Consider the following 226,278-nt stretch of genomic DNA (forward strand, 5'->3'; position numbering starts at 1 on the left):
CAGTTGTTTGACCGGGAATCACTGAACGCCGAACTGGAGAAAATCGAGAAGCCTGCCGGGATCAGCAATCCGAAAGACTTCCGTAACGAAATCGTCAACTTTGTGCTGCGCGCCAGAGCGCATAACAACGGGCGTAATCCAAACTGGACCAGCTACGAGAAGCTGCGCACGGTTATTGAGAAAAAAATGTTCTCCAATACCGAGGAGTTGCTGCCGGTTATCTCGTTCAATACCAAAACCTCAACCGACGAGCAGAAGAAACACGACGACTTTGTCGACCGCATGATGGAGAAAGGCTACACCCGTAAACAGGTGCGCCTGCTGTGTGAATGGTATCTGCGCGTTCGTAAATCGTCATGATGGAAGCCCGGCAGCGCTGAGGTCTGCCGGGTCTACAAAACATGCGGCACAGGCCGGATAAGCGTATGCGCTTTTCCGGCACTATGCACACTGCGTAAAGTTGGCAGTACGGGAGGGGAAATATGACCTGGTTTATAGACCGGCGTCTTAACGGTAAAAATAAGAGCGCGGTGAATCGCCAGCGCTTTTTGCGCCGTTATAAAGCGCAGATTAAACAGTCGATTTCCGAGGCCATCAATAAGCGTTCGGTTACCGACATAGACAGCGGCGAATCTGTCTCCATTCCCACGGATGATATCAATGAGCCGATGTTCCATCAGGGACGCGGTGGTCTTCGCCACCGGGTACACCCCGGTAACGACCATTTTGTGCAAAATGACCGTATCGAACGCCCGCAAGGGGGCGGTGGCGGCGGAGGAAGCGGCCAGGGCCAGGCCAGTCCCGATGGCGAGGGACTGGATGAGTTCGTTTTCCAGATTTCAAAAGATGAGTATCTGGATCTGCTATTTGAAGATTTGGCGCTGCCAAATCTGAAGAAAAATCAACAACGCCAGTTGACCGAATATAAAACCCACCGGGCTGGTTTTACATCTAACGGCGTACCGGCCAACATCAGCGTGGTACGTTCGCTGCAAAACTCACTGGCGCGGCGTACTGCCATGACGGCGGGTAAACGGCGGGAATTGCATGAACTGGAAACTAGCCTGGAAATCGTCGCGAAAAGCGAGCCCGCGCAGTTGCTGGAAGAGGAGCGGTTACGTAAAGAAATTGCCGAACTGCGGGCGAAAATCGATCGCGTACCGTTTATTGACACGTTTGATCTTCGCTACAAAAATTACGAAAAACGGCCAGAACCCACCAGCCAGGCCGTGATGTTCTGCCTGATGGACGTATCAGGTTCGATGGATCAGGCCACCAAGGATATGGCTAAACGCTTTTATATTCTGCTCTACCTCTTCCTGAGCCGAACCTATAAAAACGTTGAAGTGGTCTATATTCGCCACCATACCCAGGCGAAAGAAGTCGATGAGCATGAGTTTTTCTACTCGCAGGAGACCGGCGGCACCATTGTCTCCAGCGCCCTGAAGCTGATGGATGAGGTCGTTAAAGATCGTTATAACCCTGCACAGTGGAATATTTATGCCGCCCAGGCCTCTGATGGCGATAACTGGGCCGATGACTCCCCGTTGTGTCACGAGCTGCTGGCGAAGAAAATTTTGCCGGTCGTCCGTTACTACAGCTATATCGAAATCACCCGCCGGGCGCACCAAACGCTGTGGCGAGAATATGAACATTTGCAGGCAACGTTTGAAAATTTCGCGATGCAGCATATTCGCGATCAGGAAGATATTTACCCGGTATTCCGCGAGCTTTTTCATAAGCAGGATGCCTGAAAAATTAACTTAAGCATAAAAATCAGCCAGTTACATTTAGTTTCTGGCTGATTTTATTTGATCTTGAGTTTTAAAAAATCTCTAATGTTTTCAGACCGTTGCTTTTCATTTTGGGGAAAGCTATTAAGGCTATCTACGGCGAATAAGACCGGTTTACGAGACCTGTCCTCTTTCAATTACGATCAAACACTTAACGCCGAAACTGAGACTATTGTGCAATTAACACACATTACTAATTCAGTAAGTTACCTCATCCTACTTTCAGAATTTCTCAAAGTTTTCGCCCTTAAAAACGTCAGATCACCGGGTTATCGTCATTGGTAGACCGGTTAATCAGATGCGTCAAAACTCCCTTCACATCCGCCTCATCAAGTACCTCACCCTCCAGAACTTCACCATCTACCGTTATAAGCGCATCACCTCTGCGTTTGGCAAAGTGACAACCTCCTGAATATGAAATCAGGTAGGTGCTCTCCGGCGCCGGCTTCATTCCCTTCTCAATCACCGCGAGTCCATGCGATGTCTCAAACACCAGGCTGTTAGCCGTGACGCCGCAGATTGTCTCTATGGTTAGCGTGCGTTCAATGTAGTCTTTAGCTGGACTTGGGAATCCCATGATGATCTCCGACAGGTGCTGTATATTAATACAGTATCTGTCGGCATTGTCGATCAAGTTGTCTGTTGGTGCTAAACTTCTGCCTTCTCAGAATTGACTGATTTTTCTAATGTTAAAACTTTTTGCTAAGTACACATCGATTGGCGTTTTAAACACGCTAATTCACTGGGTTGTGTTTGGTATTTGCGTGTATGCACTATTCACAAGTCAGGCATTGGCGAACTTTGCAGGGTTCGTCGCGGCGGTGGCATTCTGGCTCTTTGCAAACGCAAGGTTCACGTTCAAGTCTTCGACCACAACAGGTCTGCATATCTCGATGCCCGCAGATAAATGATACAGGGGTGGTGGATCATTTGGATGAGAAGATGTGAGGAGTCGTCGCACTCCGGAGCATCGATCATAAGGTGATATGATGATATCTTTCCTTGAGTGACAATCAATGGTGATTTTAGGATGTTAAAATACAGAACTGAAATAGATGGCTTAAGAGCAATAGCTGTTTTAGCTGTTATTATTTATCACGCATTCCCATCTCTTTTGCCAGGTGGGTTCGTTGGTGTTGATATATTTTTCGTTATTAGCGGGTTTTTAATAACCGGAATAATTATCAAAGAGTTACAAGGCGGTGACTTCAGTATAGTAAGGTTCTATGAAAGAAGGGCTAGACGCATACTTCCAGCTCTATTCTTTGTTGTAGTGATTATTTCTCCATTCGCATATCTTTGGCTATTACCATCTGATTTTGATAGCTTCCTAAAAAGTATCATTGCAGTTTTAACCTTTACATCAAACTTTCTCTTTGCTAGCGAAAGTGGGTATTTTGCTCCAAATGTAGAACTTAAACCATTACTCCATACGTGGACCCTAGCTGTAGAAGAACAGTATTATATCTTCTTCCCTTTACTTCTGTGTGCGCTTTGGCGATTTGGGAAAAAAACATCTGTTATTATCATACTAACAATCTCTATTGTAAGTCTCGTGCTTGCACAAATTGGGTCTGTCACATCCCCAACAAACACATTCTATTTGTTGCACACCAGGGCGTGGGAGCTTCTTATCGGTTCTATGTGTGCCTTCTATTACACAGGGAGAAAGATCGCTTTTTTTGAAAATAAAGCATCTGCGTTTAGTTTGACAGGATTGCTGCTGTTAATAATATCAATATTTTTCCTGAATAAAGGCTATCCCTACCCTAGCGCATATACACTAATACCTACCATTGGTTCAGCACTTATTTTACTTTTTGCTACAAATAAAAACGCGGTTGGTAAATTGTTATCAATTAAACCTGTGGCAATGCTTGGCCTAATCAGTTACAGCGCATACTTGTGGCATCAACCAATATTTTCGCTGGCCAGGAATAGAGATATTTCTGAACCTAAGACCATGACAATGGTTATTTTCATAATTCTGACACTAACATTGTCTTATTTCACATGGAAATATATTGAAACTCCTTTTAGGAAAAGAGAGAAATTCAGTAAGAAATCAATTTTTACTTACAGTATCGTATGTGCTTTTTCATTAATAACATGTTCATCACTTCTTCTATTTTTGAATGCCAAGTACGATATATCAGGGAAAAACGAATTACAGAGCGCTCTTAACTATCGCTTGCGTGGCAATTTAGGCCTAAACAAGGTTTGTGAGAAAGCGTTTACTCTGGCAAAAGAATGCAGAACCAGCGATCAACCTGAGATAGTATTGTGGGGTGATTCGTACGCTATGCAAATGGCTAAAGCTATAACATCATCAAATGAAAATGCTAAGTTGATACAGTTTACAATATCTCAATGTTCCCCTGTGTTGGGGTATTCTTCAGCCGGAACCGTATTTGGTGCTAAAAATTGCATTGATTCAAACAATAAAGTGTTTGATTATATTAAAAGAACTGATTCTGTGAAAACAGTGGTTTTATCATCACCATTTGTTCAGTTGGGACGTGATTATGTAGCCGTAAACAGCGATGATCATACCGTCAATATAACCTCTGCGCAATCGCTTAAGATTCTTGAAGCTACAATAGAAAAAATCACTAATCTTGGAAAAAAAGTTGTCATAATTTCACCAACGCCAGAAAGCGGGTACGATATCGGGCAATGTTTAAAAAAATCGAACTTAATTGGTAGAAATCCGGCTATTTGTAATTTCAAACACCCCACCCTTGACGAAGAAACAGAGCGCGTCCTGAAAAATTTAACGAGTCTAAGCCATATCGCAAAAGTTGTAATGATGGAATCACTTATATGTGATAATGATGAATGTCATGCTTATGAAAACAATGTAATGATATATAGAGATAAAGGACATTTATCATACGAAGGGAGCGAGTACTTAGGGAGAAAGTACAACTTTTATAAAATCATAAATGGTTAAAATATAGCCCCACTATGCAGTGGGGCTATACTATTTACGGTTTCCATCCGCTAAATAATGTGTCTTTCGTAATTGAAGAACCCCCTCCATTATGTGTATTCACCGACGCATCCACAATCAAACCTTGGGAAGATAGCAGTGTTCCACACTGGCCCCTGTAAATAGACCCGCTTTAGTTCCATGCATTTTTTGAGATCCCGTCCAAATTGACCCTGGCCCAAAATCAATGCAGTGCTAAATCGGAGATCTTCGTTTTTTTGCAGGCTCCGGATAAATTCAGCCAGAGTCATGTCATTTAATGATGAATGTGTCCTCTCATGATTATATTCTCTGCGCCCCTTCTCGAGTTTATCCTGCGCATCTTCCAGCGACAGGAACCAGTGAATATTCAGGCATTCATCCCGCAGGCTTCCGTTAAACGATTCAATAAACGGGTTATCTGTCGGTTTTCCGGGGCGGGAGAAGTCCACCGTCACACCGTGTTCATACGCCCATTTATCCAGACTTTTCGAGATAAACTCGCTGCCGTTATATGTCTGAATACGTACCGGCAGACGCTTATCCAGCACCCGCAGCGCTTCCATTACCCGGACCACATCTTCACCCTTCAATGATTTTCCGGCATGGATCGCCAGGCATTCCCGACTAACAATTATCCACTACAGTCAGCGCCCGGAAGCGCCGTCCATTAAACAGACTATCTGGCACGAAATCCATACTCCAGCACTGATCGATGTACGTCAGGGTAGGACGCTGCTGACGGTGTGCCGCACTGATATGCCTGCGGGGACGTTTCCTGCGCAAATTCAGGCCTTCCGGACAATAAATCCGGTGTGTTTCTTATAGTTAATTAACCAGCCTTCTCGTTGCAGCAGGACGTGGATGCGCGGACAGCCGTAGCGTATTCGTGTTTCCGCAATTTCCCTTATGCGCAGTGTTATTGCCCGATCGTCACGCCGACTCTGCCAGTGGTAGACAGTTCTGCTCTGCATCAGCAACCCACATCCCGACGGTCGCTGATACGATATGCCTCTCGCAGGAAATGTACCGCCTGGCGCTTCTGAGCCGGCCTCAGAACTTTTGCTTCAGTACCTTCTGCAGCATCTCCTTGTCCAGACTCAGATCAGCCACCAGTTTTTTCAGCCGCTGATTTTCATCCTCCAGTTGCCGCAGACGCCGCAGCTCGGTCACGCCCAGACCGGCAAGTTTTTTCTTCCAGTTAATGGGATGGACTACATCCTCCCTCTGCGGTTAACTGTACGAAATACGTTCAGCAGGAGAACCATCATGAATATCGTATTTCTGGGTATTGATCTGGCTAAAAATGTCTTTCAGCTCTGCGGGTTAAACCAGGCCGGTAAGCCGGTTTATTCAAAACGTATTGGCCGAAAAGAATGACTCCAGACGGTGGCGAATATTCCGGCCTGTCTGATTGGTGTCGAAGCATCCACAGGGGCATTTTACTGGCAGCGTGAGTTTGAAAAAATTAGGGCATAACGTAAAGGTCATCAGCCCCCAGTATGTAAAACCCTTTGTCCGTGGACAAAAAAATGACGGTAATGATGCACAGGCCATCGCAGTGACTCTGATGCAACCGACAATGTAGTTCGTGCTGCCAAAAAGCCCGGAACAGCAGGATATCCAGGCTTTGCACCGGGCAAGGCAGCGTATTGTTAATCACCGCACTGCGACCGTTTGTCAAATCAGGGGACTGCTGCTTGAGCGGGGAATAACTATCGGCGCGGCAGTTTCAAGAGTTCGTCGTGCCGTTCCGCTGATCCTTGAGGATGCAGAAAACGGGTTAAGTGCCCGTATGCGCAGAACGATTGCGGAACTCTATGATCTCTTTGACGATCTCGGTCGTCATATAAATTTTTTTGATAAAGAAATAGAGGCGGTGTTCAGGCAATCAGAAGCCTGTCAGCGTATCGCTAAAGTTAAAGGCATTGGTCCTAAAACGGCCACGGCCGTTGTTGCTGCTATTGGCAAAGGAACTGAATTTAAGAATGGCCGTCACTTTGCTGCATGGCTTGGTCTGGTTCCACGCCAGCACTCGATTGGCGACAGACAGGTGCTGATGAATAATGGTGCCCGTGCTGTCGTCAGGGTTGCCACGAACAATAATGATGGCTATCTGAATTAGTGGGTTAACCAGTTGAAAGAACGTCGCGGATTTAATAAAACGACCGTGGCGGTCGCTAACAAAAATGCGAGAATAATCTGGTCGATGCTGAGAAATGATACAGAATATCAGGCAGTGGGAAGTTAATACCCTGCCAGCAAAGTTGCAGTGTACTGAGAAATGGTGACAGGTTGCACCTGCACAATCGGAACCTGATTTTTATACTGGCCTCAGAGGCCGTCCAGTTGTTGAGGCTATTGTGTGCGGATTACCCATTTGGGCACAGGTTTTCCTGATGCCGGATAGATGTAAGCAACAACCCAAAACCAGAATCAGCGCTTGCAAAACGGAGGTAGTCCATAGATGTAAAAAGTGGCCTCAGAAATACCCATTTTTCTGCAAACTTCCCCGACGCGGGTGCCGGTTTCGGCCTGTTTCAGTGCAAACGCAATCTGTTCTTCGGTATAACGGGCCTTTTCATGGTAATGCTCCTCTCAGTGAGAAGGAAGAAAGACCGAAGACTTCAGTTTAGCCTGGCACTGTTTTCAGGGAGAAGATCAGCTTCATAAGCAGGATGCCTGACTTAACCTCAGCCAGCGAACCCGTTTGCTGGCTGCTTCTCTCTTTTTTCCTATCAGTAAAATCTCAACACCTTTTCCCTTCAGTAATTATCATTAAAAAATGGTATAGCTCACGAAACGTACACTTTTTAATATACCCATGGTGTATTAAAGGTTACTTTTAAAATGGTGATGACAAAAGGAGGTATTATGACCAAGATAATTCTGGTACCGATTGATATTTCAGAAACTGAACTCACCCAGCGCGTGATTGCGCAGGTCGAAGCGCAAGCCCGTCTGGACGATGCTGAAGTCCATTTCCTGACCGTGCTCCCTTTGTATCCATACTATGCGACCCTTGGCGCCCGCTACGTGGCCGATCTTCCGGTAATGGACGACCTCGAAACCGATGCGATGAAAAAGCTCGATGAGATTGTGAAACAGTTCGCGTTACCGGAAGACAGAGTGCACAAGCATTTCGCGGAAGGCGCGCCAAAGGATAAAATCCTCGAACTGGCGAAAACCATTCCTGCGGATTTAATTATTATCAGTTCACATCGACCTGATTTTACCACTTACCTGCTGGGCTCTACTGCGGCGGCGGTGGTCAGGCATGCAGAGTGCTCTGTGCTGGTTATCCGTTAGCCTGCTCGACAAACTAAGCGGAAATCTTGATTTCCGCTTAGTTTTTGCTGTCCCTATTCCCCTGACCTGAAATCAATACATGCTATAATTCAGCGCCGTCAGTGTATTTGCCCTGAAGATTATTTCTGGTCGAAAGGAATGCCCATGTCTGAAATTATTGCCCCGCGTGATGTCCACCAGCACCTGTTAGCGCTGCTTGAGGAAAACCGAGCCCGTTACCGCGTAATGGAGCACGAAGCCGTTGGCAAATGTGAAGCAGTCTCTGAGCTACGCGGCACAGCACTTGGCCAGGGGGCAAAAGCGCTGGTGTGCAAGGTGAAAGGCAATGGTATTAAACAACATATTCTGGCCGTTTTAGCGGCCGATCAGCAGGCTGATTTATCGCGTCTGGCGCTGCATATTGGCGGATTGAAAGCGTCGCTTGCCAGCCCTGCCGAGGTGGATCAACTCACCGCCTGCGTTTTCGGCGCCATCCCGCCCTTCTCGTTCCACCCTTCTCTGCGACTGGTAGCCGATCCGCTGCTTTTCTCCCGTTTTAACGAGATTGCGTTTAATGCCGGACGTCTGGAAAAGTCAGTTATTCTCAATACCGAAGATTATTTACGCATTGCCCGGCCCGAAATAGTGGCGTTTCGTCGCGACGCATAAATGAAGCCCTCTGGTAGGTTAATTGTGCAGAAGCCTGAATGATGACCAGATGTAAAAAAAAGCCTGCTTATTCACGCGGTTGTGCGTAAAGTAAGCAGGCTTACTTTTTTTTGGCAAGGATTTCCTTTCATGTTCGATACCACCCTGCTGATCCTTCTTGGCCTGGCGGCGCTGAGCTTTGTCAGCCATAACACTACCGTTGCTGTTTCTATTCTCGTACTCATTATCGTCCGCGTTACGCCCCTCAACACCTTCTTCCCGTGGATTGAGAAACAGGGGCTCACTATCGGCATCATCATCCTGACCATCGGTGTAATGGCTCCGATTGCCAGCGGTACGCTGCCGCCCTCCACGCTATTGCATTCGTTCGTTAACTGGAAGTCGCTGGTGGCGATTGCCGTTGGCGTGTTCGTCTCCTGGCTCGGAGGTCGCGGCATCGTACTGATGGGCAGCCAGCCGCAACTGGTTGCCGGTTTGCTCATCGGAACCGTCCTTGGCGTAGCGCTGTTTCGCGGCGTGCCCGTTGGGCCACTTATCGCGGCAGGGCTGGTGTCGATTCTTATCGGGAAGTCGTGAGACCCGCCAGATAGCGCCCCGGCGTCTGCCCGAGCCCCTTACGAAACATGGTGATAAACGCAGTTGTGGAGTCGTAGCCAAGCGACTGCGCAACCTGCTGCACCGCCAGCCCGCGTACCAGCAGTTGTAAGGCGAGAATAAGCTGCAACTGGTGCCGCCAGCGGCGGAAGTTGAGCCCCGTCTCTTTAACCACCAGCCTGGCCAGGTTGCGCTCGCTCATGGCGAAATAGCGGGCCCACTGGCTCAGCGTTTGCCACTGAGCCGGTTGCGCCTCCATGGTCTCCACCATCTGACGAATTTTCGGATGCGCGGAGACCGGTAACTGTAGCTGCTGCTCCGCCTGCTGCGGAAGCTCGTCGAAAAGCACCTGCTGCAAACGCTGGGTTTGCGGTGTTTTACCTGCGTTCCCCGGCCGCTGCGCCAGGGCCAGGATCAGTTCCCGCACCAGTGGGGAGATCTTCAGTGAGCAACAGCGATCCGGCATTTGCGCCGCGCCCGGCTCGATAAACAAAAAGCAGAGTTCAGCTTGTGGCGTGGCCCGATTGCTGTGCGGCATTCCGCCGGGGATCCACACGGCAAACTGCGGTGGAACCATCCAGCGGGCGTGCTCCACTTCGCAGGTGATCGCCCCGCGTAACGCCAGAATAAGCTGCCCTTTACGGTGATGGTGCTGTGGAATGTATTGCTCATCGGGAGCAACCTGAATGCGTAAAGCTACGGTTGCATCGTGATGGCTATCAGGAAGGTAGCCATTAAGGCCGAGCCCAAACATAAGGTTGTCCGATTTTAGCGATAAATTGTCATTTTAGCTGGATTTCAGCCTCAACTAAACAGGGTATTATCCTCATCCCATCGTTTTACCGAGATTGTTATGCGTACTGCTGCACCTTCTACCTCTCGTAACACCGGCTTGCTGATTGCGGGCATGTTAATGATTGCCTCCACCCTGCGGGTCACTTTCACCGGCGCCGCGCCCCTGCTTGATGCTATTCGCGCAGATTACGGCCTGACAACCGCCCAGACGGGGCTTTTAACCACGCTTCCGCTGCTTGCCTTCGGGCTGGTGTCGCCACTGGCCGCAAGCGTTGCCCAGCGTTTGGGGATCGAACGCAGCCTGTTCGCTGCCATGCTGCTGATTTGCGGGGGCATTGTTGTGCGATCGCTACCAGCGGTCAGCCTGCTTTTCCTCGGAACAGCCATCATTGGCTGCGGGATTGCACTGGGCAACGTGCTGTTGCCAGGGCTCATCAAACGCGATTTCTCCGGCAATGTCGCCCGCATGACCGGCGCGTACTCTGTCACCATGGGGGCCGCAGCCGCACTGGGTTCCGCACTGGTTGTGCCGCTGGCGCTAAATGGTTTTGGCTGGCGCGGCGCACTGCTGGCGCTGGTTGCCTTCCCGGTGCTGGCGCTTCTGCTGTGGTTGCCGCAGTGGCGGGCAGCAAAAAGCGCTACGCTCACGACATCCCGAACGCTGAAAAGCCGCGGGATCTGGCGCTCATCACTGGCGTGGCAGGTGACGCTATTCCTGGGGATCAACTCGCTGGTTTACTATGTGGTGATAGGCTGGCTTCCGGCCATTCTGATTGGTCAGGGCTACAGCGAAGCTCAGGCTGGTTCACTGCACGGCCTGCTGCAACTGGCAACAGCGGCTCCGGGGTTTGTTATTCCGCTCATCCTCCATCGGCTTAAAGATCAACGCGGCGTCGCGGTGCTGGTCGCACTGATGTGTGCCGTGAGTGCGGCGGGATACTGGCTCTTCCCACTGCAGGCGGTGATCTGGACGCTGATTTTTGGTTTCGGCTCAGGCGCAACCATGATCCTCGGTCTGACGTTTATCGGCCTGCGCGCCAGTTCCGCTCATCAGGCGGCGGCGCTCTCGGGAATGGCGCAGTCGGTAGGCTATTTGCTGGCAGCCTGCGGGCCGCCGCTGATGGGGAAAATCCACGACGCCAGCGGCGACTGGCATATTCCACTTATCGCCGTGGCGGTTATTTCACTGGTGATGGCGCTGTTTGGCGCGCTGGCCGGGCGCGATCGGGAAATCCACTGATTGTTTTAATTGGCCGCTGCGTACAGGAAAGCCTGAACCAGCGGCGCAGGACGCCCTTCAAGCGCATTGCGTTCATGCTGGAACAGGGTCGCGACAAAGAACGGATGCGTTACCAGCTCAACGGCGCGGATCTCGCCCTCTTCATCCCAACCGGTGACACCCAGCGGCTGATCGTTCAGCGCTGAGGCAAATTCCTCGGAGATGCCGTAATTACAGTGATAACCCTCTTCAATTTCATCACGGCCATACGCACGGGCAATCAGCGTATTGGCACGCAGCTCGATGGTGTCGTTTTTTTCCACCAGCGAACAGCTTAGCGGAGCGATAACCATCCGCCCTTCGCTGTCGGTTTCCGCATGCGCGGCATCTTCCCAGCCCATCACATTGCGGGCATATTCAACGATCGCATGCTGAAAACCGCCACAGGTGCCCAAAAAAGGCAGGCCGTTTTCGCGCGCATGGCGAATCGCCAGTAATGCACCTTCACTGTTTTGATAGGGGCTGGCTGGCACGACCCAGATAGCATCAAATTCGGCAAGATCGTCGGCGCTATGGATATCAGCGGTGGCAAGCCAGCGGTAATCAACGTGGATTTCCAGCACCGCCGCGGCGTCATCAATCGCCAGCGGGATCGCCTGATGAGCGGTCACGTCAGCGTTATAGTCGCCAACCAGGGCAACACGAAGGGGCGTTTTGACAACAGGGTTTTCCATGAGAGATCCTTATGCGCAGCAATTTTGGAACAACATAAGGCGTGTGAGACTAGTAGAGTAGCACCGGAATAGCAATAGCCTAATGGCGGTGTTATTGTGGAAATTCCATCATCTGGATGAACGAAAAGGAGGCAGGAGATGATCCAGTGTAAACGCGTTTATGACGCAGTCACACCCGACGATGGTTATCGCGTACTGGTCGACAGGCTGTGGCCGCGCGGTATTAAAAAGGAGAACCTCGTCTACGATGACTGGTGCAAAGTACTCACGCCGTCTACGGAACTGCGCAAAGCGTTTCATGGCGAGGTGATTGACTTTCCTACCTTCTGCCAGCACTACCGCGAAGAGCTCAATCAGCATCGCGAAGAAGGCGCGCGCCTGAAGAGTATTGCCAATACCCAGGGCTTGACGCTGCTCTATTCCGCAACCAACACCACCCAAAACCACGCACGGGTTCTCGCCGACTGGCTAACCCACCTGTAATGAGAAAGCAGTGCTACGCCACACGGCGTAGCACTATGCCAGACTCAGCGCCCTTTCTTTTTCAGGCAGCGTATCCGGCGTCAAAGGCAGAAGATATTCACTGCGGACAAAAGCGAAGCCATGCTGACCATCAGCGGAGAAGATATCGCCAGTCACCAGCCATAGCGCCCGTGGCGATTGCAGCGGCAATTGCGTCATCACACCATTCACCGGATTTAAAATGCGCTCTCCTGGCGCACAAAGAGCAAACAGCTCAACCGCTTTACCGATATTCGCCCGGCCCGCTGGGGTACGTGCGGCAATGATCAGGGCTGTCGTGCCCGGCTGGTGCAAAAACATACTCTTCGTTCTTCCTGCGTTATTTGCTTAAGAATTATCCTAACCGCAGTTTACGCAAGCAAGCCTGAGTTGTCACTGTTTCTGTGGATGCTCCCGACGCCACAGCGTCCATTCTTCAACCTGCTCGCCGTCAGGCAACTGGCAAAGAGAACTCTCGCCCTGTGCACTTTTTTGCGCCACCCGTGTGCCCCCCTTTTCAACGCAGTAGACCGACGCCGGGTTGGGCATACCCATTGCCCGGGCTGGCGGTTGCACGTCGGACTGACACCCCACAACCAGTAACAGAACGGCTATAACCACGCAGTATTTCATCCGGTTTTTCCTATAAAGTTTGCTTTCATTCTAAACTCCATGATTTCTCCATTTTAACTGCACTTTTGCCGCATAAAGTGCATCTCGTTCTCGAATTGACCAGAGAACAGATCATTCCATAATCAATGAGTTTTTGCCCCGTCGCCCCCGGCGGGGCTTTTTTTATCCGCAACATCTTATCTTCCACCACCAGAATGTATAAAATTTAACGCATTAGTGATGTATTCTTACTGCACAGCCTGAAAATTCTTAGTAACGTACTGTGTTCCATCCCGCTGTACGGGAGCGCCTTTATTCATGTCAGATAATATTCTTGCCCGGGTCACACATACCCTTGCGACGGAACAATCGCTGGAAAGTCTGGTTCGCCAGTTGCTCGAAATGCTGGAGCTGGTGACCAATATGGAGTCAACGTATCTGACCAGAATCGATACTGACGCCCAGATTCAACACATCGTTTATGCCCGCAACAGTGGTGATATGACTATTCCGGAAAATGCTTTCGTTCCCTGGGATGAGTCTTTATGCAAACGGGCGATGGAAGAAAACTTTTTCTTCTGCAATGACGTCGATGTGCACTGGGCAGATTGCGAGCGCGCTCGTGAACTCGGCATTATCACTTTCCTGAGTACCCCGGTACATCTTGCTGATGGTTCATTGTACGGTACGCTCTGCGCTTCAAGCTCACAGAGAACCCCCTTTAATCTCAATGGCGAGCAGGTATTGCAACTCTTCGCCAGTATTATTGCGCACTATATAGAAAAAGAGTCGCTGGTGACGCAGTTAAAAGCCGCTAACGCAGCACTGCTATACCACTCCTACACCGATGAGTTAACGGGTCTGCCTAATCGCCGTGCCGTCTTTGAAGATCTTAATACGCTGTTTGCCCATGCCCGCAAGGTCGATTGCCGGGTTACTCTCGCCTTTATCGACCTCGATTATTTCAAAGCGATCAACGATCTCTACGGTCATCATTGCGGCGATCAATTTTTACAGCAGGTTGGGCAACGATTGTTTGCATTCAAACACGAAGATGGCCTTGTCGGGCGACTGGGGGGCGATGAATTTCTGTTTGCTGTATTATCCACCGCCGTTACGGCGTATCCGGATTTTACCGCGGCTCTTCACGAACAATTCAGCGGTGATTATCCTCTCACGGAAACCACAATCCATTATCCTGGCGCCAGTATTGGCGTGGTTGACATTGACCCGGTCACAACGGATGTCGAAAATGCATTACGCGCAGCCGACAATGCGATGTACCAGGATAAAAAGTTGCGCCGTAAGATGCAATCACCCTGGCATATCGGTTAAGGTTTACCCTACACCCATTTAATAAATATCATTCAGGACTGAATAATGAGAATTGGTATCGCTTTTCCCATCGTTATCTTTTTTGTGGCGGTGATCTTTCTGGCTTGGTTCTTTATTGGCGGTTATGCTCTGCCGGCAGGTGCGAAATGAGAAAAACAACCATCATTATGCTCATCGTTGCGGTTGTCGCCGTTGCCGGAACACAACTTGGCTGGTGGTAACGCCATTGCTGGGGCGGCGTTCTGACGAAACGCCGTCCGCTCTGCCCTTTTATCCCTTAGCCTCACCTTTTTTCATACGGTACATATCCACGTCGGCCTGATGAATAGCGCTATATAACTCGCTGATATCCGATGCCATTCCCCAGGATACAGACAGTGGCACGGTATTACCGTCCACGCGAAAGTCCTGCTGCATAATCTGCAACGTAATACGTTCGCCAAGATATCGCGCGTCCTCTTTGCTGGCGTCGGCCAGTAATACAACAAATTCGTCACCCCCGGTGCGGACGACCAAATCCTGCGGTGAGCGCACATTATCCAGCATACACTGCGCGATAATCTTCAGCGCCCGATCGCCTGCGTTATGCCCCCAGGCATCGTTAATTGCTTTGAATTTATTGCAATCAAACATCAGCACCGTCTTATAAGTCATATCGAATTTTTGCACCAATTCGAGGATATTGCGGGTATAGCAACCGGTTAGCGCATCAGAGTAAAAACGATTGTCACTTTTATCCAGCCAACGTCGGATGAAAAAGAAAAGCAGCAAAAAGATTAGCGGCGCTAACAATACGGCGGTTGAAGCCAGCGGATCGTGCAGAATATAGAGGTATAACGGCAATGCGTAGCGAAATTCATAGCGATCGGAGAGAGGGTAAACCTGATAAACCGTTGGCCAGTCGCAGTTGTCAGTTAAGCAGAGATGGCTGCCATCTTGCCGATTTACAAATTTCAGCATCAGTTCTGTAGGCACGCGATTGTTGAATGCATCACGCAGTGCACGCCGTAACTCTGGCTTCGAAAAATCGTACAGCAAATAACCGACAATATTATTGCTCACCTGCCCGTCAGAGAGATCATAGATATAGCTCACCAGGCTGTATGCTTTTTCGCCTGTTATTTTATCGATATAAAAATTGGTTGAACTACGCGCTTTTCTTCGCGAGTCCTTGAGCAGTAAACGATCGTAGAAGGTTTCAGGTATCTGGAAAAACGCGCCTGGATTATTCGCCATTTTTGAACTTGAAAACGAAAAGTGCGCAGAGTCTTTGCTGGTGAACCAATAAAACCAGTGCGCATCACGAGCGACAATATAGCGATGAGTATCATAATGCCCCGGGTTCAGGGTATTCATTTTGCTGCGCACAAACTCCCCCGCCGCAAACATGCAGCGCGCTTCCGAACTTTGGCTTCTTGATATCAGGGTGCCAAAACCGGGGTTAAGTCCCGAGCGATCTGCGTTTATTCCCCATTCATCGCGATTGCGCGGACGAAAATCATTCAGACTACCGCACAGACCATGGCTTTTAATCTGCTGATAGCGTACACCTGTCGCATCAGCAATCAGTTCATTATCATTGAAGATCGCCAGCATCTTGCTTTCCAGCGTCGTGATACCGTCATTGACCTGATTAAGCGCACGTTGATACATAAAAAACAGATACAGGAAAATGAACAGGCCAGTTATCCCCGCGGCCACCAGCAATGCCTGCTTCTTTCGTAAGTCATCCTGAATCCGTTTCACATTCTCACCATAAAAAAAGTTATCAACGAAAACGTAACACACTTTGCATTTTTAGCGTGTTCAGTATGAACCTATCAGAAAAATAGATAATTCATACCCAAAATGTGGGGTTATTTATCCATCAAACTTCAATCGCCTAAATTTTAGGCATGACGCTTACGCGGTATGTTTAAGCAACTAAACAGGAATGCGGAGAAATCTTATCTACTAATGCGCTGGTTTTTATACAATCCTGTGAACTGGATCGCAAAGATAATTGTCGGCGACAGTGTGTTACAGGAGATATCTATAATGAAAAAATTGCTCGCCCTTTCTTTATTATTTGTTTTAAGCACAGCACTCAGCGGATGCATCATCGACCCGGGCCATCATCATAACGGCGGTCATCATCACCATCATTCTCATCATCATTAACACAAAGGCAAAATTCAGGCGAGCAGAGCGCTCGCCTGAGAAAATCAGCTATGGCTTTCTTTTGGGCCGAGGAAAATAAAACCAAACGGGATTGACCCGAGCACGGTGAAAATGGAACTGTAGACCATCACCATCGAGCCCTGCAAAAAGAACATCCCCGTCGTCCATTCTGAATAAGGCAGATTGTACTCACGGACTACCCCACCAAACGTTGCCCGTCCCACAACGATCACTGCAATGATAAATATCGCGCAGGCACATAGCAGGAATTTTTTGCCGTTCCTTGTGCGCAATTTTTCTAACACCATACTCGCTCTCCCCTTCATGGCGATATATTCCACTACAGTTGTAACAAATATGTACCAATAAATGAAATTTTTTTGTGAATCAACCGCCTTTCTACCCCTTTTAAAGTAGCATTTAAAATGCACGTTTTGATAAATTCCCAGGGTCACTTTGTGCTCTAATAACCCGTAACAAAACAGGGGGAAACATGCTACGGATTCCGCAAAGTTGTGTTCACACGCGTTCCACACCGTTCTGGAACAAAGAGACGGCACCGGCCGGTATTTTTCAGCGTCATCTTGATAAAGGCACCCGTCAGGGCGTTTACCCGCGCTTGTCGGTGCATAAAGGGGCGGTGAAGTATCTGGGCTATGCTAATGAGACGGTTGAACAACCTGAAGCTGAGTTGCTGATTGAAGCGGGCCATTTCGGCGTCTTCCCACCTGAGAAATGGCATCTAATAGAATTGATGACCGAAGATACTGTTTTTCAAATTGATTTTTTCGTGGAAGCTGATGTTTTGAGATCCCTTTAAGCTCACAAGGCGACGAAGTAAGGAGCCATTTATGCTGCGTATTCCTGAAAATTTTGTCCATACCCGTTCAACACCGTTCTGGAATAAAGAGACTGCCCCGAAGGCGCTCTTCACCCACCACAATACCAAAGCCCATGTCTATGGCCGCCTGTCAGTGATGCAGGGTGCCGTCCGCTACTTTGGTTTTCCTGACGCCAACGCTACCGAGCCCGACGTCAATATCGTCATCGAGGCAGGTTCATTCGGCATCTCGCCGCCGCAAAAATGGCACCGAATTGAGCTTTTGACCGACGACACCTATTTCAATATCGACTTCTTTGCCGACCCGGATGTCACCCTTGAAGGCGCAGGCCTGGGCAAAGTGGTCAATTCGCATAAGGAGTAAACATCATGGGTAAAGCAACCTATACGGTGACCGTCACGAATAACAGCAACGGCATTTCGGTAGATTATGAAACCGATAAACCGATGGAATTGCTGATACCTGATGTTGCTGCCGATGTGGTAAAAGATCTTATCAACACCGTTCGTGCTTATGACACAGAGAATGAGCACGAAGTCTGCGGTTGGTAACGCCTGTAGTGAGAGCACAAACGGGAGCCTATTGGCTCCCGTTTTATATACCGCTAACGTTATGCCCTGCGATTTATAAATCGCGGGATCGCCATGCGCTCAAATGACTCTGGTACCGGCCTCATATTGCAAATTCGGGGATTAACAAAAATCGTATTGGCAGGGATATCTTTATTCACAAAAGACATCGCCCCAATAACCGCATTGTCGCCAATAGTGATGGGGCCGACCAGACAGGAATTTGCACCGAGATCAACGTTATCGCCAATGCTCATAAATTCATCCTGGCCCATCTTCACCGTACCACCCAGCGTGGTGTTCTGACGAATGATGCAATGCGCGCCGATGTGCGCCCTGCTGGTGATCACTATCCCCATGTGATGCGGGATGTGCAGGCAGGGCCCGATTTTGGCATCCAGCGCGATATCGCACGCAAATTTATCCTTCAGCTTTGCGGAAATCGCCGAGGCGGCTTTTTTCTGCCCCTTCGTACCATGTCGGTTCATTTCACTGGCCAGACGCCACCAGAAAAGGAAGTTTCTCCTTCTGTTCTTTTTATTACGTATCAATCTTCGCCAGGAAAACGTCTCCTTACGCACGACTTCGACTCGCCAGTACTCCATAAGATCATGAGATTTTTTTGAAAAAATGAATGAAAGACAAAATAAGATATTAATGAAAAACTCCTTTTGTGATTCAAGTCACAAATTAGGAATAACCCTACATTTACCTCCACGAATATAGCATAACCCCGACCGACCTAATACTGATAAATGGCTATGGTCTGTGCAATATATAAGTGAGTTAATAAAAATAATAATCAGACACAAATAATAAACAATAAAAAAGGAGCCATTCGGCTCCCTTTTCCATTTATCACTATACGTGATTACATATTCGCAATGATTGCGTCACCAAACTCTGAACATTTCAGCAGCTTAGCGCCTTCCATCAGACGTTCGAAGTCATAGGTCACGGTCTTGTTAGCGATAGCGCCTTCCATACCTTTAACAATCAGGTCAGCCGCTTCGAACCATTCCATATGACGGAGCATCATTTCTGCGGACAGAATAATGGAGCCCGGGTTCACTTTATCCTGGCCTGCGTATTTCGGTGCAGTACCGTGTGTTGCTTCGAACAGTGCGCATTCGTCGCCGATATTCGCGCCCGGAGCAATGCCGATACCGCCAACCTGCGCTGCCAGGGCGTCAGAAATGTAGTCGCCGTTCAGGTTCATACACGCGATAACATCATATTCTGCCGGACGCAGCAGGATTTGCTGCAGGAAGGCATCAGCGATCACGTCTTTCACGACGATCTCTTTGCCCGTTTTCGGGTTTTTGATTTTCAGCCACGGGCCGCCGTCGATCAGTTCGCCGCCAAACTCTTCGCGTGCCAACTGGTAGCCCCAGTCTTTGAATGCGCCTTCGGTGAACTTCATGATGTTGCCTTTGTGAACCAGGGTCACAGAGTCACGATCGTTGGCGATTGCGTATTCGATAGCCGCGCGAACCAGGCGTTTGGTGCCCTCTTCAGAACACGGCTTGATGCCGATACCGCAATGTTCCGGGAAGCGAATTTTCTTCACGCCCATCTCTTCACGCAGGAACTTGATCACTTTCTCGGCGTCGGCTGAGTCCGCTTTCCACTCGATGCCCGCATAAATATCTTCTGAGTTTTCACGGAAGATAACCATGTCGGTCAGTTCAGGGTGTTTAACCGGGCTTGGTGTGCCCTGGTAGTAACGCACCGGGCGCAGACATACGTAGAGATCCAGTTCCTGACGCAGCGCAACGTTCAGAGAACGGATACCGCCGCCAACAGGTGTGGTCAACGGGCCTTTAATAGCAACACGATATTCACGTACCAGATCCAGCGTTTCTGCTGGCAGCCACACGTCCTGGCCATAAACCTGAGTGGACTTCTCGCCGGTGTAGACTTCCATCCAGGAAATTTTACGCTCACCTTTGTAGGCTTTCTCAACTGCGGCATTCACAACTTTGATCATCGGTGGGGTTACATCAACACCGATGCCGTCGCCTTCAATGAATGGGATAATCGGATTGTGCGGCACATTCAGCTTGCCGTCTTTCAGGGTGATTTTTTGACCTTCTGCCGGAACAACTACTTTGCTTTCCATTCACCTCTCCTTCGAGCGCTTCTGGTGTGCTCGTCATCCTTTACGCCACAGGTTCTCGCTGTTTACTACATGCCGGTTAAACCCCGGATATGCACTGTCTTACCGTCGTCCTGCAACACAAAGAGTTAGAGCATTTTTGTTAATGATTTGTAATGATCGTGTCAATACTACCTTATTGTTCAGCGCCATGAAAGACACTCGTTATTAGGCTATAATGCGCGAATACATAACATCTGAAAATACCATGCAGAAAACTTCTTTTAGAAATCACCCGGTTAAGCGATTCAGCTCGAAACAAGCTGCCAGACAACGTAAAGATAATGCGCCAAAACGCGTCATTTTGTTCAATAAACCCTACGATGTTTTGCCGCAATTTACCGATGAAGCGGGTCGCAGCACGTTGAAAGATTTTATTCCGGTGCAGCATGTCTACGCGGCCGGGCGCCTGGATCGCGACAGCGAAGGGCTTTTAGTGCTGACTAACGACGGCGCGCTTCAGGCACGGCTGACCCAGCCGGGTAAGCGCACCGGCAAAATTTATTATGTGCAAATTGAGGGCGAACCGAGCGAAGCCTCCCTTTCCGCCCTGCGCACCGGTGTAACGCTTAACGATGGCCCAACATTGCCCGCAGGCATTGAAGTCGTGAATGAGCCCGAATGGTTGTGGCCGCGTAATCCCCCCATACGCGAACGTAAGTCGATTCCGACCACCTGGCTGAAAGTTACGCTTTATGAAGGTCGCAATCGCCAGGTGCGCCGCATGACGGCCCATGTCGGTCATCCGACTTTGCGTCTGATTCGTTACGCAATGGGCGATTATCGTCTGGACGGATTAGCAAACGGTGAATGGCGTGACGCCGAATAAAAGGAGAGACCATGTTTAAACCTCATGTCACCGTCGCGTGCATTGTGCATGCCAAAGAAAAATTTCTGGTCGTTGAGGAGACAATCAACGGCAAAGCGCTGTGGAATCAACCCGCCGGGCACCTGGAAGCGGATGAAACACTGGTGCAGGCCGCCGAACGTGAATTGTGGGAAGAGACCGGTATTCGGGCCACACCGCAGCACTTCATTCGTTTGCATCAGTGGATTGCCCCAGACCAAACGCCTTTTTTACGTTTCCTGTTTTTGATAGAACTGGATGATATTTGCCCGACCCAGCCACACGACAGCGATATCGACCGCTGCCTGTGGGTCAGTGCTGAGGAAATCCTTAACGCCCCGAATCTGCGTTCAAAGCTGGTCGCCGAAAGCATTCATAGCTATCAGAGCGGCGAGCGTTATCCCCTGTCGCTTATCGGCGCATTTAACTGGCCGTTTACAGAGGGTGTCAAGTAAGGGGCTGCGTGCTAGAATATGCCGCCTTGAAGTTCAATGTCGTGAGTATTCCAATGTCAGAAAGCCAGAAAAAAGTGATCGTCGGCATGTCCGGCGGTGTTGATTCCTCCGTTTCAGCCTACCTGTTACAACAACAGGGTTATAAGGTTGAGGGCCTGTTCATGAAGAACTGGGAGGAAGACGACGGCGAGGAATATTGTACTGCCGCCGCCGACCTTGCCGATGCGCAAGCGGTCTGCGATAAGCTCGGCATTGAGCTGCACACCGTCAACTTTGCTGCCGAATACTGGGACAACGTTTTTGAACTCTTCCTTGAAGAGTACAAAGCGGGCCGCACGCCGAACCCAGATATCCTGTGTAACAAAGAGATCAAATTCAAAGCCTTCCTCGAGTTCGCCGCAGAAGATTTAGGTGCCGACTACATCGCCACCGGCCACTACGTGCGTCGTAAAGATGTCGACGGTAAAAGCCAGCTACTGCGCGGGCTGGATGGCAACAAAGATCAGAGCTACTTCCTCTATACGCTTAGCCACGAGCAGATTGCCCAAAGCCTCTTCCCGGTTGGCGAACTGGAAAAACCGCAGGTGCGTAAAATTGCCGAAGAGCTGGATCTCATCACGGCGAAGAAAAAAGACTCTACCGGTATCTGCTTTATTGGCGAACGTAAATTCCGCGAGTTTCTGGGCCGCTATCTGCCTGCCCAGCCGGGTAAAATCCTCACCGTGGACGGAGAAGAGATTGGCGAGCATCAGGGGCTGATGTATCACACTCTTGGCCAACGAAAAGGTCTCGGCATCGGCGGAACCAAAGAGGGGTCGGAAGATCCATGGTACGTTGTCGATAAAGATGTCGAAAACAATATTCTGGTCGTCGCCCAGGGCCACGACCATCCGCGCCTGATGTCTGTCGGCTTAATCGCCCAGCAGCTACATTGGGTCGACCGCGAGCCGGTTCAGGGTACTTTCCGCTGCACGGTTAAAACGCGTTACCGTCAGACAGATATTCCCTGCACCGTGACTGCGCTCGGTGATGATCGCATTGAAGTGCGTTTCGACGAGCCTGTTTCTGCGGTAACGCCGGGGCAATCCGCCGTATTCTACAACGGCGAAGTATGCCTGGGCGGCGGCGTGATCGAACAGCGTTTACCGCTGCCGGCATAATATACCGAAATCGTCTACCCGCCGCCGGGGCACCCGACGCCCTGGCCGCGCTTATGCGCGGGGTACCAACAAGGAGTTAGCGTGGCGAAGAACTATTACGACATCACTCTGGCACTGGCGGGTATTTGCCAGTCAGCCAGACTGGTGCAACAACTGGCCCATCAGGGCCACTGCGATAGCGACGCACTGCATGTGTCGCTGAACAGCGTTATCGACCTTAACCCGGATTCAACCCTGGGCGTGTTCGGTAGCAGTGAAGCGAATCTTCGTCTCGGCCTGGAAACGTTGTTAGGCGTTCTGAATGCCAGCAGCCGTCAGGGGCTCAACGCTGAGCTCACCCGCTATACTCTGAGTTTGATGGTGCTTGAGCGTAAGCTGGCCTCCGCCAAAGGGGCAATGGATACGCTCGGCAATCGCATTGCTGGCCTGCAACGTCAGCTTGACCACTTTGATTTGCAGTCAGAAACCCTGCTGAGCGCGATGGCCGGCATCTATGTTGATGTCATCAGCCCGCTTGGCCCGCGTATTCAGGTCACGGGTTCCCCTGCCGTACTACAAAGCCCGCAGGTGCAGGCGAAAGTCCGCGCCTCGTTGCTGGCAGGCATCCGCTCTGCCGTGCTCTGGCACCAGGTAGGGGGTGGACGCCTGCAACTGATGTTTTCCCGTAATCGCCTGACCACTCAGGCAAAACAAATTCTTGCTCATTTAACCCCGGAGTTGTGATCTATGGAATTATCCTCACTGACCGCCGTTTCCCCTGTCGACGGCCGCTACGGCGATAAAGTCAGCGCGCTGCGCGGTATTTTCAGCGAATACGGTTTGCTGAAATTCCGTGTGCAAGTTGAAGTGCGCTGGCTGCAAAAGCTGGCTGCGCAGGCAGCGATCAAGGAAGTTCCTGCTTTTGCCGCCGACGCAAACGGTTTCCTCGATAAAATCGTTGCCGACTTCAATGAAGAAGATGCCGCGCGCATCAAAACCATTGAACGCACCACCAACCATGACGTGAAAGCGGTTGAGTATTTCCTGAAAGAAAAAGTGGCGGATGTGCCGGAACTGCATGCGGTTTCCGAGTTCATTCACTTCGCCTGCACCTCAGAGGATATCAACAACCTCTCTCATGCACTGATGCTGAAAACCGCGCGTGATGAAGTGATCCTGCCTTACTGGCGCAAGCTGATTGACGGCATTAAAGAGTTGGCCGTGCAGTATCGCGATATCCCGCTGCTGTCCCGCACCCACGGTCAGCCGGCCACCCCGTCCACCATCGGTAAAGAGATGGCCAACGTCGCCTACCGTATGGAACGTCAGTACCGTCAACTGAACCAGGTCGAAATTCTCGGCAAAATCAACGGTGCGGTGGGTAACTACAACGCCCACATTGCTGCTTACCCGGAAGTGGACTGGCACCAGTTCAGCGAAGAGTTCGTTACCTCGCTGGGTATCCAGTGGAACCCGTACACCACACAGATTGAGCCGCATGACTACATCGCCGAACTGTTTGATTGCATGGCGCGCTTCAACACTATCCTGATCGACTTTGACCGTGATGTGTGGGGCTACATCGCCCTGAACCACTTCAAGCAGAAAACCATCGCCGGTGAAATTGGCTCCTCCACCATGCCGCACAAAGTTAACCCAATTGACTTTGAAAACTCCGAAGGCAACCTGGGCCTGTCGAACGCCGTGCTGCAGCACCTGGCAAGCAAACTGCCGGTGTCCCGCTGGCAGCGTGACCTGACGGACTCCACCGTGTTGCGTAACCTGGGCGTCGGTATTGGCTATGCGCTGATTGCCTACCAGTCGACCCTGAAAGGGGTGAGTAAACTGGAAGTGAACCGTGACCGTCTGCTCGACGAACTGGATCACAACTGGGAAGTGTTGGCTGAACCTATCCAGACGGTTATGCGCCGTTATGGCATTGAAAAACCGTATGAGAAGCTCAAAGAACTGACCCGCGGTAAACGCGTGGATGCCGAAGGGATGAAGCAGTTTATCGACGGTCTGGCTCTGCCGGAAGACGAGAAAGTGCGGCTGAAAGCCATGACCCCGGCAAATTACATTGGCCGTGCCATTCAGATGGTCGATGACCTGAAATAATGCCTGCCGCTCTCCTTCCAGCCGGAAGGAGAGCATTTTTCACTCTCATATCACTCACTGCATCTTCTTTTTGCCTGCAAAGATCCTGCATGCGTCTTCTATACTTCGAATGTAATGTCAGGGCCGATTGAGCGGATGGTGAAATCCTGCATATTCGGGCACAGCACTTTTCTCATTCGAGAATAACTATGGTCAGAGCCACTCTTCCTTACGTTGCAGCGGTATGCTTTTTCGTGGCAGGCACTTTTATTCTGAATTTGCAACTCTGGTACTCTGCGAAGAGCGAGAATGTTGCCGCGGCAACACATGCCACAAACAGCGTCAATACCATTCTTGAAGAGGCTCGTAGCGCAACGCGTACCGGTTTCACGATTGCTACTACCGGCTGCACGCCTGAAGGTCAATATCAGTTGGGTACCGAAGCCGCCCTGAAACCGCATCTGCGAACCATTTTGATCCTCAAAGAGGGAAAGATATGGTGCTCTTCTCTGCCCGGTAATCGCCTGTTAATCAATAACCTGACCGAGCTTCCTGAGACCCGTCTCACACTGGTCGAAGGCATCAACAACGTTCATCAACGCCCTTCACTGGTCTACCGGACGCAGCATCCCGATGCAACGGTTCTGGTAACCGTCAGCGACTCCCATATTCGTGATGCTCTTGATACCACAAGAAAAAACACTCACCTGCGGATGATTGTAGGGTCGCATTCAATAGGGTTTTCCGGTGATGTCGAAACCTACACCACGAAGACAGACCGCGAAGCTATCGTTGTCTCAAAAGCGTTCCCCTTCGCAATCGGATACATGCTGCCGCCTTTTTTCAGCGTTGAGCGCATATTACGTCAGGGTGCCGGGTTACTTCTTTTTATCCTGCTGATGTCCGCAATAGCCTTCTATGCCCTGGGAAAATATTTAAATAAATATACTGCGCCAACGGACACGCTGCGTCGGGCAATTTTAAAAGGCGATATTATTCCCTATTACCAGCCGGTGATGGATGGCCGCGATAATTCAATCAGGGGTGTCGAAGTCCTTGCCCGATGGAAACAACCGGACGCCGGGTTTATTTCCCCCTCCTCGTTTATTCCGCTGGCTGAAAAGTCGGGGCTGATTATTCCCCTGACACAATCACTGATGTGGCAAGTCGTTGCGCATATGAATGCTATCACCACCTTACTGCCGGAAGGCTTTCATGTGGGCATCAACTTCAGCGCCGCGCACATTAACGCCCCCTCTTTCGTTGAAGATTGCCTCAGGTATCAGGCGGGATTTGTGAACAAACAGTTAACGCTGGTGCTGGAGGTGACTGAGCGCGAACCTCTGCACGTCGACGATCAACTGATCAGCAATCTTAATACGCTCCATGCCAATGGCTTTGCCATTGCGCTGGACGATTTCGGTACCGGCTATTCCGGACTCTCCTACCTGCATGACCTGAATATTGATTACATAAAAATCGATCACAGTTTTGTGGGGCGCGTAAATGAAGATGAAGATTCAACCAAACTCCTCGATTGCGTGCTGGAACTGGCGCGTAAACTCTCATTAAGCATTGTGGCGGAAGGTGTAGAAACCCGGGCGCAACTGGAATACCTCAATCGTAACAATATCCCTCTGTTGCAGGGCTACTACTTTTACAAACCGGTCAAGTTCGTCGAACTGGTCAAAATACTGTTATCGAAGCCAAAAGAGAAAATTGAACGCTATATTGCGCCGTAAACAAAACGGGTTAACACAAATTCTTTTACTAACCGGTGTTTAGTTTTAGTATAACCAGTCGGGGTTAAACTATAAGCCTCAATTATGAATATGGAGAGAAACATGCGCGTACTGGTGGTAGAAGATAACGCCCTGTTACGTCACCATCTGAAGGTTCAACTCCAGGAGTTGGGTCATCAGGTTGATGCGGCGGAAGACGCAAAGGAAGCGGATTACTATCTGGGCGAACATCTCCCGGATATCGCCATCGTTGACCTTGGATTACCGGATGAAGACGGCCTTTCACTGATTCGTCGCTGGCGCAGTCACGACATCTCGTTACCGATTCTGGTCTTAACCGCCCGCGAAGGCTGGCAGGATAAAGTCGAAGTATTGAGCGCCGGTGCGGATGACTATGTCACCAAACCTTTCCACATTGAAGAAGTGGCCGCCCGCATGCAGGCGCTGATGCGTCGGAACAGCGGCCATGCTTCACAGGTTATCTCTCTGCCGCCGTTCCAGGTTGATCTCTCCCGCCGCGAACTGTCGATTAACGATGAAGTTATTAAGCTGACGGCGTTTGAATACACCATCATCGAAACGCTAATCCGTAATAATGGCAAAGTGGTGAGCAAAGATTCGCTAATGTTGCAGCTATACCCCGATGCGGAACTGCGCGAAAGCCACACCATTGACGTGTTAATGGGCCGTCTGCGTAAGAAAATTCAGGCGCAATATCCACATGACGTGATTAATACCGTTCGTGGCCAGGGCTATCTGTTCGAACTGCGCGGATGAATAAGCTCCTGCGACATATGCTCCCTCTCTCGCTGCGGGTACGCTTCCTGCTGGCAACCGCAGCCGTCGTGATGGTGCTTTCCCTGGCCTACGGAATGGTTGCGCTGGTCGGTTACAGCGTCAGTTTCGATAAAACGACCTTCCGCCTGTTGCGCGGCGAGAGCAATCTGTTTTACACCTTTTCCAAATGGGAAGACGGTAAGCTGACCGTGGATATGCCGGATAACCTCATCCGGCAGAGTCCGACGATGGCTATCATCTATGACAGCAAAGGCAATCTGCTCTGGCAGCAAAAAGATATTCCCTGGCTGAAGGATCGCATCCAGCAGGAGTGGCTAAGAGGCAATGGCTTCCACGAAATAGAAGCCGATATTAATGCCTCCAGCACACTGCTGACGGACAACCATGAAGCGCAGGTGCAGCTTAGCGAAATCCGCAAAGAGGATGACGATTCGGAGATGACCCACTCGGTCGCCGTTAACAGCTACCCGGCAACAAATCTGATGCCCGCGCTGGTGATTGTGGTGATCGACACCATCCCCATCGAGCTCAAACGCTCCTATATGGTCTGGAGCTGGTTCATCTACGTGCTGGTGGCAAACCTGTTACTGGTCGTTCCCCTGTTATGGATTGCCGCGCACTGGAGCCTGCGTCCGCTGGCGGCGCTTACCCGTGAGGTACGCGAGCTGGAAGATCATGATCGCGAAGCGCTCAATCCGGAAACCACGCGTGAGCTTACCGGGCTTGTACGTAACCTCAATCGCCTGCTGCAAAGCGAGCGTGAGCGTTATGACAAGTACCGCACCACGCTAACTGATCTGACTCACAGTCTGAAAACACCGCTGGCAGTGCTGCAAAGTTCACTGCGTTCGCTACGCAGCGAACAAATCAGCGTCAGCGAGGCCGAGCCCGTCATGCTGGAGCAAATCAGCCGCATTTCTCAGCAAATTGGTTATTACCTCAATCGCGCCAGTATGCGCACCGACAGCACTTTGTTAAGCCGCGAACTGCATCCGGTTGCGCCGACGCTCGATAGTCTTATCTCGGCGTTAAATAAGGTTTACCAGCGTAAGGGTGTGAGCATCAGCCTGGATATCTCCCCGGAAATCAGTTTCGTAGGTGAGAAAAACGACTTTATGGAAGTGATGGGCAACGTACTGGATAACGCCTGTAAATATTGCCTTGAGTTCGTGGAAGTCTCCGCACATCAGGCGGATAACCATCTGCACGTAATTGTCGAGGATGACGGCCCGGGGATCCCGAAAAATAAACGCGACCTGGTGTTCGACCGGGGCCAGCGGGTCGATACCCTGAGGCCTGGCCAGGGCGTGGGGCTCTCTGTCGCGCGTGATATCGTTGAGCAGTATGACGGGCAGATCATTACCGGCGACAGCCTGCTGGGAGGCGCGAAAATGGACGTTGTCTTCGGGCGGCAAAATCTGGAACACCATGTAGGGTAAATCCCATTTCCGCCGCAGGCAGGTTGTCGGAATACGTGTATAATCCGAGAAAACACCTGCTGCGGAAATAACAAAATGGATTATCACTTAACGCTCAACTGGCCCGACTTTATCGAACGCTACTGGCAAAAACGCCCGGTGGTGCTCAAGCGCGGGTTTGCTAATTTTGTCGACCCCATTTCGCCGGATGAACTGGCAGGCCTGGCGATGGAAAACGAAGTCGACAGCCGCCTGGTGAGTCATCTTGACGGAAAATGGCAGGTCAGCCATGGGCCATTTGAAAGCTACGACCATCTTGATGAAACCAACTGGTCTTTGCTGGTTCAGGCGGTCGATCACTGGCATGAGCCCTCTGCCGCATTAATGCGCCCTTTCCGCGCGCTGCCCGACTGGCGCATTGACGACCTGATGATCTCTTTCTCCGTGCCCGGTGGCGGCGTGGGCCCGCATCTCGATCAATATGATGTCTTTATCATTCAGGGAACCGGGCGTCGTCGCTGGCGCGTGGGCGAAAAAGTGCCAATGAAACAGCACTGCCCGCACCCGGATTTACTGCAGGTTGATCCTTTCGACGGAATCATTGATGAAGAGCTGGAGCCGGGCGATATCCTTTATATTCCGCCAGGTTTCCCGCATGAGGGGTATGCGCTCGAAAACTCCCTTAACTATTCCGTAGGTTTCCGCGCACCAAACAGCCGCGAATTGTTCAGCGGTTTCGCCGATTATATTCTGCAACGAGAACTGGGCAGCCAACGTTATACCGACCCGGATGTTCCTGCGCGCGAGCATCCGGCGGACATCCTGCCGCAGGAAGTTGATCGTCTGCGTGAGATGATGCAGGAGTTAATCAGTCAACCCGAGCAATTCCAGCAGTGGTTAGGGGAATTTATCAGCCAGTCGCGCCACGAACTGGATGTAGCGCCTCCTGAACCGCCTTATCAGCCGGACGAGATTTACGACGCCCTGCAACAGGGTGACAAACTGGTACGTCTGGGTGGTCTGCGAGTGCTGAAAATCGGTGATGATGTATTCGTGAATGGTGAAAAAGTCGATTCCCCACACCGCCCTGCGCTCAACGCGCTGGCAGGACACATCATTCTGGAGAGTGAACATTTCGGCGATGCGCTGGAAGACCCTTCGTTCCTCGCCATGCTGGCCGCGCTGGTGAATAGCGGATACTGGTTTTTTGAGGGGTAAATAAGCCCCCTCACTCCGGCCCTCTCCCGCAGGGAGAGGGTTTTCTTTAACACTTACCTCGCCCGCTGCGCCGTCAGTTCCGCGATACGCACAATCACCTGTACCGCTTTCTCCATTCCTTCCAGAGTGACAAACTCATGTTTGCCGTGGTAGTTATAGCCACCGGTAAACAGGTTTGGGCATGGCAGGCCCATAAAGGAGAGCTGCGCGCCGTCAGTACCGCCGCGAATCGGCTTGAGGTCAGGCTTGATATCGCAATCCAGCATCGCCTGCTGCGCAATATCGATAATATGCGGATGCTCCATCACCTTTTCACGCATATTGTAATAGCTGTCTTCTATAACCAGTTCGATATAGCAGTCCGGGTGGAGCCCCTTACCGACCTTTTTGGCGATCTCCATCATTTTACGTTTGCGCGCTTCAAACTGCTTACGATCAAAATCGCGAATGATGTAGTGCATTTCCGCACGGTCAACGGAGCCTTTCATCGTATTGAGATGATAAAAACCTTCGTAACCGTCTGTTTTTTCCGGGCTCTCATCGGCGGGCACTTCCGCATGAATGCGCGCGGCCAGCGACAGGGCATTCACCATGACGCCTTTCGCCGTACCTGGATGGACGTTGTTGCCCACAATTTTGATCACTACCGACGCCGCATTGAAGTTTTCAAACTCCAGTTCGCCAACGCCGCCGCCATCAACAGTGTACGCCCAGCGAGCGTCGAAAGCCTCGACATCAAAGTGTTTAGCCCCCTTGCCTACTTCTTCATCTGGGGTAAACGCCACGCGAATATCACCGTGGGGAATATTTTTCTCTTTCAGTACCGCCAGTGCGGTCATGATTTCGGCAACACCGGCTTTATCATCAGCACCGAGCAGGGTTTTGCCGTCGGTGGTGATAAGCGTTTGCCCCAGCAGTTGATGCAGCACCGGGAACATGACCGGCGAGAGCACTTCATCACCGATACCCAGCGCAATATCGCCACCGCGATAGTTTTCCACGATTTGCGGATTCACGTTTTTACCGCTGAAATCTGGCGCGGTATCCACATGGGAAATAAAGCCTACCGCCGGGATATCGCCGTCGATATTGGCAGGCAACGTGCCCATCACGGTGCCTTTGTCGCTCAAAGTGACGTTCACCAACCCCATTGTTTCAAGCTGCTCTTTGAGCAAATGTAACAGCTTCCACTGCCCCTCTGTGCTCGGCACCTGACGCACGCCGGGCTTTGATTGCGTGTCCAGAGAAACATACTGTAAAAAACGCTCAAGTAATTTATCCATGCAGCCACCCTCACTTTTTGTGACAACATTATCAATAAGCGAGAAAACACAAATATTGCGTCAGGTCATTTTTACCCCGGCAAAGCCCGTTTTTTTTCGCTAAATCATTTACAGGCTTAAAGATAGCTCATCTGTATGCATAGAGGATTGGCGATTTAACACGATTGCCGTAGAATGCCAGGCCTTAATATGTGTCAGGCCTCTATACATTTAAAGGTGGTTAACCACAAACCCCGCATCGGTAAGCCATCCGGTGCGTCAGAATGGGACAGAGTAAAAAATTGAATACACAATCGCGTTCGCTTTCACCGCTGGTGCAACTGGCGGGAATTCGCAAAGGCTTCGATGGTAAAACGGTCATCTCTGATTTGAACCTGACCATCAAAAACGGCGAGTTCCTCACGCTGCTTGGGCCCTCTGGCTGCGGTAAAACAACCGTCCTTCGTCTTATTGCGGGTCTGGAAAGTGTAGATTCGGGAACGATTCATCTTGAAAATCAGGATATTACTAACGTTCCAGCGGAAAACCGTCATGTTAATACTGTTTTCCAGAGTTATGCGCTTTTTCCGCATATGACCGTCTTTGAAAATGTCGCGTTTGGCCTGCGGATGCAGAAAACGCCTGCCGACCAAATCACGCCACGCGTGACCGATGCCCTGCGCATGGTGCAACTGGAAGAGTTCGCCGAGCGTAAACCGCACCAGCTCTCCGGTGGCCAGCAGCAGCGCGTGGCCATTGCCCGTGCGGTGGTCAATAAACCGAGCCTGCTGTTACTGGACGAATCCCTCTCTGCACTCGACTATAAACTGCGTAAGCAGATGCAGAACGAACTGAAAGCCTTACAGCGTAAGCTCGGCATCACCTTTGTATTTGTCACCCACGATCAGGAAGAGGCGCTTACCATGTCCGATCGTATTGTGGTGATGCGTGACGGGCGCATTGAGCAGGATGGGACGCCGCGTGAAATTTACGAAGAGCCGAAAAATCTGTTCGTCGCCAGTTTTATTGGTGAGATCAATATTTTCGCCGCTACCGTCATTGAGCGTCTTGATGAACGCCGCGTGCGTGCCAATGTTGAAGGTCGCGAGTGCAATATCGATGTTAACTTCCCGGTGACGCCGGGTCAGAAGCTAAATGTACTCCTGCGTCCGGAAGATCTGCGTGTTGACGAAATCAACCATGATGATCCTATCGAAGGCCTGATTGGTTATGTGCGTGAACGCAACTATAAGGGTATGACGCTGGAATCGGTCGTCGAACTGGAAAACGGCAAGATGGTGTTGGTCAGCGAATTTTTTAACGAAGACGACCCCGACTTTGACCACTCGCTCGATCAAAAAATGGCCATCAACTGGGTAGAAAGCTGGGAGGTCGTACTGGCTGATGAAGAACACAAGTAAGTTCCAGAATGTGGTGATCGCCACAATCGTCGGTTGGCTTGTGTTGTTTGTTTTTCTGCCCAACCTGATGATCATCGGCACCAGCTTTCTGACCCGCGACGACGCCAGTTTCGTCAAAATGGTCTTTACGCTGGATAACTACGCGCGCCTGCTCGACCCGCTCTACTTCGATGTGCTGCTGCACTCATTGAATATGGCGCTCATTGCCACTCTCGCCTGTCTGATTCTGGGCTATCCGTTTGCCTGGTTCCTGGCAAAACTGCCCCAGAAAGTACGGCCGCTGCTGCTGTTTCTGCTGATAGTGCCCTTCTGGACTAACTCACTCATTCGTATCTACGGGCTGAAGATTTTCCTCAGCACCAAAGGGTATCTGAATGAGTTTTTGCTGTGGCTGGGCGTTATCGATACGCCGGTTCGCATCATGTTCACCCCGAGTGCGGTTATTATTGGCCTGGTCTATATCCTGCTGCCGTTTATGGTCATGCCGCTCTACTCCAGCATCGAAAAGCTTGATAAACCGCTGCTGGAGGCGGCAAAGGATCTGGGAGCCAGTAAACTGCAAACGTTTATTCGCATCATCATCCCACTCACCATGCCGGGGATTATCGCTGGTTGCCTGTTAGTGATGTTACCGGCGATGGGGCTGTTCTACGTTTCAGACCTGATGGGTGGCGCGAAAAACCTGCTCATTGGCAACGTCATCAAGAGCCAGTTCCTCAATATTCGCGACTGGCCGTTCGGCGCCGCCACCAGCATTACCCTGACGCTGGTAATGGGGTTGATGCTACTGATTTACTGGCGCGCCGCGCGTTTGCTGAATAAAAAGGTGGAACTGGAATGATGGGGAAACTGTTCCGCGGCGGCTTTATGGCTGCCATTTACGCGTATCTTTACATCCCGATTATCATTTTGATCGTGAACTCCTTTAACAGTTCGCGCTTCGGGATCAACTGGCAGGGTTTTACTACCAACTGGTATAGCCTGCTAATGAATAACGACAGCCTGTTACAGGCCGCCCAGCATTCACTGACGATGGCCATCTTCTCAGCGACATTCGCCACGCTTATTGGCTCTCTGACGGCGGTGGCGCTCTACCGCTACCGTTTTCGCGGTAAACCGTTTGTCAGCGGCATGCTGTTCGTGGTGATGATGTCGCCGGATATTGTGATGGCGATTTCTCTGCTGGTGCTGTTTATGCTGCTTGGGATCCAGCTTGGTTTCTGGTCGCTGCTCTTCTCGCACATCACCTTCTGTCTGCCTTTTGTAGTGGTCACGGTCTTCTCACGCCTGAAAGGGTTTGATGTGCGAATGCTGGAAGCGGCAAAAGACTTAGGCGCCAGCGAACTCACCATTCTGTGTAAAATCATTCTGCCACTGGCGATGCCTGCGGTCGCCGCAGGCTGGCTGCTCAGCTTTACCCTCTCGATGGATGATGTGGTCGTCTCTTCGTTCGTCACCGGGCCTGGCTATGAAATTTTGCCATTGAAAATCTATTCTATGGTCAAAGTCGGCGTCTCTCCGGAAGTGAATGCGCTGGCAACTATTTTACTGGTGCTGTCTCTGGTTCTGGTCATTGCCAGCCAGTTAATTGCACGCGACAAAACGAAAGGTCTGGTGCGCCAGGCATAACGGGGAATTGGCCTGCAACCAGGCCAATCAACACAGCAGCCTCTAAAACAGGCTTAATCAGGGGACGTTAAATGAAAAAATGGTCACGCCACCTGCTCGCGGCGAGTGCTCTGGCTCTGGGAATGGGCGCCGCTCACGCTGATGACAATAAAACGCTCTACTTCTACAACTGGACGGAATATGTTCCGCCGGGGCTGTTAGAACAGTTCACCAAAGAGACGGGCATCAAGGTTATCTATTCGACCTATGAGTCGAATGAAACCATGTATGCCAAGCTCAAAACCTATAAAGACGGCGCCTATGACCTGGTGGTACCTTCCACCTACTTCGTCGATAAGATGCGTAAAGAGGGCATGATCCAGAAGATCGATAAAACGAAGCTCACAAACTTCAGTAATCTCGACCCGGAAATGCTCAACAAACCGTTCGACCCAAATAACGACTACTCGATTCCGTATATCTGGGGCGCAACGGCGATTGGCGTCAACAGCGACAGTATTGACCCGAAAAGCGTCACCAGTTGGGCAGATCTGTGGAAGCCTGAATACAAAAACAGCCTGCTGCTGACTGATGATGCGCGTGAAGTGTTCCAGATGGCGCTGCGCAAGCTGGGTTATTCCGGCAATACTACCGACCCGAAAGAGATTGAAGCCGCCTATAATGAGCTGAAGAAACTGATGCCTAACGTAGCAGCCTTCAACTCCGACAACCCGGCCAACCCGTATATGGAAGGCGAAGTAAACCTGGGGATGGTATGGAACGGCTCGGCGTGGGTCGCGCGTCAGAACGGCACACCGCTTGAAGTCGTCTGGCCGAAAGAAGGCGGTATCTTCTGGATGGATAGCCTCGCTATTCCGGCTAACGCCAAAAACAAAGAAGGTGCGCTTAAACTTATCAACTTCCTGCTACGCCCGGAAGTGGCAAAAGAGGTGGCGGAAACCATCGGCTACCCGACCCCCAACCTGGCTGCGCGTAAACTGCTGAGCCCGGACGTAGCCAACGATAAATCGCTCTACCCGGACGCCGAGACTGTCAAAAAAGGCGAATGGCAGAACGATGTTGGCGCGGCCAGCACGATTTATGAGCAGTATTATCAGAAGCTGAAAGCGGGACGTTGACCGTCCGCAGGGATGGCCCGATAACGTAATGTTGACGGGCCATCGGTGGTGATGGGCACCTGCTGCTTACCACCATTGTAAGAAACGGGGCCAGGGCCCCGTTTCTTTATAGCTTTTGCAGTAGCTTTTCCACGAACTGCGGCACCACTTCACTCGCCAGACCGTAATGCTTCTCTTCGAACTCGCTCCCTACCTGGCTCGGTTCAAGATTCAGTTCAACGGTATTTGCGCCATGCAGTTTCGCTTCATGCACGAAACCGGCCGCCGGATAGACGTGCCCTGAGGTACCAATGGCGATAAAAATATCGGCCATCGACAGTGCCGCATAGATATGATCCATCTCGAAAGGCATTTCACCAAACCAGACGATATGCGGACGCAGCGGCGCCGGGAACTGGCAGCAGTGACACTTGTCGTCCGGCGTCACGTCATCAGTCCAGTCCAGCACCTGTCCGCTCTGGGTACAACGCACTTTGAGCAGCTCACCGTGCATGTGCAGCACATTTTTGTTGCCCGCGCGCTCATGAAGGTTATCGATATTTTGCGTCACCAGCATAAAATTATCGCCCAACGCCTCTTCAAGCTTCGCCAGCGCGAGATGCGCCGCGTTAGGCTGAATTTCCGGCTGCTGAAGCTGTCGGCGGCGGGCATTATAAAATGCCTGCACCAGCGCCGGATCGCGCTGGAACCCTTCAGGGGTTGCCACATCTTCTACCCGGTGCTCTTCCCACAATCCATCCGCCGCGCGAAAAGTACGAATACCCGATTCAGCCGAAATGCCGGCCCCCGTTAGCACAAGAACTCTTGGTTTTTCCATATGCTCTGGTATCACCCTGTCAGTGAAAAAAATCCGCTGGCGCAGACGCTGACGCAGTTGACGTTTATTCCGACGAAAACGGCTCAATCGATGTAAGCGGCGCGACTGCATATCTACTCCATGTTTTAGTTGGTCAGATGGAGGAAGGCAGCACCGCGCATTCCTCCCGCATCGCCATGGCGCGCGCGCTCTATGCGCGGCACGGCAGCTACGGGGAGTAAATGGCGCGGCAGACGCTGCGCAAGCCCATCTGTAATAGCTGAAAAGTTCGATAACCCGCCACCGATGACCACTAAATCGGGATCAACGATAGTTAAAATATTGCCCAGGCAGACCGCCAGCAGGTCAAGATAGCGTTCGACGTGTTCGCGAGCCTGTTTGTCGCCCTGCTCCCACAGTGCAACGATTTCTGGTGACGTGCGTTCCTGCTGGTAAAAATGGGTGTAAAGCCAGGCGAAACCACGCCCGGAGAGATAGTTCTCAATACAGCCAAGCTGCCCGCAGCCACAGCGCGTTAATGGAAAATCGCGCCCTACCACCTCTAAGGCGTCAACCGGTAAACGAATATGACCAAACTCGCCCGTAATGTAGCGATGGCCGGTAATCGATTTGCCATTTTGCACAATACCGCCACCGACGCCAGTGCCAAGAATCAGGCCCATCACCAGCGGATATTGCCTAAATTCGTCATCCCAGGCTTCAGAGATGGCGAAACAGTTCGCATCGTTATCAAGCCTGACGTCACGCTCCAGCATACGGCTGAGATCTGCGCGCAGCGGTTTCCCCGTTGCCGCTGGAACATTGGCCGCATAGAGCGTGCCATCTTCGGTTTCCGGCATCCCCGGGATACCAATCCCGACGGTGCCGTGGCAGTTAAATTCCGCATCGGCCTCAGCCACCAGCCCACATACCGCCTCAAGAAACGCGTCATAACCCTCTTTCGGCGTCGCGATTCGTTTCTCCCGGACTAACTGCCGCGTTTCGTCGAACACGCCGAGTGCTATTTTGCTGCCGCCAATGTCAAATCCATAATGCATCATCGTAAATTCCTCTTACTGACGCGCACAGCGGCAAAACTGCACCGTCAGGACGTTAAATTACTGGCCACTGAGCACCCTCGCCGGGTCGATACGGCTGGCGCGACGAGCCGGATACCAGCTAGCCAGCAAACTCAGCAACAGTGCGGTGACCAGCACATAAAAGACATCCAGCCAGTGAAGCTCAGACGGCAGGAAGTCAATAAAATAGATATCGCCAGACAAAAATTGATGGCGCGTAATGCTTTCAATCCATTTCATAATCGGCGTCAGATTGAGCGCGCACAGCACGCCAATCACTACGCCGCAAAGGCTGCCTAACAGGCCCGCGAGTAAACCATACCACACGAAAATTGCCCGGATCAGCCCGTCTTTTGCGCCCAATGTGCGCAACACCGCAATATCGCTACTTTTATCTTTCACCGCCATCACCAGCGTCGAGACGATATTGAAGCAGGCTACGCCTATCACCAGCACCATGGCGAGATACATAATCGCGCGAATCATTTGAATATCACGGTACATATAGCCGTAGGTGCCAATCCAGCTTTGGATGGTGACATAGCTGTTGGTCACTTCCCCTGCCGAACGCACCAGTTTATTGGCGTTAAAGACGTCATTAACTTTAATTGCAATGCCCGTGACACTGTCACCCATTTCCAGATACTGCTGCGCATCCTGCAATGGGATCATGGCAAAGCTATGATCAAGCTGGCCGCTCAGTTGCAAAATACCGGAAACATGCAGTCGAATGCGTTTGGGTTGCAGCAACTTGTGTTCCGCGTTGGCGTTCGGGATCATGATGGTCAGCCAGTCGCCCTGCTTCACCTTCAGCGCATCCGCCACGCCTTTACCGATGATGATTTGCTGACCGCCTGCTTTAAAATCGCTCCAGCTTTCGCCCTGCACAAATTTCGGCAACGCGCTTAAACGGCTTTCCTGGGCGGGTTCAACCCCTTTCACCTGAATCGCCCGCATATTACTGCCGCTTTCCACCAGCCCGGTAAATGTGATGTATGGCGCTGCTGCCGCGATACCACTGACCTTTTCCACCTGTGGCAAAATTGTGCGCCAGTTTGTCCACGGCTGGTTTACCGCCTCAATTTGCCCATGCGGTACCACCGCCAGTACGCGGTTATTCAGCTCACGCTCAAAGCCGTTCATCGCGCTTAAACCGAGGATTAAGACCGCAACACCAAGCGCGATACCCACCGTGGAGATCACGGAGATCAGCGATACCATACCACTGCGCCGACGCCCACGACTAAAGCGCAGGCCAATCAGAAGGGAGAGTGACGACGCCATCAATCTGCTCCCATCAGGGAGAGTTGATCGGAAAGGCGACCATCGCGCATTTCTAGCTGGCGACCCATTCGTTTCGCCAGTTGCAGGTCGTGGGTCACAACCAGAAAGGCAGTGCCCTGCGACTGGTTCAGTTCGCCCAGCAGCTTGAATATGCTGTCGGCGTTTTTCGCATCCAGATTACCTGTTGGTTCATCTGCCAGCACCAGACGTGGATTGTTCACCAGCGCACGGGCAATCGCCACACGCTGCCGCTCTCCGCCTGAAAGCTCAGAAGGACGATGACTGGCGCGATGCTCAAGGCCGACTGCCTTCAGCATATCCAGCGCTCGCGCGTTAATTTCTGCTGGTTTCTTTTTACCGATAAGCAGCGGCATAGCGACGTTTTCCAGCGCGGTAAAATCAGGCAAAAGATGGTGGAACTGATAGATAAACCCGAGCTTCTGATTACGCAATTCCGCTTTCGCCGCCGAGGAGAGTTTGCTCATCGGCTGACCGCTGAAAATAACATCGCCGGACGTCGGCGTATCAAGCCCGCCCAGCAGGTGGAGTAACGTACTTTTCCCGGAGCCGGAGCTACCGACAATCGCCATCATCTCACCTTCCGCCACGTTAAAGCTCACATTGTGCAGCACGTCGGTTTGCACACTGCCTTCCTGATAGCGTTTGCACAGGTTGTCGCATTGCAACAGGATCTTATTCATAACGTAAAGCCTCAGCGGGTTGAGTGGCGGCAGCGCGCCAGGAAGGATAAAGCGTAGAGAGCAACGCCAGGGCCATTGCCACCAGCGCAATCACGATAACCTGCAGCGGGTCGATTGCCACCGGCAACGCCGCGCCGTCAAGAAACGCGCCGATTATCGGCATTAAATTATTAAGCTGGCTGGCGAGCAGCACGCCCAGCACGGCGCCAAGCAGTGCGCCAATCACGCCCGCACTGGCACCCTGCACCATAAAGACGGTCAGAATTTGCCGCGGCGTGAGGCCCTGGGTTTGCAGAATAGCGACTTCGCCCTGCTTCTCCATCACCATTAGCCCCAGCGAAGTGATGATATTGAACGCCGCCACTGCGATGATAAGACTCAGCAGCAACCCCATCATGTTCTTTTCCATGCGCACAGCCTGGAACAATTCGCCTTTACGCTCGCGCCAGTCCTGCCATTTGGTGCCTTCCGGCAGCGTTTGCTGGCTAAGGGTGTCGACCTGCAACGGTTTGTCCAGCCACAGACGCCAGCCGGTGATGTTGCCCGCCGGGTAGCGCATCAGGCGTGAGGCATCCTGAATGTTGACCAGCATTTGATAGCCATCGACTTCACTGTTGGCGGCAAAGGTACCCACAACGGTGAACAGACGCTGGCTGGGGACGCGCCCCATGGGGGTGAACTGGCTGGCTGACGGCACCATCACGCGTAGCTGATCGCCCCGATTCACACCAAGCTGATTCGCCAGTTGTTCTCCGAGAATGACGTTATACTTGCCCGCTTCCAGCGCACTCTGTTTTACATTCGCCAGATAGGGAGTGAGAGGATCGTTTTGCGCCGGGTCGACGCCCAGCATCACGCCAACAGAGACGCTACGCGCGCTTTGCAGTACCACATCGCCAGTGGTCAGCGGCGCAATGCGCGTGACGCCCTGTAATTTGACCGCTTTCTCTGGCAGCGTTTGTGGGTTAAGAGAGCCGTTTTCCGCGGTCAGGATGGCCTGCGGCATTAGCCCCAGGATGTTATTTTGCAGCTCGCGTTCAAAGCCGTTCATCACCGAAAGCACGGTGACCAGCGCCATTACGCCAAGCGTAATGCCGATTGTCGACAGCCAGGAGACAAAGCGACCGAAGCGATCCGCTGCGCGCCCACGCATGTAACGCAGGCCAATGAATAGTGCGACAGGTTGATACATGTAATCCGTCTGGTTGCTGATAGCAGAGGCATGAGTATATAAGCGAAAGCAAAGAGCGTAAATGAGTGAAAGCGTAAGTTTTCGTCATCGCGTGTTCAAAATTTTCCTAAAAATCAACTATCTGGTTTCAGATTAGGCGATTAAACAAGCACTCTCCCGCCACAATTTCCGTTCCGGAAAACGCGCAGGCGCTGCCTGATCCTTTTCTGAAAACGTTCTGCATTCAGACTGTTACCCATTACTCCCCCCAGGATGCCCTTCAGGATATCGCCTTATTTATGGCAAACAAGGCTCGCGCGTTATGCAACAAAAAACATTATGGATCAACCAGATAAAAGGGCTCTGCATCTGCCTCGTGGTGGTGTACCACTCAGTAATCACATTCTATCCGCATCTTTTCGCATTCCAGCATCCCTGGTCAGAGACGCTGTCAAAATGCTGGATCTACTTCAATCTCTACCTGGCGCCTTTTCGCATGCCGGTCTTTTTCTTTATCTCCGGTTTTCTGATTCGTCGTTATATCGCAGAGGTACCGTGGAAAAACTGTGTTGATAAACGGATCTGGCACATCTTTTACGTACTGGCGCTATGGGGAGTACTGCAGTGGCTGGCGCTGCGTCAGTTAAATGGCTGGCTGGCGCCGGAGCGCGATCTCAGCAACGCGGCTAACGCCGCCTATGCCGATAGCCCCGGCGAGTTTCTCTACGGCATGCTCACCGCCAGCACCAGCCTCTGGTATCTCTACGCGCTGGTCGTCTACTTCATCTTCTGCAAGCTGTTTGTCCGAGCGAAAGCCCCGCTTATCGTCGCCCTTGCGTTACTCAGCGTGGCTATCAATTTTCTGCCGCTGCCGTGGTGGGGGATGAACAGCGTTTTACGCAACGTCATCTATTATGCCCTTGGCGCCTGGTTCGGCACGGCCATTATGGGCTGGCTCACCACCACGCTACCGCGCCGTGCGCTGATCCCGCTGCTGCTCTTCGCCCTCGCCGCCGTGGCGCTCTATTTTAAAGGCATCCCGCTGTTGATGGCGCTGCTGTCAATTTTCGTCATTATGAAGCTGTTCTGGCGGGCGAGCCATTATCTGCCGCCAGGTGAAAATAACTGGCTGAACGTTGTGGGCTCGAACACCATCGCCATCTACACCACCCACCGCATTCTGGTGGAAGGGGCCAGCCTGGTGCTAATTAAACAGGTGAACGGGCATGCACTGACGCCCACCGGTGAACTGCTACTGCTGCTCTGCTATCCGTTCCTGAGCCTTATTCTCTGTACACTATTTGGCCTGCTGGTTCGCCAGTTCTCACGCCGTCTCTCCGCTGACCTGCTCTTCAGCCCACCAGCAAAACGCGCGCTCGCCACCTCCTGACCCGCAGGCCAGGTTTTCGAACCTGGCCTGCTCATTTTCCGCAGTTGCACTCCCGCCGCCATCACGGATAATAAGCGTAATAAATTGATATTTTTACCGTGTCACTTTGCGGTTTCTGGAGAACGTGCCCCGCTATGCCTGAACTAGCCCGTTACGCCCTACCCACGAAAGCTGGCGAACAACGCCAACTGGGGGAACTTACCGGCGCTGCCTGCGCCACGCTGGTCGCGGAGATTTCCGAACGCCATGCCGGCCCGGTTGTCCTGATTGCGCCGGATATGCAAAATGCCCTGCGTCTGCACGATGAAATTAGCCAGTTTACCGATAATCTGGTGATGAACCTGGCTGACTGGGAAACCCTGCCTTACGACAGCTTCTCGCCGCATCAGGACATTATCTCCTCGCGCCTGTCCACGCTCTATCAACTACCGATGATGCAGCGCGGTGTGTTAATCGTACCGGTCAGTACGCTGATGCAGCGCGTTTGTCCGCACAGCTATCTGCACGGTCACGCCCTGATGATGAAAAAAGGGCAGCGCCTGTCACGAGATGCCCTGCGTGCGCAGCTCGACAGCGCAGGCTACCGCCACGTTGATCAGGTAATGGAACACGGTGAATACGCCACTCGCGGCGCGCTGCTCGATCTTTTCCCAATGGGCAGCGAGCAACCGTACCGTCTCGACTTCTTTGATGATGAAATCGATAGCCTGCGCGTGTTTGATCCGGACAGCCAGCGCACGCTGGAAGAGGTCGACTCCATCAATTTGCTGCCGGCTCACGAATTTCCGACCGACAAAACCGCCATTGAGCTGTTTCGCAGCCAGTGGCGCGATAAGTTTGACGTCAAACGCGATGCCGAACATATCTATCAGCAGGTCAGTAAAGGCACCCTGCCTGCCGGGATAGAATACTGGCAGCCACTCTTTTTCAGTGAACCCCTGCCGCCGCTGTTCAGCTATTTTCCGGCAAACACGCTGCTGGTGAATACCGGCGATCCTGACGCCAGCGCCAGTCGTTTCCAGGCCGATGCTCAGGCACGCTTTGAAAATCGCGGCGTTGACCCAATGCGGCCATTACTGCCGCCGGAACTGCTCTGGCTGCGGCCGGATGAGCTCAATAGCGAACTGAAAAAATGGCCGCGTATTCAGCTAAAAACGGAGCACCTGCCGGAAAAAGCCGCCAACAAAAACCTCGGCTATCAGCCGCTACCGGAGCTGGCGGTTCAGGCGCAAAACAAAGCGCCGCTGGATAATCTGCGCCGCTTCCTCGAATCGTTCAGCGGCCCGGTGGTGTTCTCTGTTGAAAGTGAAGGCCGTCGTGAAGCGCTGGGGGAACTGCTGGCGCGCATTAAGGTATCGCCGAAACGGATCCAGCGGCTGGACGAGGCGCAGGCCAGCGGGCGCTACTTAATGATTGGCGCGGCGGAACACGGGTTTATCGACACGCAAAATAACCTGGCGCTGATTTGCGAAAGCGACCTGCTGGGTGAACGTGTCGCCCGCCGCCGTCAGGACTCCCGCCGTACCATCAATCCGGACACGCTGATCCGCAATCTGGCGGAACTGCACACCGGCCAGCCGGTTGTCCATTTAGAGCACGGCGTCGGACGCTATGCAGGAATGACCACCCTGGAGGCGGGCGGCATCAAGGGTGAATACCTGATGCTGACCTACGCAAATGACGCGAAGCTCTATGTCCCGGTCTCCTCGCTGCACCTTATCAGCCGCTACGCCGGTGGCGCGGAAGAAAACGCCCCACTGCATAAACTGGGCGGAGACGCCTGGGCGCGGGCGCGGCAAAAAGCGGCGGAAAAAGTACGCGATGTGGCGGCGGAACTGCTGGATATTTACGCTCAGCGCGCCGCAAAAGAGGGCTTTGCCTTTAAACACGACAAAGAACAGTATCAACTCTTCTGCGACAGTTTCCCGTTTGAAACAACGCCGGATCAGGCGCAGGCCATTAACGCCGTGCTCAGCGACATGTGTCAGCCGCTGGCAATGGATCGTCTGGTGTGCGGCGACGTCGGCTTTGGTAAAACCGAAGTGGCGATGCGCGCAGCATTCCTCGCCGTCGAAAACAACAAACAGGTCGCCGTACTGGTGCCGACCACCCTGCTCGCCCAGCAGCACTACGACAACTTCCGCGACCGTTTCGCCAACTGGCCGGTGCGTATCGAGATGCTGTCCCGCTTCCGCAGCGCTAAAGAACAGGCGCAAATTCTGGAGCAGGTGGCAGAAGGTAAAATCGATATTCTGATCGGCACCCATAAGCTTCTGCAAAGCGATGTGAAGCTCAAAGACCTGGGCTTACTGATCGTCGATGAAGAGCACCGCTTTGGCGTGCGTCATAAAGAGCGTATTAAGGCCATGCGCGCCGATGTCGATATTCTGACGCTCACCGCCACGCCAATTCCGCGAACGCTGAACATGGCGATGAGCGGGATGCGCGATCTGTCGATTATCGCCACCCCGCCTGCCCGCCGCCTGGCGGTCAAAACCTTTGTCCGTGAGTACGATAATCTGGTCGTTCGCGAAGCGATTTTGCGTGAAGTGCTGCGTGGTGGTCAGGTCTATTACCTGTTTAATGACGTGGAAAACATCCAGAAAACGGCAGACAAACTGGCCGAACTGGTGCCGGAAGCCCGTATTGCGATTGGTCACGGTCAGATGCGTGAGCGCGAGCTGGAACGGGTGATGAACGACTTCCACCACCAGCGCTTCAACGTCCTGGTATGTACCACGATCATCGAGACCGGGATCGATATCCCCACTGCGAACACCATTATCATCGAGCGTGCCGACCACTTCGGGCTGGCCCAGTTGCATCAGTTGCGCGGCCGCGTGGGGCGTTCTCACCACCAGGCCTACGCCTGGCTACTGACACCGCATCCAAAAGCGATGACCACCGACGCGCAGAAACGTCTGGAAGCGATAGCCTCGCTGGAAGACCTCGGCGCCGGTTTTGCCCTCGCCACGCACGACCTTGAGATCCGCGGCGCGGGGGAATTACTGGGTGAAGATCAGAGCGGGCAAATGGAAACCATCGGTTTCTCGCTCTATATGGAACTGCTGGAAAACGCCGTTGACGCGCTGAAAGAGGGACGCGAGCCGTCGCTGGAAGATCTCACCAGCCAGCAAACGGAGGTGGAACTACGAATGCCTGCGCTGCTGCCGGATGATTTCATTCCTGATGTGAATACCCGACTCTCCTTCTACAAACGCATCGCCAGCGCGAAAAACAAAAACGAACTGGATGAAATAAAGGTCGAACTGATTGACCGTTTCGGCCTGTTACCCGATGCCGCGCGTACCCTGCTGGATATCGCCCTGCTACGTCAACAGGCGCACAAGCTGGGTATTCGCAAACTGGAAGGAAATGAGAAAGGCGGCATGATTGAGTTTGCCGAGAAGAACCACGTTAACCCGGGCTGGTTGATTGGCCTTCTGCAAAAACAGCCGCAGCACTACCGTCTGGACGGGCCAACACGATTGAAGTTCTTCCAGGATCTCAGCGAACGTAAGGTACGTATGGAGTGGGTGCATCAGTTTATGCGCCAGCTTGAAGAGAACGCCATCGCGTAAACGTTTAGCGCAGTAAAAAAAGGGGAGCCAAATGGCTCCCCTTTTTATTCTCCCCAACTTAGCTCAACTGAGCTTAGTTATTGCGGATGTAGTCATCCATTTCAGTTTTCAGGTTATCGGATTTGGTACCGAAGATAGCCTGAACACCAGAGCCCGCAACAACCACACCTGCCGCGCCCAGTTTCTTCAGCCCAGGCTGATCCACTTTCGCAACGTCCGCTACGCTTACGCGCAGACGGGTGATGCAGGCATCGAGGTTAGTGATGTTTTCTTTACCGCCGAAAGCCGCCACCAGAGCCGGTGCCATTTCGCTGGTTGCGCCAGCTTTGCTGTCTTCGGTTGCATCTTCACGACCCGGAGTTTTCAGATCCAGCGCTTTAATCAACACGCGGAAGATGGTGTAGTACATGATCGCATAGCCGATACCGACAATCGGGAACAGCCACAGTTTGCTGCTGTTACCAGACAGAACGATAAAGTCGATCAGGCCGTGAGAGAACGAGGTACCGTCACGCATGCCAAGCAGGATACAGATCGGGAATGCCAGACCTGCCAGAATCGCGTGGATGACGTACAGGATCGGCGCAACGAACATGAAGGAGAACTCGATCGGCTCGGTAATACCGGTCAGGAACGAGGTCAGCGCCGCGGAGATCATGATACCGCCCACTTTTGCACGGTTTTCCGGTTTAGCAGAGTGCCAGATAGCAATCGCCGCAGCCGGCAGGCCGTACATTTTGAACAGGAAGCCACCGGACAGTTTGCCCGCAGTCGGGTCGCCTGCCATATAGCGCGGGATATCGCCGTGGAATACCTGGCCTGCGGCGTTGGTGAACTCACCAATCTGCATCTGGAAAGGTACGTTCCAGATGTGGTGCAGACCGAACGGTACCAGGCAGCGCTCGATGAAGCCGTAGATACCAAATGCCACAACCGGGTTCTGGTAAGCAGCCCACTGAGAGAAGGTCTGGATAGCAGTACCAATCGGCGGCCAAATAAAGGAGAGCACGATGCCCATAAAGATTGCGGTCAGACCAGAAATGATCGGAACGAAACGTTTACCGGCGAAGAAGCCCAGATACTCAGGCAGCTTGATACGGTAGAAGCGGTTGAACATGTACGCGGCGATCGCACCGGCGATAATACCGCCGAGAACACCGGTATCCGCCAGGTGCTTCGCGGCGATTTCTTCAGCCGGGAGATGCAGAACCAGCGGCGCAACCACAGCCATGGTTTTCACCATGATGCCGTAAGCGACAACGGAAGCCAGTGCGGAAACACCGTCGTTATTGGTGAAGCCCAGTGCAACACCGATAGCGAAGATGAGCGGCATGTTAGCAAAAACGGAACCGCCCGCTTCCGCCATTACATGAGAAACGACGGCTGGCAGCCAACTGAAGTTTGCAGAACCGACGCCCAGCAGGATACCTGCGATAGGCAGTACGGAGACTGGCAACATCAGTGATTTACCGACCTTTTGCAGGTTAGCAAATGCATTCTTAAACATAATTGAGAGTGCTCCTGAGTATTTGTGCTTTACACATCACCTTTCGGGCTGCATCTGCGTTAGCGGCAGTTACGGTGCCTGCTGACGCAACAAGAATGATGTTGTGTATTTTTTCTGCGTTTTCACGCATTCGCGAGGGGGGAGTACCTCGCAATGAATCGGGCATCTAAGCGCCCTTTATTTATTACACAGAGTAAAATAAATGCCCTGAATTTTGTTTGACGGCTATCACGTTTCAATGAGCAGCAGATGAAATATTTATGGTTTTTTACAAAACTGATTGCCAAATGTTACAAATAGACCATTCACCGCCATTTTAATGGCGGTGAACTTTACTCGCTTTGCCTATTAATTACGAGCTTTAAAATAAGCTGAGAAATCAGGGAAATTGCAGGCGGGAAGCATCGATATGGAAGAGGCTGGCGAAATTTTGTGTCGTCTGCTGAGCCAGTTGCTCAACAGAAACGCCCTTCAGAACGGCCATATATTCCGCGACATCACGCGTCATTGCAGGCTGATTTTCTTTACCGCGATGCGGCACCGGCGCCAGATACGGCGAGTCCGTCTCAACCAGCAGCCTGTCCAGAGGCACATAGCGCGCGGCATCACGCAGTTGTTCGGCATTTCTGAAGGTTACAATCCCCGAAAAGGAGATATAGAACCCCATATCCAGCAACTTACCCGCTGTTTCTCTGTCTTCTGTGAAACAGTGTAGTACGCCCCCGCAATCCGTCACTTTTTCTTCGCGAAGGATCGCCAGCGTATCTTCGCGGGCATCCCGGGTGTGGACGATAACCGGCTTGTTCAGTTCGCGGCCAATCTGGATATGCTGGCGGAATGAAAGCTGCTGACGAGGTTTAGTTTCCGGCGTGTAATAATAATCCAGCCCGGTTTCACCCATCGCGACCACGCCCTCTTCTGCCGCCAGACGACGCAGTTCTTCTACATCGTACTCTTCATCCTGATTCAGCGGGTGTACGCCGCAGGAGAAGACCACGTTTGGCCGGTTCCCCACCAGCTCACGCATTCCGCGGTACCCCGGGAGCGTCGTGGCGACAGCCAGACAAAATTTCACATCGCGAGCGGCTGCTTTGGCCAGCACGTCATCAACGTCTTTATGCAGGTTTTCATAATCGAGGCCATCGAGATGGCAGTGCGAGTCGACTAAAAACATAATGTCTCTCTTAGAGATGCGATACCGGCAGTAACGCACCAGGTTGCAGGTAGTGTTCCCAGCGCAGAAGGCGCTCGGTAAGGATCAGTTCACGATTCAGGCCCGTTACGCTCAACAACTGCTCGCGACAGGTACAGATATCTGCCGCGATAGCCTGCAGGCGCGCCGGCGCCACCGAACGGGCAATTTGACTAACCAACGCGTAGTGATCAACGTTCGCGATAGTGGTAATCCCCTGCTGCTGCCTGATGGCATCCAGCACCAGCGATACCAGCCAGTGTAAACGTCGGGCGACCATTTCGTGGTTGAGTATGGGCAGCAGAGACAGCCAGTCGCCGTTGCTAAGGGTAGCAGAAAGCGCCTGACACAATTTTGCCCGTGATGCCCAGCTCTCTTCCTGAAGTAACGCTTGCGCGGCTGCAGGCGCGCTGGCGCTCAGGCGCAGCGCCGCCAGCAACTCATTTTGTGACATTGTCACTTCACGCTCCAGCCAGGCAAGCCCGTACTGTTCGGAAGGGGGAGCAAGATGGAAAAGACGGCATCGGCTACGTAACGTTGCCAGCAACCGCGCGGGTTCCTGGCAGGCCAGAAAGAACCAGGTGTTCTTCGGCGGCTCTTCAAGGGTTTTAAGAAGCGCATTGGCTGCCGCCTCTGTCAGTTGTGCCGCATCGGGGATCCACACCACTTTCGCCCCACCCAACCGGGCATGTTCGTACAGCTTTTCACTCACTTCACGAACGGCATCAATGCCCAGCGTGCTTTTCCCTTTTTCTGGCAAAATCGCGTAGTAATCCGGGTGCGTTCCGGCCTGCATCAACTGGCAGCTATGGCATTTCCCGCAGCTTTTATGTCCATCCGGCTGCTGACACATCAGGTAACGCGTCAGTGCATAGACCAGCGACGCATCGCCCATCCCCTCACGCGCCTGAACCAGCAACGCATGATGGCCACGTCCGGCCTGATAGCTGGTCACCAGTTGTTCAAAAGCGGGACGCAGCCACGGATACCATTTCATGCCTGTTGCTCCGCCACCCAGTCGATCACCGTCTGGCGGATATCCTGCATCACCTGCTCCAGCGGTTGAGTGGCATTAATGGTGCGAATGCTATCATCTGCGGCAGCCAGTTCCTGATAGCGCGCGCGAGTACGGTTGAAGAAGTTCAGCGACTCCTGCTCAATGCGATCCAGGTCACCACGCGCACGGGCGCGCTTCAGGCCCACTTCCGGGGTAACATCGAGATAAAGCGTCAGATCCGGGCGGAAATCGCCGAGAACGGCGTTACGCAGCGTCGCCAGCATCTGCTGATCGATGCCGCGTCCACCGCCCTGGTATGCCTGGGTGGAGAGATCGTGACGATCGCCTATCACCCACTCGCCTTTCGCCAGCGCAGGTTTGATGACTGTCTCAACAAGCTGCACCCGGGCTGCATAAAACATCAGCACTTCCGCTTTATCGGTAATCACTTCATCGCCAACCGATTTGATATCCAGCACCAGACTGCGCAGTTTTTCAGCAAGGATGGTGCCGCCAGGTTCGCGGGTGAAACGCAGATTGGTAATGCCCAGTTCCTGCAATGTTTGCACCACCACATCGCGCGCGGTGGTTTTACCTGCGCCTTCCAGTCCTTCGATGACGATATAGTTACTGCGCATTTTTTTCCTTAAGTGCTTTTAGATAATCCTGCACTGAACGGTTATGGCTGACGAGGTTGGTGTTAAAGGTGTGCCCGCCCTTTCCGTCAGCGACAAAATAGAGATAAGGCGTTTTCGCCGGGTGAGCCGCTGCCTTCAGCGACGCTTCACCCGGTGCGGCGATAGGCCCCGGCGGCATACCGGCAATCACATAGGTATTCCACGCCGTCGGTGTTTCCAGGTCTTTACGCGTCAATTTACCATTATAACGCTCACCCATACCGTAAATCACGGTCGGGTCGGTTTGCAGACGCATGCCGATACGTAACCGATTGATAAAGACGGAGGCCACGCGGTCGCGCTCTTCAGCCACAGCGGTCTCTTTTTCAACAATCGAGGCCATCGTCACCAGTTCATTCTGATTTTTGTACGGCAGGCCGTCCATCCGGCCTTCCCATATCTTCTCAACCTGTTCGACCATTTTCTGATGCGCGCGCTTAAGGATTGCAACATCGCTGGTATTGGCGGTGTACATCCAGGTATCCGGCCACAGCCAGCCTTCAACCCAGTCGGGATGTTCCATCCCCAGCGCTTTCGCCACGGTTGCGTAACTATCATCCGCCAACGTATGTTTTATATACGGCGCTTCACGCAACTGATGCAGATAATCACTTACCCGCATCCCCTCGACAAAACGCAGCGGGAACTGAGCTTCTTTTCCGCTTTCAAGCAGTTGCAGCATTTCGCGAACGGTCATAGACGGCGCGAAACGGTAGGTGCCAGCCTTGAAGTGGGAGAGTTCCGGCTCCAGACGCAGCAACCACTGGAAGACTCGTGGGCGATTGATAATTTTTTCGCTGTAGAGTTGCTGCCCCAGCGCCAAACGCCCCGTCCCCGCCTTCAGGGTGAACAGGGTTTCTTCTTTAATTAACAGCGGGCTGCTCGCCAGTTGGCGAACCTTCCACATACCGATGCCCGCAGCGATGGCCATCACTACCAGCAGTATCAAAATAACGCCTAACAGTTTTTTCATGCTAATCAGACAACTCACAAAGTGGGGCTAAAAATTGGTAAAGCTCACGCGATGACCAGTGATATCCGGCGTAACGCTGCACCGGCACCAGCGGCATAAGAGCATTGCAGATCAACACTTCATCTGCATCGGCTAACGCTTCCGGCAGCGCAACCACCTCAGTCAGTTGGTAAGGTGATGCAGCAAGCTGCGCAATAATATGCTGGCGCATGATCCCATTCACGCCCGCCTGATCAAGACGCGGTGTGAAAACATCCTGCCCCTTGCGCCAGAACAAGTTAGCCGCACAGCATTCCGTAACCCACCCTTCGCTGTCAAGAACCAGCGCTTCATCGGCGTCCGTCTGCTCAAGATGAGAGCGGATCAACACCTGTTCGAGGCGGTTAAGATGTTTGAGCCCCGCAAGAAAAGGGTTTCGCCCGAGGGGGACAGGACTGAGTGAGAGTGCGATCCCGTTCGCTTTCCAGCGCGCATAGTGCCCCGGATAAGACGATACGCTCAGGATGCGGGTCGGATCATCGCACCCTGCTGTACTGTAGCCACGCCCTCCGGCACCGCGAGTGATCACAACTTTCAACACGCCGTCGTGCTGCGCCGCAGCCATTTGCCGCATCTCTTCGGCAAGCGTTTCCCAGTGTGTGAAGACGATCCCCAGGCGCAGAGTGCTCTCTCTTAAGCGTTGTAAATGTCGGGTAAGGAGATGCACTCGCCCGGTTGAAATGCGCGCAGTGGTGAAGCAACCATCACCAAACTGAATACTTCGATCATTCGCCGGGAGATGATCGAGATAACTGCCGTTAATCAAATACATCCACTTTCACCTGTTCGTCATGAAGCGTGTAGGTAATGCCACTCACGCGTTCACAGCCTTATAACACTGCTTGATATCTTTTATATTACCATAACTCATGAAGCAAAAATGACACGATAACTTACAAGATGAGTTAATTTCAGTGAATTATGATATCAAAAATAATGATATTATCAGATAAGCCTATTTCAGAATGACTTACAACAACTTTAAGTAAATTTAATTACTTATATACCCATGCCTCACATATGATCTCGTCGAAATAATATTATTGTATTACTTGAATATTCTTTCACCCTAACAACTTTAATTAATATATTAAGGACAATACCAATGCGAAATAAATTGGCTGCTCTTGCCTTGTTAACCTCTGCATGTCTGAGCGCCTCAGCCATGGCGGACGATGGCAAAATTAACTTTATCGGGAATATCATCGAGTCCGGTTGTGAAGTTAACAGCACAATTTCCTCTCCGATGACCGTCAAATTAGGCGATGTAGCAAAGACTGCATTTACTAATGCCGGCGACACTGCGGCTAATACTGAATTTACACTGGTTCTGTCTAACTGCCCGACAGAATTACAGGGTAAACCGGTAGTCGTGAAGTATGACGGTACGCCGGATCAAACCAATAACGATTATCTGCAGTTAACCGATTATGGTTCAGCCACCGCAGCAAGCGGTGTAGCGATCCAATTACTCAACGCATCCGGCACTGAACTGCCGCTGGGTAATTCATCGGAATCCACTGTTATCGCAGCCAGCGGGGATACAAAACTTAACTTTTTCGCTCGCTATATCGCTACCACCGCGGTTGCCAATATTACAAGTGGTACCGCTAACGGCAGTGTCAACTTTACGCTCTCGTATAACTAATTTTTTACGCGAGTTACAGGTGATTCAATAAAGCCAGGCCGGCCTGGCTTTATTTCAGAGGTTCAACGCATGAAAATGTTCCCCTGGCTTATGGCCATTGCATTAACCCTTTCATTGAACACCGCCCAGGCTGGCGTCATTATCGGCGGCACCCGGGTAATCTATCCAGGGGGTAAAAAAGAAGCATCACTCAACGTTAAAAACCCGGACAAACACTCTTATCTGATTCAGTCATGGATTGATAATGAAGGAAATGAAAAAGCGCCTTTTATTATTACGCCACCGCTTTTCCGTCTGGGCGCCACGGAAGATAACGCCTTGCGTATTGTCCGCACCGGCGGGCAGTTGCCGGAAGATCGTGAATCCATGTTCTGGATGAATATCAAAACGATTCCAGCGACAGAAAAGCAGGAGAATGTTAATACGCTACAAATCGCAATTAAAACGCGCCTGAAGCTTATTTATCGCCCGCAGAGCCTGACGGCTGCACCAGAAACTCAGGCGAATAAACTCAGTTGGCAGCGCAACGGCCAACGTTTGATTGTGAATAACCCGACCCCTTATTACATGAATTTCAGTGTGGTCAATGTCGGTCACAGCATGGTGAAAGATGCCACCTATGTCGCCCCCATGAGCACTGCCACCTTCACGCTACCCGCCAATGCCACGGGCGATGTGAGCTGGAAAATCATCAGCGATTTTGGAGCAGCGGGTAAAGAATACCGGGCTCATTTATAACGGCTAAGGCCCACTCCGTAAGGATAACGGAATGATTGCGAGAATATCAAAAAAACAATTAAAATTCAGCCAAATAGCCTGTTTTATCACGCTACAATGCGCCTTTTTAGCATGCCAACCCGCCGCCGCGCGCGAGTATTTTAACCCCGCTCTGCTCGGTATTGATGGGCCAGGTAAAGGCATCACCGACCTTTCCGCTTTCGAAGATGGCGTTGGCCAACTGCCAGGCACTTACCATGTTGATGTCATCATTAACCAGAAATCGGCAGGACGACAAGACGTCGCATTTACGCTACAACCCGATGCCAACGGGCAAAATATGCTGGCGCCCTGCCTGAGCGTCGATACGTTAAAATCTCTGGGCGTCAAAACCGATCTTTTTCCACAACTCGCGGATAAGGGAGAGTGCGCTGACCTGGCGGTGATTCCGCAGGCCAGCACTCGTTTTGAGTTTAATCGTCAGCAATTGCTGCTCTCCATTCCTCAGGCGGCAATGGATCTCCATGCTCGCGGCTACGTTTCACCAGAACGCCTGGATCAGGGCATCAACGCGCTGCTGCTCAATTATAACTTTAGCGGCAGCAACAGCAGCGCACGGAGCCATGAATTTACGGATTCCGACAGTTACTACCTTAATCTACGACCAGGGATGAATATCGGCCCATGGCGTTTGAGGAACTACAGTACCTGGAGTCGCAATACGTCAGGCAACGAGACCCAGGACAACTGGGATTCGGTCTATACCTATCTGCAGCGCGATATTCTGGCGCTGAAGGGGCAACTCACCCTGGGGGATAGCACTTCACCATCGGACATGTTCGACAGCGTATCGTTTCGCGGCGCGCAAATTGCGTCTGATGACGACATGCTGCCGGATAGCCTGCGCGGCTACGCCCCGGTCATCCGCGGGATCGCCAGAACCCATGCGCAGGTGATCGTCAAACAGAATGGCTATACCACCTACCAAACCTATGTTCCGGCAGGCGCATTTACGATTACTGATATGTACCCTACCGGCAGCAGCGGCGACTTAGACGTCACCATCAAAGAGGCCGACGGCAGTGAACAGCACCAGATTATCCCCTTTGCCTCTCTGCCCGTTTTGCAACGCGAAGGACGACTGAAATACAGCCTGACCAGCGGCCAGTATCGTGCTTATGATAACAGCATTGATAAGACCTATTTCACTCAGGCAACGGCGATTTATGGTCTGCCTGCCGGGCTAACCTGGTATGGCGGCGGCCAGTTTTCGCAGCACTATCAATCTTTATTGACCGGTTTAGGTAAAAACCTCGGTGAAATGGGGGCATTCTCGGTTGATGTCGCGCAGGCATGGTCAACGCCCCAGAATGAGGAGAAAACCAGTGGTCAATCGGTACGGGCGCGCTACAGCAAGAATATCCTGACGACCGGTACCAACATCTCTATTTCAGGCTATCGCTACTCGACGTCCGGCTATTACACGCTACAGGATACACTGGATACCTGGCGCAGCGGTCAGGATCAAAATGTTATCGACCGTCGTCGTAACCGTGCGGAGATCCTGTTAACCCAAAATCTCTCGCAGCAAATGGGCTCAATCACCCTCAACGCAGTCAGTGAGGATTACTGGAACAGCGACAAAAAAATGCGCTCTTTGGGCGTGGGCTACAGCAATAGCTGGCAGGGTATAACCTATAGCCTGAACTATAGCTATAACCGCAATACAACGGACAACAGCAACCGTCGTGATGATGACAACCGGATAAAAACGTACAATAGCGATCAGATCTTTTCACTCAACATCAGCATCCCTCTCGATCGCTGGCTTAGCCACAGTTGGGCAAGCTATAGCCTGAATACCAGCAAACAGGGTGATACATCGCACACTGTCGGGCTGAATGGTTCAGCGCTTGCCGACCAAAACCTCAACTGGAGCATACAGGAAAGCCAGACCAACCGTGGCGTTGGCAACGGCGGCTACGCCAGCCTGAACTACCAGGGAACCTACGCCAAAGTGAATGCAGCCTATAACTACGACCACAATCAGCAGCAGGTTAACTACGGTATCGAAGGCGGGATCGTCGCTCATGCCCGGGGGATCACCCTAAGCCAGGCATTAGGCGAAACATCGGCGCTGGTTGAAGCGCCGGGGGCCAGCGGTGTCAACATCACTAACCAGACCGGTGTTAACACCGATTTTCGCGGTTATACCGTTGTGCCTTATCTCAGCCCTTACCGTGAAAACCAGATCGCTCTGGACACCAGCGCATTACCCGACGACGCAGATGTTTCCCTCTCGTCATTAACGGTAACGCCAACCCGCGGGGCGATCGTGCGCGCCCATTTTAATACCCAGATAGGTAAACGCGTATTAATGACGCTGACCCGCAGCAATGGCGAGGTTGTCCCTTTCGGGGCGATAGTGAATGCTGAAAACAACAACAGTGGTTTTATTGTTGGTGATAATGGTCTGGTTTATCTAACGGGGATGTCTGCAAAAGGGAGCTTACAGGTAAAATGGGGAAGTAAGTCAAACGAGCACTGCCAGATAGCATTTAATCTGCCGGACTCTTTCAATAATGTAAACATTATTGAAATGAATGAAATCTGTCACTAAACATCTTATACTAAAATGGATTGCTCTGTAATGAACACCAAAAATATTCTTACCTTCGCTATTCTTGCTAGTATAGAACTATGCTCGGCTGCAGCAAACGCGGCAATAATTAATACTCAATCCGCTGGGACAAATACTTCCCAAATTAATTTATCCGGTTTTTCAATTCCTGCTTCGGTAGGAGGCGAAACTTGGTATGATGACTGGAATGTTTACAATAAATTGGATATTATTTCCGGTAGTCCGCAAGGCTATGCTACCTTTACAGTTAATGGTACCGTTGTTGGCAAAGCATCGACAGGTGGCAATATCTATGCTACCAGTAATCCAGGTATCGGCATCGCCTATGAAATCAACTATTCATCACCCAGTGCGACCTCACCACAGAATGTTTATGCGGCAGGAGAGAAACTCGTATTTAATACAACGTCTGGATATAACGGATATATGCATGTGAAATATGCCATCGTTCGTTTATTACAGCATGTTCCCGCAGGCACTATCACCAGCGTTCCGGATGTAACCATCTCTTATACCAACCCTGCCGGTAGCGGTTACCCCGACAAATCTTTCCTGGTATACTCTGGAATAGCCAGTCAACCCAAAATAACCGCATGTAAGATTAACGCGCCATCGGAAATAGAGCTCCCTGCCATTTATGGTAATAGTCTTGTTAATGGAGCACAAGGCGTAACTAACGCGCCAACAATAACATTAGAAAATTGCCCAGGCGCAATAACGGGCATCAGCTATAACTTTGCCGCAACATATTATAATACCTGCGGCGCGGCCAATGGTATATTTTGCACTGAACATGGGACTGGGTATGCAAATGGTGTGGATATACAAATACAAAATGCCGATGGCTCTCCTCATCTAATTAATGCTTCTATACCGCTTACTAATTACGACGGCTCCGGTGATTATAACATCCCCGATTTTAAAGTCGCTTATTACATCAGTGATAAAGATGTCGTTACCGCCGGTAAAGTTGCCAGCGCTATCGATTTGACTGTGAGTTATAACTAACCCGTAGGGATTCATTATGAAATTATGGAAAAATAAGGCATTAATTCCCATTCTTATCTGTGGAACTTTATTTTCAGGTGCCTGTGCCGCAGTCAGAATTGACATCAATGGCACGGTGATCGCCTCTCCTTGTGTGGTCAACGGTGGGCAGGATTCATTGAGCGTTCGCCTTGGCGATAACATTCAGGCAGACAGTTTATCCAGCGTCGGCAGTGCGACTGACTGGGTAAATTTCACGCTGGCATTAACAGCCTGCCCGACCTCAACATCCAGCTTCAGCGTAGCCTTTAGTGGTACACCTGATGTTAGCGACCCGACAAAGTATACCAATACAGGAAGCGCCACTAACCTCAAACTTGAACTGACCACCCAGGATGGCGCCACCGTTTTAAGCGATGGCACAGCAATCAACAACGTCGCCATTCCTGCCAGCCATGCCTACGACCTGCTGCTGCGCACCCGCGCCGTCTCCAAAGGTAGCGTAATGCCAGGCTCCATCATCGGGCAGGTACAAGCCACTTTCACCTACCAGTAACCGTACAGGACGTCATGATGGCACAACAGGAAAGCAGCATTATCGTCGTACTCACCGCGCTGTGGGCCACGTTCGGTATGAGTTATTCATTTGCGACTGATATCAATATCAGTGGTACGGTCGTGGCTTCAGCCTGTGTCGTCGATGCCGGAACGCGAGAACAGACGGTGAAATTTGAGCAGGCCCGTGCCGTTAACTATACCCAGCCTGGCGACACCAGCGAGTGGCAAGATTTTGCCTTAACGCTTTCGTCATGCCCTGCTTCAACGACACAAGTTACGGCACGCTTTAGCGGGAATGCGGATAACGACGACCCCAGCAAGTTTGCTAACTCTCTGGGAGATGCCAGCGGGATGGCGCTACAAATCACGACGCGAGACCATTTGACCGAGATTGAACCATCAGGGGAGATCTCCGCCAGCGTCGATCCAGTTAGTCGTAGCGCTGACTTCCCACTTTCCGCCAGAATGTATACCCCAACCGGAAGCGTGACGGCTGGCGACTTTAAAACGGTGGTACAGCTCTCGTTTACCTATCAGTAATCACCGTGCAGGAAAGCGGTTGAGAGATCACACTTAAAAAAAAAGCGAAGCGCAATGCGCTTCGCTTTTTTATTCGCTCAGTGGCGGACTAGACACGCTTGAAGATCAACGAGCCGTTGGTGCCGCCGAAGCCGAAAGAGTTACACAGCGTGTATTCCAGACCGCTAACCTGACGCGCTTCATGCGGAACAAAGTCCAGATCGCAACCTTCATCCGGGTTATCCAGGTTGATGGTTGGCGGTACAGCCTGATCGCGCAGCGCAAGAATGGAATAGATGGACTCTACAGCACCCGCTGCACCTAACAGGTGACCGGTCATGGATTTCGTGGAGCTGACCATGACACGGCTGGCCGCATCACCAAACACAGATTTCACAGCCTGCGCTTCCGCTTTATCACCGGCAGGTGTAGAAGTGCCGTGCGCGTTAACGTAGCCAATCTGGCCTGGTTCGATAGCCGCATCGCGCAGCGCATTGACCATCGCCAACGCCGCACCCGCGCCATCTTCCGGCGGTGACGTCATATGGTAAGCATCGCTGCTCATGCCAAAGCCGACAACTTCCGCATAGATTTTCGCGCCGCGTTTTTTCGCATGCTCGTACTCTTCAAGTACGACCATACCTGCGCCGTCGCCCAGCACGAAGCCATCACGCTCTTTATCCCACGGACGGCTCGCCGCCTGCGGGTTGTCATTGTTGGTAGAGAGTGCGCGCGCTGCGCCAAATCCACCGACACCGAGCGGAGTACTGGCTTTCTCTGCGCCACCCGCCACCATCGCGTCTGCATCGCCATAAGCGATGATACGTGCCGCATGGCCGATGTTGTGAACGCCTGAAGTACAAGCCGTTGCGATAGAGATACTTGGCCCACGCAAACCAAACATGATGGTCAGATGCCCGGCCACCATATTAACAATTGTGGATGGAACAAAGAACGGGCTGATCTTACGCGGCCCGCCTTTTACCAGCGAACTGTGGTTTTCTTCGATCAGGCCAAGGCCACCAATACCAGAACCGATAGCGGCGCCGATACGAGTTGCGTTCTCTTCCGTCACTTCAAGGCCAGAATCCTGCATGGCCTGCCAGCCCGCAACAATTCCATATTGAATGAAGGCATCCATCTTGCGCTGTTCTTTGCGCGAGATGATGTCATCACAGTTAAAATCCTTTACTAAGCCAGCAAATTTCGTTGCATAGGCGCTAGTATCGAAATGGTCGATCAGGCTGATGCCACTCTGACCGGCAAGGAGAGCTTTCCAGGTAGACTCTACGGTATTGCCGACAGGAGACAACATGCCCAGTCCGGTCACAACTACACGACGCTTAGACACGGTTGTCCTCCAGGGAGGGAAAAATAAGATTCGTTGGGATAATCAAGATAAAACTCAGGCGGTCGAATGACCGCCTGGAGATGTTCACTTACGCCTGGTGGCCGTTGATGTAATCAATGGCAGCCTGAACGGTGGTGATTTTCTCAGCTTCTTCGTCCGGAATCTCAGTATCAAACTCTTCTTCCAGAGCCATTACCAGCTCAACGGTGTCAAGAGAATCTGCGCCCAGGTCTTCAACGAAGGAAGCGGAGTTCACAACTTCTTCCTGCTTAACGCCAAGCTGTTCGCCGATAATTTTCTTAACGCGTTCTTCGATAGTGCTCATACTCTTAAATTTCCTATCAAAACTCGCTTTCGCGATGGTTTTCGTAGTGTATAAAATGTTGAAAAATTTGCAACTAAATCCCGGCAGGTCTTACCACGATTTTACGTTATTTTGAGGCCATACGCCCCTATAACGCAAATCATTTTGCACTAATTATGCCCAGAACTACGTAGACTGCGCGCATCCTGAGCATTTTGTGCAAATGACGGTCAGACCATGTACATCCCGCCGTTAACATGCAAAGTTTCACCCGTGATGTAACCTGCTTCGTCGGATGCCAGGAATGCAACCGCGTTGGCGATTTCCTGAGCGCCGCCGAGGCGACCCGCAGGAACCTGCGCCAGGATACCCGCACGCTGATCATCAGACAGCGCACGCGTCATGTCCGTTTCAATAAAGCCCGGAGCAACAACGTTCACCGTAATGCCGCGCGACGCAACTTCACGTGCCAGCGACTTACTGAAACCGATCAGACCAGCTTTCGCCGCAGCGTAGTTAGCCTGACCAGCATTTCCCATGGTACCAACCACAGAACCGATAGTAATAATACGTCCATGACGCTTTTTCATCATAGCGCGCATTACTGCTTTTGACAGACGGAAAACAGATGAAAGATTCGTTTCGATGATGTCGTTCCACTCATCGTCTTTCATGCGCATTAACAGGTTATCGCGTGTAATGCCGGCATTATTGACCAGAATGTCCACTTCACCAAACTCTGCGCGAATATTTTCCAGAACAGATTCGATAGATGCAGGATCGGTCACATTCAACATCAGACCTTTGCCGTTTGCACCCAGATAATCGCTAATCGCTTGCGCACCACTTTCGCTGGTCGCAGTGCCGATAACTTTCGCGCCGCGGGCGACGAGAGATTCAGCGATTGCGCGGCCAATACCGCGGCTTGCCCCTGTTACCAGGGCAATTTTTCCTTCAAAGCTCATGCTTTCCTCTTTTATTGCGCAAGTGCCGCTGACAGGGCTTCCGGCTCGTTAATCGCCGATGCCGTCAGGGTATCTACAATACGTTTTGTCAGGCCAGTAAGGACTTTACCCGGGCCGACTTCATACAGGTGCTCAACGCCTTTCGCCGCCATCAATTCCACGCTTTTCGTCCACTGAACCGGGCTGTAAAGCTGGCGGATCAGAGCGTCGCGAATCGCGTCCGGCGCGGTTTCACACTGCACATCCACGTTATTAATTACCGGGATCTGCGGTGCGTTAAAGGTAATTTTTGCCAGCTCAACGGCCAGTTTCTCAGCGGCAGGCTTCATCAGCGCACAGTGAGACGGCACGCTTACTGGCAGCGGCAGCGCACGTTTTGCGCCAGCAGCTTTACAGGCGGCGCCTGCGCGTTCAACGGCTTCTTTATGCCCAGCGATAACCACCTGGCCCGGTGAGTTAAAGTTTACCGGAGAAACCACCTGCCCTTGCGCAGACTCTTCACATGCTTTAGCGATAGCGGCATCGTCCAGGCCGATAATCGCGGACATGCCGCCGGTGCCTGCCGGAACAGCTTCCTGCATGAACTTACCGCGCAGTTCGACAAGACGAACCGCATCAGCAAAATTAATGACGCCAGCACACACCAGCGCAGAGTATTCACCCAGACTGTGGCCTGCCATCAGTGCCGGTGCTTTACCGCCCTGCTGCTGCCACAAACGGTACAGCGCAACGGATGCGGTCAGCAGCGCAGGCTGTGTCTGCCAGGTTTTGTTCAGCTCTTCCGCTGGCCCCTGTTGGGTCAATGCCCACAGATCATAACCCAGTGCGCCGGAAGCTTCACGGAAAGTCTCTTCAATAATAGGGTAAGTTGCCGCTAATTCGGACAACATGCCAACGGCTTGAGAGCCCTGCCCAGGGAAGACAAAAGCAAATTGCGTCATTTTTTTATCCTTATACTTAGAAACGAACCAGCGCAGAGCCCCAGGTGAACCCGCCACCAAAGGCCTCCAGAAGCACCAGTTGCCCGCGTTTAATGCGCCCATCGCGAACGGCTTCATCGAATGCGCACGGTACGGATGCCGCAGAGGTATTCCCGTGGCGATCGAGCGTGACAACGACATTATCCATCGGCATGCCGAGTTTTTTCGCCGTTGCGCTAATAATGCGCAGGTTGGCCTGATGCGGCACTAACCAGTCCAGTTCGGAACGGTCAAGATTGTTCGCAGCTAACGTCTCTTCGACGATATGCGCCAGTTCAGTCACCGCGACCTTGAATACTTCGTTCCCGGCCATGGTCAGATAAATTGAGTTTTCCGGATTAACGCGGTCGGCATTCGGCAATGTCAACAGGTCGCCATAGCTACCGTCTGCATGCAGATGAGTGGAAATAATCCCCTGCTCTTCAGATTGCCCCAGAACCACGGCGCCCGCACCGTCACCGAAAATAATAATCGTGCCGCGATCGGCAGGATCGCAGGTACGCGCCAGCACATCAGCACCGATCACCAGCGCATTTTTTACAGCACCGGATTTCACATACTGGTCAGCTACGCTCAGAGCATAGGTAAACCCTGCGCAAGCCGCCGCCACGTCAAACGCCGGGCAGCCTTTGATGCCGAGCATGCCCTGAATCTGGCATGCGGCACTTGGGAAAGCATGTGTTGCTGAAGTGGTAGCAACGACAATCAGGCCGATATCGTTTTTATCAATGCCCGCCATTTCCAGCGCGCGTTGAGCAGCTTCGAAGCCCATGGTCGAAACGGATTCATCCGGGCCTGCAATACGGCGTTCACGGATACCTGTGCGTGTGACAATCCACTCGTCAGTCGTATCCACCATCTTTTCCAGGTCGGCGTTTGTACGCACTTGCTTGGGCAGATAACTGCCGGTACCAATAATCTTCGTATACATGTACGCTCAATCTTATCCGGTAATATACCCATCAGCTTTGCACATCAGCACGCCGCTCGCTTAGTTCGCGTCGTCGCCCTGTGGCTCAAAACCAGCCGGGTATAACAATTCCAGGCGAGCGGCAATCCGCTGGGGGACTTGTCGCTGCACCGCCTGCACTGCCTGTTCGATCGCCACGCAAAACGCGCGTTGATTTGCCGCACCATGACTCTTAATCACCGTGCCGCGTAATCCTAACAGACAGGCGCCATTATACTGGTCGGGGTTGAGGTGACTGAATCGCCTGGTTAGACTTTTTTGTAACCAACGTTTTAATAAAATCAGCCACCATGCCGTTTTTTTCCCCTCGCCCTGCGATTTCAGCAGCGAAAGAAACATTCTGACAACGCCTTCCATGGTTTTTAGCGTGACATTACCCGTAAAGCCGTCACAAACCAAAACATCTGTTTTACCTGTCAGCAATTCGTTCGCTTCCAGGTAGCCAATATAGTTCAGAGATGGCAATGTTTTTAGTATCTGTGAAGCATCACGAATGCTGTCCAGCCCTTTCGTCTCTTCTTCACCGATGTTTAACAACGCCACCCGGGGGTTCTCAATGCCAACAACTTCTTCGGCGAGCACAGAGCCCATCACCGCAAACTGAACCAACATGGTGCTATCACAATCAACGTTGGCGCCCAAATCGAGCACCACCGTTTTGCCCTTTTGCTGATGAGGCAGAACCGTCACCAGCGCCGGACGCTCAATCCCCTGCAGGGGCTTGAGCAGTAATTTTGCCAGCCCCATCAGCGCCCCCGTATTTCCGGCGCTCACGCAGGCTTCGGCTCGCCCTTCTTTCACTAGCTCCAGCGCCATTCGCATCGATGTTCCGCGACTATTGCGGATGGCGTGCGAAGGCCGTGCATCACTGGCAATAACTGACTGGGCAGGGATAATCTGCAGGCGAGAGCGTGTCTCAAAATCAGCTTTGGCGAGTAATGGCGTAATGTCGTCGGGGTTGCCGACCAGAAGAAGTGTGAGTTGCGAACAGGAATCCAGTGCCTGCAGTGCTGCAGGCACTGTCACGGTAGGGCCAAAATCTCCCCCCATGACATCTAACGCCAGGGTTAGATGTGTCAAGGTTATCGTCGCCGCTCGGTTTGGATGTTCCCCGTCGTGACAGGGAACGCCACACTAAGCTTCACCACGCTTTCGCGTGATTACTTAGCGATAACCTTGCGACCGCGGTAGAAACCGTCGGCAGTGATGTGGTGACGCAGGTGGGATTCACCAGAAGTCTTGTCTACAGACAGGCTGGTAACTGCAGTCAGCGCGTCATGGGAACGACGCATGCCACGTTTAGAACGGGTTGGTTTGTTTTGTTGTACGGCCATGGACCTTACTCCTTAATTACGCTTTAAGCTGGCTAATACGGCAAATGGATTTGGTTTCCGCGCCTCTTCAGGCAATTCACCAAAGACCATGTCCGCCTCGGACACTTCACAGTGTTCAGAATCATGCACCGGAACCACTGGCAAGGCGAGGATGATTTCATCTTCAACCACCGCCAGCAGATCGATTTCACCGAATTCGTTAACCTCAATCGGCTCATACGCTTCCGGGAGTGCTTCAACCTGATCATCATTTTTGACCGGGCTGAAACAATACTTTGTGTAAACCTGATGAGTAAACGGTTTCCCGCAACGCTGACATTCCAGCGATACCGTCACCTTCGCATCACCGGTCAAAACCGCGAGGCGTTGGTTATCGATAGCGAAGGACATCTCGCATTCTACATCACTGTCTACACTGACTACGGACGCGGCGACGCGCTCCGCCTGATCGGGGGTATAGATACCCTGGTAATCAAGGCGTTTTTGAGCCGTACGAACCGGGTCGAGAGTCAGGGGTAATTTTACCTTTTGCATAGGGCGCGCATATTAACTTTGTAACGTCATAGAGTCAAAGAAAAAGGCAGCCTCAGGTTGCCTTTTGCCAATAATTCGCACACATTGCGGCGTGTAGTTTAAAATGTCGCAATCTAATTCGCTATAGTTTATCCGAAAAATTATGCCTGAACTTATTTTAGCTTCAACTTCACCCTATCGCCGCATGCTGTTAGAGAAACTGGCTATCCCCTTCACCTGCGCCGCGCCCGAGGTGGACGAGCTTCCCCTGCCCGCCGAGACGCCGCGTCATCTGGTGCTGCGACTGGCGCAGGCAAAAGCGCAGGCTCTGGCTGAACGCTTTCCCCATCATTTGATTATTGGTTCCGATCAGGTCTGCGTGCTGGATGGTGAAATAACCGGCAAACCGCACACGGAAGAAAATGCGCGCCGACAATTAAAGAAAGCCAGCGGCAATATTGTGACTTTTTATACTGGCCTGGCGCTTTATAATTCTGTTAACGGTCAGTTACAAACTGAATGCGAACCTTTCGACGTTCATTTTCGCCATCTCACTGAACAAGAAATAAACCAGTATGTGCAGAAAGAGAGCCCGTTGAATTGTGCGGGAAGTTTTAAAAGCGAGGGGCTTGGCATCGCATTGTTCGAGCGCCTCGAAGGACGCGACCCGAATACGCTGATTGGGCTGCCGCTGATTGCGCTGTGCCAAATGCTGAGACGGGAAGGGTTTAATCCGCTGATGAAATAAGCGAAACAGTCGTTGTTACAGCCCGGCAGGCTCAGCGCCTGTCTGCTGGCTACGAATAACGGCAATCATCTGCTCCGTCAGGATATTGATATCATCCTGAACCGTAAACAGGTTTGACTGTAAACCCCTGTAGTAATGATTCGCTTCTGGTTCGGAAAAGCTTGCCGAGCCATCGGTATTGAAGTGTACTTTATCCCCCTGCCCTTGCAAGAAAGCCCCCATGGCGACGAGCAGATCCAGCCTCTTGCCCCTTAAAAAATAAACGTGTGTTATTGTTTCATCAAAGGGCACGACCGTTTTTTCCCAGGCTGCATCAAAGACGGGTTTTAAATCAGCCGGTAATCGTAGTGCGTTATAGCGACGTTGATTCTGCGCGCTCACGTTTTTGAGTCTGAGAATGAATTGATTATTAATACTTTGAGCTGACCGTAACTCATTGAGTAAGCTTAGGTTATCCCGTTCTGACTGAATCCGACCAGTCACCTTATCTTCGTTACCCGTCTGATAGATTACGTCAGAAATCTCCTGAAAAGCCGTATTCAGCACATCGTAGTCTTCAGCATAACGTCCAAAAGATATCCGCTGACCAGGCGTTAGCTCGCAAACTTTGACCACAGGAGGCGCGATGACCTCCGTGTTCAGAAATGTAATGAACGCCTGTCGTTGCCCGTCATTTATATCAGCACATCCCACCAATATAACCAGCACTATCACTGCGACCAGGCGAGTCATTCCATTCACCCTTACCATCATTTTTTCCTTAAATATCCCGGAGATCGGCAACGCGAAGGTATAACAAAATCAAAAGTAAAAATGAGCAGAAGACGACAAAACCGACGTCATATGGCAGACAAATGAGAATCGGGCAGTTGACCCTGCCCGAGAAAGGAATTACTTGATATTACGCAACACCTGCAAACAGCGCTTCAGCGCGTTATCCATTGGCGCTTCTACGCGCATCACTTCACCCGTTCCTGGGTGAGTGAACTTCAGTGCCGCCGCATGCAGGAACAGACGTTTAAGCCCGGTTCCCGCTTCGGTGAGTTGTTGATCAAATTCGCGGTCGCCGTAGCGATCGTCAAATGCGATGGGATGCCCGGCATGCAGAGTATGTACGCGGATCTGATGGGTGCGCCCCGTCACCGGGCTACAGCGCACCAGCGTGGCGAACGCATACCGCTCTTCGACCTTAAAACGGGTTTCCGATGGCTTTCCTTCCTGGCTCACGCGCACAATACGCTCACCGCTTTGCAGAATATTTTTCAGCAACGGTGCCTGCACACTCTTCACGTGCGACTGCCACTGGCCGCGCACCAGCGCCAGATAATCTTTCTGCATCCCCTTTTCGCGCAGTTGTTCATGCAGCGAACGCAAAGCAGAACGTTTTTTCGCAACCAGAAGCACACCTGACGTATCGCGATCCAGGCGATGCACCAGTTCGAGGAAGCGCGCTTCCGGGCGCAATGCGCGCAAACCTTCAATGACGCCGAAGCTAAGCCCGCTGCCACCATGAACCGCGGTACCGGACGGTTTATTCAGCACCAGGATATGTTCATCTTCATAAAGGATAACGTCGCTCAGTGCCGCCACTTTTTGCAGATGCGGTGAAACGGCCTCTTCTTCACGTTCAGCAACACGCACCGGCGGGACTCGCACTTCGTCGCCTGCTTCCAGCTTATATTCCGGTTTAATGCGCTTTTTATTCACCCGCACTTCGCCCTTGCGCAGGATGCGGTAAATCATACTCTTCGGCACGCCCTTCAGTTGAGTGCGCAAAAAGTTATCAATTCGTTGCCCGGCTTCATCAGCACTAATGGCAATCATTTTTACGGTAGGAGTCTCAGTTTTCATGGTGGGCGATTCTAAATATCCCGGCTCAATAGCGCCACTCATTTTTCTGTGCTTATATTTATCATTATCCTGTTTCACGGTGAACCTCACTGGCGGTTCTGTTTGTTATTAGACCAATCTCAACGAGCAAGTGAAGAAACTGTGATTAACCGGGTGATAAAAGGTGAAAGTCAACTTGCTATAACAAGGTTAGCAAGGAATAATGAAGCTGTTTTCCGTGTTGAATCTTGTTTGTGCAAGGATATTTACGGAATGACCAGTTTTGTCTGTCCGATCATCCACGCAGCAATGGCGTAAGACGTATTGATCTTTCAGACAGTTAGCGGGCTGCGGGTTGCAGTCCTTACCGGTAGATACTTTACTGGATTTCACCCAACAGAATGACGGCAAGCCGGGCGTCCCCGGAAGCTTACCTAAGTCAAAGCAACTGGGGTAAGCAGGCGAAGCCACGCGTCTGTTGAGTGAAAGACGATGAGTATAAATGGAATCTTCTCTGGAGAGTTATCCCAGGCTGTTCCCCTGATAATTGCGCTGCGTTTCCGTTTGAAATGCAGGCGACCGACACTCTGCGCCTCTTAAGCGAGCGACAACCGTGAGGTTGGCGACGTGAACAGTCACGAGGCCATCGGTTTACCCCGGAAAGGTATCACTCTGCTCGCAGCTTAGTCGTCAATGTAAGAATAATGAGTAAGTTACGATGAAAAGAATGTTAATCAACGCAACTCAGCAGGAAGAGTTGCGTGTCGCCCTCGTTGATGGGCAGCGTCTGTATGACCTGGATATCGAAAGCCCGGGTCATGAACAGAAAAAAGCGAACATCTACAAAGGCAAAATTACCCGTATTGAACCGAGTCTTGAAGCCGCATTTGTTGACTATGGCGCTGAACGTCACGGTTTCCTCCCCCTCAAAGAAATTGCCCGCGAATATTTTCCTGCTAACTACAGCGCACATGGCCGTCCGAATATCAAAGACGTGCTGCGTGAAGGCCAGGAAGTCATCGTCCAGATCGATAAAGAAGAACGCGGCAATAAAGGCGCTGCGCTGACCACCTTTATCAGTCTGGCAGGCAGCTATTTAGTGCTGATGCCGAACAACCCGCGCGCGGGCGGCATCTCTCGCCGTATCGAAGGTGACGATCGCACTGAACTGAAAGAAGCGCTGGCAAGCCTTGAACTTCCGGATGGCATGGGGCTTATCGTTCGCACCGCGGGTGTCGGCAAATCCGCCGAAGCCCTGCAGTGGGATTTAAGCTTCCGTCTGAAACACTGGGAAGCCATTAAGAAAGCCGCTGAAAGCCGCCCTGCTCCGTTCCTGATCCACCAGGAAAGCAACGTGATTGTGCGTGCCTTCCGCGATTACCTGCGCCAGGACATCGGCGAAATCCTGATCGACAACCCGAAAGTGCTTGAGCTGGCTCGCCAGCATATCTCCGCGCTGGGTCGTCCGGATTTCAGCAGCAAAATCAAACTGTACACCGGTGAAATCCCGCTGTTCAGCCATTACCAAATCGAATCGCAGATCGAATCCGCATTCCAGCGTGAAGTGCGTCTGCCGTCCGGCGGCTCTATCGTTATCGATAGCACCGAAGCATTGACCGCCATCGATATCAACTCCGCGCGTGCAACCCGCGGCGGCGATATCGAAGAAACCGCGTTCAACACCAACCTTGAAGCCGCCGATGAAATCGCCCGCCAGTTACGTCTGCGTGACCTGGGTGGTCTGATCGTTATCGACTTCATCGATATGACGCCGGTACGCCACCAGCGCGCGGTGGAAAACCGTCTGCGCGAAGCGGTGCGCCAGGATCGTGCGCGTATCCAGATTAGCCACATCTCACGCTTTGGTCTGCTCGAAATGTCGCGTCAGCGTCTGAGCCCGTCACTGGGTGAATCCAGCCATCACGTCTGCCCGCGCTGTTCCGGTACGGGTACCGTGCGTGACAACGAGTCCATGGCACTCTCTATTCTGCGTCTGATTGAAGAAGAAGCGCTGAAAGAGAACACCAAAGAAGTTCACGCCATCGTCCCTGTGCCGATTGCGTCTTACCTGCTGAACGAAAAACGCGCCGCTGTGAGCGCCATCGAAACCCGCCAGGGTGGCGATGTTCGCTGCATCATCGTGCCGAACGATCAAATGGAAACGCCGCATTATCACGTTCTGCGCGTGCGCAAAGGCGAAGAGACCTCAACCCTGAGCTATCTGCTGCCGAAACTGCACGAAGAAGAGATGGCGCTGCCGTCTGAAGATGAGCCTGCCGAGCGTAAACTGCCTGAGCAACCGGCTCTGGCTACCTTCGTGATGCCGGAAGTACCAGAACCTACCGCTGAAAAACCGGCGGTGGCAAAACCTGCGGTTGCGAAAGCTGAAGCGACTAAAACGCCGGCCGAACCGGGTCTGCTCTCTCGCTTCTTCGGCGCACTGAAAAATCTGTTTGCCGGCAGCGAAGAGAAAGTCGCTGAGCCGCAGCAGCCAGAACCAAAAGAAGAGAAACCTGCTCGTTCTCAGGAGCGTCGCAAGCCGCGTCAAAACAATCGTCGTGACCGTAACGATCGCAACGACCGTGGAGACCGCAACGAGCGTCGTGACAACAATCGCGGCGATAACGAAAACCGCGAGCCGCGTGAAGGCCGTGAAGACAACCGTCGTAATCGTCGCGAGAAGCCGCAGCAAAATGCGGAAAACCGCGACAACCGTCAGCAGAACATCGCTGAAGATAGCGACAAAGCACCGAAGTCCCGCGACGAGCAGCAGCCGCGCCGTGAACGTAATCGTCGTCGCAACAACGACGAAAAACGTCAGGCACAGCAGGAAGCCAAACCACAGGTTCGCGAAGAAGCGTTGACCGCAGACAGTGCTCAGGAAGAACGTGTTCAGACGATGCCGCGCCGTAAGCAGCGTCAACTGACGCAGAAAATCCGCATTGAAACCGCGGAAGAGACTTTTGCGCGTGAAACCTTCGAAGACGACATCCAGCCGGAAGCGTCAGCGCCGCGCACGGAAGTGGCGAAAGTCGATCTGCCGGCCGTGGTAGAAACTGCCCCAGCTCAGGCTGAGCAGGATGATAACGGCGAAGCGCGTGATGCAGCGGGTATGCCGCGTCGTTCACGCCGCTCCCCACGCCATCTGCGCGTGAGCGGTCAGCGTCGTCGTCGCTATCGTGATGAGCGTTACCCGACTCAGTCGCCAATGCCGCTGACCGTCGCCTGCGCTTCACCAGAAATGGCATCAGGCAAAGTGTGGATCCGCTACCCGGTCGCACGTCCGCAGGAGCAGGTTGCAGAAGAGCAGCGCGAACAGGATGTTGCTGTTCAGGCTGTCGCGACTGAAGCCGTTGAGCAGGCCGTCGCACCGGTTGCCGCCGCTGAGCCAGCCGTTGTTGAAACACCGGTTGAAGACGTTGCCGTTGTTGAACCGGTTGTCGCACCCGTCGCCGATATTGCTGAGCCCGTTGTTGAAACGACTCACCCTGAGGTGATTGCCGCACCAGTAACCGAGCAACCGCAAATTATTGCCGAAGAAGACAAGGTTGTGGCGCAGGAAGTTGCTGAAGAGGTGCAGCCTGCCGTCGTGGAAGAAGTTGCGGCTGAAGAAGTCGTCGCTGAAACCGCAGCACCGGTAGAAGAACCAAAAGCGGCAGTTGTTGAAGCGGCTCCGGTTGTTGAAACAGCTCCGGCGCCAGTGGCCGAACCGGTGGTGAAAACCGCGGCTCACCACGCCAGTGCCCCTATGACGCGCGCACCAGCACCAGAGTATGTGCCGGAAGCGCCGCGCCATAGCGACTGGGTTCGCCCGGCATTCGACTTTGATGGCCGTGGCTCTGCCGGTGGTCACAGTGCCACCCACCAGGCTTCAGCGGAACCCACTCGTCCGCAGTCTGTTGAGTAACTGACACTCTGCAAACAAAACCGGCCCTCGTGGCCGGTTTTTTTATACCTTTCCCGGAAGCTGCATTCCGGCGATTTTGGGCATCACCTCGCGCATCAGATCGAGAAACTTGCGTAGCCGGGTGGGATAATACCGGGCCCACGGATAAACCAGATGCACCGGTAGCGGCGCCGCCCGCCACTGCGGCAGCAGTTCAATCAATCGCCCTTTCGCCACATCCTCTTCCACCGTCCAGCTTGAGACGATCGCCACCCCTAACCCGGCGAGTGCGGCATTTTTTGCGACATAAAGGCTATCGGTACTCAAACGCGGCACCAGCGAAAATGTCTCATTCTCCCCCGCGCAGCGTAAGGTGACATCGTGCTGATAGAAGGTGCTGATGGCAATCCACGGCAGTGAGGAGAGCATTTGGGGATGGGTTATTTCCGGATATTGCGCCAATAACTCAGGCGCAGCAACGGTACAACGCGGTACTTCCGCCAGCAGCACGGAAACCGTCGCCGGGTCGACCTCCGCCCCCACGCGGATCGCGCAGTCGATATGGTCACTCATAAAATCGACGTTTTTATCATTCAGCATCCACTCGACCGATAGCTGAGAATGCTGACGCAAAAAGCCGAGCAGCGGCATCAACAGTTGCTCCTGACCAAACGCGTGGGGCGCGCGAACCCGTAACGTCCCTACCGGCTGATCGTCCGTAAGCTGAAGCTCATCCTCCAGCGCCAGCCAGGCATCCACCACCTGCCGCGCATGCTGATAGCAGCGTTCACCATCATCGGTCAGTTTCATCGCATGGGTGGAACGCAAAATCAGTTTTGCCCCCAGCAGCGCCTCCAGCGATTGCAAACGACGGCTGATGGTCGCCTGCGTAGTTTCAAGCTGACGTGCCGCTGCCGACAACGAACCGGACTCCACGATCCGAATAAAGGTTCGCATCAGTTCAACCCGGTCTATACGCTCCTGCTTCTTCATTAACCACTTACCTATACGTTATACGTATAACTGTTTTACCACTACGTTGAGTACCACGCCAGCGCACTTCAGGAGAAAATAGCGCCATCGCAAACTTGAGGAATTTCTGATGAAAACACAGGCTAATGCTGGCTGGCTAATCTTTATCCTTGCGCTGGGCGCAGGGTTTAGTGTGGCATCCATTTATTACGCGCAGCCGCTGCTGCCGCTGATGGGCGAAACGCTGCATCTCGGCGTTGAAGGGATGGGACTGATTCCGACCCTCACCCAGGCGGGTTACGCACTGGGCATTCTGTTTCTTCTGCCGCTTGGCGATCGCTACGATCGTCGAACCCTCATCCTGCTTAAAAGCGTCCTGCTGACCGTACTTTTGCTCCTGTGCAGCATGACGCAACATTTTCATCCTCTGCTGGTCGTGAGTCTGCTGATTGGCATGGCGGCGACCATGGCGCAGGATATCGTGCCTGCCGCGGCGATCCTTGCGCCTGCCGGGAAACAGGGAAAAATGGTCGGTACCGTAATGACAGGGCTGCTGCTGGGGATTTTATTATCGCGTACCGTCAGCGGCGTGGTGGGTGAGCTTTTTGGCTGGCGATCTGTCTATCAGGCGGCTGCCGTCAGCATTGCGCTGATCGGCCTCGTGATGTGGCGTGTACTGCCGCGCTTTGCCGCACACTCCAGCCTGAGCTATCCGGCGTTGATGATGTCACTGGTGCATTTGTGGCAGCGTTATCCAACATTACGCCGCGCCGCACTGGCGCAAGGGCTACTCTCTATCGCCTTTAGCACATTCTGGTCAACGCTTGCGGTGATGTTACTGGAGCATCATCACATGGGTAGCGCCGTTGCCGGTGGGTTCGGTATTGCAGGTGCCGCCGGTGCGCTGGCGGCACCGCTGGCAGGCGGGCTGGCGGATAAAATCGGCGCAGAAAAAGTCACTCAACTGGGTGCGGTGCTGGTGACACTCTCCTTTGCGCTGATGTTCATTCTGCCCGCACTGCCGCCGATGGCGCAACTGGCGCTCATTGCCCTCTCCGCCGTAGGTTTCGACCTCGGCCTGCAATCAAGCCTGGTAGCGCATCAGAACCTTGTTTACAGCCTTGAACCCCAGGCGCGTGGTCGCCTCAACGCCCTTCTGTTTACCGTGGTGTTTATCGGGATGGCGCTGGGCTCTGTGCTGGGCAGTCAGCTTTATGCGCTGGCGGGTTGGGAAGGTGTTGTGGCTCTGGCGACAATCTCCGGTGCGGCAGCGTGGGGGGTGCGGGTAGTTGAAACCCGTCGCCTGCAACGGACGTCATTATCCGTGTGAAAATAGCGGAGGCGGTTAGCCCGCCTCCGGTTTTTATTTGTTCAACTGAAACAACGACATTCCCTGCATATCACTAAATGCTTTATATGACGCCTGCAACGCCGTTTGTTGCATCACATAATTAGAAATCGTTTCGTTCCAGTCGACATCAACCAGATTACTCATCTGCTGAGTCTGGCTCAGTGCGCGGTCGTCACCCAGCGCATCAAGCTTCTCCAGTTCGTTGAGTTGCGTGCCAAGTTCGGCGCGCACGCTCAGCACGTTATTCAACGCATTGCTCAGGCCGCGGTTGGTCTTGTCGATGGCAGCACTGGCCGTTTCCTGCGTCGCCTCATCATCGCTAACTGGCGTGTTCAACGCAGCAATCGCGCTGTCCAGCATGGTAAACAGATTGCTATCCGTATCGGGCTTCGCGTTGCTGGTCAGGCTGTCAAAAATCTTGTCGCCCGTATGACCAATCACCATTGAGCGCGATGAATCCACCTGCTGCGCCACATTTTCCGAACCACCAACGTACTTACCGTCATCAGTGAACGGTGCCGCATCGGTTTTATAGCCAGCAAAAATATAGCGGCCGTTGCCATCCTGACTGTTGGCAAGGTTCAGTAATTGGTCGCGGATCCCCTGCAAGTCCGTCGCCAGCGAGGCGCGATCGTCGTCACTCAACGTTCCATTCCCTGCATAAACAATTTTTTCCTGCGCCGACTGAATCGCTGTCGTCACCTGCGCCAGCGTGTTCTCTTCCATCGACACACGCTGCGTTGCAAAGGTGCGGGCGGTCGCGAACTGAGTGTTCTGCGCCTGAGCCTGCGAGAGCACCACCGCCTGCGAGGCGGCGACGGGGTCATCGGATGCCCGATTCACGCGCTTACCCGTAGACATCTGCTCTCCATACTTCAGCCACTCCGACTGGGAGCTGGTGATCCCGCGCATATTCTGCTGATACATCATCAGGGTACTGACACGCATGCGTTATTCCTCTCCTTAGCGAATATTGATCAGGGCGTCAAACAAAGTGCTCGCCGTTTGCAGCACCTGGGCGTTCGCCAGATAGTACTGCTGGAAGAGTTGCAGATTGCCGTACTCTTCGTCGAGGTTCACGCCGGAAATAGATTGTTGCTGATTGCCAAGCTGAGTTACCACATTGCTTTGCGTAGTGCTGCTGGTCTTGAGCGTCGAGGTTTTATTGCCGATATCGCTCACCAGGGCGGCGTAAGCATCGTTGAACGTTTTCGAGCCGCCCACCAGCTTGCCGTTTTGCAGATCCAGCAATGCCTGCCCGTTGCGGTTGTCGCTCTCACCATTTTCTGCATCGTCAATACCCAGAGCGAGCTCTGACTCATCGCTGATGGCGACACTCATATTGACGATCGCATCGCTTACCGGTTTCACCGTAAAGCTATCATTTTCGGCCGGTGTGCCGCTCACCTTAACCGAAAGCCCGGCAAAGTTTAGCGCGCCATCTTTCTCCTGCGCTTTCACCGTGGTGTTATCGGAAAGCCGCGTGACCTGCCACTCGCCATTTTTATAGCTTACCCGGTAGTCCGTCGCCTGAACGCTGGATGCATCCGTCACCTCTGCCGCAAGCGTCGCATTGCCGCTGTTTTTGCTATTCGCCACCACCGAGGGGGAGCCAATAGTGAAAAATGCTTTTCCTTCATCACCATTGGCATCGATACCCTGCGCATGCTGCTGGTTAAACGCATCAGCAAAGGCCAGCGCCATCTGATTCAGGCTATTGCGGGTCTGATCGAGATCCTGCGAGCGGAAAGTCAGCAGCCCTCCCAGCGAGCCCGTATTGAGCAACTTCTCCGGGATTTCGATATTACCCGCGACATTATCGACATAAGCCACGGTAGTACGCGTTGGGTCACTGCTACTCGGCACCGCGGCCAGTTGGCGCGCGTTACTGCCCTGCACCAGCGTATAGCCGTTAGCCATCGTAACGTTGAACGTCCCGCTGTCCTGCACGCTGACTTCCACGCCAACCAGCTTGTTCAGTTCGCTCACTAGCTGGTCGCGTTGATCGAGCAACTCATTGGGAGAAGCTCCCGCTCCCACCCCGGTCAAACGTGAAATTTTATCGTTCAGGCTGGCAATCTGGTTCGCATAGTTATTGATCTGATCAACACTTGTCGCGATAGAAAGGTTCACCTGCTTATCCTGGTTGCGGAGATACTGATCGGCGACTTTAAACTGATTGACCAGACCATCGGCTTTACCGAGCACGGTCTGACGCGCGGCGGGATCTTCAGCGTTGCTCACCAATGTCTGCAAGCTGGAGAAGAAATCCTGAAGCGTGGTGGAAAGGGAGTTGGTGGTGCCGGAGAGCATATCGTCAATTTTCGACATCTGCTCATAACGGGTCGTTAAACCGCTGCTTTGGCTCTGCGCCGTGCGTAGCTGGTTGGTAATAAATGCGTTGTACTCGCGCTGAACGCCAGAGACGTAGACGCCATTGCCAACCCAGCCCCCCGAACCCAATGTACTGTTCGCCGATGCGAGCACCGTAGTCTGGCGGGTATAGCCCGATACATTGTAGCTGGCAATATTATTACTGGTGGTGTTCAGTGCCGACTGCGCTGCACTCAGTCCACTCATGGCGCTATTGATTAAACTGGACATGATCTTCCTTTTATACGTTCAGACACGTGGCCTTCACTCATTATCGGACGCGTCCTCGCAAACTTGAGGTGTATCAGAAGAGATTTTCAATATCATTCCGGTAAGCGCTGCTTACCTTATCGCTCAGTGATTTAAGCTGCTGAATCATATTGGTTAATTTGCGCGCGTACTGCGGGTCGGTGGCATATCCTGCACTCTGTAGCGCCTGCGCGCCCTGCTCCGGCGTAGACGCCGCCGTAACCGCTGCATAGCGCGGGTTGCGACTCAGTAAACCCACATAATCCGACAACGCTTCGAGATACGAACCGTAAACGCGGAATTTGGCTTTTACCTTCTTCGCCTCACCATTTTCATATTCGGTGGTGGTGATTTCCGTCACCGGCCCTTTCCAGTTTGCCGAAGCCTTCACGCCGAACAGGTTATAGCTTGGTTCGCCATTTTCGCGCTTAATCTGTCGCTGACCCCAGCCGGATTCCAGAGCGGCCTGCGCCAGAATCAGGTGGTGCGGGATACCGCTCTGCTCGCTCGCCATCCGTGCGGGCATCGCCAGTTGCGCAAGAAAATCTTTGCTATCGCCAGAGAGCGGCGTATCGCTCCCCGCAGGCGCTTTGGGCAGGGCTTTACGCACCATCCGCGTCAGAGCATCATTCTGATAGCTGGTCGCTGTTTGCAGTTCAAACTTCATCGGTAGCTGGCCCGTTGTGGCGGGCGGTTCTTTCTGTGTCTGCATCTGCTTCACCATCTCTTCGGCCAGCCCCAACCCTTTCCCGGCGGTCATCTGCTGGGCGATTTGCTGGTCATACATGCTGGTGTAGAGCCGGGTCTGGTCACTGCTGAACAGGCCATCTTTTGGCAGCGCCTCACGCATGCTTTTCAGCATCATCTGCACGAACATTCCCTCCACCTGACGGGCGACAGGCCGCAGGTTAGCCTGCGGATCCTGCCCGGCTTTCGCCTTCAGTTCGTTGAGGGATTGCGCATCCCAGGCTGCGCTGGCCGTTAACTTACTGTCACCCAGCATCAGATGATCTCCACTTTCGCCCGCAGGCAACCCGCGCTCTGCATCGATTGCAGAATCGACATCAGCTCCATAGGTGTCGCCCCCAGCGCATTTAGCGCGCGTACCACATTGTTCAGATTGGCGCTCTCCCGCACGCTTTGCAGCGAACCACCGCTCTGACGCAGATCGATTTGGGTTTGCGGCGTCACCACCGTTTGCCCGCCGCCGAACGGGGTATCCGGCTGGCTCACCTGGGCCTGGCGATTCACCGTCACCGAAAGGTTGCCCTGCGCCACGGCACAGGTATCCAGCGTCACTTCGCGGTTCATCACCACCGAACCGGTACGCGAGTTAATAATCACTTTTGCATCCTGTGGCACACCGCCGACCTCCAGATTCTGGATATCCGCCAACAGACGCACCTGGCCGCTACCACCCTGCGGGGCGCGGATCTGTACGGTACGCGCATCCAGCGCCGTAGCATTACCAAAACCGCTGCGGCGGTTAATGGTGTCGGCAATCTGCTGCGCCATCGTGAAATCATCCTGATTAAGCTGGAGATTAATGGTGTTGCCTGCACCAAACTGGGTTGGCAATTCACGCTCGATAGTCGCCCCGCCGGTGATGCGCCCACCGTTAAGCTGGTTAACCTGCACGCTGCTGCCCCCGGCTGACGCGCCGGCACCGCCCACCAGAATATTCCCCTGCGCCAGCGCATAAACCTGGCTATCAACCCCTTTCAGTGGGGTCATCAGCAGCGTGCCGCCGCGCAGGCTTTTGGCGTTCCCCATCGACGACACCACCACATCAATGGTCTGCCCCTGGCGCGCAAAAGCCGGGAACTGCGCTGTGACCATCACCGCCGCCACATTTTTCAATTGCATATTGGTGCCCGCAGGAACGGTGATCCCCAATTGCGAGAGCATGTTATTCAGGCTCTGGGTAGTGAATGGCGTCTGAGTGGTCTGGTCGCCCGTACCATCCAGCCCCACGACCAACCCATAACCGATGAGGGAGTTTTCCCTGACACCCTGTACGCTTGTAAGATCGCGAATGCGATCGGCCTGGGCCAGGGTACTCACCAGAATCAGCGCGACGCTAATCAGGGTTTTAAACATATTCCACCTCATTACATCGGCGATAAATTCAGGAAGAAACGCTGCAACCAGCCCATATTCTGCGCTTCGTTGATATAGCCGTTGCCTACGTATTCGATTCGCGCATCCGCCACCTGGGTGGACGGTACGGTGTTACTGCCGCTGATGGTGCGCGGGTTGACCACGCCCGAGAAGCGGATAAATTCGGTACCCTGATTGATGGCTATCTGTTTTTCTCCCACCACATGCAGGTTGCCGTTTGCCAGCACCTGATCGACCGTGACGGTTAATGTGCCGCTAAAGGTGTTACTGGCATTTGCTCCGCCTTTACCATTAAAGGTATTGCCGCCGGAAGCGTCTACGTCCGCACGGGCATTACCGAATAATCCTTCCAGATAACGCGGCACCACATCGAAGCCGAAATTGGTTTTGCCGTCGCGACTGGCGTTAGCCGACGAGCTTTTGCTGGCGCTGACGTTTTCCTGCAGCACAATAGTGAGCGTATCGCCAATATTGCGCGGGCGACGATCTTCAAACAGCGGCTGATAGCCATAGTTAATTGGCTGTGCGCTCTGGAATATGGAGCCATTCACCACGGGCACCGGGCCGGGGATCGGCTGCGCCGAGGTTGCGCCTTCGACAAGCGGCTTACTGGGGATGAATGCGCACCCGGTCATGGAGAGCACCAGAGCCGTTAAGACCGGATAACGAAACGCTGCGGTTTTTTGCATGGTTTTCATCTTTTGGTTTGCGCCGGATGGCGCTGGGCCATCCGACAAATCCGCCACAACCGTTACAGTTGCGTCAGTTTCTGCAGCATCTGGTCGGTCGTCGACACGGCTTTACTGTTAATTTCGTAAGCGCGCTGCACCTGGATCATGTTGACCAGTTCTTCCGCCACGTTAACGTTCGATGTTTCGACATAACCCTGATAGAGCAACCCCGCACCGTTTAACCCCGGCGTGGTGTCGTTCGGCGCACCGGACGCCTGCGTTTCGACGTACAGGTTCTCACCAATGCTTTCCAGCCCGCTGTCATTCATAAACGTGGTCAGATTGAGCTGCCCCACCTGCACCGGGTTGGTCTGCCCCTGCTGGGTCGCGCTCACCACACCATCGCGGCCAATAGTGATACTCAGGGTATTCGCCGGAATGGTGATCGCCGGTTGCACCTGAAAACCGCCCGCCGTCACCAGTTGGCCATTCTGATCGACCTGGAATGAACCATCGCGGGTATACGCGGAAGTGCCATCCGGCAGCAGCACCTGGAAAAAACCCTGCCCTTTAATTGCCACATCTTTGCTATTGTCGGTCTGCGACAGGTTGCCCTGGCTGTGCAGGCGCTCAGTCGCAACCGGACGCACACCGGTACCAATCTGCAAACCGGACGGTAGCGTGGTTTGCTCAGAGGATTGCGCCCCCGGCTGGCGCACCGTTTGATAGAGAAGATCTTCAAATACCGCACGCTGGCGCTTAAAACCATTGGTACTGACGTTCGCCAGGTTGTTGGCGATAACGTCCATATTGGTCTGCTGCGCATCGAGACCGGTTTTAGCGATCCATAATGAACTGATCATGATTTTCCTTAGCTCATTGACAGCAACTGGTTAGCTCTCTGCGTGTTTTCATCCACGCTACTGATAACCTTCATCTGCATTTCGAATCGGCGGGCGCTGGCAATCATATCGGCCATCGCCGCCACGGGTTTGACGTTACTGCCTTCCAGCACGCCGGACTGCAAACGGATAGACTGATCGGCCTGCAACGCCGGGCCACGGGTGGCTTGCGCTTCTGCGGTCAGACGAAAGACGCCATCATCGCCGCGCACAATTTCCGTGTTATCCGCTTTTACCATTTTCAGCCGTCCCACCTGCGCCACCGTATTCGGCGGATCGCCCGGGTTGAGCGCCGAAATCGTGCCGTCCGCCGCGATGGTGATTTCCGCGCCTTCCGGCACGGTGAGCGGGCCGCCATCGCCCATCACCGGGTTGCCCTGAATGGTCAGTTGCCCGGTTGGCCCTACCTGAATGTTGCCGTTGCGGGTATACCCTTCCGTACCATCGGCGGTTTGCACCGCCAGCCAGCCATCCTGTTGCAGCGCCACGTCCAGCGGGCGTGAGGTGTAGTCGAACTGGCCTGGCGTCATGTCCGCACCAGGCGTAGATGCCGTCACCAGCGTTCGCGTCGGGAGCGACATGCCTTCTACCGGTATCGCGCGCATAGCATTAAGCTGTGCGCGAAACCCTGGCGTTGAACTATTAGCGAGGTTACTGGCCGTGACTGCCTGTTGCTCCATCGTCTGGCTGGCCGCGCCCATCGCCGTGTAGATTGCGTGATCCATAAAGTCGCCTTATCGGGATTAGCGCAGGTTAACCAGCGTGTTGAGGATCTGATCCTGGGTTTTGATGGTCTGCGCATTGGACTGATAGTTACGCTGGGCGACAATCATATTCACCAGCTCTTTGCTCAGATCGACGTTAGAGGCCTCCAGCGCGCCGTTGGTCAGGCTGCCGAAATTACCGCTGCCAGCGGTGCCCAATAACGCAACGCCGGAAGACTGGGTCGCCGACCAGACGTTATCGCCTTCCGATTGCAGGCCTTCGTTGTTAGCAAAGTTCGCCAGCACGATCTGCCCCAGAAGCTGACTCTGTTCGTTGGAGTAGTTACCAACAACCGTACCGTCTTCGTTGATCTGATAGCTCACCAGATCGCCCGGCGCATAGCCATTCTGCGAGGTCGCGACGATATTGTTGGCGCCGGTGTTCTGCTGCATGGAGTTCAGGAAGCTCAGGGTGAAGGAACCCGCGGCGGAACCATTCAATGAATCCACGGCGATAGTGATCTCCGGATTCGCATTAGCAGCCGTAGCCAGCACGCCCGCAGCGTCGTAGTTACGCACTTCGCTCAACGTCCCGTTATCGCTGAAGGTCATCTGCCCCGCTTTCACCGCTTTAGCGCCGGTAACGCTGGAGTCCTGGGTATAGACATCCCACTGGTTGGCATCCGTCTTCACGTAGTAAACGTTCATGTCATGGGCGTTACCCTGGCTGTCGTAAACGGTGACAGTACCCTTTTTGTTGTAGCTGTCAGCATTAGCGGCATCGAACGGCGTAATGGTCGGCACGGCATCCGTGGAGTTCAGGTTGACCTGCATAGCTGAGGTCGTCGTCGCCTTCGCCGACATTAATGAGTTCGGGATAGTGATAGCGACCGGGTTGGCACCCTGCTGAATTGTCGGCGGGGTTCCGGAAGCCGGATACCCGGTCACCTGCAACCCCTGCGTATTCACCAGATTACGGTTGGCATCGAGAGAAAACTGGCCGTTACGGCTGTAGAAAACGGCGCCATTGCTGTCAGTCAGACGGAAAAATCCGTTCTGGCTTATCGCCACATCCAGCGCGCGCCCGGTGCTGGTAGTGGTGCCATCGGTAAAGTCCTGGGTGATCCCGGCGACCTTTACCCCCAGCCCGACTTTAGAGCCCGCAAACATATCGGCAAACGAGGCTGTGCCTGCCTTAAAACCGTAGGTTGCGGAGTTAGCAATGTTGTTGCCGATAACATCGAGATTACTGGACGCGGCATTCAGGCCGCTGACCGCTTGAGAAAAGCCCATGATTCACTCCTGAATTAAATAATCTGACGAACTTCGTCGAGCGTGGTGGTTCCGTATGTCCCCAGATCCAACTGATTACCGCCGCCACTGAGGGTGACACCCTGCACCAGCGCAAACTTCAACGGCTGCGCCACCAGTTGCGTGGTGCCGCTGCTGGCGGTGATGCTAACGTTGTAGGCGCCATCCGCCACGGCTGCGCCATCCGCGCCCGTGCCATCCCAGGTGAAGGTGTGAACGCCAGCCGTCAGCGCGCCGATATCCAGCGTTTTGACGACATTGCCGTTGCTGTCGGTAATGGTGGCCGTCACTTTATCCGCCGCCTGCTCCAGCTCGACGCCAAACGGCGTGGTATCGGTGCCATCGCCATCGCTGTTTTTACCCGCCAGCACCGTGGTGCCTGGGATCATCACGCCATGACCAATCAGGGATGAGGCCTGCAATGATTTACTGCTGTCGATTTGCCCGGAGATGGAGCCCAGCGAGGTATTGAGTTTTTCAATGCCGCTCACGGTGCTGATTTGCGCCAGTTGACTGGTGAGCTGGCTGTTGTCCATCGGGTTGGTGGGATCCTGGTTTTTCAACTGCGCCACCAGCAGCGTCAGAAAGCTGTTCTGTAGATCATCTGCACTGCTGCTGGTCAGAGAACCGCTGCTGGTGGTGGCGCTGGTCGCGCTGGTCGTTTCATTGACGTTCACTGCAATAGACATTGTTCTCTCCGTTATTGGCCCAGCGTCAGGGTTTTGAGCATCATGCTTTTCACGGTGTTCATCACCTCAACGTTCGCCTGATAGCTGCGGGAAGCCGACAGGGTGTTGACCATCTCGCCCACCACATCGACATTTGGCATTCGCACATAACCTTTGGCATCCGCCAGTGGATTGCCCGGCTGATAGACCAGCTTATCGGGCTGCTGGCTTTCGATAACGTCAGCGACTTTTACGCCTCCGGTTGCCGCCCCGGGTTGGGCATCCACCTGAAATACGACCTGCTTTGCACGGTAGGGCTGGCCATCCGGCCCGGTCACGCTGTCGGCGTTCGCCAGGTTGCTGGCCGCTACGTTCAAACGTTTGGACTGCGCTGTCAGCGCTGAGCCCGCGACATCAAAAATATTCAGTAAAGCCATCGATTAATTCCCCTGCTGAAGGACGTTCATCATTCCTTTGATCTGCCCACTCAGCACCGTCAGCCCGGTCTGATACTGCAGGCTGTTATCCGCGAACTGCGTGCGTTCCCGATCCATATCGACGGTGTTGCCATCCAGTGCTGGCTGGTCTGGAATGCGGTAGAGCAGATCGGTCGCGGCTGATGAGAGATTTTGTGCGGGTATGTGGCGTTCAGACGTCAGCGCCAGTGCGACGCCCTGGGTTCCGGCGCGCCCCCGCTCCATCACTTTTTTCATTTCACTGGCAAAATCGATATCGCGCGCCTGGTACCCTGGGGTATCAGCATTGGCGATGTTGGCGGCCAGAATCTCCTGCCGCTCGGCGCGCAGATTCAGGGCTTCCTGTTGAAAACGCAGCGCGGCGTCGAGTTTATCGAGCATGGCTCCTCCGCAGATGGCAAAATTTCAGCCGACAGCTTAATTCGCCCCCCGTGCGCGCTATCGCCGGAATAAGCACTAAATGCGTCGCTATTTGTTCCGTTGATGTCATTGCCAGATGAGTAAAATGTTCACACTACCCTCTCTGACGGAGCCCCTGATGCCTGAGTTCAAAAGCACGCTGGCGGCGTATTTGCTGCTCGCAAGCCCGTTAACCCTGGCGCAGGATCTGCAAAGCCAGCTATCGACTTTTTTTAGTCAACGGCTTGAGGGGTTTAGCGATGAGGTCGTCGTAACATTACGCAGCCCGGCCACCTTGTTGCCCTCCTGCGAGCAACCGGCGCTCAGTACTCCGGGTAATGCGCGGCTGTGGGGCAATCTGAACGTGGTGGCACGTTGCGGTAACGAGAAGCGCTATTTATCCGTGACGGTGCAGGCCAGCGGGAATTACGTGGTGGCTGCCGGGCCGATTACGCGTGGTAGCACGCTTTCCGCGCAATCGGTCACGTTGAAACACGGGCGTCTGGATCAGCTACCGCCGCGCACTCTGCTGGATCTCAATCAGGCGCAGGACGCCGTCAGCCTGCGCGATGTGGCAGCCGGGCAGCCGCTGCAGTTGTCGATGATTCGCCCGTCATGGCGGGTGAAAGCCGGGCAACGGGTACAGGTGATTGCTCGTGGCGAGGGCTTCAGCGTCAACAGTGAAGGACAGGCGCTGAACAATGCCGCCGTCACACAAAATGCCCGCGTGCGAATGCCTTCCGGCCAGGTGGTCAGCGGTGAGGTGAATGCGGATGGGAATATTCTGATTAACTTATAATCTTTATAAAGAAAGTGCGGCGTTTGCCGATAAAGTAATAACAAATGACAATGGCAACCCCGCGCCATCACACGCCCTCAATGAGGAAAGCACATGAGCATTGAACGTACATCGCCTCTGAACCCTGTTAACGCGGTACAGGCTCGCGAACCGAACGATACCCAGTCGCCGAAGGCGCGTCTGGAAAAAAGCGTTGAGATTAACAGCACTAACGTCAAACTGAGTGATGCGCAAACCACGCTTACGCAGTCCGACACCCGCGATATCAATCTGGATCGCGTCGAGGCATTAAAAACCGCCATCCGCAACGGCGAACTGAAGATGGATACGGGTAAAATTGCTGATGCGCTGATCCAGGAAACACAGAATTATCTACAGAGTAACTAACCGCATGAGTCGTCTGCCCGATATTTTGGATCAAATGAGCGCTATCCTGAACTCGCTGAAAGAGGTGATGGATGCTGAACAACAGCAGCTTTCCGCAGGAAGTGTGAACGGCAGTTTGCTGCAGCGGATCACCGAGGATAAAAGTTCACTGCTGGCAGCGCTCGATTATCTTGAGCAGAAGCGGCGGGTGGAACAGGAAGCCCAGCGTTGCGCCAACGACGATGACATCGACGCGCGCTGGCAAAACATTACCCGGAAAACGCAGCAGTTGCGTGACCTTAACCAGCATAACGGCTGGTTGCTGGAAGGCCAGATAGCGCGTAACCAGCAGGCGCTGGACGTACTGAAGCCCTTCCAGGAGACGGGATTATACGGCAAGGATGGGCAAACAGCGGAACAACCGCGCAGCGGCAAGAAATTCACCGTGTAATCACCGGCAGGACGGCGGGAAGCGATTCTCCCGCCGCCGCATCAGTTTACGCCGTCCGGCGTGCAAACTCTTTCACTTTAAAACCTAACACCGCAAGCGTGGCAAAATAGGCGAAAATCCCGACTACCACCACGGCCATCAGGCGCAGCAGACGGAAGAGCATCGAGCCCTGCGACCACTCAGGCATGACGTGCATCATCCCCAGCAATGCGGCCGACATCACCAGCACCGCCACAACCAGACGCACAAGGAATTTGCTCCAGCCCGGCTGTGGAGTGAAGATTTTCTGCTTACGCAGTTGCCAGTACAGCAGGCTGGCATTCAGGCAGGCAGCCAGACCAATCGACAGCGACAGCCCGGCATGCTTCAGTGGGCCGATAAACGCCAGGTTCATCAACTGGGTCATAATCAGCGTCACAATGGCAATCTTCACCGGGGTTTTGATGTCCTGGCGCGAGTAGAAGCCCGGCGCGAGTACTTTGACCACAATCAACCCCATCAGACCGACGGAGTAAGCCACCAGCGCGCGCTGAGTCATCGCCGCATCAAAGGCGGTGAATTTGCCGTACTGGAACAGCGACACCGTGAGCGGTTTGGCGAGAATACCCAGCGCCACGGCGCTCGGCAGCGCCAGCAGGAAGCACAGGCGCAGGCCCCAGTCCATCAGACGGCAATATTCGTCATGGTTGCCACTGGCAAAACTTTTCGACAGCGACGGCAGCAAAATCGTGCCCAGCGCCACGCCCAGCACCCCGGACGGAAACTCCATCAGACGGTCGGCGTAGTACATCCACGACACGGAGCCCGACACCAGGAAGGAAGCAAAAATGGTATTGATGATCAGTGAAATCTGGCTGACGGAAACGCCCAGGATCGCCGGCCCCATCTGTTTAACCACGCGCATCGCCCCCGCATCTTTTAAATTGATGCGCGGCAGCACCAGCATGCCGATTTTCTTCAGGTGCGGCAGTTGATAAGCCAACTGGAGCACACCGCCGACGGTGACCGCCCACGCCAGCGCCAGCACCGGTGGGTTGAAGTACGGCGCGGCAAACAGCGCGAAGCCAATCATGCTGACGTTAAGCAACGTTGGGGCAAAGGCAGGAACGGAGAAACGGTTCCAGGTGTTAAGGATTGCCCCCGCCAGCGAGGCCAGCGAAATCAGCAAAATATAGGGGAAAGTAATCCGCAGCAGTTGCGTGGTGAGATTGAATTTATCCGCCGTATCAGCAAAGCCCGGCGCGGTAACAGTGATGACCCACGGCGCGGCGAGCATCCCGACAACCGTCACCAGCGCCAACGCCAGCGTCAGTAAACCGGAGACATAGGAGACAAAAACGCGGGTGGCATCCTCGCCCTGTTTACTTTTATATTCAGCCAGAATCGGCACAAAAGCCTGAGAAAACGCCCCTTCAGCAAAAATGCGGCGCAGCAGGTTGGGCAGTTTGAAGGCCACAAAGAAGGCATCGGTGGCCATTCCCGCGCCAAATATTCTCGCCACAATGGCATCGCGCGCAAAACCCAGCACACGCGAAAACATGGTCATCGAGCTGACAGCCGCCAGCGATTTTAATAGATTCATTAACGTGTTATTCCACAACCGGAAGCAAAATGCCTGCAACAGCCCGGCGCGATTGCCGGGCTGCGGTTCACAGGCAGGAGCCTGAAGAGGCGTTAGTCTACCGGGTTCGGGATGAATTGCTACTGCCAGATGTTACAGCAGGTTATTCATCATCAGCCTCGCGCCACAGCGCTTCGACGATACGTTGCGCTATCAGCGCCTGCTCACCGGCCGTTTCCGGAACCGTCTGATTTTGCACGCATTCGATAAAGTGACGCGCGCAGCCGGTAAATCCGCGCTGTTCAAGCGTGGTCTGCCAGCCGGGAACCGGGCGGGTGACGACGCCTGCGCCCCGTTCTTCTCGCCATTCACGCATATCAGTCACGTCATACAACGCCCCCTCCGTCACCGCCTGAACCCATTCACGCTGGCTACCCGCGCGGCGGTGCATGCTGGTGGTGACGCTTAGCGTGGGATGGCTGAAGTGATGCTCGGCGTAGAGCATCTCGCCATCGTCCGTAGTCTGCAACGTGCCGCTGCTCAACGTCGTGTTGCCGCCTGCCAGCCACAGCGCGGTGTCGACCACATGCAGATAATCATCCAGCAGGGTGAAATGCAGGTCATGTGGGCCGACGCTGTCGGTGCGGTGTTTATCCATCCGCAGCGATGCCGCGTTGCCCAGTTTGCCTTTCAGCTCGCGGTAAAGCGGCGCAAAACGGCGATTGAAGCCCACCATCAGCGTTAACTTCTTGCGCGCGGCCAATTCAACCAGCCGCTCGGCATCGCTTAGTTTCTCCGCCAGCGGTTTGTCGACGCAGACGTGAACCCCTGCATTCAGCAGTTCGCTGACCACGGCATAGTGCGATGCCGTAGCACTGTGCACAAATACCGCATCACACTGCGCCGCCAGCGAGGCCAGCGAATCGGCATACGGCATGCGGTACGTTTCACAGATTTTCAGCGCTTTCTCTTTCCCAGGCGACCAGGCTGCCTGCAGCGTCCAGTCGGTCGCGGCGCTAAGTACCGGGAGCCACGCTTTCTGCGCGATCCCGCCAAGCCCGACAACACCTACGCGTAATTTTGTCATCGTTATTCCCCGAGATGCGCCAGCAGGGAATCGAGACGCTGTTTTAGCTCTGCGACCTCCCCTTCAAGGGCTTCGACGCGAGCACGTAAATCGTCCTCTGCCGGAGCGACATCGTCCGCGACCTGAGCCAGCACTTCCATTTCACCGCTGAAAAGGTGCATATAGCGGCTTTCGCGTTTACCTGGCTCACGCGGAAGACGCATCACAAACGGGCCATCTTCGCGGGTCGCCAGTCTCTCCAGCGTCGCTTCCACTTCCGCCATATCGCTGAACTCATGCATCCGTTGCGCGCGGCCGCGAAGTTCGCCCGGCGTTTGCGCGCCGCGCAGCAGCAATGTGGTGATCAACGCCACTTCAGCGCTGGAGAGTTTCAGGTCGCCAAATTCCGAATTGCAGAAGCGTTGTTCATATTTGGTCACGCGATTGCCAAAACCGCTCACCGTGCGCAGATAGTGGCGTTTAACCAGTGTATCCAGTAGATCCTGAACCTCAGCGTCGCTGAGTGTCATCACCGGTTCACGGTTTGTTTTCTGGTTACAGGCCGTCACCACGCCGTTGATCGACAGCGGATACTGCTCCGGCGTTGTCACCTGTTTTTCCAGCAGGCAGCCAATCACGCGCGCTTCCAGCGGGGTTAATTCATATTTCATCTTTTCTCCTTAGCGACCGGCTGTCCATTCTTGTGTCGTGAGAGCGGTTAATACGTGGTCACGCCACTCACCATCAATAAGCAGATAGTTTTTGGCATACCCCTCTTTTTCAAACCCCAGCCGCGCCAGCAAATCGCCGCTGCGCTGATTGTGTGGCATGTAATTAGCCATAATGCGATGAATGTGCTGAGTACGTTGCATATAACGAATGGCGCTGGTCAGCGCTTCAAACATCATCCCCTGCCCCTGCCACTTCTGGCCGATGGAATAGCCGAGATAGCAGGCGTGAAATGAACCGCGCACGACGTTGGAGAAATTGGCGACGCCAATGATCTCCTTCTCATCCGGATCCAGCAGCGCAAAGTAGTAAGCACTGCCCTGTTTATGAAATTCATTAATCATCGATAAGCGAGCCTGCCAGCCAGAAGGATAGCAGTGGCTATCGTCACGAATAGGCTCCCAGGGTTTCAAAAACTGCCTGTTTTCTGCGTAATAATCGGCAAGACGCCATGCATCACGGTCATGAACCAGACGCACGACCAGACGATCGGTTGTCAAACGCACTTTTGGTACGTTACTGCGATAGCCAAACATCCCTTACTCCTGTACCTGAATAATAACCCGGGTTAACTCACTATACCTGTCCACAGGGGGTCTGTGAAAACAGCAACATACCTTTTTTCATACCCCGATCGCGATTTCGATAAACAAGCTCAATCAAAGCACCATTTTGATAAAAAAATATTGTCGCTGGCAATATGGGAAAACACGAAGCGACCCGGCAGAATGGAAAGGTTCATCTCTTTTTATTCCCCTGGAGGGGAAATGTCCCGCGTATCGCAGGCACGGAGCCTGGGTAAATATTTCCTTTTAGTCGATAATATGTTGGTTGTGCTGGGCTTTTTTGTGGTCTTTCCGCTGATCTCTATCCGTTTTGTCGATCAGATGGGCTGGGCCGCATTAATGGTCGGGATTGCGCTCGGCTTACGCCAGCTCATCCAGCAAGGGTTAGGTATTTTTGGCGGTGCCATCGCTGACCGTTTCGGCGCAAAACCCATGATTGTTACAGGCATGCTGATGCGCGCGGGCGGTTTCGCTATAATGGCAGTGGCGCACGAACCCTGGGTGCTGTGGCTCTCCTGCTTGCTCTCCGGCCTGGGCGGTACCCTATTCGACCCGCCACGTTCTGCGCTGGTGGTCAAACTTGTGCGCCCGGCACATCGCGGTCGCTTCTTCTCTTTGCTGATGATGCAGGACAGCGCAGGCGCGGTTATCGGCGCGCTGATGGGCAGTTGGCTGCTGCAATATGATTTTCGGTTGGTCTGTAGCGCAGGTGCGGTGCTGTTTATCCTGTGCGCTATTTTCAACGCCTGCTATCTTCCGGCGTGGAAGCTGTCTACGGTCAGAACCCCGGTACGTGAAGGGCTGGCGCAGGTTATGCGCGATAAACGTTTTGTCACCTACGTACTGACGCTGACGGGGTACTATATGCTGGCGGTACAGGTCATGCTGATGCTGCCGATTATGGTCAACGATATCGCAGGCTCGCCTTCCGCCGTCAAATGGATGTACGCCATTGAAGCTGCGCTATCGCTAACCCTGCTCTACCCCATCGCCCGCTGGAGCGAAAAGCGTTTTCGCCTTGAACAGCGCCTGATGGCAGGCCTGCTCATCATGACGCTCGCTATGTTGCCGATTGGCCTGACCACCTCACTTCAGCAGCTTTTCACGCTGATTTGTACCTTCTACATCGGCTCAATTATTGCCGAACCCGCGCGGGAAACGCTGAGTGCGCACCTCGCCAACGCGCGAGCGCGTGGTAGCTACATGGGCTTTAGCCGCCTGGGGCTCGCCTTTGGCGGCGCACTTGGCTATACCGGCGGCGGCTAGCTGTTTGATAGCGGCAAAGCGCTAAATCAACCCGAACTTCCCTGGGCTATGCTTGGGATCATCGGGCTGATTACATTTATCGCCCTGTGGTGGCAATTCAGCCCAAAACGTGCCGCTTCCGGCATGCTTGAACCGCGTCTCTAGGCCTGCGAATTTCGCAGGCCATCAGTAAAATCTCATCTCAGTAACAAAGAGTTGGCACTTTAAGTATTTTCCGCTGTCATAATCACGATGGAAAGCGCAAGCTGCCTGAGAACAGGATGACAGCACAGCATCATATTGAGGAAATTCATGAAGAAATTTTTTGTCATTGCCGCACTGATTGTTGGCGGCCTGGTTGCGGGTTGTAATCAACTGACACAATACACTGTAAGTGAACAGGAAATTAATCAGGCGCTGCAGAAGCACAATAATTTCTCGAAAGATATCGGCCTGCCGGGTGTCGCGGATGCGCATATTGTGCTGACGAATCTCACCAGCGCTATCGGGCGGGAAGAGCCCAATAAAGTGACCCTCACAGGCGATGCGAAACTGGACTTAAACTCACTGTTTGGCAGCCAGAAAGCGACGATTGACCTGAAGTTGAAGGCCTTGCCGGTATTCAACAAAGAGAAAGGCGCGATCTTCTTGCAGGAGATGGAAGTGGTCGATGCGAAAGTCACGCCGGAAAAGATGCAGTCGGTCGTGCAGACGCTGGTGCCTTATCTGAATCAGTCTCTGCGCAACTACTTTAATCAGCAGCCGGCTTACGTGCTGAAAGAAGATGCCAGTAAAGGCGAAGCGCTGGCAAAAAAATATGCTAAAGGCATCGAAGTGAAGCCAGGACAAATTATTATCCCGTTCACCGACTAACGCTTTATTCTGTAAAAGACGCCCGACTGTCGTTAACAGCGGGCGTCTTTTTTTGCAGAAAGAAGTGCAAAGGAAAACGTTTACGTTTATCCTTAGTGCCCGGCAAAAACAGCCCTAATGACTGATTTCCCACCAGGCCGGAGCACACCATGACCGCATTACCACAAGTTCTGAAAATTCGCCGTCCAGACGACTGGCACATCCATCTCCGCGATGGAGAGATGCTAAAAACCGTCGTGCCTTATACCAGCGAGATCTATGGCCGTGCGATCATTATGCCGAATCTGGTACCGCCTATCACCACCGTAGATGCCGCCGTTGCCTACCGCCAGCGCATCATGGATGCCGTTCCTGCGGGCCATGATTTTACCCCACTGATGACCTGCTATCTGACCGATTCCCTTGATCCGAATGAAGTGGAGCGTGGATTTCAGGAAGGCGTATTTACGGCAGCGAAGCTCTATCCGGCGAACGCCACCACCAACTCCAGCCATGGCGTAACCAGCATTGATGCCATTATGCCGGTGCTGGAGCGGATGGAAAAATTGGGTATGCCATTACTGGTACATGGCGAAGTGACTCATGCGGATATCGATATTTTTGACCGCGAAGCGCGCTTTATCGAAACGGTGATGGAGCCACTGCGCCAGCGCCTTCCGGGGCTAAAAGTGGTGTTTGAACACATCACTACCAAAGATGCCGCTGACTATGTGCGCGACGGTAATGAACGGCTGGCAGCCACGATTACGCCGCAGCATCTGATGTTTAACCGCAATCATATGCTGGTCGGCGGCGTGCGTCCGCATCTCTACTGCCTGCCGATCCTCAAGCGCAACATCCACCAGCAGGCCCTGCGTGAACTGGTTGCCAGCGGCTTTGAGCGCGCGTTTCTCGGTACAGACTCCGCGCCGCATGCCCGTCATCGCAAAGAGGCGAGCTGCGGCTGCGCAGGTTGCTTCAACGCGCCAACCGCGCTCGGCAGCTACGCGACCGTATTTGAAGAGATGAATGCCCTGCAGCACTTCGAAGCCTTCTGTTCCCTTAATGGGCCGCGTTTCTACGGCTTGCCAGTCAATGAATCAACAGTTGAACTGGTTCGCGAAGAGAGCCAGGTCGTGGAGAGTATCGCGTTAGCGGATGATACGCTGATCCCGTTCCTTGCGGGTGAAACGGTGCGCTGGACGGTCAAAAAATAAATCGCACGCTCCCTGTTGTAAGTTTCTTGCTTTAACTGTATAAATATACAGTACACATACAGGGGGCAACCATGCGCATTGAAGTGACTATTGCTAAAACCACTACCCTCCCCGCTGGCGCGCTTGACGCACTGGCGGGTGAACTCTCCAGACGCATTAACGATCAGTTTCCGGATAGCGACGGCACGGTTTCGGTACGCTACGCATCGGCAAATAACCTTTCGGTTATCGGCGGCATCAAAGAAGATAAAGACCGGATCAGCGAAATTCTCCAGGAGACCTGGGAAAGCGCGGATGACTGGTTTATAACCGACTAATTTGCTCCCTCATTGTGTTCTTTGCCGGGTCGCCCCGGCTTTTTTATTTTTACGACCCGCTTATTTTTTCACCCCATTCTGATTCCATTAATAAAAACATCACTATAATGGTGATTTATTGCGCAACAAAACCTTGAGTTTAGGAATTTGTGTTGCATTTTATTTAAATTCTCGAATATTAAGTAAGTTGTTGGTATACTGAAAAAGCTTCGAAAAAAACCTGCATTGAACCTCGAGAGTTGTTGCCTTTTAACACAGATATAAGGGGTTATGATGGAAAAGAATAATGAAGTCATCCAGACCCATCCCCTCGTTGGATGGGACATCAGCACCGTTGATAGCTACGATGCGCTGATGCTGCGCCTGCACTACCAAGACCCCAATGAATCGAGCAAGAAAGAAGCTGAAATAGGTCAAACGCTTTGGTTGACTACGGATGTCGCTCGTCAATTTATCTCAATATTAGAAGCGGGCATCGCCAAAATTGAATCTGGCGATTACCAGGCGAATGAGTATCGCAGGCATTAATGCCGATACGAATAATTATCATACAGGCACCTTCGGGTGCCTTCTTTATTTTCAGGGTTGTATCCTCTGAGCTTGTTAATTACCCTGCTATACACTTATCTTCACGTAGCCTCTGATTGATGCTGCTTATAAAAACAAATTCAGGAAGCGCTATGCAATACGATCTTATCATTGTCGGCAGTGGCTCCGTCGGGGCAGCGGCCGGATACTACGCCCGCAAGGCGGGTCTTAATGTACTGATGACTGACGCCCACATGCCGCCGCATACTGAAGGCAGTCATCACGGAGATACACGTTTGATTCGCCATGCGTATGGCGAAGGGGAAAAATATGTCCCGCTGGTTCTGCGCGCCCAACAACTGTGGGATGAACTGGCGGCAGCCAGTGGCGAGCCGATATTTGAACGTAGCGGTGTCGTGAATCTTGGCCCGGCAAATTCAGCGTTTCTCGCGACGGTTGCGCTGAGTGCGGAAAAGTTCGGCCTTGAAGTGGAACAACTCGACGCCGCAGGCGTGATGGCGCGCTGGCCAGAGATCCAGGTACCAGCAGACTACCGCGCTATTTTTGAACCCGCCTCCGGTGTACTGAAAAGCGAGCTGGCGATCAAAACCTTGATTGCGATGGCAAAGGACGCTGGCTGCGCGCAACTGTTTAATTGCCCGGTCACCGCCATTGAGCATCACGCAGAAGGCGTCGCGATAGAAACATCCGAAGGCCGCTTCGAGGGCAAAAAGTTGCTGCTCAGCGCCGGGACATGGGTTAAGCAATTTTACCCACAACTGCCGGTACAGCCGGTGCGTAAAGTGTTTGCCTGGTTCCAGGCTGATGGCCGTTACAGCCGCAAAAATAATTTCCCGGCTTTTACCGGTGAATTGCCGAACGGCGATCAGTTCTACGGTTTTCCCGCCGTGGAGAATGAGCTAAAAATCGGCAAGCATAACGGTGGGCAGCTCATCGATACCCCGCAGGGTCGCAAGCCGTTTGGTACGGTTGCCACCGATGGTTCCGAAGCATTCGGTTTCCTGCGCAACATCCTGCCAGGCGTTGGCGGCTGTCTGTATGGCGCAGCCTGCACCTATGACAACACGCCGGATGAAGATTTCATTATTGATACCCTGCCCGGCCAACCGAATACGTTACTGATTGGCGGGTTGAGTGGTCATGGATTCAAGTTTGCCACTGTGCTTGGAGAGATTGCTGTCCGCTTTGCGCAGACGCAGCCTGAATCCTTCGATCTGGCGCCTTTCTCCCTCTCCCGCTTCGACTAAAAAAGAAAGGCGCCGGTTCAGAAAACCGGCGCCTGTTACGAGAACAACTATGCAGCGTTTATATCACTATCTGGTCAACAATTTGCGCGAGCATTTTATGATTTACATCGCGCTTTGCCTGCTGCTGGCCCTGATTGATCTTATCTGGCTCTTTTTCACCTGATCACTGGGGGTCAGGGATACCCAGTTTGGTATTGAGTCGACCCCGAGATTTATTAAAAATTTTATTGCCGTTTTCGCGCCCGGCGCGACGTTTGCGCTGTTCTTCTTCCGGCAATTTATGCTCCTGCTGGCACGTTTCGCTGCAACAGCCTTCATATTTCTCCGCGCAGGCAGGGCACTGAATAAAGAGCAGATGGCAGCCGTCGTTCAGACAGTTAGTGTGGCTATCGCATGGCGTACCACACTGGTGACAGTGGGCAATCACCTCATCTGAAATACGCTCGCCCATACGTTCATCGAAGACGAAGTTTTTACCGATAAAGCGCACCGGCAACCCCTGTTCACGCGCACGACGGGCGTACTCAATAATACCGCCCTCAATATGCCACACCTGCTTAAAACCGTTATGTTTCATCCAGGCGCTGGCTTTTTCACAGCGAATCCCCCCGGTGCAGTACATCACGATTTTCTTATCTTTGTGCTCCTGCATCATTTCGACAGCTTTCGGTAGCTGATCGCGGAAAGTATCCGCGGGGATCTCCATTGCCCGTTCAAAATGGCCCACTTCATATTCATAGTGGTTACGCATATCGATAAATACGGCGTCAGGATCGTCCAGCATGGCGTTCACTTCTGCTGCTTTTAAATAAGCGCCGACGTCGCTGGCATCAAATGACGGGTCATCAATACCGTCAGCCACAATACGGTCACGAACTTTCATCCGCAGTACCCAAAACGATTTGCCATCGTCATCAAGGGCGATATTAAAACGCAGTCCGTCAAGCGCCGGGTCAAAGCCGTACAGCAGTTTTCGCAGCGCGTCGACATTGCTTGCCGGGATGCTGATTTGTGCGTTAATGCCTTCATGCGCCAGATAGATACGGCCAAACACTTTCAGTTCTGAGAGTGCGATATACAGGGCATCACGGGTCGCTTTGGGGTTAACAATGGTGAAATATTTATAAAATGAGATAGTTGTGCGCGGCTCGCTTTCAGCCAGCATCTGCGCCTTCAGAGTCTCATTCGATATGCGGTTATGTAACACTGGCATGGTGCTCTAATCCTGCAACTGGAATGGTAAAAAGAGAAAACGGGCGGATGATATAGCAAACATAGATAATTTACATCCACACATTTTGCGCTACATTTCACTCTCTGGCAAAACACCCATTGAAACATTTGCATGAATTATCGACACTCGTAGCCTGGTCAGTTTGGTTGGCGGGAAAATAATGCGACAATAACGCCGGTGGCACGAGAAAACAGGAAAGACATGACCCAGTTACCCAAATTCACAGCAGCGTTACTACATCCTCGTTACTGGCTAACCTGGCTGGGAATTGGCCTACTTTGGCTGATAGTACAACTGCCCTATCCGGTTATTTTTCGCCTTGGCAACGCCATTGGACGTCTGGCGCTGCGTTTTATGAAACACCGTTCAAAGGTGGCATACCGCAATCTCGAATTATGCTTTCCACAAATGAGTGAGGCCGAGCGCCATCAACATGTGGTGAAAAACTTTGAATCTGTCGGTATGGGTCTGATGGAAACAGGTATGGCCTGGTTCTGGCCCGATCGCCGTATCGGTCGTTGGACGGATGCCAGCGGTCTGGAACATATTGCGGCAATGCAGGAGCAAAAACGCGGTATTTTGCTGATCGGTATCCATTTCCTGACCCTCGAAATGGGCGCACGCATGTTTGGCTTTTTTAACCCCGGCATTGGCGTCTATCGTCCGAATGATAACCCGGTAATCGACCTGCTGCAGACCTGGGGCAGGATGCGCTCCAACAAATCGATGATTGACCGCAAAGATCTTAAAGGGATGATCCGTGCGCTGAAAAACGGCGAAATTGTCTGGTATGCGCCCGATCACGACTATGGGCCGCGGGCCAGCGTCTTTGCGCCGCTGTTTGCTGTGGAACAGGCGGCGACGACCTCAGGTACGTGGATGCTGGCGAGAATGTCAAAGGCCAGCATTGTGCCTTTCGTGCCGCGTCGCAAAGAGGACGGTTCTGGCTACGAACTGATTATTCTGCAACCTGAACTCGACCCGCCGCTTGACGACGCCGAAACGACCGCCGCCTGGATGAACAAAATCGTCGAGAAGTGCATCATGATGGCGCCAGAACAGTATATGTGGCTGCACCGCCGCTTTAAGACCCGTCCCAAAGGTATGCCTTCCCGCTATTAAGCGTTTCCGCAGCCCGCGCGGCTGCGGTATTTCTCCCAACGTTGCAGTAACAATCACACAGGCGCATAATTAGCAGGCTTATCGAATTTTCTGTTACTATCCGCACCCATTTGGAACGCTATGCCCACATCTGATGTTGATGCCCCCATAAACTGGAAACGCAATCTGACCGTCGCCTGGCTTGGCTGCTTTCTGACCGGCGCGGCATTTAGCCTGGTGATGCCTTTTCTTCCGCTCTACGTCGAGCAACTTGGCGTAACCGGCCATAGTGAACTTAACCTGTGGTCCGGGGTAGTCTTCAGCATCACGTTCCTCTTCTCCGCCATCGCCTCGCCGTTCTGGGGCGGGCTTGCTGACCGTAAAGGGCGCAAAATCATGCTGCTGCGTTCCGCACTGGGGATGGCAGTGGTGATGCTATTGATGGGCATGGCGCAAAATATCTGGCAATTTTTGATTCTGCGCGCCCTGCTGGGGGTGCTTGGCGGCTTTGTACCAAATGCCAACGCGTTGATTGCCACTCAGGTTCCGCGCAACAAGAGCGGCTGGGCGCTGGGGACGTTGTCGACGGGCGGCGTGAGCGGCGCGCTTCTTGGCCCGCTGGCCGGGGGGTTACTGGCGGACAGCTACGGTTTAAGGCCGGTTTTCTTTATCACCGCGACGGTGCTGTTTCTCTGTTTTGTGCTGACGCTGTTACTCATTCGCGAAACATTCTCCCCGGTAAACAAAAAAGAGATGCTGCATGCCCGCGAGGTGATCGCCTCGCTGAAAAATCCGAAACTGGTGTTAAGCCTGTTTATCACTACCATGATTATCCAGGTCGCCACCGGGTCGATAGCCCCAATCCTGACGCTTTATGTCCGGGATCTGGCGGGCAATGTGAATAATATTGCCTTCATCAGCGGAATGATTGCTTCCGTGCCCGGTGTCGCCGCTCTGCTTAGCGCGCCGCGGCTGGGTAAACTGGGCGACAGGATTGGCCCGGAGAAAATCCTCATCACCGCGCTGGTTCTCTCGGTGCTGCTGCTGATCCCGATGTCATTCGTGCAAACCCCCCTACAGCTCGGCATTCTGCGTTTTCTGCTCGGCGCGGCCGACGGCGCATTGCTGCCAGCAGTGCAAACACTACTGGTGTATAACGCCAGCAACCAGATTGCCGGACGCGTGTTCAGTTACAATCAGTCGTTCCGCGATATTGGTAACGTCACCGGGCCGCTGATGGGTTCCGCGGTTTCCGCGAGCTACGGTTTCCGTGCCGTATTTTGCATTACCGCCGCCGTGGTACTGTGTAATGCGATTTATACGGGTTTGAGTCTGCGCCGCCGCGCACCCGCTAAAACAGTCGGGTGATTTTCAGTCATTTTTTCTTGCATATTCCAATCTTAAGCTATTCTTTCCCTGAATATACTCTGAATATTACCCGTCGCAGCTAGTCTGAGCCGGGTAATAAGAGAGACCACGTCAAATCGCAGGGAGAATAAGATGACTATGTATGCCACGCTTGAAGAAGCTATTGACGCGGCGCGCGAAGAGTTCCTCGCCGATAACCCCTCAGTTGAAGAGAGCGATGCGGATGTTCAGCAACTGAATATTCAGAAATACGTTTTGCAGGATGGCGATATTATGTGGCAGGCAGAGTTCTTTGCTGACGATGGCGAAGAAGGCGAATGTCTGCCAGTCCTGAGCGGTGAAGCGGCCCAGAGCGTCTTTGACGGCGATTATGACGAGATTGAGTTACGCCAGGAGTGGCTGGAAGAGAACACCCTGCACGAATGGGATGAAGGTGAATTTCAGCTCGAACCCTCACTGGATACGGAAGAGGGCCAGGCTGCGGCGGATGAATGGGATGAGCGTTGATTACTCGTAAGGGCCGTGACTGGCGTCTATAGGTAGCAGCAACGTATCGAAAATCAGGGAAAATGGCAGGTCGATAATGGTTAACCAGCGCCAGGCGGAATCGCGCAGATCCCACTGTACGCCGGGATAATATTGATTACCGTGCCCCTGCCCTGGGATCGTGCGGCTGATAATACTGCCGCATCCGCTTAAGAGTAATGTCATGGCAATGACCAGAACGAATTTCATACCACTCCTGACTGACAGATAAAAAAATACCGGCTATTACGCCGGTATTTTTATTTTATTACGGCTATTTTGCTTTCATCGCCAGCGGATTAAGCGCCAGTTTCTGATACTCATCCACCCAGGACGTGTATTTCTCCGGGGCCGCCCATACGCGATAGTGCAAACGCGCCATCGTTACCGGGTCGCTCAACAGCACCAGACGGCGGTCGCGGTTGAGTTTATCCGGCGTTTCATTCAGCGCCTGCTCAACGTGGCGGTCACGCGCAATTTCCAGGATCTGGCTGGCACGGTGACGCGCCGTCGCCATGGCGGTAGCCAGCGCATTATACGACGGATTAAACACCGCATGCATAAACCCATCGTCCAGAGTGCGATTACGGTTCTGTTGCAGATAGGCATCCGTATCAGCCAGCACTTTCGGCGTGTTGTACTCTTCCGGGATCAGGAACAGCTTCCAGCGTTTAGTACGCAACCCAATTGTCGCTCGGCTTGAAATCACCGACACAAACGGTGACAGGATCAGCGAGAAGACAATCGGCGCCAGCCAGAACAGGAAACGTAAGTCCAGCCATGCCATGCCGACCGCCCACACCAGGCCCAGCAGCAACTGAGAACCGTGGCGCATAAAGGCTTCACCCCACGGCGTGGAGTCATCATCACGCTGCGGCGAGTTCCAGACCACTTCCCAGCCAAGGAAGGCGCTAACCACAAACACGGTGTGGAACAGCATACGCACCGGCGCCAACAGCACTGAGAACAGCACTTCCAGCAGCAGGGAAATCGTCACGCGGATGAAACCGCCATACTCTTTCGGCCCCTTGCACCACACCAGAATAATACTGAGCAGCTTAGGCAGGAACAGCAGCACCATGGTCGACGCAAACAGGGCTATCGCCAGTTCAGGACGCCACTGCGGCCACACCGGGAAGAGCTGACGCGGTTGCAGGAAGTACTGCGGTTCGGTCAGCGCATGCACCACCTGTAACGCCGTCGATAATGCCAGGAACAGGAACCACAGCGGCGCGGAGAGATAAGACATCACGCCGGTCAGGAACACCGCACGGTGAACCGGGTGCATCCCTTTGACCAGGAACAGACGGAAGTTCATCAGGTTACCCTGACACCAGCGGCGGTCACGCTTGAGCTCATCCAGCAGGTTCGGCGGCAACTCTTCATAGGAGCCCGGCAGGTCATAGGCAATCCAGACGCCCCACCCTGCACGACGCATCAGCGCCGCTTCCACGAAGTCGTGCGACAGAATCGACCCGGCGAAGTTACCGTCGCCCGGCAACGGCGCCAGCGCACAGTGCTCGATAAACGGTTTCACGCGGATGATGGCGTTATGCCCCCAGTAGTGGGATTCCCCCAACTGCCAGAAGTGTAACCCGGCGGTAAACAGCGGGCCGTAGACCCGCGTGGCAAACTGCTGACAGCGGGCATACAGCGTATCCATACCGGACGCGCGCGGCGAGGACTGGATGATCCCGGCGTTCGGGTTCGCTTCCATCAGGCGCACGAGATTGGTCAGGCAGTCACCGGACATCACCGAGTCGGCATCCAGCACCACCATGTAGCTGTATTCACTGCCCCAGCGACGGCAGAAGTCATCGATGTTGCCGCTTTTACGCTTCACGCGACGGCGACGACGGCGGTAGAAAATTTGCCCTTCGCCCTGCACTTCCGCAATCAGTTCCATCCACGCTTTCTGCTCAGCGACGCAGATATCCGGGTTGTAACTGTCGCTCAGGATATACACATCAAAGTGCTTCTGCTGACCCGTGGCTTTGACCGACTCCCAGGTTGCGCGCAGACCCGCGAACACGCGATCGACGTCTTCGTTGCAGATGGGCATGATGAGCGCCGTGCGATGCTCCGGGTTGAGAGGTTCATTGCCCGTCGTCGAGGCCGAGATACTGTATTTATCCCGGCCAATCAGCAGTTGCAGGAAGCCCATCAGCGCAGTCCAGAACCCGGCGGAGACCCAACAGAACAGCACAGCGAACAGCACGAGGATGCCACTTTGCAGCAGATACGGCAGTAGCTGCATAAAGGAGACCCACAGATCCTGTCCGACCATATCGGCAGGGTTGATAAACGCCCAACCCTGATATGGCAGAATGGTCTTCATGTACCAGGTGGCGACGACCGTTTGCGCCAGGGTGAGGATCAGCAAAATATAGCGGCGGATAGAGCCCGTTGTACGCCATTTTTGCTCCCGCTCCTGCTCTTCTTTCGTCAGGCGAGAGACATAGCGTGGCGTCACGTCACGGCCGCGCAGGCGATCCCAGAAGCGGCCAATCGGGTTGGTGCGCCATGGGTCTGGGAACATAGAGGAACGTTTCGCTTTCGGCATCGCCTGAAGCTGGGTGCGCCCTTCATCATCTTTGATGAGCTGATCGCCGGCCAGAGAATCTGGCCAGTTTTGCTCAAGCCTCGCTTTAACGGACGCGAGCGGGGTATCGTCATCACGTTCAAACGTTTGATGATCGCTATCCAGCGCTTCGTGCACGGCTCGCAGGCTGGAATCGGGCAGTGCCGATTTTTCCGCCTCCGTGAGCGACAGCGCGTCAATGTACTTCGTTGTCTTATTCATTGGCAGGCAACTGATAGCTCCAGGTTTCACTCAGCGTTTGGTCAGCGTTGACCAGCGCCGCGCGCATTTCAGTGGTTTTCTTCGGATCTTTCACTTTAACACGCAGCATCAAACGCCAGCCTTTGGTGACCGGGTTGTAGCGCACGCTGTTTTCCACGATTTCACCGTTGTCGCCAATGCTGGCTTGTGAGGTTACTGGTGTATCCTGCGGCAGTTTTTTCATGTCCGCACCGGTGAAATCAACCACGAAGGCAAGCGTGCCGTCTGGCTGACGAATCAGGTTGGACTGTTTTACATCACCGGTAGAGCGGCGCGTCTGCATGACATACGCGTTGTCTGGCGCATGCAGTTTATCTTCGTCGCGGCTGAAGGTGATGCTGTATTTGTAGTTCATCTCTTTACCGGCTTCCGGGAGTTGATCCGGTGTCCAGTAAGCGACGATGTTATCGTTGGTTTCATCGTTGGTCGGAATTTCAACCAGTTCGACGGTACCTTTACCCCAATCGCCTTTAGGCGTGATCCATGCGCTTGGGCGCAGGTCATAACGATCGTCGAGATCTTCAAAGCGGGAGAACTGGCGACCACGCTGTAACAGACCAAACCCTTGCGGGTTTTCGGTCGCATAGCTGCTGACGGCCAGATGTTTCGGGTTATTCAGCGGACGCCAGATCCACTCGCCGTTGCCGGCATGAATCGACAGACCGTTAGAGTCGTGCAGTTCAGGGCGATAGTTCGTCACCTGCGACGGCTGGTTTGGCCCGAACAGGAACATGCTGGTTAGCGGCGCGACACCCAGTTTGCCGACTTTGTCGCGCAGATAGATTTTGGTCTGCACATCAACAACGGTGTCACGACCCGGCATGATAACGAAACGGTAAGCACCGGTCGCGCGCGGGGAGTCCAGCAGCGCATAAATCGTCAGACGCTTATCGGCCGCTTTTGGACGCTCGATCCAGTATTCACGAAAACGCGGAAATTCTTCCCCGGACGGCAGCGCCGTATCGATGGCAAGACCACGCGCAGACAAGCCATACACCTGCCCCTGACCCAGGACACGGAAGTAGCTGGCGCCCAGCATGCTAACGATTTCGTCGTTTTTGCCTTTGCTGTTGATAGGATAAAGCACTTTAAAACCGGCAAAGCCAAGGTCTTTTACCGTGTCTTTATCGTGCTGTACATCACCGAAGTTAAAGTAGTCCGGGTTGTATTTAATTTTGCGTACGGACGTAGCGGTAACTTCGTTAATGGTAACCGGCGTGTCGAAGTACATACCCTGATGGTAGAACTCGAGCTTAAATGGGGTCTTAACGTTGCTCCAGTAGGCCTTATCGTGGTTGAACTGAATCTGTTGGTAGTCCGCGTATTTCATCTCGCGGAATACGGAAGGCAGGTTGCTTTTCGGCGCTTCATAGCTCTTCCCGGCCAGTGATTTCGCCTGCTTTGCAACGTCATCAATGCTAAACGCCCATGCAGATGAAGTACACAGGGACAACATTACGGCAGCGCTTATCCAGCGCATTTTCATCATCTGTGGTTTATTGTTCATATAGCTAAGCACTTCCCCCTTTGTGTGCTTAAATCGATCCGATCCATTTTACTGGAAACTCAAGCAATCCGACAACATAATCCCCATATTGTTCAGCGTAGCGGCTCAGGGAATAAGCAACCGTTAACTGCATTTTGCACTTTGCGTGCTTATCCTGGAGACAGGTACCCGGACTTCGTGTAGGGTTGCGTCGAATGTAAACTTTATCGCCGCGTGCGGTAAGACGAATAGTCTGAGAATTTAGCTAACTCTATGAATAATGTACCTCCACAGCGCGAATACTTCCTTGATTCTATCCGCGCATGGCTGATGCTCCTGGGTATCCCTTTTCACATTTCTCTGATTTACTCCAGCCATACCTGGCATGTTAACAGCGTAGACCCCTCCTGGTGGCTGACCCTGTTTAATGATTTTATTCACGCCTTCCGCATGCAGGTATTTTTTGTCATCTCGGGCTATTTCTCCTACATGCTGTTTCTGCGCTATCCACTGAAGAAGTGGTGGAAAGTCCGGGTGGAGCGCGTCGGAATCCCAATGTTAACGGCCATCCCTCTGCTGACGCTGCCGCAATTTCTTATGTTGCAGCACGTAAAAGGTAAGACGGAGAGCTGGCACACGCTCTCGCTCTATGACAAATATAATACGCTGGTATGGGAACTGGTGTCTCATCTGTGGTTTTTATTGGTTCTTGTGGTGTTGACCACACTTGGCATCTGGGCATTTAAGGTTATGCAGCGCCGCCAGACACCTGGCCGCTTAGATAATCTTTCGATGGGTAAACTGACGCTCTGGTTCCTGCTGCTGGGGGTACTTTACGGGGCTCTCAGACGCACACTGTTCATCGTCTATCCCCCTATTCTAAGCGATGGCTTGTTCAACTTTGCGGTAATGCAAACGCTGTTTTACGTGCCCTTCTTCGTGCTGGGCGCGCTGGCGTTTATCCATCCGCGTATTAAGGCCCTGTTTACCTCGCCTTCGTGGCCGTGCGTCATCGCTTCCATTATCGGTTTTATCGCCTATCGCCTGAATCAGCAGTATGGTTCAGGGGATGCGTGGATGTATGAAACTGAATCGGTGATCACAATGGTGCTGGGGCTGTGGATGGTTAACGTGGTGTTCTCGCTCGGTCATCGCCTGCTTAATTTCCAGTCCGCACGCGTGACCTATTTCGTGAATGCATCGTTGTTTATCTATCTGGTGCACCATCCGTTGACCCTGTTTTACGGGGCATGGATCACGCCGAACATCACCTCGAATATTGTCGGCTTTATCACCGGGCTGGTCTTCGTGATTGGCTGTGCGCTGATACTGTATGAGATCCATCTGCGCATTCCGCTGCTGCGTTTCCTCTTCTCAGGAAAACCGCAGCAGAAAGCTGAAAAAGTGCAAACGTCCCGTAGTTAATCGACAAAGAAAAACGCCTGATACGTTGCGGTATCAGGCGTTTTTTTATGCTCCGGCGGCGTCGCCTTGCTGGCTTAAGAGCCGTTTATACAGGCGGGCGTTTTCGTCATCAAAGCAGACAAACCACACTTTTTCTGGCGTGCGATGAAACGTCAGAAATCGTTCAACCGTATGAAAAGCAATCTCTGCGGCTGCCGGTTTAGGATAACCGTACACGCCGGTAGAAATAGCCGGAAAGGCCACGCTTTGGTAGCCATTATCCAGCGCCAGTTGCAAGCTATTGCGATAGGCTTCCTCCAGCAGTGAGGCTTCATGCGCATCTCCCCCCTTCCAGACCGGGCCGACGGTATGAATGACCGCTTTTGCCTTCAGGTTGCCAGCCTGGGTAATCACCGCGTGACCTGGCGGACAGGTTCCCTGCTGTTGGCGTACTAACGCACAAGCTTCTTCTAATGCCGGGCCCGCTGCACGATGAATGGCGCCATCAACCCCGCCACCGCCCATCAGTGATGGGTTCGCTGCATTGACGATAACATCCACTTCAAGTTGAGTGATATCGCCCTGCAACACCTGAATACGTGCTGTCATGCTGACCTCCTGCCGACCACGAATCTACCATCAAGCATAGACAATAGTGGTGGTTAGCTTACTGGCAAATAATAGAACCCCCGCCCTTTGCGGGGGAGCCATTATTGATACTGCACGCTGATGACAGCAAGTGTTTTCTGAGTATTCAGCCACGTCAAATTCATCGTGGCGTCTTGCAGATGTTGTGTTTCTCCCCCTGCAAGCGCACCGACAGAGACGCTCTTGTTACGGCGCTGACCGTCGCGAAAACAGGAAACGTTTACATTATGTGAAGTGGGATTAACAGCACAGGCCTCTTCCACAATCTGACCGCGGAAGTGGATCACGCCGCTGTTGGTCTGGCGTTCAGTCCCGGCGAAAGCATCAATACAAAAGGCTGGGGTAAGACAGAGCATAAACAACGTATTACCGATAAATGCTTTCATTTTTAGCCTCTCTATAAAGCATCATTCCTGATTGTTGATTACGGTTTGTTATCTCTGCATCTACTCAGGCTAGCAGCACCCGGGATGTTTTGGCGGCATTCACAATCAGCAGAGGAATTATAAATGGGGTAGTAACCAGAATGCCTTCCCCATGCCGATGGGCATGGTCTTACAGAGAAGCTATCGGCATTAGACGGGAATACTTTAAAAAAGAAGAGGAGTTCAGCTCTTGTGTGGGTTCAGAGACCAGACTTCACTAAGATTAACTTCCCGACCATCAGAGACACGAACCGTTACGGTAATGTCGTCACCCGGTACGGGAACCAGAATAAGCGTCGCCAGACGCTGGGGTTTTCGCGCCTGAATCACTAATATGCTTTTTTGCCTGCTGCGGCTGACCCCCGCAGCGCCCCGACGTTCCGTTTCCATATTTATTTCACACTGGCACTCCACCGGAAGCGTGAGGATCGGGCTCACCGTAATTTGATCGCCTTCCTGCTTAGAATCAAAGCTAAGGGTTCCAACAATCATTGCGGCAAAAATTAGACCTGGCATATCTTTAACCTCTGCAAAGTGTTGCATGTCTCGTCAGGGTTACTCACGCGTTACGCTATGGCTATGAGTTCAATAGGAATTATCCTAAGTTAATATTGATGCAGGTTTAAAATCTTGAATATATTATCTCAAATAACATAACAACAACTCAGTTAATTAATAAAAACTTAACTCGCCTCTCAATACTATGTATCTAATGCTTTTTTATTATTTTTATAAAAATCCTTAGTTTTCAACAAACTAACTATTAATGATTTTTTTAAACCTCATCATTCATCATACGAAACAATTTAAAGAAAAATACATAATCTAAATTTACATCTTGTTACATTTTAAAAACTTGTTTAATTAATTATGCCTACCTAAATTTTAGATTAATTCCTATTTCGTAGTAGATTGGCATTGCCGCGTTCCCTGCGGCCGCCTGAGTGTGGTTGGCGTGTATTTTTAACGTTATATTTCAATAATATAAAATGGCAAATACCTCTCTGGAGTGAACCATGAGAATGAATAAGAATCCGTCCGAGCCGAGATTTCTGTTCCTGATAACAAAGCCGTCATTGCAATCTACGCTTTTACTTCAGGCACTTAAAAAACGGTTCTATAATGAAGTGACACTTAAACATTGTGACGTCATTGACAGTTCCACAATTGAAGATGGCGACCTTCTTTTATTCGATATGATGTCCCTGGAAGACCATACCTCCCGACAATGGTGCCAGGATCTGCAAAACTGCCAGAAAAAGTTTAAAACACTGCTTTTCAATATACCGCCACATTATCATCACCGTGATATTGTCGAATGGCCGATGATTAGCGGCATATTTCATACTGAAACCGGCGAAGAAAATTTAATAGAAGGGATCAGAACCGTGTGCCGGGGTGAGAAATTTTTTCCTAAATCGATTAATGACTACCTTACACAGCAGCTAAATTTGTCACATCCGCAGTGGAACGAATCCGTTGACCTGACACATCGTGAGAAACAGATCCTCAGCAAGCTTCGACAAGGTGCCTCCAATATCGAAATCGCCCATCTGCTTTTCATTAGTGAGAACACCGTCAAAACCCATATCTACAATCTGTTTAAAAAACTCTCGGTGAAGAATCGAACTCAGGCCGTGTTCTGGGCAAACAAATACCTACGGTGACTATCATGAAAACCGTTCCTGCATTGGCTGCTATTCTTTTTTTATATCTCACTCCAGCACCGGCGGCGGAACTTGAAGTCCCTGGATTGATTGTCACACGGGCAGTCACCTCAGTGGGGCAAAAATTCTGTCGAGATTTTAGCGAACACTGGACAGATAATAAAACTAACCTAATTATTATTGAACGCCCCAGCGCACGCTGGGGCAGTATTATGACTATTCGCTATAATCAGGACATTGTCTTCCAGACAATCGTTTCACCTGTCATGCGAAATTATGATGCAATTATTTTACAAGCAGTTGCATCCGTTCAGGAAGAAATACAAAAAAGGATTATAAATCAAGCATTATTGCAAACCGGAGACCTGTCCTCCGACGAATTTTAATTCGCTGTATATTATTTAAAAATAGTCCTTTTGTGTTGTTGTAATTTACAACCCGGAAAATAGTCGTAGCGCAATTAATTATGATTAATTGCGCCTGCAACATGTTGTCGTAAATATATCACAGAGGGGTATTTAAATGTCACCATTCAGAGAGGCAAGAACAAGATGCGTATCGTTACTCTGGCAGTTGTAGCTGGACTCTTGTCTGGGTGCATTACAACACCACCACAAGAAGCCGCAAAACCTACATTACTTCCGCGCGATGCAACCTATAAAGATCTGGTTTCATTGCCGCCGCCGCGCGGGAAGATATTTGTCGCCGTCTATAATATCCAGGATGAGACCGGACAGTTCCAGCCTTATCCGGCCAGTAACTTTTCGACATCGGTACCGCAAAGCGCCACGGCAATGCTGGTTTCCTCTCTCAAAGACTCCCGCTGGTTTATTCCGCTGGAACGGCAGGGGCTGAATAACCTGCTTAATGAACGCAAAATTATTCGCGCGGCACAGCAAAACGGAACGGTTGGCGTTAATAACTCCTCCCCTCTCCCGTCGCTCTATTCCGCTAACGTCATCGTTGAAGGTTCCATTATTGGCTACGCCAGTAACGTAAAAACAGGCGGCTTCGGTGCTCGCTATTTCGGCATCGGCGGCAGTACCCAGTATCAATTAGATCAGGTGGCCGTTAACCTGCGTATTGTTAACGTTCAAACCGGTGAAGTTCTCTCTTCCGTAAATACCAGTAAAACGATCCTCTCCTATGAAATTCAGGCTGGGGTATTCCGCTTTATTGATTACCAGCGGTTACTGGAAGGGGAAGCGGGCTTCACAACGAATGAACCGGTAATGACCTGTCTGATGTCGGCGATTGAAGAAGGGGTGATTCATCTGATTAACGATGGCATCAACAAAAAACTGTGGGCGCTGAGCAATGCAGCGGACATCAATTCAGAGGTGCTGACACGCTATCGCAAAGAGGCTGTAGAAGGGTTACTGATGCCGGAAGCGTTGACACAAACACCGCCGCCACAAACTGTTCGCCCGGTGGCGGCTGCCCCCGCACCACAACAGACGCTGTCACCGCCGCAAACGCCATTACCAAAAGCAGCAAGTGAAAGCAGTTCCTGAGGATTTTACCCTGCCCGGCACCCGGTGCCGGGCTGCACTATCCAGCCCTTTTCTCCTCGCATAAAAAAGCCGCCAGCAGTGGACTGGCGGCTCTTCAGTGTGCACTGTCTTAGTGTTGATTTACATTCGCTGTGTTGCCAGACCCACTCTGCTGGACGTATGCGGTTGTTGAAATCCTGGAAACAGTCTGATTGATGTCCACATTGCTGCCGCTGGCCCCTGTCTGCAACACTTTTGCTGCTGCAACCAGAGTGACATAGCCACCGCCATGTTTATCATCATCAAACGATTTATCCCAACTGCTGCCACCGCTCTGATTAATAACCACGTCACTGTTTTTAGTGCCGCTGGTCTGATCGACATCCACCAGACCGTTATTCACGTTAGTGTTGGCAGTGACGGTGTTCCGGCTGGTGCCGCCGCTCTGATCAATAGTCGCAATGCCATTGCTGCTGTTCTGAGCGAGCGTAATGGTGTTGCTGCTACCATTCTGGTTAACGGTGGCGTCGTTATTAAACCCAAGCTGGGTAACATCCATCACATTACCACCGCTGTTATTACTCCCGCCGCTACCGCGATCGTTGTGACCATTGTAGAATCCGCCGCCGGTTTGTGTCAGATCGGCGGTGTTATAGTGACCTTTTTGTTTCAGGTTAAGATCATTGAAGCCGCCGGATTGGTTGACGTCAGCCTTATTACCCTGCCCATTCTGGCTGATATAGGCTTCGTTGTAATTCCCGGAGAGATTGGCCGTCAGGTCATTTTTACCTTTCTGGTAAATAACAGCCTTGTTATGTGTACCGGATTGACCAGGACTGTAGATGTGGTTATCACTCTGATCCTGGTTAATCACCATCTGGTTATCGGAACCACTCTGGGTAAAGGTATTGCCGGATGCCCCCCCTTTATTATCGAGCAGGCCGGTACCGATAGTGTTGTTTTTACCCCCACTTTGGCGAATGTACAGCAGGCTATCTTTCGCGGTCTGAAGAGTACTTAGAGAGTTATTACCCCCTTCCTGATAAATGAGCGTGGAGGAACCCCTCGCGCCATCCTGTTCGACGTTAGCCGTGTTATTGCCCGCGCCGAAGCCGCCTTTATCATCCCAGGAGCTGTGCCCCCCATGGGCACCGTGACCACTACCGCTGGAGCCGCCCTGATAAATAGCGACGTGTTCGCTGTTATTACCGGCAGAAGGGCCAAATCTCGGCACTTCATCGCCGTGCGCTGCTACAGCATCATTAGCAAGCGCAGCGGTTGCCGAGAGTTCGGAATTACCACCGTCCGATACCGAAGGCCCGGTATATTGCGCCAAGGCACTTCCAGAAATAACTAATGATGCAATTGCTGTCAATTTCCAGAGATTCATAGTAGTACCTATTATGTTGTTAACGTAATGGGTTAAATAAACTATCTCGTATAGCCGTGGGTGACTTTTACGGTGATAGCTTTACCTACTCCAGTTTGACTGACTTTGATACCCGCCAGGTTATTACCAACCTGAACGATTTTCGCATAATTTGAATAACCGTCCTGAGAAATAGCTGCTGCGTTCCCAGAACCTTTTTGTATTATTTCAGCATCATTACCCCAACCGGCCTGGCTAATAATCGCGAGATCATTATTGCCATAAAGTTGAGTAATATCAGCCGTGTGCCCTCCACCTTGTTGTTGAATAATTGCGTTCGTATTTCTACCGGTATGATATTGATCAATATCAGCCCGTAGGCCATCGCCATTCTGCTTAATCCATGCGTTGGTCGCATTGCGAGGCAAATTCAATTTATCTGGTAATGCGTAGTCTTCTGCAGACAGGGAGGACAGGTCAGAATGTTCGTGTGAATTAGAATTAGAATGCGCATAAACACCCATTGGTGTGAGTGTCAGCAGTGCCGCGAGGACATAGCCTCTCATAAATCACCTCCAGTCAATGTATATAAACTACCGTTAACCCCCTTAGAAGATCTGGTATGCACAAAATTTCACATATGTTGATAATATTATTTCTCGTCGATTTTTTAGCACTCATACAAAAACAGGATTTGTCCATTGCCGTCAGAAAAAAGTATTATTTTTATGCCCAACAGAAATTCAGCAGCAAAAAACAGGATTGATTTTGTTCATTAATATTATTTTGTGCTTTTTATATTTAATGACAGTGCTTAGGCCAACATGGAAATCGCTATACGGGCTACTATGATAAAAGCGTCGTGGAATCACGCGTTCTTCGAAAACATTAACGCCGTTTTTGATTGAGGGCACACCATGTTAAAAAGTTATAAAGTGCTGTTGGCTCTGACAAGCATGCTGCTGACGAACGTTTGTCTTGCCGGACAGCTTGTTTACACTCCGGTAAACCCTAACTTTGGCGGTAACCCGTTAAACGGTTCCACGCTGCTCTCCGAAGCGCAGGCGCAAAACGGTTATTCCGCACCAAACTCCGACGATTCATTCGATCAAACCTCGGCGCTCAGCGCATTCACCTCGTCGATTCAATCACAACTGCTGGGCAGTCTGATGGGGAATGTCAGTCAGGGAAAACCAGGTAAACTGGTCACTGAAGATTTCATTGTCAACGTCACCAATACCGACGGTCAACTGGTCATGAATATTACCGATCGCAAAACGAATCAGACATCGCAGATTGAAATCAGCGGAATGAGTAACTAACCGCCAACCAAACGAAAACCGGCGACTCAAGGTCGCCGGTTTTTTATTCTACTGCACGTCGCGCCGCAGAAGCAGTTCGTCGGTTTGCCAGCCATAGCCCGCTGTTTTTCATCGCGAAACCGAAGAGCAGGCCAACCACCAGTGACGGCACCACCAGTCGCCAGTCGCCCTGACCGGCAAACGTGGCACAGGCACCGATAAATGTACCAGGCACGAACGAGAGCAACATCTGTTTTGCCTGTATGCACATCAGAAACGCCACCACGCCCGTCATCAGGTAGCCGACGATTTCGACATGCGGTGCCATTGCGCTGCCATAGAGAATGGCCTGCGCCCAGAGGACACCGCTCATAGTGGTGCATGCTGAAATGAGCAGGCCCTTCAGCCCGCCCTGCGGACAGGCGAAATAGGCAGTACAGCCGAGAAAGCCCGCCCAGCTTAATAAGCCCAACGACACCGCAACCCAGCCCCAGATGCCGGAGAGAATGCCTGTGGTGATTGCAATTGATAAGAGTATGTTCATGGCGGCCATTTTATCAGATGGCCGCCGTCTTAGTGAGATCAGCTACACAATTCATGCAAACCAGTTACAGATATTGCATATGAAATGTGATTTAAATCACTCTTCTTCCTCTTCCTGCAGCTCATCCCACATTGCGCTAATCGCTTCGCGCGTCAGTGGTGCCAGGGTTCGCCAGAATGCGGTCGTGGCATGGGCTTCAACTTTACCCAGGAAGGTGTCGACCCACGGCAGGAGGTACTCGTCAAACAGCGTTTCAAGCGCTTCGTTTTCATCTTCCGCCGCGTTATCTTCCAGCCAGGACGCCGCCAGCAGTAAAGTACCAATATGATCGGCAGGGGTCTCACCCAGCGGCATACCGCGCGAGGACAAAAATGCCCTCACATCAGACTCTTTCGCCCCCTCCACCCACGCGCTGCGGTAAGGCGGAACGCGGCACTCTTCCCCGACGAACAGGACGTTGTAATCTGCGGCGATCTGCTGAATGTCGCAGCTTTTTTGCAGACGGGTCAGCAGTTCATCCTGCTCAAGCGGCCAGTTTGCCGCCAGCTTACCCTCGCGAATCAAGGTAAACAGCGGAACCAACAGCGGATCCTGCGGCTGACGATAATACAGCGAGCCCAGCGCCCGGCAGAGAATTGAAAACTCGTTCATCAATTAATCCATCTCATTTATTAAAAATTGGCAAATTCAGGAACCGGAGCCTTGCCGCGTGACTCCAGGAAATTCAGAAAACGCCGCGGGGTGACGTTCAGAATGCGTTCTTCAGGGAAATTCACCGCATCGAGGATTTTACGGCACTCGGTAAACTCCCCCAGCGTAAAGGCAGTATGAGAGTCAGACCCCAGCGCCAGCCAGCCCCCGGCATCACGCACTGCGGCAGCAATAGCACGACAGTTGCCTTCACTGCCCACACGCGACGTTAGAAACGATGAGTTGTTAATTTCCAGCGCCACCTGATATTTCGCCGCCGCTTCGGCAATCGCCGGAATATCGACCGGGAATTTGGGGTTGCCTGGATGGCTAATCATATGCACATTGCCGCTGGCCATCGTGGCAATCATCGCTTGTGTATGCGTCGCTTTATCCTGCGGCGGGAAAACGGGCTCATGGAAGCCCGCAATAATGAAATCGAGCGAAGTCAGCATCGGCCCGGTACAGTCAATTTCACCCTGGGTATTTTTAATGTTTGCTTCAATTCCGCGCAAAATCCCCACGCCATCAACGATACGCGGCCAGATACGCATATTAATAAAGTGCCAGGCGTGCGGCGCGTCGGCCATATCCGGGCCGTGATCGGTGATAGCAAAGAGTTTGATGCCTTTACGTTTCGCTTCGGCAATATAGTCATGCAGCGTGCTATAAGCATGCGTGCTGGCAACAGTGTGCATATGCAGGTCAACGGGATACATCACATTCTCCTCTATCGTATTAGCGCCAAGAATAGCAGGAATCCCGCTCTTTTATTAGTGAAAACCCGGCTAAAGCCGGGTTGGTGGTAGAGGTTAGTAACCGCGCTGTCGGTCAACCTGACCGCTCACATGGTCGCCGCGTTCCAGCCCCGTAATTGTGCGAGCAATATAGGCAATGGCCTCCTGCGGACGGGTAACTGCCGCGATATGTGGCGTCATCACCACGCGCGGGTGCTGCCACAGCGGGCTTTCCTGAGGAAGGGGTTCACGACTAAAGACATCCAGCATCGCCCCTTTCAGCTTATGGCTGTTCAGTGCCTGCAGCAGTTCATCCTCTACCACATGTACGCCGCGCGCCAGGTTGAGCAGATAGCTATGATCCTGCAACTGATTCAGCAAATTAAGATTAATAATCCCAACGGTTTCAGAAGTATTCGGCAGCAGATTGATTAAAACACGCGTTTCACGTAAAAATTCGCCCAGTTCATCCGCGCCGGCAAAGCTTTTAACGTTCGGCCACGCTTTATGGCTACGGCTCCAGCAACGTACCGGGAAGCCCCACGCCAGCAAGCTTTCCGCCACTTTACTCCCCAACACGCCCGCCCCCATGATACCGATCGTGAAATCTTCACGCTGATAATCGGCGAGTGGTTGCCACTCGGATTTCTGCTGCTGTGCCTGATAATCATCAAACCGCCGGAACCAGTGCAGCACCTGGCTTACCGCATACTCCTGCATTTGCAGCCCCATACCGGTGTCTTCAAGGCGAAACAGTGGAATGGACTCCGGCAGCATCTCCGGGTTCGCTTTTAGTTTGCTGAGAATAGAGTCGACCCCAGCGCCCAATGCAAAAACGGCTTTCAAATCGCGGCCCTGCAACATTTCTACCGGCGGATGCCAGACCAGCGCATAGTCGGCATGCTGATTGTCTCCCCTCTTCCACTCGCGAACGTTCGCCCCGGGGAGTTGTTTACTCAGTTCGGCAATCCAGTACGGGGTATCAAAGGTCGGATGGTAAAAGATGATCTCCATAACTACTCCTGACTTAAAGCGCCATTCTGTTTTTATCTCTTCGGCGCGGTGTTGATTGATTTTTTTAGCGGATCCTCAGCATAGCAAATTTATCTGATCCGTCTCGCAAAATGCGCACTGGTGGTAAAAAAGGCGATTTATGACTGAATTAAAAGCAAGTTGTTTGAAGTTTGTCTAAACGCTCGATTTTTTTAAAAAGTTTATTGACGCAGGAACGGGATTTCCCTAAATTAGCGCCCGTTCCGGTAAGACAGGAACAACAATATGGTGAGGTGTCCGAGTGGCTGAAGGAGCACGCCTGGAAAGTGTGTATACGGCAACGTATCCGGGGTTCGAATCCCCGCCTCACCGCCATATTCAAGAGAGAGCCCGTACTAAAGTACGGGCTTTTTTTTCGCATGTTGCTTAGGTGCAGCCTGCTCCCCTCACCCCGGCCCTCTCCCCAAAGGGGCGAGGGAGAAAACCAGTGCCGAACTCAACAGCGAACACATTCTATCCCGCTGATAAAATCCCCGCCTCACCGCCATATTCAAGAGAGAGCCCGTATTAAAGTACGGTTTTTTTTTCGCATATTGCTTAGGTGCAGCCTGCTCCCCTCACCCCGGCCCTCTCCCCAAAGGGGCGAGGGAGAAAACCAGTGCCGAACTCAACAGCGAACACATTCTATCCCGCTGATAAAATCCTCGCCTCACCGCCATATTCAAGAGAGAGCCCGTACTAAAGTACGGGCTTTTTTTTCGCATATTGCTTTGGTGCAGCCTGCTCCCCTCACCCCGGCCCTCTCCCCAAAGGGGCGAGGGAGAAAACCAGTGCCGAACTCAACAGCGAACACATTCTATCCCGCTGATAAAATCCTCGCCTTGCTCTCCCGGCCTGCTAAATATCCATTCCAGGACTAATCCTCCTCCATTCGTTGATATTCCTGCACCAGAAAATCCACCAACGCGCGAACGGAAGGCAATAGCCCTCGCCTTGATGCAAATACCGCATGAATCACCTCGCGGCGCGGCTGCCACTCCTCCAGTACCGTGACAAGCTGCCCGGACGCCAACTGTTCACGCACCAGCAACAGCGGTAGTTGGACAATCCCCACGCCAGCCACAGCGGCCTCGCGCAGGGCCAGCATATCGCTTGTCACCAGCCGTGGCGTAAACCAGACCTCGGCTCTCGCCCCGTTTGGCCCGCTTAATTCCCATTTATGCTGCTTGCCCGCCCCCATACTTAACCCGGGCCATTCACTCAACGCTGAAGGCGCTGTCGGTTGCCCCATTTGCGACACCAGTCCGGGGCTGGCAACCAGCCGATGGCCGCGATCCGCCAGCACACGCATCACCAAATCGCTGTCTTCAATAGGACGTGGACGCACCCGGATCGCAATATCAATGCCTTCCCCCACCACATCCACTCGCCGGTTAGTCGCCTCCAGATGCAAATTCACCCCAGGATAACGCACCATAAATTTCGCCAGCATCGGCCCAACATGCACATGCAACAGCGTTACCGGGCAGGCAATTTTTACCGTACCACGCGGTTCAGACTGTAACGTCGCAACGGCCTCCTGCGCCGCTTCGGCCTCAACCAGCATCGCTTTACAGTGCTGATAGAACGTCTGCCCGACCTCCGTCACTGTGAAATGCCGGGTCGTGCGATGAATCAACTGCACACCCAGTCGTGCCTCCAGTTGTGCAATGCGGCGGCTCAGTTTCGATTTTGGCTGATCGAGCGCCCTGCCCGCTGCCGCAAAACCACCGTGATCCACCACCTTCACGAACCACGCAAAATCATTGAGATCCTGCATACCCACCTCATCGTTCTATTTTTGGAACAGTGTAGCGCTATTTCGCTATCTACCGGGTTATTGGTTCAAATTATAAGCTTAATCACATCAGAAACAGACTTACAGGAGAGAACGATGAAACAAATTACAGGCGTTTATACCGCCCCCGCGCCGCACTGGGTGGGTAATGGTTTTCCGGTGCGTTCGCTGTTTTCTTACCAAAGTCATGGCGAGTCGTTGAGCCCCTTTTTGCTGCTTGACTACGCCGGGCCCTATACCTTCCCGGCTGGCAGCGAGAAACGCGGTGTGGGTGAGCATCCCCATCGCGGGTTTGAAACCGTCACCCTTGTCTATGCCGGAGAAGTGGAACACCGCGACTCAACAGGCAAAGGCGGCGTGATAGGCCCAGGTGACGTCCAGTGGATGACGGCGGGCGCGGGGATCCTGCATGAAGAGTTCCACTCTGAAGCATTCACCCGCAGCGGCGGCGAACTGAAGATGATCCAGTTATGGGTCAACTTACCCGCCAGGGACAAGATGGCGACACCTGGCTACCAGAGCATCAGTGCCGGGGCGATTCCGCAGGTTGAATTACCCGATAACAGCGGATCGCTTCGCGTGATTGCAGGTCGTTATCAGGATGCCAACGGCCCGGCACACACGTTTTCCCCTCTCAATGTATGGGATATGCAACTGACACAGGGGCATCACCTGTCTCTGAGCCAGCCGAATGGCTGGAGTACGGCACTGGTGGTGCTCAAAGGGGAAATCGAAGTAAACGGCGCTGAAAGGGCTCGCGAAGGGCAACTGATGGTATTGAGTCAGCAGGGAGAGGCGTTTCATCTTCATGCGCATACCGATGCCAGCGTATTGCTGCTGGCGGGTGAACCGTTACAGGAACCGATAGTCGGCTACGGCCCGTTTGTCATGAACAACAAAGCGCAAATTGCCGAGGCGATTCGCGATTTTAACTCAGGTCACTTTGGCCAAATCTAACAACACGAGGTAAATAACATGTCTACTCCCGCTAATTTTAATGGTGCTCGCCCGGTTATTGACGTTAACGACGCCGCGATGCTGTTGATTGATCACCAAAGCGGCCTGTTCCAGACCGTCGGTGATATGCCGATGCCAGAACTGCGTGCCCGTGCTGCCGCGCTGGCTAAAATGGCGGCGCTCGCAAAACTGCCGGTCATCACAACGGCCTCGGTGCCACAGGGGCCGAATGGGCCGCTGATCCCGGAGATCCACCAAAATGCTCCCCATGCACAGTATGTTGCCCGTAAAGGGGAAATCAACGCCTGGGATAACCCGGAGTTTGTCGCCGCAGTGAAAGCGACCGGACGCAGCACCTTGATTATTGCAGGCACAATCACCAGCGTCTGTATGGCTTTCCCGGCGATCGCCGCTGCTGCAGAAGGTTACAAAGTTTTTGCGGTTATTGATGCTTCAGGCACCTACAGCAAGATGGCGCAGGAGATCACGCTGGCTCGGGTTGTTCAGGCGGGTGTCGTTCCTATGGATACTGCCTCGGTCGCCTCTGAATTACAGGGCACCTGGAATCGTGAAGATGCCGCAGAGTGGGCGGAGGTCTACACCCACATCTTCCCGGCTTATCAGTTGCTGATCGAAAGCTACGGTAAAGCGCAAGAGGTGGTTAAAAACAACGAATTGCTCGATTCACAGCGCTAATGCCCTTCTCCGTTCACCGGTGAACGGAGATATGCTTATTGCTTAACCGAACGAAAGATAATTGAGAAATTATGCTTGACCGTTTTAGGGCAACTCCCTATAGTAGCGCCCCGTTGCCACCCAAGCAGTTCGGCAGCAAAACAATATGGTGAGGTGTCCGAGTGGCTGAAGGAGCACGCCTGGAAAGTGTGTATACGGCAACGTATCCGGGGTTCGAATCCCCGCCTCACCGCCATATTTTAAGAAGAGCTCGTGTGAAAACACGGGCTTTTTTTTCGCATGTTGCTCAGGTGCAGCCTGCTCCCCTCACCCCGGCCCTCTCCCCAGAGGGGCGAGGGAGAAAACCAGAGCCGGACTCAACAGCGGACACATTCTATCCCGCTGATAGAATCCCCGCTTCACCGCCATATTCAAAGAGAAGCTCGCATTTATATGCGTTTTTTTTCGCATGTTGCTTAGGTGCAGCTTGCTCCCCTCACCCCGGCCCTCTCCCAAAGGGAGAGGGAGAAAAACGGCGCTAAGCATACAAACAGTGCGGTCTGTCCCCTCTCCCTCCGGGAGAGGGTTAGGGTGAGGGGAAAATACCGCACAGCCCCCCCAAAAAACGCCAAAGCCCGGTCGCCCGGGCTTTGCAAAACACCTTCCTACCTCAGTAGTACGCTTGCAGCGTCCGCTGACACAAGGCCGAGCGCACACAATCCTCTTTCGTAAAGCGTACAACGCCTACCATCTCATCTTCTTCAAAGCGTTCCAGCGCATCGCTTAACCCCGACAACACCCCGCGCGGCAGGTCGCACTGAGTAATATCGCCGTTGACGATAACCGTCACGTTCTCCCCGAGGCGCGTCAAAAACATCTTCATTTGCGCAGCGGTGACATTCTGAGCCTCGTCAAGAATGACCACCGCATTTTCAAATGTACGTCCGCGCATATAGGCGAACGGCGCGATTTCCACCTTGCCGATTTCCGGGCGCAGGCAGTACTGCATAAAGGACGCCCCCAACCGCTTCACCAGCACGTCATAAACGGGGCGGAAGTACGGTGCGAACTTCTCGGAGATATCACCGGGCAGGAAGCCGAGATCTTCGTCGGCCTGCAATACCGGGCGGGTAACGATTATCCTCTCCACATCCTTATGAATCAGCGCTTCAGCCGCTTTTGCTGCACTTATCCAGGTTTTACCACAGCCCGCCTCGCCGGTAGCGAAGATAAGCTGTTTGCTTTCAATTGCATTCAGGTAGTGCGCCTGAGCGTCATTGCGGGCTTTAATCAGCGAGTTATCGCGGCTGTCCCGCGCCATACCGATAGATTCCACGCCACTCATCTGCACAAGCGAGGTGACTGATTCTTCTTCACGCTGTTTATGGCTACGCGAATCCCGTCTCAGCACACGCTTTGCTTCACGACGAGCTTTAGTCACTGCTTTTTGTCTTCCCATGGATAGCACCTTGAGTTGTAGGTTTACATCACACGTGCCGTTGGCAGCACGATTATGCGCACGAACGTCTGAGGTTTGGCTTCCTTGTAAGCCATTGCTTGCCTGTCGAACAGACGTGAAATCACGACTACGCGCATCGCGTTCCACATCGGGAAAGAGAGTATTTTTTTAGAATGCGAGAATTTTGAGGTGACGAAATCGCTGCCGGAGTCAGGGCCTCCGCGCGGGTTAGTGCGGTTACTCTTGTTACTCTGTCCGGTAAAGGACGCTACCATTCGCGATCTCCATAGTGAAACTGCATCACAGACGGGAACTACCGCTAATCTATTAAATACATCAAAAATTATTAATAATGCAACTTAAAAATAACAAATGAGATCTCATTCGTTCACATATAGTTTCTTGCATTTATATTACAGAATTATATCAATGGGATAGAAATGTGAAAAAAATTTTGTGAAGGCCTGCCCAATCGGGCAGGCCTGTTCAGGCTTCCAGCAGAGATTGCCCAAGCCAGGATGAAGAAGAGGATACGCCTGGCAGCACAAAGAAGTAGCCACCGCCGATAGGCTTGACATACTCCTCCAGCGCTTCACCGTTCAACCGCTTCTGTACTGTCAGAAATCCTTTTTCGAGGTCGTGTTGATAGCATACGAAGAGCAACCCCATATCCAACTGCCCCGACTGAGTGACGCCGAGGGAGTAACTGTATCCCCTGCGCATCATCAGGCTGGATTGCGTGTCTGGCGTGCGCGGGTTTGCCAGCCGGATATGACTATCCAGCGCGATAACCTCACCTTCCGGGTCGCGGCTGTAATCAGGCACATCATGTTCGTGCTGCATGCCCAGCGGCGCGCCGCTGCGTTTATCGCGGCCAAAGATGGTCTGCTGTTCTTTAAGCGGCGTGCGATCCCAGAACTCTACGTGGAACTGGATGATGCGCACCGCCTGATACGACCCGCCCACCGCCCATGCAGGTTCCTGCTGATCCTCCGTCACCCATACAACCTCATCCATCAGCGTTTTATCGCCGCTATCCGGATTCGCCGTGCCGTCCTTAAAGCCCAGCAGGTTGACCGGGGTCTCTTTGCCTTTGCTACGCGCCGCATGATCGGAGATAAACCCTTCCCGCTTCCAGCGCACACTCAGCAGATCCGGCGTATGTTTGATGATGTCACGCAGGGCATGGATAACCGTATCCTGAGTATTGGCGCAGATTTGCAGCAGCAGGTCGCCGTGACATAACGAGGCATCCAGCGAGTCATTGGGAAAGCGCGTCATTTTTTGCAGCTTTTTCGGCGCCTGAGATGCCAGCCCAAAGCGCTCATCAAACAGCGAATGGCCAACCGAAACCGTCATGGTCAGGTTATCCGGGGCGATCCACGCCCCCAGAATACCGGAGTCCATCGGCGGCAGACGCGGATTAGGCGTATCCGGCGCCGGGCCGCCGGTGGTCAGGAAAGCGATACGATCGGTCAGCAGACGCATCAGCCGTTGCAGCTCAGCGCGATCGGATGCCAGCACATCGAACGCCACCAGCATCATCGACGCCTGCTGTGGCGTCAGCACGCCCGCCTGGTGCTTGCCATAAAATGGCTGTTTTTCGTCGCGCGCTGTCGGCACTGGCGCGGCGGTTTTCGCGCCGTGCGCCACCGGGCAGCCCCCGGCGATTGCCAGTAAGCCAATGCCTTTTAACAGCCGACGGCGTGAAGGTTCATCCACGCCCGTTTCAGGTCGTTGTGCCATGATGCTTAGTCCAGCCCCAGGATCCCACGCAACTGCGCTAAGTCTTCCGCAAGCGTAGTAATCGGCCCTTTCAGCGCGTTACGGTCGGCATCCGTCAATTTGTCATAGGTTTCAAAGCCATCTTTGGTGCGGTATTTCGCCAGAATAGCGTCCACTTTCTTAAAGTTGGCATCCACTTTCGCCAGCAGCGCGCTGTTCTCTTTTTGCAGTTGCGGGCGCAGCAGGTTGACAATTTTCTGCGCGCCGTCGATGTTGGCCTGGAAATCCCACAGGTCGGTGTGACTGTAGCGATCTTCTTCCCCGCTGATTTTACTGGCGGCGACCTCTTCGATAAGCCCCGCCGCACCGCCGACCACTTTTGACGGCGGGAAGGCTAACTCAGCAATCCGCTTTTGCAAATCAAGCACATCGCTGTAAAGCTGGTCAGCATACTTCTCCATACCTTTGGTGCTGTTGTCGCCGAACAGCGCTTTTTCCAGACGGTGAAAACCGGTAAATTTCGGGTCAGCCGCCTTCTGCTCGTAATCGTCTTCGCGGGCGTCAATGCTGCCGTCGAGGTCAGAGAAAAGCTCTGCGATAGGTTCAATACGCTCATAGTACTGGCGCGTCGGCGCATACAGCGACTTCGCCTTCTCGATATCACCCGCTTTCACCGCATCGGCAAAGGCTTTGGTGCCTTTTACCAGTTCAGCCGTTTGCGCAGTCACATAGGCTTTATATTCGGTAATCGCCCCACCGAGGCTAAGGACGGTGTTCGCTTTCGCCGCATCCGCTGTCGCCGCGCCTTTGACAATCAACTTACCTTTAGGGTTGGTCAGCAGGCCGCAGGTCATCTCATATTCGCCCGGTTGCAGGTTGGCGGTCATCTTCTGGGTGAAGCCCGGCGCGATATTCTCACGCTCCTCCACCACCATCACGCCCTTGAGGATCTCCCACTCCAGCGCCTTCTGGCTGTGGTTCTGGATGATAAACTGCGTTTTCCCCGCATTTACTGTCAGCGTCATCGGTTCACACTGTTTGTCATTTACCGTGACGTTGACTTTGGGAATATCAGCAGCCTGCGAGCAAAATGCTAAAGAGCACAGCGCAGCAATAGCGCTATGGCGAAAAATAGTGGTCATGTTCCATCCCTTTCAATGAGTAAAAGCCATTTGCCTTACGGGGCGATACGTGATGCTGCGTTTGGCACACGCGCCGGCCAGAAAAAGAGCGCCAGCGCAACAAGTAAATAGAGTAACCAGACAGCCACTTCGCTGACGCTTGGCGCTTCCTGGTAGCCAAATATGCCTTCCAGTAAGGTGCCAAAGAGCGAATGGGTGGTGAGCGTGCCGCTCAGGTCAAAAGCGACAGCCTGGAAGTGGTTCCACAACCCCGCCTCGTGGAAGGCGCGAATGGCTCCGGCAGCAAGACCCGCCGCCACCAGCAGAATAAACAGGCTGGTCCATTTGAAGAATGCGCCGAGGTTCAGGCGGATACCGCCCCAGTAAAGCAGGAAGCCAAGCACAATGGCCGTCGCCAGCCCAAGCACCGCGCCCAGCGGCGGCCAGATACCGAGATCCTGCTGGAATGCCGCCAGCAGGAAGAACACCGATTCAAGCCCTTCACGCGCCACGGCGAAAAAGACCATCATAACCAGCGCCCAGCCGTGATGATTCCCCCGCGCCAGCGCGTTATCCACCGCCTGCTCCAGTTGCTGTTTCACGTTACGTGAAACTTTTCGCATCCAGAACACCATCCACGTCAGGATCACAACGGCGATAACCGCGACGATACCTTCAAACAGTTCTTGCTCTTTTTGCGGAAATTCGCCGGTGGTTTCGTTGATAAAAATGCCCAGTCCCAGGCAGAGCGCAGCAGCCAGTAAGACACCAATCCACATCGCGCCTATTAAGCCACCACGCTGTGTGCGTTTCAGATAGCTGGCGATAAGACTAACAATAAGCGCGGCTTCCAACCCTTCGCGCAGCATAATCAGAAAAGGCACAAACATGTGAACGTCCTTAAATGTGAATCACAGTCAACACATGCAAAGAAAAGTAAATGTGAGTGATAGCGATTATCATTACGCAAAGACGAAATTCAAGTGAAATATGTTGGAAATGATAAGTAAATGTAAAAGCGGAGAGGACGAAAAATGGCGGAGGGTATTTTGTTTATTCGGCCTACATGAAGATCTGTAGGCCGAATAAGAGGTTAAGCGGTAAGGTTTATTCCGCCTGCAAACGTGACGGAGGCGCAGAGTGGTAATGCGCGTTAGCGTCGTCAAAACGTTGGCGCATCGCCGCGGATGGCGCTTTATCCAGCAGGCTGAAGATAACAATGCCGAGGCTACCGAAAATAAAGCCCGGAATAATTTCGTACAGGCCCAGCAGCTCGAAATGTTTCCAGACGATCACGGTTACTGCACCGATAATCATCCCGGCCAGCGCGCCGTTACGCGTCATTCGTGACCACAGCACCGAGAACAGAACAACCGGGCCAAACGCCGCGCCAAAGCCCGCCCAGGCATAGCTGACCAGTCCGAGAACACGGTTTTCCGGGTTAGCCGCCAGCGCAATCGCCACCAGCGCCACCACCAGCACCATCAAACGCCCTACCCACACCAGCTCTTTCTGGCTGGCGTTTTTACGCAGGAAAGCTTTGTACAGATCTTCCGTAATGGCGCTGGAGCACACCAGCAACTGGCAGCTCAGGGTCGACATTACCGCCGCCAGAATTGCCGAGAGCAAAATACCGGCAATCCATGGGTTAAACAGGATTTGCGCCAGTTCGATAAACACGCGCTCGGCGTTCTGACTTACCGGCCCCGCTAACGCCGGGTTATTCTGGAAGTAAGCGATGCCGAAGAAACCAACCGAGACCGCACCCGCCAGACACAGGATCATCCAGGTCATACTGATGCGACGCGCATGCACGATGCTGTGGTGAGAATCCGCCGCCATAAAGCGCGCCAGGATATGCGGCTGACCAAAGTAGCCAAGCCCCCAGCCCATCAGGGAAATGATGGCGACAAAGTTCAGCCCCTTCAGCATGTCAATGTTTTCAATGCTCTTCTGCTTGATGACTGCCATCGAATCATCAAGGCCGCCCACCGCCAGAATCACCATCACCGGCGTCAGAATCAGCGCGAAAATCATCAGGCTGGCCTGGACGGTATCCGTCCAGCTCACCGCCAGGAAGCCACCAATAAAGGTGTAGATGATGGTTGCCGCCGCACCCGCCCACAGGGCAGTTTCATAGCTCATGCCGAAGGTGCTTTCAAACAGACGCGCCCCGGCCACGATGCCGGAAGCACAGTAGATAGTGAAGAACAGCAGGATAACCAGCGCCGAGATAATGCGCAGTACACGGCTTTTATCTTCAAAACGACCGGTGAAGTAATCCGGCAGGGTCAGTGCGTTGTTGTTCGCTTCGGTGTGTACGCGCAGGCGTCCGGCAACCAGTTTCCAGTTGATCCACGCCCCGACGGTCAGGCCAATGGCAATCCAGCTTTCGGAAATCCCGGCGATAAAAATCGCCCCCGGCAGACCCATCAGCAGCCAGCCACTCATATCTGACGCGCCAGCAGAAAGCGCCGTCACGAATGGCCCGAGGCTTCGACCTCCGAGAATGTAGTCGTCAAAGTTTTTCGTCGATCGCCAGGCAAAAAAACCGATTAATATCATGCCAAAGATATAGACAAAAAAAGTCACCAGCATCGGTGTGCTTATATTCATTAAAACTCTCCAGATTTATTCGTCGACAACATCCGACTTGTCGTTATTCCCTTACCGGAACGAGGTAAAGGCCTGTACTGTTATTCAGGCGACCGTATCCTGACGGAAGCGAAGATTTTTCACAAACGATTTAACACCGCATTTACATCAAATGCATCCCTGTCTTAATACCATTTTCCTATAGGTTGCACTCCCTCACGCTTTTTAGGGTTGCACCGTTTAGAAGTGTTAACCAGCCCTCAAAATCAAGCTTTGAGATACATCGGTTACATTCCGTACCATCACTTTTTCTTTTAACAATAAATTCATTTCTCAGGTTGCAGTTGATGTCACATTTAACATGGTTGCACAAAGTTGCAACATGGTGGATATTCTTGCTACGCCAAAAAAGATGACGACAAAACAACAGGAGTAGATGGCATGGGCACCACCACCATGGGTGTTAAGCTGGATGAAGCAACCCGCGAGAGAATTAAAAGCGCAGCCACGCGAATTGATCGCACCCCGCACTGGTTAATTAAACAGGCAATATTTAATTATCTGGAGAAGCTGGAAAACGACGAAGTGTTGCCGGAATTACCGGCGCTGCTCGCCGGTGCGGCAAACGAAGGTGATGAGGCTCTCGCCGTCCAGGATGAGCCTCACCAGCCGTTCCTCGAATTTGCGGAGCAGATCCTGCCTCAGTCGGTGAGCCGTGCCGCCATTACCGCCGCCTATCGCCGCAGTGAAACTGACGCGGTGCCGATGCTGCTTGAGCAAGCGCGTCTGCCGGAAAATATCGCCGCTCAGGCCCATCAACTGGCCTGGAAGCTGGCAGAAAAACTGCGCAATCAGAAAACCGCCAGCGGACGTGCGGGCATGGTGCAGAGCCTGTTGCAGGAGTTTTCCCTCTCCTCGCAGGAGGGCGTGGCGCTGATGTGCCTGGCCGAAGCGCTGTTGCGTATCCCTGATAAAGCCACCCGCGATGCGTTAATTCGCGACAAAATCAGCAACGGTAACTGGCAGTCGCACATCGGTCGCAGCCCGTCGCTGTTCGTCAACGCCGCGACCTGGGGCCTGCTGTTCACCGGCAAACTGGTCTCAACCCACAATGAGGCCAGCCTCTCCCGCTCCCTGAATCGCATTATCGGTAAGAGCGGCGAGCCATTGATCCGCAAAGGCGTGGATATGGCGATGCGCCTGATGGGTGAACAGTTCGTCACCGGCGAAACCATTGCCGAAGCGCTGGCCAACGCCCGCAAGCTGGAAGAGAAAGGTTTCCGCTACTCCTACGATATGCTGGGCGAAGCGGCGCTGACCGCCGCCGACGCGCAGGCCTATATGGTCTCTTATCAGCAGGCGATTCACGCCATCGGCAAAGCCTCGAACGGACGCGGCATCTATGAAGGGCCGGGTATTTCTATCAAGCTCTCCGCCCTGCACCCGCGCTACAGCCGTGCGCAATATGACCGCGTCATGGAAGAGCTGTACCCGCGTCTGAAATCCCTGACGCTGCTGGCTCGCCAGTACGATATCGGCATCAATATTGATGCTGAAGAAGCAGACCGCCTGGAAATCTCTCTCGATCTGCTGGAAAAACTGTGCTTTGAACCAGAACTGGCTGGCTGGAATGGTATCGGCTTCGTTATTCAGGCATACCAGAAACGCTGCCCGTTCGTTATTGATTACCTGATCGATCTCGCGACCCGCAGCCGTCGCCGCCTGATGATCCGCCTGGTGAAAGGCGCGTACTGGGACAGCGAAATCAAACGCGCCCAGATGGACGGCCTGGAAGGCTATCCGGTCTACACCCGTAAGGTGTATACCGACGTCTCTTATCTCGCCTGCGCGAAAAAACTGCTGAGTGTACCAAACCTGATCTATCCGCAGTTCGCTACCCACAACGCGCATACGCTGGCGGCCATTTATCAACTGGCCGGGCAGAACTACTATCCGGGGCAGTATGAATTTCAGTGTCTGCACGGTATGGGCGAGCCGCTGTATGAGCAGGTGGTCGGGAAAGTGGCTGACGGCAAGTTAAACCGTCCATGCCGTATTTACGCGCCTGTTGGCACCCACGAAACGCTGCTGGCGTATCTGGTGCGTCGTCTGCTGGAAAACGGCGCCAACACCTCCTTTGTTAACCGCATCGCCGACACGACGCTGCCGCTCGATGAACTGGTCGCAGACCCGGTTGAGGCCGTTGAGAAGATGGCGATTCAGGAAGGAACGCCGGGCCTGCCGCATCCTAAAATCGCCCTGCCGCGCGACCTTTACGGCAAAGATCGCGCTAACTCCGCCGGCCTTGATCTCTCAAACGAACATCGCCTTGCATCCCTCTCTTCATCGCTGCTGAATAGTGCGCTACAAAAATGGCGCGCCCTGCCGATGCTGGAGCAGCCGGTTAGCGAAGGCGAAATGACGCCGCTGATTAACCCGGCCGAGCCGAAAGATGTCGTCGGTTATGTGCGTGAAGCGAGCGAAAATGAAGTAGAACAGGCGCTAAACAGCGCGGTGAACAATGCGCCAATCTGGTTTGCCACACCGCCGCAGGAGCGCGCTGCGATCCTGGAACGGGCTGCGGTACTGATGGAAGGCCAGATGCAGCAGTTAATTGGCATCCTGGTGCGTGAAGCGGGCAAAACCTTCAGCAACGCCATTGCGGAAGTGCGAGAGGCCGTGGACTTCCTGCACTACTACGCAGGCCAGGTGCGTCACGATTTTGACAATGAAACCCACCGCCCACTCGGCCCGGTGGTGTGTATTAGCCCATGGAACTTCCCGCTGGCCATCTTCACCGGGCAAATTGCCGCGGCGCTCGCCGCCGGTAACAGTGTGCTGGCGAAACCGGCGGAACAGACACCGCTGATTGCCGCCCAGGGAATTGCTCTGCTGCTGGAAGCTGGTGTACCGCCGGGCGTGGTGCAACTGCTGCCTGGCCGTGGCGAAACCGTCGGCGCGCAACTCACTGGCGATAGCCGCGTGCGCGGGGTGATGTTTACTGGTTCAACAGAAGTCGCCACCCTGCTGCAACGCAATATCGCCACCCGTCTTGATGCTCAGGGTCGCCCGACACCGCTTATCGCTGAAACCGGCGGGATGAACGCGATGATTGTCGACTCCTCCGCTCTGACTGAGCAGGTGGTGGTGGATGTGGTAGCTTCCGCATTTGATAGCGCCGGACAGCGCTGCTCTGCCCTGCGTGTGCTCTGTTTGCAGGACGAAGTTGCCGATCACACGCTGACCATGCTGCGTGGCGCAATGAGCGAATGCCGGATGGGCAACCCGGGCCGCCTGACCACCGACATCGGCCCGGTAATTGATGAAGAAGCCAAAACCAATATCGAACGCCACATTCAGGCGATGCGCGCCAAAGGCCGTACCGTCTTCCAGGCGGCACGGGAAAACAGCGACGATGCGCGTGAGTGGCAATCGGGAACGTTTGTCGCACCCACGCTTATCGAGCTTGAAAGCTTCGACGAACTGAAAAAAGAGGTCTTCGGCCCGGTGCTGCACGTTGTGCGCTACAACCGCAACAATCTGGATAAGCTTATCGAGCAGATTAATGCCTCCGGCTATGGCCTGACGCTCGGCGTCCATACTCGTATCGATGAAACCATCGCCCAGGTCACAGGCAGCGCGAAAGTCGGCAACCTGTATGTTAACCGCAACATGGTTGGCGCCGTGGTCGGTGTCCAGCCGTTCGGCGGCGAAGGGTTATCCGGCACCGGCCCGAAAGCGGGCGGCCCGATGTATCTCTACCGCCTGTTGGCAAGCCGCCCGGAAGCCGCGCTCGGCACTACCCTTGCACGTCAGGATGCGGAATACCCGGTCGATGCGCAGTTAAAATCGCTGCTGGAAAAACCGCTGACCGCCCTGAAAAACTGGGATAAAGGCGATGCTTCACTCAGTGCGCTTTGCCAGCAGTATGGTGAACTGGCGCAATCAGGCACCCAACGCGTACTGCCGGGGCCTACCGGTGAACGCAATACCTGGACGCTGATGCCGCGCGAGCGGGTACTCTGCATCGCCGACAATCAGCAGGACGCGTTGACACAACTGGCGGCTATCATGGCGGTGGGTAGTGAAGTGTTGTGGCCGGACGCCCCGCTCCAGCGCGAACTGGCGAAGACGCTACCCAAAGAGGTCAGCGAGCGTATCCGCTTCGCCAAAGAAGAGGTGCTGATGAGTCAGTTCTTCGATGCGGTTATTTACCACGGCGACTCCGATCAACTGCGGAAACTGTGCGAACACGTAGCCGCCCGCGATGGAGCCATTGTTTCGGTGCAGGGCTTTGCGCGTGGGGAGACCAACCTGCTGCTGGAGCGTCTCTACCATGAGCGCTCGCTGAGTGTGAACACCGCAGCAGCAGGCGGCAACGCCAGCCTGATGACAATCGGTTAAGCGCTCGTCTGAGCACTTAACCGGGCCATCATCCAACCCAAAGCCAGCCGACCCGGCTGGCTTTTTTCACGCATACGACCCTTCCACACCGACCACCATTCATACTATATTCAACGACATCTTTTTTAAGGGAGTGAACAGATGAAACGTACTTTCCTGGCGATAATCGCCCTGATGGCGAGTGGTGCGGCGCTGGCGGATGAATGCAACGGCGCCAGTACCCAGAGTGACCTGAATCAATGCACCGCGGCCCAGTATCAGGCGGCGGATAAAAAACTGAATGAAACCTATCAGGCGGCGCAAAAACGGGCGCAGTCGCCCCAGCGTGAATTGCTGAAAAAAGCGCAGGTCGCCTGGATTGCCTCGCGCGATGCCGATTGCGAGCTGCTCAGTTCCAGCTCTGAAGGCGGTAGCGTCCAGCCGATGGTGCATAACCAGTGCCTGGCGGATAAAACCGCGGAGCGGGAAGCGTTTATCTCCTCTCTGCTACAGTGCGAAGAGGGTGATCTGAGCTGCCCGCTGCCGCCCGCGAACTAGCGCACGCGAACGCCTTCGATAATCATCCGCTGAACGTTTTCGACCGTGCGCTGAAAGAAGGCTTCATCCTGTAACGTCGCGCCCGTAACCGCCTCCACCTGAGTGGCAAAATCCGCATAGTGCTGGGTTGTCGCCCAAATCATAAAAATCAGGTGGTGGGGGTCGACCGGCGCGAGTTTTTCCGCCTTTACCCATGCGGCAATAATAGCCGATTTTTCCTCAACCAGCGTTTTAAGAGAGCCGGTCAGTTCATTCATCAGCAGCGGTGCGCCCTGCAACATCTCAAGGCAGAAAAGCCGCGACGCCTGCGGATAGTCGCGCGACACCTCAAGCTTCAGCAAAATGTACTCTTTAATTGCCTGAAGCGGCGCAAGATCTTCGCGAAACGCTTTCAGCGGAGCCAGCCAGATAGCCAGAATTTGCCGCATCACCGCCACATAAAGCGCCTCTTTAGAGGGGTAATAGTAGAGCAAGTTGGTTTTTGACACCCCGGCCAGCTCCGCCACCTGCTCCAGCCGGGTTCCATGAATGCCGAACTGCGAAAACGTATTGAGCGCAGCCGAAAGAATGGCCTCTTTTTTGGCGCTGACGGCCTGCGAGCGTTTACCGCTCTTCTTTGTTACTTCCTGAGCCATACGCCCTCTCCTGTTATTAGCTTTAACAGTATACTGCCCACTAAAGCGGGAGAGAATAATAGAGGCATTGAGAAAGAGCTCATACACATCCAAATTCCCGGGCATGGCATTATGCCTGAGCGGCCTTGTAATATGCTTCCAGCTTATCAAGGAAGCCGAAGAGCACCTGATTCATTTCGCTGTAGTCGTGCGCCCGGAGTTCTTCAGGGGTGTTAACGAAGCGATATTCCGCGGCACGGTTCAGGTCTTTCTCAGAATGCGCAATCAGCAGTTCTACCACGTCCGGTGTAAGCTCCATGTGGCACTGGAAACCAAAGACACGGTCAGAATATTGAACAATCTGCCGTGGGCAGCCTTCACTATAAGCGAGAATTTTTGCCCCCGGAGTCAGACCCGGCATGTCGTTATGCCAGTGACCCACGTCGAGCGTTTTCGCGAAGTGAGAGAACATCGCCTCCTTGCGCCCGTCTTCAGTCAGCGTGATCGGAAACTTACCTATCTCTCTTTCAGGACTATGAGAGAACGGCGCGCCCAGCGCTTCACCGATTAGCTGTGAGCCAAGGCAGATACCGATCACGGCCTTGCCGGCGCTCACTGCAGAAGCAATGAGCGCCTGTTCATCTTTGGAATTGAAGTGCGGGCACTCATTAAGCGTCGTGGCGGGGTCTTGCGGCCCCCCCATAACGATAAGGAAATCGATGCCTTCAGCGTTTGTTGGCAGCGCCTCGCCTGCATATACGCGTGAGTAAGTCACGTCATGACCTTGATTTCTTGCCCAGGTCTCATAAGCCCCTGGGGCTTCAAAACTTTCATGTACGATAAAGTGTACTCGCATTAGAAAATACCTATGATGATCAGAAGGATAATTAACTCGCCCATCCACCAGGCTATACTCCGGACGATTCTGGTTTCGATATGATAATTGCAGGGGCTAAATTTGAAATGCCAGGTAGTATAGATAAAGCGCCAAGACATGATGACGCGACGGGCTGGTCAAGCACGGCGATAAGCTATCAACGTGGAGAGGTAGATCCTCCCCATCATCATGTTGAAGGACAGCTACTGTTTGCCACCAGGGGGGTTATGCTGGTTGAAACAGAGAGTGACCGCTGGGTAATCCCTCCTCAGCGTGCATTATGGCTACCGCCTCTTCATATCCATAGTTACAACCTGCTTTCACACACCGACCTACGCGCTGTTTATTTCAGCCGCAGCCTTATTGCAGAATGTACGAGCTTTACCAGGAGTGATCAGGTGCATGTAATTACCGCTACGGCGTTGGTGAAGGAGTTGATAGCCGGGCTATTCAGTGAGGACTACCACCGACCAAGTCAACGGAAAATGGCTCTGCTGCTTCTGGAAATCCTCAGCGAGGCGCCCCCGCTGGCTACCGCGCTTCCAGTGCCGCATGATGCGAGGTTATTCCGGGCGGCCAGAGAATTACTCGTTAATCAGCGCTGGGACGCATCGCTGAGCGATCTGGCTTCAATCGCGGCCATGTCTGACCGTACATTTTCGCGATTGTTTGTTAAGGATACTGGCTTTAGTTACAGGGCATGGAAGCAAAGAGCCAGAATTTGTGCTTCGTTAGATCTTCTCGCGAATGGCATCCCAATCAAACAGGTCGCTTACCAGCTTGGTTTTTCATGTCCGGCGGCATTTACAGCGGCTTTTCGTTGCGTTCTGGGCTCAACGCCGCGTGACTTTTTGCCTTAATCTACGGAGGACAATCACATAAACTTCAGCATCTCCCCCGCACAACCCACGCACTTTGCCGCTCTTCGCGCCATCGAACTGGCAGCCTTTGAAACGTTACGCCAGGCAGGAGCTATGAGCGGCCCGGCGAGTGCATCTGACCTTGATGAATTAAGCGATTTCAGCCGCAATGGGCTACTGCTTGCAGCCTATACGCCAGACTCCGTTCCCGTCGGATTCATCGCAGGAAAAGTCGAGGGCAAGTGGCTGCACATCGCAGAAATGGATGTGCATCCGGACTGGCAGCGCCGTGGGATCGGCAATAAACTCATGCAGTCCATTCTCCGTAATGGAAAGCTACTCAGCCTGACGGGCGCCACGCTAACAACCGATAAAATCGCCGCATTTAATGCCAGGTTTTACGCCACGATGGGTTTTGAGATTGTGGAAGGCGATGCGCGACCACCGCATTTGGCGGCCATAAGTGAGGATGAGCTTGCAAAAGGTTTCGATCCATCGCGCCGGGTAGCGATGCGTGTTGTTTTTTAATATACGGAGATATAAATACCCAAAAAAGGCTGCAAAACAAAGGCGGTTCTGGATTGATATTCTGACCGTTTCAGCATCAATGCCAGGCGCCCAGGACGCTTGCGAGAGGTAATCGTGAATGGCTTTCAGTTGAAAAAAAACGGGATCGATTGCGACGGTAAACTGGCCGTTGGTAAAACTCAGATGCTGATTATCCACCGAAAGACTCCTTGCAAACTCGCTTTGATAAGACGAGCCCTACTGGCATACCGGGCAACACTCAGGATGCGTTCTCATGTACTGTCATGATGAAAACCAATGGACTTTCCTGCCGGTTTTCATAGAAATGAGGAACGTCCGTTCTGGCCGTTGCCGAACAGCCAGTATTTATCCGATACAGATGATCCTGTACGCCCAGCGTGAGCATACCCGTCTGAACATAAAACAGTTCAAGCGTTCCTTCAGTGTGGCCGGGTGAAGCAAACTTTTCCCCTGGCTGCATTTCCCACATCCAGAGCTCGGTCATATCCGGGCCACCCGACCCAGCAAGTAACCTTGCTCTCCCGCCTTTTTCACCTGCCCACAATTCAGGGATCTCATCTTCAGCAATGAGATGTACGGTCGGTTTGGAACTGACATCCACAAAATCAGCCATCGAAACGCCCATCGCGGCAGCCAGTCGGCATAACAGGGCTATGCTGGGATTCGCACGGCATCCCTCAATCTCAACCAGCGCTCCTTTGCTGACCCCCGCCCGACGGGAGAGTTCATCGAGGGATATTTTCTTTTGCTTACGATACAGTTTAATTCGCTGAGATACGGCCTCATTCACCGTGTTGACGATAGAATTTGCATCGGTCATTAAATTGACTTTTTTGGTCATGGGTCATTATCATGGAATAAATTGGTCATTACAGGATTATCACGTGTTAACAGTATCTCCGTCAATTGCCCCTGAAATTTATCGTATTGCTCCCGGTTTTCGGGCACTCAGTATCTGCGTAAAAGCTGCGCCAGTGCTTAATCCCGACACTGGAGAAACGGCGCTGCGAGAAGCCTGTGAAGCAGTTCTGGCCGGTGAACCTGAATGGGCAGAATCTCATCTGGCCGCATGGGCCGAAGTTTTTCAAAAATTTGGAGCTAAACCTAAACGCACCCCTTGCTCCGCGGATGCGTTACGTAAGCGCGTATTACGTGACGGAACGATGCCAGCGCTCGATCCCATCGTTGATCTTTATAATGCCGTTAGTCTCCGCTACGCCATCCCGGTTGGTGGAGAGAATATTTCTGCCTATCACGGGTCGCCGCGTCTGATTGTGGCAAAAGGAACAGAGCCTTTTGATACCGTCAAAGAGGGTGAAAACACCTTTGAATATCCTTCGCAAGGAGAGGTTGTCTGGTGTGATGATACAGGCGTGACCTGTCGCCGCTGGAACTGGCGACAGGGGATCAGAACCCGCTTAGGCGTGGAAGCTCAGCAAATGTGGTTTATTCTGGAAAGCCTGCCACAGATGCCACTGGAGAGACTTCACGAAGCCGGGAAGATGCTGACCGAAGGCCTGGAAAAAATGATGCCCGGTTTGTGGTTCGAAGTTGCTCTCATCGAAGAACAACACCAGTAGCATCATTCAGGAGAAACATTTATGTTTACTGGTTTGTCGGCGTTTTGAACAACCAGTTCAGCACAATCCGTGTTAACTATAGGCGAACTCCCTCTCCTCGCTCAAACCAGCCTTCAGCTCAGTTACAGGATTCGCTTCGTGCCAGAAGCGAATCTGCTGAAAACGGTATCCAGAGCGACAAGTTAAGTGATGTTGCGGGTGAACTGTTGTTCAGTAATGGTACTGCCCCACTGATCACCTTCCCATTCTTTTGACAATTCAAATCCAAATGACTCGTACAATCTTCTTGCCGCGGTCAGTTTATTGAATGTCCATAATTGCACCGAAGAGAAGCTCTGCTCATCACAAAATCTCATCGCTTCTGCAATGAGTTTTCTACCCAGCCCGCTGCCACGACAACCATCATCAAGGATGAACCAGCGCAGATGTGCCTCGTTATTTCCCAGATCCTCACCATCTATTGCAACTGAGCCGACTATGCGATCATTCACCATTGCCAGCCAAATCTGATTACATGGCTTATCCAGGCGGGCTGAAAAATCGGCAAGACCTGCAGCAACCTTAGCTTCAAAAAAATGGCCGAAATTATGCTCGCGGGCGTAATAGCTGCCATGCATTTCAGTAATACGGCCAATCATACCCGCATGATAACCTGTAACTATTTTGAAGCTGCTTTGCAATTTCCCTTCGGTGTTTTCGCGACTGGCTTTCAGTGCGCCTGAATATGAAGAAAGGCTCTGTGATACAGTCGACTGCGTAAACGGATCGAGCTTATCCAATGCTGCTGCAACCCGCTGGTCTGCGTAAGCATTTATATTCTGGACTGTCTTTTTCCCCTTCCCGGTGAGGCTTAACAGCTTCACCCTCGCATCATCAGCGGACGTGTTTTCTTCAAGTTCTCCGGCTTCGACAAGCTTAGCGAGCATGCGGCTGACGCTGGACTTCTCAAGCCCCAAAACCTGCACCAGTTGAGCGGCTGTCACTGAACCCTGTGTTTCAACTTCAAGCAAAGAGTGAACGGCGGAGGGAGGATAATCAGTGGCAGCCAGATTTTGGTTCATGAAACCCAGTTCCCGCACCATTAAACGTGATGCAGAACGTATGTTTTTTATATTCTGAAGATCTGAAATCATTAGGATCACCCGTCGACAATGGTTGCATAATACAACCATTGTCGACGGGTGCTTGTCAATCTCATACTTAACATCCGCTCCGTGGTCGAAGTGGTCGTCGATTCAGGTGCACCTGGCAAAAACAGAACTCCGGCGCTTATGGCTCCTGGTTGAGTGACGCTTCTTTCGCCACTGGCGGCGTTTTTTTACGCTTAAACTTCAGTTCACTGACCAGTACGCCCACCACAATAAAAGCGGCGCCCAGTAGCGCCAGCGCGGGCAATCGCTCCCCCGCCAGGCGGCCAAAAATGCCGGCCCACACGGGTTCACCCGTATAGATAACCGTCGCACGCGTGGGTGAAACGCTTCGCTGCGCCCAGTTCATTGTGACCTGGATAATAGCGCTGAAGATACCCAGACCCAGCGCAACCATCAGCAAACCGGGCGACATGGGCGGAATACTCTCTCCTGCTGGCGCCATCATGGCGAATGCGACCAGCGAGGCGACCGCCAGTTGCACCACGGTCACTCGCCGCACATCCACCTTCCCTGCCCAGGCGCTGATAAGAATTATTTCCGCGGCAATCGCCACCGCGCTGGCAAGCGTGATCCACTCACCCGCTCCCATCGCCAGCAAATCGCCATTCGGCCCGGCGAGAAAAATCAGACCGATAAAGGCCAGCACGATCCCCACACAGGACATTAACCCAGGCATACGCCCCAGGCAGAGCCACTGAAGAAGCGGCACCAGCGGCACATACATGGCGGTAATAAATGCGGATTTACTGCTGGGGATCGACTGTAAGCCCCAGGTTTGCAGGCTGTAGCCCAGCGCGATGGCAACGCCAATGACCACCCCCGCTTTCAGTTCAAGGCGGGTTAACCCCCGCATCGAGCGGGCACAGAGCAGCCCCACTGCAACCGCGGCCATAGCAAAGCGCACGCCGACAAAGAAAAATGGCCCGCTCAGGGTGACGGCATACTGAACCGCGAGAAAGGTTCCCCCCCAGAACATCGTAATGAGGATCAGGATCGCTTCCTGAGGCTTAACGGAAAATTTATAGCGAGAAAAGAGAGACATGGCGCCGCCGGAAAATCAAACAGTCGTACAGTTTGCAGTGAGCGCAATCACAGTTCAACCCTGCGTTAAGAAAATAAAAAGCCGCCGATTCCTTCGGCGGCGGAGGGCTTGCGGGTGTGGGCACACTCGCGTCAGTTTTACTCAGCCTTCATAGGGTTAGCTGTTACGGTTGCTACCATGGCTGTTTTTCCCTCCTTTTTTACCTGCTTCGGAGGCGCGCTGCGGGTCATTCTTGAAGTTCCCGCCGCTATGCTGGCCACCTTTACGACCTGCTTCTGATGCTCTGTCCCGGTCTTCAGCAAAGTTACCTGAACCACCACGATGATTTGCCATTTCTGACCTCCAGTTGATTAGACATCATATTGCATTACGTGAAATCAGGGAGTCATTCCCCCGCAGTTAATGACTTCTGGTCATTATTTGTACTGCGTAAAGTTAAGCTTAGTGGATCACCGCCATTTTTCAGGTTAGTTGAAATATTTTGTAATAGGTTAAGGCCTTTCAGCTCCCGCTACGATAAGCGGCGGTCATAATTAACTCTTATCGCAGAAGAAAATCCCATAACGAAAAGTGTTTCATTGTACTTCTGCGCTATCGCTACCGGTTTTTCCAGCCTGGCCCTTTACATTTTATAAAATACATTTTTGTTACATATCAAAGAAATGGTTCTAAAAGTTGCACTCCTGTCGACACGTCTTATCTTTAAAGAAGGACAGCAAAACGCTGTGTCACGATAAACCGAGGAGTATGACAGATGGCAAAAGTACTGGTGCTTTATTATTCCATGTATGGACACATTGAGACGATGGCGAAGGCCGTCGCAGAGGGTGCCAATAAGGTTTCTGGCGCAGAGGTTGTCGTTAAGCGCGTCCCTGAAACCATGTCGCCGGAAGCTTTTGCTAAGGCCGGAGGGAAAACCCATACCGCCCCGGTTGCCACGCCGCAGGAGCTGGCAGAGTACGACGCTATCATTTTCGGTACGCCAACCCGCTTCGGTAACATGTCGGGGCAGATGCGTACTTTCCTCGATCAAACCGGTGGGTTGTGGGCATCCGGTGGGCTGTACGGCAAAATCGGTAGCGTATTTAGCTCTACTGGTACCGGCGGCGGCCAGGAGCAGACGATTACCTCAACATGGACTACCCTTGCTCATCATGGGATGATCATTGTCCCGATTGGCTATGGCGCGCAGGAACTGTTTGATGTGTCCCAGGTTCGCGGCGGTACACCTTATGGTGCCACCACCATCGCAGGCGGCGATGGTTCCCGCCAGCCAAGCGAGGAAGAACTCGCCATCGCCCGCTATCAGGGTGAGCATGTCGCCACACTCGCCGTTAAGTTAAAAGGTTAACCTTCAGCAGGAGGATTTCTATGCCAACACAAGAAGCAAAAGCCCATCACGTCAACGAGTGGGCTAGCTTGCGCAACACCTCGCAAGAGATCGCCCAGGCGATTTTTGAGGTGGCCAACTATGATGAAAAACTGGCCGAAAAGATCTGGGAAGAAGGCAGTGACGAAGTCCTCGCCCTGGCGTTCAGTAAAACGGATAAAGATTCACTCTTCTGGGGTGAACAGACGATTGAACGTAAAAACGTTTAACTCGCAAAGGCGACACTAAAAAGGCTCCCCTCTTTGGGGAGCCTTGCGTTTACAAGGTCAAAACATCTGGGGGCGCGTCAACCGCTACTTAACCGCATCCTTCATCACTGATTTAAAGGTCTCCATCGGGCAGAAACCGTTAGCATCCACCGGGCAACCCTCCAGCGCCAGCGTTACGCGCTGTGGAGGTGATTGCAGGGTTAACGCCTGGGCATCGCGAATCTGCTTCGTGCTCTGATAGAGATACTCAATCTTCATCAAATCGCGATTCCCCTTCGCATCATGCCAGCGCTGGAAAATGATTTTGCCGCCGATGGGCGTGCGTTCGTGCTGATCGTGTAGCTGATAAGGTTTGAAATCCAGCGCCGTCAGGAGTGAAGCGATATTTGAGTCATGGCCGACCATCAGCGTCACTTTCGCGGCTTTATCCGCATCGGCCACCAGCGTATTGTTGATATATTTCACCAGCGGCTTAGCCACGTTTTGCGCCACTTCTCTGGAGGTGAACAGGCTGTCCTGATAGCCATTTTTCAACTGCGACAGAACGCGCCACTGCTGATCGGTTTTAATTTTCCCCCACGCCACCTGCTCCATCGGGAAGCCTTCGTAATACTGTAACGTAAAGGCATCAACCAGCGAGTTGCCGACTTTCAGCGGCCCGGAGACGCCCGGCTCTTTCTGATATTGCGCGCTGAAACTGTCTTTTGCCCCTGTCAGGTCGCACTGCTGTTTCTCTTTGCAGGTTGGCGACTGAGGGTAATCGGCAATTTGCTCCAGCAGCTTATAGCTCTCATCAAGATGCATCTGCTGGCGCTCTTTTTCCATCGCCTGGACGGCCTGCTGACTAAACTGCGCCGAGTCCGTGGTGATCACCGGATTGAATGTCGGATCCATGGTGCCCATTTCAGCCTGGTGATGAACAGGAATATCACAGCCAGGGAATGCGCCGGTAATAAAGAACTGTGCCGTCGCCACGGTACGTTGCAGGCTGTTGGCGTAGGCATAGACGGTGTTATCCGTCGGGCATTCGCCTGACGTCACCATCCCCTGCTGCGCCAGCCATTCGCGCAGGTAGTGCCCCATGTAGATCTCCAGCACACCGCCTTTCGTGGTGAGTTGCCCACCGGGAACATCCCACTCCGGCCACTTCTGGGGCGTCGATTGCTCCAGCACGCTGCCATTATTAGCGAGCGGCGCGCGCAGGTTGTGTCGGCTCATAATCAACACCTGCTGCAACTGATATCCCTCGGGGGAGGTTTGCGCCTGTGCGACAACAGAGGTCAATAGTGTCGTCGCCACCGCGACGGTCAGTATGGTTTTTTTCATCCCTCAATCCTCTTTGCGTGATAATCCAGCGGCTAATTGTGACAGTAATGTGACAAATTTCCGCGGGTTAGCTCGCAAAGCCGTAACGATGTGGATGACAACCTTGATCGGGGGCAACGCACTCATCAAAAGCAACAGCATGCGCGGGGATTAATCAGGCAATAGCGTGCTGGCTCACCAGTAAATCCAGCGTACTTTTGCGGTAGCTGGCGAGTTCACTGGCATTACGATCGCGAGGATGCGGCAACTCAACCGTCACGTCCCGCAATACTCGTCCCGGTTCCCCACCGAGGACAACCACCCGGTCGCTCAGGTAAAAGGCTTCATCGAGGTCGTGCGTTACCAGCAGCACGGCAATGCCGTACTGACGTGCCAGATTAAGCAGCAGATTTTGCAGGTTCATGCGTGTAAACGGATCAACCGCGCTGAAGGGCTCATCCAGCAGCAGTATTTTTGGCCGTCCGTAGAGACCGCGCGCGATAGCCACGCGCTGTGCCTGGCCGCCGGAGAGCTGCTTCGGCAATTTACCGCGATGACTGCTCAGGCCGACATCGTTAAGCAGTTGCGTGATCCAGGCTTCATCAGCACGACTGTCATCCTCAAACCCGATGTTCTGTTCAATCGTTAGCCATGGAAACAGGCGTGCTTCCTGAAACACCACGCCAACGCGATGATTCTGACGAGGACTCTGCTCTTCACCGTACAGGCAGCGGCCGCGATATTCCGTATCCAGCCCGGCGGCAATCCGCAGCAGCGTGCTTTTACCACAGCCGCTGGCGCCCAGCAGACTGACAATTTCGTTCTCCTCAAGGCGGATATGGACATCGCGCAAAATGGTGCGTTCGGCAAAACTTTTCTCGATATGTTCAAGCTGTAAAATCGCCCCCATGATCAGCGGCCTCCTTCGTAGTTATCACGCCAGGTCATCACACGGTTTTCCAGTTTTTTCAACAGGCTGTCGGAAATTTTCCCCATCATCGCCAGCGTGATAATCGCCACCAGCACCAGGTCAGGGCGGGAGTTCTCGCGGCCATCGGTCAGCAGATAGCCAACCCCCTGGGTTGCCGCCAGCAGTTCCGCCGCCACCACGCAAAGCCAGGACATCGAGAGGCCGCTGCGCAGCCCGGTAAACAGGTAAGGGCTCGCCGCAGGCAGAACAATACGCCGGATGAGCTGCGCCCCGCTCAGGCGGTAGAGCGTACCAAGCTCAATCAGTTTACGGTCGACATTGCGGATCCCCGCCACCAGATTCAGATAGACCGGGAAAAAAGCGCCGATGGCGATGAGGGTGATTTTGGCGCTCTCATCAATGCCCATCCAGATCAACAGCAGTGGCACCCACGCAAGGCTCGGCACCGCGCGCAAGGCCTGAAACGTTGGATCAAGCCAGCCCTCCAGACTGCGACTCAGCCCAACCAGCGATCCCACCAGTACCCCCAGCGATGCGCCAATCGTAAAGCCCGCCAGTACCCGCAGCGAACTGGCCAGCATGTGCTGCCACAGTTCACCCTGCGCCAGTTCGGCAAAGCTATAGAAAAGCTCTTCCGGGGGCGGCATTACCCAGGCCGGGATGATCCCTGCGCGAACGATAATCTCCACCGCCAGCGCAGCCAGTACAGGCAGCGCCCAGCCACGCAGGTTATAGCGCTTAAACGCCAACCGCCGTGCCGATTTTAGCTTCGTCTCGCGCATGATGTCCGACATAGTCTTACTCCCCCACCACCTGCTGAGCCAGAGCGCTATCCACCAGCGTGTTTAACGCTTTTTGTGGATCCGTGCCGGTGCGTAAAATTTTGTCCTGCTGCAACAGCGGGATCACAGGCTTGATAGCGTTCAGATGTTCATCTCCCGGAACGGGTTTCGTCAGGTCGTAGCGGCTAAGCTGCAAGCGGATAACCGGCTCCGGCAGTTTGGTCTCTTCAGCAATCAGGCTGACTGCGGCATCCGGGTTGGCGATGATCCAGCGGCGTGCTTTGTCATACGCGGCAATGACCTGCTTTACGGTTTCCGGATGTTCGGTAAGGAATTTTTCGTTGGTATTAAGGAAGGCGGCCACGCCAAAGCTGTCGTTGCTGTAAAGCACTTTGTCACCGGCCAGTTGCCCCGCCGCCATATGCGGATCGAGCCCCGCCCACGCGTCGACGCGCCCCTGCTCCAGCGCCGTGCGACCGTCAGGATGTTGCAGGTGAACAATATTCACGTCCGCCGGTTTCAGGTGATTCGCTTCCAGCGCCCGCAGCAGAAAGAAGTAAGGGTCGGTACCTTTGGTGGCCGCAATTTTTTTGCCTTTCAGTTCATCAATCGATTTTAGCGGCGAATCTTTCTGAACCAGCAGCAGGCTGGGTACATACCAGAGATAGCTGTAAACCGCTTTCACTGGCTGGCCGTTTGTCCGGCTCACAAAGGCTGAGATGCTGGAGGTGAGCGCAAACTGGGTCGAGCCGCTGTTCAGAAACTCCAGCGAGTTATTAGAACCCCGTGATAATACCCAGCGTACTGATGTTCCCTGCGCTTTGAGTTCATCTTCCAGCCAGTGATTCTTCTTAACAATCAAACTTTCCGGGGCGTAGTAAGCGTAATCCAGGCTCAGAGTGGATAATGCTTCCGCCTGGCTGCTAAAAGCGGCAAACGTGAGCGCCAGAGCCGCTGCGGTTCTGGCGATAAATCTGTTTTTCAACGTCATGGTACGGCCCCAAATGTGCGATGTGATTATTGTTGTCTCTGTCGCGCCACTCTATGGGATGCCCGCCAGGGCGCAAAATAACAATTACGCAGAAGGTTATTAACATTTTTGAAATGAACCGTCGCATCGCGAGATAAGAAGCTTGACGCCTGCCCCTGGTTATAGCGCATAATACTGTATAAATTATCAGTACATGGGGACAGTATGTTTGTGGAATTGGTTTACGATAAACGTAACGTCGAAGGTCTGCCTGGCGCACGCGACATCATCTTAACGGAACTCACCAGGCGAGTGCAGCGCATCTTCCCTGATGCTGAAGTGCGCGTGAAACCGATGCAGGCGAATGGCCTGAACAGCGATGCCAGCAAAAGCGACCGGGAAAAACTCAACCGTATGCTTGAAGAGATGTTCGACGAAGCCGATATGTGGATGGTTGCGGAATAATTCCCTTTTCAACGCACGGTAACGCCCATAGAGACCTCCGGCACGTGGCCGGAGGTCAGGCGCTTATCCGGTGATTTTCAGCTCCCGGATGCGGAAATCATTACCCATGCTATCCGCAACATGACTCACGACGGCGAGATCGGCGCTGTTTCCCGCGGCTTCGAAAGTCGCGCTCAGCGTTACCCATACGTTAGCCTGGGTTAATTCAACCGGCGCAGAGATATCTTTGCCATCGACACGCAACGATAATTTTGGCACTTCATATTTTCCAATAATGCGTGCAGCCTTAACACTCAGGGTATATTTATGGCCTGCCGTTAAGCCGGAAAGTTTTTTCTTCAGAATTTCTCCGGCGTGATTTTTATTGGCGTGAGTAATAAACTCAACAGCACGAGTGCTGGAATCGACCAGATAAAGATCGTGCCCGGCCTGACCAGCTTGCCAGTTATTCCAGTTATCACCTTCGAAATTGGTTAAATCTTCAAATGGCGCCGCTGTCTCGACGTTCTCTGCTTCACGGTGAACCTTAATACTAAACTCACCAGAGTTGTCTTTATATTGATTTTTACCGTCGACAAAAATCAGGCTTAATGGCCCATCAGAAGGTACGACCCAGCGATACTTATGGTTCCCTACCGGATGTTCTTCGCTGCCGATTCTGGCTTTAAGCGAGGGATTGGCAAGCGCAAGCTTCTCGCCCTCCCGGGGAATACGTCCCTGCGGCGCGGTCAACGCATATGCTTCTTCGCCGTTTTTTGCCCATCCATCAGCCAGAATGGTAATTATCTCCCCTTTTTTGAGTGTAATTCCGGTTGCGGTGCCTTCGGGGGATTTGGCATCTACCGTTCCTGACCAGATTAAATTCGTACTCATGTCTGACTCCTGTAAAAATGAGGTAAGGTATTTTATCGTTGCGATATTTCTATAAAGAAATCACCCATCAATTCATCTTTAAATAAAAACAGAAGCGGTACTTCAGCGAAATAAACATCACAACTTGCGCGGATTAATCTATTCCAGCTAAATACCAGCAGGAGTAAGAATAGTCTCGGTAATTTAAAGCCATTGAAATGAAAGTCATTTTAATGGTTGCAATATCGTAGCCTGTTAAAAAACAATAAATATTTATTTTGAAATTAAGACTATCCCCACAAAAACACGCTATCGATGCATTACACACTGGTAAAGCGAACCGTTCGCCACTACGCTCAATGGTTCAGGAGCCTGTTGTTTAACAGGGATATTAACGTTCAGAGAAAGGAACCTTTATGAGTGAAGTCAAGATTGTCGCCACCCTGACCCCGCTGAAACAGCATGTCGACACTATCCGTTCTGCCGCGCAGGCGATGGTGGGCCCCACCCAACTGGAAGCAGGTTGTTTGCAATACGATCTCCACGAAAGCCGGGCCATTCCGGACGTGCGTAATCTGGCGAACGAAGGAGCGGTGTCGTTTGTATTTATCGAGCGCTGGAAGTCGGAAGAGGATCTGAAAAAGCACGTCGCCATGCCCTATCACGATGACTTCCTGGAAATTTTAGACGGTAAGCTGGAAAACATTAGCGTACAGCGACTGGAAAAACTGTAACCCCGGGTCATTCCCCTGCCCGCAGGCAGGGGGTAAAGGTTACTCCTGCAGCGAATTGTGCAAAATCGCCAGCGCCGCGTCGAACTGCGCGTCAGGGATCGTTAGCGGATAAAGGAAGCGGATCACGTTGCCATATGCGCCGCAGGTCAGCAATAACAGCCCCTGCTCCAGCGCGCGCTGCTGCACTTTTTGCGCCATCACCGCTGATGGCTCACCGCTCTGTGGGTCAATAAACTCAGCCGCAATCATCGACCCCAGCCCACGCACTGCCGCGATAGCGGGTACGCGTTCTTTCGCGTCAATTAGCGTGTCGATCAGGCGCTGACCCAGTTGGCTGGCGCGCTCGCACAGCGACTCTTTATCGATAATGTTGAGCACCGCATGCGCGGCAGCAACCGCCAGTGGGTTTCCGGCGTAAGTTCCGCCAAGCCCGCCCGGTGCTGGCGCATCCATGATTTTTGCGTTGCCAACCACGCCGGAGAGCGGCATTCCGCCCGCCAGACTTTTCGCCATGGTCATCAGGTCAGGCTTATCAGCATAATGATCCATCGCAAACAGCTTGCCAGTGCGGGCAAAACCACTCTGCACCTCATCGGCAATCATCACGATCCCATGCTCGTCGCAGAGGCGGCGAATGGCTGAAACCAGCTCTTTCGGCGCGACGTTAAAGCCGCCCTCTCCCTGCACCGGTTCGAAAATAATGGCGGCAACCTGCTTCGCTTCGATGTCTGATTTAAACAAGCGCTCGATAGCGTTCAGTGAATCCTGGGTGGAAATACCGTGCAGGTCAGAGGGATACGGTACGTGGTATATCGACCCCGGGAACGGGCCAAAACCGATTTTATAGGGGGCAACCTTTCCGGTCAGCGCCATCGTCATATAGGTTCGACCGTGGAAACCGCCGCTAAAGGCGATCACGCCCGGGCGTCCGGTGTAGGCACGGGCAATTTTTACCGCATTCTCAACGGCTTCCGCACCGGTGGTAAAAAACGCCGTTTTCGCCTGCCCGCTCACTGGCGCCAGCGCGTTAATTTTTTCCGCGAGAGTCACATAGCTCTCGTAGGGCACAATCTGGTACGCCGTGTGGGTAAACTGCTGAAGCTGGTTTTCCACCGCAGCCACCAGTTCCGGATGACGATGACCGGTATTCAGAACGGCGATCCCGGCGGCAAAATCAATGTATTGCTTCCCTTCAACATCCGTCAGGGTGGCGTTTTCCGCAGACTGGGCGAAGAAATTACACATGACGCCAACCCCGCGCGGAGTGGCAGAAAGACGACGCTGATGAAATTCATTGTTGCTCATTTTCACACCTTTTGGCTTTTCACTGTTCATCGGAAATCAAACACCCAGACGGTCGCGCAGGCTGTAGTACGCCGCCCCCATGGCGGTGAACGGCACACGCAGTGTGCGCCCGCCAGGGAACGGATAGTGAGGCAGACTGGCGAACGCATCAAAACGCTCGGCGTCGCCGCGCAGAAGTTCCGCGATCAGACGCCCGGCAAGATGGGTACAGGTGACGCCATGACCGCTGTAGCCCTGCATGTAGTAGATATTTTTATCGAGGCGGCCAAACTGTGGCATGCGCGAAAGGGTCAGCAGGAAATTACCCGTCCAGCGATAATCGATTTTTACGCCCTTCAGTTGTGGGAAGGTCTTTAGCATTTTCGGCACCACCAGACGCTCCACATCATCCGGGTCACGCGCACCATAGACCACACCACCGCCGTAGAGCAGACGGTTGTCGGCGGTCAGCCGATAGTAATCAAGCAGGTAATTGCAATCTTCCACACAGTAGTTTTTGGGAATAAGCGAACGCGCCAGTTCGGCGGATAGGGGTTCGGTGGTGATGACTTGCGTTCCGCACGGCATACTACGCTTCGCCAGTTCCGGCTCCACTTTATCGCCCAGATACGCATTGCCTGCGACAATTACATATTTTGCCGTAACCTGCCCTTTGGCGGTGCTGACTACCGCAGGCGTGCTGTGCTGAATGTGCGTGACCGAAGAAAGCTCATACACCCGTCCGCCATTCAGACGAATGGCATCCGCTTCGCCAATAGCAAGATTCAGCGGGTGAATATGGCCGCCGCTGTGATCGAGTAGCGCGCCGGTGTAGCGGTCGCTGTCCACTTCACGGCGGATAGCGTTGGCGTCCAGTAGCTCCAGTTGAGTGTTGCCGTAGCGCTCCCAGTTCTCTTTTTGCTCTTCAAGAGTGGCAAGCTGTTTATCATTCATCGCGACAAACAGGCCGCCGGGGCGATAGTCGCAGTCAATCTGATAGCGTTTGATGCGTTCGCGGATGATTTCGCCGCCCTCAAACATCATGCTGCCGAGCATCTTCGCAGTGTCCATGCCGTAGCTTTTTTCGATGACGTCGATATCGCGGCTGTAGGAGTTAACCAGTTGCCCGCCGTTACGCCCGCTGGCGCCAAAGCCGATACGCGCGGCCTCCAGCACGACCACATCAAAACCCGCTTCTGCCAGGTGTAACGCCGAGGAGAGTCCGGTATAGCCGCCGCCAACAACGCAGACATCGCAGCTAATCGATTCATTTAGCGTCCCGAAAGGCTCATATTTATTCGCACTGGCGGCGTAATAACTGCTGGTATGTTCGCTCATTTCAGGCCTCCAGGCTAATCCAGATGGTTTTAAGTTCTGTGAATTTTTCAAGAGCATGCAGGGATTTATCGCGGCCATTGCCGCTCTGCTTATATCCGCCAAACGGCACGGTCATATCGCCGTCGTTGTAGTTGTTGACGAATACCGAGCCTGCTTTCAGGCGACGGCTCATACGATGCGCGCGGGAAAGATCGCGCGTCCAGACCGCCGCACCAAGGCCGTACTGGCTGTCGTTAGCCAGCGCCAGCGCCTGATCTTCTGATTTAAAGCGCGTCACCACTAACACCGGGCCGAAGATCTCTTCGCGGCTCAGGGAGGCCTGTGGGTCTACGTCGACGAAAATGGTCGGGCCGATTGCCGCAGGCAGTGCGGCATTACGCCCATCCAGCAGTAACTGGCCTTTGCCTTCCCCTTCACGAATAAAAGCGTGTACCGAATCGGCATGGGCGCAGTCGATTAAGGTGCCCATCGTCGTGGCAGGATCGAGCGGATGACCAGGCTGCCAGTTTTGCGCCTGCTGTTTTAACAGCGCTAAAAATTCATCGGCGATGCTCTCTTCCAGCAGCAGGCGTGTTCCCGCGATGCAGACCTGGCCCTGGTTGTAGAAGATACCGGCAGCAGTCGCGCTTGCGGCCTGTTGCAGGTTCGGGCAATCGGCGAAAACGATATTGGCGCTTTTCCCGCCCGCCTCCAGCCAGACCCGTTTCATATTGCTATCACCTGCATCTTTCAGCAGTTGCTTGCCAGTGCGCGTCGACCCTGTAAAAGCGATGGCGTCGACCTCTTCATGACGGGAGAGTGCCTGCCCGGCTTCATGGCCATAGCCCGTTACCACGTTCAGCACGCCGTCGGGAAGCCCGGCTTCTTTTGCCAGACCAGCAAGGCGAATCGCGGTAAGCGGCGATTTCTCTGAGGGTTTCAGAACCACACTGTTGCCTGCCGCCAGCGCCGGGCCGAGCTTCCAGCAGGTCAGCAGCAGCGGGAAGTTCCACGGCACAATGGCCGCGATGACGCCAACCGGTTCACGCACAATCATCGCCAGTTCGTGATGACTGGTGGTGGCGACTTCGCCATACACTTTGTCGATAGCTTCGGCGTACCAGCGGATGGCGCGCGCAGCACCGGGAATATCATCCCGCAGGCTGTGGCGAATTGGTTTGCCGGTATCGAGGGTTTCCAGTAGCGCCAGTTCTTCGGCATTCGCTTCCATTAAATCGGCGAGTTTGTTCAGCACCGCTTTACGTTTTCCCGGTGAGGCCTGCGCCCAGTCGCCGCCATCAAATACCCGGCGGGCAGCGTCAACCGCCCGCTCAATATCCGCACTTTTACCACGCGCTATATTTGCCAGCGGCGCCTGCGTAACCGGATCACAGGTTTCAAAGGTGTCATTATCCGCCGCAGCGGTATATTCACCGTTAATAAATAAGCGGGTTTCAATGGCGAGACTTAACGCTTTATCCTGCCAGTAAGCCAGATGATGAAAATTCATTTTGACTCCTGTTTCACGTATTCAAATAAACTTAAAAGTGAACGTCAGGGCGCAGAAATCCCCAGGCAGTGAGCCCGTTTATTTCCGGCGACATTCTTTATAAATTGCCGGGCAGCGCTGTGCTTACCCGGCTCTTATTGCTACAAAGCGAAAAGGTTAAAACGTGGTGGGGGTATGGGCGCTAATAATTCGGCAGATACCGGCCGACGTATTACTGAAGCTGTGCGGAATGCCGGTATTAATGGCATAACTTTGTCCCGCGACCAGGTGATAATCCTGGCCATTAATAGTCAGAACAATTTCACCTTCCAGTACAGTGCCTATTTCCTCACCCTGATGCTTTATCCTCTCTCCGGTAGTCGTACCCGGTTGATACGTCTCAAATATCATCGCCAGCGTGCGATTCGGGTTGCCGTTATGCACCAGTTTCATCGACACGCCCTGACTGCCCATTTCAATCAGGTCGTCCTGATTAATCACAACCTGCGGTTCGTCAGGTTTCTCTGGCTCGGAAAAGAACTCCGAGAGTGACAGACCATACACCTTCAGTAACTTTTGCAGCGTACTGATAGCAGGGCTTACTTTATCTTGCTCTATCGTACTGATAGCGCTGTGAGTCAGCCCGGAGAGTTCGGCGGCACGACGTTGTGAAAGCCCCTGCTGCTGGCGGATTTCCGACAAACGTTTTCCTGGTGCCAGTCCGTCATCACTCATATTTGCATTTCCTTAACTGTAGTGGTCAGAGTCGCTGTTTTTCAGCGATATGGTTCTGACATGCGGTGATAAAACCCTCAAACAGTATACGCGAAAGCGCATACTCGCTACTGTTCCATTCCGGGTGCCACTGCACGCCCAGCGCAAAGGGGTGATTGAGAACGCTAACGGCCTCCACCAGCCCATCCGGCGAGCGAGCTTCAACGCGTAAACGCGGGCTCACAACCTTCGCCCCCTGCCCGTGCAGGGAGTTTACCCAAAAGTTGCTACAGTCAGGTAACAGCGTGGATAGCAACCCGCCGTCTTCAACCTGGACTTCATGAGATGGCGCGTACTGCTGCTCCACCGGCAGTTCAGGATCTTCCCGATGCTCCAGCAGTTCCGGCTGTTCGCAAAGTTTGCGATGCAGCGACCCGCCAGTTGCGACCACCAGTTCCTGTAACCCACGGCAGATGGCGAAAATGGGGATGCGCCTTTCGAGTGCGGCGTTAATCAACGCCATGCTCAGAAGATCACGCCCGGGATCGGCGTCAGGCTCATCGCCGTTTTCACCATAAAGGTGCGGCTGCACATTGCTGGGGCTTCCTGGCAGATAGATACCATCAAGTTTTGGCAGGAGTTCCGCGAGTAACGAAGGTTCCGCCAGCGCATGTGGCAACGCAATCGGCAGACCACCCGCATGAATAATGGCATTCAGGTACTTTTCTTGCAGAGTCTGGGTCTCATGACCCTTAAGCCTGTTCCTGCACATCACGACACCAACAACCGGCCTGTACATTATATTTTCCATGATCGTTCTCACAAAGTGGACTAAATTATCGCCATTAATGCGGTTAAAATGACCTTTCTGTTCAATATTTTTTCAATCTAGCAGTGGATTTTCGGTTTTGCAAACTTAATTTAACATTTGACAAACATTTAGTTTGCATACAAATTCGAAGAGTGGTCATTATATTTTACGCTTTCATAGCGAGCGGAAAACAAAACCAAAGGCGAAGAATCATGGAAACCAATATCGTTGAAGTAGAGAACTTTGTTCAGCAGTCAGAAGAGAGGCGGGGTAGCGCATTTACGCAGGAAGTGAAACGCTACCTGGAGCGCTACCCGAATACGCAATATGTTGATGTGTTACTGACCGACCTGAATGGCTGCTTCCGCGGCAAGCGTGTACCGGTCGCCAGTTTGAAGAAACTAGAGAAAGGCTGTTATTTCCCGGCATCCGTGTTTGCGATGGATATTCTGGGCAATGTAGTAGAAGAGGCAGGCCTCGGTCAGGAGATGGGCGAACCGGATCGCACCTGTGTGCCGGTACTGGGTTCCTTAACCCCTTCCGCCGCAGACCCGGAATATATCGGTCAGATGCTTCTGACCATGGTCGATGAAGATGGCGCTCCCTTTGACGTTGAGCCGCGGAATGTCCTCAACCGCCTGTGGCAGCAGCTACGCCAGCGCGGACTGTTCCCGGTGGTAGCGGTAGAGCTGGAGTTCTATTTACTGGATCGCAAACGCGACGCCGAAGGGTATCTGCAACCGCCCTGCGCGCCCGGCACCGATGACCGCAACACCCAAAGCCAGGTCTACTCGGTCGACAATCTTAACCACTTCGCCGATGTACTCAATGATATTGATGAACTGGCGCAATTACAGCTCATTCCGGCAGACGGCGCAGTCGCTGAAGCCTCGCCGGGTCAGTTCGAAATTAATCTGTATCACACCGATAACGTGCTGGACGCCTGCGATGATGCATTAGCCCTTAAGCGACTGGTGCGTTTGATGGCGGAAAAACATAAGATGCACGCCACTTTTATGGCCAAGCCGTATGAAGAGCATGCGGGCAGCGGGATGCACATCCATATCAGTATGCAAAATAACCGCGGCGAGAACGTGTTGTCCGATGCCGACGGCGAAGATTCACCGCTGCTGAAAAAGATGCTCGCCGGGATGATCGACCTGATGCCTTCTTCTATGGCGCTGCTGGCGCCGAATGTGAACTCGTATCGCCGTTTCCAGCCGGGGATGTATGTGCCGACGCAGGCGTCGTGGGGCCATAACAACCGCACCGTCGCCCTGCGTATTCCCTGCGGCGATCGCCAAAACCACCGCGTGGAGTACCGCGTGGCGGGGGCAGATGCTAACCCATATCTGGTGATGGCGGCGATTTTTGCCGGTATTCTGCACGGTCTTGATAACGAATTGCCGTTGCAGGAAGAAGTGGAAGGTAACGGGCTGGAACAGGAAGGTTTACCCTTCCCGATTCGCCAGAGCGATGCGCTGTGGGAGTTTATGCAAAACGACGACCTGCGCCACTATCTGGGCGAGCGCTTCTGCCATGTGTATCACGCCTGTAAGAATGATGAGCTGTTGCAGTTTGAGCGCCTTATCACCGAAACCGAAATTGAGTGGATGTTGAAAAACGCGTAGTGGCCCCTTGCGGGGTATGTATCACCGGCCTGAGCGGAGCCTGGCCTGACATTTGCTGGTAATCCAGACATTTCCCGTATGTCGCGTTATGGAACGCAGGCGGCAACGGGCTTCCGTTAATGATACAGACTGTGACGAGGAAATGAGATGATGCCGATGATGAAATACCCGCATGGCGAGGGAGGCTGCGTATGCGCGCTCCCCACGACCGAGTGTACCCCGCCCCCCTTGCTTCCCCTGCTAAACAGGTTTGATTGCAGGTCTTCACGACCGCAAACCCGATTACGCAGCGGAGGCATTCGTCATGGCCTTTAATTCCTCTCTTGATATCGCCGCGCAACCCGGCAAAACCAGGCTGCGTAAATCGCTAAAGCTGTGGCAGGTCGTGATGATGGGGCTGGCCTATCTCACGCCGATGACCGTGTTTGATACCTTTGGTATCGTCTCCGGCATCAGCGACGGCCACGTTCCTGCGTCCTATCTGCTGGCGCTGGCGGGCGTGCTGTTTACCGCTGTCAGCTATGGCAAGCTGGTTCGCCAGTTCCCGGAGGCGGGCTCAGCTTATACCTATGCGCAAAAATCGATTAACCCGCATGTGGGCTTTATGGTGGGATGGTCTTCGCTGCTGGATTATCTCTTTTTGCCGATGATCAACGTGCTGCTGGCGAAGATCTATCTCTCCGCCCTCTTCCCTGAGGTGCCGCCGTGGGTATGGGTGGTGACGTTCGTCGCCATCTTAACTGCCGCGAATCTGAAGAGCGTGAACCTGGTCGCCAACTTCAACACCCTGTTCGTACTGGTGCAAATCTCCATCATGGTGGTATTTATCATTCTGGTGGTTCAGGGGTTAAATAAAGGTGAAGGCGTCGGTACCGTCTGGTCACTGCAGCCGTTTATCAGTGAAAACGCGCACCTGATCCCGATCATCACCGGGGCAACGATTGTCTGTTTCTCATTTCTCGGTTTTGATGCGGTGACAACCCTTTCTGAAGAGACGCCAGACGCCGCGCGCGTGATCCCGAAAGCTATCTTCCTGACGGCGGTCTATGGCGGCATTATCTTTATTGCCGCGTCGTTCTTTATGCAACTGTTCTTTCCGGATATCAGCCGCTTTAAAGACCCGGATGCCGCACTGCCGGAGATAGCGCTATATGTGGGCGGCAAGCTGTTTCAGTCGATTTTTCTCTGCACCACCTTTGTGAATACGCTGGCCTCCGGCCTGGCGTCACATGCCAGCGTGTCGCGACTGCTGTACGTCATGGGGCGCGATAATGTGTTCCCGGAGCGCGTGTTTGGTTATGTGCATCCGAAATGGCGCACTCCGGCGCTGAACGTCATTATGGTCGGGATCGTCGCTCTGTCAGCGCTGTTCTTCGATTTAGTCACCGCCACGGCGCTGATTAACTTCGGCGCGCTGGTGGCGTTTACCTTCGTTAACCTGTCGGTGTTTAACCACTTCTGGCGGCGCAAGGGGCTGAACAAAAGCTGGAAGGAGCATTTCCACTATTTACTGATGCCGTTGGTTGGCGCACTTACCGTAGGGGTGCTGTGGATTAACCTCGAAGCCACCTCGTTGACGCTGGGTCTGGTGTGGGCGGCGCTGGGCGGTGCGTACCTGTGGTATCTGGTGCGCCGTTATCGCAAAGTGCCGCTGTATGAGGGGGACAGAACGCCGGTGAACGAGACGTAATTGTTGGATGGTGCTTGATAAAACATTACGCAATCTCAAGCGACGCATTACGCGTCGCTTTTCACCTGCTGATAATACGGCACCAACCGCGTGGTGCCGGTCAGGTTGTCAGACACCTCCACTTCCGCGGTGCTGATATTCATCCCACTTTTCCGCAGCCGTTGTACATCTGCTGCCATTCGTTGGATCCCGAACCAGAACAGCCCATCCAGCGCCGTCACCGCTAAATCACTCTCTAGCGCCAGCTTCAGACGTTCGCGCGGGGATTTAATCTGACGGGCAATCTCCTGATAAGGCGATGCGGTGGAAAGCGAGCCGTCCATCCGGCGGATGCGGTTAGATAAACGGTATTGATATTCATCGGGAATCGCGTCCAGGCGGGCTTTCAGGCTGTAAACACAGCCGAAACGTTTGCCGTTAAAGAGGACATTTTTCTGACTGAGCTGAAGTTCATCACGCACGGCGGCGATAAGTTGCGGGGCGCGGATCAACAGCAGGCGAAAAGGCAACTCGAAGCTGGTGACGTAGTCAACATTAAGCAGCGCAATGCGTAAACGCTCCTGCGCGCCCGCACCGGACTGCCGACACTCCTCAATCACCTCTCGCCACTGCTGGGCGAGCCTCGGCGACTCGCCCGTTTCAGTAAAACTGTACTTTTCAATCTGATAATCGATTCTTCCGGCCACAGTGCGTTCCTTCCCTTGCTATCAGCAGGTTACTTTAGCAAGTGTCCGGAAAAATCGACAGCGTCATACATCAAAAATCAGGCGTGTTGCGATTCAGGCATTTCAATAATGATAAAATGACTGTGCTCTTTGGCTGCGCTGAATTTCAGCGTCGCGGGCCCGGTAATTTCCAGCGTATCTTTTGTCCCCAGAGACGCGATACCTTTCACATCCACTTCGCCTTCGAAGTTATTGATATAAGCCTGTCGTCCGGCTTTCAGTTGATACTCAACTTCCGCGCTCGTATTCGTCAATTCACTAACGTACATATTGACGTCCTGATTGAGCATCAGCGGCGCATCGTCGTTATGCAGGCTCCCCACGATATGCAGCAGTTTATTTTCACGCTCTGCAGATTCGTATTTGCGCTGGTTGTAACGCACTTCCAGCCCCTGTTTCGGCGGCAGGATCCAAATTTGCAGGAAGCGGCACCACTCATCGTGTTTATTCAGCTCAGAGTGCCAGACGCCATTCCCGGCAGTAATTGCCTGCACGTGCCCGCGCCCCAGGGTCTCTTCCGTTTGTGTTGCGCTATCCCAGTGGGTCAGTTGGCCATCAATCACATAGCTGACAATCTCCATGTTTTGATGCGGGTGGCGGCCAAAACCGTTGTGCGGTTTCACATTGTCATCGTTCACGACGCGCAATACGCCATAATTCATATTGTCAGGATCGTAATAATTGGCGAAGGAAAAATGGAAGTACGTATCCGCCGGGTGATAATCGCTCGCGGGCAGATAATGCAGGGATTCGCCTTTTTTTACACGGTATTGGGTTGTCATTGTTGCTCTCCGGTGTTCATATAATGCGGACAGAATAATGACCTTTCTGCCCACGATAAATGGGGCTACATACAATTCACCGTTACGAAAAATGAAAGAATACGATCTGACTTCCCTGCGCAGCTTTGTTGCTGTGATTGAAACAGGAAGCTTCTATAACGCCGCCGTACAGATGGAAACCAGCAGCGCCTCCATCAGCCGCCGGATCTCCGCGCTGGAGCAAAGCCTGGGCGTTCGCCTGCTGAACCGCACGACGCGCCATCTCGAACTGACCACCGCAGGCGAGCAGTTTTTCCAGGATGTGAAAGACATCCTGGCTGCGCTGGAACAGGCGGAGGAGCGGCTCAACTGTTTTCAGGAGACACTTAGCGGCGTGATCCGTGTGTCGGCGCCGCTGACATTCGGGGTGAAAAAACTGGCTCCGTTGCTGCCGCTGTTTATGGCGAAATACCCGCAGGTAACGGTGCAATTGCAGCTCGAAGACCGACTCTCCGATCTGGTCAGTGAAGGGCTGGATTTAGCGCTGCGCATTAGCGCCCTGAATGATTCTTCGCTGGTCTGTTCACACATTGCCGACCTGCCACGTCTGTTTTGCGCCTCGCCAGGCTATCTTGAACGTAAAGGCGTTCCGGCTTCCCCGGCGGGGTTAGCCGGGCATAGCTGTCTGCGTTATTCACTGCTTTCCGCCCGCGATGAGTGGGGTATTGCCGAAGGAAAAGAGTTGCCTGAGATGCACACGCCGTTGATTAGCGATAACGGCGATGTGCTGCGGGAAGCGGCCATCCAGGGGATGGGCATTGCTATGCTGCCGTGGTTTATTGTTGAAGATGCCCTACATGCCGGAACGCTGGTTCCCGTGATGCAGGCGCACTCGCCTTCTCCGCTGCCCCTGTCGCTTATTCGCCCCACGCGGCACTATACGCCGGTGCGGGTGACAACGTTTATGGCGTGGCTGCGGGAAGCATTGTATTCTTCAACGTCGTGAAACAGAGGAACGGAAAGTTAACCCAGAGGTCAGCCATGAATAATGATATCCCACTGAAATATTATGATATTGCCGATGAGTATGCGACGGAATGCGCAGAACAGGTCGCGGAGTCTGAACGCACGCCGCTGGCGCTCTACTTCCAGTTGCTGCTCACCCGTTTAATGAATAACGAAGAGATCAGCGAAGAAGCGCAACAGGAGATGGCTCAGGAAGCGGGCATTAAATCCTCGCGAATTGATGAGATTGCTGAGTTTTTGAATCAGTGGGGAAATGAGTAGGCTTTCAGCGTAAAGCCAGGCCAGACCAGGCTTTACGCGCCTTTAGAGTTAAAACAGACGCAGGTTTTCCCACACCCAGGCGATGTACAGCAGCACAATGACAGCCGTAAGCGCAACCACCAGACGACGCTCCTTACCTTTCATCATAGAGTAAACGTCCCCTCTATCGTCATGCGCGCCGCACCATACAATTCGACACGCCCGTCATCACGAACATGACAACGCAACGTGCCTTTTCGCGCACCGCCCTGCTGGGCAGATAACATATTTTTGCCTAACCGCGCGGCCCAGAATGGCGCAAGGAACGTATGCGCCGATCCCGTCACCGGATCTTCATTGACGCCGACCCGCGGGCCGAACCAGCGTGAGACAAAATCAAATTCATCGTCTGCCGCGGTAACAATCACGCCGCGGGTATCAAATAGATTGAGTGCGTTAAAGTCTGGTGACAGGCCGTCAATCATCGTTTTGTCATCGACCAGCACGATTAAATCAGCCGCTTTCCAGACGCCAACGACGCCGTGGGTAATGCCGAGCGCTTCCAGTAACCCTGCCGGGATATCAATGACTTCGGCCTTTTGCGCCGGGAAATCCATGCAATATTCATCACCGTGCCGGGAGACGCTAAGCTCGCCGCTGCGAGTCTGGAAGCGGATCGTTTTGCCGGAATAGCCCAGCTTATTAAACAGCACCCAGGACGCGGCGAGCGTCGCATGACCACAAAGATCCACTTCTACCGCAGGCGTGCACCAGCGCAGGTGATAGCCATCGTCCGTTGGCACAAAAAACGCCGTTTCCGACAGGTTATTTTCGCGGGCAATGGCCTGTAGCGTGTCGTCGCTCAACCATTCCTTCAACGGGCAAACGCCTGCCGGATTGCCGCCAAAAGGCTCGGTTGTAAAGGCATCCACCTGGTAAAATGGAAGGGTATGTGTGCTATTGCTTGTCATCATTTTTCTCCAGATAGTTATAAATGGTGTAACGCGAAACCCCCAGAGTCTGAGCGATATGGCCCACGCTCCCTTTCACCTTAAAGAAGCCCATCTTCTGGAGTTCAGAGACCACGCGTTTACGAAACTGGATATTATTTTCTGACCCGGTCTGACGAAATTGCGCAATCACATCGTCAAAAGAGCGAGCGGGGATCTTATCGCTGAGATCATCACGACTCTGTGCGGTGAAAGCCGGCAGCAATGCGTCCAGCGTTCGCTTTAAACTGTTCACCACGTCCAGATCAACATTGATGCAAAAAGCCACCAGCGGCACGCCCTCCTCGCTGTAGTAAATCGTGGAGGCGCTGTTCAGCACCTTCCCTGACAGCGTTGTGGTGTTGTAGTTGTTAAAGACTCTGGACGGCACACGCTGTGCGGGTTCCAGTAGCCCTAAAAACCCGAGATCATCATCCGGCCCGGACAGCAGCGCATCACCTGGTTTTCGTCCACTCACATGACCATTAACGATGCTGATGACGGAACTCTCGGGCTGCGTGAGATCGTGCAATACCGCTTCCGTATTTACCGCAAGCGTGGTGCGCAGAGCCTCCATGGAGGCCATCAGGACATTTATGAGGTTTGACATGGTTCAATCGCCTGTACTTCAATTTCAACATCCAGCCCAAACGCGAGGCGGCTGGTCACCACGGAACGCGCAGGGTATCCGTCCGGGAAGTGGCTGCGATATGCCGCATTAAACTCGGCAAAATGCGCCATATCGCTGAGCCACACTTGCGTGCGGGCAATATCGTTTAACGTCGCCCCGGCAAGCGCCAGCGTCTGTTCAATGGAATCCATAATACGCAGCGTTTGTTCGGTGACTGACCCCGGTAAAGGCTCACCGTTTTGCGTCATGGAGACCTGGCCTGAAAGGAAGAGAAAACCGTTGGCTTTCACCATATCCGAGAACGGAAACGGCTTGCTGGAGGGGTATCGTTGAAGCGTCATAATGCAATGCCCATAGCTGATGTATAGGCACATCATAGCATCGCGATTTAAAAATTAAACACTTTTATACAAATAAACAAATGTTGAATTTTTCCTGTTGATGCTGACATCTCAGAACGGGCTGGCGTTGCAGGCCCTGACTGGCGCGTTGCTGACAGGGTGAACAAAATGCAATGCGCTCGCATGAAGCATTAACCGGGGCATGGCTTCCGTGCCCGGCAGCAGGCGTCCACCGTAGAGATCGCAACCTAAAATGGGATGACCAAGATACTGGCAGTGAATACGTAGCTGATGGGTACGCCCGGTTTCCGGGGTAAGCTCGACCCGCGTCACTGGCAGTGAGATCCCGGCTTCCTGCTGTTGATAAAAACGTTCCACCACCCGGTATCGCGAACGCGCCGGTTTGCCGTGACTGGCGCTAATCGACATGCGCGGAAAGAGCGCCGGATCTTTGGCTATCGCGGCATCTATCACCCCTTCATCATCCTGTAGATGACCGCATAGCAGCGCCGTGTAAACCTTGCTCACGGCGCGCTGGCTGAACTGCTGACACAGGGCGGCGTTAATCGCTTTGTTACGCGCGACGAGCATTAACCCGGAGGTACCGAAATCGAGGCGATGAACCAGCGTACAGCCAGGAAATTGCTGCACCAGACGGTAATGCACCGAATCTTTGTTTTGCGGATTTTTGCCTGAGAGACTGAGCAGACCGGAAGGTTTATTGATCAGGAGCAGGTGTTCATCCTGAAAAAGGATCGCTATCTGTTGATGGCACGGCGGAGCAACAAAGGTATCAATAATCGTAGACATTACGCGGCCTGACTGAAGAGGGGATGCGGATGATAGCGGAAATCTGACCAGGGGGCGAATAAGGGCCTGGACTTAGATCGGCAAAACATGCATTGTCGATAACACGGCTCTGACGCTAACGGCTTTCATATTCGTATCGGCAAATCGTATTAATCCCCCTCTGGTGACTTTTAATCCCCGTATGCAGGAACAATGCTTTGGCTTCATGCACCCAGAAACTGCCGCCGGCCTGCGCCTGTGGGTGGAAGAGACGGGCTTGCGGATACATGACGCTCAATTGGCCTTTACTCAGTCCAAACCATTTCCGCGAGACGTCGCGAAACTCGCGAGTGGTTAATAACCTTCCGCTGTTGCGTTCACAGCGCTCGCGTGCGGCGGTAAAACTATTATCAATGGCCCCCTCACCGACAAGCCAGGTATGGACGTTAAAATCATAATGCTGAGTGTTGCCGGTTTTGCGATTATGAAGCGTCAACGTGTTGGATTTTTCATGTAACAACGGCTGTCGCTTCATATACAGCGTTACCCGCCCCTCTGAATGAGGCTTAATCTCCAGCCAGTCATGTGCGACGCTAAACACAACATCATTGAGGTTGAGCGCCTCGTGGTTGCTGCTCATGGTTACGGTTGCCCCCGTAAAACCGACAGTGAGGATACTGGCAGTCCGAAAGCCGGAATTACTGGGTGAATGAAAACTGATACGCCTAAAATCGTCGATTCTTTCCGCAGCCTCCACTATCGGTGAAAACAAAAACGGCAAAACCAGGAACCCCCTGACTGTTGGCTTCATCTGTTTCCTTACCCATCCACGAAGTGATAGCCAGCAGCATAGCGTTACCACCTGAGCCATAAAGCATTTTTACCCAATCTGAAAATACAATTGAATTCTTCACTCTTGCGCTAAGTGCGTTTGGCCACGACAGCACTTTTAACCACACAAATATCCCGTTTAATTCCTGCCGCATTTGATCACAAAAATAAAACAAATCACCTCTTTTGTGCACACTTCATGAAAATGTAGATATTTTTTACTTATGGCTACGAAATGAGCATCACGTACTCTCCCTGAAACCTCAAGAGGAACGCTTCTGATGAATGCACTGACCGCCGTACAAAACAACGCTGTCGATTCAGGCCAGGACTATAGCGGATTCACCCTCACCCCGTCGGCGCAATCCCCGCGTCTGCTGGAACTCACCTTCACCGAACAGACGACCAAACAGTTCCTCGAACAGGTTGCCGAATGGCCCGTGCAGGCGCTGGAGTACAAATCATTTCTGCGTTTTCGGGTAGGCAAAATTCTCGACGATCTGTGTGCAAATCAGCTTCAACCGTTGCTGTTGAAGACGCTGCTAAACCGTGCTGAAGGTGCGCTGTTGATCAATGCGGTGGGTGTCGATGATGTCGCGCAGGCAGATGAGATGGTGAAGCTGGCAACGGCGGTAGCGCATCTGATTGGCCGTTCCAATTTCGATGCGATGAGCGGTCAGTATTACGCGCGTTTTGTAGTGAAAAACGTCGATAACTCAGACAGCTACCTGCGCCAACCGCACCGTGTGATGGAGTTACACAACGACGGCACCTACGTCGAGGAGATAACCGATTATGTGCTGATGATGAAGATTGATGAGCAGAACATGACGGGCGGCAACTCGCTGCTGCTGCACCTGGATGACTGGGAACATCTGGATAACTACTTCAGCCACCCGCTGGCGCGTCGCCCCATGCGCTTTGCCGCCCCGCCGAGCAAGAACGTCAGCAAAGATGTTTACCATCCGGTGTTCGACGTTGACCAGCAGGGTCGTCCGGTCATGCGCTATATCGACCAGTTCGTCCAGCCGAAAGATTTTGAAGAGGGCGTCTGGTTAAGCGAGTTATCCGATGCGCTGGAAACCAGCAAAAACATCCTTTCCGTACCGGTGCCAGTGGGGAAATTCCTGTTAATTAACAACCTGTTCTGGTTGCACGGCCGTGACCGCTTTACCCCGCATCCGGATCTACGCCGGGAACTGATGCGCCAGCGCGGCTATTTCGCTTACGCCACAAACCACTACCAGACGCATCAGTAGACGCGAAGGAATTGAGCGGATGTATGATTTTGTGATTATTGGCGGCGGCATCATTGGCATGTCGACCGCTATGCAACTGATTGATGTGTATCCGGATGCCCGCATTGGGTTGCTGGAAAAAGAGCCCGGCCCGGCCTGTCACCAGACGGGCCACAACAGCGGCGTGATCCATGCTGGCGTCTATTACACCCCTGGCAGCCTGAAAGCACAGTTTTGCCTTGCCGGAAACCGCGCCACCAAAGCCTTTTGCTCGCAAAACGGCATTCGCTATGAGAGCTGTGGAAAGATGCTGGTCGCCACCTCATCTCTTGAGATGGAACGAATGCGCGCGCTCTGGGATCGCACGGCGGCCAATGGCCTCGAGCGCGAGTGGCTGAGTGCCGAAGCGCTGCACGAGCGGGAGCCGAATATCACCGGGCTGGGCGGCATTTTTGTGCCTTCCAGCGGTATCGTCAGCTACCGGGAAGTCACCGCCGCCATGGCGAAAATCTTTCAGGCCAAAGGCGGTGAGATTATCTATAACGCGGAAGTCAGCGCGCTGGAAGAACACGCGGCAGGCGTGATCGTGCGTACCCGCCAGGGGCAGGAGTATGAAGCGTCAACGCTGATTAGCTGTTCCGGGCTGATGGCCGACAGGCTGGTGAAAATGCTCGGCATCGAGCCGGGTTTTATCATCTGCCCGTTCCGCGGCGAGTATTTCCGCCTCGCGCCGCAGCATAACCAGATAGTCAACCACCTTATCTACCCTGTTCCCGACCCGGCGATGCCTTTTCTTGGCGTACATCTCACTCGCATGATCGACGGGAGCGTCACCGTCGGGCCAAACGCCGTGCTGGCCTTCAAACGCGAAGGCTACCGCAAGCGCGATTTTTCGTTGAGCGACACGCTGGAGATCCTCGGTTCTTCCGGTATTCGCCGGGTGCTGCAAAACCATCTACGCTCAGGATTGGGCGAGATGAAAAACTCGCTATGCAAAAGCGGCTATCTGCGGCTGGTGCAAAAGTACTGTCCTGGGCTCTCTTTAAGCGATCTCCAGCCCTGGCCCGCCGGTGTGCGGGCGCAGGCGGTGTCGCCAGACGGCAAGCTTATCGACGATTTTCTCTTTGTCACCACGCCCCGCACGATCCACACCTGCAATGCGCCCTCTCCGGCTGCGACATCAGCAATTCCTATTGGTGCGCACATTGTCAGCAAGGTACAAACGCTGTTGGCAAGCCAGAGCAACCCAGGACGCACGCTGCGAGCGGCACGTAGTGTGGATGCCTTACACGCCGCATTTAATCAATAACCTTTGAAAACAGGACGTCACTATGCAACTTAACGACAGTAACTTATTCCGTCAGCAGGCATTGATTAACGGGAAATGGCGCAATGCCGACAATGGCGAGGTCATCGCGGTGACAAACCCCGCGAGCGGTGAACAACTGGGCAGCGTGCCGAAAATGGGTAGCGATGAAACTCGCGCCGCCATTGAAGCCGCCAATAATGCGCTTCCCGCCTGGCGAGCGCTGACCGCCAAAGAGCGCGCCAATATTTTACGAACCTGGTTCAACCTGATGATGGAGCACCAGGACGATTTAGCCCGCCTGATGACGCTGGAACAGGGTAAACCGCTGGCGGAAGCCAAAGGTGAAATCAGCTACGCCGCCTCTTTTATCGAGTGGTTTGCCGAAGAAGGCAAGCGCATCTACGGCGACACCATTCCTGGCCACCAGGCCGATAAACGTCTGATTGTGATTAAGCAGCCTATCGGCGTCACCGCCGCCATCACACCGTGGAACTTCCCGGCGGCGATGATCACCCGCAAGGCAGGCCCGGCGCTGGCGGCAGGTTGCACGATGGTGCTGAAGCCGGCAAGCCAGACGCCATTTTCCGCACTGGCTCTGGCTGAACTGGCGAACCGGGCGGGGATCCCGGCTGGCGTCTTTAACGTCGTCACCGGCTCGGCAAGCGCCGTGGGTAACGAACTGACCAGCAACCCGCTGGTGCGTAAGCTGTCATTCACCGGATCGACCGGGATTGGCCGTCAGTTGATGGAACAGTGCGCAAAAGACATCAAAAAAGTGTCGCTGGAGCTGGGCGGCAACGCGCCGTTTATTGTTTTTGACGATGCCGACCTCGATAAAGCGGTAGAGGGGGCGCTGGCCTCAAAATTCCGCAACGCCGGGCAAACCTGCGTTTGCGCCAACCGCTTGTACGTGCAGGACGGTGTTTACGAACGCTTTGCCGAAAAACTGCAACAGGCGGTAAGCAAACTGCAAATTGGCGACGGGCTGAAAAATGGCGTCACCATCGGGCCGCTGATCGATGAAAAAGCGGTCGCCAAAGTCGAAGAACATATTACTGACGCGCTGGAAAAAGGGGCGCGCGTGCTGTCAGGCGGTAAAGCGCATGAACTCGGCGGCAATTTCTTCCAGCCCACCATTCTGGTGGATGTTCCCAGGGATGCCAAAGTGGCTAAAGAAGAGACCTTCGGCCCACTGGCTCCCCTGTTCCGCTTTAAAGATGAGGCCGATGTCATTGCCCAGGCCAACGACACCGAGTTTGGCCTTGCCGCCTATTTTTACGCCCGCGATTTAAGCCGCGTTTTCCGCGTCGGCGAGGCGCTGGAGTACGGCATTGTCGGCATCAACACCGGCATCATTTCTAATGAAGTGGCCCCGTTCGGCGGAATTAAAGCCTCCGGTCTGGGTCGGGAAGGCTCGAAATACGGCATCGAAGATTATTTAGAAATCAAATACATGTGTATCGGTCTTTAACTGGAGAAAGCGAATGAGCAGCAATAAAGCGTTAATGCAGCGCCGTAGTCAGGCCGTTCCCCGTGGCGTGGGTCAGATCCACCCTATTTTCGCCGACCGCGCGGAAAACTGCCGCGTCTGGGACGTTGAAGGCCGCGAATACCTTGATTTTGCGGGCGGAATTGCCGTGCTGAACACCGGTCATCTGCATCCGCAGATTGTTTCTGCGGTGGAAGTGCAACTGAAAAAGCTGTCGCACACCTGCTTCCAGGTGCTGGCCTATGAGCCGTATCTGGAACTGTGCGAAGTGATGAACCAGAAAATACCCGGTGATTTCGCTAAAAAAACGCTGCTGGTGACAACCGGTTCCGAAGCGGTGGAAAACGCCGTGAAAATCGCCCGCGCCGCCACCAAACGCAGCGGAACTATCGCCTTTAGCGGAGCCTATCACGGCCGTACCCACTACACCCTGGCGTTAACCGGCAAGGTCAACCCTTATTCCGCCGGAATGGGGCTAATGCCAGGACATGTCTATCGCGCCCTTTACCCCTGTGCACTGCACGGCATCAGCGAAGACGATGCAATCGCCAGCATCCATCGCATCTTCAAAAACGATGCCGCCCCGGAAGATATCGCTGCCATCGTCATTGAACCGGTACAGGGCGAAGGCGGCTTTTACGCCGCGACGCCAGCTTTTATGCAACGCCTGCGCACGCTGTGCGACGAATACGGGATCATGCTGATAGCCGATGAAGTTCAGAGCGGCGCGGGACGAACCGGTACGCTGTTTGCTATGGAACAGATGGGCGTGGCGCCCGATCTCACGACCTTCGCTAAATCGATTGCGGGCGGTTTCCCGCTGGCGGGCGTTACCGGACGCTCCGAAGTCATGGACGCGGTACCGCCGGGCGGCCTTGGCGGCACCTACGCCGGAAACCCGATCGCCTGCGTTGCGGCGCTGGAAGTGCTGAAGATTTTTGAGCAGGAAAATCTGCTGCAAAAAGCCAATGACCTGGGGCAGAAACTGAAAGACGGCCTGCTGGCGATTGCCGAAAAACACCCTGAGATCGGCGATGTTCGCGGGCTGGGGGCGATGATCGCCATTGAGCTATTTGAAGACGGCGATCATCACAAACCTGACGCCAGACTAACCGCCGACATCGTGGCGCGCGCCCGCGATAAAGGGCTGATTTTGCTCTCCTGCGGCCCGTACTACAACGTGCTGCGCATTCTGGTGCCGCTGACTATCGATGACGCGCAAATCCGCCAGGGGCTCGGGATCATCGCCGAGTGTTTTGATGAGGCGAAATCGCATTAACCGACCGCATTAACAGAGCGGTTCTTCGACTTAAAAACCAATAACAACGATACGCGTGCCCCGACACCGCAACGTCGGGGCGCTCTCCGGGTGACACACTTTCGAGAGGTTTCAGGATGGGGCAATTATCGCAATCGCAGGGTTTAGGCGGCGGGCTGAAGTCACGCCACGTGACTATGTTGTCTATCGCCGGGGTTATCGGCGCAAGTTTATTTGTTGGCTCAAGCGTCGCTATCGCCGAAGCGGGCCCGGCAGTATTACTGGCCTATCTTTTCGCCGGTTTACTGGTGGTGATGATTATGCGAATGCTGGCGGAGATGGCCGTCGCCACACCCGATACGGGATCGTTTTCCACTTACGCCGATAAAGCCATTGGCCGCTGGGCGGGATATACCATTGGCTGGCTCTACTGGTGGTTTTGGGTGCTGGTTATTCCACTGGAAGCCAATATCGCGGCAATCATTCTTCATTCGTGGGTACCCGGAATGCCTGTCTGGGCATTTTCGCTGGTGATAACCCTGGCATTAACCGGCAGTAATTTGCTGAGCGTCAAAAACTACGGGGAATTTGAGTTCTGGCTGGCGCTGTGCAAAGTGATTGCCATTCTGGCCTTTATCGCGCTCGGCGCGGCGGCCATCAGCGGTTTTTATCCCTACGCGGAAGTGAGCGGTATCTCCAGGCTGTGGGACAGCGGCGGCTTTATGCCAAACGGATTTGGCGCTGTATTGAGCGCAATGTTGATTACGATGTTCTCCTTCATGGGCGCGGAGATTGTCACCATTGCCGCCGCAGAGTCCGACACGCCGGACAAACATATTGTACGGGCGACCAATTCCGTTATCTGGCGTATTTCCATCTTCTATTTATGCTCGATCTTTGTCGTCGTGGCGTTAATACCGTGGAATATGCCGGGGCTGAAAACGGTGGGCTCTTATCGCTCGGTGCTGGAATTACTGAATATTCCGTATGCGAAGCTCATTATGGATTGTGTGATATTGCTGTCGGTAACAAGCTGCCTGAACTCGGCGCTGTATACCGCATCAAGGATGCTCTATTCCCTGAGCCGTCGCGGCGATGCCCCTGCGGTAATGGGTAAAACCAACCGCAGCAAAACGCCTTATGTCGCCGTATTGCTCTCCACCGGAGCGGCATTCTTAACCGTGGTGGTCAATTATTACGCACCGGCGAAAGTGTTTAAATTCCTGATTGATAGTTCCGGCGCAATCGCCTTGCTGGTGTATCTGGTGATTGCCGTTTCACAGTTGCGGATGCGCAAAATTTTGCAGGCTGAAGGCGGCGAAATTCGGCTGCGGATGTGGCTTTATCCCTGGCTCACCTGGCTTGTGATTGGCTTTATTATTTTCGTACTGGTGGTTATGTTATTCCGCCCGGCGCAGCAGCTAGAGGTTATTTCAACCGGGTTATTAGCAATAGGGATAATCTGCACCGTCCCCATTATGTCGCGTTGGAAAAAACTGGTATTGTGGCAAAAAGCGCCACTACAAAATACCCGATAGCGTATTCTCCCGGCATGAGCCGGGATTTTTGCACAGGAGCAAGGCCATGACCGCCATTCCTCAACCCACGGCCATTGATGGCTACCGCTGGCTGAAAAACGATATTATTCGCGGCGTTTATCAACCTGATGAAAAATTGCGTATGAGCCTGCTGACCTCACGCTACGGCCTTGGCGTAGGGCCGCTGCGTGAAGCCCTTTCACAGCTTGTCGCGGAAAGGCTGGTCACTGTGGTCAATCAGAAAGGCTATAACGTCGCCCCGATGTCTGAACAGGAGCTGCTCGATATCTTCGACGCCCGTGCCAATATGGAAGCGATGCTGGTGCGCCTGGCCATTGAGCGAGGTGATGATGCCTGGGAAGCGGAGATCCTCGCGCGAGCCCACATGCTCAGCAAACTGGAAGCCAGCAATGCCAGTGAAAATATGCTTGATGAGTGGGATCGTCGGCATCAGGCTTTTCATACGGCAATCGTGACCGGGTGCGGTTCCCACTATCTGCTGCAAATGCGCGAAAGGCTGTTCGACCTGGCGGCGCGCTACCGTTTTATCTGGCTACGCAGAACCGTGTTGTCCGTTGAAATGCTGGAGGATAAACACCACCAGCATAAGAAACTGACGGAGGTTATCCTGGCCCGTGACGCCGCGCGCGCCAGTGAATTAATGCGCCAGCACCTGCTGACACCGATTCCGGTTATTCAGCAGGCAATGTCGATGCACATTAGCTGACGTGACGACAACATAAATATAACGGGTTGGTAAATCCGCTGAGCGGTTCTATAGTCGATAGAGATTTTCAGCAACAGGATTTACTCATGCGATTTAATGGACTGACTAAAGGTTTCTTTCTCTTCATTCTTGCCCTTGTCACCTGGGCCTTCTTCGATGTGTTATCGCCCTATTTTTCCGCCATTTTATGGGCGGCGGTATTAACCGTTATTTTTTATCCGGTGAAAAACAAATTACGTCTTGCCCTGGGCGATCGCAATGGAATGGCCTCGTTGTTAACGCTGGCCATTATCTGCCTGATTGTCTTTATCCCTTTAATGGTCATTCTGTCGTCGCTCGCCTTCGAGCTGAACGTGGTGTACAGCAAACTCCAGCAGAACAACACACAATTCCCGGAAGTGGTCGCCACCCTGTTTTCGCATCTCCCCGACTGGGCGCGTGGATTCCTGACGGAACACAACCTGGATGACGCAGCGCAAATCCAGAAAAAGCTCTCCGAGGCGGCATTACAGGGCGGGCAATACCTTGCCGGCAGCGCCTTCCTGATTGGGAAAGGCACCTTCGGCTTTGCCATCAGTTTTGGCATCATGCTTTATCTGCTCTTTTTCCTGCTGAAAGATGGGCCGTATCTGGTAAACCAGATTCTGCACTCCCTGCCGCTGTCGGATTTTGTAAAACAGCATCTGTTTGCCAAATTCGTCGGCGTCACCCGGGCGACAGTAAAAGGCACCGCTGTGGTTGCCATTGTCCAGGGGGCGCTGGGCGGTATCGCCTTTGCCATCGTCGGGATTGATGGCAGTATTCTGTGGGGCGCATTGATGGCGTTTCTGTCGCTGGTGCCCGCCGTGGGCTCGGCAATCGTCTGGGTACCTGCCGCAATTTTCCTCTTCGCCACGCATCAGCTTTGGCAAGGGCTGTTTATTGTCGGATTCTTCGTGATTATCGTAGGCCTGGTGGACAACATTCTGCGCCCGCTGCTGGTGGGGAAAGATACCAAAATGCCGGATTATCTGATCCTGATAACCACCCTCGGCGGCATGGAGATTTACGGCATTAATGGCTTCGTCATCGGCCCGTTGATTGCGGCACTGTTCCTCGCAAGCTGGAATCTCTTCTCAGGGCGGGATCATGAAGGCAACGCAGAAGAACTCGACGAGGCCTTTATCGAAGAGGGGAAAAACCAGACGGAACTGTAATTCGCCGTTGAGGCGTTTTACAGTGACTCTTCCAGTGCGGCAAGAAACCGGGCGATGACTTGCTCATTGCGCTTGTAGTATGTCCAGGTGGCAACCTTCTTGCTGGTCAGCAGCCCTGCTTTTTGCAGTTTGCTGAGGTGCGAGGAGATTGTCGGCTGCGACAGCGCCGTTTTATCCTGGATAAAACTGGCGCATACGCCATCCTGCTGAGGATCCAGCAGATGCGGATACCCGGCAAAGTTACCGGCCGGGTCGCGCAACCAGTGCAGGATCTCCCGGCGTGTCGGGTTGGAAATCGCTTTCAGAATATCGTCAGTATTTAGCGGCATCAGGCTGGCTACGGCAATGAATGTGAGCTGTACATTAGGGAGAGCGCCTGTAAAAGTCAATGCGGGCGACCATCGCCGCCCGCATAACCCTTACCTGGCAAGATATTCCGGGTAATCCGTATAGCCCGCGACGCCACCGCCAAACAGGGTGTTGCGGTCTGCCGGATTTAGCGGCCAGTTATGCGCAATTCTGGCCGGCAAATCCGGGTTTGCAATAAACGTGCGGCCAAAACCGAACAAATCGCCAAGCCCGGCCTTCAGCATGCGATTCGCTTTCTCTGCGGTATATTTTCCTGCGTACATCAGCACACCCTGGTAAGTTTCACGCAGCGCTTCGCAGAAGTGTGTCGGCAGATCCGGGGCGTTATCCCAGTCAGCTTCAGCAATAGACAGGTAGGCAATACCCAGTTGGTTGAGCTGTTTTGCCGCTTCGATATAGGTGGTAAACGGGTCAGGCTCCACCAGACCGAGATAGACACGATCTTCCGCAGTGCTTTCAAACAGCGGCGCGAAACGCACCCCAACGCGATCTTTACCCGCCACATCAATAACCGCCTGAGTCACTTCACGAAGGAAGCGCAGGCGATTATCAAGGGAGCCGCCGTAAATATCGTCACGCTGATTGGTATGCACCGACATAAATTGATTAATCAGATATCCGTTTGCCGCATGCAGTTCGACGCCATCAAAACCTGCCGCCATGGCGTTACGGGCAGCAGCGGCATATAGCGCAACCAGTTCCCGAACTTCATCAGTGCTCAGTGCGCGCGGAGCCGACGGTTCCGCCAGCGCACCAGTACCCGGCCCGGTTTCGATAAACACTTTAACATTAGTCGCCGGAATGGCAGACGGCGCGACCGGCATCCCTTCTCCGGGCTGAAGTGAAGTATGAGACACACGGCCAACATGCCACAGTTGCGCAAAAATTACGCCCCCTCGCTGGTGCACCCGTTCGGTCACTTTTTTCCAGCCAGCAATCTGCTCCGGTGTGTAAATACCCGGCGTCCAGGCATAGCCCTGACCGCGTGGCTCGATCTGCGTCCCTTCGCTGACCATAAATCCCGCGCTGCTTCGCTGGGCATAATATTCCGCCATAAGATCGTTGGCGATGTTACCTGGCTGGCTGCTGCGGGAGCGGGTCAGCGGCGGGAGGGCGATGCGATTTTTTAAGGTGAAGGCACCCAGTTTTAACGGGGTGAAAAGTGCGGCATTTTCCATTACGTATTCCATATAGCGAGATTCCTGAGCGAGCAACATTGCCCGCCAGTGATGGAATACAGAGTAAGCCCAACATCGAAACATTGCAATATTTATATGTTTCGATATTCAAATAAAGATGACTCAGCGCATCGATACGCTAACCCGGTGGCGACCGCATTGCGCGGGCTCTCAGTAACTCGAAGGCGCATTTGCACGTCGCAGAGTGCTTGCCTGAAGCGCCTGTCAATCCTGGTGCCGATGCTTAAACTGGCTGGCATCAATATCAAACTGCTTCATTTTTCGCCAAAGCGTAGTGCGGCCAATATTCAGCAGATGGGACATCTCCTGTACGCGCCCGCCGGTTACTCTGGCGGCGTGAATAATCGCTTCCTTCTCTATGGCCGAAATACTCATACTGGCAGGCATGAGCGCACTGTTTGTCGTCACCGCAGGGTGCTCACTGAACAGCCAACCAGGCAGATTACTCAACCTGATATGCCCATGCTCGCTGCTGATGGCAATATTTTCAACGATACTGTTCAGCTCGAAATCATTTCCCGGCCAGGAGTACGCCACCAGATGTGCCAGCGCATCGTCATCCACTTTCAGCCGGGATGAAAAACGCCGCTCCAGGGTACGCAACCGGCTATGTACCAATGCGGGGATACTGTTACGCCGTTCACGCAACGGTGGAATGCTGATTTCAAACGAATGCAAAGCATAATAGAGCTGGCGACTAAAGCGGTTTTGCTCCACCAGATTTCCCAGATCCGTGGTCGTTGTGGCGATCACTTTAACGTCGACCGGTATCAGCCGCCGCGCATCTAAACGTGTCACCACCCCCTGCTTAATCACCTGAAGCAAGATGGATTGTAGCTCCGGTGCCAGATATTCAATCTTCTCCAGAAACAGTGTTCCGCCCGTTGCCAGTTCAAGACGACTTAAACGCCCATTTTCTTCTTCCGTCGCACTGCTGCCCATAAAATCTACTCCAGGGGCATTATCAGCATACAATTGACAGTTCACGGCGATAAATGGCCCGGCGGCTCGCTCGCTTTCGTTATGAATGGCCTGGGCGATTAACTCCTTGCCAACCCCTTCCTCCCCGCACATCAGTACCGGGAAATTACCCCGGGCCGCCTGACGGCCAAAGTGAATCAACCGGCGGGTTTCCGCATCGTCCGCAGACATCTGAGAAAAAGTATGGCTGACCTTACCCAGTTGGCTTGTCATCAACTGCCGCATCTGTTCTACGGGATGCAATAGCAGAATGAAGCTGGTTCCCTGGGCTTCGACAATCGGTTTCAGAGTGATGACCGCATCAACAAACTGGTGCTGGCTCTCGAACGTGACCTCTGCGTGACTCAAGGATCGCGCCTGTTTAACGGCGCGTCGCAGCAGTGCTGGTAGCGTGACCAGATCGTTAATATTTTTCCCCTGACATGTCTGAGCGTCCAGATGTAATAACCGCGCCGCCTGAGGGTTGAGAAACTGCAATATTCCCTGCTCATTCCACGCCATCACCCCGTCGTCCATACTTTCGAGCAGGCCGTACATTTGGTTGAGATGGCGGTTGGACTCCGCCAGCAAACTATCCGTGAGCAACGAATTGCCGACCTCTCTGGCCATCGCCAGAGTCAGCGAAAGATCGGCCACTCCCGACTCTTCTGCCCGGCAACACAGGGCAATGGAGCCAAATAACCGACCGTTGTTATCAAATATGGGGGTGGAACAGAATGCCCACGGGAATAACGCCTGTTTAAAATGCTGTTCACCCAGGGTTTTTACCGGCTGTCCCATCATTGAGGCTAAAGACAAGGAACAGGTGCCGATGATGCTCTCAGCGCAGTAACTGCCCGCATGGAAACCCAGTAAATCCAGATCTTCAAGAGTCTCCGGGTGGCCGCAACGGCTGAGAATACAGGCGGACTCATCCAGAATAAACAGGGCACACGGCCGACCATCCATATACTCCCACGCATCCTCCAGCGCAGCCTGACCAATCGTTAACAGCGTGGTCTTGCGTCGGCTAATCGACTGAAACGTCACCCCCTGAGCCTGATGCGGCGTGCTCCAGGCTTCACGTTTCATCATCTTCCCGCAGCGGTGCCAGGACTGGGCAATAAACGACGTCAGCGCCTGCTCAACGTGCTCGTTTTGCATGGTCATAACCGATATAACCCCCTTCTTTACGTGCCTGAAAAAGAACATCCATAAAAACAACAACCCCTGGCGCCGTCACCGCAGAACCAGGGGAAAACCACAACGCAGGTGGTACGCTGACCGGATTAACGGCCAGCGGAAATGTTTAGTGAGCCGCCAGCCACTGAGCGCCCAGGCGATCGGCCGTCAGAATCGCGCCATAAACGCTCTCCGGGCTCACCGGGAAAGGCATGTTGTGGATAGTTTCGCCTTCCGCGCAGGTCGCCTTCGCCACGGCGAGAATTTTCTCTTCGATGCCCTCTTTAACGCCCATCTCAGACAGCGTCATCGGCAAACCGACTTTCTGGCAGAAATTGAGTACCGTTTCAATTTCATCCATCGGGCTGTTTTGCAGCACCAGTTGAGCCAGCGTTCCGAAAGCGACTTTTTCCCCGTGGTACAGATGGTGACACTCTTCAAGGATAGTGAAACCATTATGGATAGCGTGAGCCGCCGCCAGGCCACTACTTTCGAAGCCAATACCGCTCAGATAGGTATTCGCTTCCACAATACGTTCCAGTGCGGGGGTGACGACCCCGGCTTCGGCGGCCAGGCGCGCTTTTTCGCCTTCTGCCAGCAAGGTGTCGTAACACAAACGGGCAAGACTCAGCGCCGCCGCCGTAGATTGCCCCCCAGCCATGCTAACCGCCCGTGCGTCGTAGCAGGCTTTAGCTTCAAACCAGGTTGAAAGCGCATCCCCCATACCAGAAACCAGCAAACGCACAGGGGCTTTGGCGATAATCGCTGTATCCATCACCACCATATCGGGGTTTTTCGGGTAGATAAGATACTCTTCAAACTCACCCGCTTCGGTATAGATGACCGACAGCGCACTGGTTGGCGCATCCGTAGACGCAATGGTCGGAATAACCACCACCGGCAGTTTATGGTAATAACCAATGGCTTTTGCCGTATCGAGGGTTTTCCCGCCGCCGATCCCAACCACGCCTTTGCAGCCTTTCTGTTGTGCAATCGCGCCAAGGCGATTGATTTCTGCATGGCTGCATTCACCATTAAAACGTTCAGCATGACAACTGATCCCGTTTTCATGCAGGCCATTCAGTACTTTGTCACCGGCCAGTTTCATAACAAAATCATCAGCAATCACAAAAAAACTGTCCGCCAGATTTTTTGCATATTGACCGAACAACGCTGATGCATCAGGCCCCTGAAGATATTTTGCCGGAGATTGAATAACTTGTAGCATTCTCTACACCCTCACATTGCACTCGTTTCTATGATGACGCCGGACAGCGCTCACTCATGCGTTATTCAATGAGTGGTTAAGCGCGACCGACGCGGTAGCACTCACTTTAGAGCGGGTATAGAACAAAAAAATGCTTCACCTTTTCGTTTCACAACGGAACGAAATTTCAGAGGCAACGTTTCATAACGAAACATTAATGGCGACAATATATCAGGTTTGCGATCCCCGTCGGTATGACCTTCACATTACTCCCCGACAAATAATTCTGCCTCTCCACTATTTTGACCACCATCTCGCCAAAATAAACGTTTCTCCCCCTTCAGCATGCTCCGTTCAGCCGCAGAGACGTGGCTAAAAATATTGTCCGGCGTCTCAGTTTCACCGGCAATTCATTAATTACGTTCCATTACGAAACATTTTTTCCTGATGATGTTCCGACATGAAACCAAAATTCCCAGGGATTTTCTTTTTTACCCACCAGGGGAGAATCTCTTCATCGGTCGTGATAGTGGATACGTCACTACCCAACCGAACCCCTACACCGGGCCCTCATGTGGCCCTGTTATATCCAGCGGAGTACGAATAATGAAAAAACTGATTAACCGTGTGGAAGATGTACTGACAGAACAACTCGCCGGGTTGGCGAAAGCCCACCCGGAACTGAAACTGCACCAGGATCCGGTCTATGTCACGCGGGCAGATGCCCCGGTGACGGGTAAAGTTGCCCTGCTCTCCGGCGGCGGCAGTGGTCATGAACCGATGCACTGCGGGTTTATTGGTAAGGGGATGCTAAGTGGCGCGTGTCCTGGTGAAATATTTACCTCGCCGACGCCGGATAAAATGTTTGAGTGCGCAATGCATATTGATGGCGGCGAAGGGGTACTGTTGATTATCAAAAACTATACCGGCGATATCCTGAATTTCGAAACCGCAACCGAACTACTGCACGAAAGCGGCATAAAAGTCACCACGGTTGTGGTCGATGATGACGTCGCCGTAAAAGACAGCCTGTATACCGCCGGTCGGCGCGGAGTAGCCAATACCGTGTTGATTGAGAAACTGGTCGGTGCGGCGGCTGAACGAGGCGATACCCTGGACGCCTGCGCCGCTCTGGGTCGCAGGCTCAATAACCAGGGCCACTCTATCGGGATTGCACTCGGCGCATGTACCGTTCCTGCCGCCGGAAAACCGTCGTTCGAACTCAGTGAGAATGAAATGGAGTTTGGCGTGGGGATCCACGGAGAACCGGGTATTGACCGACGTCCATTCACCTCACTGGATGATACCGTTGACGCCATGTTCAGCACCCTGCTGGAGAATGGTAATTACAGCCGCACGTTGCGCCAGTGGGATCCTGTCAATGGAAACTGGCAGGAAGTCGTACAGACAAAACAGCCATTACAGAAAGGGGATCAGGTCATTGCGATGGTCAATAATCTCGGCGCAACCCCACTTTCGGAACTCTATGGCGTCTATAACCGCCTTGAAACGCTGTGCGATACCGCAGGAATAACGATTGCGCGCAACCTGATCGGCTCCTGGTGCACATCGCTTGATATGTCCGGCTTTTCTATCACGTTGCTGAAAGCCGATACGGATACCCTCGCCCTGTGGGATGCGCCGGTTCACACCCCATCCTTTAACTGGGGTCACTAAGGAGACCTGCTATGTCATTGAACAAAAATAATATTGTCGACTGGCTCTACCGTTGCGGCGATATTTTTACCACCCAATGCGATTTTCTTACCGGCCTGGACAGAGAGATTGGCGATGCCGATCACGGCCTGAATATGCACCGGGGCTTTGACAAAGTCGTGGAAAAGCTGCCTTCCATTGCCGACAAAGACATTGGATTTATTTTAAAGAACACGGGCATGGTGCTGCTTTCCAACGTCGGTGGCGCCAGCGGCCCTCTGTTAGGTACCTTTTTTATCCGGGCAGCCCAGGTGACTCAGGCGCGTCAGAATCTCAACGTCGATGAGCTTTATTTGATGATCCGCGAAGGTGCGGATGGCGTGGTGAGCCGGGGTAAAGCAGAACGCGGTGACAAAACGATGTGTGACGTCTGGCTACCGGTTGCCGAGTCGCTTCGTCAGGCCAGCGAACAACATTTATCCATGATAGCCGCGCTGGAAGCAGCCTGCGAAGTCGCACAGCAGTCCGCGCAATCCACCATCACCATGCAGGCACGTAAAGGCCGTGCCAGCTATCTGGGGGAACGCAGTATCGGCCATCAGGATCCAGGAGCAACGTCGGCGCTGTTTATGGTGCAAATGCTGCTGGCTGCGGCTAAAGCGTAATAGAGGATAAGGCGATGGTAAACCTGGTAATTGTGTCGCACAGTGCCCAGCTGGGTCAGGGCGTTGGAGAACTGGCTCGCCAGATGTTAAGAGACGATCGCTGTAAACTGGCTATCGCCGCTGGCATTGATGATCCCACGAATCCTATCGGCACAGACCCAATAAAAGTAATGGAAGCGATCCTCTCCGTGGCGGACGCGGATGCCATTCTGGTATTGATGGATATCGGTAGCGCGCTGCTGAGCGCCGAAACCGCGCTCGACCTGCTGGACGCAGACATTGCCGCACGCGTTCATTTATGTCCGGCCCCACTGGTGGAAGGCGCGCTGGCCGCCACGGTCAGCGCCGCCAGCGGTGCGAGTATCGATAAGGTGATTGAAGACGCGCAAAGTGCTTTACAGGCAAAGCGTATCCAGCTCGGTTTTCCTCTGTATGAGGAGCGCCAGAATGCGGACTCGTTGGAAGTGAGTGACGAGAGTGACGCGCAGGCGCAGTCCGTTACGGTTGAGATTAATAACCCGAACGGCCTGCACGTTCGCCCTGCCGCCCGGTTGATTGCAGGTCTCAGCGGGTTTGATGCTGCGCTGCTACTGGAAAAAGAGGGGAAATGCGTAAAACCAGATAGCATCAATCAAATTGCCCTGTTAAAGGTACGCTGCCACGATCGGGTGCGCCTGATTGCCAAAGGCTCTCAGGCCGCAGAAGCGCTGGCGGCTTTTCAGGCGCTGGCAGCGGATAATTTTGGCGAACGCGGGCATACAGAAACGCTGCCAGAAAGCGCGCACGCCTCCCGGACAAAAGCCAGCGGCCAGGTACTGCACTACCGGCCCGTTCATTATTCATTTGATGACATCCCCGAGGGTACGCAGGATAACGAATGTCGTCGTCTGAAAATAGCGGTGAGCCATACTCTGGACGATCTCATTAGCCTGACTCACCTGGCGGCAGAAAAATATACGGACGATATCGCCGCTATTTTCTCTGGTCAGCATACCCTGCTCGACGATCCCGAGCTGTTGAAAAGCGTCGGTGAGCGATTACGCCAGCAGAAATGCAGCGCCGAGCGAGCCTGGCAACAGACCATGATGGCTCTCAGCCAGCAGTACCGCGAACTGGATGATGACTACTTGCAGGCGCGTTATATCGATGTGGAAGACATCATGCACCGCACGCTGGGGCATCTGACAGATACCCCCGATAACGTCCCCTGCCTGCATCACCGCACGATCCTTATCGCGGACGATATTTACCCATCGGTGGTATTGCAACTGGACGCGGGCAACGCCGCCGCTATCTGCCTGCGTCACGGCAGCCCATTAGCCCACGGCGCGATCATCGCCAGAGAAGCCGGTATTCCCTGGCTGTGCCAACAGGGTGATGCCTTTGATGCGCCTCACGATGGCGACTTGCTCACGTTAGACCGTCTGGATACCAGACAGTAACGCTCCGTTTACTCCCTGACACGCGCTGCGCAGCTCGCTGTGCAGACGTGCCACACCTTAAGCTCAGGAAACTGTTATGTCGCAATTTTTCTATAACCAACGCGAAAACCTCGTTAATGACGCAATTGAAGGGGCGATCGTCGCCAGCCCATGGAATAACCTCGCCCGACTGGACACAGACCCTGCAATCCGCATTGTCGTCCGTCGCGATCTGGACAAATCCCGGGTAGCGGTGATCTCCGGGGGTGGTGCCGGACACGAACCGGCCCATATCGGTTTTGTCGGAAAAGGGATGCTCACAGCGGCAGTGTGCGGCGATTTATTCGCTTCCCCAAGCGTTGATGCGGTGCTAACGGCAATTCAGGCCGTGACTGGCGACGCAGGCTGCCTGCTTATCGTTAAAAACTACACCGGAGACCGTCTGAACTTTGGCCTGGCAGCGGAAAAAGCCCGCCGCATGGGTTACAAAGTGGAAATGGTGATTGTTGGCGATGATATCTCTCTGCCTGATAACAAACACCCACGGGGGATTGCCGGCACCATCCTGATCCACAAAGTCGCAGGCTATTTCGCGGAAACCGGCAGTAACCTGGATACGGTCGCTCGCGAAGCCCGGATGGCAATGGCGCGGGTATTCAGCATCGGAGTGGCTATCTCAAGCTGCCATCTGCCAGCCAATCCGCAGGATAACGTTCGTCATCATCCTGGCCAGGCGGAGCTGGGGATGGGGATCCACGGCGAGCCTGGCGCCATCGTGGTTAACACACAAAACAGCGCCGAAATCGTGCGCCTGATGGTCGATAAAATCATCGCCGTACTACCGGATACCGGCCGACTGATGGTGATGCTCAATAATCTGGGCGGGGTATCCGTCACCGAAATGGCGATAATCACCCGAGAGCTGACATCCGGCCCGCTGGCCACGCGTACCGAATGGTTAACCGGCCCCGCGCCACTGGTTAGCGCCCTGGATATGAAAGGTTTTTCCATTACCGTCATGGTCATGGAAGAAGGCATTGAAAAAGCGTTGCTTTCAGAGGTGAAAACCGCAGGCTGGCTGCCGCCGGTGCGCCTTCGTCAGCAGGCAACGATGCCCTGCGAAATCAAAAGCGCCAGGGTCGCCTTTACACCTTCAGAAAATGCGCAGGTCGGGCACTGCGTCGACACGATTACCGCGACACTGTCAGGGCTGGAAAGCGAACTCAATGCCCTTGACGCCAAAGTGGGCGATGGCGATACCGGCTCCACCTTTGCAGCCGGGGCTCGCGAAATCGCCAGGCTGCTGCGACAGCATCAACTCCCGCTGGCTGAACTGGATACGCTGTGTGCGCTGACGGGAGAACGCTTAACGGTCGTGATGGGTGGCTCAAGCGGTGTGCTGATGTCCATCTTCTTTACGGCAGCAGGTCAGGCCATTCATGAAGGAAAATCGCTGGTCACTGCATTGCAGTCAGGCCTTGCGCAAATGAAATTTTACGGCGGCGCAGACCTTGGCGATCGCACGCTGATAGATGCGCTACAGCCCGCGCTGGAGTCGCTGGCACAGCAGCCAGGGGATCTGGATGCCGCATACCGTGCGGCCCAGGCCGGAGCGGATGCCACCAGCCAGGCCACCAAAGCCAACGCGGGACGTGCATCCTATCTGAACAGTGAAAGCCTGGCGGGCAATATGGATCCTGGTGCTCACGCGGTAGCCTGTGTATTTAAAGCCCTGGCGCAAACGACAGCGGAGTGATCAGTTATGCATCCAGAATGGCGCTCAGGCTCATTCTGGATGATAACCCAGGTAATTTTCAGTTTTATCTTTCTCGACCTCATCGACTATCCCGGCCACTCGTTCTGCGAGGAACGATAATAAGACCCGGGTGACAGCGCTATTTTGCCGATGTCTGGGATAGAGCGCGCTGAGCGTCAGCGGCGGTGGCGAATCCTCCGCCAATATCTGCACCAGCGTCCCCTGCCGCAGCGACTCTTCCACAATAAATGCTGGCAGAAGCGCCACGCCAACACCCGCTTCTGCGGCATCACGGATCACTTCGCCATTGTTGCTGCTAAGACTTCCCCGCACCGCAAATGTGTTCACTGTACCATCTGATTTTAATTTCCAGCCCACCTGGCCTTCACGCCCGTATAACAGGCAGTTGTGGCGGATAAGATCGGCACCAGAGCGAGGAGCGCCGTGGGTCTTAAGATAGTCCGGGCTGGCACAGACCACCATCGCCAGTTTCCCCAGACAGCGGGCAATCAGCGTGGAGTCCATCAGGTTGCCAATGCGCAGCACCATATCGTAGCCCTCCCCCACCACATCGACGTAATGATCACTCATATCGATATGTATCGACAGCTCCGGGTGCGCGGTCTGAAATTCAACAACCAAAGGAGCCAGCCGGCGGACGCCATAGATCATCGGCAGGCTAATACGATAGGAACCGGTTAGCTTTTGCTGGCGGGAGGAGATGACCTGTTCGGCTTCATGTACCTCTTCCAGGATGCGCTGCGCGTGGTGGAAAAAGACCTGCCCCGTATCCGTCACCGACAGCTTGCGGGTATTGCGTACCAGCAGACGAGCGGCGACTTTTTTTTCCAGCGCCGCCACTCTTCGGCTGACATATTGTTTCGACAACTGCAGATGCTCCGCCGCTGCCGTAAAACTTCCCATATTCACGATGGTTACAAAAATCCGGATATCTTCTAACTGCATGCTTTCACCTGATACGGGATGCTCAGTACATCTGTATTACACATCAATTTATTGTAAATGCTATTGCGCCAGATGGCGTGCCATCATGTCGCAGCGTGTCCCTCTGTTTTCCAGTAGATTAAGCACCGGCTGGCCCTGACTCATTGCGGCGGTGCGCAGATTTTCGGGATATTTTTTTAGCAGATCATGCAGTTTCATTTCCCCCTGGCGGACTGCGCTTTCATCGCCGGTACAAATCAAGGCCCCGGCATAATCCAGCGCGATTGCCGCGCTTTCTGGTGCTAACTGACTTGCTTTAGCGAACGCGCCCATCGCCATATCGCCATTGTTCAGCACCATGCCAAGGCGACCCAGCAGACGCCAGGCGTCCAGATCGTCAGGAAAAGTTTGCAGGTGGCTGCGCAACCCCAGCCCCAGTTGCTCAACTTCATCCATACGCAGCGGACGTTCCGCCGGGTTGAGCACACGTTGCAACAGCGTCGGAAATTCGTTCTGCGCCAGACGTAGCGTATTCACTTCACTGAGATTACTGGTTTTGAGGAAAACCCCGACGCTGATCACCACCAGCGCCAGCGCGCCGGGCAGCAGCAGCCAGCGACTCTGGGGACGATATGCCGTTGGAACCGCCGCCGGGGTATCAGATAACAACGTGCGTTGTAGCTCCACCACCATCGCATCACGCTCCTGAGGATCGCCCTGCTCAATCTCCTGAAGACGGGCGTGATAAAACGCGCGATTCAGGGCATCATGTCCGACGTCATCGCGTGTAGCCCAGGGAAAGAAAAGCAGCCCGATAGCGCTCGCCAGCAGCAGCGCCACCACAATTAAAAACAGGGTCATATCTCTTTCTCTTTTTCCAGTAGCGCCGCCAGCCGCGCTCGCTCTTCATCACTGAGTTCGTCATCGCTTGCGTCACGGCGTCGTGCGCGCAAGACCACAACCGTTGCGCCCACCGCAACAAATAGCGCCGGTAACAGCCACAGCGCCAGCGTACCGGGTGTCACCGGCGGTTCATAGCTGACAAAATTGCCGTAGCGCGCCACCATATAGTCCATAATCTGCTGTTTGCTCTGCCCCTGCTGGAGCAGTTCATACACCTTTTGCCGCATATCGGCGGCGATCATGGCGTTGGAATCCGCTACGCTGTTGTTCTGACATTTCGGGCAGCGCAACTGGGCGGTGATATCGCGAAACGTCTGCTCCTGGGCATCATCTTTAAACTGCCAGGTCTCAATGGCCGCCAGCGCGTTGCAGGCCAGCATCAGCGCCATGATCCCGAGTATCCAGCGTTTCATGATGACGCTCCCTGGCTGTACTGCCGCCAGAGCGGTTCCAGTTGTTCACGCCAGACGCGTTCGTCCAGCGCGCCAGCGTGACGCCAGCGCACCACCCCGCCCCCGTCAATCAGGAAGGTCTCCGGCGCGCCGTAAACGCCAAGATCAAGCCCCAACATACCGTTGCCGTCAAACAGGCTGAGCGAATAGGGATTACCGAGCTGATTAAGCCAGTCGACGGCTTTGCGCCTGTCGTCTTTGTAATTCATCCCCACCACTCTCACGCCCTGCCCGGAGAGTTGATTCAGAAACTGATGTTCAGCGCGACAAGTCGGACACCAGGTCGCCCAGACGTTGAGTAACAACGGCTTACCGCTGATCAGCACCGAACGGTCGTACAACTCGCCGGGTTTGTTTAACGCTTCCAGACGAAAGGCCGGAACCGGCTTTCCGATCAACGCCGACTCAAGTCTGGTTGGGTCGTCGCCCTCCGCGTTACGCATCAACTGCCAGAGTAGCGCGATGACCAGCGCCAGAAACAGAATCAGCGGCAGAAACAGGATCTTACGCGTCATGATTCACCTCCAGACTCTTTTTCCGCATCCGATAGCGCGGGTCGAGCATGCAGCACAAACCGCCCAGCGCCATTAACACACCGCCGTACCAGATCCAGCGGACAAACGGCTTGTAATAGAGGCGTACCGCCCAGCTTCCGTCGTCGAGTTCTTCACCCAGCGCCGCATACAGATCGCGCGTTAACCCACCGTCGATAGCCGCTTCCGTCATCATCATACGGCTGGCGCTATAAAAGCGTTTTTCCGCATACAGCGTAGCTTCCGGACGCCCATGGTGAGTCACCTGAATAATCCCTTCACCGCCAAACCAGTTGGGGCCAACTATGTCGCGAACGCCATTGAAAACGAAGTGATACTGGTGAATATCAATGCTATCTCCCGCTTTCATGCGTACATCGCGCTCCACGCTGTAGCTCTGGCTGAATGCGATGCCGGTGACGGTGACGGCCACGCCGATATGCCCCAACACCATTCCCCACTGGCTGCGCGAGAGTTTCGTCAGGCCGACCCAGAAACCATGGCGATGGGTCGCGCGTTCATGCAGTTCTATCAGCACAAAAATAAACACCCACAGCGCCATCATCAGGCCGATGACCGTCATCGCGGCAATGCGATCCTGTAACAGCCACGGAAGCACAATGGCCAGCACTAACGTCAGCACCAGAGAAATCACCAGCCGTTTAATTTGCTTCTTCGCATCATCGCGACGCCAGCGCACCAAAGGGCCAATGCCCAGCAGCAGAGCGAATGGCGCCATCAGCACGGTAAAGAGAGTATTGAAGAATGGCTCGCCGATAGAGATGCTGCCCAGCCCCAGCTCTTTATGCACCAGCGGCAACAGCGTGCCGAGAAGAACCACCAGCATGGCGGCAATAAGTAAAATGTTATTGCCCAGCAGGAAGGATTCCCTCGACCATAGAGTATGTTCAACGCGTGCCCGCACGCTGCCGCCTTTGAGGGCGTACAGCAGCAGCGAGCCGCCGATAACCAGCACCAGCAGCGCCAGAATAAACATCCCGCGCGCGGGATCGGAAGCGAACGCATGTACCGACACCAGTACACCGGAACGCACCAGGAATGTCCCCATCAGGCATAGCGAGAAGGCGCTGATTGCCAGCAGAACCGTCCAGGCACGGAAGCTCCCGCGTTTTTCAGTGACCGCCAGCGAGTGCATCAGCGCGGTACCGACCAGCCACGGCATAAACGAGGCGTTTTCGACCGGATCCCAGAACCACCAGCCGCCCCAGCCCAGTTCGTAGTAAGCCCACGCCGAGCCCAGCACGATGCCCATGGTCAGGAATATCCACGCAGCCTGCGTCCACGGGCGCGACCAGCGGGCCCAGGCGGTATCCAGCCTTCCGGCAAGCAACGAGGCAATCGCAAAGGCGAAGGCAACCGAGAAACCGACGTAGCCCATATAGAGCAACGGCGGATGGAAGATCATCCCGATATCCTGTAACAGCGGGTTGAGATCCCGCCCATCAATCGGATAGTCCGGCAGCCCGCGAGTAAACGGGTTAGAGGTAAACAGAATAAACAGCAGGAAACCGGCGCTTACCATCCCCATCACCGACAGCACGCGCGCAACCGCATCCAGCGGCATTCGGCGGCTGAACAGCGCAACGGCAAAAGTCCAGCCGCTCATTAATAACACCCACAGCAGCAGCGAGCCTTCGTGCGCTCCCCAGGTGGCGGCGACGCGATACCAGACAGGCAGCGCGACGTTCGAGTTGTCCGCCACATAGCGAACCGTGAAATCATTGACCACGAACGCGTGCACCAGCACCAGGAACGCCGCAAGAATGGCGAAAAACAGCGCCCAGCTTAACGGACGCGCCAGCGCCATCAGCCAGCGGCTTTGGCGGTAAGCGCCCCAAAGCGGGTAAATCGCAAGCCCCAGCGCAAGCCCCAGCGCCAGGCAGAGTAAAAAGTTGCCCAGTTCCGGCATCATTGGCGATGTTCCTTTTGCTCAGGCGATGTGGTGCTCATCGCATTATGGATTTCCGGCGGCGTATAGTTTTCATCGTGCTTCGCTAAGACCTGTTGCGCCGTAACATGCCGATCGCCGTCAAGTACGCCCTGCGCTACCGCCCCCTGCCCTTCGCGGAACAGATCCGGCAGGATACCGTTATAGCTCACCGAGACTGCGCCGCGCGCATCGTACAGGCGGAAAGTGACATCCAGCGTTTTCTCATTACGCTTGATGCTACCCGGCTCGACATATCCTCCAACGCGCAGTCGCTGACCATTATGCGGCTTTTCGTGGGTTTCATTTTTGCCGTACAGAATTTCCCCCGGCGTATAAAACAGGTCGATGTTGCTGCTCAGCGCATAGAGCACCAGAGTAACAGCCAGCCCCACTCCCGCCAGTACGGCCAGAGCCAGATAAAGGCGAGTTTTACGGCGTGCGTGCATCAACCTGCTCCTTGTTCATGCGTTCGCGCGCACCGCGTAGGCGTTGCTCGCGGCGCTGTTGACGGCGAACAGCCTGTAACAGCGATTTATGCTGCCACAGGGAATGGCCGACCAGCCCCAACAGTACAACCAGCGTCGTTGCGACCGACAGCCAGACATAGAGGGCGTAACCCCCCATCGACAGAAACGCGGCGAAAGAAGAAAACGCGGGCGTCATTGCACATCTCCTTTATTGGCAAGCATCGCCACCCACGGACGACGACGTTCCTGCCAGAGGATCAGGTTACGCAGGCGCAATAACGTTAAGGTGATAAACAGGCAAAGAAAGCCGAGAATGGCGAACCGTAGCGGCATGCGCATGCTGATATCAATGGTCTGTTGCATGTTGGTTGAGCCCTGATGTAGCGTGTTCCACCACAATACCGAATAGTGAATAATCGGCAGATTAACGACGCCCACCAGCGCCAGGATCCCCGCGGCTCGCCCGGCCAGACGCCGATCATCAAATGCGTTCCACAGCGCAATAATCCCGGCGTATAAGAACAGCAGCACCAGTTCAGACGTCAGGCGCGCATCCCAAATCCACCAGGTGCCCCACATCGGTTTGCCCCAGGCGGAGCCAGTTATCAGGGCAATAAGCGTGTAGCCTGCCCCAATCGGCGCCAGTGCGATAAGCGTTAAGTCGGCCATTTTCATCTGCCAGACCAGGCCTGCGAAAGCCGCAGCCGCCATAATGGCGTAAATCGCCATTGACCACATCGCGGCCGGAACGTGCACGTACATAATGCGGTAGCTTTCGCCCTGCTGATAATCCGCAGGCGCGTAGATAAATCCCCACCCCAGCCCGATAATCAGCAGGAGCGCGCTGAGCGTTGCCAGCCACGGAAGCCAGCGACCACAGAGGGTATACAGCCGCTCCGGTATCGCCAGTTGATGTAATGATTTCCACATAAAATTGCTCATCCAGGTGAAAACAGGCCCGTTATACGGAAAGCCGCAATGCGGCGGCAGTCGCGAATGGAGCGAGCGTTGCGCTCCCCGCCAGAAATGCGCCCAGCACCGCGAGATAGCCGTCGACGGGCAGGCCGGCGGCCGCGGCTTCACAGGCGGCGGAAGCAAAAATCAGCATCGGCACGGAGAGAGGCAATACCAGCAAACTAAGCAGGACACCGCCGCGTTTCAGGCCGACCGTCAGCGCCGCGCCGACCGCGCCGATAAAACTCAATGTCGGCGTGCCAAGCAGAAGCGTGAGAAACAAAACGCCGGCGCTGTGCCCACTCATGCCGAGCAACAGTGCCGCCAGCGGTGAAACCAGCAACAGAGGCAGCCCGGTCATCATCCAGTGCGCCAGCACTTTCGCCATCACCACGCCTGACAGCGGCGTCGGCAGCAGCAGTTGCTGTTCCAGCGAACCATCCAGCAGGTCATCGCGAAATAAGCGATCCATCACCAGCAGCGAAGCCAGTAGCGCCGCCACCCAGATAACGCCGGGCGCGATTTGCGCCAGCAGCGCGCTTTCCGGCCCGACGCTGAAAGGAAAGAGAGTGATGACAATCAGGAAAAACCACAGTGGATTAAGAATGTCGGCTCCCCGCCGCCACGCCAGACGCAGTTCGCAAACAAAAATTGTGCGTATCATGGGAGACAGGCCTCCCCGTCGCAAAGCGTGACAACGCGTAACGGGCAGTTCAGTGCCCGCAGCGGCTGGTGCGTGGTCAGCACCACGCTGCCTCCCGCCTGTACGTGTTTTTCCAGTTGCCGGGTCAAGGTTTCAATCGCCGCGACATCAAGCGCCGCCAGGGGCTCGTCGAGGATCCACAGCGTCGCCTCACTAAGCCACAGGCGCGCCAGTGCGCTACGCCGCTGCTGCCCTGCCGACAGTTGAAATAGCGGTAAGTCTTCATATCCCGCAAGGCCTACGGCCGCAAGCGCCGCTTCCCTCGCCTGAAGCGCTGACTGAGGATAGAAAAAGCGCAGATTCTCCTCAGCGCTCAGCGTGGCTTTAACCCCGGGTTTGTGCCCAATCCACAGCAGTTGCTGGTGAAAGCTGTCGCGCACGCGGGAAAGCCGTTCGCCGTGCCAGCACACACTGCCGCTTTCGGGCTGTGTCAGACCGGTTAACAGACGCAGCAGAGAGGTTTTACCTGAACCGTTCGCGCCCGCTATCTGCACCACCTCCCCGGCTTGCACCGTAAAAGAGAGTGACTCAAATAGCACCCGTTCCTCGTAGACGCAGGTCAATTGATTTGCGTGCAGCATGAAAAACCCTTTAACGGGGAGCAACGCTCCCCGTGTATCCGTTACGGCGTCGGTAGTTTAGAGATATCGGCGTTGCCCATTGCTTTTTCGTCATGAGAAAGCGATTTACGCACTTTCGCCACATCAGAAGCCGTTACAGGTAACGCGTTATTGCCCCAACTGGTGCGGATAAAGTTGGTCACATCCGCAACCTGCTGATCGTCCAGACGCCAGCCAAACGACGGCATGGTCAGGTTGGAAACAGCGCCTTTCACCGCCGGAGTGGTGCTACCGGTCAGGATGATGTGAATAAGCGAGGTCGCATCTTCCGTCTGCACCACCGGGTTGCCTTTCAGCGACGGGAATGCACGTTTGTATCCCACACCATCGGTACGGTGACAGGCCGCGCAGTTATCCACATACAGTGATGCGCCAGGTTTGCTGTCATTCCCTTTCCACAAATCTTTTGCCACGCTGTCTTCAACCGGCGCAGGCGTCTGCTTACCCTCGCGCGGCGGCAGAGATTTCAGGTAACGGGAAATCGCCATAATGTCGTCATCGGAGAGATATTGCAGACTGTGCTCAACAACATCACTCATCCCGCCAAAGACCACGGACTTATCGTTACGCCCGGTTTTCAGAAATTCCGCCAGTTCCGCTTCGCTCCAGGTTCCCAGACCCTCACGGTTTTCACCACGCAGACTGGAGGCCACCCAGCCGTCGATTGGGCTGTTGCTGCCGGAGAGATAGTTGTCGCCTTCACTCTCGCTCAGGGCTTTTTCCTGCATCGTCAGGCTGCGCGGAGTATGGCAGGCACCGCAGTGACCGAGCCCTTCTACCAGATAACGCCCACGTTCCAGCACCGGATCGGCCTGCGGGTTCACCACAAAGTCTTTCGGCGCTGGCGCAAACATCAAACGCCAGATGGAGAGCGGCCAGCGCATGGAGAGCGGCCATGGAATATCGGAATCGCGGTTCGGCCCTGCCTGAGGTTCAACGCCATGCATAAAGTAGGCGTACATCGCGCGCATGTCCGCTTCGCTTACTCGGGCAAAAGACGGGAACGGCATCGCCGGGTAAAGCGTTGAGCCATCTTTGCGCACGCCCTTGCGAACCGCATCGTCAAACTCTTCAAAGGTGTAATTACCAATACCGTTCTTTTTGTCCGGGGTAATATTGGTCGAGTAAATAGTGCCAATTGGGGTTTCCATTGGCAGGCCGCCGGCAAACGGCTTCCCTTCTTTACCGTTGGTATGACAGGCTACGCAGTCGCCTGCCCGCGCCAGGTACTCCCCCTGGCGAATAAGATTACTGTCGGTTGACGCATCCTGCGCAAAGCTTGTAAAGCTCAGCGCCCCCAGCACCAGCGCCGATAAGAGTTGAATTTTCATCGTTGCCTTCCTTATGCCTGCACCAGTGGGCCTGGGTTTCTCAGATACTGTTCACGGATAGCTTTTGCTGACCAGTACGCCAGCGCGGCAACCGTCCCTGTTGGGTTATAACCCAGCCCCTGCGGGAAGGCGGATGCGCCAATGACAAACACGTTGTGCACATCCCAGCTTTGCAGATAGCGGTTCACCGCACTGGTTTTCGGATCCTCGCCCATCACCGCCCCGCCGTTCATGTGGGTGGTCTGGTAACTGGTGGTATCGAAATGGCTGTTGGCGTTTTTCGGGCTGCCTAACATATATTTTGGATTCATCGCTTTGGCGATAGGCGCCATTTTGTCGTACATGAACTGCGCCATCTTGATATCGTTTTCCTGCCAGTCAAACGTCATACGCAGCAGCGGCTGGCCGTAGATGTTTTTGTAGTTAGGATCGAGGTCAAGATAGTTCTGGCGGTAGGACTGATGCGCGCCGTGGGCATCCATCGACAGGTGGTGCGTATAGGTATCCGCCACCGCGGCTTTCCATTTGCTCCCCCACGCCGGCGTGCCAGGAGGCACAGGCAGGCCTGAAATCGGTTTGGTACCCGCCTGGTTTACCCAGAACGGGGAACCGCCAACAAAACCGACCGCGCCGTGGTCAAAGTTATCGGCGTTGAAATCATCAATGCCGACGCCGTTGCCGCCCGCCCCGATAAACGGGTTGGTGAAGGTATCTTTATCAAAGATGGCTTTAATCGTGGTCATGTTCTGGTAAGCGAAGTTACGCCCGACCACACCTTCACCGGTTTCAGGATTGTACGGTTTACCGATCCCCGACAGCAGCATCAGGTGAACGTTATGGAACTGGAATGCGCCTACAATCACCAGATCGGCCGGCTGTTCCACTTCACGCCCCTGCGCGTCCACATAGGTCACGCCTGTCGCACGGGTTTTATCATCGGTCAGATTAACCTTCAGTACGTTGGAATTGGTACGCAGTTCGAAGCGTTTTTCCATCCGCAGCGCAGGCAGAATATTCACGTTCGGCGAAGCTTTGGAGTACATATAGCAGGCGTAGCCGCTACAGAATCCGCAGAAGTTGCACGGCCCCATCTGCGCGCCGTAGGTGTTGGTATAAGAGTCTGAGGTGTTCGCCGACGGCAGGTTATACGGGTGATAACCCACTTCACGCGCCGCTTTCTCGAACAGTTGCGCGGACCAGGTATTTTTTTGCGCTGGCAGCGGGAAGTCATCTGAACGATCCGGGGCAAACGGGTTGCCACCACGATCTTTCCCGACCACTTTGCCTTTCACCGACCAGGCGGTGCCCGACGTGCCGAACACTTTTTCGGCTTTATCGAAGAACGGTTCAAGCTCATCGTAAGTAACGCCGAAGTCCTGAATGATCATGTCCTGCGGGATGAAATTCTTGCCGTAGCGTTCTTCATAGTGGCTGCGCATCTGCAATTCAACAGGATCGACGCGGAAATGCACGCCTGACCAGTGTAACCCTGCGCCACCGACGCCCGTGCCCGGCAGAAATGCCGCTAGCTGGCGATACGGAACCGCCGTCTGGGTGGTGTTGTGACGAATGGTGACGGTACTTTTGGAGAGATCCTGAAACAGCTTGCGGCGAATATTATAAGTCAGTTCGTCGATAACCTGCGGGTATGCGCCATCCGGCCAGGTATCGCGCATCGGGCCACGCTCCAGCGCAACCACGTTTAATCCAGCTTCGGTCAGTTCTTTGGCCATGATGGCGCCAACCCAACCAAAACCGACAATCACCGCATCGGTTTTTTTCATTACGGTAGCCATTGTTATGCCCTCTCCCCATTAATTGATACCGGCGGGAAGGGGTAACGCTCGCCCCGTTCAACCCAGTCCATAAAGTCGGCGCGTGCGCCAGGAAAATTAATCAACGTCCAGCCCACCATGCCTTTATTGCCGCCGTGGATGGGGTCGCTGAAGAACCCTTCGCGGGTGTTCTGGAGTAAGTAAGAGAAGAAAAGTGAGGCGGGAAGCTGTTTGAAGCTGGCGGAGCCCGATTCAAATTGACTCAGTACGGCATCCTGTTTTGCGGTATCCAGTTCAGCAAACGGTTTACCGTACTGCTGACGACACCACTCATTGGCTTCCACGATGCCCAGGTTATAGATTTGTTTTGGTACCAGCGGCAGTTGATAACCCATCTCTTTCGGGACATCCGGGTTAAACGGCCCCTGCATATACCAGATAGAACCCGTTGCATAAGGGGTATTCATCTGCCGGTCAATAAATTCCGGCACTCCGGCCTCCAGCGCGCCAGGCCCCCGTTCATCCGCCGGGATAAGCCGCGCAACCGCCGCCTTAACAAACGCCCACTCTTCCGTATTAAAAAAAAGCGGCGTCCACTCACCATTATCTGTAACGGCGTTTGCTTTATTCTCTGCGGCGACGGCATTTTCAACCATCCCCAGGGCGCCGACGCTACTGCCGCCAACCACTACCGCAGGAATTAAAGTCATCGACTTGACCAGAAAGTCGCGTCGCGAACTGTTCGTTTTCTCGCTCGACATTGTCACATCCCTTCAATTAATTTGAACACGCTACCGAATAAGAAAAACCGACTGAAATCAAAATAGATATTACCATTCCAACAATGCTGTTCGAATGGCAATACGGGTCGTTAACCTTTCAGCCAGTCTTTCGGCACGAAGGTGTTTTATTATTGCATCAATGATAGACCATCAATGCGGTAATTATTTGCGGTCGAGAGAGTAGCTGCCTGGCCCGGTAAATGCCAACAACAAGAACCCACCGCAGATGCTGACGTTTTTAAAGAAATTGGTCATTGCCATGTACTGATCCATTCCGCTCATCGTCCAGTAAGGGTGGCCAATAAATGCGGTTACGACGGTGTAGACGGCCAGAAGCAGCGCCAGCGGACGGGTAAAATAACCAGCCACAATAAGTAACCCAAACACCAACTCAACGACGATAGCAATAATTGCGGAAAGCTGCGGTAGTGGCGCACCAACGGCGGTCATATAGCCTACGGTGCCTTCAAAACCCATCATCTTCTGCCAGCCAAATAACACAAAAAGGATTGCCAGTAGAATACGAGCAACCAATAAACCACCATTTTTATATTTGTCCAGCGATAAGTACTGCATGACTTTTTCCTTGATAGAACAAAAAATTACAAATTTTTCTTTACTGACTTATGTGATGACGGCTTCAGATGCTTCTGAGCGCCATTCCCTGTAAAAAGGCATCATCAACGATGAGATAACACTACTTTTTACACGCGCATTCTATTCCTTCAGAATAACCTTACAACATCAATTCAGGATACTCACTGTATCAGTTTAGTTGACAACCCGCGGAATGCCTTAACGTTTCACCATGCAAAAAGTGCTGTTTAGAAATTTGCCGCACTTTACGTGCTGCCGCAGGGAGTTAATAACGCCAGTGAAAGGTTTCACCGCTTTACTATTATCCTGTTACCAGCCGAGGTCTATTACTCTCATATATTATGAATCCCCTTCATCTTCTTCAATGTCAAGAAGGCTGCCGCTATTAATAAATGAAATTTATAAAGCTTTGCCATAAGACTAAAACCCGGCCAGTTAAATATGCACTACCGATTCATGTTTAGTTTTTCGTGGCGCTGTGAACGGCTGAAATAAGTTAACGCGCAACTCTGGCTTGTTAATTAACCCCTGGCTAATTAATGCCTGATGAGAAAAGAATGAAAGCACGCGGGTGGTATTTATGTCAGGTAGCCTGGGATCTGCAAACAGGAGGCCAGGCAGATCTTGTGATATGGCAGGGAAAGCGCAGGTAAGCGCTAAAATGCAAAAACCCCAGACAATTTCTTGTCTGGGGTTTAGTGTTTGGCGGAAGCGTAGAGATTCGAACTCTAGAACCCTTTCGGGTCGCCGGTTTTCAAGACCGGTGCCTTCAACCGCTCGGCCACGCTTCCAATGAGGCGCACTATAAACATCCCGCTCCGGCCTGTAAAGCCCCATTTTGATCGTTTGCCTGAAAAACAGTCAAAAACGCGTTATTCGTCTGAAATTACAACAAAATGGCGAGTTTTTCGACACTTACAGCGCGCTTATTTTGTTTAATGCTTTTTGATGTACATATCTTTGGTGAAGTAATAACCCAGCCTGTCGGGGGTAAATCCACCGACCCACGGTTTCACCAGGTGTGCACGAACGTAATGATAAAGCGGGATCGCCGGAACATCCTGCCCGAGGAGATCCTCCGCCCGCTGGTAATCGCGTCCACGCTGGGCGAGGTCGGTGGCCATCGCTGCATCCCTTAGCGCCTTATCATAATCCGGATTGCTGTAACGGCTGGTGTTACCGCTGTCGCCGGTACGGAAGTTATTAAGGAACGTAGTGGCATCGTCATAATCGGCAATCCAGGCATAACGCACCGCATCAAATTCACCGGAGTGCTTCGTGTCGAGCATGGTTTTCCACTCCTGGTTCTGCAATCGAGCCTCGACGCCAATGTTTTTCTTCCACATTGAAGCTGCCGCAATCGCAATCCTTTGATGGGATTCCGAGGTGTTATAAAGGAGGTTGAAGCTCAGTGGATGGTTCACGCCAAATCCGGCTTCAGTCAGCAATTTTTTCGCCTCATTAATGCGTTTCTCACGCGGCCAACTGGCGTATTCCGGATTTTTCAGTACGATGCCACCGATTTCCGGCTGGCTGACGAGCCAGGCTGGACGCTGCCCCTGCCCCAGTACTTTTTCTGCGATAATTTCTTTATCGAGCGCCATATTTAGCGCACGGCGCACCCGGGCATCGTTGAAAGGCGCGCGCGTGGTGTTGAACTCATAGTAGTAGGTTGCCAGATGTGGTGAAACATTAAGCTGATCAGGCATCGTTTTCTTCAACAAGGCAAACTGATTAATCGGCACCGTTGACGTGATATCTATTTCCCCGGCTTTATAGCGATTCACATCCGCCGCTTCTGACGCGATGGGCAGATAAGTCACCTTGTTAATCACCGTATGGCTGTCATCCCAGTAACGCGGATTGCGTTTGCCAACAATACGTTCGTTCACCACCCATTCAGAGAGCGTGTAGGGGCCGCTGCTAACAAAATGTTCCGGCTTCGTCCACTTTTCAGCAAAACGGGTAATCAGCGTCTTATCTAATGCCACCAGCGAAGGGTGTGCCAGCATCGGTAAAAACGATGCGGTGGGCTGCGTCAACGTGATTTCCAGCGTTTTATCGTCGAGCGCTTTTACACCCAGCGAATCCGGTGCCTTCTTCCCTTCTGCTATCAGGGAAGCGTTCACGACATGTATGCTTCCCAGGTAGCTGGCATAGGGTGACGCCGTTTTCGGATCGACCAGTCTCTGCCAGCTCCAGACAATATCCTGTGCGGTAATCGGGGTGCCGTTTGACCATGTAATGCCTTCACGCAGGTGAAATATCCAACTGCCGTTATTCTCCCACGATGCCGCCAGACGGGGTTCAATAGTGCCGTCTGGCTTTACCGCCACCAGCCCGTCGAACATATCGCTGATAATGTTGAACTCAACATCGCTTTCTACTTTGTGCGGGTCGAGTGAGGCAGGCTCGCTGCCATTGTTTCTCACCAGTTCCTGTTTTTCTGCCAACGCTGTGCCTTCTGGTACATTCGCCGCGCTGACTACCGTTGAGAGACATACAAGCCCTGTCGCCAGCATGATGCGGGTAATGTGATTGTGATGATGTGGTTTCATTTCCCTTGCCTTATTTTAATTGTTGAGACCCTCTCCACTCTTAGCGCCGGTTCCTGGATAAGGCAATCAATTTCAGCCACCTATAAGAGGTTGATCTCGCTCTTTCTACTGAGTAAAGATGGGTAAAAGGATTAGGGGTTATGACAGGCTTTTCTTATGCTGTTCCACTATTACTATCCATTAAAAGAGAGTGAATCATGGATCGCATAATTACTTCATCGCGTGACCGCTCGTCCCTGCTGAGCACACATAAAGTCCTGCGTAATACCTATTTCATGCTCAGCCTGACGCTGGCGTTTTCGGCGATCACCGCAACGGCCAGCACCGTGCTGATGTTGCCGTCTCCGGGCCTGATCCTGACGCTGGTGGGGATGTACGGTCTGATGTTCCTGACCTACAAAACTGCTGACAAACCGGTTGGTATTCTGTCCGCGTTCGCGTTTACTGGCTTCCTCGGTTATATCCTGGGCCCCATCCTTAACGCGTATCTTTCTGCCGGAATGGGCGATGTGATTGGCATGGCGCTGGGCGGCACCGCACTGGTCTTCTTCTGCTGTTCAGCCTACGTGCTGACCACCCGCAAAGATATGTCCTTCCTTGGCGGTATGCTGATGGCGGGTATCGTCGTGGTGCTGATCGGTATGGTTGCCAACATCTTCCTGCAACTGCCAGCGCTGCATCTGGCGATCAGCGCGGTGTTTATCCTGATCTCTTCAGGCGCCATCCTGTATGAGACCAGCAATATCATTCACGGCGGGGAAACCAACTACATCCGTGCAACCGTCAGCCTGTATGTCTCTCTGTACAACATCTTTGTTAGCCTGTTGAGCATTCTGGGCTTCGCCAGCCGCGACTAACGTAGACTTAACGCCACAAGGCCTCGCTTATGCGGGGCCTTTTTTTTTGCTACACTGCCCGCCGTTTGTATGACGTGTGAAAAATTATGTTGATTTACGAAGAGCATGAAATTGAGACCGATAACGACGGTTATCTGAAAGACTCTACCCTGTGGAGCGAAGGTATGGCCGTGGTCATCGCAGCCGGAGAAGGCATCGAACTGAGCCCGGAACACTGGGAAGTGGTGCGATTTGTGCGCGACTTCTACCTGGAATTTAATACTTCCCCGGCGATCCGCATGCTGGTGAAGGCAATGGCCAATAAATTTGGGGAAGAGAAAGGCAACAGCCGTTACCTCTATCGCCTGTTCCCGAAAGGCCCGGCGAAGCAAGCAACCAAAATTGCTGGCCTGCCTAAACCGGTGAAGTGTATTTAATAGCGGATACTAAAATTATCCCACGCCTGCCGGGGTTGGTGGGGTTCAGTGAGAACCCGGTCAACCCTGGCGCTGCGCGGCCCTCCAGCCTTAAGCCACGCCAGCAACGCTTCTACCTGCGCCTCTTCGCCGCAGGCGACCACTTCCACGCTGCCATCGTCCAGATTACGCGCATAACCTTTCAGCCCTAAACGCAACGCTTCACGCTGAGTACTGTAGCGAAAGCCAACCCCCTGAACCATGCCATAGACCCAGGCAATTGTGCACATTGACGCCATTTTTACCCTCCTCTCGTTCCCTGTCGTTCTGTTTATTATGGCATTTCCCCGACGCTTTACCGTAGCAGGAGCCGCAATATCGCCTTGTTCATTGCAATTGGACGGCGAAGTCGGGAAAATGCAGCCCTTCCCATCGAATAGCCAGAATAATTATCTATGAGCGTACGTTTAGTGTTAACCAAAGGGCGTGAGAAATCCTTACTCCGCCGCCATCCCTGGGTCTTTTCCGGGGCCGTTGCCCGTATGGAAGGCAAAGCCAACCTCGGTGAAACCATTGATATCGTCGACAACAAAGGGAAGTGGTTAGCCCGTGGTGCTTACTCGCCGGAATCGCAAATCCGCGCGCGCGTCTGGACGTTTGATGAAAATGAAACCATCGATATCGACTTCTTTGTCCGTCGTCTACAGCAGGCGCAACAGTGGCGCGACTGGCTGGCGCAGCAGGATGGCCTCGATAGCTATCGTCTGATTGCCGGCGAATCCGACGGTTTGCCGGGTGTGACTATCGACCGCTTTGGCAATTTCCTCGTGCTGCAACTGCTGAGCGCCGGGGCGGAATACCAGCGTGCAGCGTTAATTAGCGCCCTGCAAACGTTGTATCCGGAATGCGCCATTTATGACCGCAGCGACGTCGCCGTGCGTAAAAAAGAAGGCATGGAACTGACGCAAGGCCCGGTGACCGGTGAACTGCCGCCAGCCCTGCTGCCAATTCAGGAGCACGGTATGAAGCTGCTGGTGGATATCCAGCACGGTCACAAAACCGGATACTACCTCGACCAGCGCGACAGCCGCCTGGCGACGCGCCGTTATGTCGCGGACAAGCGCGTCCTCAACTGCTTCTCTTATACCGGCGGTTTTGCGGTCTCTGCACTGATGGGCGGCTGCCGCCAGGTGACCAGCGTCGATACCTCGCAGGAAGCACTGGATGTGGCAAAACAGAACGTCGAGCTGAACAACCTTGATCTCAGCAAAGCTGAGTTCGTGCGGGATGACGTGTTCAAACTGCTGCGCAAATATCGCGATCAGGGCGAGAAATTCGATGTCATCGTAATGGATCCGCCAAAGTTCGTTGAGAACAAAAGCCAGCTTCAGGGGGCCTGCCGCGGCTATAAAGATATCAACATGCTGGCCATCCAGTTGCTGAATCCGGGCGGCGTGCTGCTGACCTTCTCCTGTTCCGGTCTGATGACGACAGATTTATTCCAGAAAATCATCGCGGATGCCGCAATAGATGCCGGTCGTGATGTACAATTTATAGAGCAGTTCCGTCAGGCGGCCGATCACCCGGTGATCGCAACCTATCCCGAAGGACTGTATCTGAAAGGGTTTGCCTGTCGCGTCATGTAACTTGAAAAGCGAAACAACGACCTCATATTGTATGGAGTTAATGTTTCCCGGGAGGTGACTATGATTGCCAGCAAATTCGGTATCGGCCAACAGGTTCGTCATTCCTTGTTAGGGTATCTGGGCGTGATTGTCGATATCGACCCGGAATACTCACTTGATGAACCAGAGCCCGATGAACTGGCGGCAAACGACGAACTGCGTATGCTGCCGTGGTATCACGTGGTCATGGAAGATGAAGACGGCCAGCCAGTTCATACCTACCTGGCTGAAGCTCAACTTAGCGGTGAACCAAGCGAAGAGCATCCTGAGCAACCCTCGATGGATGAACTGGCGCGCACCATTCGCCAACAGCTTCAGGCGCCGCGACTGCGTAACTAACCCCCCGAAAAAACAAAACCCCGAGCTGCGGGGTTTTTCTTATTTCGCCAGCCCAAGACGCGGGATTTCAATTGCCGGACAACGATCCATCACCACGCTCAGCCCCGCATTGCGCGCCAGCACGGCCGCCTGTTCGTTAATCACGCCCAACTGTAACCACAGTACCTTTGCCCCTATGGCTACCGCTTCCTGCGCCACGCCCCACGCTGCTTCTGAATTACGGAAAACATCCACCATATCGATTTTTTCCGGTACGTCCGCAAGCGTCGCATAGCCCTTCTGACCCAGGAGTTCTTTACCCGCTACTTTTGGCGAGACCGGTATCACGCGGTAGCCCTGATCCAATAAATACTTCATCACCCGATAGCTTGGACGATCCGGCTTGTCGCTCGCGCCCACCAGCGCAATGGTACGTGTGGTGGTCAAAATGTCTGCGATATCACTTTCAGTCATCATTTTTTCTCCTGGCCTTTTTCTCAGTGTACGCCAATCTCAGAAGAGCTGCGATTAACGCTCACGCTGTCGGCAATTTCGCCACTCATCATATTTTTTACCCGTAAAGCTTGCAGCAGTATTCGCATCCAGTAATCTGTCTGCATTTATTGTTCAGGATACAACGCTATGGAACTCACCACTCGCACGCTGCCTGCGCGCAAACACATTGCGCTGGTTGCCCACGACCACTGCAAAGATATGCTTATGAAATGGGTCGATCGCCATAAAGCCGTGTTGGCTCAGCACTCGCTGTCGGCGACCGGTACCACCGGGAACCTGGTGGCGCGCGCTACAGGCCTGGAAGTCAACGCCTTGCTCAGCGGCCCGATGGGCGGCGATCAGCAGGTCGGCGCGTTGATCTCTGAAGGGAAAATTGATGTGCTGATTTTCTTCTGGGATCCGCTGAACGCCGTGCCACACGATCCGGACGTCAAAGCGCTGCTGCGCCTGGCAACCGTCTGGAATATTCCGGTCGCCACCAACGCCTCAACGGCGGATCTTATTATCCAGTCGCCGCATTTCAGCGACCCGGTGGATATTTTGATTCCGGATTATCAGCGGTATCTGGCAGATCGTCTGAGATAATTCATCAACCCGGCTATCACGCCGGGTTTATTTTTCAGGGCTTGCGCGCCACCGGCACATCCAGATGTTTCAGGATCTCAACAAACGGCGACGGCTCCTCTTTATTGAACAGCAGCCACACGCGGTGACGAGCGCGCGTTATCGCTACATAGAGCAAACGGCGTTCTTCAGCATCGACAAAATCCTCTGGCTCCGGCAGCAACGCCTGCTCCATGATGGACTCCCTCGCCGGTGCCGGGAAACCATCCTGCCCCTCCTGCAAACCCAGCACAATCACGTAATCCGCCTGCTGACCTTTACTGGCATGCACGGTCATAAAATCGATATTCAGCTTTGGCCAGCGCGTGGCGGCTTTTTCCAGCGCGGCAGGTTTCAGGTGGTGATAACGCGCCAGCACCAGAATACGTTGTTCCGGCGTGACGTAACCGCTCAGCTTGTCAAACAGCGCATCGAGTTGATCGTCCGGTAATAAGGTTACTGCTTTTTTATCACCCGCCGTCAGGCTGTTCAGCGGCTTGTGCAACTGATGCGGGTTTTGCTGGATAAACCGATTAGCGATCTGCCCGATGCGACCATTAAAGCGATAGGTGGTATCCAGCGCACAGTTGTCGCCCTCACCGAAATAGTGACTGAAGGCCGTAGTAAGCGACAGTTGCGCCCCGCTGAAGCGGTAGATAGCCTGCCAGTCATCGCCCACGGCAAAGAGTGTCGTTTGTGAGTTTTGCTTACGCAGCGCTGCCAGCAGAGCTGCGCGCTGTGGCGAGATATCCTGAAACTCATCGACCAGAATATGCTTCCAGGGGCTGACAAAACGCCCCTTCTCCAGCACGTTAATCGCCTGATGGATCAGGCCGGAGAAATCGACGGCATTCTCATCTTTCAATGCCGTTTTCCAGGCTTTCAGCAACGGAGCCATCAGCTTAACGCGCTTACTGAAGAGGTCACGCACCTCTTCCGGCGCATTTTCGATCATCTCCGCCTGCGAACCGCCATGCATGCGCATCAGGCTGACCCAGCGATCAAGGCGGCTACCCATTCGCTTGAGGATCTTCGCATCATTCCAGAAAGCGTCTTCACCAACTTCCCAGCCCATCTCTTCCTGTAACCATAAGCGCCAGCCCTTGGCCTGGGCGTTTTTCTCTTTGCACTGCTGTTGCCAGCAATCAGTAAAAAGCTTGTAGCGAGCCGTGGTATCACTTTCCAGCTTGCTGACCACCGGTACCTTTTTGCTACCCTGCTGGATAATATGCAGCGCCAGCGAGTGGAAAGTCCGCGCGGAAATCGCATCCGTATGCAGGCGCTCCTGAATACGCTCATCCATCTCCTGTGCCGCCTTGCGCCCAAACGCCAGCAGTAAGATTTGCTCTGCTGCCGCTTCGCCCCGCGCAAGGAGCCAGCCCGCGCGCGCTACCAGAACGGAAGTTTTACCACTACCAGCGCCTGCCAGCACCAGCAGCGAGCGTTCACCATTAACCACCGCTCGCGCCTGGGAGCCGTTTAACGGTGAGGATTCGATCTGCTCGAAGAAATCGGCGTACTGTTCCAGCATTGTTTCGGTATAGCGCTGGTTATGCGCCTGGCGACTGGCTTCCACATCATTCATCCAGGCTTTGCATTGCTGCCAGGCGTCGCGACAGTTGTCAAAACTGTCGAGCCGGCTGACGGGAACCGGTAAGCCTTCCAGTGCATGAAGGATCCGCTGACGAATATCCGCTGTTTGCTGGCGCGTAAGCCATTTCTCCGCATCATTATTCGCGGCTATTTCCGCCAGCAACTGTTGCAGTACGCCTGCGGAAATCTCGCTCATCTCCTGGCTCCAGGCCTGCCAGTTGGCGATTAAGTGGCGATGGAAACGCTGGGTTTCACCCCATTCAGTGCCGTGTAGACGGACAACTTTATCTTCCGGCAGCACAAATTCCAGCTCGCCCCACACCAGCCCGCGCTTACAGTTAATTGAAAGCAACTGATTAAAAGGAATGAGATATTCATGATGCTCACCCGACACCTTAACGCCCGCGTTGAGAAGCTCAACGCGATCGTATGGATGCTGCGCCATGCGCTTGCCCAACGTTGTCGCTTTTAATTCCATCTCTCGCCGAATCCTGACTTTTTCAATATCACACAGTGTAACCGCCAGAGAATAGGTGCTCCAGCGCAAAAAAACGTTACAATTACCCGCACTTATTATTCACAGGCCGCACAGAGGATTTATGCGTACCGTTCTGAATATTTTAAATTTTGTATTAGGTGGTTTTGCCACAACCTTCGGTTGGCTGGTAGCAACGTTCTTCAGCATCATTTTTATTATCACTCTGCCGCTCACCCGTTCCTGCTGGGAGATAACCAAACTGTCGCTGATCCCATACGGCAACGAGGCGGTACACGTTGATGAACTGGAGCCGCAATCGAAAAACAGCGTGCTGAATGCTGGCGGTACCGTGCTGAACATAGTCTGGCTGGTGCTGTTTGGCTGGTGGCTGTGCTTATCGCATATCGCGGTCGGTATCGCGCAATGCATCAGCATCATCGGTATCCCGGTTGGCATCGCCAACTTTAAAATTGCCGCCATTGCGCTCTGGCCCGTGGGGCGTCGCGTCGTGCCGGTTGAAGTGGCTCGCGCCGCGCGTGAAGCCAATGCGCGTCGTCGTTTCCAGTAACCGGGGCTGATTCTCTTTATGTTAAGTCCCTTGCTACGTCGCTATACATGGAACAGCACCTGGCTCTATAACGTCAGGATCTTCATCGCCCTGTGCGGTACCACGGCACTGCCGTGGTGGCTGGGCGATTCGAAGCTGACCATTCCATTAACCCTGGGCGTCGTTGCTGCGGCGCTTACCGACCTCGACGATCGTCTGGCAGGGCGTTTGCGTAACCTTGTCATTACGCTTATCTGCTTCTTTATTGCGTCGGCATCCGTCGAGTTGCTTTTCCCCTGGCCATGGCTGTTTGCGCTGGGCCTGACTATCTCCACCACCGGCTTTATTTTGCTGGGCGGGCTGGGGCAGCGTTATGCCACTATCGCCTTCGGCGCGCTGCTTATCGCTATCTATACCATGCTGGGCGTCTCGCTCTATTCCCACTGGTATCAGCAGCCGGTTCTGCTTATCGCCGGGGCAGTCTGGTATAACCTGCTGACGCTCACCGGCCATCTGATTTTCCCGATTCGCCCGCTGCAGGACAACCTTGCGCGCAGCTACGAGCAGTTGGCGCACTATCTCGAACTGAAATCGCGCCTCTTCGACCCGGATATTGAAGATGAAAACCAGGCACCGCTGTATGAACTGGCGCTGGCGAACGGAAAACTGATTGCCACCCTGAACCAGACAAAAGCCTCCCTGCTGACCCGACTGCGCGGTGACCGTGGGCAGCGCGGAACACGCCGCACGTTGCACTACTATTTTGTCGCCCAGGATATCCACGAACGCGCCAGTTCATCGCACATTCAATATCAAACTCTGCGCGACAATTTCCGCTACAGCGATGTGATGTTCCGTTTTCAGCGCATGCTCTCAATGCAGTCTCAGGCCTGCCAACAGTTATCGAAAGCCATTTTGCTGCGTGTCCCCTATCAGCATGATAATCGCTTTGAGCGCGCCTTTACGCATCTGGATGCCGCGCTGGAACGCGTGCGCGCAAGCGGCGCTTCACCGGAACAGATGAAAGCGCTGGGTTTTTTACTGAACAACCTGCGGGCAATTGACGCACAACTGGCCACCATTGAATCGGAACAGTTACAGTCACAGGCGCAGAGCGAGACGGAGAACCTGCTGGCCGATGACAGCCTGCATGGCATCAGTGATATTCGTCTGCGGCTGAGTATGAATATGTCGCCGGAATCTGCCCTGTTCCGCCATGCGGTGCGAATGTCGCTGGTTCTTTGCGCTGGCTATGCCTTCATTCAGTTTACCGGCCTGAACCACGGCTACTGGATCTTGCTCACCAGTCTGTTTGTCTGTCAGCCGAACTACAACGCCACTCGCCACCGCCTGGCGCTGCGTATTATCGGTACTCTGGTGGGCGTTGCATTAGGCATTCCTGTGTTACTGCTGGTGCCGTCGCTGGAAGGGCAACTGGCGCTGATCGTCGTAACCGGTGTGCTGTTCTTTGCTTTTCGTAATGTGCAGTATGCCCACGCGACAATGTTCATCACGCTGCTGGTACTGCTGTGCTTTAACCTGCTTGGGGAAGGGTTTGAAGTGGCATTGCCGCGGATAATCGATACCCTGATTGGCTGCGGGATAGCCTGGTTTGCCGTCAGTTTTATCTGGCCTGACTGGAAGTTTCGCAACCTGCCTCGCGTGTTAGCGCGCGCCGTCGATGCCAACTGTCGTTATCTGGACGCTATTCTTGAGCAATATCATCAGGGGCGTGATAACCGGCTGGCATACCGTGTAGCCCGCCGCGATGCGCACAGTCGTGATGCTGAGCTGGCCTCCGTGGTTTCGAACATGACAACGGAGCCCAACGTCAGTGCCGAGATGCGGGAAACCGCTTTCCGCCTGTTGTGTCTTAACCATACGCTGACCAGTTACATCTCGGCGCTGGGTGCGCACCGTGAAAAACTGACTAACCCGGATATTCTGGCGCTACTGGATGATGCCGTATGTTATGTTGACGACGCCTTCCATCACCTGCCTGCGGATGAAGAACGCGTCCAGCATGCCCTGGCCGGCCTTGCGGAACGCATCCACCATCTGGAGCCGCGACCGGACAGTAAAGAACCGTTGGTACTGCAACAAATCGGCCTGCTCATCTCCCTGTTACCCGAACTTTGCCGGCTGCAACAGCGGGTGCTCGCCTAATCTACTGCGGCAGGCGGGTTGTTCAACGCGCTTGCCCAGTCAATCAACTCCTGACGCCTGTCTAACGGCAACGCAGCAGCGTGGACTCCCGTCAGCGCGCCCTCAAGTGAAAGAATCACGCTGGTGCTCAAATTTTCGCGTAGCTGTCGTAGTTTCAACCATACCGTTTTCGCCCCCATACGCCGCAAATCATTGACGCTTTTCACCCCGGCATCCCTCAACAGCAGTTCCATCTGAAAGGAGATATTAGGCAGATCCCTGAGGCGGTTGAGATTATGCCGCCTGTTTTTCTCCCGCTTTGCATCCTGTAGCGACAGGGAACTTAACTTCAACAACGTTTTTTGATCCCGCCAAAGCCGCGCATCAACCTTAAAGTAGTTAAGCTGGTGCGGGCCGCTGCGCTTCTGCAGAGTCAGGAGTTTCGCATTATGTTGCACCTGATATGGCACCGTATCTTCGCAGGCCCTCAGATAGAGTTCTCCCTCCGCCACCATGGCGAAGATCGCATCATCAACGGTCAGACTGTAACCGCCAAACAGGGGGCGGGCGCGAATGACGCCCAAAGGTGAAAGGCATTCCTGAGATTGATAAATCCGTTTATATGATATTTTTTTCACGATTAATCCTTACTAATCATCGCCTTAGAAGCATTAAAAGCGTTAATGAATCCTGTAATTAGCAACATATGAAACTTCCGTCAGCACGGCAAGGTGTATTTATCATTACGGGCATTTGATGTGCGAATTTGCGAGTAGCTTTCAGAAAATGAGGTTGATCTTTAATGACAGTGGTAGTACTGTATATTCATACAGTAACCCACAAGGTTGGATTAGCTATGTATACATCTGGTGTTGTAAATCGTTCGTCTGTCGCGGTAACGCCTGCGGCCCATCACACGTTCGCCACTCCTGTGCACGCGTCCCCTGCCCTGGTAAGCGAAGTGGTTTATCGTGAAGATCAGCCCATGATGGCGCAGTTACTGCTCTTACCTTTATTGCAGCAGCTCGGTCAGCAATCTCGTTGGCAGCTATGGCTAACGCCACAACAAAAACTGAGTCGCCAGTGGGTGCAGGCTTCCGGCCTTCCGTTAAGCAAGGTCATGCAGCTTCGCCAGATGCTTCCGTGCAATATGCTTGATTCTATGGAACGTGCATTACGTACAGGGAACTATAGTGTAGTTATCGCCTGGGTGGCGGAAGAACTGTCGGAGCATGATCATTCTCGCCTGATGAGCGCGGCAGAAGAAGGGAATGCAATGGCGTTTATTATGCGTCCAGTTCACTCCTCTTCTCATCCAGCAGGACAACTCAATGGGCTAAAAATTCACTCAAATTTGTATCATTAAGTGAAATTAGGAATTTTCCTGGAATTTTTTTTGCAGTCTCGTTACGGGCATGTTTCAGTTACTTAAATTCCTGAGAATGCTGGTGTGATGCGGGTCTCAGAATTTTATCTCGCATAAATTCTAGCCTGAAATGTTAAATATTGTGTATACAACTCTTTTTTTTTCATATGCCTGACGGAGTTCACACTTGTAAGTTTCCAACTACGTTGTAGACTTTACATCGCCAGGGGTGATCAGCTTACGCCGCAGAGATCTGCTGAGTAATTAATAAGTCACGCCCCCGGTGAAGGATTTAACCGTGAGTCTTTTAGATTTTCATGGCAAATTTTGGATGATAACGAGGCGCAAAAAATGAAAAAGACAGCTATCGCGATTGCAGTGGCACTGGCTGGTTTCGCTACCGTAGCGCAGGCCGCTCCGAAAGATAACACCTGGTATGCTGGTGCTAAACTGGGCTGGTCTCAGTTCCACGATGTCGGTAACAACCAGATCAACAACATCGGCCCAACCCACGAAAGCCAACTGGGCGCTGGTGCGTTCGGTGGTTATCAGGTTAACCCGTATGTTGGTTTCGAAATGGGTTATGACTGGTTAGGTCGTATGCCGTACAAAGGTGACACCCAGAACGGTGCTTACCAGAACGGCGCATTCAAAGCTCAGGGCGTTCAGTTGACCGCTAAACTGGGTTACCCAATCACTGACGATCTGGACATCTATACTCGTCTGGGTGGTATGGTTTGGCGTGCAGACGCTAAAAACAACGAAGGCTTCAAAGACCACGACACTGGCGTATCCCCAGTATTCGCTGGCGGCGTAGAATACGCGGTAACCCGTGACATCGCTACCCGTCTGGAATACCAGTGGACTAACAACATCGGTGACGCGAACACCGTTGGTGCACGTCCGGATAACGGCCTGCTGAGCGTAGGTGTTTCCTATCGTTTCGGCCAGCAGGAAGAAGCAGCTCCAGTAGCTCCGGCTCCGGCTCCGGCTCCAGAAGTTCAGACCAAACACTTCACTCTGAAGTCTGATGTTCTGTTCAACTTCAACAAAGCAACTCTGAAACCAGAAGGCCAGCAGGCTCTGGATCAGATGTACAGCCAACTGAGCAACCTGGATCCGAAAGACGGTTCCGTTGTTGTTCTGGGCTTCACTGACCGCATCGGTTCTGACGCTTACAACCAGGGTCTGTCCGAGAAACGTGCTCAGTCCGTTGTTGATTACCTGATCTCTAAAGGTATTCCTTCTGACAAAATCTCTGCACGTGGCATGGGCGAATCCAACCCGGTTACTGGCAACACCTGTGACAACGTGAAAGCTCGCGCTGCACTGATCGACTGCCTGGCACCGGATCGTCGCGTAGAGATCGAAGTTAAAGGTATCAAAGACGTTGTAGCTCAGCCGCAGGCTTAAGTTATTGTCTTATGAAAAAACCCCGCGCTGCGGGGTTTTTTTTGCTCTGCGTTCAACGCAACGATGTAAAAGAGACGGTTACTCTTTCCCCAGCAGCGCCTGCAAATCCTGCTTCAGGCTGCTCATCTTCGTCGCGTATTTTTCTTTGTTTTCCGCATCTTCAATCAGTTGGACAATCGTCTCTGACAACGTTTTTCCCCGACGCTGTGCCAGCCCCGCCAGACGCTGCCAGACGGCAAATTCCAGATCGATCGACTTCTTCCGCGTATGCTGATGCTCCGCATTAAAGTGGCGCTTACGACGTGCGCGAATCGTCTGCTTCATGCGGTTCACCAGCGAAGGATTGATGTTTTGCGCAATCCACTCATTAACCAGAACCGGTTCATGCTCAAGCTTCAGCAGGAGATCAACCGCTTCCTGTGCGGCGCTGGTTTCAATGTAGCGGGTGATCGTTTCGCCTTCCCGGTGCTTCTTCACCAGGTATTTCCACTTCCACCCGCTCTCAAGATTTTCCAGTTGTTGATATTTCATTGCGATCCCAATGTGACCGTGTAACTCTTTTCAGGATATCAGTTTTTTGCTGATGTGCTGAGAAGAAATCGGCAACTGTGAAGACATTATCGCTTTATCCGTGAGCTTCACTGCGGCATAAGGTATAATCTCGCGCTTTACATCTGACTAAAAATAGCGACTTTGACCATAAATACTCTTTCCCGGCGCGACCTTGCCCCTGCGACTGATGCATACCAGGCGCTATTTACACTGCCTGAACTCAGCACAGTTAACGAATCTTTATTCAGCGAGCTGCAGGCTCGCCTGCACTATGCCCTTGAGCAGTTTTTACACCCTCAGGGCGTCAGCGACTTTTTACTGGTCAAAGCGCCAGAAGAAAAAGCGTACCTGCAACTCCTCAACAACGCGACCACTGCACTGCGCAGTGACGATAGCGCCCGCCTCACCGGAGTCAACTATACGATTGCTTCAGGGCAGGTGAGCGTTTCTCCGGCATCAACGCCGAAGGATAATTTTGCCAGCCAGTGTCCAACCCTTTTTGCCGATTGGGTGGAGGCCGAGCAGCTATTCGGCTGCGTGCGTCAGTTTAACGGCGAAATTACCCTTCAGCCGGGTCTGGTTCACCAGGCCAACGGTGGCGTGCTCATTCTGTCTCTGCGCGCGTTGCTGGCTCAGCCTCTGTTGTGGATGCGCCTGAAGTCTCAGGTAACGCAGCAACGCTTTGAGTGGCTCTCCTTCGACGAATCTCGCCCGCTGCCAGTCACCATCCCTTCTATGCCGCTTTCACTGAAAGTTATGCTGGTAGGCGATCGCGAAGCCCTGGCTGACTTCCAGGAAATGGAACCCGAGCTGGCTGAGAAATCGCTCTATAGCGAATATGAAGACAATCTGCAGCTTACTGATGAAGAGACACTGAAACAGTGGTGTCAGTGGGTTCAGCAGGTTGCTCGTGATGCCAGCCTGCCAACTGTCGCCGCCGATGCATGGCCACGTTTGATTCAGGAAGGCGCACGCTATACCGGCGATCAGGAAACGCTGCCCCTCTGCCCGCTGTGGATTGCTCGCCAGTTACGAGAAACGGCGCCTTTCTGCGAAGGTAACACCATTGGTGATGAACAACTCAAAACCATGCTTGAGCAACGTCAGTGGCGTGAGGGATACCTCTCTGAACGCATGCAGGATGAAATTCTGCTCGAACAAATTCTGATTGAGACGGAAGGTGAATGTATCGGCCAGATCAACGCGCTGTCGGTGATTGAATTTCCGGGCCATCCGCGCGCTTTTGGCGAACCTTCGCGAATCAGTTGCGTCGTTCATATTGGGGACGGTGAATTTACCGATATTGAACGCAAGGCGGAACTTGGTGGCAACATTCACGCCAAGGGCATGATGATCATGCAGGCATTTTTAATGTCAGAGCTTGAACTCGATCAGCAAATCCCCTTCTCTGCGTCGCTGACTTTCGAGCAGTCGTACAGTGAAGTGGACGGCGATAGCGCGTCGATGGCCGAGCTGTGCGCCCTGATTAGCGCCCTCTCCGGTGTACCGATTAATCAAAGCATCGCCATCACAGGCTCCGTCGATCAGTTTGGTCGCGCACAGCCGGTGGGGGGGCTGAATGAAAAAATTGAAGGCTTCTTTGCTATCTGTCAGCAACGTGGCTTAAATGGCAAACAGGGCGTAATTATTCCTGCGACCAACGTGCGTCATCTGAGCCTGTCGCTGGATGTTCAGGAAGCCGTTGAAGCCGGGCAGTTCTCTATCTGGGCGGTCGATGATGTGACCGAAGCCCTGCCGCTTCTCACCCAACTTAACTGGGATGCTGAAGGGCAGACAACGTTATTGCAAACGATTCAGGAACGTATCGCGCAGGCATTGCAACCCGATGCACGCCATCGTTATCCGTGGCCGCTACGTTGGCTGAACTGGTTCAATTCGAACTGATCGGACTTGTTCAGCGTACACGTGTTAGCTATCCTGCGTCCCGAACTCAAAATAAGGCTTACTTAAAACATGGTAGATAAACGCGAATCTTATACAAAAGAAGATCTTCTTGCCTCTGGTCGCGGCGAACTGTTTGGTGCAAAGGGCCCGCAGTTACCGGCTCCGAGTATGCTGATGATGGATCGTGTCGTTAAAATGACCGAAACAGGCGGCAATTTTGATAAGGGCTATGTTGAAGCAGAGCTCGATATCAACCCGGATCTGTGGTTCTTCGGCTGTCACTTCATTGGCGACCCGGTAATGCCTGGCTGCCTGGGTCTTGACGCTATGTGGCAGTTAGTTGGCTTCTACCTGGGCTGGCTTGGCGGTGAAGGCAAAGGCCGTGCGCTGGGCGTGGGTGAAGTGAAATTCACCGGTCAGGTTCTGCCGACCGCAAAGAAAGTGACCTATCGTATTCACTTCAAACGCATCGTAAACCGTCGCCTGATCATGGGCCTGGCGGATGGCGAAGTGCTGGTAGATGGTCGTCTGATCTATACCGCAAACGACCTGAAGGTCGGCCTGTTCCAGGATACTTCTGCGTTTTAACCCCTTCTGTCCACAACGCATTCGGGTTGTAGAAAGGCGAAACCTCCGCAAAGCGGAGGTTTCTTTTAAAGAGACAGCGTCAGGCGATAACTGTCCTGTCCTCCATGGCTTCTCGCCAGCCTCCGAGCCAGTGTGAACGTTGATTTAACGTCTGGTAAGGACAAATTTCTTTCGATTTACCGGCAATACCGGCCTGATAACCACGCTGATGTGCCCGTTCCAGGCGATCTCGTTTTTGTCTCTTCATGCCTCGTTTCCCTCATTACTTTTATCTGGTGGAAATGAAAACAGTGATTGCAAAGTGTGCAACCACACATTACGAATAACCCGAATCATCACCATCGTCAATGCGCAAAATTCACACCAGTGTCATATTTGTGAGCTACTCAAGAGTTCATTTGTACAAAAAATGTGAAGTGGGACAACTAAGCTGCTGAGCATAAAAACAAAAAAACCGTCGTGGATTTAGCATCCACGACGGCCTTAAGCATTATTAATTCTACTTATAGTTGCTGATTGAGGGAGCGAGCGATAGAAGCCGCTTCCTGGCTCCAGGCCTGCGCCAGTACTTTCACCATCTCATCATAGCCATCTTGCTGCTGAGGCAGTTCAATGTGGAATGGACGTTTAATCAAACGCCCCTGATGGTTCAACAGCCACTCACCGCTGACAATCACTTTGCCATCGTAACGCCCGTGGAAGCCATTCACCGATACATTAAGCGTATCCTGATCGTGGCCCAGCGGCTGCGATGCAATTACCCAGCCCGGTAACTGATTGCCCAGGTTGGCGACAAGAGTAGTACGCAATTGCTGATCAAGCGGGCTGGCCCACAGATTGTTGCTGGCAATCACATACTGCACATCGCTGGTCTGATAAACCACCCCGCTCCCGGCCAGAAAATCCGGGATGGAGACCTGCTCCACCCACAGCAAATGGTTGCCGGAACCGGCGCTGTTTTGCACCGTGCCCTTATCCAGCGGCAACTGGTAGTACGTTTTATTCTCCCCGCCGCTGCTACAGGCTGCCAGCAGGCAAGCCGCGACCAGAACTAACCACTTTTTCATTATTTCGCCCTCTTAGGCTCTGGATCTTTTTTATCCTTCGCTTCAAACACCAGCGCGTTGCTCTTCTCATTCAGCGTTTTCAGAACCGGCTGCAATTCGCGCAGAACCTGATCCAGACGCTGCATATCCGCCACCATCTTGTTGTAGGCGGCAGAGCCTGGCTGGAAGCCCTGCATGCTTCGATTGAGCTCACGCAGCGTTTTCTGCATATCATCCGGCAACTGCTGCATCGACTGGCTGGCGGTGATCTTATTCAGATTATCCAGCGTTGTTTGCAGCTCACGCATAGTGCGCTGGCTTTCGCTCAGCGTATTCGTGGCCTGCTGAATCATCGGGTTCAGCGGCAGATTGTTGAATTTATCCAGCGTATCCATCAAACGCTGCTGGATCTGCGCCAGACCGCCGCTCACCGTTGGGATAATCTGATAACCGCTAAATTCACGGATACCCGTCACCGCCGGTTCTTTCGGATAGAAGTCCATATCCACATACAGTGCACCTGTGACCAGATTCCCGGTCTTCAGCGAACCGCGCAGGCCGCGCTGCATCAACTCCTCCAGATGCTTACCAAGATCGGGATGTTCACCCAGTTGGTTCGCCAGACGTTCCGGCTCGATACGAATCAATACCGGGATGCGGTAGTCATTGTTCAATGCCTGACGCAGCCCTTTCACATCAAACGGCACCTGAGAAACCGTCCCCAGACGAATACCACGAAATTCAACCGGTGCGCCAGGCTGCAGACCGCGAACGGAATCTTTGAAGAACATCAGGTAATCAAGATGTTCGGTATAGAGTGAGTCCTGAATACTTTTCTGATCGTCATAAAGCCTGAACTCGCTCTTCTCGGTAACTGGCTTACCTAAATCCAGCCCCTCAGGCACGTCAAAACTGACGCCGCCACTAAACAGTGTGGTAAGCGAGCCCATCTCGACGCGCATACCCGCAGAGGTCAGATCGACCGCCACACCGCTATCTTTCCAGAAACGGACATTACTGGTTACCAGCCGATCGTTCGGCGCGGTAATAAACAGTTGGTAGCTGATAGAGCGTTTTTGCGGATCAAAGGTGCTGGTTTCAACGGAACCCACGCGATAACCGCGGAACAGCACCGGATCGCCAGGATTCAGTTGACCCGCTTTTTTACTGTCGAGAATGACGCGGATCCCTTTCGCATCCGGCGGCGCCAGCGGTGGTTGATCCAGCAGTTGATAGTCTTCTTGCTGCCCACCCTGATTACCCGGTTGCAACTCGATGTATGCCCCAGAAAGCAGCGTACCCAGCCCGCTTATCCCCTCACGGCCTACCTGCGGCTTTACCACCCAAAAGACAGAGTCTTTATGCAGCAGCTTTTCCATGCCGGCATTCAGGCGCGCTTTAATCTCAACGTGCGTGAGATCATCGGTCAGCGTTGTACTTTCCACCACGCCCACATCCACGCTACGGCTTTTGATGGTGGTTTTACCGCCTTCAATCCCCTCTGCGTTGGTGGTGATGAGCGTGACCTCCGGCCCCTGGTGGCTATAGTGGTAAAACAGGATCCAGGCACCAATCAGCGCAGTGATTATCGGGAAGATCCAGACTGGAGACCAGTTCTTCACCTTCTGCACTTTAGCCTCTCCACTCTTCGTTTCCATGCTATTACGACTCCTCATGGCTTGATTCCGGTTCCCGATCCCACGACAGACGAGGGTCAAAGGTCATGGCCGAGAACATGGTCATTATCACGACCAGCGCAAACATTAATGCGCCCATCGCTGGATAGATATTCATCAGCCCGCCCATGCGAACCAATGCGGAAAGCACTGCTATGACAAATACATCAATCATCGACCAGCGGCCAACAAACTCGACCACTTCATAAATCAGGTGCATGCGCTCGCTATCCCGGCGCCCATGCCCTTTTGCATCCCAGCAAAGCCAGGCTATCGCAATCATCTTCAGGGTCGGCACCATAATACTGGCAATAAAAATGACCATCGCGACCGGATACGAGCCTTCGCTCCACAGCAGGATCACCCCCGCGAGGATCGTCGACGGCATTTTGTCGCCCAGCAAATCGGTTACCATGATCGGCAGAATATTGGCCGGAAGATAGAGGATGATGGAAGTGACGAGCAGCGCCATCGTCCACTGCAGGCTATTGCGACGGCGCACATAGCCAGTAGAGTGGCAACGCGGGCAAACGTGTTGGTCAGCCGGTAATATCGCCGTGCAGCACGAACAGGAGCGTAGCCCCTGACGAATGCCGGTGACACCCGGCTGCGGCGCTTTTTCGAGTACCGGCATCGGCGCAATGTCATCCCATAGCCAGCGGCGATCGACGCACAGGAAAGTGCGAAGTTGCAGTAAACAGAAAAGACACCAGGGAATAAAGCTACTACCGATGCCGATATCGCCATACGCCATTAGCTTCACAAAACTCACCAGCACCCCGGCCAGGAAGATTTCAGCCATCCCCCATGACTTCAGATGGAAGAGAATTTTCGCTAAAAACGTCTTCACGCTAAGCGGCATTTTTACCCGGTTAACCAGCAGTAACACTGTCACCAGACAAAATGCCGGCACCAGTTGCACGAAGAGCATGAAAAAAGTGCCGAGGCTTGCGTAATCTTCGCTAAAAAGTACCCGCGGAATTTCCAGCAGTTCAATTTCGCTATTAACCCCGGCCACTTTCATATAAATAAAGGGAAAGAGGTTCGCCAGTAACAACATAAATAACGCCACGATGGCATACGCCGTGGGGCGAGATCGAGGCTCGTCCCAGGCGGTTGTCAGCGTGGTGCCACAACGCGGACACGCGGCTTTATGCCGATGTTCAAGGTGCGGCAACGCCACCAGCATGTCACATTGCCGGCACAGAATATGCCGCGCAGCATGATGTTGTTCGCACATGAAAACTCCTCGGTATCAGGCACCGTTTTTTAACGCTTCAAGGTATTCCCAGCGTTCAAATGCCTCTTCTAACGCCTTTTCGGCCTGCGCCAGTTCGGCTAACACTTTTTGCGTGTGGTCGTGCGGCTGGCTGAAGAATGACGCATCAGCAACCTGCGCCTGCAACCCTTCCAGCTCAGCTTCCAGCGCTTCCAGTTTTTGTGGAAGTTGTTCCAGTTCGCGCTGCAGGTTATAGCTTAATTTTGCCGTGGCGCGTTTAGCTGTTTCTGCTTTTGGCTGAACCACTTCGGCTGGTTTCTTAACAATAGCTTGTTTTTGCGCCTGTGATTGGCTCTGTTGACCGCGCGCATCGTGATAGCCGCCAACATACTGACCAATCTTCCCGTCGCCTTCGAAGATCCAGCATTCGGTCACTGTATTATCCACAAATTGACGATCGTGGCTTACCAGCATGACCGTTCCCTGATAACCGTCAATCAGCTCTTCCAGCAATTCGAGGGTTTCGACATCCAGGTCGTTAGTCGGTTCATCGAGAATCAACAAATTACTGGGCTTGAGGAACAAGCGCGCCAGCAACAGACGGTTGCGCTCCCCGCCGGAGAGTGCGCGTACCGGCGTCATCGCGCGTTTCGGATGGAACAGGAAGTCCTGCAGGTAGCCCAGCACATGGCGCGGCTTACCGTTAACCATCACCTCTTGCTTACCTTCCGCGAGGTTGTCCATCACGGTTTTATCCGGATCAAGCTCGGCGCGGTGCTGGTCGAAATAAGCGACTTCCAGCTTCGTTCCCACATGGATACGACCGCTATCGGCCTGCAACTGACCTAACATTAATTTAAGCAGCGTGGTTTTACCGCAGCCGTTCGGGCCAATCAGCGCAATTTTGTCGCTGCGCTGCACCTGGGCTGAGAAATCCTTCACCAGTACCTTGCCATCGACCTGGTAGTTAACATCTTCCATCTCAAAGACGATTTTACCGGAGCGGGACGCTTCCTCGACCTGCATTTTGGCGCTGCCCATCACTTCACGACGCGCGCTGCGTTCGCTACGCATCGCTTTCAGGGCGCGAACGCGGCCTTCGTTACGGGTACGACGCGCTTTGATCCCCTGACGGATCCACACCTCTTCCTGGGCCAGCTTGCGGTCAAATTCGGCGTTTTGCAGCTCTTCAACGCGCAGCGCTTCTTCTTTTTCCAACAGGTACTGATCGTAGTTACCCGGGTACGTCACCAGCTTACCGCGATCGAGGTCAACAATGCGTGTCGCCATATTGCGGATAAACGAACGGTCGTGGGAGATGAAGATAATGGTGCCTTTAAACGTCTTCAGGAACCCTTCCAGCCAGTCGATGGTTTCAATATCGAGGTGGTTCGTCGGTTCGTCGAGCAGCAACACGCGCGGCGCGCTAACCAGCGCACGGCCCAGCGCCGCCTTACGCAACCAACCGCCGGAAAGAGATGCCAGCTCCATGTCAGGCTCAAGCCCTAACTGGCCCAGCACTTCATTGATGCGGTTTTCAAGCTGCCACAGGCCATGGTGATCCAGTTGCTCCTGAATCTTCGCCAGTTCCTGCAAATTTTTATCGCTGGGATCGTTCATCACCAGATGCGAAACATCGTGGTAACGCTTCAGATAAACCGCCTGTTCTTCGATCCCCTCGGCAACGAAGTCGTAGACGCTCCCCTGAACGTGACGCGGCGGATCCTGTTGCAGACGCGCCACCACCAGATCCTGTTCGTAAATAATACGACCGTCGTCCAGACCCTGCTCGCGATTGAGGATCTTCATGAGCGTTGATTTACCCGCACCGTTGCGGCCAACCAGGCAGACGCGTTCGTTATCTTCGATATGCAGTTCGGCATTATCGAGGAGCGGCGCATCGCTGAACGATAGCCACGCGCCATGCATACTAATTAATGACATTCTTTATTCCTTTCAGGCTGCGGTAATCAGCCAGCAGTTGTGGATCTGACGGTTACGGGCAAAATCCTGAGACTGTGTTTTATGGGTAATATCTTGTGCTTTTAGTCCCAGTTCAGTCAGGCCGTCGTGATCCATACGGAAACCGCGTTTGTTGTTGGAGAACATGATGGTGCCGCCTTTACGCAGCAGACGTTTCAGATCTTTCATCAGGCGCAGGTGATCGCGCTGCACATCAAACGCGTCTTCCATTCGTTTAGAGTTAGAGAAGGTCGGCGGATCGATAAAGATCACATCGAACTGCTCGTCGGTATCGCGCAGCCAGGCGAGCACGTCCGCCTGCATCAGACGATGGGCGCGACCCGTCAGGCCATTGAGGCGCAGGTTGCGTTCTGCCCACTCCAGGTAAGTACGGGACATATCAACGGTGGTGGTGGAACGTGCGCCGCCAAGGCCCGCGTGAACGCTTGCGCTACCGGTATAGGAGAAGAGATTGAGGAAATCTTTGCCTTTGCTCATCTCACCCAGCATGCGGCGCGCGATACGGTGATCCAGGAACAGGCCGGTATCGAGATAGTCCGTCAGGTTGACCCACAGACGTGCGTTATACTCGCTCACCTCCATGAAATCACCCTTTTCGTTCATCTTCTCGTACTGGTTTTTACCTTTCTGCCGTTCACGGGTTTTCAGTACCAGTTTGTTCGGCGCGATGCCCAGCACCGCAATCGTGGCAGCGATAATATCGAACAGACGCTGGCGGGCTTTGTGCGCATCAACGGTTTTCGGCGGCGCATACTCTTGCACCACCACCCAGTCAGCATAGCGGTCAACCGCCACGTTATACTCCGGCAGATCGGCATCGTACAGACGGTAGCACTCGATCCCTTCCTGTTTCGCCCACTTCTCTAATTTCTTGAGGTTTTTACGCAGACGGTTGGCATAATCTTCTGCAACCGTGGCTTTCACTTCGCCCGTGCTTTCTGCCACATGGTAGTTTTTCTGGATACAGTCCAGCGGGCCGTTTTTAGCTTTAAACTGGCGTTCAGCGCGCAGTGAAACACAGCTCAGCAGTTCCGGCGAGGCGCTGAACAGCGATAAATTCCAGCCGCCGAACTGGTTTTTCATGATACGCCCCAGCAGGCTATGCAGGGCAATGAGCGCAGGTTCGCTCTCCAGACGCTCGCCATATGGCGGGTTGCTGATTACCGTGCCGTAAGGCCCTTTCGGCAGAGGATTGCTCAGTTGCGCCACATCTTTTTGTTCAAAGGTGATCAGTTCGCCAATGCCGGCGCGACGGGCGTTGCTGCGTGCAATTTCCACCACGCGGCGGTCAGTATCAGAGCCGAAGAAACGAGACTCATAAGCCGCAAGGCCCGCACGAGCGCGCGTTTGCGCGTCGGCTTTCACTTCCTGCCAGAGCGCGTCATCATGCTGCGCCCAGCCGCCAAAGCCCCAGTGGCCACGGTGCAAACCTGGCGCACGATCGGTCGCCCACATAGCAGCTTCAATCAACAGGGTGCCGGAACCGCACATCGGATCGAGCAGAGGGGTACCAGGCACCCAACCAGAACGCATAACAATCGCCGCAGCAAGGTTTTCTTTGATTGGCGCAAGGCCAGTACGGTCACGATAGCCGCGCAAATGCAGACCTTCGCCACTGAGATCAAGAGAGATGTAAGCCTTTTCTTTATTCAGGCGCACATTAACGCGTAAATCGGGATTTTCGCGATCGACGTTCGGACGCGGCAGATTTTTACGGGTAAAAGCATCGACGATGGCGTCTTTGACTTTCAGCGCGCCGTACTGACTGTTACGGATCTCATCGTTCAGCCCATTAAAGCTCACAGCAAAAGTGGCGTTTGGAGTGAAAATCTCCGTCCAGTTGATCGCCTGCACGCCGAGATAGAGGTCGAGATCGCTCCAGACACTGTACTCGCCCAGCGGCATCATGATACGCGACGCCAGGCGACTCCACATCAGGCTTTGATAAAGAAGGCGCGTGTCTCCCTGAAAATGGACACCACCCTGGGTGATTTTGCACTCTTGCGCGCCCAGACCTTCCAGTTCAGTTTTTAACAGCTCTTCCAGCCCGCGGGCCGTACTGGCAAACAGAAAATTCATATCATCACTTTTACTTGCAGAAAATTGTTGCGCATTATAGCCAATCTCAGCCCCATGTCATAAAGTAAAAGGCTTATTTCTGACTCCAGGGAATGTGTCATGCTGACGTTATCACGACTTTTCATTCATCCGGTGAAATCCATGAGAGGCATTGGGCTGACTCATGCCTTCGCAGATATCAGCGGAATGGCGTTCGATCGCATTTTTATGGTGACGGAACTCGATGGCACGTTTATTACCGCACGGCAGTTTCCGGCGATGGTGCGTTTCACCCCTGCCATTCTGCATGATGGGCTGCACCTCACTGCGCCTGATGGCAGCAGCGCGCTAATTCGCTTTGCTGATTTCACCCGGCAGGCCGAACCGACGGAAGTCTGGGGCAATCATTTCACGGCCCACATCGCGCCAGATGCGATTAATCAGTGGTTATCGCCATTCTTCAAACGCGACGTACAGCTACGCTGGCTGGGCGATACCCTCACCCGCCGCGTTAAACGCCATGATGCGGTGCCGCTCTCTTTTGCTGACGGTTATCCCTATCTGCTGACCAATGAAGCTTCTCTGCGTGATTTACAGCAGCGCTGCCCTGCCAGCGTCAGGATGGAACAGTTCCGCCCTAATCTGGTGGTGGCCGGCGCACAGGCGTGGGATGAAGATAGCTGGAAAACCCTTCGTATTGGTGAAGTGGTCTTTGATGTGGTGAAACCCTGCAGTCGCTGTATCTTTACCACCATTAGCCCGGAGCGGGGTCAGAAACATCCTGCGGGAGAACCGTTGCATACGCTGCAATCATTCCGCACCGCCCAGGATAATGGCGACGTTGATTTTGGGCAGAACCTGATCCCGCGCAGCAGCGGCGTGATTCGTGTGGGCGATGAAGTCGAAATATTAGCGACCGGGCCCGGAAAGATCTATGGCGCCGGGGAAGACGATGAGAGCCAGGCGCTTCCCGGCACACAGACGACAAAGGTGGAAATCAACTGGCAGGGTCAGGCTTTTACCGGAAATAACCAGCAGGTTTTACTGGAGCAACTGGAACAGCAGGGAATCCGAATCCCCTACTCCTGTCGGGCAGGTATTTGCGGGAGCTGTCGGATAACACTTGAGGAAGGCGAAGTCAGCCCGCTCAAGAAGAGTGCCGTTGGCAATGATGGCACAATATTGAGCTGTAGCTGCGTGCCGAAAACGGCGCTGAAATTACGCAGTTAAACGGCCTGTTCCAGGCTGTAACCCGCCAGACCAGGCTGGGGTTGCAGCCTGTCATTCATCACCTTAATCGCATCGCCTAATTGCATGGTTCGCCCCGCCAGCACCAATCCTGGCTGCGCCAACAGGCAAAGCGCGGCGTTATCACCGGGCTCAACCACCAGCAGATTCACCTGTTGGTCGGTATCACTTAACCAGACGCAGGCAGCATCACCTGTAGCAGGCGACCAGTTATCGCTATGGGCGCGGAAGTGCCAGCTTTTCGGCATTTGCGGTTTTAGAAAACGAATCGCTACCAGCGCATTCAGAATGAGTTCGGCGCGGTGTTCTTTAGAGAGTTCCAGGTCGCGGCATTTTTCTTCAAATGAGAAATAGAGCGCGGCGTCATCGACGCAAAATCCGCTGGGGTCAAAGGCATCAGGCGTCAGCATCCGACGGGCATAACGCGAACGGAACAGCATGCCATTGGCTAAATCGAGCATCATTCGATCATGCTCTTCATCATAATACCAACGCCAGTTGTCATCCGGTTTAATTCGCATTGTCCGCTCCCCTCATTTTTAGCATCCGATTGCTTTGTAATCTTTTCCGTTTCGTTTACAGCCTAAATAATAAAAGACCAAAATGTCTAAATAAGCAACAATAATGAAATATAAAGCAACCAGGGCTTAAAATAAAGCCCTGGTTCACATAATGAGATAAAAGATTAGATATGAGTTACGATTTCTTTAATCAGCGGCGGGCCTTTAAAAATAAAACCGGAGTAGATCTGCACGAGCGTTGCGCCAGCAGCCAGTTTCTCTCGTGCAGCAATCACCGAGTCAATCCCGCCAACACCAATGATCGGCAGACGACCGTTTAATTCCGCGGCGAGCATACGAATAATTTCGGTGCTTTTTAATTGCAATGGACGACCACTTAATCCGCCCATTTCATCGCAATTCTTCATCCCCTGAACCAGGGAACGATCCAGTGTAGTATTCGTCGCGATCACCCCATCAATATTATGGCGAACTAAACTATCGGCAACCTGGATCAACTCCTCAGGAGAAAGATCCGGCGCGATCTTCACCGCCACAGGAACATATTTATGATGTTTTGCCTGGAGTTCAGCTTGTTTATTTTTAATACCAGAAAGCAAATCGTCGAGTGCTTCGCCATATTGCAGGGTGCGTAGCCCTGGGGTATTTGGTGAGGAGATATTAATGGCAATATATCCGGCATAAGCATAGATTTTTTCCATACAAATCAGATAGTCATCTTTGCCTTGCTCAACTGGCGTATCTTTATTTTTGCCAATATTAATACCCAGAATGCCATCAAAATGCGCTTTTTTAACGTTCTCAACCAGGTTATCAACACCCAGGTTATTAAAGCCCATACGGTTGATCAACCCTTCGGCATCGACCAGACGGAAGATCCTCGGCTTGTCATTACCTGGTTGCGGACGGGGCGTTACGGTTCCTATCTCGATCGAACCAAAACCCATCGCGCCGAGTGCATCAATACACTCACCATTTTTGTCCAGACCTGCCGCCAGACCCAACGGGTTCTTGAAGGTTAGTCCCATACAGCTCACCGGCTTTGAAGGCACTTTCTGGCGAACCAGTGCTTCAAACGGCGTTCCGGTCACCCGGCGTAATGATTGAAAAGTTAATTCATGAGCGCGCTCAGGATCGAGCTGGAAAAGGGCTTTACGAACGAAGGGGTAGTACATGAACTCTCCTGGATTCCCGGTGTGCAAACCGGGGGCGTATTATGTGCTATCCAGCACAGAAAGGGAATTGACCTGTGGCAAAAAAAGCGTATTAAACGCAATCGTTTTCCCTGGCACTTCTTCTTTCGTTCTTCGTCTGGCTTGTCCAGCACGACTGCCATATGCGTTTTTCGGCAATCGAACCGCAGATAAATTATTTAGCGTTCGCCCGAGGCTCTGCGAGACTCACCCTTAATGTTATCAATGTTAGATAAATACAAGCATTTTGTTATAAGGAGAGAGTATGCGCGTCATCACCTTAGCGGGAAGCCCCCGTTTTCCTTCCCGCTCCAGCGCTCTGCTTGAGTACGCCCGCGAAAAACTGGCGGCAGTAGATGTCGAAGTTTGTCACTGGCATCTACAGAATTTCGAGCCGGAAGATCTGCTGTATGCCCGTTTTGATAGCCCGGCGCTAAAAACGCTGACTGAGCAACTGGCGCAGGCCGATGGCCTAATCGTTGCCACGCCGGTTTATAAAGCATCGTTTTCCGGCGCATTAAAAACACTGTTGGATCTGTTGCCCGAACGGGCACTGGATGGAAAAGTGGTATTACCATTAGCAACCGGTGGGACGGTTGCCCATATGCTGGCGGTCGATTACGCCCTCAAGCCCGTATTAAGCGCACTGAAGGCCCAGGAAATTCTCCACGGTGTATTTGCCGACGACAGCCAGGTAACGGACTACCAGCATAAACCTCATTTCAGCCCAAATCTGCAAAGCCGTCTCGATAGCGCACTGGAAACGTTCTGGCAGGCGCTCCACCGTCGCGATATCCGCGTCCCATCATTTCATCAACAATTTGAACACGCATAAAAATCGCCGGATGAGCCTTGTATCATCCGGCGATCATCATTTACTGGATTCACATCTGTAATCTTCTTTCTGCCCTGCCGCTGTCACCTGCATCGGGAAAATGACCGGTTTGCTCATGTCGACATGCAGGTAGCGGGGATTTTTGCTGTCACGCGTTTTAAAGTCCATAACAACCAGATTCGCATCTGCGCGGGTCGGCGCAATATAGTGGAAAACCTCCCCCTTCATCGTCAGCGTTTCATCTTTCGACTTCAACACTGCCGTCGCCTTCTCCCCTTTTGCATCCATACAGTTCAGTATCAGGGTACTGAAATCGCCTGAAGCAGTGGGCGTGGTACTCTGTTGCTGCTCCGGGTTGCTGGCCGGTTTATTCGCATTTTTATTTGTATTTTCTGCCGAACATCCGGAAATAATAAATAGAATAAATATGGATGCTGCTTTTTTAGAGAACATTTTTTCCTCACAGGAATATGCGGTATTGGTAATGGAAATTTGACAAAATTATACATATATAAACAAACGCAAATTCCAGAATATTGTCAACGTCCTGGATAGTTTATCTTAGCATTTTTAACCATAGTTCAGGCAAGGATAATTTGAGATAAATCTTAAAAGAATTTTATTTCGTCACTTTTTCAGATTTATCAATATAATAAGGCCACGGCACAGCCCTTACGCAGGGTACAAGAGCTTATTAGACTGTTTCATTAAATGGTGTATTCAAACATCATCAGCGCCCTGTACATATTTTCAGCTTAAACCTTATGCGTTTGAGAATTTTGGTCTTACCTTACAACTGGAAGTCACAATACGCTAAAATGAAGTCATATACTCAAAAACCCATTGCATCCCTGGAACTCATTGTTGAACACATTATCAAGCATGCTAATTATGAATCAGTGACAATAGCGGAAGAGAACTTCAGGTTACAGCGTGAAAAATATCTATATTTTGTTACATCTGGAAATTTCACTCTTAGAAACCAGACCAATAACCATATTAACTTCGTTGACTCTGCCCCTTTCATCGTAGGTATTGTCAATAACAAAGATTTTACCGATGGGGGCATGGTATTCAGCCCACAAAGCGAGTGTACCGTTCTGATCATGGATCGTCAGGAGGCAGATAATATCTTCAGCGAAAAGGGTTTCTGGAAAATCCTCTATCTTTTTACTACCTATGTCATTCAATCCATGCTTATAACAAAAAACATGACGCATGGTGCTAACAGTTATAAGAAAATCAAGAACTGCATTGAGTCGCTGCAACAGCTTCCTGACGATGTTAAGAGTAAGATCAGCGCCATTCAGTTCATCATCAATGAAACAGGAATATCCAGGAGTCGGGTCTCAGCCATCCTTGCTGAGCTTAAGAAAGGGGGATTCATTAAAGTGACCCGCGGAAAACTCATTTCTGTCGATAAGAGTCTGCCCCATGATTATTGATAACGCCAGATGACATTCGATGTCCTCAACAGGACATTATGGTTTGTCACCCTTTACTATAATTAATCAGATAAGACGGCAAATGATTATAGTAAAGGACAGCGCGATGCTCATCAGGAATAATATCATTAACTGCTGGAGTTATGCTCTTTCAATTATCCTGGTGTGTTTTGTATGGCTGGGGTTAGTATGCTCCATCGCCATTCTGGTAATAATCACAACACAAACGCTACAACCGCAAAATTCATTATTTTTAATTTTTATTTTTCAACTAACATGTCTGGCGACGATGTGCGCTTATTTTTTACTGGGGCTTATCAAAAAGCCGCTCCGCTACAATGCCGGGTAAGTTATAGCGCCACGGAGCCGAAAGACTCCGTAGCGCCGCCGTCATTAACCGTTCAGCACCACAATATTAACATCATACCCACCGGTATTATTGGCATATTCTGTGGCCACATTGGTGTCGTTGAAGATCAGAGCAATCTTTCCATCCTCCGGCACTTCCCACGGATCGCCGCCGCTGCCAATTGCATGAAGATGCTCGCCGACCTTAATCACCAGTTGCCCGGCGATTGCACCGGAATAGACAAACGTGCTGTCAGGCGTTTGCGCTGAAGGATGCTGGCTATCGCCATCAGGGCCAAACTTGCGCCCCCGGCTGTCATACTGCGCTTCACCCGAGGCAACGAGGATGATTTTGTCCCCTTTGGCCACGGTGATGTCTGTGCTTGTCCAGTTAGCGTTGGTCGCGGCGACATGTCCCCGCCATTGCGCTTTTTTAGTCACTGCAACGGTTTTATTCTCAGTGAGATATACCTCACCTTCGAATGCACCGTTGTTATCTGAATGCGAGGAGTCATGGACATACAGAATCAGCTCACCGCTTTCAGGCGCAACCCATTGATACACGCCTCGGCCAATATCGTAGTTTTTACCGGAAGTAGAGAAACGCGCTTTCAGCACGGCATCCTTCGCCAGCTTCGAGCCGTCTTTCATCCTGGCATCAGGGAATGCTATAGCCCATATTTCCCGACCGTAGTAAACCCAGCCTCCAGCGATGATGGTAATTTTATCACCCGCATTAATTTTCAGACCTGTTGGTGTACCATTCGCGTCTTTCGCATCAATTTTACCAGACCAGTTTGGTGACACAGTCATAGAACTCTCCGTTATAGTGAGTAACTGAAATAAAGGGTATGTTGCGATTTTATTATTGCCATACTGTTGTATATTCAGCATCAAATAAATCAACCCGGCACTTTCAGAATAACCAGCCTCACTTAAATATCAATCAAAAAATATCACTCACCTTAACTTTATTAACTCATCCGCCTCTTACTCAACTTGCATTAAGAACAATCTTATTCAAGATATCCAATAAAATACATTCAGAAACAGATGTATTAAAACCCAAACAAACAAAGGAAAAATAAAATGTCTTTTTCTGGACACTAACCGTAATTTTCAACGAGAAATAACCACACCACAATCATGCCTAATACAACAACAAGCCTGAGATAATTCTCATAAACAAATAAAATACAACCATTAAAACAATCAGTTAGTTGATTATGAAATAAAAAATAACACTTTCAAGCTAATAATATTAATAATCAAAACGCTCTTTCTGGAAAAACAAAAAATGTCTGCTTGTTGCGTGTTTGTTGAATAACTCACAATTGATGCATAGTATTACCACTGATATTCAACCTGAGCTTTTTAATCAACGCTGGAACCGACACGCATAACGATTCCATAGTGGAAATAAAGCAACCCTGACAGGAGTAAATGATGTCTGAGCAAAAAATCTGGTCTGGTAAAGTCCCTGCCAATATCGCCACCGGCGTCGATACCGGAATTAGCGTGAGCACCGGTGACGTATTAACTATTCGCGCCACCGGATGCATCAACTATGGTGCCGAAGCGCATAAACTGGGGTTTCCTGATGGCCGCGTTAAAGAAGGCATGGTATTCGACTCGACGAAGGTACTGAAAGCCCGATTCGCGGATTCCGGAAAAAGCTATGATATAGGTTCATCCGTTATTAACTGGCCTGTTCCGGAAAAAGGGACATTGCAGCTTTACGTAGCAGATACCCCAAACGGTTACTCCGACAATAAAGGCAACTTTGACGCGGAAGTTTATAAATAAGTTGCTGAACGATATTATGCCCAGGTTTACTGCGCTCCCGATTATCCGGGAGCAGTAAACCTGCCTATAGACTCATTAAGGCAGGAGATATAATGCCCGGTATGTTAGACCGTATACTCTGGAACCACACCCCATTCGCCTTCCTTTTTTTGTTTGTTTTTTGTGTGGTTGCGGATGTTCTGGCTATGTGGTTACTGAAATTTAAGCCAGATGATGCATTCCTGACAGCGATAGCCCTGTTCCTGCTGCTGACAAGCTTGTATTGCTATCGACTGGCACGGTTAACCAAAAAATACCGCCGCCGCTAAATAGCGTTGATATATAGAAAGAGAGTTGTCTGCTTATTTCCTTGTCGATGCCGGGCAATCGATAACTAAAAAGGTTCGGCCATCAATTCAGCAGCAATAAAGCTCGCCTGATACTTAATAAACAACACACTCACCGGGGGAATTAAATCGCCTGTCCGGGAAATCCCTTTATCCTTTTTAGGAGGATTAATAATGTCTGAAGATCTGAAGCCCGTTGATTTAGTCGTTGTGATTGATTCCAGCCTCTCAATGGAAGATGAAGCTGTAGCACTCAGTGAGGTACTCAGTGGCGCCGTTGAAGAGGCGAAAAAATCATGCCCTTCCGACCTGCGAGTCCAATTTCTGGGAATCGAAGGCACCTTTGCTGGCAGTGAATTTTCGCAAACCGTCCGTGAATATATGGCGGCAAAAGGGATTGATACCAGCACGCTGCGCGGCCGGGTAAGAGACAGCGTAAAAAATGCCGGCGCCCAGGAAGATGTCGCCCGTTCCGTTGAAGATATCAGTAGCCACTTCGACTGGCGCGAGAACGCAGAACGCAACCTGTTTGTCCTCGGCGATGAAAGCCTGGAAGGCGGCGAAATGGTGCTCGATCAAAGCAAAATCCAGGCCTGCGACAAAGCGATAGCCAGCGCCCTTCGCCATGGCGTGAAAGTGCATACTTATCTTGGAACCCCTCACAAAGACTCGCCCTATCCCTCCGATGAAGACGAAGCGGCGATGGCAAAAGAGTACAAGCGTCTGGCGCTGCGCACGGGCGGTGAGCACTACATCTATACCAAAGGCTCCCCTGACTTTGTCACCGTACTAAAACAGACCATCTGCGCCAGCCGCATCCCGCAGGATGAAAGCATCGCAGATAAAAAAGGCGAAGCCGACACTCTGGAAAATATCGCTAAACCGCAACCCTCTGCCAATATCTGTCACCATGCCGGGGAGATTGTGAAGGCAGTCAACACCCTGGCTGGGGTACTGGACAAACTTGTCGACGCCTGTCGCCCTGGTAACGGCAACCATAGCGACTGCAAATGCCACCAGCCCCAGGGAGACGCGGTTAATAGCAGCAAGGTACCCACCGACCCAAAGCCTCAACCCCCAGCCGTGGAGGCGGAAACGCCTGATCCACAGCCGGAAACAGAAGCAGAAGAGAAGCCCATTGTACAGGAGGATGTGAAACCTCTTTCGCCACCACAAAAAGATGAACTGTACGCCATCGTATTGATGGATAAGCAGATGTGGCAGGGCAATAAAGATGATAACTGTGATGTATATTCGCACAGCGCAAAAACCGGGGCGCTTATCAAAAAAGTCAGCGATTCGCCCTACAGCTATGGTCAGAGTAACGCCGTGGCCCCCGATGGTACGCACTATATTGTGCAGAATCGCAGTGATGTCTGGTTTGGCCGCCCGGAAGAGAAGACAGCCTATGTCCGGGCCAACAGTCTGTCTGGCGGCAATGCCTCCATCGATAGCTTCGGTTTCCGTCAGGACGGTGTCGGCTTCTTCTTCCATGCCACAAATAGCCAGATTAACTACTTCAAACACGATCCTGCGAACCCGAATCCTGCCAAAGCGTCGCTGAAAATTGTGCCAGCCCCAGGGGAAACGGTCATCCCGTTTGGCCAGGATCAAAGCCAATGGGTGGCGGATATCGCTTTCGATGGCAACAATCGCGCATGGCTTATCGGGTTCACCGGCAATCTGTGGGTGGTTGAAGATACTTCATCAACGACTGAGTGGCAGGCCCGCTTTGTGAAAACATTCCCGGGGCTTGAGTTGCCAGGACAGACCGGTTTTATCGGTGTTGCCTTCGATTCAACGGGAAATATTTATCTGTGTGGCGGCCAGCGAGAAACGAATCGATCTTCGCGCCGCTTTATTGCCCGTGGTTCAGTACAGGGCGATGAAAAGCTGGAGCTGATTTACGATGGCGGTTCGCTGTCAGGCTCGTATGGCGATTTGTCATCGACACACTTCCCTAAAATTAAGCTGAAAAAATAGTGGTATGGGGCAGGACTTTCCTGCCCCGAATTATCTACGCAATACTGTGTTATTCATGGCTCCCCTACGGTGTATTAGGTAGTGCAAAAACCTTTTTTTCACCGTTAGCATAGATAACCTCAAGCCAGGTCGTATCCTTATCATTCGCAGGACGTAAATCGGCAATGGCTGATGTGCCTCCAATCGAGATTTTTTCAACACGCGGAGTGCTCTGGTTTTTATTTATCATCACCCACTGCCCTGCCCGGCAGGCTGAATTCACAGGTGTATCGATGCACAGAAAGGCATAATAGGGACTATCAACCATCATATTATACTGGCTGAGTTTTTCGCCTCCCTGAATTAGTCTTTGTTGCCCTGCATTACCACAGTTATCACAAAGCATCCGATCATCCGTAGTGGATGAGAGTTTTACCGTATAGGGCAGAGGGTGCCTTTCATCGGTGAATTTTTTTTCGCTGACCTGCCGCGGCGAGTTTCGCTCCATATCCGTTGATGAATGGATACAGCCCGTGAGAGATGCGATTGCGATAGTGAAAGATAACAACAGACTCGCATGGTTTGCTGAAGGCATTTCACTTCCCTTAACGATGGATTAATAAACAGGGTATATCATAATATATTAATAATTTCCCGTTAAAGTTCGCAAGGAATGCCCTTACCTGATACATCACTCATACTGAATAATGTTTAAACAAAACATTGTGGTTGACGATGTTGTTTATACTGAGGCCATTTGCCACGAGAATAGCAGGCAATACTCAAAGTTGTCCTTATTGTCAATTAATGATATACCCGAATACCGTCATCGCACCGCCCCACTCTGTGGCTGATGGTATAGGGAGATTCTTATCACAATTACACAGAAAGATGCTAAACCCATTATCAGGCAACCCTTCCACCGCTGGCGGGATTTTTCTCCCACATTATGGAATGGCCTTCTGTGGTTTATATTGACGCTATTCACCAGCGCAGTGCTTTTAGCCTGGTGTCTGCAGCAGCAGTACGAAGAGAAATCCGCTAACTTCCGCATTCTTTATCGCGAAGTAACCGTAAAACTCTCGCAACACGATGCCATCATTCCTCTGCTGCCGGAAAAACAATACCCGCAGGAAGTACAAAAGATCCTGCCGCAAATTATCTCGTGGAGGCGCCACCATTATCAGGAGCCCCGTATCCCGATCGTTAAAGAGGGGCAAGCGCGTTACTGGCTTAATTTTTCCTCGCTCTCGTTATTGGTCGATCTGAATACCCTGCTAAAAGCGATCCCGGAAAAAGCCGCTTTTCG

225 protein-coding genes, 3 tRNA genes and 6 pseudogenes (2 of these 234 only partly in view) are annotated in these 226,278 nt (G+C 53.1%); 105 read left to right on the plus strand and 129 right to left on the minus strand.

The features are described from left to right. Both yeaG and VSR74_RS03925 read left to right on the plus strand, forming a co-directional pair. A protein-coding gene (gene yeaG, locus VSR74_RS03920; protein WP_347793493.1) for a protein kinase YeaG crosses the window boundary here: on the plus strand, positions 1–360 show its 3' end. Its footprint begins 1,575 nt before the window's first position; 360 of the gene's 1,935 nt are visible here — the last part of the coding sequence; its start codon lies beyond the left edge, outside the window; it ends in the stop codon at positions 358–360. 122 nt (positions 361–482) lie between these two features. Next, on the plus strand, positions 483–1,754 hold the full coding sequence (locus tag VSR74_RS03925; RefSeq protein ID WP_347793494.1) for a YeaH/YhbH family protein: 1,272 nt from the start codon (positions 483–485) through the stop codon (positions 1,752–1,754). 295 nt (positions 1,755–2,049) lie between these two features. Here VSR74_RS03925 and VSR74_RS03930 read toward each other — a convergent pair whose 3' ends face one another. Next, on the minus strand, positions 2,050–2,370 hold the full coding sequence (locus VSR74_RS03930) for a hypothetical protein (RefSeq protein WP_347793495.1): 321 nt from the start codon (positions 2,368–2,370) through the stop codon (positions 2,050–2,052). A 109-nt stretch (positions 2,371–2,479) separates the two neighbouring features. Between VSR74_RS03930 and VSR74_RS03935 the strand changes: the two are divergent. Together VSR74_RS03935 and VSR74_RS03940 are read left to right on the plus strand one after the other, a co-directional pair. Next, positions 2,480–2,671, plus strand: a pseudogene (locus VSR74_RS03935) (GtrA family protein); the annotation flags it as partial. Positions 2,672–2,823: 152 nt separating this feature from the next. After that, on the plus strand, positions 2,824–4,746 hold the full coding sequence (locus VSR74_RS03940; RefSeq protein WP_347793496.1) for an acyltransferase family protein: 1,923 nt from the start codon (positions 2,824–2,826) through the stop codon (positions 4,744–4,746). Between the two features lie 242 nt (positions 4,747–4,988). On the opposite strand, the pseudogene VSR74_RS03945 reads toward VSR74_RS03940, so the two are convergent. Further along, positions 4,989–5,967: pseudogene (locus VSR74_RS03945) on the minus strand (IS3 family transposase); the annotation flags it as partial. 66 nt (positions 5,968–6,033) lie between these two features. Here VSR74_RS03945 and VSR74_RS03950 point away from each other — a divergent pair. Further along, positions 6,034–7,015 (plus strand): annotated as a pseudogene (locus VSR74_RS03950) (IS110 family RNA-guided transposase). A gap of 218 nt (positions 7,016–7,233) precedes the next feature. On the opposite strand, the pseudogene VSR74_RS03955 reads toward VSR74_RS03950, so the two are convergent. After that, positions 7,234–7,347 (minus strand): annotated as a pseudogene (locus VSR74_RS03955) (transposase); the annotation flags it as partial. A 291-nt stretch (positions 7,348–7,638) separates the two neighbouring features. Here VSR74_RS03955 and uspF point away from each other — a divergent pair. The 3 genes from uspF (at position 7,639) to VSR74_RS03970 (ending at position 9,297) form a co-directional block, all read left to right on the plus strand. Next, positions 7,639–8,073, plus strand: a complete 435-nt coding sequence (gene uspF, locus VSR74_RS03960) for a universal stress protein UspF (RefSeq protein WP_347793497.1) — start codon at positions 7,639–7,641, stop codon at positions 8,071–8,073. Between the two features lie 144 nt (positions 8,074–8,217). Further along, positions 8,218–8,721 carry a YbaK/prolyl-tRNA synthetase associated domain-containing protein gene (locus tag VSR74_RS03965; RefSeq protein WP_347793498.1) on the plus strand — a complete coding sequence of 168 codons (504 nt, stop codon included), beginning with the start codon at positions 8,218–8,220 and terminating at the stop codon, positions 8,719–8,721. Between the two features lie 129 nt (positions 8,722–8,850). Beyond that, on the plus strand, positions 8,851–9,297 hold the full coding sequence (locus VSR74_RS03970) for a DUF441 domain-containing protein (RefSeq protein ID WP_347793499.1): 447 nt from the start codon (positions 8,851–8,853) through the stop codon (positions 9,295–9,297). Here VSR74_RS03970 and VSR74_RS03975 read toward each other — a convergent pair. Further along, on the minus strand, positions 9,281–10,069 hold the full coding sequence (locus VSR74_RS03975; RefSeq protein WP_347793500.1) for an AraC family transcriptional regulator: 789 nt from the start codon (positions 10,067–10,069) through the stop codon (positions 9,281–9,283). The two genes, VSR74_RS03970 and VSR74_RS03975, sit on opposite strands and share 17 nt — an antisense overlap. Before the next feature lie 99 nt (positions 10,070–10,168). Here VSR74_RS03975 and VSR74_RS03980 point away from each other — a divergent pair, with 99 nt between their 5' ends. Further along, positions 10,169–11,350 (plus strand): CynX/NimT family MFS transporter, encoded by a 1,182-nt coding sequence (locus tag VSR74_RS03980; RefSeq protein ID WP_347793501.1) that lies wholly within the window; start codon positions 10,169–10,171, stop codon positions 11,348–11,350. A 5-nt stretch (positions 11,351–11,355) separates the two neighbouring features. Here the strand turns inward: VSR74_RS03980 and VSR74_RS03985 are convergent, their stop codons facing one another. Further along, on the minus strand, positions 11,356–12,063 hold the full coding sequence (locus tag VSR74_RS03985) for a CTP synthase C-terminal region-related (seleno)protein (RefSeq protein WP_347793502.1): 708 nt from the start codon (positions 12,061–12,063) through the stop codon (positions 11,356–11,358). A 138-nt stretch (positions 12,064–12,201) separates the two neighbouring features. Between VSR74_RS03985 and VSR74_RS03990 the strand changes: the two genes are divergently transcribed. Beyond that, positions 12,202–12,546 (plus strand): DUF488 domain-containing protein, encoded by a 345-nt coding sequence (locus VSR74_RS03990; protein ID WP_347793503.1) that lies wholly within the window; start codon positions 12,202–12,204, stop codon positions 12,544–12,546. Between the two features lie 33 nt (positions 12,547–12,579). Here VSR74_RS03990 and VSR74_RS03995 read toward each other — a convergent pair whose 3' ends face one another. Further along, entirely contained in the window at positions 12,580–12,885 is a 306-nt protein-coding gene (locus VSR74_RS03995) for a hypothetical protein (protein WP_347793504.1), read from the minus strand. A 72-nt stretch (positions 12,886–12,957) separates the two neighbouring features. Next, positions 12,958–13,197 carry a putative hemolysin gene (locus VSR74_RS04000; protein WP_347793505.1) on the minus strand — a complete coding sequence of 80 codons (240 nt, stop codon included), beginning with the start codon at positions 13,195–13,197 and terminating at the stop codon, positions 12,958–12,960. A 297-nt stretch (positions 13,198–13,494) separates the two neighbouring features. Between VSR74_RS04000 and VSR74_RS04005 the strand changes: the two genes are divergently transcribed. Together VSR74_RS04005 and VSR74_RS04010 are read left to right on the plus strand one after the other, a co-directional pair. Then, positions 13,495–14,511, plus strand: a complete 1,017-nt coding sequence (locus tag VSR74_RS04005) for a GGDEF domain-containing protein (protein ID WP_347793506.1) — start codon at positions 13,495–13,497, stop codon at positions 14,509–14,511. A gap of 45 nt (positions 14,512–14,556) precedes the next feature. Further along, a complete protein-coding gene (locus VSR74_RS04010) occupies positions 14,557–14,661 on the plus strand; it encodes a YoaK family small membrane protein (protein WP_347793507.1) in 105 nt (34 codons plus the stop codon). A 120-nt stretch (positions 14,662–14,781) separates the two neighbouring features. Here the strand turns inward: VSR74_RS04010 and VSR74_RS04015 are convergent, their stop codons facing one another. Continuing rightward, on the minus strand, positions 14,782–16,257 hold the full coding sequence (locus tag VSR74_RS04015; RefSeq protein ID WP_347793508.1) for a GGDEF domain-containing protein: 1,476 nt from the start codon (positions 16,255–16,257) through the stop codon (positions 14,782–14,784). Positions 16,258–16,548: 291 nt separating this feature from the next. Between VSR74_RS04015 and VSR74_RS04020 the strand changes: the two genes are divergently transcribed. After that, positions 16,549–16,671 (plus strand): hypothetical protein, encoded by a 123-nt coding sequence (locus VSR74_RS04020; protein ID WP_347793509.1) that lies wholly within the window; start codon positions 16,549–16,551, stop codon positions 16,669–16,671. Positions 16,672–16,715: 44 nt separating this feature from the next. Here VSR74_RS04020 and VSR74_RS04025 read toward each other — a convergent pair whose 3' ends face one another. Then, on the minus strand, positions 16,716–16,979 hold the full coding sequence (locus VSR74_RS04025; RefSeq protein WP_347793510.1) for a DUF2534 family protein: 264 nt from the start codon (positions 16,977–16,979) through the stop codon (positions 16,716–16,718). A gap of 185 nt (positions 16,980–17,164) precedes the next feature. Here VSR74_RS04025 and VSR74_RS04030 point away from each other — a divergent pair, with 185 nt between their 5' ends. From VSR74_RS04030 to VSR74_RS04040, 3 genes are read left to right on the plus strand one after another with little or no spacing between them, the layout of a single operon-like run. Continuing rightward, positions 17,165–17,491, plus strand: a complete 327-nt coding sequence (locus VSR74_RS04030) for a DUF1971 domain-containing protein (RefSeq protein WP_347793511.1) — start codon at positions 17,165–17,167, stop codon at positions 17,489–17,491. Positions 17,492–17,522: 31 nt separating this feature from the next. Then, positions 17,523–17,876, plus strand: coding sequence for a DUF1971 domain-containing protein (locus tag VSR74_RS04035; RefSeq protein ID WP_347793512.1), 354 nt, complete (start codon positions 17,523–17,525; stop codon positions 17,874–17,876). Positions 17,877–17,881: 5 nt separating this feature from the next. Continuing rightward, on the plus strand, positions 17,882–18,064 hold the full coding sequence (locus tag VSR74_RS04040; protein ID WP_015964818.1) for a DUF1869 domain-containing protein: 183 nt from the start codon (positions 17,882–17,884) through the stop codon (positions 18,062–18,064). A gap of 59 nt (positions 18,065–18,123) precedes the next feature. Here the strand turns inward: VSR74_RS04040 and VSR74_RS04045 are convergent, their stop codons facing one another. Further along, positions 18,124–18,570: a serine acetyltransferase gene (locus VSR74_RS04045; RefSeq protein ID WP_347793513.1), complete on the minus strand. Its 447-nt coding sequence runs from the start codon at positions 18,568–18,570 to the stop codon at positions 18,124–18,126. A 383-nt stretch (positions 18,571–18,953) separates the two neighbouring features. Next, positions 18,954–20,204, minus strand: a complete 1,251-nt coding sequence (gene icd, locus VSR74_RS04050) for an NADP-dependent isocitrate dehydrogenase (RefSeq protein ID WP_347793514.1) — start codon at positions 20,202–20,204, stop codon at positions 18,954–18,956. A gap of 214 nt (positions 20,205–20,418) precedes the next feature. Here icd and rluE point away from each other — a divergent pair, with 214 nt between their 5' ends. From rluE to VSR74_RS04095, 9 genes are all read left to right on the plus strand, one after another. Continuing rightward, a complete protein-coding gene (gene rluE, locus VSR74_RS04055) occupies positions 20,419–21,069 on the plus strand; it encodes a 23S rRNA pseudouridine(2457) synthase RluE (protein WP_347793515.1) in 651 nt (216 codons plus the stop codon). 11 nt (positions 21,070–21,080) lie between these two features. Continuing rightward, complete coding sequence (locus tag VSR74_RS04060; protein WP_347793516.1) at positions 21,081–21,542, plus strand: NUDIX hydrolase; 462 nt, start codon at positions 21,081–21,083, stop codon at positions 21,540–21,542. A 53-nt stretch (positions 21,543–21,595) separates the two neighbouring features. After that, positions 21,596–22,702 (plus strand): tRNA 2-thiouridine(34) synthase MnmA, encoded by a 1,107-nt coding sequence (gene mnmA, locus VSR74_RS04065; protein WP_347793517.1) that lies wholly within the window; start codon positions 21,596–21,598, stop codon positions 22,700–22,702. Between the two features lie 81 nt (positions 22,703–22,783). After that, complete coding sequence (gene hflD / locus VSR74_RS04070) at positions 22,784–23,425, plus strand: high frequency lysogenization protein HflD (RefSeq protein WP_347793518.1); 642 nt, start codon at positions 22,784–22,786, stop codon at positions 23,423–23,425. Positions 23,426–23,428: 3 nt separating this feature from the next. Then, on the plus strand, positions 23,429–24,799 hold the full coding sequence (purB, locus tag VSR74_RS04075) for an adenylosuccinate lyase (RefSeq protein WP_347793519.1): 1,371 nt from the start codon (positions 23,429–23,431) through the stop codon (positions 24,797–24,799). Between the two features lie 188 nt (positions 24,800–24,987). After that, on the plus strand, positions 24,988–26,520 hold the full coding sequence (locus VSR74_RS04080) for an EAL domain-containing protein (RefSeq protein WP_347793520.1): 1,533 nt from the start codon (positions 24,988–24,990) through the stop codon (positions 26,518–26,520). Positions 26,521–26,622: 102 nt separating this feature from the next. Continuing rightward, the gene (gene phoP, locus VSR74_RS04085; RefSeq protein WP_347793521.1) at positions 26,623–27,297 is read left to right on the plus strand and encodes a two-component system response regulator PhoP; all 675 of its coding nucleotides are present in this window, start codon (positions 26,623–26,625) and stop codon (positions 27,295–27,297) included. Then, positions 27,294–28,757 (plus strand): two-component system sensor histidine kinase PhoQ, encoded by a 1,464-nt coding sequence (phoQ, locus tag VSR74_RS04090; RefSeq protein WP_347793522.1) that lies wholly within the window; start codon positions 27,294–27,296, stop codon positions 28,755–28,757. Before phoP ends, phoQ begins: the two co-directional genes overlap by 4 nt. A 75-nt stretch (positions 28,758–28,832) precedes the next feature. Then, complete coding sequence (locus tag VSR74_RS04095) at positions 28,833–29,954, plus strand: ribosomal protein uL16 3-hydroxylase (RefSeq protein ID WP_347793523.1); 1,122 nt, start codon at positions 28,833–28,835, stop codon at positions 29,952–29,954. A gap of 53 nt (positions 29,955–30,007) precedes the next feature. Here the strand turns inward: VSR74_RS04095 and pepT are convergent, their stop codons facing one another. Next, on the minus strand, positions 30,008–31,237 hold the full coding sequence (gene pepT, locus VSR74_RS04100; protein WP_347793524.1) for a peptidase T: 1,230 nt from the start codon (positions 31,235–31,237) through the stop codon (positions 30,008–30,010). 263 nt (positions 31,238–31,500) lie between these two features. Here pepT and potA point away from each other — a divergent pair, with 263 nt between their 5' ends. The 4 genes from potA (at position 31,501) to potD (ending at position 35,384) form a co-directional block, all read left to right on the plus strand. Beyond that, positions 31,501–32,637, plus strand: a complete 1,137-nt coding sequence (gene potA, locus VSR74_RS04105; RefSeq protein WP_347793525.1) for a spermidine/putrescine ABC transporter ATP-binding protein PotA — start codon at positions 31,501–31,503, stop codon at positions 32,635–32,637. After that, positions 32,621–33,478, plus strand: coding sequence for a spermidine/putrescine ABC transporter permease PotB (gene potB / locus VSR74_RS04110; protein ID WP_347793526.1), 858 nt, complete (start codon positions 32,621–32,623; stop codon positions 33,476–33,478). The genes potA and potB overlap by 17 nt, the downstream gene beginning before the upstream one ends. Beyond that, on the plus strand, positions 33,475–34,266 hold the full coding sequence (potC, locus tag VSR74_RS04115) for a spermidine/putrescine ABC transporter permease PotC (RefSeq protein WP_347793527.1): 792 nt from the start codon (positions 33,475–33,477) through the stop codon (positions 34,264–34,266). The genes potB and potC overlap by 4 nt, the downstream gene beginning before the upstream one ends. Before the next feature lie 71 nt (positions 34,267–34,337). After that, complete coding sequence (gene potD, locus VSR74_RS04120; protein WP_347793528.1) at positions 34,338–35,384, plus strand: spermidine/putrescine ABC transporter substrate-binding protein PotD; 1,047 nt, start codon at positions 34,338–34,340, stop codon at positions 35,382–35,384. Positions 35,385–35,490: 106 nt separating this feature from the next. Here potD and cobB read toward each other — a convergent pair whose 3' ends face one another. Genes cobB through lolC form a run of 5 tightly spaced genes read right to left on the minus strand, consistent with a single transcriptional unit; the run spans position 35,491 to position 40,436 of the window. After that, positions 35,491–36,312, minus strand: a complete 822-nt coding sequence (gene cobB, locus VSR74_RS04125; protein ID WP_347793529.1) for a Sir2 family NAD+-dependent deacetylase — start codon at positions 36,310–36,312, stop codon at positions 35,491–35,493. 14 nt (positions 36,313–36,326) lie between these two features. Next, complete coding sequence (gene nagK, locus VSR74_RS04130) at positions 36,327–37,238, minus strand: N-acetylglucosamine kinase (RefSeq protein WP_347794352.1); 912 nt, start codon at positions 37,236–37,238, stop codon at positions 36,327–36,329. Between the two features lie 60 nt (positions 37,239–37,298). Further along, a complete protein-coding gene (lolE, locus tag VSR74_RS04135) occupies positions 37,299–38,543 on the minus strand; it encodes a lipoprotein-releasing ABC transporter permease subunit LolE (RefSeq protein ID WP_347793530.1) in 1,245 nt (414 codons plus the stop codon). Continuing rightward, complete coding sequence (gene lolD, locus VSR74_RS04140) at positions 38,543–39,244, minus strand: lipoprotein-releasing ABC transporter ATP-binding protein LolD (protein ID WP_347793531.1); 702 nt, start codon at positions 39,242–39,244, stop codon at positions 38,543–38,545. Before lolD ends, lolE begins: the two co-directional genes overlap by 1 nt. Continuing rightward, positions 39,237–40,436 (minus strand): lipoprotein-releasing ABC transporter permease subunit LolC, encoded by a 1,200-nt coding sequence (lolC, locus tag VSR74_RS04145; RefSeq protein ID WP_347793532.1) that lies wholly within the window; start codon positions 40,434–40,436, stop codon positions 39,237–39,239. The genes lolD and lolC overlap by 8 nt, the downstream gene beginning before the upstream one ends. A 301-nt stretch (positions 40,437–40,737) precedes the next feature. On the opposite strand from lolC, the gene VSR74_RS04150 reads away from it, so the two are divergent. Together VSR74_RS04150 and mfd are read left to right on the plus strand one after the other, a co-directional pair. Beyond that, entirely contained in the window at positions 40,738–41,805 is a 1,068-nt protein-coding gene (locus VSR74_RS04150) for an acyltransferase family protein (RefSeq protein WP_347793533.1), read from the plus strand. Positions 41,806–41,939: 134 nt separating this feature from the next. Beyond that, entirely contained in the window at positions 41,940–45,386 is a 3,447-nt protein-coding gene (gene mfd, locus VSR74_RS04155; RefSeq protein WP_347793534.1) for a transcription-repair coupling factor, read from the plus strand. A gap of 73 nt (positions 45,387–45,459) precedes the next feature. Here mfd and ptsG read toward each other — a convergent pair whose 3' ends face one another. The 6 genes from ptsG to pabC form a co-directional block, all read right to left on the minus strand. Further along, the gene (gene ptsG / locus VSR74_RS04160; protein WP_347793535.1) at positions 45,460–46,893 is read right to left on the minus strand and encodes a PTS glucose transporter subunit IIBC; all 1,434 of its coding nucleotides are present in this window, start codon (positions 46,891–46,893) and stop codon (positions 45,460–45,462) included. A 379-nt stretch (positions 46,894–47,272) separates the two neighbouring features. Next, a complete protein-coding gene (locus VSR74_RS04165) occupies positions 47,273–48,067 on the minus strand; it encodes a metal-dependent hydrolase (RefSeq protein WP_347793536.1) in 795 nt (264 codons plus the stop codon). A gap of 10 nt (positions 48,068–48,077) precedes the next feature. Next, complete coding sequence (gene holB, locus VSR74_RS04170) at positions 48,078–49,082, minus strand: DNA polymerase III subunit delta' (protein ID WP_347793537.1); 1,005 nt, start codon at positions 49,080–49,082, stop codon at positions 48,078–48,080. After that, positions 49,079–49,720 carry a dTMP kinase gene (tmk, locus tag VSR74_RS04175; RefSeq protein ID WP_347793538.1) on the minus strand — a complete coding sequence of 214 codons (642 nt, stop codon included), beginning with the start codon at positions 49,718–49,720 and terminating at the stop codon, positions 49,079–49,081. Before tmk ends, holB begins: the two co-directional genes overlap by 4 nt. Further along, positions 49,710–50,732 (minus strand): cell division protein YceG, encoded by a 1,023-nt coding sequence (gene yceG, locus VSR74_RS04180; protein ID WP_347793540.1) that lies wholly within the window; start codon positions 50,730–50,732, stop codon positions 49,710–49,712. Before yceG ends, tmk begins: the two co-directional genes overlap by 11 nt. Position 50,733: 1 nt before the next feature. Further along, positions 50,734–51,543, minus strand: a complete 810-nt coding sequence (pabC, locus tag VSR74_RS04185; RefSeq protein ID WP_347793541.1) for an aminodeoxychorismate lyase — start codon at positions 51,541–51,543, stop codon at positions 50,734–50,736. Between the two features lie 333 nt (positions 51,544–51,876). Here pabC and VSR74_RS04190 point away from each other — a divergent pair, with 333 nt between their 5' ends. The 6 genes from VSR74_RS04190 to VSR74_RS04215 all read left to right on the plus strand — a co-directional run bounded on the left by VSR74_RS04190 (position 51,877) and on the right by VSR74_RS04215 (position 57,862). After that, entirely contained in the window at positions 51,877–52,419 is a 543-nt protein-coding gene (locus VSR74_RS04190) for a fimbrial protein (protein ID WP_347793542.1), read from the plus strand. Positions 52,420–52,488: 69 nt separating this feature from the next. Further along, positions 52,489–53,157, plus strand: coding sequence for a fimbrial biogenesis chaperone (locus tag VSR74_RS04195; protein ID WP_347793543.1), 669 nt, complete (start codon positions 52,489–52,491; stop codon positions 53,155–53,157). A gap of 31 nt (positions 53,158–53,188) precedes the next feature. Further along, on the plus strand, positions 53,189–55,756 hold the full coding sequence (locus tag VSR74_RS04200) for a fimbria/pilus outer membrane usher protein (protein ID WP_347793544.1): 2,568 nt from the start codon (positions 53,189–53,191) through the stop codon (positions 55,754–55,756). A gap of 30 nt (positions 55,757–55,786) precedes the next feature. Then, the gene (locus VSR74_RS04205; RefSeq protein WP_347793545.1) at positions 55,787–56,785 is read left to right on the plus strand and encodes a fimbrial protein; all 999 of its coding nucleotides are present in this window, start codon (positions 55,787–55,789) and stop codon (positions 56,783–56,785) included. 16 nt (positions 56,786–56,801) lie between these two features. After that, the gene (locus VSR74_RS04210) at positions 56,802–57,320 is read left to right on the plus strand and encodes a fimbrial protein (RefSeq protein WP_347793546.1); all 519 of its coding nucleotides are present in this window, start codon (positions 56,802–56,804) and stop codon (positions 57,318–57,320) included. A gap of 17 nt (positions 57,321–57,337) precedes the next feature. Beyond that, on the plus strand, positions 57,338–57,862 hold the full coding sequence (locus VSR74_RS04215) for a fimbrial protein (RefSeq protein ID WP_459349921.1): 525 nt from the start codon (positions 57,338–57,340) through the stop codon (positions 57,860–57,862). 88 nt (positions 57,863–57,950) lie between these two features. Here the strand turns inward: VSR74_RS04215 and fabF are convergent, their stop codons facing one another. From fabF to yceD, 8 genes are all read right to left on the minus strand, one after another. Beyond that, the gene (gene fabF, locus VSR74_RS04220) at positions 57,951–59,192 is read right to left on the minus strand and encodes a beta-ketoacyl-ACP synthase II (RefSeq protein WP_347793548.1); all 1,242 of its coding nucleotides are present in this window, start codon (positions 59,190–59,192) and stop codon (positions 57,951–57,953) included. Positions 59,193–59,280: 88 nt separating this feature from the next. After that, positions 59,281–59,517 (minus strand): acyl carrier protein, encoded by a 237-nt coding sequence (gene acpP / locus VSR74_RS04225; protein WP_003857954.1) that lies wholly within the window; start codon positions 59,515–59,517, stop codon positions 59,281–59,283. Between the two features lie 209 nt (positions 59,518–59,726). Further along, a complete protein-coding gene (gene fabG, locus VSR74_RS04230; protein ID WP_347793549.1) occupies positions 59,727–60,461 on the minus strand; it encodes a 3-oxoacyl-ACP reductase FabG in 735 nt (244 codons plus the stop codon). An 11-nt stretch (positions 60,462–60,472) separates the two neighbouring features. Then, a complete protein-coding gene (gene fabD, locus VSR74_RS04235; protein WP_347793550.1) occupies positions 60,473–61,402 on the minus strand; it encodes an ACP S-malonyltransferase in 930 nt (309 codons plus the stop codon). A gap of 16 nt (positions 61,403–61,418) precedes the next feature. Then, the gene (locus VSR74_RS04240) at positions 61,419–62,372 is read right to left on the minus strand and encodes a beta-ketoacyl-ACP synthase III (RefSeq protein WP_347793551.1); all 954 of its coding nucleotides are present in this window, start codon (positions 62,370–62,372) and stop codon (positions 61,419–61,421) included. Between the two features lie 60 nt (positions 62,373–62,432). Further along, complete coding sequence (gene plsX / locus VSR74_RS04245; RefSeq protein WP_347793552.1) at positions 62,433–63,491, minus strand: phosphate acyltransferase PlsX; 1,059 nt, start codon at positions 63,489–63,491, stop codon at positions 62,433–62,435. A gap of 80 nt (positions 63,492–63,571) precedes the next feature. Next, entirely contained in the window at positions 63,572–63,745 is a 174-nt protein-coding gene (rpmF, locus tag VSR74_RS04250) for a 50S ribosomal protein L32 (RefSeq protein WP_002440227.1), read from the minus strand. Positions 63,746–63,757: 12 nt separating this feature from the next. Next, positions 63,758–64,279 (minus strand): 23S rRNA accumulation protein YceD, encoded by a 522-nt coding sequence (gene yceD, locus VSR74_RS04255; protein ID WP_347793553.1) that lies wholly within the window; start codon positions 64,277–64,279, stop codon positions 63,758–63,760. Between the two features lie 142 nt (positions 64,280–64,421). On the opposite strand from yceD, the gene VSR74_RS04260 reads away from it, so the two are divergent. Beyond that, the gene (locus VSR74_RS04260) at positions 64,422–65,006 is read left to right on the plus strand and encodes a Maf family protein (RefSeq protein ID WP_347793554.1); all 585 of its coding nucleotides are present in this window, start codon (positions 64,422–64,424) and stop codon (positions 65,004–65,006) included. A gap of 15 nt (positions 65,007–65,021) precedes the next feature. On the opposite strand, the gene VSR74_RS04265 is transcribed toward VSR74_RS04260, so the two are convergent. Both VSR74_RS04265 and rluC read right to left on the minus strand, forming a co-directional pair. Continuing rightward, complete coding sequence (locus VSR74_RS04265; protein ID WP_347793555.1) at positions 65,022–65,738, minus strand: DUF3053 family protein; 717 nt, start codon at positions 65,736–65,738, stop codon at positions 65,022–65,024. 159 nt (positions 65,739–65,897) lie between these two features. Continuing rightward, entirely contained in the window at positions 65,898–66,857 is a 960-nt protein-coding gene (rluC, locus tag VSR74_RS04270; RefSeq protein WP_347793556.1) for a 23S rRNA pseudouridine(955/2504/2580) synthase RluC, read from the minus strand. Positions 66,858–67,554: 697 nt separating this feature from the next. Here rluC and rne point away from each other — a divergent pair. Further along, entirely contained in the window at positions 67,555–70,743 is a 3,189-nt protein-coding gene (rne, locus tag VSR74_RS04275; RefSeq protein WP_347793557.1) for a ribonuclease E, read from the plus strand. A 42-nt stretch (positions 70,744–70,785) separates the two neighbouring features. Here the strand turns inward: rne and VSR74_RS04280 are convergent, their stop codons facing one another. Beyond that, positions 70,786–71,715 (minus strand): LysR family transcriptional regulator, encoded by a 930-nt coding sequence (locus tag VSR74_RS04280; protein WP_347793558.1) that lies wholly within the window; start codon positions 71,713–71,715, stop codon positions 70,786–70,788. A 109-nt stretch (positions 71,716–71,824) separates the two neighbouring features. On the opposite strand from VSR74_RS04280, the gene VSR74_RS04285 reads away from it, so the two are divergent. Next, positions 71,825–73,024 carry an MFS transporter gene (locus VSR74_RS04285; RefSeq protein ID WP_347793559.1) on the plus strand — a complete coding sequence of 400 codons (1,200 nt, stop codon included), beginning with the start codon at positions 71,825–71,827 and terminating at the stop codon, positions 73,022–73,024. A gap of 33 nt (positions 73,025–73,057) precedes the next feature. Here VSR74_RS04285 and flgL read toward each other — a convergent pair whose 3' ends face one another. The 11 genes from flgL to flgB form a co-directional block, all read right to left on the minus strand. Next, positions 73,058–73,993, minus strand: a complete 936-nt coding sequence (gene flgL / locus VSR74_RS04290) for a flagellar hook-associated protein FlgL (RefSeq protein WP_347793560.1) — start codon at positions 73,991–73,993, stop codon at positions 73,058–73,060. Between the two features lie 15 nt (positions 73,994–74,008). Next, positions 74,009–75,649 carry a flagellar hook-associated protein FlgK gene (gene flgK / locus VSR74_RS04295; RefSeq protein ID WP_347793561.1) on the minus strand — a complete coding sequence of 547 codons (1,641 nt, stop codon included), beginning with the start codon at positions 75,647–75,649 and terminating at the stop codon, positions 74,009–74,011. 73 nt (positions 75,650–75,722) lie between these two features. Continuing rightward, complete coding sequence (gene flgJ, locus VSR74_RS04300; protein WP_347793562.1) at positions 75,723–76,670, minus strand: flagellar assembly peptidoglycan hydrolase FlgJ; 948 nt, start codon at positions 76,668–76,670, stop codon at positions 75,723–75,725. Next, positions 76,670–77,767, minus strand: a complete 1,098-nt coding sequence (locus VSR74_RS04305; RefSeq protein ID WP_347793563.1) for a flagellar basal body P-ring protein FlgI — start codon at positions 77,765–77,767, stop codon at positions 76,670–76,672. The genes flgJ and VSR74_RS04305 overlap by 1 nt, the downstream gene beginning before the upstream one ends. A gap of 11 nt (positions 77,768–77,778) precedes the next feature. Then, positions 77,779–78,477 carry a flagellar basal body L-ring protein FlgH gene (flgH, locus tag VSR74_RS04310; RefSeq protein WP_347793564.1) on the minus strand — a complete coding sequence of 233 codons (699 nt, stop codon included), beginning with the start codon at positions 78,475–78,477 and terminating at the stop codon, positions 77,779–77,781. A gap of 62 nt (positions 78,478–78,539) precedes the next feature. After that, positions 78,540–79,322 (minus strand): flagellar basal-body rod protein FlgG, encoded by a 783-nt coding sequence (flgG, locus tag VSR74_RS04315; RefSeq protein ID WP_347793565.1) that lies wholly within the window; start codon positions 79,320–79,322, stop codon positions 78,540–78,542. An 8-nt stretch (positions 79,323–79,330) separates the two neighbouring features. Continuing rightward, entirely contained in the window at positions 79,331–80,086 is a 756-nt protein-coding gene (locus tag VSR74_RS04320) for a flagellar basal body rod protein FlgF (protein WP_347793566.1), read from the minus strand. An 18-nt stretch (positions 80,087–80,104) separates the two neighbouring features. Beyond that, the gene (gene flgE / locus VSR74_RS04325) at positions 80,105–81,358 is read right to left on the minus strand and encodes a flagellar hook protein FlgE (RefSeq protein ID WP_347793567.1); all 1,254 of its coding nucleotides are present in this window, start codon (positions 81,356–81,358) and stop codon (positions 80,105–80,107) included. A 14-nt stretch (positions 81,359–81,372) separates the two neighbouring features. Further along, positions 81,373–82,065, minus strand: a complete 693-nt coding sequence (flgD, locus tag VSR74_RS04330; protein ID WP_347793568.1) for a flagellar hook assembly protein FlgD — start codon at positions 82,063–82,065, stop codon at positions 81,373–81,375. A gap of 11 nt (positions 82,066–82,076) precedes the next feature. After that, positions 82,077–82,481, minus strand: coding sequence for a flagellar basal body rod protein FlgC (gene flgC, locus VSR74_RS04335; RefSeq protein WP_347793569.1), 405 nt, complete (start codon positions 82,479–82,481; stop codon positions 82,077–82,079). A gap of 3 nt (positions 82,482–82,484) precedes the next feature. Then, positions 82,485–82,901, minus strand: coding sequence for a flagellar basal body rod protein FlgB (gene flgB, locus VSR74_RS04340; protein WP_347793570.1), 417 nt, complete (start codon positions 82,899–82,901; stop codon positions 82,485–82,487). A 157-nt stretch (positions 82,902–83,058) separates the two neighbouring features. Between flgB and flgA the strand changes: the two genes are divergently transcribed. The 3 genes from flgA to flgN all read left to right on the plus strand — a co-directional run bounded on the left by flgA (position 83,059) and on the right by flgN (position 84,535). Further along, positions 83,059–83,718 carry a flagellar basal body P-ring formation chaperone FlgA gene (gene flgA, locus VSR74_RS04345; protein WP_347793571.1) on the plus strand — a complete coding sequence of 220 codons (660 nt, stop codon included), beginning with the start codon at positions 83,059–83,061 and terminating at the stop codon, positions 83,716–83,718. 93 nt (positions 83,719–83,811) lie between these two features. Then, positions 83,812–84,105 carry a flagellar biosynthesis anti-sigma factor FlgM gene (gene flgM, locus VSR74_RS04350; protein ID WP_347793572.1) on the plus strand — a complete coding sequence of 98 codons (294 nt, stop codon included), beginning with the start codon at positions 83,812–83,814 and terminating at the stop codon, positions 84,103–84,105. Positions 84,106–84,109: 4 nt separating this feature from the next. Beyond that, positions 84,110–84,535 carry a flagella biosynthesis chaperone FlgN gene (gene flgN, locus VSR74_RS04355; RefSeq protein ID WP_347793573.1) on the plus strand — a complete coding sequence of 142 codons (426 nt, stop codon included), beginning with the start codon at positions 84,110–84,112 and terminating at the stop codon, positions 84,533–84,535. Positions 84,536–84,581: 46 nt separating this feature from the next. Here flgN and murJ read toward each other — a convergent pair whose 3' ends face one another. From murJ to rimJ, 4 genes are all read right to left on the minus strand, one after another. After that, positions 84,582–86,117: a murein biosynthesis integral membrane protein MurJ gene (gene murJ, locus VSR74_RS04360; protein ID WP_347793574.1), complete on the minus strand. Its 1,536-nt coding sequence runs from the start codon at positions 86,115–86,117 to the stop codon at positions 84,582–84,584. 142 nt (positions 86,118–86,259) lie between these two features. Further along, entirely contained in the window at positions 86,260–87,183 is a 924-nt protein-coding gene (locus tag VSR74_RS04365; protein WP_347793575.1) for a Gfo/Idh/MocA family protein, read from the minus strand. Positions 87,184–87,185: 2 nt separating this feature from the next. Further along, a complete protein-coding gene (locus VSR74_RS04370; protein WP_347793576.1) occupies positions 87,186–87,833 on the minus strand; it encodes a YceH family protein in 648 nt (215 codons plus the stop codon). 9 nt (positions 87,834–87,842) lie between these two features. After that, positions 87,843–88,427, minus strand: coding sequence for a ribosomal protein S5-alanine N-acetyltransferase (gene rimJ, locus VSR74_RS04375; protein ID WP_347793577.1), 585 nt, complete (start codon positions 88,425–88,427; stop codon positions 87,843–87,845). A 231-nt stretch (positions 88,428–88,658) separates the two neighbouring features. Here rimJ and mdtH point away from each other — a divergent pair. From mdtH to VSR74_RS04410, 7 genes and pseudogenes are all read left to right on the plus strand, one after another. After that, positions 88,659–89,867, plus strand: a pseudogene (gene mdtH, locus VSR74_RS04380) (multidrug efflux MFS transporter MdtH). A 147-nt stretch (positions 89,868–90,014) separates the two neighbouring features. Next, a complete protein-coding gene (locus VSR74_RS04385; RefSeq protein WP_347793578.1) occupies positions 90,015–90,575 on the plus strand; it encodes a lipoprotein in 561 nt (186 codons plus the stop codon). A 149-nt stretch (positions 90,576–90,724) separates the two neighbouring features. After that, a complete protein-coding gene (gene pyrC / locus VSR74_RS04390) occupies positions 90,725–91,771 on the plus strand; it encodes a dihydroorotase (RefSeq protein WP_347793579.1) in 1,047 nt (348 codons plus the stop codon). Positions 91,772–91,842: 71 nt separating this feature from the next. Further along, positions 91,843–92,088, plus strand: coding sequence for a DNA damage-inducible protein I (dinI, locus tag VSR74_RS04395; protein WP_347793580.1), 246 nt, complete (start codon positions 91,843–91,845; stop codon positions 92,086–92,088). Between the two features lie 273 nt (positions 92,089–92,361). After that, a complete protein-coding gene (bssS, locus tag VSR74_RS04400) occupies positions 92,362–92,616 on the plus strand; it encodes a biofilm formation regulator BssS (protein ID WP_015964888.1) in 255 nt (84 codons plus the stop codon). A gap of 152 nt (positions 92,617–92,768) precedes the next feature. Then, positions 92,769–93,884, plus strand: a complete 1,116-nt coding sequence (gene solA / locus VSR74_RS04405; RefSeq protein ID WP_347793581.1) for an N-methyl-L-tryptophan oxidase — start codon at positions 92,769–92,771, stop codon at positions 93,882–93,884. Positions 93,885–93,933: 49 nt separating this feature from the next. Beyond that, positions 93,934–94,047 carry a DUF2770 family protein gene (locus VSR74_RS04410; RefSeq protein WP_347793582.1) on the plus strand — a complete coding sequence of 38 codons (114 nt, stop codon included), beginning with the start codon at positions 93,934–93,936 and terminating at the stop codon, positions 94,045–94,047. On the opposite strand, the gene trhO is transcribed toward VSR74_RS04410, so the two are convergent. Further along, positions 94,048–95,097, minus strand: coding sequence for an oxygen-dependent tRNA uridine(34) hydroxylase TrhO (gene trhO / locus VSR74_RS04415; protein WP_347793583.1), 1,050 nt, complete (start codon positions 95,095–95,097; stop codon positions 94,048–94,050). Between the two features lie 222 nt (positions 95,098–95,319). Between trhO and VSR74_RS04420 the strand changes: the two genes are divergently transcribed. The 3 genes from VSR74_RS04420 to VSR74_RS04430 all read left to right on the plus strand — a co-directional run bounded on the left by VSR74_RS04420 (position 95,320) and on the right by VSR74_RS04430 (position 98,094). Then, positions 95,320–96,240 (plus strand): Kdo(2)-lipid IV(A) acyltransferase, encoded by a 921-nt coding sequence (locus tag VSR74_RS04420; protein ID WP_347793584.1) that lies wholly within the window; start codon positions 95,320–95,322, stop codon positions 96,238–96,240. A gap of 120 nt (positions 96,241–96,360) precedes the next feature. After that, positions 96,361–97,587, plus strand: a complete 1,227-nt coding sequence (mdtG, locus tag VSR74_RS04425; RefSeq protein WP_347793585.1) for a multidrug efflux MFS transporter MdtG — start codon at positions 96,361–96,363, stop codon at positions 97,585–97,587. Between the two features lie 132 nt (positions 97,588–97,719). Next, the gene (locus VSR74_RS04430; RefSeq protein WP_347793586.1) at positions 97,720–98,094 is read left to right on the plus strand and encodes a MysB family protein; all 375 of its coding nucleotides are present in this window, start codon (positions 97,720–97,722) and stop codon (positions 98,092–98,094) included. Here VSR74_RS04430 and VSR74_RS04435 read toward each other — a convergent pair whose 3' ends face one another. The 3 genes from VSR74_RS04435 to mdoG all read right to left on the minus strand — a co-directional run bounded on the left by VSR74_RS04435 (position 98,095) and on the right by mdoG (position 102,461). Next, the gene (locus VSR74_RS04435) at positions 98,095–98,322 is read right to left on the minus strand and encodes a YceK/YidQ family lipoprotein (protein WP_347793587.1); all 228 of its coding nucleotides are present in this window, start codon (positions 98,320–98,322) and stop codon (positions 98,095–98,097) included. 64 nt (positions 98,323–98,386) lie between these two features. After that, the gene (mdoH, locus tag VSR74_RS04440) at positions 98,387–100,915 is read right to left on the minus strand and encodes a glucans biosynthesis glucosyltransferase MdoH (RefSeq protein WP_347793588.1); all 2,529 of its coding nucleotides are present in this window, start codon (positions 100,913–100,915) and stop codon (positions 98,387–98,389) included. Next, positions 100,908–102,461, minus strand: a complete 1,554-nt coding sequence (mdoG, locus tag VSR74_RS04445; RefSeq protein WP_347793589.1) for a glucans biosynthesis protein MdoG — start codon at positions 102,459–102,461, stop codon at positions 100,908–100,910. Before mdoG ends, mdoH begins: the two co-directional genes overlap by 8 nt. A gap of 252 nt (positions 102,462–102,713) precedes the next feature. On the opposite strand from mdoG, the gene mdoC reads away from it, so the two are divergent. Then, positions 102,714–103,865 (plus strand): glucans biosynthesis protein MdoC, encoded by a 1,152-nt coding sequence (gene mdoC, locus VSR74_RS04450; RefSeq protein ID WP_347793590.1) that lies wholly within the window; start codon positions 102,714–102,716, stop codon positions 103,863–103,865. Positions 103,866–103,910: 45 nt separating this feature from the next. On the opposite strand, the gene ymdB is transcribed toward mdoC, so the two are convergent. The 3 genes from ymdB to csgC all read right to left on the minus strand — a co-directional run bounded on the left by ymdB (position 103,911) and on the right by csgC (position 105,433). Then, on the minus strand, positions 103,911–104,453 hold the full coding sequence (gene ymdB, locus VSR74_RS04455) for an O-acetyl-ADP-ribose deacetylase (protein ID WP_347793591.1): 543 nt from the start codon (positions 104,451–104,453) through the stop codon (positions 103,911–103,913). A 101-nt stretch (positions 104,454–104,554) separates the two neighbouring features. After that, a complete protein-coding gene (locus VSR74_RS04460; protein WP_347793592.1) occupies positions 104,555–104,878 on the minus strand; it encodes a fimbrial protein in 324 nt (107 codons plus the stop codon). 222 nt (positions 104,879–105,100) lie between these two features. Beyond that, complete coding sequence (gene csgC, locus VSR74_RS04465) at positions 105,101–105,433, minus strand: curli assembly chaperone CsgC (RefSeq protein WP_347793593.1); 333 nt, start codon at positions 105,431–105,433, stop codon at positions 105,101–105,103. A gap of 500 nt (positions 105,434–105,933) precedes the next feature. Between csgC and csgD the strand changes: the two genes are divergently transcribed. The 3 genes from csgD (at position 105,934) to VSR74_RS04480 (ending at position 108,098) form a co-directional block, all read left to right on the plus strand. Further along, positions 105,934–106,584 (plus strand): biofilm master transcriptional regulator CsgD, encoded by a 651-nt coding sequence (gene csgD, locus VSR74_RS04470; protein WP_347793594.1) that lies wholly within the window; start codon positions 105,934–105,936, stop codon positions 106,582–106,584. Between the two features lie 5 nt (positions 106,585–106,589). After that, positions 106,590–106,970: a CsgE family curli-type amyloid fiber assembly protein gene (locus VSR74_RS04475; protein WP_347793595.1), complete on the plus strand. Its 381-nt coding sequence runs from the start codon at positions 106,590–106,592 to the stop codon at positions 106,968–106,970. A 165-nt stretch (positions 106,971–107,135) separates the two neighbouring features. Further along, positions 107,136–108,098, plus strand: a complete 963-nt coding sequence (locus VSR74_RS04480; protein WP_347793596.1) for a CsgG/HfaB family protein — start codon at positions 107,136–107,138, stop codon at positions 108,096–108,098. A gap of 109 nt (positions 108,099–108,207) precedes the next feature. Here the strand turns inward: VSR74_RS04480 and VSR74_RS04485 are convergent, their stop codons facing one another. Together VSR74_RS04485 and VSR74_RS04490 are read right to left on the minus strand one after the other, a co-directional pair. After that, the gene (locus VSR74_RS04485; RefSeq protein ID WP_347793597.1) at positions 108,208–109,413 is read right to left on the minus strand and encodes a hypothetical protein; all 1,206 of its coding nucleotides are present in this window, start codon (positions 109,411–109,413) and stop codon (positions 108,208–108,210) included. A gap of 95 nt (positions 109,414–109,508) precedes the next feature. Then, on the minus strand, positions 109,509–110,012 hold the full coding sequence (locus VSR74_RS04490) for a hypothetical protein (protein WP_347793598.1): 504 nt from the start codon (positions 110,010–110,012) through the stop codon (positions 109,509–109,511). A 351-nt stretch (positions 110,013–110,363) separates the two neighbouring features. Here VSR74_RS04490 and VSR74_RS04495 point away from each other — a divergent pair, with 351 nt between their 5' ends. After that, the gene (locus VSR74_RS04495) at positions 110,364–110,768 is read left to right on the plus strand and encodes a curli assembly protein CsgF (protein ID WP_347793599.1); all 405 of its coding nucleotides are present in this window, start codon (positions 110,364–110,366) and stop codon (positions 110,766–110,768) included. A gap of 43 nt (positions 110,769–110,811) precedes the next feature. On the opposite strand, the gene VSR74_RS04500 is transcribed toward VSR74_RS04495, so the two are convergent. The 4 genes from VSR74_RS04500 to ghrA all read right to left on the minus strand — a co-directional run bounded on the left by VSR74_RS04500 (position 110,812) and on the right by ghrA (position 113,732). Continuing rightward, positions 110,812–111,291 carry a DUF1097 domain-containing protein gene (locus VSR74_RS04500; RefSeq protein ID WP_347793600.1) on the minus strand — a complete coding sequence of 160 codons (480 nt, stop codon included), beginning with the start codon at positions 111,289–111,291 and terminating at the stop codon, positions 110,812–110,814. Between the two features lie 96 nt (positions 111,292–111,387). Beyond that, a complete protein-coding gene (locus tag VSR74_RS04505) occupies positions 111,388–111,942 on the minus strand; it encodes a TorD/DmsD family molecular chaperone (protein ID WP_347793601.1) in 555 nt (184 codons plus the stop codon). Positions 111,943–111,962: 20 nt separating this feature from the next. Beyond that, a complete protein-coding gene (locus tag VSR74_RS04510) occupies positions 111,963–112,700 on the minus strand; it encodes a phosphatase (RefSeq protein ID WP_347793602.1) in 738 nt (245 codons plus the stop codon). Positions 112,701–112,793: 93 nt separating this feature from the next. After that, positions 112,794–113,732, minus strand: coding sequence for a glyoxylate/hydroxypyruvate reductase GhrA (ghrA, locus tag VSR74_RS04515; protein WP_347793603.1), 939 nt, complete (start codon positions 113,730–113,732; stop codon positions 112,794–112,796). Between the two features lie 266 nt (positions 113,733–113,998). Between ghrA and VSR74_RS04520 the strand changes: the two genes are divergently transcribed. Next, positions 113,999–114,086: transfer RNA gene (locus tag VSR74_RS04520), tRNA-Ser, on the plus strand. A gap of 541 nt (positions 114,087–114,627) precedes the next feature. On the opposite strand, the gene VSR74_RS04525 is transcribed toward VSR74_RS04520, so the two are convergent. Next, positions 114,628–115,530: a LysR family transcriptional regulator gene (locus tag VSR74_RS04525; protein ID WP_347793604.1), complete on the minus strand. Its 903-nt coding sequence runs from the start codon at positions 115,528–115,530 to the stop codon at positions 114,628–114,630. 114 nt (positions 115,531–115,644) lie between these two features. Between VSR74_RS04525 and VSR74_RS04530 the strand changes: the two genes are divergently transcribed. The 3 genes from VSR74_RS04530 to VSR74_RS04540 all read left to right on the plus strand — a co-directional run bounded on the left by VSR74_RS04530 (position 115,645) and on the right by VSR74_RS04540 (position 117,436). Next, entirely contained in the window at positions 115,645–116,505 is an 861-nt protein-coding gene (locus VSR74_RS04530; protein ID WP_347793605.1) for a pirin family protein, read from the plus strand. Between the two features lie 18 nt (positions 116,506–116,523). Continuing rightward, the gene (locus VSR74_RS04535; RefSeq protein ID WP_347793606.1) at positions 116,524–117,201 is read left to right on the plus strand and encodes an isochorismatase family protein; all 678 of its coding nucleotides are present in this window, start codon (positions 116,524–116,526) and stop codon (positions 117,199–117,201) included. A 147-nt stretch (positions 117,202–117,348) separates the two neighbouring features. After that, positions 117,349–117,436, plus strand: a tRNA-Ser gene (locus tag VSR74_RS04540). A 414-nt stretch (positions 117,437–117,850) separates the two neighbouring features. On the opposite strand, the gene phoH is transcribed toward VSR74_RS04540, so the two are convergent. From phoH to putP, 6 genes are all read right to left on the minus strand, one after another. Beyond that, positions 117,851–118,639, minus strand: coding sequence for a phosphate starvation-inducible protein PhoH (phoH, locus tag VSR74_RS04545; protein ID WP_347793607.1), 789 nt, complete (start codon positions 118,637–118,639; stop codon positions 117,851–117,853). A gap of 23 nt (positions 118,640–118,662) precedes the next feature. Next, a complete protein-coding gene (locus VSR74_RS04550) occupies positions 118,663–118,914 on the minus strand; it encodes a hypothetical protein (RefSeq protein ID WP_347793608.1) in 252 nt (83 codons plus the stop codon). A gap of 211 nt (positions 118,915–119,125) precedes the next feature. After that, the gene (efeB, locus tag VSR74_RS04555) at positions 119,126–120,385 is read right to left on the minus strand and encodes an iron uptake transporter deferrochelatase/peroxidase subunit (RefSeq protein ID WP_347793609.1); all 1,260 of its coding nucleotides are present in this window, start codon (positions 120,383–120,385) and stop codon (positions 119,126–119,128) included. Positions 120,386–120,390: 5 nt separating this feature from the next. Continuing rightward, complete coding sequence (gene efeO / locus VSR74_RS04560; RefSeq protein WP_347793610.1) at positions 120,391–121,506, minus strand: iron uptake system protein EfeO; 1,116 nt, start codon at positions 121,504–121,506, stop codon at positions 120,391–120,393. A gap of 35 nt (positions 121,507–121,541) precedes the next feature. Further along, positions 121,542–122,375, minus strand: a complete 834-nt coding sequence (efeU, locus tag VSR74_RS04565) for an iron uptake transporter permease EfeU (RefSeq protein WP_347793611.1) — start codon at positions 122,373–122,375, stop codon at positions 121,542–121,544. A gap of 217 nt (positions 122,376–122,592) precedes the next feature. Then, positions 122,593–124,101: a sodium/proline symporter PutP gene (gene putP / locus VSR74_RS04570; protein WP_347793612.1), complete on the minus strand. Its 1,509-nt coding sequence runs from the start codon at positions 124,099–124,101 to the stop codon at positions 122,593–122,595. 420 nt (positions 124,102–124,521) lie between these two features. Between putP and putA the strand changes: the two genes are divergently transcribed. Together putA and VSR74_RS04580 are read left to right on the plus strand one after the other, a co-directional pair. Next, positions 124,522–128,484, plus strand: coding sequence for a trifunctional transcriptional regulator/proline dehydrogenase/L-glutamate gamma-semialdehyde dehydrogenase (gene putA / locus VSR74_RS04575; RefSeq protein WP_347793613.1), 3,963 nt, complete (start codon positions 124,522–124,524; stop codon positions 128,482–128,484). 141 nt (positions 128,485–128,625) lie between these two features. Further along, a complete protein-coding gene (locus tag VSR74_RS04580; protein ID WP_347793614.1) occupies positions 128,626–129,021 on the plus strand; it encodes a lysozyme inhibitor LprI family protein in 396 nt (131 codons plus the stop codon). On the opposite strand, the gene rutR is transcribed toward VSR74_RS04580, so the two are convergent. Continuing rightward, positions 129,018–129,656, minus strand: a complete 639-nt coding sequence (gene rutR, locus VSR74_RS04585; RefSeq protein WP_347793615.1) for an HTH-type transcriptional regulator RutR — start codon at positions 129,654–129,656, stop codon at positions 129,018–129,020. The two genes, VSR74_RS04580 and rutR, sit on opposite strands and share 4 nt — an antisense overlap. Before the next feature lie 109 nt (positions 129,657–129,765). Further along, positions 129,766–130,491 (minus strand): type 1 glutamine amidotransferase, encoded by a 726-nt coding sequence (locus tag VSR74_RS04590; RefSeq protein ID WP_347793616.1) that lies wholly within the window; start codon positions 130,489–130,491, stop codon positions 129,766–129,768. A gap of 80 nt (positions 130,492–130,571) precedes the next feature. Between VSR74_RS04590 and VSR74_RS04595 the strand changes: the two genes are divergently transcribed. Then, positions 130,572–131,372, plus strand: coding sequence for an AraC family transcriptional regulator (locus tag VSR74_RS04595; RefSeq protein ID WP_347793617.1), 801 nt, complete (start codon positions 130,572–130,574; stop codon positions 131,370–131,372). A 114-nt stretch (positions 131,373–131,486) separates the two neighbouring features. Continuing rightward, the gene (locus tag VSR74_RS04600) at positions 131,487–131,900 is read left to right on the plus strand and encodes a GNAT family N-acetyltransferase (protein ID WP_347793618.1); all 414 of its coding nucleotides are present in this window, start codon (positions 131,487–131,489) and stop codon (positions 131,898–131,900) included. Between the two features lie 18 nt (positions 131,901–131,918). Here VSR74_RS04600 and VSR74_RS04605 read toward each other — a convergent pair. Both VSR74_RS04605 and VSR74_RS04610 read right to left on the minus strand, forming a co-directional pair. Further along, positions 131,919–132,098 (minus strand): annotated as a pseudogene (locus VSR74_RS04605) (GNAT family N-acetyltransferase); the annotation flags it as partial. Positions 132,099–132,159: 61 nt separating this feature from the next. Next, a complete protein-coding gene (locus VSR74_RS04610; protein WP_347793619.1) occupies positions 132,160–132,762 on the minus strand; it encodes a helix-turn-helix domain-containing protein in 603 nt (200 codons plus the stop codon). Between the two features lie 43 nt (positions 132,763–132,805). On the opposite strand from VSR74_RS04610, the gene VSR74_RS04615 reads away from it, so the two are divergent. Then, the gene (locus tag VSR74_RS04615) at positions 132,806–133,501 is read left to right on the plus strand and encodes a B3/B4 domain-containing protein (protein WP_347793620.1); all 696 of its coding nucleotides are present in this window, start codon (positions 132,806–132,808) and stop codon (positions 133,499–133,501) included. 182 nt (positions 133,502–133,683) lie between these two features. Here VSR74_RS04615 and VSR74_RS04620 read toward each other — a convergent pair whose 3' ends face one another. The 3 genes from VSR74_RS04620 to VSR74_RS04630 all read right to left on the minus strand — a co-directional run bounded on the left by VSR74_RS04620 (position 133,684) and on the right by VSR74_RS04630 (position 136,027). Continuing rightward, positions 133,684–134,634 (minus strand): bifunctional helix-turn-helix transcriptional regulator/GNAT family N-acetyltransferase, encoded by a 951-nt coding sequence (locus tag VSR74_RS04620; protein ID WP_347793621.1) that lies wholly within the window; start codon positions 134,632–134,634, stop codon positions 133,684–133,686. Positions 134,635–134,770: 136 nt separating this feature from the next. Beyond that, complete coding sequence (locus VSR74_RS04625; protein WP_347793622.1) at positions 134,771–135,694, minus strand: DMT family transporter; 924 nt, start codon at positions 135,692–135,694, stop codon at positions 134,771–134,773. Between the two features lie 156 nt (positions 135,695–135,850). After that, positions 135,851–136,027, minus strand: coding sequence for a con-10 family general stress protein (locus VSR74_RS04630; RefSeq protein WP_015964929.1), 177 nt, complete (start codon positions 136,025–136,027; stop codon positions 135,851–135,853). 421 nt (positions 136,028–136,448) lie between these two features. Here VSR74_RS04630 and wrbA point away from each other — a divergent pair, with 421 nt between their 5' ends. Together wrbA and VSR74_RS04640 are read left to right on the plus strand one after the other, a co-directional pair. Next, positions 136,449–137,045, plus strand: a complete 597-nt coding sequence (gene wrbA / locus VSR74_RS04635) for an NAD(P)H:quinone oxidoreductase (protein WP_347793623.1) — start codon at positions 136,449–136,451, stop codon at positions 137,043–137,045. Between the two features lie 20 nt (positions 137,046–137,065). Further along, positions 137,066–137,293, plus strand: coding sequence for a YccJ family protein (locus VSR74_RS04640; RefSeq protein WP_347793624.1), 228 nt, complete (start codon positions 137,066–137,068; stop codon positions 137,291–137,293). An 84-nt stretch (positions 137,294–137,377) separates the two neighbouring features. Here VSR74_RS04640 and agp read toward each other — a convergent pair whose 3' ends face one another. From agp to VSR74_RS04660, 4 genes are all read right to left on the minus strand, one after another. Beyond that, positions 137,378–138,619, minus strand: a complete 1,242-nt coding sequence (gene agp / locus VSR74_RS04645; protein ID WP_347793625.1) for a bifunctional glucose-1-phosphatase/inositol phosphatase — start codon at positions 138,617–138,619, stop codon at positions 137,378–137,380. A 154-nt stretch (positions 138,620–138,773) separates the two neighbouring features. Continuing rightward, entirely contained in the window at positions 138,774–139,508 is a 735-nt protein-coding gene (locus tag VSR74_RS04650) for an ABC transporter ATP-binding protein (protein ID WP_347793626.1), read from the minus strand. A 2-nt stretch (positions 139,509–139,510) separates the two neighbouring features. Beyond that, positions 139,511–140,323, minus strand: coding sequence for an ABC transporter permease (locus tag VSR74_RS04655; RefSeq protein WP_347793627.1), 813 nt, complete (start codon positions 140,321–140,323; stop codon positions 139,511–139,513). A gap of 4 nt (positions 140,324–140,327) precedes the next feature. Next, positions 140,328–141,302, minus strand: coding sequence for an aliphatic sulfonate ABC transporter substrate-binding protein (locus VSR74_RS04660; protein ID WP_347793628.1), 975 nt, complete (start codon positions 141,300–141,302; stop codon positions 140,328–140,330). A gap of 204 nt (positions 141,303–141,506) precedes the next feature. Here VSR74_RS04660 and VSR74_RS04665 point away from each other — a divergent pair, with 204 nt between their 5' ends. Then, positions 141,507–141,746 (plus strand): DinI family protein, encoded by a 240-nt coding sequence (locus tag VSR74_RS04665; RefSeq protein ID WP_347793629.1) that lies wholly within the window; start codon positions 141,507–141,509, stop codon positions 141,744–141,746. A 63-nt stretch (positions 141,747–141,809) separates the two neighbouring features. On the opposite strand, the gene VSR74_RS04670 is transcribed toward VSR74_RS04665, so the two are convergent. Then, positions 141,810–142,619: a LecA/PA-IL family lectin gene (locus VSR74_RS04670; protein ID WP_347793630.1), complete on the minus strand. Its 810-nt coding sequence runs from the start codon at positions 142,617–142,619 to the stop codon at positions 141,810–141,812. Positions 142,620–143,014: 395 nt separating this feature from the next. On the opposite strand from VSR74_RS04670, the gene VSR74_RS04675 reads away from it, so the two are divergent. Beyond that, entirely contained in the window at positions 143,015–143,332 is a 318-nt protein-coding gene (locus VSR74_RS04675; RefSeq protein WP_347793631.1) for a putative quinol monooxygenase, read from the plus strand. 39 nt (positions 143,333–143,371) lie between these two features. On the opposite strand, the gene puuE is transcribed toward VSR74_RS04675, so the two are convergent. The 5 genes from puuE to puuD form a co-directional block, all read right to left on the minus strand. Then, positions 143,372–144,637, minus strand: a complete 1,266-nt coding sequence (puuE, locus tag VSR74_RS04680) for a 4-aminobutyrate transaminase (RefSeq protein WP_347793632.1) — start codon at positions 144,635–144,637, stop codon at positions 143,372–143,374. Positions 144,638–144,673: 36 nt separating this feature from the next. Beyond that, positions 144,674–145,954, minus strand: coding sequence for a gamma-glutamylputrescine oxidase (puuB, locus tag VSR74_RS04685; RefSeq protein WP_347793633.1), 1,281 nt, complete (start codon positions 145,952–145,954; stop codon positions 144,674–144,676). Position 145,955: 1 nt separating this feature from the next. Then, positions 145,956–147,443, minus strand: coding sequence for an aldehyde dehydrogenase PuuC (puuC, locus tag VSR74_RS04690; protein WP_347793634.1), 1,488 nt, complete (start codon positions 147,441–147,443; stop codon positions 145,956–145,958). A gap of 156 nt (positions 147,444–147,599) precedes the next feature. Continuing rightward, positions 147,600–148,157, minus strand: coding sequence for an HTH-type transcriptional regulator PuuR (gene puuR, locus VSR74_RS04695; RefSeq protein ID WP_015964977.1), 558 nt, complete (start codon positions 148,155–148,157; stop codon positions 147,600–147,602). 25 nt (positions 148,158–148,182) lie between these two features. Next, positions 148,183–148,947: a gamma-glutamyl-gamma-aminobutyrate hydrolase gene (puuD, locus tag VSR74_RS04700; protein WP_347793635.1), complete on the minus strand. Its 765-nt coding sequence runs from the start codon at positions 148,945–148,947 to the stop codon at positions 148,183–148,185. 212 nt (positions 148,948–149,159) lie between these two features. On the opposite strand from puuD, the gene puuA reads away from it, so the two are divergent. The 3 genes from puuA to puuP all read left to right on the plus strand — a co-directional run bounded on the left by puuA (position 149,160) and on the right by puuP (position 152,268). Then, on the plus strand, positions 149,160–150,578 hold the full coding sequence (gene puuA, locus VSR74_RS04705) for a glutamate-putrescine ligase (RefSeq protein WP_347793636.1): 1,419 nt from the start codon (positions 149,160–149,162) through the stop codon (positions 150,576–150,578). Between the two features lie 150 nt (positions 150,579–150,728). Then, positions 150,729–150,893, plus strand: a complete 165-nt coding sequence (locus VSR74_RS04710; RefSeq protein WP_347794353.1) for a YmjE family protein — start codon at positions 150,729–150,731, stop codon at positions 150,891–150,893. Then, complete coding sequence (gene puuP / locus VSR74_RS04715; protein ID WP_347793637.1) at positions 150,883–152,268, plus strand: putrescine/proton symporter PuuP; 1,386 nt, start codon at positions 150,883–150,885, stop codon at positions 152,266–152,268. Before VSR74_RS04710 ends, puuP begins: the two co-directional genes overlap by 11 nt. Before the next feature lie 47 nt (positions 152,269–152,315). Here the strand turns inward: puuP and VSR74_RS04720 are convergent, their stop codons facing one another. After that, a complete protein-coding gene (locus VSR74_RS04720; protein WP_347793638.1) occupies positions 152,316–152,954 on the minus strand; it encodes an ECs1377 family protein in 639 nt (212 codons plus the stop codon). Between the two features lie 77 nt (positions 152,955–153,031). Next, a complete protein-coding gene (locus VSR74_RS04725) occupies positions 153,032–153,775 on the minus strand; it encodes a pirin family protein (RefSeq protein WP_347793639.1) in 744 nt (247 codons plus the stop codon). A 91-nt stretch (positions 153,776–153,866) separates the two neighbouring features. On the opposite strand from VSR74_RS04725, the gene VSR74_RS04730 reads away from it, so the two are divergent. Together VSR74_RS04730 and VSR74_RS04735 are read left to right on the plus strand one after the other, a co-directional pair. Beyond that, positions 153,867–154,760, plus strand: a complete 894-nt coding sequence (locus VSR74_RS04730; RefSeq protein ID WP_347793640.1) for a LysR family transcriptional regulator — start codon at positions 153,867–153,869, stop codon at positions 154,758–154,760. A gap of 35 nt (positions 154,761–154,795) precedes the next feature. After that, a complete protein-coding gene (locus VSR74_RS04735) occupies positions 154,796–155,041 on the plus strand; it encodes a DUF2543 family protein (RefSeq protein WP_347793641.1) in 246 nt (81 codons plus the stop codon). 143 nt (positions 155,042–155,184) lie between these two features. Here VSR74_RS04735 and VSR74_RS04740 read toward each other — a convergent pair whose 3' ends face one another. From VSR74_RS04740 to VSR74_RS04760, 5 genes are all read right to left on the minus strand, one after another. After that, entirely contained in the window at positions 155,185–155,991 is an 807-nt protein-coding gene (locus VSR74_RS04740; protein WP_347794354.1) for a PhzF family phenazine biosynthesis protein, read from the minus strand. Beyond that, positions 155,978–156,619, minus strand: a complete 642-nt coding sequence (locus VSR74_RS04745; protein ID WP_347793642.1) for a helix-turn-helix transcriptional regulator — start codon at positions 156,617–156,619, stop codon at positions 155,978–155,980. The genes VSR74_RS04740 and VSR74_RS04745 overlap by 14 nt, the downstream gene beginning before the upstream one ends. Further along, a complete protein-coding gene (locus VSR74_RS04750; protein WP_347793643.1) occupies positions 156,604–156,981 on the minus strand; it encodes a RidA family protein in 378 nt (125 codons plus the stop codon). Before VSR74_RS04750 ends, VSR74_RS04745 begins: the two co-directional genes overlap by 16 nt. A 111-nt stretch (positions 156,982–157,092) precedes the next feature. Further along, entirely contained in the window at positions 157,093–157,791 is a 699-nt protein-coding gene (locus VSR74_RS04755; protein WP_347793644.1) for an RluA family pseudouridine synthase, read from the minus strand. A 115-nt stretch (positions 157,792–157,906) separates the two neighbouring features. Then, positions 157,907–158,581 (minus strand): hypothetical protein, encoded by a 675-nt coding sequence (locus tag VSR74_RS04760; RefSeq protein WP_347793645.1) that lies wholly within the window; start codon positions 158,579–158,581, stop codon positions 157,907–157,909. A gap of 301 nt (positions 158,582–158,882) precedes the next feature. Here VSR74_RS04760 and glaH point away from each other — a divergent pair, with 301 nt between their 5' ends. The 7 genes from glaH to VSR74_RS04795 all read left to right on the plus strand — a co-directional run bounded on the left by glaH (position 158,883) and on the right by VSR74_RS04795 (position 167,356). Further along, a complete protein-coding gene (gene glaH, locus VSR74_RS04765; RefSeq protein ID WP_347793646.1) occupies positions 158,883–159,860 on the plus strand; it encodes a glutarate dioxygenase GlaH in 978 nt (325 codons plus the stop codon). Between the two features lie 19 nt (positions 159,861–159,879). Continuing rightward, positions 159,880–161,148: an L-2-hydroxyglutarate oxidase gene (lhgO, locus tag VSR74_RS04770; protein WP_347793647.1), complete on the plus strand. Its 1,269-nt coding sequence runs from the start codon at positions 159,880–159,882 to the stop codon at positions 161,146–161,148. A 22-nt stretch (positions 161,149–161,170) separates the two neighbouring features. Further along, on the plus strand, positions 161,171–162,619 hold the full coding sequence (gene gabD / locus VSR74_RS04775; RefSeq protein WP_347793648.1) for an NADP-dependent succinate-semialdehyde dehydrogenase: 1,449 nt from the start codon (positions 161,171–161,173) through the stop codon (positions 162,617–162,619). A gap of 13 nt (positions 162,620–162,632) precedes the next feature. Continuing rightward, positions 162,633–163,916 (plus strand): 4-aminobutyrate--2-oxoglutarate transaminase, encoded by a 1,284-nt coding sequence (gene gabT, locus VSR74_RS04780; protein ID WP_347793649.1) that lies wholly within the window; start codon positions 162,633–162,635, stop codon positions 163,914–163,916. Between the two features lie 116 nt (positions 163,917–164,032). Further along, positions 164,033–165,433, plus strand: coding sequence for a GABA permease (gabP, locus tag VSR74_RS04785; RefSeq protein WP_347793650.1), 1,401 nt, complete (start codon positions 164,033–164,035; stop codon positions 165,431–165,433). Between the two features lie 46 nt (positions 165,434–165,479). Further along, positions 165,480–166,160, plus strand: a complete 681-nt coding sequence (gene csiR / locus VSR74_RS04790; RefSeq protein WP_347793651.1) for a DNA-binding transcriptional regulator CsiR — start codon at positions 165,480–165,482, stop codon at positions 166,158–166,160. 86 nt (positions 166,161–166,246) lie between these two features. Next, a complete protein-coding gene (locus tag VSR74_RS04795) occupies positions 166,247–167,356 on the plus strand; it encodes an AI-2E family transporter (protein ID WP_347793652.1) in 1,110 nt (369 codons plus the stop codon). Between the two features lie 17 nt (positions 167,357–167,373). On the opposite strand, the gene VSR74_RS04800 is transcribed toward VSR74_RS04795, so the two are convergent. From VSR74_RS04800 to VSR74_RS04815, 4 genes are all read right to left on the minus strand, one after another. After that, complete coding sequence (locus tag VSR74_RS04800) at positions 167,374–167,685, minus strand: ArsR/SmtB family transcription factor (RefSeq protein ID WP_347793653.1); 312 nt, start codon at positions 167,683–167,685, stop codon at positions 167,374–167,376. Between the two features lie 90 nt (positions 167,686–167,775). Further along, positions 167,776–168,903, minus strand: coding sequence for an alkene reductase (locus tag VSR74_RS04805; RefSeq protein ID WP_347794355.1), 1,128 nt, complete (start codon positions 168,901–168,903; stop codon positions 167,776–167,778). A gap of 225 nt (positions 168,904–169,128) precedes the next feature. After that, positions 169,129–171,054, minus strand: a complete 1,926-nt coding sequence (gene dhaR / locus VSR74_RS04810) for a dihydroxyacetone kinase operon transcriptional regulator DhaR (protein ID WP_347793654.1) — start codon at positions 171,052–171,054, stop codon at positions 169,129–169,131. Positions 171,055–171,193: 139 nt separating this feature from the next. Continuing rightward, complete coding sequence (locus VSR74_RS04815; protein ID WP_347793655.1) at positions 171,194–172,294, minus strand: glycerol dehydrogenase; 1,101 nt, start codon at positions 172,292–172,294, stop codon at positions 171,194–171,196. A gap of 585 nt (positions 172,295–172,879) precedes the next feature. Between VSR74_RS04815 and dhaK the strand changes: the two genes are divergently transcribed. The 4 genes from dhaK to VSR74_RS04835 all read left to right on the plus strand — a co-directional run bounded on the left by dhaK (position 172,880) and on the right by VSR74_RS04835 (position 177,771). Next, the gene (gene dhaK, locus VSR74_RS04820; RefSeq protein WP_347793656.1) at positions 172,880–173,950 is read left to right on the plus strand and encodes a dihydroxyacetone kinase subunit DhaK; all 1,071 of its coding nucleotides are present in this window, start codon (positions 172,880–172,882) and stop codon (positions 173,948–173,950) included. Positions 173,951–173,961: 11 nt separating this feature from the next. Next, positions 173,962–174,594: a dihydroxyacetone kinase subunit DhaL gene (gene dhaL / locus VSR74_RS04825; protein ID WP_347793657.1), complete on the plus strand. Its 633-nt coding sequence runs from the start codon at positions 173,962–173,964 to the stop codon at positions 174,592–174,594. Between the two features lie 14 nt (positions 174,595–174,608). After that, on the plus strand, positions 174,609–176,036 hold the full coding sequence (dhaM, locus tag VSR74_RS04830; RefSeq protein ID WP_347793658.1) for a dihydroxyacetone kinase phosphoryl donor subunit DhaM: 1,428 nt from the start codon (positions 174,609–174,611) through the stop codon (positions 176,034–176,036). 76 nt (positions 176,037–176,112) lie between these two features. Next, entirely contained in the window at positions 176,113–177,771 is a 1,659-nt protein-coding gene (locus VSR74_RS04835) for a dihydroxyacetone kinase subunit DhaK (protein WP_347793659.1), read from the plus strand. Between the two features lie 30 nt (positions 177,772–177,801). Here the strand turns inward: VSR74_RS04835 and VSR74_RS04840 are convergent, their stop codons facing one another. The 16 genes from VSR74_RS04840 to VSR74_RS04915 all read right to left on the minus strand — a co-directional run bounded on the left by VSR74_RS04840 (position 177,802) and on the right by VSR74_RS04915 (position 192,342). Continuing rightward, positions 177,802–178,737 carry a LysR family transcriptional regulator gene (locus tag VSR74_RS04840; protein ID WP_347793660.1) on the minus strand — a complete coding sequence of 312 codons (936 nt, stop codon included), beginning with the start codon at positions 178,735–178,737 and terminating at the stop codon, positions 177,802–177,804. A gap of 60 nt (positions 178,738–178,797) precedes the next feature. Beyond that, positions 178,798–179,577: a c-type cytochrome biogenesis protein CcmI gene (gene ccmI / locus VSR74_RS04845; RefSeq protein WP_347793661.1), complete on the minus strand. Its 780-nt coding sequence runs from the start codon at positions 179,575–179,577 to the stop codon at positions 178,798–178,800. Beyond that, positions 179,574–180,032: a cytochrome c-type biogenesis protein gene (locus tag VSR74_RS04850; protein ID WP_347793662.1), complete on the minus strand. Its 459-nt coding sequence runs from the start codon at positions 180,030–180,032 to the stop codon at positions 179,574–179,576. Before VSR74_RS04850 ends, ccmI begins: the two co-directional genes overlap by 4 nt. Next, positions 180,029–180,586: a DsbE family thiol:disulfide interchange protein gene (locus tag VSR74_RS04855; RefSeq protein ID WP_347793663.1), complete on the minus strand. Its 558-nt coding sequence runs from the start codon at positions 180,584–180,586 to the stop codon at positions 180,029–180,031. The genes VSR74_RS04850 and VSR74_RS04855 overlap by 4 nt, the downstream gene beginning before the upstream one ends. Continuing rightward, complete coding sequence (locus VSR74_RS04860) at positions 180,576–182,537, minus strand: heme lyase CcmF/NrfE family subunit (protein ID WP_347793664.1); 1,962 nt, start codon at positions 182,535–182,537, stop codon at positions 180,576–180,578. The genes VSR74_RS04855 and VSR74_RS04860 overlap by 11 nt, the downstream gene beginning before the upstream one ends. Then, positions 182,534–183,001 (minus strand): cytochrome c maturation protein CcmE, encoded by a 468-nt coding sequence (gene ccmE, locus VSR74_RS04865; protein ID WP_347793665.1) that lies wholly within the window; start codon positions 182,999–183,001, stop codon positions 182,534–182,536. Before ccmE ends, VSR74_RS04860 begins: the two co-directional genes overlap by 4 nt. Continuing rightward, positions 182,985–183,218, minus strand: coding sequence for a heme exporter protein CcmD (gene ccmD, locus VSR74_RS04870; RefSeq protein ID WP_347793666.1), 234 nt, complete (start codon positions 183,216–183,218; stop codon positions 182,985–182,987). The genes ccmE and ccmD overlap by 17 nt, the downstream gene beginning before the upstream one ends. Then, positions 183,215–183,952, minus strand: coding sequence for a heme ABC transporter permease (locus tag VSR74_RS04875; RefSeq protein ID WP_347793667.1), 738 nt, complete (start codon positions 183,950–183,952; stop codon positions 183,215–183,217). Before VSR74_RS04875 ends, ccmD begins: the two co-directional genes overlap by 4 nt. A gap of 31 nt (positions 183,953–183,983) precedes the next feature. Next, the gene (ccmB, locus tag VSR74_RS04880; RefSeq protein WP_347793668.1) at positions 183,984–184,640 is read right to left on the minus strand and encodes a heme exporter protein CcmB; all 657 of its coding nucleotides are present in this window, start codon (positions 184,638–184,640) and stop codon (positions 183,984–183,986) included. Next, a complete protein-coding gene (gene ccmA / locus VSR74_RS04885) occupies positions 184,637–185,260 on the minus strand; it encodes a cytochrome c biogenesis heme-transporting ATPase CcmA (RefSeq protein ID WP_347793669.1) in 624 nt (207 codons plus the stop codon). Before ccmA ends, ccmB begins: the two co-directional genes overlap by 4 nt. 41 nt (positions 185,261–185,301) lie before the next feature. Then, positions 185,302–186,630, minus strand: a complete 1,329-nt coding sequence (locus VSR74_RS04890; RefSeq protein ID WP_347793670.1) for a c-type cytochrome — start codon at positions 186,628–186,630, stop codon at positions 185,302–185,304. A gap of 11 nt (positions 186,631–186,641) precedes the next feature. Beyond that, complete coding sequence (locus VSR74_RS04895; RefSeq protein WP_347793671.1) at positions 186,642–188,426, minus strand: GMC family oxidoreductase; 1,785 nt, start codon at positions 188,424–188,426, stop codon at positions 186,642–186,644. Between the two features lie 2 nt (positions 188,427–188,428). Further along, positions 188,429–189,166, minus strand: a complete 738-nt coding sequence (locus VSR74_RS04900) for a gluconate 2-dehydrogenase subunit 3 family protein (RefSeq protein ID WP_347793672.1) — start codon at positions 189,164–189,166, stop codon at positions 188,429–188,431. Between the two features lie 183 nt (positions 189,167–189,349). Further along, a complete protein-coding gene (locus tag VSR74_RS04905; RefSeq protein WP_347793673.1) occupies positions 189,350–189,763 on the minus strand; it encodes a DoxX family protein in 414 nt (137 codons plus the stop codon). 724 nt (positions 189,764–190,487) lie between these two features. Next, positions 190,488–190,575, minus strand: a tRNA-Ser gene (locus tag VSR74_RS04910). A gap of 144 nt (positions 190,576–190,719) precedes the next feature. After that, positions 190,720–192,342 (minus strand): ABC transporter substrate-binding protein, encoded by a 1,623-nt coding sequence (locus VSR74_RS04915; RefSeq protein WP_347793674.1) that lies wholly within the window; start codon positions 192,340–192,342, stop codon positions 190,720–190,722. Between the two features lie 197 nt (positions 192,343–192,539). On the opposite strand from VSR74_RS04915, the gene yccA reads away from it, so the two are divergent. Beyond that, positions 192,540–193,199, plus strand: coding sequence for an FtsH protease modulator YccA (gene yccA, locus VSR74_RS04920; RefSeq protein ID WP_347793675.1), 660 nt, complete (start codon positions 192,540–192,542; stop codon positions 193,197–193,199). Between the two features lie 86 nt (positions 193,200–193,285). Then, a complete protein-coding gene (tusE, locus tag VSR74_RS04925) occupies positions 193,286–193,615 on the plus strand; it encodes a sulfurtransferase TusE (RefSeq protein WP_347793676.1) in 330 nt (109 codons plus the stop codon). On the opposite strand, the gene yccX is transcribed toward tusE, so the two are convergent. Then, the gene (gene yccX / locus VSR74_RS04930; RefSeq protein WP_347793677.1) at positions 193,612–193,893 is read right to left on the minus strand and encodes an acylphosphatase; all 282 of its coding nucleotides are present in this window, start codon (positions 193,891–193,893) and stop codon (positions 193,612–193,614) included. The genes tusE and yccX overlap by 4 nt on opposite strands. A 156-nt stretch (positions 193,894–194,049) precedes the next feature. Here yccX and rlmI point away from each other — a divergent pair, with 156 nt between their 5' ends. Next, the gene (gene rlmI / locus VSR74_RS04935; protein ID WP_347793678.1) at positions 194,050–195,240 is read left to right on the plus strand and encodes a 23S rRNA (cytosine(1962)-C(5))-methyltransferase RlmI; all 1,191 of its coding nucleotides are present in this window, start codon (positions 194,050–194,052) and stop codon (positions 195,238–195,240) included. Positions 195,241–195,300: 60 nt separating this feature from the next. Next, a complete protein-coding gene (gene hspQ, locus VSR74_RS04940) occupies positions 195,301–195,618 on the plus strand; it encodes a heat shock protein HspQ (RefSeq protein WP_347793679.1) in 318 nt (105 codons plus the stop codon). Between the two features lie 39 nt (positions 195,619–195,657). On the opposite strand, the gene VSR74_RS04945 is transcribed toward hspQ, so the two are convergent. Next, positions 195,658–196,071, minus strand: coding sequence for a CoA-binding protein (locus VSR74_RS04945; protein WP_347794356.1), 414 nt, complete (start codon positions 196,069–196,071; stop codon positions 195,658–195,660). Between the two features lie 168 nt (positions 196,072–196,239). On the opposite strand from VSR74_RS04945, the gene mgsA reads away from it, so the two are divergent. Continuing rightward, on the plus strand, positions 196,240–196,698 hold the full coding sequence (gene mgsA, locus VSR74_RS04950) for a methylglyoxal synthase (RefSeq protein ID WP_347793680.1): 459 nt from the start codon (positions 196,240–196,242) through the stop codon (positions 196,696–196,698). Positions 196,699–196,732: 34 nt separating this feature from the next. On the opposite strand, the gene helD is transcribed toward mgsA, so the two are convergent. Then, positions 196,733–198,787 (minus strand): DNA helicase IV, encoded by a 2,055-nt coding sequence (gene helD, locus VSR74_RS04955; protein ID WP_347793681.1) that lies wholly within the window; start codon positions 198,785–198,787, stop codon positions 196,733–196,735. 121 nt (positions 198,788–198,908) lie between these two features. Between helD and VSR74_RS04960 the strand changes: the two genes are divergently transcribed. Together VSR74_RS04960 and yccS are read left to right on the plus strand one after the other, a co-directional pair. Continuing rightward, positions 198,909–199,355, plus strand: coding sequence for a YccF domain-containing protein (locus VSR74_RS04960; protein WP_347793682.1), 447 nt, complete (start codon positions 198,909–198,911; stop codon positions 199,353–199,355). An 18-nt stretch (positions 199,356–199,373) separates the two neighbouring features. After that, a complete protein-coding gene (gene yccS, locus VSR74_RS04965) occupies positions 199,374–201,500 on the plus strand; it encodes a YccS family putative transporter (protein ID WP_347793683.1) in 2,127 nt (708 codons plus the stop codon). On the opposite strand, the gene VSR74_RS04970 is transcribed toward yccS, so the two are convergent. Next, positions 201,497–202,117, minus strand: a complete 621-nt coding sequence (locus VSR74_RS04970) for a TfoX/Sxy family DNA transformation protein (RefSeq protein ID WP_347793684.1) — start codon at positions 202,115–202,117, stop codon at positions 201,497–201,499. The genes yccS and VSR74_RS04970 overlap by 4 nt on opposite strands. A 218-nt stretch (positions 202,118–202,335) precedes the next feature. Between VSR74_RS04970 and sulA the strand changes: the two genes are divergently transcribed. Then, complete coding sequence (gene sulA, locus VSR74_RS04975) at positions 202,336–202,845, plus strand: SOS-induced cell division inhibitor SulA (protein WP_347794357.1); 510 nt, start codon at positions 202,336–202,338, stop codon at positions 202,843–202,845. A 351-nt stretch (positions 202,846–203,196) separates the two neighbouring features. After that, the gene (gene ompA / locus VSR74_RS04980) at positions 203,197–204,258 is read left to right on the plus strand and encodes a porin OmpA (protein WP_347793685.1); all 1,062 of its coding nucleotides are present in this window, start codon (positions 203,197–203,199) and stop codon (positions 204,256–204,258) included. Positions 204,259–204,336: 78 nt separating this feature from the next. Here the strand turns inward: ompA and matP are convergent, their stop codons facing one another. Beyond that, entirely contained in the window at positions 204,337–204,789 is a 453-nt protein-coding gene (matP, locus tag VSR74_RS04985) for a macrodomain Ter protein MatP (protein WP_347793686.1), read from the minus strand. Between the two features lie 162 nt (positions 204,790–204,951). Here matP and VSR74_RS04990 point away from each other — a divergent pair, with 162 nt between their 5' ends. Both VSR74_RS04990 and fabA read left to right on the plus strand, forming a co-directional pair. Further along, positions 204,952–206,715 carry a Lon protease family protein gene (locus tag VSR74_RS04990; RefSeq protein ID WP_347793687.1) on the plus strand — a complete coding sequence of 588 codons (1,764 nt, stop codon included), beginning with the start codon at positions 204,952–204,954 and terminating at the stop codon, positions 206,713–206,715. A 69-nt stretch (positions 206,716–206,784) separates the two neighbouring features. Further along, on the plus strand, positions 206,785–207,303 hold the full coding sequence (gene fabA, locus VSR74_RS04995; RefSeq protein WP_010429339.1) for a bifunctional 3-hydroxydecanoyl-ACP dehydratase/trans-2-decenoyl-ACP isomerase: 519 nt from the start codon (positions 206,785–206,787) through the stop codon (positions 207,301–207,303). A 79-nt stretch (positions 207,304–207,382) separates the two neighbouring features. On the opposite strand, the gene rmf is transcribed toward fabA, so the two are convergent. The 6 genes from rmf to rlmKL all read right to left on the minus strand — a co-directional run bounded on the left by rmf (position 207,383) and on the right by rlmKL (position 215,306). Further along, positions 207,383–207,550: a ribosome modulation factor gene (rmf, locus tag VSR74_RS05000; RefSeq protein WP_015965056.1), complete on the minus strand. Its 168-nt coding sequence runs from the start codon at positions 207,548–207,550 to the stop codon at positions 207,383–207,385. 256 nt (positions 207,551–207,806) lie between these two features. Continuing rightward, the gene (gene pqiC, locus VSR74_RS05005) at positions 207,807–208,370 is read right to left on the minus strand and encodes a membrane integrity-associated transporter subunit PqiC (protein ID WP_347793688.1); all 564 of its coding nucleotides are present in this window, start codon (positions 208,368–208,370) and stop codon (positions 207,807–207,809) included. Further along, the gene (pqiB, locus tag VSR74_RS05010; RefSeq protein ID WP_347793689.1) at positions 208,370–210,007 is read right to left on the minus strand and encodes an intermembrane transport protein PqiB; all 1,638 of its coding nucleotides are present in this window, start codon (positions 210,005–210,007) and stop codon (positions 208,370–208,372) included. Before pqiB ends, pqiC begins: the two co-directional genes overlap by 1 nt. A 4-nt stretch (positions 210,008–210,011) precedes the next feature. After that, complete coding sequence (gene pqiA / locus VSR74_RS05015) at positions 210,012–211,265, minus strand: membrane integrity-associated transporter subunit PqiA (RefSeq protein ID WP_347793690.1); 1,254 nt, start codon at positions 211,263–211,265, stop codon at positions 210,012–210,014. Between the two features lie 15 nt (positions 211,266–211,280). Continuing rightward, a complete protein-coding gene (locus VSR74_RS05020; RefSeq protein ID WP_347793691.1) occupies positions 211,281–213,188 on the minus strand; it encodes an ABC transporter ATP-binding protein in 1,908 nt (635 codons plus the stop codon). Between the two features lie 12 nt (positions 213,189–213,200). Further along, a complete protein-coding gene (gene rlmKL / locus VSR74_RS05025; RefSeq protein ID WP_347793692.1) occupies positions 213,201–215,306 on the minus strand; it encodes a bifunctional 23S rRNA (guanine(2069)-N(7))-methyltransferase RlmK/23S rRNA (guanine(2445)-N(2))-methyltransferase RlmL in 2,106 nt (701 codons plus the stop codon). A 99-nt stretch (positions 215,307–215,405) separates the two neighbouring features. Here rlmKL and VSR74_RS05030 point away from each other — a divergent pair, with 99 nt between their 5' ends. Next, positions 215,406–216,515, plus strand: coding sequence for a YcbX family protein (locus VSR74_RS05030; RefSeq protein WP_347793693.1), 1,110 nt, complete (start codon positions 215,406–215,408; stop codon positions 216,513–216,515). On the opposite strand, the gene zapC is transcribed toward VSR74_RS05030, so the two are convergent. Together zapC and pyrD are read right to left on the minus strand one after the other, a co-directional pair. Next, complete coding sequence (gene zapC, locus VSR74_RS05035) at positions 216,512–217,054, minus strand: cell division protein ZapC (protein ID WP_347793694.1); 543 nt, start codon at positions 217,052–217,054, stop codon at positions 216,512–216,514. The two genes, VSR74_RS05030 and zapC, sit on opposite strands and share 4 nt — an antisense overlap. Positions 217,055–217,218: 164 nt before the next feature. Next, a complete protein-coding gene (gene pyrD / locus VSR74_RS05040) occupies positions 217,219–218,229 on the minus strand; it encodes a quinone-dependent dihydroorotate dehydrogenase (protein ID WP_347793695.1) in 1,011 nt (336 codons plus the stop codon). A 283-nt stretch (positions 218,230–218,512) separates the two neighbouring features. On the opposite strand from pyrD, the gene ssuE reads away from it, so the two are divergent. Then, positions 218,513–219,082: an NADPH-dependent FMN reductase gene (gene ssuE, locus VSR74_RS05045; protein WP_347793696.1), complete on the plus strand. Its 570-nt coding sequence runs from the start codon at positions 218,513–218,515 to the stop codon at positions 219,080–219,082. Positions 219,083–219,118: 36 nt separating this feature from the next. Here the strand turns inward: ssuE and VSR74_RS05050 are convergent, their stop codons facing one another. Further along, a complete protein-coding gene (locus VSR74_RS05050) occupies positions 219,119–219,535 on the minus strand; it encodes a hypothetical protein (RefSeq protein WP_347793697.1) in 417 nt (138 codons plus the stop codon). A gap of 365 nt (positions 219,536–219,900) precedes the next feature. Here VSR74_RS05050 and VSR74_RS05055 point away from each other — a divergent pair, with 365 nt between their 5' ends. Then, a complete protein-coding gene (locus tag VSR74_RS05055; protein WP_347793698.1) occupies positions 219,901–220,527 on the plus strand; it encodes a helix-turn-helix domain-containing protein in 627 nt (208 codons plus the stop codon). 393 nt (positions 220,528–220,920) lie between these two features. On the opposite strand, the gene VSR74_RS05060 is transcribed toward VSR74_RS05055, so the two are convergent. Then, complete coding sequence (locus VSR74_RS05060) at positions 220,921–221,688, minus strand: LecA/PA-IL family lectin (RefSeq protein WP_347793699.1); 768 nt, start codon at positions 221,686–221,688, stop codon at positions 220,921–220,923. 633 nt (positions 221,689–222,321) lie between these two features. Here VSR74_RS05060 and VSR74_RS05065 point away from each other — a divergent pair. From VSR74_RS05065 to VSR74_RS05075, 3 genes are all read left to right on the plus strand, one after another. After that, entirely contained in the window at positions 222,322–222,681 is a 360-nt protein-coding gene (locus VSR74_RS05065; RefSeq protein WP_347793700.1) for a LecA/PA-IL family lectin, read from the plus strand. A 92-nt stretch (positions 222,682–222,773) separates the two neighbouring features. Continuing rightward, a complete protein-coding gene (locus VSR74_RS05070; RefSeq protein ID WP_347793701.1) occupies positions 222,774–222,989 on the plus strand; it encodes a hypothetical protein in 216 nt (71 codons plus the stop codon). Positions 222,990–223,181: 192 nt separating this feature from the next. Beyond that, positions 223,182–224,990 (plus strand): hypothetical protein, encoded by a 1,809-nt coding sequence (locus VSR74_RS05075; RefSeq protein ID WP_347793702.1) that lies wholly within the window; start codon positions 223,182–223,184, stop codon positions 224,988–224,990. Between the two features lie 64 nt (positions 224,991–225,054). Here VSR74_RS05075 and VSR74_RS05080 read toward each other — a convergent pair whose 3' ends face one another. Beyond that, positions 225,055–225,564: a hypothetical protein gene (locus VSR74_RS05080; protein WP_347793703.1), complete on the minus strand. Its 510-nt coding sequence runs from the start codon at positions 225,562–225,564 to the stop codon at positions 225,055–225,057. Positions 225,565–225,943: 379 nt separating this feature from the next. Between VSR74_RS05080 and VSR74_RS05085 the strand changes: the two genes are divergently transcribed. Then, positions 225,944–226,278, plus strand: partial view of a sensor histidine kinase gene (locus tag VSR74_RS05085; RefSeq protein WP_347793704.1) — the 5' end (the start) only. It continues 955 nt past the right edge of the window; only the first 335 of its 1,290 coding nucleotides appear in the window; it begins with the start codon at positions 225,944–225,946; its stop codon lies beyond the right edge, outside the window.

The organism is Pseudocitrobacter cyperus, from assembly GCF_039889165.1.
In the GTDB taxonomy this organism is placed as follows: Bacteria; Pseudomonadota; Gammaproteobacteria; order Enterobacterales; family Enterobacteriaceae; genus Pseudocitrobacter; species Pseudocitrobacter cyperus.

Excerpts from the sequence above, each read along its gene's own strand:
- VSR74_RS04285 (WP_347793559.1), top strand. The coding sequence starts at position 71,825 with ATGAAAACACAGGCTAATGCTGGCTGGCTAATCTTTATCCTTGCGCTG.
- pepT (WP_347793524.1), bottom strand. The coding sequence starts at position 31,237 with ATGGATAAATTACTTGAGCGTTTTTTACAGTATGTTTCTCTGGACACG.
- VSR74_RS04890 (WP_347793670.1), bottom strand. The coding sequence starts at position 186,630 with ATGAAAATTCAACTCTTATCGGCGCTGGTGCTGGGGGCGCTGAGCTTT.
- VSR74_RS04510 (WP_347793602.1), bottom strand. The coding sequence starts at position 112,700 with ATGTATCCCGTTGACCTGCATATGCACACTGTTGCCAGCACGCATGCT.
- VSR74_RS04740 (WP_347794354.1), bottom strand. The coding sequence starts at position 155,991 with ATGACAAGCAATAGCACACATACCCTTCCATTTTACCAGGTGGATGCC.
- flgD (WP_347793568.1), bottom strand. The coding sequence starts at position 82,065 with ATGTCTATTGCAGTGAACGTCAATGAAACGACCAGCGCGACCAGCGCC.
- mgsA (WP_347793680.1), top strand. The coding sequence starts at position 196,240 with ATGGAACTCACCACTCGCACGCTGCCTGCGCGCAAACACATTGCGCTG.
- VSR74_RS04480 (WP_347793596.1), top strand. The coding sequence starts at position 107,136 with ATGCGTATCGTTACTCTGGCAGTTGTAGCTGGACTCTTGTCTGGGTGC.
- pqiB (WP_347793689.1), bottom strand. The coding sequence starts at position 210,007 with ATGGAAACGAAGAGTGGAGAGGCTAAAGTGCAGAAGGTGAAGAACTGG.
- mnmA (WP_347793517.1), top strand. The coding sequence starts at position 21,596 with ATGTCAGAAAGCCAGAAAAAAGTGATCGTCGGCATGTCCGGCGGTGTT.
- VSR74_RS04735 (WP_347793641.1), top strand. The coding sequence starts at position 154,796 with ATGAATAATGATATCCCACTGAAATATTATGATATTGCCGATGAGTAT.
- VSR74_RS04795 (WP_347793652.1), top strand. The coding sequence starts at position 166,247 with ATGCGATTTAATGGACTGACTAAAGGTTTCTTTCTCTTCATTCTTGCC.
- VSR74_RS04410 (WP_347793582.1), top strand. The coding sequence starts at position 93,934 with ATGCAGCGTTTATATCACTATCTGGTCAACAATTTGCGCGAGCATTTT.
- csgC (WP_347793593.1), bottom strand. The coding sequence starts at position 105,433 with ATGCCAGGTCTAATTTTTGCCGCAATGATTGTTGGAACCCTTAGCTTT.
- VSR74_RS04420 (WP_347793584.1), top strand. The coding sequence starts at position 95,320 with ATGACCCAGTTACCCAAATTCACAGCAGCGTTACTACATCCTCGTTAC.
- VSR74_RS04010 (WP_347793507.1), top strand. The coding sequence starts at position 14,557 with ATGAGAATTGGTATCGCTTTTCCCATCGTTATCTTTTTTGTGGCGGTG.
- rutR (WP_347793615.1), bottom strand. The coding sequence starts at position 129,656 with ATGGCTCAGGAAGTAACAAAGAAGAGCGGTAAACGCTCGCAGGCCGTC.
- VSR74_RS04005 (WP_347793506.1), top strand. The coding sequence starts at position 13,495 with ATGTCAGATAATATTCTTGCCCGGGTCACACATACCCTTGCGACGGAA.
- dhaM (WP_347793658.1), top strand. The coding sequence starts at position 174,609 with ATGGTAAACCTGGTAATTGTGTCGCACAGTGCCCAGCTGGGTCAGGGC.
- VSR74_RS03925 (WP_347793494.1), top strand. The coding sequence starts at position 483 with ATGACCTGGTTTATAGACCGGCGTCTTAACGGTAAAAATAAGAGCGCG.
- lolC (WP_347793532.1), bottom strand. The coding sequence starts at position 40,436 with ATGTATCAACCTGTCGCACTATTCATTGGCCTGCGTTACATGCGTGGG.
- fabA (WP_010429339.1), top strand. The coding sequence starts at position 206,785 with ATGGTAGATAAACGCGAATCTTATACAAAAGAAGATCTTCTTGCCTCT.
- putP (WP_347793612.1), bottom strand. The coding sequence starts at position 124,101 with ATGAATATAAGCACACCGATGCTGGTGACTTTTTTTGTCTATATCTTT.
- lolE (WP_347793530.1), bottom strand. The coding sequence starts at position 38,543 with ATGGCGTCGTCACTCTCCCTTCTGATTGGCCTGCGCTTTAGTCGTGGG.
- VSR74_RS04035 (WP_347793512.1), top strand. The coding sequence starts at position 17,523 with ATGCTGCGTATTCCTGAAAATTTTGTCCATACCCGTTCAACACCGTTC.
- hspQ (WP_347793679.1), top strand. The coding sequence starts at position 195,301 with ATGATTGCCAGCAAATTCGGTATCGGCCAACAGGTTCGTCATTCCTTG.
- mdoC (WP_347793590.1), top strand. The coding sequence starts at position 102,714 with ATGAATAATGTACCTCCACAGCGCGAATACTTCCTTGATTCTATCCGC.
- efeB (WP_347793609.1), bottom strand. The coding sequence starts at position 120,385 with ATGGCACAACGACCTGAAACGGGCGTGGATGAACCTTCACGCCGTCGG.
- flgG (WP_347793565.1), bottom strand. The coding sequence starts at position 79,322 with ATGATCAGTTCATTATGGATCGCTAAAACCGGTCTCGATGCGCAGCAG.
- VSR74_RS04895 (WP_347793671.1), bottom strand. The coding sequence starts at position 188,426 with ATGGCTACCGTAATGAAAAAAACCGATGCGGTGATTGTCGGTTTTGGT.
- VSR74_RS04915 (WP_347793674.1), bottom strand. The coding sequence starts at position 192,342 with ATGAAACCACATCATCACAATCACATTACCCGCATCATGCTGGCGACA.
- rmf (WP_015965056.1), bottom strand. The coding sequence starts at position 207,550 with ATGAAGAGACAAAAACGAGATCGCCTGGAACGGGCACATCAGCGTGGT.
- VSR74_RS04190 (WP_347793542.1), top strand. The coding sequence starts at position 51,877 with ATGCGAAATAAATTGGCTGCTCTTGCCTTGTTAACCTCTGCATGTCTG.
- VSR74_RS04215 (WP_459349921.1), top strand. The coding sequence starts at position 57,338 with ATGGCACAACAGGAAAGCAGCATTATCGTCGTACTCACCGCGCTGTGG.
- matP (WP_347793686.1), bottom strand. The coding sequence starts at position 204,789 with ATGAAATATCAACAACTGGAAAATCTTGAGAGCGGGTGGAAGTGGAAA.
- VSR74_RS04525 (WP_347793604.1), bottom strand. The coding sequence starts at position 115,530 with ATGCAGGATCTCAATGATTTTGCGTGGTTCGTGAAGGTGGTGGATCAC.
- VSR74_RS04835 (WP_347793659.1), top strand. The coding sequence starts at position 176,113 with ATGTCGCAATTTTTCTATAACCAACGCGAAAACCTCGTTAATGACGCA.
- VSR74_RS05060 (WP_347793699.1), bottom strand. The coding sequence starts at position 221,688 with ATGACTGTGTCACCAAACTGGTCTGGTAAAATTGATGCGAAAGACGCG.
- VSR74_RS04875 (WP_347793667.1), bottom strand. The coding sequence starts at position 183,952 with ATGTGGAAATCATTACATCAACTGGCGATACCGGAGCGGCTGTATACC.
- yccS (WP_347793683.1), top strand. The coding sequence starts at position 199,374 with ATGTTAAGTCCCTTGCTACGTCGCTATACATGGAACAGCACCTGGCTC.
- VSR74_RS04815 (WP_347793655.1), bottom strand. The coding sequence starts at position 172,294 with ATGCTACAAGTTATTCAATCTCCGGCAAAATATCTTCAGGGGCCTGAT.
- VSR74_RS05030 (WP_347793693.1), top strand. The coding sequence starts at position 215,406 with ATGCTGACGTTATCACGACTTTTCATTCATCCGGTGAAATCCATGAGA.
- ymdB (WP_347793591.1), bottom strand. The coding sequence starts at position 104,453 with ATGACAGCACGTATTCAGGTGTTGCAGGGCGATATCACTCAACTTGAA.
- acpP (WP_003857954.1), bottom strand. The coding sequence starts at position 59,517 with ATGAGCACTATCGAAGAACGCGTTAAGAAAATTATCGGCGAACAGCTT.
- VSR74_RS04625 (WP_347793622.1), bottom strand. The coding sequence starts at position 135,694 with ATGTCTCTCTTTTCTCGCTATAAATTTTCCGTTAAGCCTCAGGAAGCG.
- VSR74_RS04305 (WP_347793563.1), bottom strand. The coding sequence starts at position 77,767 with ATGTTTAAAACCCTGATTAGCGTCGCGCTGATTCTGGTGAGTACCCTG.
- lhgO (WP_347793647.1), top strand. The coding sequence starts at position 159,880 with ATGTATGATTTTGTGATTATTGGCGGCGGCATCATTGGCATGTCGACC.
- pabC (WP_347793541.1), bottom strand. The coding sequence starts at position 51,543 with ATGTATTTGATTAACGGCAGTTATCTCGATCATCTCCCGGCGAATGAT.
- VSR74_RS05020 (WP_347793691.1), bottom strand. The coding sequence starts at position 213,188 with ATGTCATTAATTAGTATGCATGGCGCGTGGCTATCGTTCAGCGATGCG.
- puuP (WP_347793637.1), top strand. The coding sequence starts at position 150,883 with ATGGCCTTTAATTCCTCTCTTGATATCGCCGCGCAACCCGGCAAAACC.
- yccA (WP_347793675.1), top strand. The coding sequence starts at position 192,540 with ATGGATCGCATAATTACTTCATCGCGTGACCGCTCGTCCCTGCTGAGC.
- VSR74_RS04725 (WP_347793639.1), bottom strand. The coding sequence starts at position 153,775 with ATGACAACCCAATACCGTGTAAAAAAAGGCGAATCCCTGCATTATCTG.
- VSR74_RS04040 (WP_015964818.1), top strand. The coding sequence starts at position 17,882 with ATGGGTAAAGCAACCTATACGGTGACCGTCACGAATAACAGCAACGGC.
- VSR74_RS03930 (WP_347793495.1), bottom strand. The coding sequence starts at position 2,370 with ATGGGATTCCCAAGTCCAGCTAAAGACTACATTGAACGCACGCTAACC.
- VSR74_RS04730 (WP_347793640.1), top strand. The coding sequence starts at position 153,867 with ATGAAAGAATACGATCTGACTTCCCTGCGCAGCTTTGTTGCTGTGATT.
- VSR74_RS04535 (WP_347793606.1), top strand. The coding sequence starts at position 116,524 with ATGTCTACTCCCGCTAATTTTAATGGTGCTCGCCCGGTTATTGACGTT.
- wrbA (WP_347793623.1), top strand. The coding sequence starts at position 136,449 with ATGGCAAAAGTACTGGTGCTTTATTATTCCATGTATGGACACATTGAG.
- helD (WP_347793681.1), bottom strand. The coding sequence starts at position 198,787 with ATGGAATTAAAAGCGACAACGTTGGGCAAGCGCATGGCGCAGCATCCA.
- VSR74_RS04265 (WP_347793555.1), bottom strand. The coding sequence starts at position 65,738 with ATGACTCGCCTGGTCGCAGTGATAGTGCTGGTTATATTGGTGGGATGT.
- flgC (WP_347793569.1), bottom strand. The coding sequence starts at position 82,481 with ATGGCTTTACTGAATATTTTTGATGTCGCGGGCTCAGCGCTGACAGCG.
- VSR74_RS04025 (WP_347793510.1), bottom strand. The coding sequence starts at position 16,979 with ATGGTGTTAGAAAAATTGCGCACAAGGAACGGCAAAAAATTCCTGCTA.
- flgM (WP_347793572.1), top strand. The coding sequence starts at position 83,812 with ATGAGCATTGAACGTACATCGCCTCTGAACCCTGTTAACGCGGTACAG.
- VSR74_RS04000 (WP_347793505.1), bottom strand. The coding sequence starts at position 13,197 with ATGAAATACTGCGTGGTTATAGCCGTTCTGTTACTGGTTGTGGGGTGT.
- VSR74_RS04370 (WP_347793576.1), bottom strand. The coding sequence starts at position 87,833 with ATGAAATATGAATTAACCCCGCTGGAAGCGCGCGTGATTGGCTGCCTG.
- VSR74_RS04905 (WP_347793673.1), bottom strand. The coding sequence starts at position 189,763 with ATGCAGTACTTATCGCTGGACAAATATAAAAATGGTGGTTTATTGGTT.
- agp (WP_347793625.1), bottom strand. The coding sequence starts at position 138,619 with ATGAAAAAAACCATACTGACCGTCGCGGTGGCGACGACACTATTGACC.
- VSR74_RS03995 (WP_347793504.1), bottom strand. The coding sequence starts at position 12,885 with ATGTTTTTGCACCAGCCGGGCACGACAGCCCTGATCATTGCCGCACGT.
- VSR74_RS05080 (WP_347793703.1), bottom strand. The coding sequence starts at position 225,564 with ATGCCTTCAGCAAACCATGCGAGTCTGTTGTTATCTTTCACTATCGCA.
- dinI (WP_347793580.1), top strand. The coding sequence starts at position 91,843 with ATGCGCATTGAAGTGACTATTGCTAAAACCACTACCCTCCCCGCTGGC.
- puuA (WP_347793636.1), top strand. The coding sequence starts at position 149,160 with ATGGAAACCAATATCGTTGAAGTAGAGAACTTTGTTCAGCAGTCAGAA.
- VSR74_RS04505 (WP_347793601.1), bottom strand. The coding sequence starts at position 111,942 with ATGAACGAGTTTTCAATTCTCTGCCGGGCGCTGGGCTCGCTGTATTAT.
- VSR74_RS04430 (WP_347793586.1), top strand. The coding sequence starts at position 97,720 with ATGACTATGTATGCCACGCTTGAAGAAGCTATTGACGCGGCGCGCGAA.
- nagK (WP_347794352.1), bottom strand. The coding sequence starts at position 37,238 with ATGCATTATGGATTTGACATTGGCGGCAGCAAAATAGCACTCGGCGTG.
- VSR74_RS04805 (WP_347794355.1), bottom strand. The coding sequence starts at position 168,903 with ATGGAAAATGCCGCACTTTTCACCCCGTTAAAACTGGGTGCCTTCACC.
- efeU (WP_347793611.1), bottom strand. The coding sequence starts at position 122,375 with ATGTTTGTGCCTTTTCTGATTATGCTGCGCGAAGGGTTGGAAGCCGCG.
- VSR74_RS04020 (WP_347793509.1), top strand. The coding sequence starts at position 16,549 with ATGAAAAAATTGCTCGCCCTTTCTTTATTATTTGTTTTAAGCACAGCA.
- yceG (WP_347793540.1), bottom strand. The coding sequence starts at position 50,732 with ATGAAAAAACTGTTAGGCGTTATTTTGATACTGCTGGTAGTGATGGCC.
- VSR74_RS05065 (WP_347793700.1), top strand. The coding sequence starts at position 222,322 with ATGTCTGAGCAAAAAATCTGGTCTGGTAAAGTCCCTGCCAATATCGCC.
- VSR74_RS04750 (WP_347793643.1), bottom strand. The coding sequence starts at position 156,981 with ATGACGCTTCAACGATACCCCTCCAGCAAGCCGTTTCCGTTCTCGGAT.
- VSR74_RS04640 (WP_347793624.1), top strand. The coding sequence starts at position 137,066 with ATGCCAACACAAGAAGCAAAAGCCCATCACGTCAACGAGTGGGCTAGC.
- VSR74_RS04710 (WP_347794353.1), top strand. The coding sequence starts at position 150,729 with ATGCCGATGATGAAATACCCGCATGGCGAGGGAGGCTGCGTATGCGCG.
- VSR74_RS04365 (WP_347793575.1), bottom strand. The coding sequence starts at position 87,183 with ATGACAAAATTACGCGTAGGTGTTGTCGGGCTTGGCGGGATCGCGCAG.
- VSR74_RS04660 (WP_347793628.1), bottom strand. The coding sequence starts at position 141,302 with ATGACGTTGAAAAACAGATTTATCGCCAGAACCGCAGCGGCTCTGGCG.
- zapC (WP_347793694.1), bottom strand. The coding sequence starts at position 217,054 with ATGCGAATTAAACCGGATGACAACTGGCGTTGGTATTATGATGAAGAG.
- VSR74_RS04650 (WP_347793626.1), bottom strand. The coding sequence starts at position 139,508 with ATGGGGGCGATTTTACAGCTTGAACATATCGAGAAAAGTTTTGCCGAA.
- VSR74_RS04200 (WP_347793544.1), top strand. The coding sequence starts at position 53,189 with ATGATTGCGAGAATATCAAAAAAACAATTAAAATTCAGCCAAATAGCC.
- VSR74_RS04655 (WP_347793627.1), bottom strand. The coding sequence starts at position 140,323 with ATGTCGGACATCATGCGCGAGACGAAGCTAAAATCGGCACGGCGGTTG.
- flgA (WP_347793571.1), top strand. The coding sequence starts at position 83,059 with ATGCCTGAGTTCAAAAGCACGCTGGCGGCGTATTTGCTGCTCGCAAGC.
- VSR74_RS04060 (WP_347793516.1), top strand. The coding sequence starts at position 21,081 with ATGTTTAAACCTCATGTCACCGTCGCGTGCATTGTGCATGCCAAAGAA.
- VSR74_RS05075 (WP_347793702.1), top strand. The coding sequence starts at position 223,182 with ATGTCTGAAGATCTGAAGCCCGTTGATTTAGTCGTTGTGATTGATTCC.
- solA (WP_347793581.1), top strand. The coding sequence starts at position 92,769 with ATGCAATACGATCTTATCATTGTCGGCAGTGGCTCCGTCGGGGCAGCG.
- mdoG (WP_347793589.1), bottom strand. The coding sequence starts at position 102,461 with ATGAACAATAAACCACAGATGATGAAAATGCGCTGGATAAGCGCTGCC.
- trhO (WP_347793583.1), bottom strand. The coding sequence starts at position 95,097 with ATGCCAGTGTTACATAACCGCATATCGAATGAGACTCTGAAGGCGCAG.
- VSR74_RS04760 (WP_347793645.1), bottom strand. The coding sequence starts at position 158,581 with ATGAAGCCAACAGTCAGGGGGTTCCTGGTTTTGCCGTTTTTGTTTTCA.
- VSR74_RS04610 (WP_347793619.1), bottom strand. The coding sequence starts at position 132,762 with ATGACCAAAAAAGTCAATTTAATGACCGATGCAAATTCTATCGTCAAC.
- VSR74_RS03990 (WP_347793503.1), top strand. The coding sequence starts at position 12,202 with ATGATCCAGTGTAAACGCGTTTATGACGCAGTCACACCCGACGATGGT.
- VSR74_RS04385 (WP_347793578.1), top strand. The coding sequence starts at position 90,015 with ATGAAGAAATTTTTTGTCATTGCCGCACTGATTGTTGGCGGCCTGGTT.
- VSR74_RS04495 (WP_347793599.1), top strand. The coding sequence starts at position 110,364 with ATGTTAAAAAGTTATAAAGTGCTGTTGGCTCTGACAAGCATGCTGCTG.
- mfd (WP_347793534.1), top strand. The coding sequence starts at position 41,940 with ATGCCTGAACTAGCCCGTTACGCCCTACCCACGAAAGCTGGCGAACAA.
- yceD (WP_347793553.1), bottom strand. The coding sequence starts at position 64,279 with ATGCAAAAGGTAAAATTACCCCTGACTCTCGACCCGGTTCGTACGGCT.
- VSR74_RS04150 (WP_347793533.1), top strand. The coding sequence starts at position 40,738 with ATGCAACAAAAAACATTATGGATCAACCAGATAAAAGGGCTCTGCATC.
- VSR74_RS04945 (WP_347794356.1), bottom strand. The coding sequence starts at position 196,071 with ATGACTGAAAGTGATATCGCAGACATTTTGACCACCACACGTACCATT.
- VSR74_RS04460 (WP_347793592.1), bottom strand. The coding sequence starts at position 104,878 with ATGAAAGCATTTATCGGTAATACGTTGTTTATGCTCTGTCTTACCCCA.
- flgH (WP_347793564.1), bottom strand. The coding sequence starts at position 78,477 with ATGCAAAAAACCGCAGCGTTTCGTTATCCGGTCTTAACGGCTCTGGTG.
- gabP (WP_347793650.1), top strand. The coding sequence starts at position 164,033 with ATGGGGCAATTATCGCAATCGCAGGGTTTAGGCGGCGGGCTGAAGTCA.
- tusE (WP_347793676.1), top strand. The coding sequence starts at position 193,286 with ATGTTGATTTACGAAGAGCATGAAATTGAGACCGATAACGACGGTTAT.
- ssuE (WP_347793696.1), top strand. The coding sequence starts at position 218,513 with ATGCGCGTCATCACCTTAGCGGGAAGCCCCCGTTTTCCTTCCCGCTCC.
- pyrC (WP_347793579.1), top strand. The coding sequence starts at position 90,725 with ATGACCGCATTACCACAAGTTCTGAAAATTCGCCGTCCAGACGACTGG.
- VSR74_RS04475 (WP_347793595.1), top strand. The coding sequence starts at position 106,590 with ATGAAAACCGTTCCTGCATTGGCTGCTATTCTTTTTTTATATCTCACT.
- VSR74_RS04045 (WP_347793513.1), bottom strand. The coding sequence starts at position 18,570 with ATGAACCGACATGGTACGAAGGGGCAGAAAAAAGCCGCCTCGGCGATT.
- VSR74_RS04260 (WP_347793554.1), top strand. The coding sequence starts at position 64,422 with ATGCCTGAACTTATTTTAGCTTCAACTTCACCCTATCGCCGCATGCTG.
- yccX (WP_347793677.1), bottom strand. The coding sequence starts at position 193,893 with ATGGCGTCAATGTGCACAATTGCCTGGGTCTATGGCATGGTTCAGGGG.
- gabD (WP_347793648.1), top strand. The coding sequence starts at position 161,171 with ATGCAACTTAACGACAGTAACTTATTCCGTCAGCAGGCATTGATTAAC.
- rimJ (WP_347793577.1), bottom strand. The coding sequence starts at position 88,427 with ATGTTTGGCTATCGCAGTAACGTACCAAAAGTGCGTTTGACAACCGAT.
- VSR74_RS04195 (WP_347793543.1), top strand. The coding sequence starts at position 52,489 with ATGAAAATGTTCCCCTGGCTTATGGCCATTGCATTAACCCTTTCATTG.
- VSR74_RS04620 (WP_347793621.1), bottom strand. The coding sequence starts at position 134,634 with ATGATTTCAGATCTTCAGAATATAAAAAACATACGTTCTGCATCACGT.
- flgJ (WP_347793562.1), bottom strand. The coding sequence starts at position 76,670 with ATGCTGGGTGACAGTAAGTTAACGGCCAGCGCAGCCTGGGATGCGCAA.
- VSR74_RS04590 (WP_347793616.1), bottom strand. The coding sequence starts at position 130,491 with ATGCGAGTACACTTTATCGTACATGAAAGTTTTGAAGCCCCAGGGGCT.
- VSR74_RS04280 (WP_347793558.1), bottom strand. The coding sequence starts at position 71,715 with ATGAAGAAGCAGGAGCGTATAGACCGGGTTGAACTGATGCGAACCTTT.
- dhaL (WP_347793657.1), top strand. The coding sequence starts at position 173,962 with ATGTCATTGAACAAAAATAATATTGTCGACTGGCTCTACCGTTGCGGC.
- cobB (WP_347793529.1), bottom strand. The coding sequence starts at position 36,312 with ATGCAGTCGCGCCGCTTACATCGATTGAGCCGTTTTCGTCGGAATAAA.
- pyrD (WP_347793695.1), bottom strand. The coding sequence starts at position 218,229 with ATGTACTACCCCTTCGTTCGTAAAGCCCTTTTCCAGCTCGATCCTGAG.
- VSR74_RS04800 (WP_347793653.1), bottom strand. The coding sequence starts at position 167,685 with ATGCCGCTAAATACTGACGATATTCTGAAAGCGATTTCCAACCCGACA.
- puuB (WP_347793633.1), bottom strand. The coding sequence starts at position 145,954 with ATGAGCGAACATACCAGCAGTTATTACGCCGCCAGTGCGAATAAATAT.
- uspF (WP_347793497.1), top strand. The coding sequence starts at position 7,639 with ATGACCAAGATAATTCTGGTACCGATTGATATTTCAGAAACTGAACTC.
- lolD (WP_347793531.1), bottom strand. The coding sequence starts at position 39,244 with ATGAATAAGATCCTGTTGCAATGCGACAACCTGTGCAAACGCTATCAG.
- puuR (WP_015964977.1), bottom strand. The coding sequence starts at position 148,157 with ATGAGTGATGACGGACTGGCACCAGGAAAACGTTTGTCGGAAATCCGC.
- VSR74_RS04860 (WP_347793664.1), bottom strand. The coding sequence starts at position 182,537 with ATGATGCCGGAACTGGGCAACTTTTTACTCTGCCTGGCGCTGGGGCTT.
- gabT (WP_347793649.1), top strand. The coding sequence starts at position 162,633 with ATGAGCAGCAATAAAGCGTTAATGCAGCGCCGTAGTCAGGCCGTTCCC.
- ccmE (WP_347793665.1), bottom strand. The coding sequence starts at position 183,001 with ATGCACGCACGCCGTAAAACTCGCCTTTATCTGGCTCTGGCCGTACTG.
- flgL (WP_347793560.1), bottom strand. The coding sequence starts at position 73,993 with ATGCGTGTCAGTACCCTGATGATGTATCAGCAGAATATGCGCGGGATC.
- VSR74_RS04490 (WP_347793598.1), bottom strand. The coding sequence starts at position 110,012 with ATGAGAGGCTATGTCCTCGCGGCACTGCTGACACTCACACCAATGGGT.
- VSR74_RS04840 (WP_347793660.1), bottom strand. The coding sequence starts at position 178,737 with ATGCAGTTAGAAGATATCCGGATTTTTGTAACCATCGTGAATATGGGA.
- VSR74_RS04095 (WP_347793523.1), top strand. The coding sequence starts at position 28,833 with ATGGATTATCACTTAACGCTCAACTGGCCCGACTTTATCGAACGCTAC.
- VSR74_RS04530 (WP_347793605.1), top strand. The coding sequence starts at position 115,645 with ATGAAACAAATTACAGGCGTTTATACCGCCCCCGCGCCGCACTGGGTG.
- VSR74_RS04435 (WP_347793587.1), bottom strand. The coding sequence starts at position 98,322 with ATGAAATTCGTTCTGGTCATTGCCATGACATTACTCTTAAGCGGATGC.
- rluC (WP_347793556.1), bottom strand. The coding sequence starts at position 66,857 with ATGAAAACTGAGACTCCTACCGTAAAAATGATTGCCATTAGTGCTGAT.
- VSR74_RS04210 (WP_347793546.1), top strand. The coding sequence starts at position 56,802 with ATGAAATTATGGAAAAATAAGGCATTAATTCCCATTCTTATCTGTGGA.
- efeO (WP_347793610.1), bottom strand. The coding sequence starts at position 121,506 with ATGACCACTATTTTTCGCCATAGCGCTATTGCTGCGCTGTGCTCTTTA.
- bssS (WP_015964888.1), top strand. The coding sequence starts at position 92,362 with ATGGAAAAGAATAATGAAGTCATCCAGACCCATCCCCTCGTTGGATGG.
- ccmI (WP_347793661.1), bottom strand. The coding sequence starts at position 179,577 with ATGACCCTGTTTTTAATTGTGGTGGCGCTGCTGCTGGCGAGCGCTATC.
- VSR74_RS04500 (WP_347793600.1), bottom strand. The coding sequence starts at position 111,291 with ATGAACATACTCTTATCAATTGCAATCACCACAGGCATTCTCTCCGGC.
- phoQ (WP_347793522.1), top strand. The coding sequence starts at position 27,294 with ATGAATAAGCTCCTGCGACATATGCTCCCTCTCTCGCTGCGGGTACGC.
- VSR74_RS04030 (WP_347793511.1), top strand. The coding sequence starts at position 17,165 with ATGCTACGGATTCCGCAAAGTTGTGTTCACACGCGTTCCACACCGTTC.
- sulA (WP_347794357.1), top strand. The coding sequence starts at position 202,336 with ATGTATACATCTGGTGTTGTAAATCGTTCGTCTGTCGCGGTAACGCCT.
- rluE (WP_347793515.1), top strand. The coding sequence starts at position 20,419 with ATGCGCGAATACATAACATCTGAAAATACCATGCAGAAAACTTCTTTT.
- VSR74_RS03985 (WP_347793502.1), bottom strand. The coding sequence starts at position 12,063 with ATGGAAAACCCTGTTGTCAAAACGCCCCTTCGTGTTGCCCTGGTTGGC.
- flgN (WP_347793573.1), top strand. The coding sequence starts at position 84,110 with ATGAGTCGTCTGCCCGATATTTTGGATCAAATGAGCGCTATCCTGAAC.
- VSR74_RS05070 (WP_347793701.1), top strand. The coding sequence starts at position 222,774 with ATGCCCGGTATGTTAGACCGTATACTCTGGAACCACACCCCATTCGCC.
- putA (WP_347793613.1), top strand. The coding sequence starts at position 124,522 with ATGGGCACCACCACCATGGGTGTTAAGCTGGATGAAGCAACCCGCGAG.
- murJ (WP_347793574.1), bottom strand. The coding sequence starts at position 86,117 with ATGAATCTATTAAAATCGCTGGCGGCTGTCAGCTCGATGACCATGTTT.
- VSR74_RS04855 (WP_347793663.1), bottom strand. The coding sequence starts at position 180,586 with ATGACGCGTAAGATCCTGTTTCTGCCGCTGATTCTGTTTCTGGCGCTG.
- holB (WP_347793537.1), bottom strand. The coding sequence starts at position 49,082 with ATGAAATGGTATCCGTGGCTGCGTCCCGCTTTTGAACAACTGGTGACC.
- VSR74_RS05055 (WP_347793698.1), top strand. The coding sequence starts at position 219,901 with ATGAAGTCATATACTCAAAAACCCATTGCATCCCTGGAACTCATTGTT.
- VSR74_RS04205 (WP_347793545.1), top strand. The coding sequence starts at position 55,787 with ATGAACACCAAAAATATTCTTACCTTCGCTATTCTTGCTAGTATAGAA.
- ccmD (WP_347793666.1), bottom strand. The coding sequence starts at position 183,218 with ATGACGCCCGCGTTTTCTTCTTTCGCCGCGTTTCTGTCGATGGGGGGT.
- csgD (WP_347793594.1), top strand. The coding sequence starts at position 105,934 with ATGAGAATGAATAAGAATCCGTCCGAGCCGAGATTTCTGTTCCTGATA.
- VSR74_RS04960 (WP_347793682.1), top strand. The coding sequence starts at position 198,909 with ATGCGTACCGTTCTGAATATTTTAAATTTTGTATTAGGTGGTTTTGCC.
- fabG (WP_347793549.1), bottom strand. The coding sequence starts at position 60,461 with ATGAGCTTTGAAGGAAAAATTGCCCTGGTAACAGGGGCAAGCCGCGGT.
- rne (WP_347793557.1), top strand. The coding sequence starts at position 67,555 with ATGAAAAGAATGTTAATCAACGCAACTCAGCAGGAAGAGTTGCGTGTC.
- ccmB (WP_347793668.1), bottom strand. The coding sequence starts at position 184,640 with ATGATACGCACAATTTTTGTTTGCGAACTGCGTCTGGCGTGGCGGCGG.
- purB (WP_347793519.1), top strand. The coding sequence starts at position 23,429 with ATGGAATTATCCTCACTGACCGCCGTTTCCCCTGTCGACGGCCGCTAC.
- csiR (WP_347793651.1), top strand. The coding sequence starts at position 165,480 with ATGACCGCCATTCCTCAACCCACGGCCATTGATGGCTACCGCTGGCTG.
- VSR74_RS04900 (WP_347793672.1), bottom strand. The coding sequence starts at position 189,166 with ATGTCGAGCGAGAAAACGAACAGTTCGCGACGCGACTTTCTGGTCAAG.
- ccmA (WP_347793669.1), bottom strand. The coding sequence starts at position 185,260 with ATGCTGCACGCAAATCAATTGACCTGCGTCTACGAGGAACGGGTGCTA.
- VSR74_RS03965 (WP_347793498.1), top strand. The coding sequence starts at position 8,218 with ATGTCTGAAATTATTGCCCCGCGTGATGTCCACCAGCACCTGTTAGCG.
- pqiC (WP_347793688.1), bottom strand. The coding sequence starts at position 208,370 with ATGAAAAAGTGGTTAGTTCTGGTCGCGGCTTGCCTGCTGGCAGCCTGT.
- pqiA (WP_347793690.1), bottom strand. The coding sequence starts at position 211,265 with ATGTGCGAACAACATCATGCTGCGCGGCATATTCTGTGCCGGCAATGT.
- puuC (WP_347793634.1), bottom strand. The coding sequence starts at position 147,443 with ATGAATTTTCATCATCTGGCTTACTGGCAGGATAAAGCGTTAAGTCTC.
- VSR74_RS03970 (WP_347793499.1), top strand. The coding sequence starts at position 8,851 with ATGTTCGATACCACCCTGCTGATCCTTCTTGGCCTGGCGGCGCTGAGC.
- flgB (WP_347793570.1), bottom strand. The coding sequence starts at position 82,901 with ATGCTCGATAAACTCGACGCCGCGCTGCGTTTTCAACAGGAAGCCCTG.
- VSR74_RS04580 (WP_347793614.1), top strand. The coding sequence starts at position 128,626 with ATGAAACGTACTTTCCTGGCGATAATCGCCCTGATGGCGAGTGGTGCG.
- potC (WP_347793527.1), top strand. The coding sequence starts at position 33,475 with ATGATGGGGAAACTGTTCCGCGGCGGCTTTATGGCTGCCATTTACGCG.
- phoH (WP_347793607.1), bottom strand. The coding sequence starts at position 118,639 with ATGGGAAGACAAAAAGCAGTGACTAAAGCTCGTCGTGAAGCAAAGCGT.
- VSR74_RS04670 (WP_347793630.1), bottom strand. The coding sequence starts at position 142,619 with ATGAGTACGAATTTAATCTGGTCAGGAACGGTAGATGCCAAATCCCCC.
- VSR74_RS04550 (WP_347793608.1), bottom strand. The coding sequence starts at position 118,914 with ATGGTAGCGTCCTTTACCGGACAGAGTAACAAGAGTAACCGCACTAAC.
- mdoH (WP_347793588.1), bottom strand. The coding sequence starts at position 100,915 with ATGAATAAGACAACGAAGTACATTGACGCGCTGTCGCTCACGGAGGCG.
- fabD (WP_347793550.1), bottom strand. The coding sequence starts at position 61,402 with ATGACGCAATTTGCTTTTGTCTTCCCTGGGCAGGGCTCTCAAGCCGTT.
- VSR74_RS03975 (WP_347793500.1), bottom strand. The coding sequence starts at position 10,069 with ATGTTTGGGCTCGGCCTTAATGGCTACCTTCCTGATAGCCATCACGAT.
- VSR74_RS04755 (WP_347793644.1), bottom strand. The coding sequence starts at position 157,791 with ATGTCTACGATTATTGATACCTTTGTTGCTCCGCCGTGCCATCAACAG.
- ompA (WP_347793685.1), top strand. The coding sequence starts at position 203,197 with ATGAAAAAGACAGCTATCGCGATTGCAGTGGCACTGGCTGGTTTCGCT.
- ghrA (WP_347793603.1), bottom strand. The coding sequence starts at position 113,732 with ATGGAGATCATCTTTTACCATCCGACCTTTGATACCCCGTACTGGATT.
- glaH (WP_347793646.1), top strand. The coding sequence starts at position 158,883 with ATGAATGCACTGACCGCCGTACAAAACAACGCTGTCGATTCAGGCCAG.
- flgK (WP_347793561.1), bottom strand. The coding sequence starts at position 75,649 with ATGTCCAGTTTAATCAATAGCGCCATGAGTGGACTGAGTGCAGCGCAG.
- puuD (WP_347793635.1), bottom strand. The coding sequence starts at position 148,947 with ATGGAAAATATAATGTACAGGCCGGTTGTTGGTGTCGTGATGTGCAGG.
- potA (WP_347793525.1), top strand. The coding sequence starts at position 31,501 with ATGGGACAGAGTAAAAAATTGAATACACAATCGCGTTCGCTTTCACCG.
- VSR74_RS04595 (WP_347793617.1), top strand. The coding sequence starts at position 130,572 with ATGATAATTGCAGGGGCTAAATTTGAAATGCCAGGTAGTATAGATAAA.
- VSR74_RS04165 (WP_347793536.1), bottom strand. The coding sequence starts at position 48,067 with ATGTTTTTAGTCGACTCGCACTGCCATCTCGATGGCCTCGATTATGAA.
- VSR74_RS03940 (WP_347793496.1), top strand. The coding sequence starts at position 2,824 with ATGTTAAAATACAGAACTGAAATAGATGGCTTAAGAGCAATAGCTGTT.
- VSR74_RS04080 (WP_347793520.1), top strand. The coding sequence starts at position 24,988 with ATGGTCAGAGCCACTCTTCCTTACGTTGCAGCGGTATGCTTTTTCGTG.
- flgE (WP_347793567.1), bottom strand. The coding sequence starts at position 81,358 with ATGGGCTTTTCTCAAGCGGTCAGCGGCCTGAATGCCGCGTCCAGTAAT.
- VSR74_RS04675 (WP_347793631.1), top strand. The coding sequence starts at position 143,015 with ATGAGTGAAGTCAAGATTGTCGCCACCCTGACCCCGCTGAAACAGCAT.
- VSR74_RS04320 (WP_347793566.1), bottom strand. The coding sequence starts at position 80,086 with ATGGATCACGCAATCTACACGGCGATGGGCGCGGCCAGCCAGACGATG.
- VSR74_RS05050 (WP_347793697.1), bottom strand. The coding sequence starts at position 219,535 with ATGTTCTCTAAAAAAGCAGCATCCATATTTATTCTATTTATTATTTCC.
- ptsG (WP_347793535.1), bottom strand. The coding sequence starts at position 46,893 with ATGTTTAAGAATGCATTTGCTAACCTGCAAAAGGTCGGTAAATCACTG.
- VSR74_RS04745 (WP_347793642.1), bottom strand. The coding sequence starts at position 156,619 with ATGTCAAACCTCATAAATGTCCTGATGGCCTCCATGGAGGCTCTGCGC.
- VSR74_RS04630 (WP_015964929.1), bottom strand. The coding sequence starts at position 136,027 with ATGGCAAATCATCGTGGTGGTTCAGGTAACTTTGCTGAAGACCGGGAC.
- VSR74_RS04665 (WP_347793629.1), top strand. The coding sequence starts at position 141,507 with ATGTTTGTGGAATTGGTTTACGATAAACGTAACGTCGAAGGTCTGCCT.
- rlmKL (WP_347793692.1), bottom strand. The coding sequence starts at position 215,306 with ATGAATTTTCTGTTTGCCAGTACGGCCCGCGGGCTGGAAGAGCTGTTA.
- tmk (WP_347793538.1), bottom strand. The coding sequence starts at position 49,720 with ATGCGCAGTAACTATATCGTCATCGAAGGACTGGAAGGCGCAGGTAAA.
- potD (WP_347793528.1), top strand. The coding sequence starts at position 34,338 with ATGAAAAAATGGTCACGCCACCTGCTCGCGGCGAGTGCTCTGGCTCTG.
- VSR74_RS04850 (WP_347793662.1), bottom strand. The coding sequence starts at position 180,032 with ATGAAACGCTGGATACTCGGGATCATGGCGCTGATGCTGGCCTGCAAC.
- puuE (WP_347793632.1), bottom strand. The coding sequence starts at position 144,637 with ATGAGCAACAATGAATTTCATCAGCGTCGTCTTTCTGCCACTCCGCGC.
- rpmF (WP_002440227.1), bottom strand. The coding sequence starts at position 63,745 with ATGGCCGTACAACAAAACAAACCAACCCGTTCTAAACGTGGCATGCGT.
- rlmI (WP_347793678.1), top strand. The coding sequence starts at position 194,050 with ATGAGCGTACGTTTAGTGTTAACCAAAGGGCGTGAGAAATCCTTACTC.
- phoP (WP_347793521.1), top strand. The coding sequence starts at position 26,623 with ATGCGCGTACTGGTGGTAGAAGATAACGCCCTGTTACGTCACCATCTG.
- potB (WP_347793526.1), top strand. The coding sequence starts at position 32,621 with ATGAAGAACACAAGTAAGTTCCAGAATGTGGTGATCGCCACAATCGTC.
- mdtG (WP_347793585.1), top strand. The coding sequence starts at position 96,361 with ATGCCCACATCTGATGTTGATGCCCCCATAAACTGGAAACGCAATCTG.
- dhaK (WP_347793656.1), top strand. The coding sequence starts at position 172,880 with ATGAAAAAACTGATTAACCGTGTGGAAGATGTACTGACAGAACAACTC.
- dhaR (WP_347793654.1), bottom strand. The coding sequence starts at position 171,054 with ATGACCATGCAAAACGAGCACGTTGAGCAGGCGCTGACGTCGTTTATT.
- VSR74_RS04600 (WP_347793618.1), top strand. The coding sequence starts at position 131,487 with ATGAGCGGCCCGGCGAGTGCATCTGACCTTGATGAATTAAGCGATTTC.
- VSR74_RS04240 (WP_347793551.1), bottom strand. The coding sequence starts at position 62,372 with ATGTATACGAAGATTATTGGTACCGGCAGTTATCTGCCCAAGCAAGTG.
- VSR74_RS03980 (WP_347793501.1), top strand. The coding sequence starts at position 10,169 with ATGCGTACTGCTGCACCTTCTACCTCTCGTAACACCGGCTTGCTGATT.
- icd (WP_347793514.1), bottom strand. The coding sequence starts at position 20,204 with ATGGAAAGCAAAGTAGTTGTTCCGGCAGAAGGTCAAAAAATCACCCTG.